Here is a 229884-nt window from a genome sequence, read left to right on the forward strand (position 1 = left end):
ATGTGAGCGACCATCTCTTTGAATATCTGTGCCGGATGGGCGACAACACGCTGGTGCTGGGCCACCGCGTATCTGAATGGTGCGGCCACGCGCCTGTACTTGAAGAAGATATCGCGCTGGCCAACACCGCGCTTGATCTGATCGGGCAAACCACGCTTTGGCTGGGTCTGGCCGGAGAGGTTGAAGGCGAGGGTCGTGATGCCGACAAACTGGCGTTTCACCGCGACGTCTGGGATTTCCGCAATCTGCTGCTGGTCGAACAACCTAACGGGGATTTCGGCCAGACCATGATGCGGCAGTTTCTGTTTGATGCGTGGCACCTGTTGCAGCTCACGGCACTGATGAACAGCAACAATGCGCAGATTGCCGCGATCGCCGAAAAGTCCTCCAAGGAAGTGACCTATCATCTGGAGCGCGCCACCGACACGGTGATTGGTCTGGGCGACGGGACCGAGGAAAGCCACAACCGAATGCAGGCCGCATTGGATAAATTGTGGCCCTATGTCGGGGAAATGTTCACTTCCGATGATGTGGACGCTGCTATGGTGAGTGCAGGTATCGCGCCTGATCCGACGTCTCTGCGCCCTGCATTTGACGCGCTGCTGGACGATGTGTTCACCGCAGCCACGCTGGTCAAGCCGCAGGATGATTTCGGACATAAGGGCGGCAAATCCGGCAAGCGGCATTCCGAACACCTGGGTCACATGCTGACGCAAATGCAATGGCTGCAACGCGCCTATCCGGATGCCACATGGTAGTCGAAAAACCCACGTTAGAGACTGTTTGGGGCTGGCTTGACGCTGTACCAGACCCGGAAATCCCCGTGATCTCGCTCACCGATCTGGGGATCATACGTGATGTGCAGTGGCAGGATGACACGCTTGAAGTGACTGTAACCCCCACTTACTCTGGCTGTCCTGCGACCACGATTATCAATCTTGATATCGCAACTGCCCTGCGCGGCCACGGCATCGAAAAACTGGCTCTGAAACGGCAGCTTTCGCCTGCCTGGACGTCGGATTGGATGACGGATTCAGGCCGCGCCAAGTTGGAAAAATACGGCATCGCGCCGCCCCAGCCTGCGGGCGGGCCGCAGCACTGCCCCCGTTGTAAATCCACGCATGTGGAAAAGATCAGCCAGTTCGGTTCGACCCCTTGCAAGGCGCAATGGCGCTGTACCGACTGTCTGGAACCCTTCGATTATTTTAAGTGTATCTGACCCATGAGCCAATTTCTTCCCTTGTTAGTCACTGATATTCACCACACAATCCGCGACGCGGTCGTGCTGACGCTCAAGCCTGAAGACGCCGATGCCTTTGCATTCACCCAAGGTCAGTATCTAACCTTCAAACAGGATTTTGATGGCACGGAACTGCGCCGCAACTATTCCATCTGTGCCGGACTGGACGATGGTGTTTTGCAGGTCGGGATCAAACGTGTCGACGGCGGGGCGTTTTCGACCTTTGCCAATGAAACGCTCAAGGTGGGCGATACGCTGCACGCGATGCCACCCCAAGGCAAGTTTTTCACTGGATTAGAGCCTGATACAGCTAAAAACTACCTTGGCTTTGCGGGCGGGTCAGGCATCACGCCAGTGCTGTCGATCCTCAAAACCGTGCTGAAACGCGAGCCGCAGTCCACCTTTACGCTGGTCTATGCCAACCGCGCCGTGAACACGATCATGTTCCGCGAAGAACTTGAGGACCTCAAGAACCGGTTTATGGGGCGGCTAAGCGTGATCCACATGCTGGAATCCGGTCAGGACATCGACCTGTTCACCGGTCGCGTCGATCAAGCCAAATGTGACGCGTTGTTCAAAACATGGATCGACATCAAGACCATCGACACTGCCTTTATCTGCGGGCCGGAGCCGATGATGCTGGCCATTGCGGAATCGCTGAAAACCCACGGATTAGAGCCTGATCAGATCAAGTTCGAGCTGTTCAGCGAAAGCCAGCAAGGACGTCTGGCCAAACAGGAAATGGCCAAGCGCAGCGAAGACCAGGCCCTGACCCAGGTGATTGTCACCATCGATGGTGCCGCGCACAGCTTTACCATGACCAAAGGCCAGTCCGTGCTTGAGGCTGCGTTGGAGAACAACCTTGATGCGCCCTTTGCGTGCAAGGCCGGCGTCTGTTCGACCTGCATGTGCAAGGTGACCGAGGGCGAGGTCGAAATGCTGTCGAACCATGCGCTTGAGGATTACGAGGTCGAACGCGGCTATCGTTTGAGCTGCCAAAGTTATCCGATCAGTGACAAACTCGTCATCGACTACGACCACCATTAAGGACACCATTATGCGCGATATTCAAAGCTTTGCAGCCGGTCAGTGGATCAATCCGGGGGCCGGTTCGCGCAATATCGCGAGCGCCATAACAGGCGATGTGATCGCGCGTGCCGGCAACGACGCTTTGGATATTCAATCCATGCTGGCCTACGCTCATGGCGTTGGCGGCCCGGCCCTGCGCAAGCTGACCTTTCATGACCGCGCCAAGATGCTCAAGGCGCTGGCGACCTATCTAAAAGACCATAAACAGAGCCTATATGACCTGTCTTTCGACACCGGCGGCACCAAATCTGACCACATGATCGACGTAGATGGCGGGATCGGCACGATGCAGGTGTACGCCGCCAAAGGGCGTCGCGAGATGCCGGATGACCAGATTTTTCTGGATGGTCCACCCGAACAATTGGGCCGCGCTGGTCAGTTTATGGGTCGCCATATTTGCACACCGCTGCAAGGCGTCGCGGTTCATATCAACGCGTTCAACTTCCCCGTCTGGGGCATGCTGGAAAAGCTGGCCCCGACACTGTTGGCGGGCGTCCCTGCGATAGTCAAACCGGCCACCGCGACGTGCCAGGTAACCGAGGCGTGTTTTCGCCTGATGATCCAGTCCGGTATCTTGCCCGATGGCGCAATCCAAATGGTGACGGGCGGCTTGGGCGATATGCTGGATCACCTTGATTGTCAGGACGTGGTCAGCTTTACCGGATCAGCGGAAACGGCAAACAAACTGCGCAGCAATCCCGCGCTTTTGGAGCGGTCGGTCAGGTTCGCATCCGAGCAAGACAGCCTGAATGCGTCCGTGTTAGGGTCTGATGCAGCGCCGGGTACGCCTGAATTTGATCTGTTTGTCAAAGAGGTCCAGCGTGAGATGACTGCGAAAGCGGGGCAGAAATGTACGGCCATTCGCCGGATCATGGTGCCGGAAGCGCATATCGACGCGATGATAGACGCGATCTCTGCACGACTGGCCAAAGTGACCATCGGTGATCCACGGCTGGAAACAACGAAAATGGGCGCGTTAGTCTCAGAATCGCAACGCCGCGACGTGTTGGAAAAGGCCGCGCTGATCGGGGCCGAAGCCGAACGGGTCTTTGGTGACCCCGACAGCTTTGCGGTCGATGGGGCCGACCGCGAAAAGGGGGCGTTTGTCCCGCCGATGTTGTTCCATTGCGCCGATCCTGACAATGCGATCCGCATCCACGATACCGAAGCGTTCGGACCTGTTTCGACAGTCATGCCCTACCGTGACACCGATCATGCCATCGCGCTGCTGAACAAGGGCAAAGGGTCGTTGGTCGCCTCTGTTATTACGCGCGACGGAGACATCGCTCGGCAAATGGCAATGGGGGCCGGTGCCTTTCACGGGCGGCTATATTTCAACAACCGCGAGTCCATGGCCGAGGCGACAGGCCACGGTGCCCCCCTGCCCCACATGGTACACGGCGGACCGGGGCGCGCGGGCGGTGGCGAAGAACTGGGCGGCATTCGAGGGGTCATGCATTACATGCAGCGCACCGCCATTCAGGGAAGCCCCGACATCCTGACCGCCATCGGCAAGCAATGGGTGCCCGGTGCGACCGAGATATCGGACCGCGACCACCCGTTCACGCGTGTCTTTGGCGACCTTGATTTGGGCGAGACGTTCAATTCGGCCAGCCGCACCATCACGCTCGACGATATCGAAACCTTTGCGCATTTCACCGGGGATACGTTTTACGCCCACATGGACGAGGACGCCGCAAAGGCGAACCCGTTCTTCCCCGGTCGCGTCGCCCACGGCTATCTGCTGCTGTCGTTTGCTGCGGGTCTGTTTGTGCAGCCCGACCCCGGCCCCGTGCTGGCCAACACCGGTTTGGACAACCTGCGCTTTATGGCACCGGTACAAGCGGGCGACAGCATCAAGGTCCGGCTTAGCGTCAAGGCAAAGACGCCTCGCAATGACGAATATGGTGAGGTACGCTGGCACGTGACCCTGACCAATCAGGATGATGCCGCCGTGGCCGAATATGAACTGCTGACGATGAATGCCTACTGACGATTTTGCGACTGCTGTTGCAGACCTGAAAAACCTTGGCGGTCAGCGCGTCTGGTCGCTGATGATCAGCCTGTTCGGTGATCTTGCCCGCAACGAGGGCGATGTGATCGACGGGCCGATCCTGTCCGCGATCATGGCCGCGATGGATGTCCGCCCCGAAGCAGCGCGCGTTGCGCTGCACCGTTTGCGCAAGGATCAATGGATCACCTCGCTGAAACGGGGGCGGACCGCCCGCCACAGCCTGACGCCAGAGGGCCGCGCGCAAAGTCAGGCGGCAAGTACGCGGATTTATGCCACCCCAGATGAACTGGACCGGGGCTGGCAAATGGTCTTGCTGGAAAAGGACATACCTCAGGAATTCGACAGCGCGGGTTTCACGATGGTTCAGCCGCGTCTGTATGTTGGCCCTGCTCATCTGGCCGCCCCCAAGGACGGGCTTGTGTTGGAAAGCAAAGATGCGCCTGAGTGGCTAATGCGCCAGTTAGAGCCTGTTTCACTGGAAGAAAGCTATGTGCAACTGCGTCACGCCCTGGAAAACGCCGTCCGCTCTTTGCCCAAGGCGCGCGACCTGACACCGCTGGAAATCGCCACGTTACGCTGCCTGATCGTGCACAACTGGCGGCGCTTGGCGCTCAAGCATCCTGCCCTGCCGCGTCCCTTGATGCGGGACGATTGGGCGGGGCTGATCTGTCATATCCTGGTGGCTGACCTGCTGGCCCGCTACCCACGCCCTGCAACTGTGCAGATTGCAGCGCCTTAACCGCCCTGCAAAAGCGATACTTTCCCAAAGCGCACCACAGCGTTATAGGAGGGGCATGACAAATACAGTTTATCAAAATGACCTGCCGGACGGCCTTGATCTGGGCCCGATCGTCGCGATCGATTGCGAAACAATGGGACTGCATCCGCATCGGGACCGCCTGTGTGTCGTTCAACTGTCGGGCGGCGACGGACATGCGCATCTGGTGCAAATTGGCAAGGGCCAGACCGAAGCCCCAAACCTGTGCGCCCTGCTAGAAGACCCCGAGGTCCTCAAGCTGTTTCACTTTGGCCGTTTCGACATCGCTGCCATGCAAAATGCCTTTGGCGCGAAAACCGCGCCGGTCTATTGCACAAAGATCGCCAGCCGTCTGGTGCGCACGTTTACCGACCGTCACGGGCTGGCAAAGCTGTGTCAGGAATTACTGGGCACCGACATCTCCAAGCAGCAGCAATCAAGCGATTGGGGTGCTGCACAACTGACGCAAGCACAGATCGACTATGCCGCCTCTGATGTCTTGTACCTGCACCAACTGCGCGACAAACTGAACGCCATGCTGATCCGCGAAGATCGCATGGACATCGCGCAGGCGTGTTTTGATTTTCTTCCCATGCGTGCCCAGCTTGATCTGGCAGGCTGGCCCGACACGGATATTTTCGCACACGTATGAGCACCCCATTCTTAGATACTGCCCGGCGGGTGATCCGTACCGAGGCTGACGCACTGGTGGCTTTGGCTGACAGTCTGGATGATCGCTTTCGGCAGGCGATTGACCTGCTGATCGCCACCCGTGGCCGCGTGATTGTTACCGGGATCGGAAAATCCGGCCACATCGCCAAGAAAATCGCGGCGACGCTGGCCAGCACGGGCACGCCTGCGCAGTTCGTCCACCCCGCTGAAGCCAGTCATGGCGATCTGGGGATGATCACCGGCGATGATGTGGTGCTTGCGATCTCGAATTCCGGCGAGGCCCCTGAACTGGCGAACCTGATTGCCTATTCGCGACGCTTTTCGATTCCGCTGATCGGGATCACGAGCCGCGAGGCCAGCAGCCTTGGCGCGCAATGCGATGTCGTTTTGCTGTTGCCGCAACTGCCCGAAGCCTGTGGCACGGGCGTCGTTCCGTCCACGTCAACCACCATGACACTGGCGATGGGCGATGCCGTCGCTATTGCCCTGATGGAAAACCGGTCCTTCACCGCCGAACATTTCCGCGAATTCCATCCCGGTGGCAAATTGGGCGCGCGGCTAAGCCGTGTGGCCGATCTGATGCACACTGGCGATGCGTTGCCGCTGGTGCAGGTCGATGCCCCCATGTCCGAAGCGTTGATGGCGATGAGCAGCAAGTCCTTTGGTGTGGTTATCGTGACCGATGCAGCCGGCACGCTGCAGGGGATCATCACCAGCGGGGACTTGGGGCGTCATCTGGACGGGCTGCTGTCCAAGACTGCCCGCGATGTGATGACGGCAACCCCCGTCAGCATCGCCCCCGATGCGCTGGCCGAAAAGGCCGTGGGTATCATGAACGCCCGCAAGATCACCTGCCTGCTGGTCGTTGAACCGGATGGGGCGAACATCCCTGAGGGCTTGCTTCACATCCACGATTGCCTGCGCGTCGGGCTGGGGTGACAGGTCATGCAACGGGACCGCTACACAAGGATCGTGTCCTGGCTGAAGGTCCTGTTTCCGCTTGCGGCACTGGGCCTGCTGTCGACGCTTTTCCTGCTGTCACGGGCGATTGATCCCGGACAGGTGATCCCGTTTGCGGAAAAGGAAATTCAGGACCGTCTGCGCGATCAACAGATCACTGCGCCGTTCTTTACCGGAGCCACAGCCAAGGGCGACATGATTTCGTTTTATGCCGACGTCCTGACCACACCCGGCGGGCAGGTCGGGTCGAACAGGGCCGAAAACATCCGCGCCACGATCAAGACGGCAGAGGGCGTCACCTTCCGGCTGCAATCGGGCATGGCCGACATCGATCTGGCGCAGGATCACGCGGAACTGACGGGCAACGTCATACTTATGACCTCGACGGGGTATCGGGTGACCAGCGAACGCCTTACTTCGGAACTGTCGTCGGTGAACTTGCAATCGCCCGGAGCCGTCTATGGCACGGCCCCCGGAGGCACGCTCGAGGCAGGTGCCATGACGGTGCAGCAGTCCGAAACAGATACCTCACCCCAATTGCTTTTCACAAATCGCGTGAAGCTGATATATAAACCGAAACCTTTGCCAGAGTGACCCGCGTGAAATACATTCTTTTGCCCATCTTTCTAATTCTTTCAGCCATGTCCGTTGCGGCGCAGGGTACCAATGTAGCCTTTGGCACCATCCGTCAGGATACCAGCCTGCCGGTCGAGGTGACTGCCGATAACCTTTCGGTCGATCAGGCGACGGGAACGGCGATTTTCACTGGAAACGTGGTGATTGGTCAGGGTGAAATGCGACTGTCGGCAGCGCGTGTTCTGGTGGTCTATCGCGCGGATGCCGAAGGTATCGCCCGTCTTGAGGCAACTGGCGGGGTTACCTTGGTGTCCGGCGCGGACGCTGCCGAATCACAGCGTGCGGACTACGACATCGACAGCGGTACAATCGTGATGACAGGCAACGTTTTGCTGGCCCAAGGGCGCAATGCACTGAGTTCCGACAAGATGAGCGTGAACCTGTCGGATGGCACAGCGCAGATGTCCGGCCGCGTCAAGACCACCCTGCAACCGGGTGGAAGCAACTGATGACGACGCCTTCTTTGACGGTAGAAGAGGGAAGCGGCGGGCTGCGCATCGAGCATCTGCGCAAATCCTACCGCAAGAAAACCGTCATCCGCGACTTTTCCATGCATCTTGACCGGGGCGAGGTCGTGGCCCTGCTGGGGCCGAACGGGTCCGGCAAAACAACCACATTTTACGCAATCGCCGGCCTTGTGATGCCCGAAGGCGGCACCGTTACGATAGATGGCAAGGATGTCACGTCGCTGCCGATGTATCGTCGTGCGCAGCTTGGCATCGGATACCTGCCGCAAGAGATGAGCATCTTTCGCGGGTTGAACGTGCAAGACAATATCATGGCCATTCTGGACATCTCTGTCCCTGATGTGCGCAAACGGCGCGAGCGGCTCGAGGCGTTGTTATCGGAGTTTTCCATCGAACACCTGCGCCGCGCGCCCGCTTTGGCGCTGTCCGGCGGGGAACGGCGGCGGGTCGAAATCGCTCGCTGTCTGGCCGCGGACCCGAAATACCTATTGCTGGATGAACCCTTTGCCGGGGTGGATCCGATTTCCGTTGATGACATTCGCCATCTTGTCGCGGACCTGAAAAAACGCGGGATCGGTGTGCTGATCACCGACCACAACGTGCGTGAAACCCTCGAGATTGTTGATCGCGCGTATATCCTGCACGAAGGCAAGGTGCTGATGTCCGGCACGCCGTCCGAAGTCGTGGCAAACGAGAACGTGCGCCGCGTATATCTGGGCGACAACTTCCGTATTTCTTAAGAAAACCCTAACAAGACAGGCAATTTTCTGCAGATATTATCTGCGGTTTTATTTGACATCGCAGGGCATTCGGGCGCTCAATACAACTATGGTGACTGAACGTTCCATGGTTGTTGTGCATTTCCCTTTCATCAAAGGGCCGATGCGATTCAATCTGAAACCAGCGCCATTCACCCGCATCTGACCCCCGTTTTTTGCCGCTTGATTGCGGTGTCTTGGCGTCGGTCGGAACGATAATAACAAGGAGACTTTATGCGGTACCAAATCAGTGGCAAGCAAATCGACATCGGTGACGCGCTACAGGTTCACGTGAAGACGGAGCTCGGTGAAGCGGTCAAGAAATACGCCGAACGCCCGACGGACGCCAATGTAGTGTTTTCCAAATCAAGCTATGAATTTGTCTGCGAAGCAACCGTTCACCTGTCGACAGGTTTGACGGCTTCGGCAAAAGCCCATGCTACTGATATTTATGGGTCTTTCGATTCATGCTGCGCCAAGATGGAGAAACAGCTGCGCCGGTACAAGCGTCGGTTGAAAGATCATCACCGTGACCGTTCGGAACCGGTTGAACTATTCGGCGCTTCCTCGTATATCCTCGCTTCAGAACCGGATACTGACGCGCAGGAACCTGAAACCCTCCAACCCATGATCATCGCGGAAATGCAGACCAAGATCGCAACCTTGTCTGTCGGCGAAGCAGTGATGCAGATGGAAATTTCAGGGTCCCCTGTCGTGGTCTTTCGGAAAGACGGTAAAGAAGGCGTGAACGTTGTGTACCGTCGTGATGACGGGAACATTGGCTGGATCGACCCGTCATAAATCCAACGGATCGCACGAGCGGCCCAGAATAGAGCGAGCAGAATGAATTTTGCGAAACTCATCAAGCCGGAAGCCGTCAAGGTGCTCACGTCGGCTTCCAGCAAGAAGCGCCTGCTCCATGATATTGGTGAGCTGGCGCATAATGCTTACGGACTGGACGCTGGCGCTGTCGTTGAAGCATTGCTGACACGCGAATCCCTTGGCCCGACAGGTGTGGGCCATGGGGTCGCATTGCCCCATGCCCGCCTTGAAGGGCTGGACGAAGTGCTTGGTGCCTTTGTGCTGCTTGATAAACCGATTGATTTCAATGCGGTAGATCGCCAGCCCGTCGACATAGCCTTTGCGTTGTTCGCACCTGAAAGCGCCGGAGTTGAACACTTGAAGGCTTTGGCGTTGGTGTCGCGCACCCTGCGCGATGCATCCGTGTGTTCCAAGCTGCGATCAAACCATGATCCCGCAACGCTTTATACGATCCTGACCGAAGCGCAGGCGTCGCAAGCAGCCTAAGTGCTAGACCCAGCTGTCAAATCCGAAAATCATATAGTCGCGCTGATAGGCATCTGACGTCAGCGCTTCGATTTCATCATCGTAGATATCAGCCAGCTCAAACGGCGATGTCTGTGGCCGTGACCCAACCGCAGGTGCTTCGGGCTGGCCTACGGATGCTGCAAGAGCCAAAAGATCCATTGCAAGATCCGCCTCGCGGATGACACGGTCTGGCAGGGCAAATTCGCCGAACCCCTGCAAGGCCTGCGCCTGCGTACACCACGCCTGATCCACGCGAATCGACGTCTGCCCGTTCAGGTTCCCCTTGAGGAAAACCAGAAACGCCTTGAAAGCGGCACGATGGGCATCGGCGTCATAGCTTGCATCGGGCTCACCCTCGGGCAAGGGCAGTTTGTACCGGCGGATCAGATTGGCGCGCAACTGGCTATAGCTGCCTTTGCCGGTCGTCACGATATGCCGGCAAAACGCATCATGGGCACGATCCACCGGATGGCGCAGCACGGTAAAGCTGCGGTGGCCGGTATTGCGGCGTTTCCATTGGCGCAGGTTCTTTTGCGTCATCTTGCTGTGCAACTGGTTACGCTTGACCCCATCCAGGGCCGCCATCCAGTCCAGCACCTGCGGTTCCGGCCCGCTGCGCAGTGGCAGATACAAAAGCGGTGTTTCCGCTGCCGCAACATAGGATGGCACGACCGGCCCGCGGCGCGGTTCAAAATTGGGCGTGCGCGTCAGATCAAAGCGGTCAAGGCGACCAAGGGCCTTCAGCATGTCATCGTAATTGCTGACCTTGGTCGAAATATGATCGGGATTCTGCTTTTTCAGGCTTTTGTCCAATGCCTCAAGCGCCTCATCCACCCCAAGGTAGCGCGCGAGACCGTTCATCACGTCGACGCTTTGCAGGTCTTCATAGGCGACATAGAACGCCGTCTGCCCCGAGGTTTGCAGCCTGTTCAACAGCATCAACTGGAACTCCTGCAACGCCTCAAGATGGGCCGCAAATTCACCTTCGTCAAATACCGCCTGCCCCGCCTTATGCGCTTTCATATCGGTCAGTTTCCACTGGCCGGTGGCTTGGGCGATCTTCCAGCTGACATAGCTTTCGACCGGATTGCGGGTCAGCACGATCTTGGCACAGCGATCATCCTTGAGAATGGGATCGAGCACACGGGGATCGTGATCATGGAAATAGCGAAACCCGCCAAGTCCGGTGGATTTGGTGCGGATCGCGGCCAAAAGAACATCAGGGTTGGTGTCGCGGGTTTCCTGATCCACCCCCAAGATGTCAGTGGACTTGGGGAAGCCGATAAAATGCGGGTTAAATGCCTCTCCGTGGCAGGTGATGCCTTGGAAAGCGTTCAGATTGGTTTCAAGAAAGTTCGACCCGGTGCGCATTTCAGCAAAAACGACGAAACTGTTGAATTTCGAAGACATAGGTTATTGCACCAAATAGGGTTTGCGCGGTCGTTGCTGCGTGGCTGCAACGCCGCGTTCAACGGGGAAATCACCCATCATATAGGGATGCATCCCCTGATTCTTGAGATTTTGCAGGAATTGCCCAAAGCCTGACAGGTCGACCATCTTTGGCACTTCGGCAATGCGGCGCAGCTTGGTCTGGCCGATCTCGTCCAGGATGCCTTGCAACGGTTCCATCGGGGCTTCGATGAATTCCGCCATCGTCCAAATCCGCACCCGCGCCTTTGTGTAGGGCGACCGCAGGATGTTCATATGTTCGCTTTCGATCTTTTGCAGCAATGCGGCCTCGCGACGGATATCCGCGAAATCCTTGTTCGACCGGAACAGCGGCACCGACCACGCCCCCGTGATGACAGAGACCTGAGCGTTTGGGTCTTTGGCGATCCGCCAGCAGACATCCTGATTGTCGGCCGGACCAAACTGGAAACATTGCCGTTCGCCGCGCGTGTTCCAGATCAGATTGGTCAGGAAGGCCTTGCCGTTATAGTCGCGGATGATGGCACTGTCGCTCAGCGCCCCATTGATCGCCGTCTGATTATCCGCGTAATGCGCGCGATCGGGGGCAAACAGATGGCCGTGTACCCGCGCGCCCGTTGCTTTGGCCAACCACGGTTCAAAATTCTCGAACAGCTCGGCAAAGCCCTGGAACATGGAATAAGGGGCCGCTGTCACACCGTTTTCCCAGTCTTCATTCGGGAAACGGCTTTGCATGTACAGACCCGACCGGCCCCGCGTCCGCCGCTCAACCGCTTTGGCAAAAATGCGGTCAATCTTGCCGGGGTTGGGTTCGGTTTTCTTCATGGCCGCGGCTTCGTCGGTCAGAAACGCCTCGTAAAGGCGGTCAGCATAGGGCCAGATCTTGCGCGCCACGAAACAGTCCGAGCGCCGCAAAAGTTGCAGGTGATCGTCATAGAAAATATGCGGCTTGCCCTGAAAGTCGAACTTTGACAGGGTCAGGGAACGGCTTTCGATCTTCAACGCATATTGGCGCGCAAGCGTCTGGAAATAGCTTTCATCGGGAATCCAGACATTTCGGAAATATCGGTCGTATTCGGGGCGTTCCGGGTCCTGAAGGATCGCTGACAAGGTCTGGCGCGTCAAACACCACCATTGCGACCCCATGTGTGGCACGATGCCATTGGGCATCCGGCGTTTCAGCCCAAGAGCACGCTGCACGGCAACCGCCTTGTCAAAAAGATAGCGGTGCCGCTTCCAGGAAAACGGAAAACGCATGGTAAAACGTTCTTCATCCAGACCGCCCACCGTCCAGGGCACGTCGGCCGTTGTCGCACTTTCGATGAAATCGGTGCGCGGGCGCGCGGCAAGATAGTTCAACAGCTCTTTCACCGGGCGCAGCGGCAGGCAGGACCCTGACGCAAGATAAACGTGGCGCACTTGCGGAAAGCTGGCCAACATCAGCTCTGATCCGGATTGCGACCCGGCGACGATGCCCCACGTGCCCCATTCACAACGAAACCGTTTGCAGAACTTCAGATCGGGCACGTCGGACAGGCTTTGAACGAAAACATCATAGGTCTTGCGCGGCACGGCCTTGTCTACGTGAATCACGATGGGGCAGCCCGCAGCCGCCCAGTGACGTGCCACCTGTTCGGCCCGACCCAAAGCCGTATGAACCAGCATCACGACGCCGACCGTCATGCCCAGTTTCCTTTGGACATCAGCCCCAGAATTTCCAACTGGCGCCAGTTGATGTATTTCTCGGACCATTTGCACCACAGCTGCGGATCGGTCTGCAGGCTGGCCGCATAGGCCTTGTATTCGACCGACGCGGCATAATGTTGACCGCGCTCAAGCTCTTCTGCGGCTTTGGCGCTGAAGGTGTCGATGAATTTGGCATGCAGTAACACGCCGGACGCCTTTTCCCCACCCCATTCGTCATAGACCTGGTTCAGGCCGCGCGGCAGCAGCATATGGGTCGAACTGACATAGCAATACCGGCGATCCCATTTTACCAGCGGCACCTTGTTCAACGCAGGTGCCTGGGCCGGAGCGTCCTTGAAAAAGACGCGCGCGCGGGGGCCACCCTGAATCCACAGGTTGGCAAATTTGTAATTTCGCGACAGGGAATAGTTGCCACTGTCGAACCACGAAGCAATCTCGATCGGGTCCTGACCGGATTGGTAGGGCTGTTCGTCCAGCCGCCCCTTGGGATACATATCCAGCAACATGGCCGAGAATGATTTGATCGACGACGCATCAAGCCAATCTGTCAGCGCGCGCAAGGGCCGCGTATCGCAAAACGGATAGACCAGAAATTCGTCAGGATCGACGGTCAGTGTCCAGTGTCCGTGGGCATGTTTGATTTGCAGGTAATTCAGCCAGTCGACACCAAAGCGGGCCCGCTTGTAGCTGGCGCGGGTGCGCCAGACAGATACATCCGGCTGGTCGCGCAGATAATCCAGCGACCCATCGTCACTGTCATTGTCTACGAAAAAGAAATGACCCACACCCATCTTGCGGTAGTAGTCCAGAAAATAGGGGAGGCGAATTTTCTCGTTCCGCTGCGTGCAGTACAGTAGGATGTCATCGCTCTTGATCTGGGCCGTACGATTGACAATCTCTTTCAGTTCGCGGCGTTTGCGATACGCGCGAATGCGCCATCTTTTGCGCTGCAGCCGAAGCCGATATGAATTTATTAGACCCAAAAACTGCCCTTCATTCTCGGGGTATGTCTAACTTTTTACCACGATCGTCCCGTAACGCGAGACATTATCCACGCATGCTTAACACCGTGTTGAAATGCTCATCCCATGTCGGGGCCTTGAAGCCCGTTGGAATGTTTGCCTGATCGTCACCCTTTGCCCAAGATCGTATTGTTGTTTCCCAGTGATACTGGTCAGAAACCCTTGCGTAAACAGGCATTTGGCCCAAAAATTCACGCAGCACTTCCAAATCGTTGCACAATACACGCGTACCGAGAACCAAAGATTCAACAGGCGGCAGGCCAAAGCCCTCGGCCACGGACGGAAAAAGGGAACCTGCGGCGTCCCGTACCAGCGCCGCCAGGGCGGCATCCGACAAGGCAGGGATTTCACGCACCGGCCCCGCAGGGTCAAGCGCATCAAGCCGGTCAAAAACCGCATCGTTGTTCCAGCCGCGACTGCCACATATCAGCAGCGGCGGCGCATCGGGGCCAAGGTTTTCCCAAATATCAAGAAGGAAACCATGGTTCTTTCGCGGCTCGATGGTGCCGACGGTAACAAAATAAGGCCGGTCCGGCGGCAGCCCAACGGGGAGATCGGCAGCATCGGGTAGAGGCGCGACTGTCCCCAGATGGGCAACAATCCCTTCCGGAACAGCACCCCAACCCGCCATGTGCGCCTGCGCCCGACGCTGCGTATCAGCAGAGTTGTAAATCACCAGATTCGCATATTGCCGCACCCGCATCAGCTTTTCGCGAAAAGGTTTGACCGTTCCGGGACGTTGAAATTGCGGATACTCCAACGGGATGACGTCATGCACCAGTACGTTGGCGTGGATGCCAGCGGCCTTGACTGCAGATAACACTCTGTCGGTCAGGTTGCTGTGACCCACATTAAAGTATGCGCAATTGTCCGGAAGGCGGCGCAGTAACGCGCGCAGACGCCACGGCGCGGCGCGGGCGATGGCCAGTTTGCGAAAATCAGCCTCGGCGCTTTTGCCCGCAGCACTGCGCCCGCGCGAAAACCGCGACAGGCCATCGGGGGCTCCCCAAGGGGTGTGCCCCGCCGTCCGGTCCTGAACAGATTGCAAGCCGGCACGGTCCAGCAAAAGATAGCCAAACGCGGTCCGGACCATTCCAAAACAGGGGGTATCATCGGACAGAAACCGCGCCAGATAGGCCAGTTCAACACGGTCGACACCCGTCGCCATACGCCCTGCGCGCCGCAGGGTCCGCGTCAGATCCAGCAGCCGGGCGGGCGGTGCGTTATGTGTCGTAGTGGCCAGTTTGATGCCATCTCCACGCGTCTGAGATCATTTCGGACAGTGTCGATCGTTTCGGATTCCAGCCCAATTCTGCCACAGCGCGGGAGGATCCCGAAACCAGTTTCGTGCAGTCGCCCGGCCGCCTGTTCCCTTCGATGATCGGGACGGCGCGGTTTGTCACCTCACGGCTGTGGGTGATCACCTCGCGCACGGAAAAACCCGATCCGGTGCCAAGATTGAAGACCCGGCCACCCTTTCCGTCCAGAAGCCATTGCAACCCCAGTACATGCGCATCGACCAGATCACAGACATGGACATAGTCGCGAATACATGTGCCATCAGGTGTGTCGTAATCGGTGCCAAAGACCGTCAGTGCATCGCGTTTGCCGTCGATGGCATCCAGCATCAGCGGGATCAGATGAGTTTCAGGACGGTGGAATTCGCCCACCTCGCCTTCGGGGTCGGCACCCGCCACGTTGAAATAGCGGAAAATCACGGACTGCATTCCATGCGCCACGTCGAAATCCCGCAGGATGTCTTCGATGGCGCGCTTTGAGGCTCCGTAGGCGTTGATCGGGTGTTGCGCGCTGTTTTCGTCCAGAACGACATTGTCCTGATCGCCGTAGGTCGCGCAGGTCGACGAGAACACGAAATTCAGGCAACCTGCCTCTGCCGCCGCCTCGATCAGGTTCAATGATCCTTCGACGTTATTGCGCCAATACAGGCCCGGTTGCGTCATGCTGTCACCGACCTGGCTTAGGGCTGCGAAATGCATGACGGCAACGGGCTGATATTGCGCAAACGCCGCGTCGATCTGATCGCGGTTCAGAAGATTACCCTCGACAAAGGGTCCGAATTTCACCGCATCGCGCCAGCCGGTCACCAGATTGTCAAACGTCACAGGCGTGAAACCGGCTGCCGCAAGCGCCTTACAGGCGTGCGACCCGATATAGCCCGCACCGCCTGTTACCAATACGTTTGTCATGTGAATGCCTTTGCCAGACCCTATTGGGCCGCCTTATCAATCTGCATGACATCCTGCAAATATGCATAAAGGTCATCGCGCAGCTCTTCGCGGGCAAGGCCGAAGGACACAGTCGCCTGCAAGAACCCGGACTTCGACCCGCAATCAAAGCGCTGGCCCTTGAAGCGGTAGCCAAACACCTCGTGGCCTTGGCTCAGCTCAGCCGCGATGGCGTCGGTCAACTGGATTTCCCCACCGGAACCGGATTTCAACTGGTTGAGGTTCTTCAAGACGTTCGGCGACAGGATATAGCGACCGATGACAGCCAGATTCGAAGGCGCTTCTTCGGGTGCGGGCTTTTCGACCATGCCCTTGATCTTGACCATCTCGCCGCGATCTTCGTCAACGTCCAGCATCCCGTAAGAAGACGCGCGATCGGGATTAACCTCCATCGCGGCAACCATGTTTCCGCCGGTTTCATTATAGGCTTCGACCATTTGCTGAAGGCAGGGTTTTTCCGCTGCGATCACGTCATCGGGCAGGATCACCGCGAAAGGTTCGTCGCCAATCAAACGGCGCGCGCACCACACGGCGTGCCCCAGACCCAAGGCCTTGTGCTGGCGGATATAGGCGATTGCGCCGCTGTCCATATTGGTATTCTTGAGGATCTGCAGTAACTCGGTCTTCTTTTTAGCGCGCAATTCCTGTTCAAGCACAGGGGAATGGTCAAAGTAATCTTCCAAGGCACCTTTGCCGCGCGAGGTCACAAAGATAAATTCCTTGATGCCGGCAGCGCGGGCTTCGTCAATGGCGTACTGGATCAACGGGCGATCCACCAATGTCATAATTTCCTTTGGAACCGATTTGGTCGCCGGAAGAAAACGCGTTCCCAAGCCAGCCACCGGAAAAATCGCTTTGGTTACTTTTTTGCCCATCAGTCGTCGTCCCTACGTCATTCTAATTCATTTAACCCTGCACAAAATGCAAAGCACTATATTCTTTTCTTTTAAAAGAGCTTTGTTCGAAAACTAAGTTAGCTATTTGGTTCTTTCATGGCCAAAGCCTCTTTGTGATGCAACGCGCGCGGTTTCCCGTTCGCGCTTTTTCCGTCTCGTCAGTATTCTAATTGTTGGTTCATTTCGATTAACTTTACCAAATAGGCCACCCTTTTGCACCCAGAATCCTTGCGCGTCAAAGCCAAGCTGATGAAACATCGCCGTAGGTGACAGGATAAGCAAGGTTACGATGCGCCCTGCCGCAACCTGGGCCTCTGCACGGGCACGATCTTGCCGAGCGCGCGCGGGCCTGCTGAGGATCATGATGCTTTCGCGCGCCACAGAGGGAAACGGCAAGAAGGGTTTCAAGGCGTGTTTAGGCAAATCGGGCGACGCCAGGGAACGGGTCAAGCCGTCAGCATGACCAAGATCAAGGCGCTTCATCAGGCGGCGGATATCGCGCGGTTCAAGATGTCCGGACTGCATCAGGCGCAGCAACCGATGCCGCTGCTCAAGACGCAAGCCTTGCCACAGTCTTTCACGGTCCGCCTCGGGGACGTGCTTGCGGTGAAACACCGCCCAGCTTGCCCCGATATCGAATAGGTCCGTCGGCACACGTGATGCGGTGCGCATACGGTTTTCGGCATAGCCGTGGTGGACTTCGGCCAAAGGCACCAGCGCCGTGGCGTGACCCACCCGTGCGAGCCGCATGTTCAGATCGGTTTCATCCAGAAAATAATGGAACGCCGGGTCAAAGCCGCCCAATTCAATCAGCACATCGCGACGAAACGCCATATTAGTGCCTTCGGTCTTGATCGCGCGGCCTTTGGGTGGGGTCATCACCGCCGCCTGCTGTCCGTCCAGAGCTAGGGCCTGCGGCCGGCCCGTTTCGTCCAGACTGGCGGACGTCCATTGGAAAGAAATCCCGTTGCGCCCCCGGACATAGCCCCCCATGGCGGCAACATCCGCCCGCGTCGCAGGCGCAATCAGATGGCACAGCCACATCGGTTCGGGAACAGCGTCATCATCGATGAAGGCAATAACCTCACCTGCCGCATGGGTCAGGCCAAGGTTGCGCGCGGCGGAGATGTTGGGCTGATCGAACGGCACCAATTTCAGATCGGATGCAAACGGCAGGGTTTCGGCCGCCGCAATGCCATCCGGATCAGCGACCACGACGACCTCGAAGTTCCAGTATTGAAGTTGCGAAATGCCCGTCAGGGTGCGTGTCAGGGACTGTGGTCGCCCACGACTGACGATCACGACACTGACGGGCAGATCATTCATTCCAAGCCCATTTGCGCCATCATCGCTTCGATCTTCAGCACGTCTTCGGGGTTGTTCAGCTCCCAGAACTGGCGGTCTTTCGCGTCGACTTCGACGCAAAGCACCGTGTGGCCGTTTTCCATAAAGCGCAGCTGTTCCAGCCCTTCGAGCTGCTCAAGCGGGCCTACTGGCCAGGCGGGATAGGCCGCCAAGGCATCGGGCCGATACGCATAAACGCCGACATGGTGAAAGACGGGGGTCATTTCATCCTCGGCATAGGTTTTTGACGTAAAGGGGATCACCTCTTTTGAGAAATACAGCGCCTTGTGATCCGTGGCAAAAACCGACGTGGTGCCGCCGACACGGCCAGCCTTGCGATCTGCCAGAAGACTGTTCAGGATCGCCCCATCACAGCGCAGTACAGGTGTCGCAATCCCTGCGTTAGGGTCGCTTTTCAGACCCTGTACAAGGCTTTCAACAAACCAGTGGGGGGTCAGCGGCGCATCGCCTTGCAGGTTGACGACGATATCATATCCGCCACCCAGCACCTCATGCGCCTGTGCGCAGCGTTCGGTGCCATTGGCACACTCGACCGAGGTCATGACCACCTCGGCCCCGAACGCCTCGGCGGCATCTTTGATGCGATCATCATCGGTTGCGACAACGACACGGTCGACACCTTGCACCTCGCAAGCCGCCAGCCAGCTGCGTTCAATCAGGCTGCGCGACGTGCCGCCTGATCCTTTCAACAGTGCCAGCGGTTTTGCCGGATAACGGGTCGAAGCATAGCGCGCCGGAATGACGATGAGGACAGACATCAGGACGCCTTCAAATCAACGCCCGGCGCATAGGCGATAAAGAACGGGTTGGCGAAATCGGCCTTGCCGTATTTGAGCGGTGTCAGATCGTCGTAACGCACCACTGCGCCGCCTGCCCCGTTCAGCACAGCATGACCTGCTGCGGTATCCCACTCCATCGTGCGACCCAGACGCGGGTACAGATCGGCCTCGCCCGTCGCGATCAGACAGAACTTTAGCGATGATCCGGCGCTGGTCATGTCGCGCACTTGGTACTTGGCGATGTAATCGTCGGTCGCCTGATCGCGGTGCGATTTCGACGCAACGACCATCAGCGCCGCATTGTCAGGATCAGAGACTGAAATCGACGTGACCGGACCCATTTCATCCTTGGGGAAAGCACCCGCTTCCTCGACGGTTTGACCGTCTGCAAGGGTATAGAACATCCGTCCGCGCGCCGGGGCATATACGACGCCACGGGTCGGCACGCCCCCTTCGACAAGGGCGATGTTCACGGTGAAATCGCCACGACGATTGATGAATTCCTTGGTCCCGTCCAACGGGTCCACGATCAGGAACGTGTCGCCGGTCACGGAATGGGTATCGGACTGCTCTTCGGTCACAAGCATCACGTCGGGAAACGCGGCGCGCAGACCGTCAGAGATAATCTTGTCCGCCGCCTCGTCTGCGATGGTCACGGGGCTTTCATCGGTTTTGGTTTTCACTTCAAAATCGTCAGAGCCGTAAATTTCCATGATCTTGTCACCTGCCTCAAGCGACAGACGGCGCATCACCGTCACCAGCCTTTGATAATCCATATTGTACCGAGCCCTTTAGATTTGTTGATTACTTTGCTGAATACCCTTATGATTGCCGCTTAACGGAACAGCAAGAATTCCGTGCAAAGACTCAGCTCGAAGAGGCCACGCCAGATGTTTCAGCCCAGTCGTAGTTCGCGCGGCCCGCTTGGTACGGCCATCAACATGGCAGAGCTGGTGTATCATTCGGTCGTCAGATCGGTCCGCAAGCAACACAACAACGCCTTTGCCGCGATCGGGATCAACATATTGCAGGCCGTCATATTTGTTGGCGTTTTCTATGTGATGTTCACGATGCTTGGCATGCGTGGCTCTGCGATCAGGGGCGACTTTGTCATCTACATCATGACCGGTATCTTCTTGTTCATGATGCACACGAAAACGGTTACCGCGGTCGCAGGGTCCGAAGGGCCGGCAAGTGCCATGATGCAACACGCCCCGATGACCACGATGATTGCGCTGGCGGCGTCCGCATTGGGGGCGCTGTATATTCAGATGCTGTCGCTGGTCATGATCATGTCCGTCTACCATCTGGCGTGGAACCCCGTCGTGATAAACGACGCGCCCGGCGTTCTTTTCATGATGATGGTGTCATGGGGCACCGGCGTCTCGGTCGGCATGGTTTTGTTGGCGATCAAACCGTGGGCCCCGTCTTTCACGACCATCTTCACGTCACTGTACCAACGGGCCAACATGGTCGCGTCCGGCAAGATGTTTCTGGCGAACAGCCTGCCGTCTTTCATGATTGCAATGTTCGATTGGAACCCGCTGTTCCATATCATTGACCAGGCGCGCGGCTATGCTTTCATCAATTACAACCCGCGCTACAGCAATTGGGAATATGCGGTCTGGGTCGGCGTCGTGCTGATGGTGATAGGGTTGATGGGTGAATTTTACACGCGCAAACACGCCTCTGCCAGCTGGAGCGCGCGCCGCTGACGTTATTCGACAACCCGTAGTGTCAGATTGATCCGCCCGCCTTTGGGCAGCAGCTTGGATGACCCTGCCCTGATCCGGTCGATGCCGTGATGGTGCAGCCGCGCTTCGCCGCCCATGACCACCACATCGCCCGATTGCAGCCAAATGCTGTCGGTCTTGCCGCCGCGCTTTTGACCGCCAATGCGAAAAAGACCTTCGTCGCCCAAAGATACGGACACAACGGGCCAGCGGAAATCGGCCTCGTCGCGGTCCTGGTGCATGCCCATCCTGGCGTCTGAATCGTAGTAGTTGATCAAACAGCACTCCGGATGCCTTTCCAGCCCCGTCAGTCTGTCCCAGATCGCCAGCGCCGCGTCAGGTATCGCAGGCCAGGGCGTGCCGTTCGGGTGCGTCGGCGCATAGCGGTACCCCTCGGCGTCGGAGTACCAGCCATATTTTCCCGCTGACGTCATGCGCACCGACATCTTCTGCCCGCCCGGCGTGACGGGCCGGAAAAACGGGGCCGCCTTGACCACCGCCCGGACACCGTCCAGCAGCACCAGTTGTTCAGCGCGATCCAGCAACCCTTTGTGGATTTCAAAGCCGCGCAAACGCAGAACCGTCATTTATTTGCCCTTCTTTGCCTGATTACGGAAAAATCCACACAGATTCTCCAATTCCTTTCTCATGCAACGGTTGCAGGGTCCAGAACTGCTCCTTATATACCCATCGAACCGCTGAGGGCACACCGCCTTTGGCTTCACAGATCGGGGCAAAGGTGCCGGAATGGGCCTGCGTTTCGTGTCATCGCCTTAACTCAATGAGGGATCAAATCATGGCCAAAGTAATTGGTATCGACCTGGGAACCACCAACAGCTGTATCGCCATCATGGACGGCAGCCAACCTCGCGTCATTGAAAACGCGGAAGGTGCGCGCACAACACCATCGATCGTCGCATTCACCGATGACGAACGTCTGGTCGGCCAACCGGCCAAGCGGCAAGCGGTTACGAACCCAGAAAACACAATTTTCGGCGTTAAGCGCCTGATCGGTCGTCGCAATGACGACGTGGATCTGGCCAAGGATAAAAAGAACCTGCCGTTCAAAGTCATCGACGGCGGCAATGGCGACGCATGGGTCGAAGCCAAGGGTGAGAAATACTCCCCTTCGCAAATCTCTGCGTTCATCCTTGGCAAAATGAAGGAAACAGCTGAATCGTATCTGGGCGAAGAAGTTACCCAGGCGGTCATCACTGTTCCTGCCTATTTCAACGACGCCCAGCGTCAGGCCACCAAAGACGCGGGCAAGATTGCCGGTCTGGAAGTGCTGCGGATCATCAACGAACCGACAGCAGCCGCGCTGGCCTACGGTCTGGACAAGAAAGAAACACAAACCATCGCGGTCTATGACCTTGGTGGCGGTACATTCGACGTCACGATCCTCGAGATTGACGATGGTCTGTTCGAAGTGAAATCCACCAACGGTGATACGTTCCTGGGTGGTGAAGACTTTGACATGCGCATCGTGAACTACCTTGCGGATGAATTCAAAAAGACCAACGGCGTTGACCTGACTCAGGACAAGATGGCGCTTCAGCGTCTGAAGGAAGCGGCGGAAAAGGCCAAGATCGAACTGTCGAGCGCAAGCCAGACAGAGATCAACCAGCCGTTCATCTCGATGGGCAAGGACGGTTCGCCGTTGCACATGGTGATGAAGCTGACGCGGTCCAAGCTGGAACAGCTTGTTGGTGACCTGATCAAATCCTCGATGAAGCCATGTGCCGCCGCGTTGAAAGATGCCGGTATCACCGCATCCGAAATCGACGAGGTTGTCCTGGTCGGTGGTATGACCCGCATGCCGCGCGTCATCGAAGAAGTAACCAAGTTCTTCGGCAAGGAACCCCACAAGGGTGTGAACCCTGACGAAGTGGTTGCCTTGGGTGCCGCCATTCAGGCCGGTGTTCTTCAGGGTGATGTTAAGGACGTTGTCCTGCTTGACGTGACGCCTTTGTCGCTGGGTATCGAAACATTGGGCGGTGTCTTTACCCGTCTGATCGACCGCAACACCACGATCCCGACGAAAAAGTCTCAGGTCTTCTCGACCGCCGAAGACAACCAGAACGCTGTGACCATCCGCGTGTTTCAGGGCGAACGCGAAATGGCCGCCGACAACAAGATCCTTGGCGCGTTCAATCTGGAAAGCATTCCCCCCGCACCGCGCGGCATGCCCCAGATCGAAGTGACCTTTGACATCGACGCGAACGGCATTGTCGCCGTTGGCGCGCTGGACAAAGGCACAGGCAAGGAACAAAAGATCACGATCCAGGCCTCTGGCGGTTTGTCCGATGCCGACATCGAAAAGATGGTCAAGGACGCCGAAGACAACGCCGATGCAGACAAAGAACGTCGCGCGCTGATCGAAGCGAAGAACCAGGCGGAATCGCTGATCCACTCGACCGAAAAGTCCGTGGAAGAGCATTCTGACAAGGTTGATCCTACAACCGTCGAAGCGATCGAACTGGCCATCGCGGCCCTGAACGACGAGCTGGAAACCGACAACGTCGAAAAGATCAAGTCGGGCATCCAGAACGTCACGGAAGCGGCGATGAAACTGGGCGAAGCCATCTACAAGGCCGCACAGGACAGCAATGAAGACGTGGCCGAGGCAGCAGATGCACCGCACGGCGATGACGACATTGTTGATGCCGATTTCGAAGATCTGGACGATAACAAGCGCGCGTAAGCGTGCCATTGGAACCACTGATGGGGCCGGTCCGCTTGCTGGGCCGGCCCCGCACGTTCCAGCGTAGGAGTTAATCCATGGCCAAACGTGACTATTACGAGATCCTCGGCATTGCCAAGGGTGCGTCCGCCGACGAGATCAAAAAAGGCTACCGTACCAAAGCCAAGGAATTGCACCCCGACCGCAATTCGGACAATCCCAATGCCGAGGCACAATTCAAAGAAGCCAACGAGGCTTACGAAGTTCTGAAGAGCCCCGATAAGAAGGCAGCATATGACCGGTATGGTCATGCCGCATTCGAAGGCGGCATGGGCGGCGGCGGACAACGTCCCGGCGGCGGCTTTGGCGGCGGGCAAGGCGATTTCTCGTCTGCGTTCTCGGACGTATTCGACGACCTTTTCGGTGATTTCATGGGCAACCAGCGGGGTGGCGGCGGCCGTCGTGCGGCCCGCGGTGCCGATCTGCGCTACAACCTTGGCATCACGCTCGAAGATGCGTTCAAGGGAATGCAAAAGTCGATCAACGTACCAACCTCGATTGCGTGCGATTCATGCAACGGGTCCGGTGCCGAAGGCGGTGCGGAGCCGACATCCTGTCCCACCTGTTCGGGTATGGGCAAGGTCCGCGCACAGCAAGGTTTCTTTACCGTTGAACGCACCTGTCCGACATGTTCGGGCATGGGCCAGATCGTCAAGAACCCGTGCAAATCCTGTCGTGGTGCCGGACGTGTTGAAAAAGACCGCACGCTGTCGGTGAACATCCCGGCAGGCGTTGAAACCGGCACGCGCATCCGTCTTGCCGGCGAAGGCGAAGCGGGCATGCGCGGCGGCCCGTCGGGTGATTTGTATATCTTCATCGAAGTCCAAGATCACGAACTGTTCGAACGTGACGGCAGCAACCTTTTCTGCCGCGTTCCCGTATCGATGAGCACCGCCGCCCTTGGGGGCAGCATCGAAGTGCCCACCATCGACGGCGGTCGCGGCCGCGTGCAAATCCCGTCCGGCAGCCAGTCAGGCCGCCAGATGCGCTTGCGTGGCAAGGGCATGCCGCCATTGCGGGGCGGTGGTACCGGCGACATGATCATCGAACTGGCCGTAGAAACGCCGGTAAACCTGACCAGCCGCCAAAAGGAATTGCTGCAAGAGTTTGAGAAGGAATCCGAGAACAACAATCCGGAATCCAGCAGCTTCTTTTCCTCCGTCAGATCCTTTTGGGATTCGATGAAAGGCTGACATTGGGTGGGGCGTTTGCCCCACCTGATTTTTCTCATATCTTTCACCCAAGAATTAACCCCATCGTAACCAAGATTGGGAATTCTTCGGGATATGGGAAAGAACAACTCTTTAGCTGAACCGGTATTTCCGTTCCTGCATGACGAGGCAGTAGAAACAGTGCCCGTTTCGGGCAAACAGCCGTCCTATATCGCCGATCACCGCCAACGCCTGCGCGCGCGTTTCATGCAAGGCGGGGCCGGGGCAATGCCAGATTACGAATTGCTGGAACTGGTCCTTTTTCGGGCGATCCCACGGCGCGACGTAAAACCCCTTGCCCACGCGCTGATGGATCGTTTTGGCGACTTCAACCGCGTTATCACCGCGCCCGAAGCACGGTTGCGCGATGTTACGGGCGTCGGCGACGCCGTGATTGTTGAACTCAAGATCATCGAAGCCGCGGCCCACCGTCTGGCGCGTTCAAAGGTGATGCGCCAGCATGTCGTATCCAGTTGGGATGCGCTGCTGGATTACTGCCACACCACGATGGCCCACCGCGAGACTGAACAGTTTCGCGTCCTATACCTTGACCGCAAGAACGTCATCATTGGCGATGAGGAACAAGGCAAAGGCACTGTCGACCACGTGCCTGTCTACCCCCGCGAAGTCGCTAAACGCGCCCTTGAACTGAACGCAAGCGCGTTGATCCTGGTGCATAATCACCCCTCGGGCGACCCGACACCGTCGCAGGCCGATATTGACATGACGCAGCAAATTCTTGGGGCCTGCACCGCCCTTGGCCTGACCTTGCACGACCATCTCATCATCGGAAAGTCCCGCGAACTCAGCTTTCGATCGGAAGGGTATCTTTAAACGCGCGCCGGCTGTTCAGATTTGCGGAATTTACCTGCCCCGACATCTGGACTATGTCCGTAGACATGTCTGATACACCCATTCAAGCCACGTTATCCCTGACCGAACGCGACGGCCTGCCCGATGCACTACGCAGCCTGATCAAGGCCTATCCACGAAACGGCTGGGAACAGAACGCAAATTATTCCCAGTTGATCGCCTTTTGGCTGGACCGCCATCTGATGTTTCGCCGGTTGCTCGACCAGCTCGATACAGACGTGAAGGCAGCCCTTGACGGAAACGAAGCGCAAGACGGTTACAAGCGCAAGCTTAGCCGGTTTGGCGGGATGCTGATCAACCAGTTGCATGGGCATCATCAGATCGAGGACGCACAGTATTTTCCGGTTATGACGCGGCTGGATACCAGCGTCGCACGGGGCTTTGATATTCTGGACGCGGACCATCACAGCCTTGATGGCATTCTGTCGGACCTTGCAAACACCGCCAATGCAGTCTTGCAGTATCAAGGCAAGCAGCCCGGCTTTGTCGATACAGCCGCAGCGATGAAGGGCCGTCTGGACAGATTTCGCCCCTTGCTGAACCGGCATCTTGTCGATGAGGAAGAATTGGTCGTCCCCGTCCTGTTGAAATACGACCCGCCACAGTTTCGCTAGGGTCTAGCGCACCCACACCTCGACCCGGCGGTTCGCTTGACGGCCCCAGGCGCTGTCATCGCAGGCCATCGGCATTGCCTCGCCAAAGGCGTCAACGTCGAGCGTCACGCGGTCCAGGTTGGCAGTCACGGCAGCTTTGATCACGGCACGGCGGACGGCTTCGGCCCGGCGCAGCGCGATTTCGCGGTTAGCGCGGCCAGCCCCGTCACCATCACTGAACCCCACAAACAAAAGACGCCGGGCATCGTACTGCCCGATCTCAAGCGCACGGGCGAGTTGCTGGACGTTGGACCGCGATTGAGCATCCAGCCGGATCGACCCCGCTTCGAAGCGGAAAGACGTTGAAAGCCGCGCCATCGGCTTGAGGGTTGCAGTCATCCGCTGCAATTCCTCAAGGGTGACGTCCGCCCCTGCGACGGTGATCGCGTTGGTGAAACGGTTGCCCTGATCTTCGATAGGGATTTCTTCGGGCGTCTGATCTACAAAGCCGGCGCGGCGGATGACGATCTGCGCCGTAGGGCTGCGGGTGAAGGACAGAAATTCACGCGCGGTTTGGGGCAGACGCCGCGCGGGAAAGTACAGAAACATCGGCGCAGTCAAAGGATAGTCTTCGGTCTTGATCGCACGCCGCGACACATCCAGCGCAAAGCCGCAGGTGCCTGTCAGGGTCAGGACCGACATATCGCGCTGCTCGGCATAGCTGGTGATGCCGATGGCAAAGGGGTCCTTGGCCACGGCCTCTGCCAGATCGGCAGGAAACGCGTGACGCGTAACCGTTTCGGCCAGATCCAGACCCGCCGGACGTAGCACCTGATCGGTGATCGCCTGCGCAAGACCGCTGCTGTCATCGGGCAGGTGCATATCAATCGGGGCATCCGGCCCGCCCAAGACGTTCCAGTTGGTGATCTGCCCCGCAAAGACCCGCGCCAGCATCAACGGGGAAATGCCGCGCACCGGGTTGGACGCGGAAACCACGGGTACCACGGCATCCAGCGCCAGCACGCGGCTGCGGTTCGGGCCAGTCATATCGCCCAACCCCGCCTCGCGGGCGCGTTGCCGTTCATCGGGTCGCATTTCGCGCAGGGACATCACGATGTCCGCCTCGTCCGCCAGCAAATCGGCAAAGCCTTCGTCAGTGTTGCTGGCACGAAACATGAAACGCGCAACGGTCTTGTTGGTCTTCTGATCGACCAGCACAAAGGTAAAGCTGTTTTCATCTTCGTCCTGACGGGTGGCGCTGTACCCGTTGCGGGCGGCAAAGGCGTCGATCAGGGCGGGCATCAGGATCTTGCCCATCGTCGCAGAGCCCGACAGCCAAAGTTCGGCAACGAAATTCTCGAGGTTGGGACAGCCCGGTCCGGCACAATCAACGCCCGACCCATCAATGGTCAATTCGCCGTATTCCGTCTCGACCCGATAAAAGGTGCCGTCGAACCCCAAAAGCGTACCGCTAAGTTCAATTTTGCCATCCCTCGAGGTCAGCGCGACGTCTTGCGCCGCTGCAAATTGAACCCCTTGAAACAGGAAAAGTGCGGCGCATACCGCCGCACGTACTAACGTGATCATGTGACCCCAGATGTTGCCTTAGTTGCTGGCAACCTTCAGGTCTTGCAGCAGATTATTCAACACCAGAAAGCTACCCACGGCATCACAATCTGGCACGGCAAGGCTCAGGTCCTGGGTCTTGATCCCTTTGGCACCGCGCATCTCAAGAGACCGGGCTTCAATCTCCTGACCGCAATTGGCTGTGATGACTTCCGCTTCGATGCTTAACGCAACGCCGCCATCCGTGGCTTCCATACCCGAGGGGAACGTATAGACCTCGGCCAGCAAGGGGTCGGCGACGCCAAGATCACCGTTCATGATCATGAAACCACCCTCGCCGGTGATGGCCGATGCGATATCGCGGGGTTTGCCGGACCAGACATGGCCCGTGCCATCATAGTCCGACCCGAATTCAAGCGCATGAAGCTGGAATCCGGTCTCGCCTCTCCACTGCAAAACGACACGGTCAAAATCCGCAAGGTCTTCGACAGTGGCGCGGGCCACAGCGCCATCGCCGTTTCCGAAGGCAAAGACGAATTCAGCAGTTTCAGCCAGCGCCGGTACATTGATATCAAGCATACCCGTGCGTGACGTGGTCTGGGTAAAGATCATGCCGTTATGGTGAACCGTGACCCGTTCGTTCGGCAGACAGGGGGCTTCGAGCACGACATTTACCATCGCCGCAGCCATGGGCCGTGCGGTTGCGGTGACGGCACAGTCCGTCGCGCTGACGTGGGGGGATGCACCGGGAACAGGGGCGGCTACTTCGGGGGCCGCCGTTTTGACGACGTGGCTATCCATTTCAGGCAGACGGACGCTGTTTTGCAGATCACCAACGCCGAAATCAGCAGAGGTCAGGTTGATGTCCTGCACTTCGAGCAGGGTCGTTTCAGCGTCAAGCGCCTGAACATTATGCGCATGAACGGCGTCATCGGATGCAGCGCTGTTGCGCTCATTGGATGAACTAGAACCTTGCATCACAAACCCGATGCCAATCGCACAACCTAGCGTACCAACGGCAGTCATGATCTCTTTGATATGTGGCATAGGGGTGACCTCACTCGGATAAATCTCCGGTTAAGATCTTCGACAACCACGGCATGTGTGTGACCGACGCATGAAAAGAACAGGGCAAGTTCAAGGCAGCGCTTTGGGCCGCCCAGAACATTTAGCTGTCGTAATATCCCCGGCCATAGGCGGCGAACGATCCTGAATCGTTGCCATATCCGTAGCTTTTCATGCCTTTTTCATTGATCTGACTTAGGACCAGACCCGTAATGCGCTGATTTGAGTTATGGAAGAACCGCATGGATTCTTCGACCAGCGCCTTGCTGGTGCTGTCCCATTTGACCGAGAACAGAATCGCATCGGCGTTTTCCGCAATGATCCGCGCATCGGGGACAACCAGCACAGGCGGCGTATCAATGATGATGAAATCATATTTCTGCCGCATCTCGGTGATGAATTTCTTGAACGTATCCGACGAAAACAGGTCCGCGGCGTTTACGTTGGTCTTTTCACCGGCCAGCACGTCAGCCTCGAACCCTTTGGGCCTGTGGATGGCATCTTCGAATTTCACATCACCATTCAGCACCGATGCGATGCCTGTTTTCGGCAGCGTCGGGAAATACTCGTTCAACGTCCTGCGGCGGATATCGCCTTCGACCAGCAGAACCGACTTGCCCAGTCCGGCAAGGAATTTGGCCAGCGACAGCGACACCGTCGTCTTACCCTCACCGGGGATTGAAGACGTCGACAGGATGACCTGCGGTTTCTTGTCGACATTTGACAACATCAAAGACGTGCGCAGATTTCGAATGGATTCCGCCGCGGCCGACGTCGGTTTTTCAGACAGATAGGACAGCGTGTCCATCCGCGCCCGCGACGGGATAAGGGGGATTTGGCCAATCACCGTATAGCCGGTAAGCCGCTCAAGATCACTGGCCGTCCGGAAGGTGCTTGTCTTCATCTCGCGGTACAGCACGATGCAAGATCCAAGAAACGCACCAAGGATCAGCCAGATCGCAATGATGCGGGTCTTGCGCGGAGCGCTCGGGGCACCCGGAACCACGGCCTTGGACAACAAACGGCTGTCCGCCTTCTGGATACCCTCCTGGGCAGATGTTTCCTTGAGACGGGTCAGGAAATACTCGTAGAGCAAACGGGTCGCCTCGGCCTCGCGGGTAAGCTGTTGCAAGGTAATCAAATCCTGCCCCTGCTTTGAAACCTGATTTGAAACGTCTGCCTCTGACACACGCAGGGCATTCAGCTGTTGGTTCGACCGCAGCAAATCCGCCTGGGCGCGTTCAATCAATGCAGCATATCGCGCGCCGAACAAGTTCTGGCTGGCTTCCGTATCAAGACCACCGGCTGCGATCCGGTCCAACGCCGCGTCATTGGCGGCCTTCAACTTGGCTTCATCCGTTTCGGCATCCAGCAAACCGGCAAGCCGCGTCTCGATCACCGAATTCGCGGTCTCAGCGCTTGAAATACGGTCGCGCAAATCCTTGATCTGACGTTCAAGCGCCTGCAAGGCTTCGACCGACACCAGCTGCGTTTGCGCCGTGAAACCGGATACGTTTTTTTCAGCTGTCTCCAGCTCAATCTGCAATTCAGAAACCCGATTGCTCAGCCATTCTGTCGCTTTCTCCGTCGCCTCGAATTTCACTTCGATCTGGTTCAGGATGTAAAGCTCAACGAATGTATCTGCGATCAGCGCAGATTTAACGGGTGACTGCGATTCAACAGTCACGTTGAAAACCAGACTTCTGGTGATGTTTCGGATTCCGACCTTGCCCAGAAGGCTGGCAACCACGTTGTCGCGGATACGATTCTGCATCAATACACTGTCAGGGGCGAAATCCGTCGGGGCTTCATCCGAAGAAATCAGCCCGTTGATCCGCGCCTTGAGCGACGCGATCATCCCCGGCTTTCTAAGGCGCGCATTGAATTCTGGGTCTTCGATCAGGTTCAGCCGATCAACGACCTTACCGGCAAGGCCGCGTGATCTGAGAACTTCGACTTCGGTATTCACTGCCGTCGCGTCGCCGGAAAACCCGCCGACGACGGCCTGTAGGTCAACAACCTTGTCCTGCTGGGTTTCCAGAATGACCACAGCCGTTGACCGATAAAGCGGGATAGCGACTTTATATGCGTAATATGCCGCCAGACCGACAGCGATGGCCGTCACAAGCGCGATGATCCATTTGCCGCGCCAAAGCGTGCCGACCATCGCACCGAAGTCGATGCTATCGTCGTCATCGGCTTGGGTGGGTGCAAAGTTCTGTGAGCTCTGATTCATCATATTCAGCTTGTCCAATTATCGAAGCCAGAAAATGACTTACTCGATCTTGCTTCTTGGCGACCTTAACGAACAAGCGGTGAAATTCCCACCATATTCCCCAAGAATTGCCTATTTGCGGTTGGCGCTAACAGCGCGCCATTCATAATAGTAAATTTTTCCCGAACAGTCGTTTACTTGCTCAATCAAGTGTCACTTGTCCAGTGTTGAAACGACTGACGGTCGGCAATCTTTTGCTTTACTTAAGACCTTCTCGGGCGATGAAGCTTGCCAGATCCAAGATCAACTGCCCCCGTGCTGCGGCAATTGCTGCCGGACCGCCCTTGGGATCATAACCAACCGCCAGATCGAAAAGCCCCGACCGTTCGCGTCTGCCATCCGTCACAGCGACGAAATACTGGCCTGATGCCCTGAACTGACCTGCATCCGAGGCCAGCAATTCGCTAAAGCGTACTTCGACGCGCGCATCCGGATAGGCCTCGAAGGGCCACGGTTCCGAGGCGACGCGGCGGTTTGTCAGACGGGCCAGATTTTCGCTAAGTTCAAGAGCGACGGCGCGCGATGGCGCATCCGCCCAAAGCTGGTCCGCAGAACTGACCAACGTCCCGTTGCTTTTCCGGATATGGATTTCATCCGCCGCCGCGTAGCTGGGCAAAGACACATCTCGCACTTCGACAGCGGCAAAGCTGATGCTGATCTTTTCGGTGACCGGAGGCGACTGTACCGCAAAGCGATCCGCAGACCCGCAAGCGACCAGCGTCAATGTCAGGCCGACAGTCGCGATCGTTTTCAAAATGTTCATGTTTTACCGTCCCAGCAAAAGCGAATTGGGGTTACGTTCAATGGTGCGCGCCAAAGATGCAAGCGCATCGGCGGCTTTTTGGATATCGCGCATTGTATCCTGCGCCGTCCGGCTGATCTGATCGCCTTGGTTATACCCTTCGATCGTCCGGCTGGCCTGCGTGAACAACGAAGACAGGCGGTCGACGATCTGCGGCAGATCCTGCGCGGAAACGGCGATGTTATCCGCAGCATTGCGCGCAGAGGCGAGCGTTTGGTTCACGTTTTCAATCGCCCCGCCCTCGCGGAGTTCCTGCAAGGTATAGTTCAACTCGTCCAGGGCGTTCTTCAGCGACCCCGGCAAGGCAACCGCATCCGGCGTGCCGATCACCTGATCCGCAGAGCGGGTCAGGGCGGTCAGTTCGTCTACCAGCTGCTGCAATTCCAGCTTGCCGGCGTTGGCGGCGACAGTCTCTATTTCAGCGATCAACGCTGGCACACCTTCGGTCGAGGTCGTAAAGGAGTCAGCCGCCGCCGATACGGAATCCACGGCATCCAGCAGGCGTTTTGCCATCTGTTCCTGTTCAAGAGTCGCGACGAGCGTTTCGACGCGCAACAGCGTCGCGTTCAGTGTCACCGGAATATTTTTCACCGAATCCGACGACACAAGGCCGGTGACTTCGTTGATCAGGGTCCGCACATCCTTGGGCGTTTGCTGCAATTCGTCGCTGCCGATGAACATCTGTGCCGAATTCATCAGACCGATGGCGCTGTTCAGCAATTCCTCGATCGGCAGGTTGTTGATCCGGGTGAACACACCTTCGACTGTCGCGGCAGCATCCGACGTCTCGTTTTCCGTTGTCGGCATGACCGGATAACTGTCCCCGGCCTCGACAAGACGGGCGGGGGGTGCATCCGGCACCAGGATCATCTCGACCTTCAATCCGCCAGTCAGCAGGCTGGCAGAAGCAAGCCGCGCCCGCAGCCCGTTGGCGACACGATCCTGCAGCAGCGACAGCGCGCTGGCCGCAGACACTTCACCGGGCAGACCAAGCCGTGCGGGCTGGATTGATAAGGTCGCATTCAACCGCACACGGCTGTCACCGAACTGGTTGTAATCGACGATACCCGACAGGGATTCCACCTCGCCGATGTTCAGACCGCTCAGTTCGACAGGCGCACCGACGGCCAGCCCCGATATGTTATCTTCAAATATCACGCTCAGTTCCAGCGGATCGACTTCGGAGGCATTAAAGACGGAACTGCGTGCCTCCTCCTTGCTTGGGAAAATCTCGAAGACGGTGCCATCCTGAACACGGTCGCCACCCGATACGAAGGTATCAAAGGTGATGCCCCCGCCGACGAGGGTCGCAATGGATTCAAAATCCACCTCGGCGCCACCCGGCCCGATCGACAGGCTAAAGCCCGAAGTGTCCCAAAAGCGGGTCGAACTGTTGACCAGATTACGGTGCTCTTCGTAGATCAGCGCCTCGACGATGGCAAAGTTGCCCCCCGGAGAGATCTGCGCCTTGCCGACGCGGCCAACCTCGATCCCGCGGTACAGGATCGGCGCATCATCTGTCAGCTGGCCATTGCCCACCGTGCGAAAGGCGATCTGCAAGCCCGATTGCCCCGGACGGATCAGCGGGGCCGCGTCAGACCCGACAAAACGGTCGGCAAATGTCCCCACTTCGGCATTCCACGATCCTTCAATATAGACGCCGCTCAGCACCGTGCTAAGGCCCGTGATCCCCTGAGCGGTGACTTCTGGCTGAACGACCCAGAACGCAGCGCTGTTATCGATGAAAGGGGCGACATCCTTGTCGACGCGGATCGTGGCAACGACCTTGCCCAATCCTTCGCTGAACCCGACCTCTTCGACGCGGCCGACCGTCACATCGCGGTAGCGCAATTCGGTTTCGCCTGCCTTGATGCCCGCACCCTTGTCGAATTCAACGTAAATCTCGGGCCCACGCGCATTATAGCTGCTCCAGGCAACGCTCAACGCGGCGAACAGCGCCAAAATCGGAATGATCCAGACAAAGGACGCGCCGCTCAGGAACAGCCTGCGCGCAGATTTCACCGACACTTCGGGTGGCGTTTCAGTCATTTAATGGGGTTCCGTCCTTGGTCTGCTTGTCCCAGATCAAGCGAGAATCGAACGCCTGCGCCGAAAGCATGGTAAAAATAACCGACAATGCAAAGAACATGCTTGCCGGACCAGGGTTAATATTTGCAAGGGTATTGAGTTGCACAAGAGATGACAAAATCGCAACCACAAAGATATCGATCATCGACCAACGTCCGATGTATTCAACGACTTCGTACATCAGATGGCGCGCATGGTTGCCGCCCGCGCCGGGTCGTCTGACGCTGACAGCCAGATACGCAACCGCCCAGAATTTGGCGAGCGGGATCGCGACAGATGCCAACAGAATGATGAACGCAATCCCGAAGGCACCGTGATGGGCCAATTCGACCGCACCACCGACGATGGTACTTTCGTCATTCTCGAACAGGGTCTTGGTCTTGAGCATCGGGTACACATTCGCAGGAACATAGCACATCAGGCCGACGATCCAGAAGGCCCATACCTTTTGCAGGCTATGGGCATCGCGCGACACCATCTTGTGCCCGCAGCGCCCGCAGGTCTGCGTACCCAAGGGCCAGGCCCGAGTGCACCGCGTGCAGGCCACAAGGCCCATTTCCCGCGCGCTCAGGATTTTTTGGGGTGTTCCAGAGAATTCCATACCGACCATCTACACATAAAGCTTTCCTGCGCCACCAGCAGAACCACCAATCCTCCGAACATCCAGAACGCAGGACCAAAACCGACTGTCGCAAGATCCGCGATCTTGACCAGCGCCACCGCACACCCAAGCGCAAAGATTTCCGCCATCGACCAGGGTTGCAGTGCCTGGGAAAACCGAAACGCCTGCATCGCATACCGTGCGGGGGGCAGATCAAGCACAATCGGCACCAAGACATAGAGCGTCAGCATCGCGCGGACCAGCGGCACCACCATGATCAATCCCGCCGTCGCCAGCGCCAGCAGCACCATGGGTCCGCTCGAGAATGCCAAGGCTGAATCAAACACGGAAACTGAATTCTTGTTGCCCGCCGCATCAATCGTCAGAAACGGAAAGAACGTCGCCCCGATGATCAGAATGAACGTGGCCAAGGCGATCGCGATGATCTTCAGCCCTGCCTGCCGTCGCGGTGCGATCAGGACGGTGTGACAGCGTTGGCAGACCGCCTTTTCACCCGTCTCAGGCTCTTTCAAATGAAACACGGCATCGCACTGCGGACAAACGATAAGCTCTGTCAGCGGGAGTGAGATATCAGGATCGACCGTGTCTTTCATAGCGGGCTTATACAGAAGGTTTTTATCGGGTGATATGCAAAAATCCACACGTTTTAGTCATTGAATCGCCCCTTTTTACCCGAATTCGGGGCGCTTTTGTTGGAACGTTCGTGCGAAGGCATGCGTTTGTTCGGTGAAGATCCTGAACGAAAGCAAGGAGCATAAGAATGACACAGATTACAAACGCAAAAATCCTGATCCTTTCAACCAACGGGTTCGAACAATCCGAACTGGAACGCCCGCTGAACGACCTGAAATCCAAGGGTGCGACAGTTCACGTTGCGACCCCGGACGGCGCGGATATCAAGGGTTGGGACCAAAAGGATTGGGGCCAGACCGTCCCTGCAGATAAGGCATTGGCTGACGTCGCTGTGGCTGACTATGACGCCATCGTATTGCCCGGCGGCCAGATGAACCCCGATATCCTGCGCGCCAACAAGGATGCTGTGGCGTTGATCAAGCTGTTTGCCGACGCAGGCAAAACGATCGCGGCCATTTGCCATGCCCCATGGCTGTTGATCGAAGCCGGAATTATCGAAGGCCGCAAGGCAACGTCCTATCATTCGATTGCGACCGACCTGAAAAATGCCGGTGCGCACTTTGAAGACAGCGAAGTTGTCGTCGATCAGGGGATCATCACCAGCCGTTCCCCCGAAGATTTGGATGCGTTCATCGCCAAGATCGTTGAAGAGATCGAAGAAGGCGAACACCACCGCGTTGCTGCGTGACACAATCGCAGCTTCGCGTGACGTGACACTATCTTGAAAGACGGGGCCTGTGCCCCGTCTTTTGCTGTTTGGCAATCATTGCAGGGCTTGGGTGATGCTCTTGCCCAGCTTTTCAACCAGTTCGTCGATCTGAGCATCCGAGATGATGAACGGCGGGGCCAGCAGAACGTGATCGCCGGTCTTCCCGTCGATCGTGCCGGACATCGGATAGCAGATCAGCCCGTTTTCAAACGCGTGTTTCTTGATCTTGGCAGCGATCCCGCGTGACGGATCAAAAGGTTCCTTTGTCTCGCGGTTGGCAACCATCTCGACGCCCATGAACAACCCGCGCCCGCGGATGTCGCCGACATTCGGATGCTGGCCAAAGGCCGTGTTGAGCGCCGCACGCAACCTGTCGCCCTGGCGCTGCACGTTAGACAGCAAATCACGCTCTAACACGGCAGAAACCACTGCGACACCCGCCGCGGCGGCGGTCGGATGGCCGACATAGGTATGCCCGTGCTGGAAAAAACCGGTCCCGTCCGCGATCGTCTGATAGATTTCCGCCGTACAAAGCATAGCGCCGATCGGCTGGTAACCGCCCCCCAGGCCCTTGGCAATGCACAGGATATCGGGGCTGACGCCTTCCTGGCTGCAGGCAAACAAAGCGCCTGTGCGCCCCATGCCGCACATGACCTCGTCCAAAATCAGCAGGACGCCGTATTGATCGCAAATCTCGCGGATGCGTTTGAAATAGCCCGGGGCCGCCGTCAGCGCGCCGGATGTGGCCCCCACGACTGGTTCCGCGATGAACGCCATCACGGTTTCAGGGCCGACACGTAGCAACTCTTCCTCAAGCAGGTTTGCGGCGCGCAGGCCGTATTCTTCGGGCGTTTCGCCATCGTGTTTCAGGCGGTATTCATAGCACGGGTCAATGTGGCTGATGTCCAGCAACAAGGGCGCGAACTGTGCCCGACGCCATTCGTTTCCACCTGCCGACAGCGCCCCGATCGTGTTGCCGTGATAGCTTTGCTTGCGGGCGATGATGCGCCCGCGCTGCGGCTCGCCCCTTTCGACGTGATATTGCCGGGCCAGTTTCAACGCGGCCTCGACGGCTTCGGACCCGCCGGAAACCAGATAAACGCGGTCCAGATCACCGGGGGCGTGTTCAATCAACAGATCGGCCAGGGTTTCAGCAGGTTCAGAGGTGAAAAATCCGGTATGTGCATAGGCAAGCTGATCCAGCTGGTGCTTGATCGCATCGATCACTGCCGTGTCGCCGTGGCCAAGGCATGACACCGCCGCCCCGCCCGAGGCGTCCAGATATTGCTTTCCGCTGGCGTCGGTCAGGTAGCAACCTTCGCCGCTGACGGCGACCGGCGGCAGGTTGCGGGTGTGGCGGGGAAAGATATGAGACATGGGAACTTCCTTTGCTCAGGGTTCAGGCAACGCCGGGCAGCAACACCTTGCGCGACCCTTCCTCGAATTCATCAATCGTATGGGACCAGACGGTGCCCGGCCAGCGCAGTTCCATCTCGCGTTTCCGCGGTCGGTAGACGGCAGTGTAAAGCGTGCCAAACCCCGCATTGAACTGGTGTGAATAAAGCGGCGGCTTCAAGAACGTCCCGATGAACTTTTCCTCGGGGTCGCGATGGAAACGCAGACGTTGCAGCAGATAGCGTTCACGTTCGACCGTGGCGGTAAACCGTGCGTGGCTGATCCATTCAACGGTTTCCTGATGGTTGGTGGCCACGGCAGCATTGGTGATCAGCGTTTCGCGATCGGGGGCCATGAAGGCGGTCAGGTACTTGCGTTTGCGGTCCAGCACGGTGACGTTATAGCTCATGTGGGTCGGTACGCGGGCCAGTACCTTGCCTGCCTCTTCCGTTGTCTCGCAGGTTTGCAAGACATAGCGCAGGATCAGCGGCACGCCGAAACCGACACCCACGACCCGCCTGCCACCGAAGGTCAGCGAAATCGACAGGCCAGCGTCATTGACCCCGTCGACCAGCCCGAACAGCCCGTCAGAAGTGCCCATCACCTTGCGCCCCTGCCAGCCCGTGTGCAGCAGCAGACTGTCGAAAGCGTTGGTATTATAGTCATAGTTGCGCACCAGGACGGGTTCCCTGCCGCCCCAGACCGCTTGGCTGCAGCCCGACAGATACGGCGGCGGGCAATAGAAGCTCAGGAACCTTGCCGCCAAATCACTGCCGCCGGCCATTTCACTAAGCGCTTCGTACAGCGGGACGATCTCGGGCATATGGGCTTTCAGCGCCCGCAGACATTCGGCATAGGTCGGGCGCACGGCTTCGCCCTCCTTCAGCCACCATTTGCGGTAGTGAGGCCAGTATTCGGCGAAAAGCCCAGCCCATTTAGGACCGGGCAATTCTTCTGATATCGCACGCCATAGCATGTGCTGGCCTTTCAAGCCCTATAGGATTTTGAACGCCGGGTCTGACATGGCCGGGCCTGCTTCGGCAACGGGCAAGGGGCGTCCGTTGACCGATTGCTTGATCCCGTGAATCCACTTTTTCGCGCGCTCGTTCAACTGGAAAGACTTGGTCATCGACCGGCCACGGGTCACAAGGATACCGATGTCGGCCCCTTCATAGCGGTAATCACCGGGCTGGAGGATCCGCAGGAAGAAGGCTTCGTTTTCGGACTCCACCGCACGGCGGTGATAATCGAAACGGTCAAATACCACACGCCCGTCTTCGAGCATCTTGTAGATACCGGTTTCAGGGGCTTCGGTACAGATATCAACGCTGTCTTCGGTATGCTTGATGACCATCTGCGACCAGCTGTCGATCATGTCCGGGTCTGCCCAGCGGTTGTTCAGCTCCGACGTGTCGAGCTTGAATTTTTTCTTCGAGAATTCAAGCAGGTGGAACAGGAACAAGGGCGCATCCGCATGGGCGAACGCCGCGTGGTTCGTCATGGACGACGCACCTGTGATGCGGGGATTCAATTCGCCCAGCCAGATGTCGCCGGTCTTTTTGTCAATCAGGAAATCCAGTTCGAAATATCCGCGATAGCCTTCCTTGCGCAGCTGTTCACCGAATTTAAACGTCAGTTCGCGAGCCTTTTGCCGGACTTTCGGCGGGAAGGCCGTGGACAGGATTTCATTGCCGCACCAACCGCCCCGATAAGGCGTGAGGTCTTTGAACCCGACCAGTTCGGTCATCAGCGGGCCGACGATCGTGCCTTGGGATGTGGCGCACGCCTCGATCGCAGAGCCGCGACAATCGATGCGCTTCATGATCTTGATTTCGCCTTCGCCGACGATCTCGGATTCGTGGCGGCGGAAGTCTGCTTCGGACTTGATGAAGAAGGTGGTGTGCCCGCTGTCACCAAAGGCAGATTGCAGCACCAGATCGTGACCGATGCCTGCTTTTTCGCAGGTCTTCTTGAGGTCTTCGTAATCTTTGACCTCTGCCAGCACGTTTGGCACCGATGGCACGCCGGCCTTGTTGCCGATGCGGACGGTTTCGATCTTGTTGTCCATCTTCTGGCGCAGCTTGGCCTTTGGGAACCAGACATCAGCCCCCAATTCCTTGGACAGACGTTCTGTTTCTTCGTCGAACATCAGGAACACGAACTTGGGCTTGCCGCCGCGCCGTTTGATAAAGTCGATGACTTCCTTGTGCTGCAACAGATAGTTGTTGATGTCCTCGATGGACTGGAATTCGGCATGGGGCTGCTCGGACGGGCAGAACACGTTCGGGTGCTTGCCGCCGTAGCAGTCGATGTAGCAGATATATTTAAAGTTCTTGACCCATTCATCGAGCCCCAACAGGTTAAAGTTGGTCGCCGAGATGAAATAGATCGGGTCTTCGTTTCGGTGAAAGAACCGGCGGATTTCCGAGATATTCTTGAGAACAGTCGTGGTCATAGGTTTGGGTCCTTTTCTTATTCAGGTGAAGACGAAAGATTTTTCTTCCGCACGCGTTTCAGCGCTGCTTCGGTAAAGACGCGCAGCCCCAGATCGGGGCGGTAGCCGTGGATTTCGCTGACATCCAAGGCACGCATGAACGACAGGATTTCCTGGCTGACGACCTGTCCGGGGACAAGGATCGGAAAGCCGGGGGGATAGGGGATGATGAAACTGGCCGAAACGACGGTCTTGCCAGCATCCATAGCCTCGCGAAGGGTTCCGTTCAGGTCGAGGTAGTCGGTGTTTTTTTCGTCGTAAGACAGGAAGAACGCCGTGCGAATATCGCCTTCGGAAGTGACGTTGTCGTTGCGGAACGCCTCGTGGAAGCGGCTGAAATCGGGCAACGGCGGATAGTTTTCCATCAGGTTGGCGACACGGTTGTCGAAGGACCGGCGCTCCATCTTGCTGGCATCGTCCAGCAGATCGTCCAGCGATTTGGCGATTTCGACCAGAACTTCGATCAGATAGGCGACCGATGACCGTGTGGTCCCGATGTTGGTCATGAACAACACGGTATTGCGCGATGTCTTGTTGATCTGGATGCCGTATTTATCCATCAGGATATCGGTCTTGAACGTGTCACCGTCCCAGCCCGTGCCCCCCACCAACAGCGTCACACGGCTGGCATCAAGGACGAACTGGTCCTTTTCCCAGCAGTCCCACATGTCGGTCCAGCCCTGTTCCTGATCGTAATAGCTGGTAACCCCGCTTTCGCGATATTCCTCGGGGATCATGTCGCCTGCGGTCAGCACCTTGAAGTATTTCGACAGCAGCGGATGGTCGGCAATGGCACGCCGCATCGACAGGGCCGCTTCGATCTGGCGCTGCACAAATTCGAACCCTTCCAGTTCGACCTGACGCCGCCCGACGTCCAGCGACGCGATGATCTGATAGTTCGGAGAGGTCGACGTGTGGGTCATGTAGGCTTCGTGGAAGGACTGTTCGACCTCGCCCTTGAAATCCTGATCGTTGACGTGGATCATCGACCCCTGCCGCAAGGATGTCAGCGTTTTATGCGTGGATTGCGTGGTATAGACTCGGACCCGCGACTTGGGCGGCGGGATCAGCCGCGTGTTCAGCAGTGTTTCGTCATCCGCATCTTTCAGCTTGGCCTGTTGTTTTTCGTAGGCTTCGGCGTGCTTGGCGGATTTGAACTTTTCGCGCAGCGTGTTGGCGGCGTTCATGCCGGTGCGCTGGCGGTATGTCGGGTTGAACCGCGCAAAGGCGAACCATGCTTCGTCCCACAGGAAGATCAGGTCGGGCTTGATCGCCAGACATTCCTCCATGACGCGTTCGACGTTGTAGACCAGACCGTCGAAAGTGCAGTTGGTCAGCAGCAACATGCGAACCTGATCCAGCTTGCCCGCCGCTTTCAGGGCCAGCAACTGGTGCTTGATCTCGCGCAGCGGCACGGCACCGTACATCGAATATTCATTCAGCGGATAGCTGTCGAGGTAGCAGACCTGCGCGCCTGCCAGCACCATGCCGTAATGGTGCGACTTGTGGCAATCGCGGTCGACCAGAACGATGTCTCCGGGCCTGACCAGCGCCTGCACGACGATCTTGTTACAGGTCGAGGTGCCGTTGGTGGCAAAGAATGTCTGCTTTGACCCGAATGCGCGGGACGCCAGTTCCTGGGCTTCCTTGATGGGGCCGTGCGGTTCAAGCAAGCTGTCCAGCCCGCCCGAGGTGGCAGAGGTTTCGGCAAGAAAGATGTTAGGCCCGTAAAACGCGCCCATGTCCTGAATCCAATGCGACCGGGTAATCGATTTACCGCGGCTGATCGGCATCGCGTGGAACACGCCGGTAGGCTGTTTGGAGTATTCGACCAAGGCGGTAAAGAACGGCGATTTGTTGCGGGCCTGAACACCGCGCAGGATGTTCAGGTGAAGCTCCATAAAGTCTTCCTGGTTATAGAAGACGCGGCGGCAGATACCCAGATCAAGGCCTGCGATGTCTTCGACAGACCGTTCGGTGACCAGATAGGCGTCCAGCTCGGGGCGCACCTTGGCAATCATGCGGCACAGTTCGGGGCCATAGTTTTCGGGCTGCAGCTTGTCGATCTCTTCCTGACCGCCGGCACGGGCCAAGGACCGGGCCAGGATCGGCTCGTCCGTCTTTGACTTCAGCGTCAGACCGGGGCGTACCACGATGGCCTGGATATTGTGGTTGAACATCACCGCGATCAGCGCGTCTTCGATGGAACGCACGACGACCGCTTCGTAATGGAATGGGTCTTCGACGCGGCGCATGCGGGACACGTTGGACTTGAGCCAGCGTTCCTGCTGTTCGTTCACGTCATCGACGATCAGCACTTCGAAATAGGGTTTGGTCAGCGCGCGTGCTTCGGGGGACAGCATCGCTTCGTCATCGTGTTCTTCGTGGTCGATGCTGTCGCGTTCCAGCGGGATCGACCGGCGGCGATAGGCACCGGTGGTCAGCGCGCGGGTGATGCGGTTCACGGCAAAGGACAGGTCGTCAAAGCTGCTGTTGTTCAGCATGCGTTGCAGATGTTCGAACGCGGGCATGCCGGGGAAAGCCCAGTAGGGTTCGATAAAGGAGAGCGACATGAAAAGGGCATGGCATTTGCCACGCAGAAAATCGATCTCTTCCTTCTTGGGGTCACGGGTCAAGGCCATGGTGGCCTCGCGCAGTGCGCTCCATCGGTCGGACCGAAGTTGGATCGCCGAGGAATAATCGTTCATAGAATGCATCAATCGTACTCCGCTATGGGCGTTTCACTGCTGCATCATGGGGTCTGGCCAAAGGATGACCGGACCCCAAAGCGACAGCTTAGCCGCTGGATGGTTCTCCTGTCCCGGCCAATGTGCCGGGCTTTACATGTGGATTGGGTGTCGCCGCAGTCGGAACTGCGGGTACGGCTGCAGGGGCATGGGCGTGTATCGCCGCCGTCCCTGCGGTTTCATTTGCAAGTGGTTCCGGCGCAAACTCTGGCTGGGGCTGCGTAAAACCGGGCGTCGCGTCATGGCCTTTGAACGCTGGCACATCCGGCACGCGCTGCGCGGGCACATCGACGAACAAGCCGGCACGCGACCCCTGTTGAGGGACCTCAAGCGGGCCAAGTGTATTCAGGTAAGCGTCCGTCCCGCTGTTGCGATCATAGATCGAGAAATCGGTCGACCGGTCACGGAAGGATTTCAGAACCTGCCCAAGACCTTTCATTCCGGTTTCACGCTGGCGTCGCACCATCGACAGGTCGATTTCGATCGGGAACATGTCTTCCTGACCACCTGACTGGTGCAAGACCATCGACGTCGGATCAACAACGCATGATTTACCGATGCCCCCAGCCCCAAGGCCGTTCACGTCGATGACGTAGCACTGGAACTGCACCGCGGTGGCACGGGCGATCGCCAGTTCGGCGTCGCGGTCTGTAGTGCCGGTCAGCACAGGGTGCAAAAGCACCTCGACGCCCTGGCTGCTCAGCTGGCGCGTCGTCTCGGGGAACCACATGTCATAGCAGATCGACAGACCGAAACGGCCCACCTCGGGTACGTCGAACACACAGAAATCCGTGCCTGCCGCGATCCCGGCTTCGTAGGGCCGAAACGGGAACATCTTGGCATAGCGCCGGATGATCTCGCCCTCGGGGTTGATCACGACGGACGTGTTGTAGACGCGCCCATCTTCGGGATCTTTCAGGAACAACGATCCCGGGATCAGCCAGATGCGATGCTTGAGAGCCGCAGCCTGAAAGATTTCAAGCGTTTCGTTTTCCGGTGGCAGGGCAAACTGGTCCAGCGGGCCGAAAGGGGCAAGTTCCGAAAACAGAACCATCTGTGTCCAGGGAAACCGCGTCATCAGAATGTCCAGGCGTTGCAGCATACCGGCAACGTTGGATTCGAGAGCGTGGACGTACATTTGTACGCCTGCGATTGCGAAAGGTGTCATTTGAGAATTCTCCGTCCAACGGGGCGGCGATGGTGGGAAAAATTCCGGCCAAACGCCCCTGTTGGCCTGTCCATAGCGCCATCTCTGGCAACATGAAACAGGGGAGTTGCGGACAACTCAAGCGGCCATCGCATGGCTTCTATGCGTAACGTGCACAAAGTCATTTCTAGGCCGCGACAGCCTTGCGGGTGCCACGCGCATTGCGGCCCCGTTGCAGCATGACGACCAGCGCCAACAGCAGCAAAGCGGGGATGAACATCCAGTATTTACTGGGGGTTTCGACCGGCTTGAGCACGCGCAGCACCTCTTGATCCCAGTCCAGACCGGCGCTCGCAGCCGGTGAATCATAAAGCACGTCGTCAATGATCATCTTGTCGCCATCCATGCGCGTGACGATCCCTGCGGCTTCCAGCTTTTCCTCGCCCGTGGCACCTGCGCTGATCGGCAGAAGGGCGACGAATTCGATAGGATCACCCAGATCGCCGACACCGGACACACGCAGGCGCAGATCTTCACCGCTTGGCGTATCGGCAGCGGCCTGCACGATCTCGGCCGGGGCTTCCTCAAGGTAGGGTGGGAAAACCATGTCCATCCAGAACCCCGGACGGAACAGCGTGAACGCGATCAGCAGCAGCGCAATCGTTTCGTAGAAACGGTTTTTCGCCAGGAACCAACCTTGGGTCGCTGCCGCGAACAGCAGCATCGCAAAGGTCGCGACAATGAAGACGAATATGCCCTGGAACATGGTGACGTTGATCAGCAGCAGTTCGGTGTTGAAGATAAACAGGAACGGCAAGGCGGCGGTGCGCAACGAATAAAAGAACGCGACCACACCGGTCTTGATCGGATCACCACCGGATACAGCGGCAGCCGCAAAGCTGGCCAGACCCACGGGCGGCGTCACATCGGCCATGATGCCGAAGTAGAACACGAACAGGTGCACGGCGATCAGCGGCACGATCAATCCGTTTTGCTGGCCCAGCGTCACGATGACGGGGGCAAGCAACGCGGACACGACGATATAGTTCGCCGTGGTCGGCAGCCCCATCCCAAGGATCAGCGACAGGACCGCCGTCAGGAACAGAATGGCCAAGATGTTGCCGCCTGACAGAACCTCGACCACATCGGCAAGGGCCGAACCGACACCGGTCTGGCTGACCACGCCGACGATGATACCCGCCGTCGCCGTGGCGATGCCGATACCGATCATGTTGCGCGCACCGACGACCAGACCGTCGATCAGGTCTTTCAGACCTTCCCCCACATCATTGGCGAACTGGCTTTCGCCACGGAAAATCGCCATCAGCGGACGCTGGGTGACGAGGATGAAAACCATATAGGTCGTCGCCCAGAACGCAGACAGGCCGGGGGAAAGGCGATCGACCATCAGCGCCCAGACCAACACGACGATCGGCAGGATAAAGTGCAGACCGGACCGGACCGTCGGGCCGGGCAAAGGCAAGCGTGTGACAGGCGCGTTCGGATCGTCCAGTTTCAGCGGCTCTTCCTTTGAACCGACATACAGCAGGGCGGCGTAAATGGCCGTCAGCACACCAAAGATGATGTAGCCCGCGCTGTTCGGGAATGCAGGGCGCAACCACCCCATGCCATAGTAAACGGCAAAGCTGAGCGCACAGATGCAGGCGATGATGAATGCCGACACCAGCAGGCGCTGGATGATGGGCTTGGGCGTATAGGGGCGTTCAAGGCCAACCATTCCGGCCTTCAGAGCCTCTAGATGGACGATATACACGAGCGCGATGTAGGAAATCACCGCTGGCAGAAACGCGTGTTTGACCACGTCGAAATAGGGGATGCCCACATATTCAACCATCAGGAACGCAGCCGCACCCATAACGGGCGGCATGATCTGACCGTTCACGGACGATGCAACCTCGACCGCGCCAGCCTTTTCCGAACTGAACCCGACTTTCTTCATCAACGGGATCGTAAATGTCCCGGTGGTGACGACGTTTGCGATGGAAGAGCCCGAGATGAGGCCCGTCATGGCCGAAGAAACCACAGCCGCTTTTGCAGGCCCGCCCTTCATGTGCCCCATCAGGCTGAACGCCACCTGAATGAAATAGTTGCCCGCGCCCGCCTTATCCAGCAATGCGCCGAACAGAACGAACAGGAAAACAAACGAGGTTGAAACACCAAGCGCGATGCCGAATACACCTTCGGTGGTGATCCACTGGTGGTTCACGATTTCGGACAGGCTGTTGCCCTTGTGCGCGATGATGTCGGGCATGACCGGACCAAGGACGTTGTAAATTAGGAATACAGACGCCACGATCATCAGGGCCGGGCCAAGCGCGCGGCGCGTTGCCTCGAGCAGGATCATGATGCCGATGACGAAAACAACCGTGTCTTGCATGTTCGGCGCGCCAACACGCCCCGAGATTTCACGGTAATAGACGAACAGATACAGGGCCGAGGCCGCACCGACGACGGCCAGGATCCACTCCCAAATCGGAATGCGATTCTTGGGGGACCCCAAGACGACCGAAGCGACCATGGCGATGGCGACAAGCGGTATCCACCATGTCGGCGTGTCGTCTTTGGCACCGACCATAAACAGGTAGGCCAGGACAATCGGCACAATCACGCCAAGGCCCAGCTGCACCTTGGTGCGGGCTGCGGGGAATGCGGCAATGCCCAGGAAAATGGCAAAGGCAAGGTGGATCGAACGGGTTTCAGTGTCGTTGAAGACACCCCAACCGACGACAAAGGGAATGGGTGATGCGATCCAAAGCTGGAACAAGGACCATGCAAGTGCTGTCAGCGCAAGGAAAACGCCAACGTTCCCCGTCGCGGATCTGCCACCGGTGTCAGAGGAAGCAACAAGTTCATCAAGCTCCAACTGGCTTAGCCCACCTTTTCCGGCGGCTTCGGCTTCGACGGCAGCGGCTTGCTGTTGATCATTATTTGACATGTATCGTCCCCTTGGCGGCCCCGTCTTAGGACAGGTGCACTTTTATTATCGTCGGGCAGGTCTTTTACAAATTAGGTCCAGAAGCGGGGTGCGCCCGCTTCTGGTGATATTCAGAGAGTGTGGATTACTCCATCCAGCCACGCTCTTTGTAGTACTTCACGGCACCGTCATGCAAAGGCGCGGACAGACCGTCTTTGATCATCTCTTCTTCCTTGAGGTTCTCAAACGCGGGGTGCAGCTTCTTGAAGCGGTCAAAGTTGTCGAACACAGCTTTCACGACTTCGTAAACAACCTCATCATCAACATCCGACGACGTCACGAAGGTTGCTTTCACACCGAATGTCTTAACTTCGCTGTCTGTACCCTTGTACATGCCACCTGGAACGGTCGCATAAGCGTAGAACGGGTTGTCGGCGACCAGCTTGTCGATCGCTTCGCCTTCGACTGGAACCAGCTTGGCATCGACGGTGGAAACCGCTTCCTGGATCGACCCGTTCGGGTGACCGACGGTGTAGATGATCGCATCGACCTTGTTGTCGCCCAGTGCGGCGGCTTGCTCGGCTGGCTTCAGCTCGGATGCCAATGCAAAGTCATCCATTGTCCAACCCTTGGCGGCCAGAACAACTTCCATCGTGGCCAGCTGACCGGAACCGGGGTTACCCACGTTAACGCGCTTGCCCTTAAGGTCGTCAAAGCTTTCGATGCCCGCATCGGCGCGTGCAATCACGGTGAAGGGTTCGGAATGGACAGAGAAAACTGCGCGCTCTTTGTCGAACTTGTCACCTTCGAACTGCGAAGAACCGTTATAGGCGTGGAACTGCCAATCGGACTGGGCAACACCCATGTCCATGTCGCCGGCCTTGATCGCGTTGATGTTGGCGATGGACCCACCTGTCGAAGGTGCCGTGCACTTCAGACCGGTTGTGGCGCTGTCACGGTTTACCAGACGGCAGATCGACTGACCCACGACAAAGTAAACACCTGTCTGGCCACCGGTGCCGATGGTGATGAATTTTTCTTGCGCTGTCGCAGCAGTCCCCGCGACAAGCGCGGATGCGATGGCGATGGACTTGAAAATCGTCATTTGAAGTCTCCCAACTTTTTACTCAGAACCCGCGTCATTTATGCGCGGATTTTCTATCATAGCCTGAATGAACGCAGATACCGAGCCGTTAAACAAGTCAATTTATTTGGCCTTCAGCATGGATTTCCGCGCCGCGCACAAGGCGAAGGGATTGCCAAGCCAAAGCCTGGCCCTAGGTTATGTTATTTTATCAAGTCGTTGGATATACTAAGCGGTAAAAATTTTGAACAGCAAGGCAAGAACGCTAAGACCCTGCAAATAAATGCAGATTTATTGGAGATCGAATTTTGCAAACCCAAACAAAGAGGGACTGTTGATAAAATCAAACATTCCAGTTTCACTCGGTCGAACTTATATCGGACGCGTTCAGACACATTTGAGAATATTATGATATACGTGCGGCCGATAAGTATTTCAGCCTAAAAAAATCGCATCAGCAGGAGCATCCATGCACAAAATCCCGTCCCTTGCCCGCTTTGCCACCTTTGCAGGAGTCGTCGTTTTGGCGCTGGTTTCATTGATCTTGATGGCCGTCTGGTCAGCATGGTTCATCATACCGCTGGCGCTGTTCGGCATCTTGTCGTCGATGGGCACCTATGACCTTGTCCAGGAGAAACATTCGATCCTGCGGAATTACCCTGTGTTGGGACATATGCGGTTTTTCTTTGAAGGAATCCGGCCAGAGATTCGGCAGTATCTGATTGAATCCGATCAGGACGAAGAACCCTTCAGCCGCGACGACCGATCCCTGGTCTATCAGCGCGCCAAAGGGCAGGAAGATGCACGGCCCTTCGGCACCCGGATGCGGGTCTATGATGCCGGTTATTCCTGGGTGACGCACTCGGTTCAGCCGGTCCATATCGAAGACACCGACTTTCGTGTGCGCATTGGCGGCAAGGATTGCGCACAACCTTATAATGCCTCGATTTACAACATCTCGGCGATGAGCTTTGGATCACTGTCCGCGAACGCCATCAGCGCGCTGAACACCGGGGCCCGGCTGGGCGGGTTTGCGCATGATACGGGCGAAGGCGGGATCAGCCGCTATCACCGTACCGGCGGTGGCGATCTGATCTATGAAGTCGGGTCAGGCTATTTCGGCTGCCGGACCGATGCGGGTAACTTTGACCCCGAAAAATTCAAGGAACAGGCCAGCAGCGACCAGATCAAGATGATCGAACTGAAACTGAGCCAAGGGGCCAAGCCGGGCCATGGCGGCATGCTGCCCGCTTCGAAGATCAGCGAAGAAATCGCCGAGGCGCGCGGCGTGCCCATGGGGCGTGATTGTATATCGCCTGCGGCCCATTCCGCGTTCACCACCCCGATCGAGATGATGGAATTTCTGGGCAAGCTGCGGGATCTTTCTGGCGGTAAACCGGTGGGCTTCAAGCTGTGCATCGGCCACCAGCGCGAATTCATGTGCATGGTCAAGGCGATGCTGGAAACCGGCATTGTCCCCGACTTTATCGTGGTGGATGGCACCGAAGGCGGTACAGGGGCGGCACCGCTTGAGTTTGCCAATCACGTGGGCATGCCGATGGTCGAAGGGCTGACCTTTGTGCATAATACGTTGCGCGGTGCGGGCATCCGCGATCAGGTCAAGCTTGGGGCCGCGGGCAAAGTCGTCTCGGCCTTTGACATTGCACGGGCCTTGGCGCTCGGGGCGGATTGGTGCAACTCTGCGCGGGGGTTCATGTTTGCGATCGGCTGCATCCAGGCACAGGCGTGTCACACAAACCACTGCCCTGTCGGTGTCGCGACTCAAGACCCTATCCGCCAACGTGCCCTTGATGTCGGGCACAAAAGCGAACGCGTTGCACGGTTTCACCGCAACACCCTCGCCGCATTGGGAGAAATGACAGGTGCCGCAGGGTTGACGCATCCGAGCGATTTCCTGCCCCGCCACCTGATGCTGCGCCAAGGTGACAAAAGCATGGTCCAAGGCGACGAGGTGTTTGGCTACCTGCCCGAAGGATACCTTCTGGACGATAACTCGCCCGACTTCAAAGGCAACAAAACCCGCTGGGGCCGCGCACAAGCGTCAAGCTTTGTCCCCTTCGATTGATCCAGGTGCCGGAATTTTCGAGAACTCCGAACCGACTTTTTGAAAAAACGGCTTACCAAAACAAAAGGCGCGCAGGTTTCCCGGCGCGCCTCTTTTCTAACGTCTGGTTTGAACTCTGAAGCTTAGAATGCTTCGTCAGCAACAGCAGCCAAAACCGCATCTTCGAAGATCGCGAGGCCTTCTTCCACGATCTCATCCGAGGCCGTCAGGGGAACCATAACGCGGATCGCGTTGCCTTGCATGCCACAGCTCAGCAGCAGCAGACCACGCTTCAGCGCATGGGCGATCACGCGCTTGGTGAAATCACCGTCTGCCTTCGCGCTTTCAAAGTCGGTCACAAACTCGACCGCGACCATCGCACCAAGACCGCGAATGTCCCACATACGGAACGGTGCGGCACGGGCACCAATCTCGGCAAAACGGGCCTTCAGGTGTTCGCCCATTCTGGTCGAGCGCGCCAGCAGGCCTTCGTCTTCGATCGCGGCAATCGCGGCAAGAGCCGCAGCACAGGCCACGGGGTTGCCCCCATAGGTGCCCCCCAAGCCGCCTGGTGCCATCGCGTCCATCACGTCGGCGCGGCCAATCACGCCTGCCAGCGGATAGCCACCCGCCATGGATTTCGCCACGGTGATCAGATCGGGCACGACACCAGAATGTTCAATCGCGAACCATGTACCCGTACGGCCAAAGCCGGCTTGGACTTCATCCGCGATCAGCAAGATACCATGTTCGTCGCAAATTTCACGCAGCTGACGCATCATGTCGAATGGCACGGGCGTATAGCCACCTTCGCCCAGAACGGGTTCGATGATGATGGCGGCAATGCGCTCTGGCTGGGCATCGGTCAGGAACAGGTTCTTGAGGCCGATGATCGCGTCTTCGACGGTGATACCATCACGCTGGGACGGGAATGGCGCGCGGAAGATGTCTGCAGGGAAGGGTCCGACGTCTTTCTTGTAGGGCGACACTTTGCCGGTCAGGCCAAGCGTCAGCAGCGTACGGCCATGGTAGCTGCCAGTAAAGGCGATCACACCGGGGCGACCGGTCGCCGCGCGTGCAATCTTGACCGCGTTTTCAACAGCTTCGGCACCCGTGGTGACCAGAAGGGTCTTTTTGGGCATATCGCCGGGCGCAAGCGCGTTCAACTTTTCAGCCAGCTCGATATAGGGCGCGTAGGGCACGACCTGAAAGCTGGTGTGCGTGTACTGATCTTCTTGCGCCTTGGCAGCTGCGACCACTTTGGGGTGACGGTGACCGGTGTTCAAAACGCCGATGCCGCCCACGAAATCAATGTAGCGGTTGCCGTCTTCGTCCCAAAGTTCGGCATTCTCGGCGTATTTCGCATAGATCTGCGCAGCAGAGGCAACACCACGGGGCACAGCCAGTTCGCGGCGGGCGGCCAACTGGGCATTCGTCTCAATAGAAATATTCGCCTGAAGCATATCGGGGACGATCGTGCTTTTGGCAGTTTTCTTTGCAGCGCCCTTGCGGGACGGCTTTTTCGCGGTGCTAGACATCTACAAATCCTTTAAATGGAACGCAGGCGTGCGTTTAAAATCCTCTTATTGCGTTTAATTTAATTGTCAATGAAGTTTCAGCGGTGCGCAATGGTTCACATTCGCGCCCGCTAAATTTCGCCTGTAATTTCGCCTGTAATTGCATGGCGATAGGGTTTAGATGGTGCATCGAAACTTTTAGGGGTCGGGCGTGGACATAGGTCATCGGCTAAGAACGATTCGCGAAGAACGTGGCCTTTCGCAACGGGAACTTGCCGCCAAGGCGGGCCTGACCAACGGGACCATCTCCCTGATCGAAAAGAACAAGACCAGCCCGTCTGTCGCATCCCTGAAAAGCCTGCTTGATGCGATCCCGATCAGCATGGCGGAGTTTTTCTCTCCTCTCGAAGATGCCGAGACCCCCAAAGTGTTTTACCGGCAAAGCGAGTTTATCGAAATTTCACCCTCCAGCGAAGGACAGGTGTCTTTGCGCCAGCTTGGCAATGCAGAACAGCATTCACTGCAGGTCTTGCATGAAACCTATCCGCCAGGGGCGGATACGGGCCCCGAATTGCTCGTTCATGACGGCGAAGAAGCCGGCGTCGTGATCTCAGGAGAGATTGAAGTTACCGTCGACAATGCCGTTTCGGTGCTCGCTCCGGGCGACGGCTATATGTTTGACAGCCGACTGCCACACAGATTTCGCAACATCGGCACAGTGACCTGCGTCGTCGTCAGCGCCTGTACCCCGCCAAGTTTCTGACGAAACTCATGCGCGGCTTGCCACGTCCTGGTTAAAACAAAGCAATAGGCACAAGACCTTCTGAAAACCCTCAGACTGCAGTTAGTAGTCGTAGATTTCCTTTTGCCGCAGGGGCACGGGGAATTCGACCCTGATGCTGAAGTCCTTATCGTTTTCTGTGACCTCGACCTGACCGTTCAACTGACGTGAAAATGCATTGATCAGACGCATCCCCAAACCAGTTCCGACCTCGGGATCAACCATGCCGATGGTATTCTTCACAACCAAAAGCGCCATTTCCGGCTTGGTATAAACCAGTCTTATTTCGACCTTGCCTTGCGCATTTCCGGACACGTCGACGTATTTAAGAGCGTTCGTAAGCGCCTCTGATACCAACAGCGTCAGCGGCGCGGCGTCGTCAGGATCAAGCTGGATTGCCTCATATTCCTGTACCACCTCTACACCCGTCCCACTGGGCAGACCGACACTGAGAAGTTGATTGACGATCTCGTTGACCAGCGCGCCCCCGTCGACGCGGGTCAGGTTATCATCCTGGTAAAGACTCTTGTGAACAGTCGCGAGGCCAAGAATGCGGTCTTGAAGGCGTTGCAACACGCGTTTGGCATCCGGTGTGGCCGCTTGGCGGATCTGCATGTTCATGATCGACGAGATCAATTGCAGGTTATTCTTGACGCGGTGATGCACTTCTTTGAGCAGGATGTTCTTCTGTCGCAGACTGTCTTCCAACAAGGCCTCGTCGCGCAGGATCGATTCAGCCATGCCGACAAAGGCCTGCTCCATCGCGACGATCTCGGTCGGGACAACCCCGCCAAGCGGCGCGCGCGGCAGGGTTCTGTTCAAGGCGAAATGGCGCATCTGCCGCCCCAGCTTGCGGATATGTCGTATCGCAAGACGGTTGAGCGCCCAGAACGCGACGATCAGACTGGCAAGCCACATGACGGCCGGCAGAAACAGGGCAAGGGTCGTGGTTCTTCCGGTTTGCAGCACCGGGGAATCCTCTGACCAAACGCTCATCGCGTAGACAGCATCCGACACGATGGGCATCACGGCATAGACCCGAGGTTGGCCCTTGTTGTTGGTTGCGCGGAACACGCGACCGGATTGGCTGATGTACCATTTCAGCTCAGACGCCGAAGGCAACTCCTCCCGCGCAATCTCGCGTCCATTTTCGGATGTCAGAATTTCACCCTCAGAATTGAAGGTCAACATAGCTTGCGGCGGGTTGGTCAGGTCAGGTTCCGTCACTTTCTGGAACACTCTTTCCGGGATCGACATGTTCACGAATCCGCGCAATTCGCTTTCAATGTAAAGCGGCACGGTAACGACCAGAATTGGTTCCTTGGTGATTGGCGCATCGTTCAGGATATGCGCCATCCGCGATTTGTTGCGCAGCATGCTCTTGAACACGTCCAAGTCGGAGATGTCCGTTATATTACCGGAGGATATGCAGTTAATCTCGCCATTGGCCATGACATAGCTGACGACAGTATAGAGGTTGGATGACTTCTGGTACTCGCGCAGGAACGCGCTGCACGACCTGCTGTCCCTTTTAATCAGGCTCACCACGGATGCCAGCGCTTCGGCCGCGCCGAATGCTTCCTGGATCATACTGCTTTCCTGGCTGGATGCCTGTTCGGTGATCGCCAGCAAGGACAGCTCGGAATTTTCAAGATTCTGTTCTGCAATCTCCCGCGTCTGAAAGACCGAGATCAGCCCAATGGGCAACAATGCAAGCGACAGGAATAGCAAAACCTTGAAGGCAAGACTGCGCAGCACGTCCGTGGTTAAAAATCCAGAAGTCATTTTTAAAAAGAAGACACTTTCGATGAGGAAATTACAGACATTGTCGCATCATCTGTCATTTCCAACGTCTCATCGTCGCGCAGCCCCATCAGTTCAGCAATCCTTGCCCGGGCCCGGTTGGTCCGGCTTTTGATCGTACCCACCGCGACACCGCACATGTCAGCCGCTTCTTCATAGGAGAACCCCGATGCCCCCACCAGAAGCAACGCCTCGCGCTGTTCATCCTTGAGCGCGCTCAAGGCTTTGCGAAAGTCCGTCATCTGCATGTGACCGTCATGCGCAGGCTTTTCGGCCAAGCTTTCGGTGAAAATGCCGTCGACATCCGCTACTTCGCGGTTGGCCTTGCGGCGTGACGAATAATAAGTGTTGCGCAAAATCGTGAAAAGCCACGCACGCATGTTCGTGCCGACCTCGAATTTGTCGATATTGGTCCAAGCTTTTACAAGCGTGTCCTGCACCATGTCATCCGCGATCGCACCGTTGCGCGTCAGGCTGATGGCAAACGCGCGCATGGCCGGCAAATGTTCAACCAGCTGATCGCGTGGATCCTGAGCGCTCACTTGCTTGCACCATTTTCTTTCTCTTGCTCTTTGAGCTTATTGAGAAGTTCCGCAAACTTGTCTGGAATCCCTTCGTCGACAGTCTCCTCATAGACTCGCCGAAGATTTTCGTCGATAAAGCGCTCTCGTTCCTTGTTCTGACCTGAGTGCATTATGGGGTTCCTGACTTGTAAATAGTTTTTGTAGACATGCTGCATGGAACTAAACATTACTTTACGTGGTTTAGTTCCACAAATACTTTAAAAGGACGACAATAAATGACGGATACAACCGAAACGCGCAACATAAGCGATGCCTTGGGCAAGTGCCTTCCATTCTTGCGCCGCTACGCACGTGCGCTGACCGGAAGCCAGACCAGCGGCGATGCCTTTGCTGCCGCGTCTCTTGAGGCCATCTTGACCGACCGTTCCGTTCTTGACGGTGTTGAAGTTCGTACCGGTGTGTTTCGTGTGCTTTACAGCATCTGGGCCAGCGCAGGTGCCCCCATCGAGGAAGGTGAAAGCGGCATGCGCGCCAAGGCGCAAAAGCACCTTGCCAAGCTGACCAACCACAGCCGCGAAGCGTTGTTGCTGCATTCGATCGAAGGTTTTTCTTTTGAAGAAGTTGGCATCATCATCGGCGTCAGCACAGACGAGGCCAATGAACTGGTGCAGATCGCCCGCCGCGAGATGGCCGATCATGTAACCGGTTCCGTGATGATCATCGAAGATGAAGCGGTCATTGCAATGGACCTTGAATCCATCGTGAGCGATATGGGTCACCGCGTGACAGGGATCGCCCGGACACAGGCCGAAGCCGTCAAACTGGGCAACGAAGATGTGCCGGATCTGATCCTTGCCGACATCCAGTTGGCCGACAATTCGTCCGGTATCGATGCGGTGAATGACCTGTTGGGCGACTTGGGCCTGCGCCCCGTGATCTTTATCACAGCGTTCCCCGAACGCCTGCTGACCGGGAACAAGCCTGAGCCTGCTTTCCTGATCTCCAAGCCCTACACCGTTGATCAAGTTCTGTCGGCTGTTTCCCAGGCCATGTTCTTTTCGTCGACCGAAACACTGCACAGCTAATCTGGCCTCGCGTTCATCCGAAAGGCTAAGTTTAAAAAACCACGCTTCCCAGCGTGGTTTTTTTACGTCAAGCTGAAGGGAACCTTTTGTCACACGCAAACGTTAAAATTATGACGAACCCATAAAGGAGACGTAAAATGGCCAAGGATACTCCAGTGAACAAAGTCACTACAGTCGAAGATCTTTCCGTACAGATCGCAATTCTCAAAGACGACATCGCCGCCCTGACAGGGACGATTGGCGAATACTCCAAGGCACAGACAAAGTATGCCGCCAATCAGGCGAAATCCGCAGCGCACAGCATTGCAGATTCAGCGCATGATTTGGCAAATGACGGCCGCGCAAAAGCCTCGCAGGCTCAAGACAGCGCCGAAGAATTCATCCGCACCCAGCCCGCGACAGCCCTTGGTATCGCCGCTGGCGTAGGATTTCTGGTTGGCTTGATCTCGGCACGTCGCTGATGTTCGAGCTTATCGCAGACCGTCTTGCGATTAGAGCAAAAGAAACCGCCCAAACCGTTGCAATCGGTATGGGCGCGTTTTTGTGCCTTGTGGTCGGCGGGCTTTTTCTGACCGTAGCGGCGTGGTTGTTTCTGCTGACATTCATGACAACGCTTCAGGCTTGCCTTATCATCGGCTCCACGTTTTTCGGCATCGGGTTGATCTTGATTTTCGTGATGTCCGTCCGTGCGGCTGCGCGCAGACGGATCAGACGGCAAATGATGCTTGACGCGGCAGCGGCCCGAAACGCGCAACTGGGCAGCGGTGTGGGTGGTATTGCAGCCATCGTGATCGCATTCATCAATGGCATGAACGCAGGAAAGGGCACACGGTTATAACCTGTGCTTTCCCGCGTCTAACCGCGATCGACGCTTACCAGATCATCCGCAACGACCGCACCGCGTTTTCCGCGGGGACGATCCGGGCCAATGGTGCTGTCAACTCTGGTGCGCAATTCAACCTGCGCATTCCAGGATGCGCCCATCAGCACCAAAAAGCTGCTGATCCACAGCCAGACCAACATCGCGATCACGGCACCGATTGATCCGTAAACCTGATTGTAGTTTCCGAAATTGGCGACGTAATAACTGAACCCGATTGATACGACAGCCCAGGCAGCAACCGCAAAAACCGCCCCGAATGTCAGCCAGCCCACCCTTGCCGGACGGCGGTTTGGTCCATATCGGTACAACACCCCCAAACCAGCAAGCAAAACGGATATCGCGATGGTCCAGCGGGTAACCTCTGCCACGATTGAACCGAAAATACCCAGCGGCACGAACGACAGTACGATTGGCGCAATGACCACGGTGATTAGCGCAATGATCCCCACCATCACCAACCCGAATGTCAGCAGCAGCGCCCGCAGATAGTGGAACGCTGCATTGCGATTTCGTTCGTTGTAGACACTGTTCAGGCCGATCATCATTGCACCGACCCCTGCCCGCGCAGACCACAGCGCCACAAGAAGCGACACCGTACCTGCCCAGCCCAATGTCTCGCTACTGGTGGTGACCATGCTGACCACCTGCCCGTTGATGATGTCGTAGACATCGTTTGGCATCAGGCCCCGCATATCCTCAAGCTGGGCGATCACCACGACAGGGTCTGACACAAGACTTAGGATCGCGACCAGCGCCGCAAGGGCTGGAAACAGTGACAGCATGGCATAAAACGCAACCCCCGCCGCGATCAAAGCCACGTTCTTTTGACCGATGTCCGCAATACAGGCTCTTAGACTGACCCAGTATAGTTGTATGATCTCCACTGTCTTCTGTCTCAAAAACTCCGGCCCTCGTGTTGCGGATCATGTCGGGGTTGGCCGCGTGCCACCCCAGTCAGTGACTTCCTTCTACCTCATCGCGGACCTGACCCCAAGCCAGCAGCGTAAAGATAATGGTGCCACCGATGATGTTGCCCGACAGCACCGGAAGGAAAAAGCCGAAGACCGCACCCGAGAAGCCAAGCTGACCGTCCAAGATCATCACGGCCATTTCAACAGACCCCGCCACAATATGCGCAAAGTCGCCTGCGGCGATCAGCCATGTAAAGACCAGGATCAGGAAAAACGCCGTTTCATCCGCCTGTGGCAACATCCAGACGATCAAGGCCACGATGACACCCGCCGGAATAGCGCGCCAGAACCCCTCGTAGGCCCCCATTCCGGTGGCGTGATGAGACAGGTCCAGAATGGCCGGGATCACGTCGGGCGAAATGGCAGGGGTCCAGATGAACAACACCGCAGCCGCAAAGGCACCCACGACGTTGGCCGCCAGTACGATGACCCAAAGACGCAACATGGATACGAACGATCTCCATGTCCGCGCACGCATGATGGGCAACACGGTTGTGATCGTATTCTCTGTAAACAGCTGCATCCGGCCCATGATGACCGCCAGAAAGCCCATCGAATAGCCAAGGTTCTCGATCAGGAACCGATAAGGCGTGTCCGGCAGGTAGGTCCTGAATATCGCCTCGGCCAAAACCGACAGGCTGATCATGATGCCCGCCGCGATCCCCGACCAGATCAAGGACCGCTTGCTGCGCGACAACTCCTCTTCGCCCTCGCGTCGAATGACCTCATAGATCATTCTGGGCGACAGCGCGGTCGCTTCGCTGACAGACCGTTCTTCTGCCTGCTTGTCCTTGTCTTTCTTTCTCGAGACACTGCGTTGAATCAAAGGTGCCATTGGATACTCCGGTACTTCTTGACGTTACTGCGCCGGGTTTCATCAAAAAATACAGATGACCAAAGCAGTTAATTCTTGTTATGAGTTGGACCGCATTTAGCGCACACGTTGCCCAAGTACACAGGTTAACGCAGTAACGGCCAAAAATGTTCACAAATAATCAAGAACTCACCAAACTGATCCGTGCCAGCTTTGCCCACGTGGACAGCTGCCCGTTGAAGGGCCCTCGTTTCAGGGTCCCCGTATCTTCTTCGAAAACGCAGTCGGCGCGCTGACGTTGAACACGGTCGTCGAAACTTCGACGCTCTTCGCATCAAAACCCGACAACCAAAGGCCTGACAACCCCGCGTCCCATGCACTGGTCGCCATGAAGAACATTGCCGCATAGACAGCACCGCCCTGCTTCATTTTGCAAAATAAACTCAAATCCGACCGCGCATCCCAAGACACCACTTGCCTTGGGCGCGCGCCCGTTCAAACATAGGCCCATGACAAGCATACTCTCCGCCGCAATTATCGCCAAGCGTGACGACCTGATCGCGCTCACCCAAGACCTTATTCGCATCCCGACGCTGAACCCGCCGGGGCGCGACTATCTTCTGATCTGCGAATATCTCGACAAAAGGCTGAAACAGCACGGGTTCGAGACACAATTGATCCGCGCCCACGGCACCCCCGGCGACAGCGCGAAATATCCCCGTTGGAACATCATTGCCCGCCGCGAGGGTACGCGCCCGGGCGAATGCGTACATTTCAACAGCCATACAGATGTGGTCGAAGTCGGTGCCGGCTGGACGTTCGACCCTTTCGGTGCAGAAATCTCTGACGGCAAGATTTACGGGCGCGGCACCTGCGATATGAAAGGCGGCTTGGCCGCGTCCATCATCGCCGCCGAGGCATTTGTCGAAACGCATCCCGATTTTGCAGGCGCGATTGAAATCTCCGGCACCGCGGACGAGGAATCCGGCGGCTATGGCGGCGTCGCCTATCTGGCCGAACAGGGGTTCTTCAACCCTCAACGGGTCCAACATGTGATCATCCCCGAACCCCTGCAGAAAGACCGCATTTGCCTGGGCCATCGCGGCGGTTGGTGGGCCGAGATTGAGACGAAAGGCGAAATCGCCCACGGTTCCATGCCGTTTCTTGGCGATTGTGCCGTGCGGCACATGGGGGCCGTGCTGTCCGAATTCGAAAACAAGCTTTTCCCCGCCATGGCAGCGCGCCACACCGATATGCCAGTGGTCCCCGAAGGGGCCCGCAGTTCAACCATGAACATCAACTCTATCCACGGTGGCCAAAAGGAAAACGACGAAGATTTCGACGGCTTGCCCGCCCATTGCGTCCCCGACAGTTGCCGGATCACCATTGACCGGCGCTTCCTGATGGAAGAACCTCTGGATCAAGTGCGCGGCGAAGTGCACGCCCTGCTGGAAGGTTTGCGCGAAACCCGTATCGATTTCGATTATGAGCTGACCGAGCTGAATTCGGTCCTGCCTTCAATGACAGACCGGGACGCCCCCGTGGTGCAGACCGTGGCCAACGCAATCCAGGATATCATGGGCAAAGCGCCCGAATACGTCGCCTCGCCCGGATCATATGACCAAAAGCACATCGACCGGATTGGCAAGCTGAAGAATTGCATTGCCTATGGTCCGGGGCTGTTGGAACTGGCCCATAAGCCTGATGAATACATCGGTATCGACGACATGGTCGACAGTGCCTGCGTGATGGGTGCAGCGCTGGAAACGCTGCTTTTGCCAAAGGACTAGGCTCTATTCCCGCGCAAAAGCGTGGGATGCCGCGATGGCCAGACCGTCGACGATCGCGGTCATTGCAGCACCCCGATGCAATTCAGCCTGCGGAAAGGCGCGGCGCATGGCCATGTCGATCACCCCCATCAGGCTCGATCCGCCGACAAAGATCAGCTTGTTCACATCCGCAGGCGCAAGGTCGGTCTGGGCCACCAGATCGGTGGCAACCTGCGCGATGCTGTTCGCCATTTCATTCAATGTGGCAGCCATCATGGCAGGGGGCAGTGGTACGCGCAGACCACGTTCCAGAATATCCAGCCTGATCTCGGGCGGGGCGGTCGCGGCCACATCATTCGCCGCGATCTTGCCCGCCTCGACGGCAAAGGCGATGTCGTGGCCCAGTTCGTCCTCCAAAACTTTGACCAGCCGGTTCAACAGCGCGGGTTCAACGGCATATTTCGCCAGATCATCGACGGCACGCCGTTGTTCACGGGTATAAAGGAACGGGATCTTCTGCCATGTCGCCAGATCGGTGAACACGGCATGGGGTGCTGCATGGGTTTCATCGCCGAAGACATGTTTGATCTGACTGCCCATGCCCAGATGCGGCATGACGTGATGCAGGCTTAGCTCGCGGTCGAAATCCGTACCGCCCATGCGCAAGCCCTTGCTGGCCAGAATATGGATGCCTGCGTCGCCCTGCTGACGAAACAGCGTAAAATCCGATGTACCCCCGCCAATATCCACGATCAGCCCCAGATCACCGGGTTCAAGCACGGCACGGTTGGCCAACGCGGCGGCTTCGGGTTCGGGCATGAAGCGCACGTCTTTGAAGCCGGCGAGGTGATAGCATTCCGTCAGGTCGACCAGCGCCTGGGCATTGCGCGCGGCGTCGGCGCTGTGAAACATCACAGGACGCCCTGACAAGGCGCGATCGAATGTCTGACCCGTGGCGGCTTCGGCGCGCTGTTTCAACTCGGCCAGAAAGCTCGCCACGATGGCGATGAAATCCATCCGCTTGCCCAGCAACATCCGGCTTTCGCGCATCAAAGGCGTGCCCAGCAGACTTTTGAGCGCGCGCATATACCGCCCCTCGTCACCGCCGATCAGCGCCTCTTGGGCACCGCGCCCGTAAATGATCCGCTTTTCCTCGAAATCGAAAAACAACGCCGTGGGAAGGGTATTTTCGCCTGCCTCGACATCAATCAGACGGGGCACACCGTCGATGGCATAGCCCGCCGCAGAGTTCGACGTTCCGAAATCAATTCCCAATGTGGAAGATACCGCAGCCATGACGCACCCCTGCCTGATTAAAGCGAAGCTGGCGCATAAACCGCCAGCCGGGGCGGCACAATACAAATCTGCAACGGCCATACCAGTGCTGGCCAAAGCCTTTCGAACTGAGTAGTCTTTTTTGCATATGGTTAACAGGAGACACCGATGTTCCATCTTCGCTCACTTATCCTTGGTACATGCGCCGCCGCGCTGATGGCCGGTGGGGCTATTGCCAAAAGCGACATTATCGTTGCGATGCAGCTTGAACCGCCCCATCTGGACCCGACCAGTGCTGCCGCCGGGGCCATTGATTCAGTCCTTTATTCCAACGTCTTCGAAGGGCTCACGCGCTTTATGGGCGACGGATCGGTTGTGCCGGGCCTGGCCGAATCCTGGGAGATTTCCGAAGACGGTCTGACCTATACGTTCAAACTGCAAAGCGGTGTTACCTTTCATGACGGTACCACGATGGACGCCGAAGACGTGAAATTCAGCCTTGACCGGATCGGGGCCGAAGACAGCGCGAATGCGCAAAAGGCGCTGTATAGTGCCATTTCCGAGGTTAACGTGATTGACCCCGCCACGGTCGAGATCAAGTTGTCCGAACCGAACGGCAACATGCTGTTCAACCTTGCATGGGGCGACGCCGTGATCGTTGCACCCGAAAGCATCGACAACATCAAGCAGCTGCCCATCGGGACCGGTGCGTTCAAGTTCACCAGCTGGACGCAGGGCGATAACATCATGATCGAAAAGAACCCCAACTACTGGGGTGCGCCTGCCACGTTGGATAAGGCGACGTTCAAGTTCATTTCAGACCCTACAGCGGCGTTTGCATCGGTGATGGCCGAAGACGTGGATGTATTCGTAGGCTTCCCCGCCCCTGAAAACCTGCCCCAATTTGAAGCGGATCCGCGCTTTCAGGTGCTTGTCGGCTCGACCGAGGGCGAAACGATTCTGGCGATGAACAACAAGCAAGCGCCATTCGACAACATCAAGGTTCGCGAAGCCGTGGCCCATGCGATCGACCGTCAGGCGATCATTGATGGCGCGATGTTCGGATACGGCACGCCCATCGGCACCCATTTCGCACCGCACAACCCTGCCTATGTCGATGAAACGGCGATCAGTGCCTTTGACCCGGAAAAATCCAAGGCCCTTCTGGCCGAAGCGGGTTTCCCCGACGGGTTCGAGACAACGCTAGATCTGCCGCCCCCGTCCTACGCACGTCGCGGCGGTGAAATCATCGCGGCACAGCTGGCCGATGTTGGCATCACCGCCAAGATCAATAACGTCGAATGGGCGCAATGGCTTGAAACCGTGTTCAAAGGCAAAAACTTTGGCATGACCATCATCAGCCATACAGAGCCTATGGACATCGGCATCTACGCCAATCCGGATTACTACTTCCAATACGACAATCCGGAATTCCAGGAACTGATGACCAAGCTGAACGCCACAACAGACCCTGATATGCGGACTGAAATGCTGGCCCAGGCGCAAAAGATCATCGCCGAGGATTACGTGAACGGCTACCTGTTCCAGCTTGCCGCGCTGTCGGTTGCCAAGGCGGGTGTTCAAGGTCTGTGGAAGAACGCGCCGACACAAGCGACGGACCTGACAAGCGTCTCTTGGGCTGAGTAAGCCATCAGACCTTTCAATCTGAATGAAACGCCTCCGTTTTGCGGGGGCGTTTTTTGTTGGCGGTCACAATCGTCATCCCCAATCGCGGGCAGCAAGCAACCTGACCATCTGCCTGACCTCATCGCACACGTCCCCCTCGCGCGGGGCATCGCGCAGGGTGGTGAACCAATGATCGGGCGGGTTTTTACCACGGCGGTTGCCGTCGAACCGCAAGCCCCGCAAAACCGCTTGTGCGGGGGCGGGCAGCCGGTCGGGCAGGTCTTGCCCATTTAGGATGCCCCAAACCCCTGTCCACAGACGTCCGACGGACCAGGGGTTATAGCCGCCACCGCCCAGAACCAGCAGGCGCGGTGCCATCCCCATCAATCCGCGCAAAACGGCCCAATGTGCGTTGTTAGAGAGGGATAAATGCGACAGCGGGTCTTCTTCGACCGCATCGGCACCGCAGAGCAGGACAATCGCGTCGGGCCTGAACGCCTGCACCCGAGGCAGGATCAGGTGATCGCGGATATGCGCCATCTCGGTATCATTCAGCCCGCGCGGAACGGGAAGGTTGAACGCATTGCCACCCGCGTCATTTTCAATCGGACCGGTCCGGGGCCACAGCCGGTCTTCGTGGATCGAGATCATCAGGCAATCGGGATCACCGCCAAATCCCACTTCGACCCCGTCGGGGTGATGCGCGTCAATGTCGATGTAGGCAATACGCCGGACCCCGTGATGGCGCAGCGATTTCATCGCCAGCACGGGGTCGTTCAGATAGCAAAAACCGTTGGCGCGGTCGGGCATCCCGTGATGTGTGCCACCGGCGGGGTTATAGATCACGCCGCCGTCGCGCAGCAGTTCACCGGCAAGGATCGATCCGCCCACTGCGGTGGCGGGCCTTCGAAAAATCTCGGGAAAGACCGGATTGGTCACGCTGCCGATGTCGTGGCGGCGCAAGTCCTCATCCGTGGCGTGCTGGTTCGTTTCGACCCTGTTCAGCGCCGCGATATAGTCGGGCGTGTGCCATTGTGTCAGCGCCTTGGGTTTGGCACGGGGCGACGTGATGAATTGACCGGACGGCAACCACCCCAAAGCGCGCGACAGATCAATGACCGTAGACACTCTGGGCACCCGAAGCGGATGCCAGCGGCCATAGCTCGAGCCGCGAAAAATCTCGTGACCAATGAATCTGGGTACGTCCATAGCCGCAAAGGTAACCCGCCGCCCGCCGATAGCGAGCCGTCAGGACAACAAAAAAAAGCGGACGCATTTCTGCGCCCGCCGATACTCGTTACTAGGGCAACATAGTCCGCCCATAATTTGCAAAAGTTAACGTGTGCCTTCTAGGCCAGCAGCGGCTTCGCCAACTGTCGCATCCAAATTCCGTTCACATACCAGCATGAAGCGCTCCAAGGCAGCTTCGTCCATGGGTTCAGCCGTTTCGTTCGACGCCATTGTGTCGCCGCCGGTTGCTTCGACTGCTTTCGGCTCGCCATCGCTCAGCGATGTTTCGGCTGCCGCACCGTCCGTAGCAACGGATGCCGTGACGTCGGTGGAAGAGTCGGTCGCCTTGGCGTTGCTTTCCATCGATGTACCGTTTGCACCATCGTCAACTTCGGCAATCGCCATTGTCGCGACTGTCAGCTGGTCTTCCGCGGACAGTGTCTTGTACTCGGCGCAGCTCATCGAGGGGCTCATGTGTGCAGCAGCAAATGCCGGTGCAGAAACGGTACCCATGAGGGCTGCGATTGCGAGTGTCTTAAACGTATTTGTCATTCTAAAAAATCCTACTGGTTGCTCTACTGTATCTTCACCGAACTAACCCGATGGAGTCCGGAAGGTTCCGGATATGATCGACAAATTTTTTCCTGACGCTGGTTTTTCAGGCCTTAAACCTCTGCCTCCAAACAACTTTATTTCTTCATCTTTATACTCTGGACCCTTCATTGATCCGCGCCTAACGTAGCGAAATGATCCGCTATACCCTGAAACGCCTGCTTTCCCTGTGCATCAGCCTTGCTGTGGCATCGCTGGTGATTTTCACCGTCATCGAAGTCGCCCCCGGCGATCCGGCGTCCTTTATGCTGGGGATTAATTCCCAGCCCGAAACCCTGGCGGCCCTGCGGACAGAACTGGGATTGGATGCCTCAAAGGTGGAACGCTATCTATCTTGGGTCGGCGGCTTGCTGACCGGAGATTTCGGCACCTCATATACCTATCGCACCCCCGTCGCCGATATGATCTCGGCGCGCATGTGGGTGTCGCTGCCGCTGGCGCTTTATGCGCTGGTCCTGTCGACGCTGATTGCATTTCCCGCTGGCATCTATGCTGCCTCGCGGCGCGGCGGGCCCGGCGATGTGGGGGTGATGGGGGCCACGCAACTGGGCGTCGCTGTGCCGAACTTCTGGTTTGCGATGATGCTGGTGCTGATATTCGCGATCAACCTGCGTTGGTTCGCCGCCGGGGGTTTCGTGGGCTGGGACAAGGGCCTTTGGGCTGGCCTGCACGCGCTGACGTTGCCCGCGATTGCGCTGGCCCTGCCCCAAGCTGCGATCCTGGCGCGCGTCATGCGGTCGTCATTGTTGGATGTTCTGGGCGAAGACTACATGCGTACCGCCCGCGCCAAGGGCTTAACCGCGCGTCAGGCGCTGTGGCGGCACGGGCTGCGCAATGCGTTAATCCCTGTGCTGACCATCATCGGGCTGCAATTTTCGTTCCTGCTGGCTGGATCCATCATTATCGAACAGGTGTTTTATCTGCCGGGGCTGGGGCGGCTGGTGTTTCAATCGATCTCTGCACGCGATCTGATCGTGGTAGAATCCGTCGTCATGCTGTTGGTGTTTTCCGTGATCCTGGTGAATTTTCTGGTCGATCTGGCATATGCCGCCGTCGACCCACGGCTTAGGACACGCTCATGAACCGCAATCTGATCCTTGGCGGCGCATTGACGGCGGTGTTCGTGCTGGCTGCGGTGGTGTCATTTGTCTGGACGCCGTTCGACCACACGGCAATGGACATCCCGAACAAACTTCAGGGACTGGGTGGCACCCATCTGCTGGGGACCGACCATTTCGGCCGCGATATCCTGAGCATGATCATGGTCGGGGCGCGGACCTCGATCGCGGTGGCGCTGGTCGCTGTGGGGATCGGCATGGGCCTTGGTATCCCGCTGGGCCTCTGGGCGGCAGCGCGACGCGGATCGCTGGTAGACGAGATCATCATGCGCGGCAACGATCTGGTTTTCGCCTTTCCCAGCCTTGTTATCGCCATCCTGATCACGGCTATTTTCGGGGCCAGTGCCATCAACGCCATCATTGCCATCGGCATCTTCAATATCCCCGTTTTTGCCCGCATCACCCGTGGTGCGGCACTAAGCCTTTGGGAACGTGAATTTATCCTTGCCGCGCGGGTTGCCGGAAAGTCGGCGGCGCGCATATCGGTCGAACATATCCTGCCCAATGTCACCAACCTGTTGATCGTTCAGGGCACCATCCAGTTCAGTCTGGGTATCCTGGCCGAAGCAGGTCTGTCCTATGTCGGGCTTGGTGCGCAACCGCCCACGCCCTCGTGGGGGCGGATGCTGGCAGATGCACAGACACTTGTGTCCATCGCGCCGCACATGGCGTTGATGCCCGGTTTTGCGATCATCCTTACTGTGCTGGGCCTGAACCTGATGGGCGATGGCCTGCGCGACCATCTGGACCCACGGCTGCGGGTGGCGCGGGCATGACGCTGTTGAACATCACCAACCTGTCGCTGGCGATCCACAGCTTCGAGATTCTGCATGACGTGACGCTGTCCGTGAACCCCGGCGAAATCGTCGCGGTGACGGGCGAAAGCGGGTCGGGGAAATCGATGACCGCACTGGCCGCCATGCAACTGCTGCCCAAGGGCGCGCGCGCCACGGGCCACGTGATGCTGGGCGACGATGACCTGCTGACGCTGTCCGAACGCGCCCTGTGCGATATCCGCGGCAATGACATCGGTATGGTATTTCAGGAGCCGATGACCGCGCTGAACCCTGTCCAGACCATTGGTACACAGGTGGCCGAAACGATCCGTGTCCATGACCGGTCGGTGTCGCGCGATGCTGCCTTTGCCAAGGCTGCCGAAACGCTGGAACGTGTTGGCCTGCCCCAAGACCGGTTTCCTCTGACCCGCTATCCCCACGAATTGTCCGGTGGCCAGCGCCAGCGTGTCGTGATCGCCATGGCCATCGCCCTGCGCCCCCGGCTGTTGATCGCGGATGAACCGACGACGGCGCTGGATGTGACGACCCAGGCGCAGATACTTGACCTGCTCAAGGGCCTCGCCAAACAAGACAACATGGGCCTCCTGATGATCACCCATGATCTGGCCGTCGTTGCGGATATGGCCGACCGCATTATCGTCATGCGCAAGGGCGAGGTCGTCGAACAAGGCGAAACCCAGGCACTGCTGCGCAACATGCGGCATCCCTATACCCAAATGCTGTTTGCCGCATCGAACCACAAGGTAACCTTGCCGCCAGCCCCTGCGCCGAAACCGCTTCTTGAAGTCCACAAGCTAAGCCGGGATTACAGCCTGCCGCGCAAGACCCTTTTTGGCAAACCCGACAGCTTTCGCGCCGTCGATGATGTGTCCTTTACCATCCAGCGCGGTGAACGGCTGGGTCTGGTCGGTGAATCCGGTTGTGGAAAATCGACCCTGACACGGGCGATCTTGGGGCTTGAGCAGGTTCAAGCCGGCACAATCACCCTTGACGGTGAACCCGTCTTTACCGGCACGAAACCCAACCTTGCCGTGCGGCGCAAGATGCAGGTGGTGTTTCAGGACCCTTTCGGCAGCTTCAATCCCCGCCACCGTGTGGACCGTCTGATCACCGAACCGTTTCACCTGCTATCCGACCCGCCCCAAGGCACAGCGCATGACGCCGCCATTGCCGAGGCGCTGACCGCCGTTGGCCTGGCCCCAGGCGATGCGCGTAAATACATCCACGAATTTTCCGGCGGCCAGCGCCAGCGTATCGCAATTGCCCGCGCATTGATCATTCGCCCCGATCTGATCCTGTTTGATGAAGCAGTCAGCGCGCTTGACGTGTCGGTCCGCGCCCAGATCCTGGATCTGCTGGCCGATCTCTGCAAAGCCTATGACCTGACGTACTTGTTTATCTCCCATGATCTGTCAGTCGTGCGCACCGTGACGGACAGGGTGCTGGTGATGAAATCCGGGAAGATCGTCGAACAGGGGGAAACTCAGGCCGTGTTCGAAGACCCGCAACACCCCTATACCCAAAAGCTGCTGGCCGCCGCCCCTGTTCTGCCCGAATTCGAAAGCCAAACAGCATGACAATCACGATTACCCCCGTGTCAGAGCCTGATCGCGCCGTCCTGGACGCCATGGCCAAAGCTTATTTCGCAGAACTCCTGCCCGACGGCCCGCCCTATTACCCGTCAGCCCTGGATCGCTACTGGATCGAACGCGGCCGCCACCCCTACCTGATCAACACGGACGGCAAGCCTATCGGTTTTGCGCTGGTCTGGAACCATCCCGATGGCACCCACGAACTGACCGAATTCACCATACTGCCGGCGCACCGGCATCAAGGAATCGGCACGCAAGCCGCGCATCTGATCTTCAACGCACTTGGCGGCGACTGGACCCTCGGCGTCGCGGCCCTGTCCCCCGGCGGCATGCCCTTCTGGCAACAATGCCTGACCGATTGCGAAAATGCCTGCGAGATCACCCAGGGCCCGCCAAAGACGGTCCATCAATGCGGCAGTTTTACATTCAGAATCGAACGCTAGCGCTTGGCGAGGCCGACCAATAATCCTAGCATCGCAAAAAACAACACAACCGGAGGGGACATTATGCGTCTGACAGGAAAAACCGCAATCGTAACCGGAGGAGCCTCGGGCTTTGGCGCAGGCATCGTCCGCCGCTTCCTGCAAGAAGGCGCGCAGGTGATGGTGGCTGACATCAATGGCGCTGCTGCCGATCAATTCGCGTCTGAAATGGGCGATCACGCCATCGCGCAGCAGGTTGACGTGGGCGACGGACCGTCCGTGCAGGCGATGACAGACGCCGCGCTTGCGGCGTGGGGGCATATCGACATCCTGATCAACAACGCAGGCGTCTCCCACATGCCCGCCCCCCTTGATACGATCAGCGAAGACGATTTTGACCGCGTCACCCGGGTGAATATGAAATCCGTCTACCTCACCGCCCGCAGCATCGTGCCGCATATGAAGGAACGGGGCACCGGGGCGATCCTCAATGTTGCCTCGACGGCAGGGGTTTCCCCGCGTCCCAACCTCAACTGGTACAATGCCTCCAAGGGGTGGATGATCACCGCAACCAAAACCATGGCGGTCGAACTTGCCCCCAATGGCATCCGCGTCAATGCCATCAACCCCGTTGCAGGCGAAACGCCCCTGCTGACCACCTTCATGGGCGAAGACACCCCCGAAATTCGCGCCAAATTCCTGTCCACGATCCCCTTGGGCCGCTTCAGCCAACCCGAAGACATGGGCAACGCTGCCCTGTTCCTGTGTTCGGACGAGGCCAGCATGATCACCGGCATCGCCCTCGAAGTTGACGGTGGACGCTGCATCTGACCCGGCTTCATTTTGCCAAATAAACTCCCCGCGGAGCGTCCCGCACTTTCGACAGGCTCTGACCCATGAAAACCGGTCCCAAAAACCTCATCACGGATATCCAGGGCCTCCGCGTGGGCAATGCCCAGGATGATGCGCTGAAATCCGGGGCTACCGTTCTGACGGCCGATAGACCGTTTACCGCCTCTGTCCACGTCATGGGCGGCGCGCCGGGAACGCGCGAAACCGATCTGCTTGCCCCGGATAAATCCGTGGCGGCGGTCGATGCGCTGGTGCTGTCGGGCGGGTCGGCCTATGGGCTTGATGCCTGTTCCGGTGCCGTGGACGGGCTGCGGGCGGCAGGGCGTGGGTTCAGGGTCGGCAATGCCACGATCCCCTTGGTACCGGGCGCAATTCTCTTTGATCTGCTTAATGGCGGCGACAAGACTTGGGCCGACAACCCCTATCGCGCGCTTGGGCGATCGGCTTTCGACACTGCAAGCGACAGCTTTGCCTTGGGGACCATCGGGGCCGGCACCGGCGCGCTGAGCGCTATGGTGAAAGGGGGGCTTGGGTCAGCCTCGCTGCAGCTGCCGGATGGTACGATGGTCGGCGCGTTGGTCGCGGCAAATCCCGTAGGTGCGGTGACGACCCCCGGCGACCGCCATTTCTATGCGGCACCGTTCGAAATGGGGACCGAATATGGCGGTTTGGGTCCTGACACAACCAGTGGTCTGGGCCTTGACCTGACCAGCCGCAAGACCGCCGCCATGTCGCCCCGTGAAAATACGACAATCGCGATCGTCGCCACCGATGCGACCCTGACAAAGGCGCAATGCCAACGGATGGCCGTCGCGGCCCATGACGGTATCGGGCGTGCAACGGTGCCCGCGCATACGCCCCACGATGGTGATCTTGTCTTTGCGCTCAGCACCGACGGGCATCAGGTCGCAGACAATATGCTGGCCTTGATCGGCCATGCGGCGTCGCTGTGTCTGGCCCGCGCCATTGCCCGTGCAATTTACCACGCGACACCTGCCCCCGGCGATCTGCTGCCCTGCTGGAGCGACCTGAATGCCTGAGCTTTCCCTTCCCGATGTTACCCTGCATTACGAAGTGGACGGCAGCGGCCCGCCTTTGCTGATGATCGCGGGCATGGTCAGTGACAGCGCCAGTTGGGCACCACTTGTCCCGTTGCTGTCGCCGCATTTTACCTTGATCAGACCCGATAATCGCACCACGGGGCGTACGGTTCCTGTAGATGCCCCCGTTTCGGTTGACCTTTATGCCCGGGATTGTGCCGCCTTGCTGACCCATCTGGATATCCCTCGGGCGCATGTCATCGGGCATTCCATGGGCGGCATGATCGCGCTTGAACTGATGCACGCAAGTCCTGACACTATCGCCAGCCTGACCTTTGCCGCCACGGCCCCGATCCGGCTGACGCGCAATCTTGCCCTGTTCAAGGCGCTTTTGACGATCCGTCAAAGTGATGCAGCGCCCGATACCTGGTTGCATGCGTTCTTTCCGTGGCTGTTTGCCCCTGCCGTCTATGACATTCCCGGTGCCGTGGACGCCGCCGCTGCGGCATCGCTTACCTATGCACACGCGCAATCGGTCGGGGGCATGGCGCACCAGTTAAACGCGTTGGAAGGGTATCGCCCCACCGCCCTCCCGTCGCCGCTACCGGTGCCGACACAGGCACTTCTGGCAGGGGACGACATGCTGATTCCGTTGGCGATGGCACAGCAAGCGCTTGCGGGGGTCACGACCCATATCGTCTCTGATGCGGGGCATTCCATTCATTGGGACGCACCACAGGCGGTCGCTGACCACCTCAAGGATTTTGCAGCCAAACATCCGATCAAAGGTGCCGTATGACAGTTGACCTTTATGGCCTGCCCGTCACGACGGCCAATCCTGACACCCTCCAGGGAATCAATGATTTCATCCACGGTTTCATCGCCTACGAGGCAAAGGCCCCCAACATCATCCCCGCTGCCGACGCCGATCCCGATTGCGGCCTTGCCAATGCTTACGCCGCGATGCTGTGGATGTTTCTTGAGGCCCCCGCCGCCCCGGCCAAGGCAGCACCCTATCTTGCCCGCGCCCGCGCCGCTGATCCGGGTACCGGACGCGAAGCAAGGGTGATCGAAACCATCGGCCATTGGGTCGACGGCAATATTCCTGCGATGCTCGCGGGGTGTGACGCGATCACGAAGGATCACCCGCGCGATGTGGTGATGCTCAAGCTGGCGCAATATCACCTGTTCAATACCGGTGACGCGGTCGGCATGTTGCGCATGGCCCTCAAGGCGCTGCCCGAGGCGGCAGATATCCCCTATGTCCACGGCATGATCGCCTTCGGCTACGAACAGTGCCACCTTCTGGAGGATGCTGAATCCGCTGCGCGTCAGGCCATGGCTTTGCGGCACGACGAACCTTGGGCCCATCACGCGTTGGCCCATGTGATGCTGACCCAGGGCCGTGTCATCGAAGGTGCCGCATTTCTGGAAAGCGTGGCCGACACATGGCAACCGCTCAATTCCTTTATGCGCAGCCATAACTGGTGGCATCTGGCGTTGTTTTACCTGTCCCAAGGCCGCCATGACGACGTGCGCCGCGCCTATGACACGCATATCTGGGGGCTGGCCAAGGATTATTCACAGGATCAGGTTGGCGCGGTATCACTGTTGGCACGGATGGAATTTGCAGGTGTCGATGTTGGGGACCGCTGGGCCGATGTTGCGGATCATATCGCGATGCGCGGCAGGGATACCGTTAATGCATTTCTGACCCTTCAGTATTTGTACGCGTTGGGCCGCACCAAAAAACCCGAGGTTCAGAGCCTGTTTCAGGCGATCGAAGACCGCGCCGCGGACGCCGCGCAATATGATCACACCGCCTGGGCCGAGGTCGCATTGCCCGCAGCACGCGGGATCATCGCGCACACGCAAGGCGACTGGCCAAAGGCGATCAGCCAGCTTGGGCGCGCTTTGCCAAGGATGGCGGAATGTGGCGGCAGCCACGCGCAGCGCGACCTGTTCGAACAAATTCATCTGGATGCGCTTGTGCAAGACGGCCGCGCATCTGCGGCGCAGCAGGTGCTTGAGATGCGGCGCACCTATGATCCTGACGGCGTGCCGCTGAACCTGCTGCTGGGCGATATCTACGAGAAATCCGGCTTGCCCGATCAGGCAGCCAAGGCACGGGCGCGCGCAGACAAAACCCGTGCATCGCTGTCGGCACAATAGAAAAAGCCCGCCCGATCTTGCGACGGGCGGGCGGTTTCTCAGTGATCCAAAGCGGCCTTATTCAGTCTTTGGAGCTTCTTCCATGCCTTCTGCGGCCGGTGATACGCTGGCCAGATAGGCAGCCACATCTTCGCGGCCCTTGCGCAGTTTGAACGACATTTTCGAACGGGCTTTGTTGTCGTCAAGCGTTGTCTTCAGGAAGTCATTCGGGTCTTCCAGATACGCGGCAAGGTTGGCCTCATCCCAGACCAGACCACCTTCGCCTGCTTCAACCATGCTCTTGCCGTATTTGTAATCTTCAACCGCTCCGGCCTTGCGACCGACCACATTGTAAAGGTTGGGGCCAACTTTTCCGCCGCGCTGAATCGTTTCGCCTGCGTCATCGACGATCGCGTGGCACGCCTTGCACTTACCGAATTCCTTTTCGCCGGCGGCTGCGTCACCCATGCTGTGGCTTTCGGCAAAAGCCGGGGCTGCGAAAGCAACGGCCAGCACTGCACCATAAATCATTTTCATTCGTTTTCTCCCGATAATCTATGTGATTTTAGATAGCGCCCACATTTTCGAGTCAACATCCTGCGTCAAAATGTGACTACACGGCATCCGGTTGGTTCGCTGGTATGGCATCGCGTAAAGCAGGGATTTCCATGCAATTTGCGTGAATCCGCTGGACTGTCGGATAGTGCGACATATCGACCTCAAACCGTGCGTTGTTCAGGACCTGAGCGTAAAGACAAAGATCCGCCAGCCCGACTGCGTCCCCGTGACAGAAGTCGCCTGTTTCAGGCTCGGCGCTCAACCGCTGCTCAAGTGCCGCAAGCCCTGCATTCGCCCATTTGCGAAACCAGGCGGCTTTGCCATCTGCATCGACACCATATTCAGCCTCAAGATGCTTGAGAATGCGCAGGTTGTTCACCGGATGAATGTCCAGCGCCACGATATGGGCCAGGCTACGCACGCGGGCCCGCCCCCAAGGGTCGTCGGGCAGCAAGGCGGGTTCCGGATGCACCTCGTCCAGCCATTCAAGAATGGCGAGGGATTGGGGCAAGGGGCCTTGCGGTGTGACCAATGTCGGCACAAGCCCTGAAGGGTTCAGCGCAAGGTGTTCGGCGCTGGCCTGTTCGCCCTTCAACAACGACAGCGGAATATAATCGAAAGATAGCCCTTTCAGGTTCAGCGCTGCACGGACCTGGACAGAGGTCGAAGACCGGAAATAGTTGTGCAGGACAAGGTCGGTCACGCGCGCGGACCTATCGTCACCTCAAGCGTGCCGATGCCGTCCACACCGCCCGTGACCACATCGCCGGCCACGATCGCGCCCACACCCGCAGGCGTGCCGGTCATGATGATGTCACCGGGCGCAAGCGTCACGGCCTGCGACAGGATCGACACATGTTCGCGCACCGACCAGATCAGTTCGGCCAGATCGGCGTCTTGCTTGATATCGCCATTCACCGCCAGCCAGATGCGCGCGGTTTCCACGGATGGCACATCGGCAATCGGCACAATCGGCGCGATGGGGGCGGAGTTGTCGAAGGCTTTGCCCCAATCCCACGGACGCCCCGCAATCTTGGCCTCGTTTTGCAGGTCACGACGGGTCAGATCAATGCCGACGGACGCGCCCCAGACATGGTCCATCACGTCCGCTTCGGCGATGTCCGCACCGCCTTTGCCAATGGCGATGATCAGCTCTATCTCGAAATGCAGATTTTCAGTCAGCGGCGGGTAAGGAATGGTGCAGGGGGTATCAAGCGCTGCATCCGCTGGCTTGGTGAAGAAAAACGGGGCCTCGCGCGTCGGATCCTTGCCCATTTCAATCGCATGGGCGGCATAGTTTCGACCGACGCAGAAAATCCGGCGCACGGGAAAGCGCGCATCGGATCCCTGCACGGCAAGGCTGGCCTGTTCCGGTGGGGTGAAGACATAGGCATCTGACGACATGGGGTTGATCCTTTGAAAGCAGTTTGCCCCATGGATAACCGTCAATAAACGTCACGTCACCTGCGAAGGATCAAACCTGCACTTTAATGCGCCGCAAGCGCAGCGCATTTGTCAGCACGAACACCGATGAAAACGCCATCGCGGATGCCGCAAGGATCGGGGACAGCAGGATGCCGAACAGAGGATACAACAGCCCCGCCGCGACGGGGATCAGCGCGACGTTATATCCGAACGCCCAGAACAGGTTTTGCCGGATGTTGCGCAGCGTCTCGTGAGACACGGCAATGGCGCTGTTCACGCCCGTCAAACTGCCCGACATCAGCACAACATCCGCCGATTCAATCGCAACGTCGGTGCCCGTACCAATGGCAATGCCCACATCTGCATGGGCAAGCGCGGGGGCATCGTTGATCCCATCACCGACAAAAGCGATCTTTTGACCCGCCCCGCGCAGCTGGTCCAGCGCTGCGATCTTGCCATCGGGCAGCACACCCGCCACGACGTGATCGATCCCCAAGGTAGCGGCAACGCTGCGCGCCGTTTTCTCATCATCACCGGTGATCATCGCGACCTGCAATCCGCGGGCATGAAGGGCGGCAATCGAAGCCTTGCTATCGTCTTTGATCGGGTCTGAGATTGCGATCAAACCGGCCAATTCACCCGCAACAGAGACGAAAAATACCGTCTCGCCCTGACTGGCGCGATCGTCGAATTCTTCCGCAAACACGGCTGTATCAATTCCCGCATCTTTCATCAGACGGGCATTGCCGATCTGGATTGTGACCCCGTCCACCATAGCTGCCACCCCCTGACCCTTGATGGCCTGAAACCTTTCAGCTTGAGGAAGCGCTACGCCTTTTGCAGCAGCGACAATCGCGTGGGCAATCGGGTGTTCCGACAGTATCTCGACCGCGGCGGCCTGGACCAGCAGGGTTTCACGGTCGAAACCGTCCGCAGGAACAAGCGCTGTCAAAGCGGGGCTGCCCTTGGTCAGGGTTCCGGTCTTGTCGAAAGCAACGATTTCAATTCCGCTGAGGGCTTGCAGCGCGTCCCCTTTGCGAAACAGCACGCCCATTTCGGCCGCGCGCCCGGTGCCCACCATGATCGATGTCGGCGTGGCCAGCCCCATCGCGCAAGGACAGGCGATGATCAGCACCGACACCCCCGCCACAAGCGCGTGCGACAACACCGGAGCAGGCCCGAACATCGCCCAGACAAACACCGTCAGCGTCGCCAACCCCAGAACGATGGGTACGAACCACAGCGTCACGCGGTCGACCATCCCCTGAATGGGCAGCCGCGCGCCTTGGGCCTGCTGCACCATGCGGATGATCTGCGCCAGCGTGGTGTCATCCCCCACGGACGTGACCCGGCAAGCCAGGCTGCCATCGCCGTTGACAGTACCACCCGTCACGGAACCGCCGCCGGATTTCCGCACCGGCATCGGTTCGCCGGTGATCATGCTTTCGTCGATCCGGGATTCTCCGTCAAGGATGATGGCATCGGTGGGCAGACGTTCACCGGGGCGGATCAGGATTTCATCGCCGACACGCAGATCAGCAATATCGACATCCACCCAATCTTCCCCCCGTCTGACCCGCGCAGTGTTCGGTTGCAGACCGATCAGCTTCTGGATCGCGGCCCCGGTCCGGCCCTTGGCGCGTGCCTCAAGCCAGCGGCCCAACAGGATCAGCGCGATGATGGCGGCGGCCGCCTCAAAGTAAACCTCGCGGGCAATGGCAGGCAGAAGGGACGGGAGGAACAGCGCAACGGTGGAATAGACAAAGGCGGCACCCGTGCCCAGCGCCACAAGGCTGTTCATATCGGGCACACCGCGCAAAAGCGCAGGGATACCGATGGTATAGAACCGCCGCCCGGGCCCAAGGATCAAGATCGCAGTCAGGGCAAACTGGATCATCCAACTGCCCTGATGGCCAATCGTTTCGCCAATCAATCCATGCATACCGGGGATCATGTGCGCGCCCATCGCCAACACGACGACGGGCAACGCCAGCACGGCAGCGATGGTAAAGGCCCGCCCGATTTCTTCGGTTTCCTCGCGCTTTACGCTGGCGTGATCCTGCGCGGTCTTCTTTGTCGCTGCCGTCGCAGGATAGCCGGCATCGGTCGCGGCTTTGGCAAGCGTGTCAATCGTCAGCGCCCGGCCCGCATGGGTCACCATTGCGGTATCGTCGGCAAGGTTCACGCTGACTTCGGTCACGCCCGGAACAGCACGCAACGCCTTGTCGACCCGCGCAGCACAGCCGCCGCATGTCATCCCCGATACGGAAAGTGTGTGTATCTGATCCAACGCCATGTCGACTGTCCTTGTTCGGTTCGATTTCCATATATGCAGGGGACTGCCGGATTTAACAGGTGCCCGACAGGTTATTGATCTGCCAAAAACGCAAAAGGCCGGTACCTGCTGTTTCCAAGCAGATACCGGCCAGATTTTTCACCGCAGTTCAAGGTTACTTTTCAGTGGTAACCTCGGGCTCTTTCGGTTTTTCGCTGACTTCGTCCGTATCCACGATCAGCTCGGCTTCTTCGATGTCGGCGCGGGTGGCGACGGGTGGCTTGGCGTCGGCCCCTGAATTATCCTCGATCGCACCAACGATCAGCGGTAGCATCTGCACACCACCGGGCATGGCGACTTCGGACATCGGCGGCGTTTTCCATGCAAGCGTATCAAAGCTGTGGCAGTTGTCACAGATCGGTTTCCAGTTGGTATGGATGTGCTGGCAGTTGTCACAAATCCACTGCGGGCCCCGCGACACGGTCAATGCACGGGCAAGCCAGCCTTTGACGACAGTATCAGACGCGCCTTCGCCCCGTTCAATCGCAGCCATCAATGTGACGGAGCGCGCAGTCGGGTCGGTTTCGACCAGATTGCCCAAGGACCGCCGTGCTTCGGGGAAATCTTCGTTCGCGATGTTCAGCTCGGCCAATAGCATCTTGGTCTCGGGATCGTCGGGCTGGGTCCGGGTAAGTGCCGTGAACCGCTTGAGCCGTTCTTTGGGGGTTTCATCCGGCGCGATCGCGGCAAAGGCACTTGCCAGATCGGGATGGGCATGAACGCTCCATGCTTTTTTCAGCAGGCGCGCAGCATATTTGGGTTTGCCCTGATCGATATAGCTGTGCGCGGCCATGACGGCAGCAGGGATCAGATCAGGCGACAGGCGGTTCGCTTCGATCGCAGCCTCGCGGGCTTCGATGCTGTGGCCTTCGGTAAAGACATCCTTGGCCTCGGACAGCGCCAGCACGGCATCGCGGCGCTTGTGCACGTCGCGGGGCAGCTGACCGTTCTTCAGCTTGGTATTCAGGGTCTCGCGTGCGCCTGACCAGTCTTCCTTCTCGGCTTGCAGCTTAAGCAGGATATCACCGGTGTCGGCATGTTTGGGCTTAAGCGCAAACGCCTTTTCAGCCAGCTTCAGAGCAGTGTCGGTGTCCCCTTCGGCCAGCTTTTGCTTCAGGATGCCACGCACCCCGACAAAGCGCGTGGATTCGTTGGCAACCAGCTTTTTGTAGGTCTCTTCGGCCTTGCGTTTGTCGCCTGCCATTTCAGCCGCCTGGGCAATCAACAGGTTCGTCAGCTCGGGCCGCTCCAGATATTTATCGGCCTTCGCCGCCTTGGATAGGGCCAGACGCCCCTCTCCACTGGCCAAAGCCATCAGACCTTCGGACAACGCCTCATAGCCTTTGCGTTCGCGGTTGCGGTCGAAATAGCGCGACAGCGCGGTTTCGTCCCCGTTCAGGAAGTGCCAGACCGCGATCAGCAGCGAAATGATCTTGAGCACCAGCCACACGGCGATCACCAGAACGATAATCGCTATAACAGATTGCAGCGGGCCAAAGCTGAATTCGGTCCCCATCACGGTAACCTGCAACCCGCCCGAGCTTTCGAGCAGGAAGCTGGCACCCCATGTCAGCGCGGCAATTGCCACAACGAACACAACGATCTTAATCAGTGACCAAAGCATATGAATTTCCTTAGTTTGCCGTCAGGCGTTGTGTCAGGGTCTGCACGGCATCTTGCGCGGCCTGGCGGGCCTGCGCATCGGCAAGCCAGTCGGCCATCGGCGCTTTGGCCCCTTCGGGCAGCGTCTCGACCTCGGTTATCGCATCGGAAAGCCGTCCGTCGCGCAGGGCGGCTTCGGCTCGCGACAGGATCGCATCGGGGTCAGTTCCTTCGCGGGGGGTCACTGATCGTGCGCCCAGCTGGTTTTTAAGGAAGTTGCCAAAGCCGCCCCCGGCACCCGCCGGTGCATCTGCCCGTGCCGCCGCCAGCGCAGCCCGCGAGATATCGGGAAACCGGTCTTGCAAGTTGGCGCTGGTGGTGACCCCGGTTTCAGCTGATTCCGTCAAGGCAGCCGGGATGTCCTGCACACCGCCCGCCTTCAAGTCATCAATTTCGGATTGAAACGACTGGCCCGTGGTCAGTGCTGCAACGATACGCGCGACGGCGGATTGCACTGTTGCAGCCCGTGCAGCTTGCTCGGTCGCTTCTTCGACGCTCAGCGCATTTTCCAAGAGCCGCTGGATTTCGTCCCGCTGCGTTTCAACAGACGATGTAAGCGCCGCCAATTCCGCCTCGAACGCCGAGGTATCGACCTCAGGCGCTTCGGCCGCGGCGGGTGCTGGACGGTTCTCGATTTCATCGATGCGCGCATTCAGCGCCGCGACGGATGCCTTGATCTCTTCCATCGCGGCCAGATCGGTCGCGGGTGCATCGGTTTCAGCGGGCATCTTGCCAAGCGCGTCTTCCAGTGCCGCAATCCTGGCCGCCTGGTCGGCAACGGTGTTTTCCGGCGCAGTGATCGCGCTTGACCCCGTCAACGTGGCAAGGACGCCCGTCTCGGCGGCGGCAAAGCCGATGCCACAGGCAACGAGACCGCCCAGAACCATGGGCCAGAACACGCTCTTGCTTCTTTCGGGCTTGGCGGGGGTGGTTTGGCTTGGTGTGGGCGTCACAGACGGTTTTGAAGCTTCGGTAGGCTTGGGTGCCTCTTTCGGTGTCTCCATTGCCTTGGGCGCATCGGCTTTCTTATCAGCAGGTTTGACGTCAGGCTTGGGCGTCGGGCTGGTTTCAGCCAGCGCTTTCACTTCAGACGTCACGGCTGGTTTCGCAGTGTCAGACTTCGGCACATCCGGTTTGGTGGTGGTACCCGGTGCGGCCGCCTTGGATGGTGTATCAGCCTTGTCAGAAAGTGTATCAGGCTTGTCAGCAGGTGTCGCAGACACAGCCGCATCTTTTGATGTCTTGGCCGCCGCAGATGTTTTTGCTCCGCCCTTGGTATCAGGCGTCTTTGCCGCGACAGGTTTTGCGGCAGCTGCCTTTTTTTCCGGCGTTTTGGGCGCTGGCTTGGGTTTGGCCGCAGCAGCGGACGCCCGCGATGTCGCGTTTTCTGTCGGTTTATCGCCGCCCGTGCTTGGAGTTTTCGCTTTTGCCACGCTTAAAAAACCTTTCCGATTCTGACGGATCGTCAGCTATTTCTGCAATATTAGACGGCATGTGTGCTGATCTTCAAGCTAACCTGCCCCAATCCACCGCAGTTTCAAGAACTAAACGCATCGAGTTGGCTGTTGGTTCATCCGCAATCAGCAGGTCTTGCGGCTTTTGATAGCCAAGAGCGTCGGCAACGGCCCGACTAAGGGCGATCACGACGACATGGTGAAAATCTGGGCATTCGCGGGCAAACTGCGTCGCGGTCCGGGGCGAAAACAAAGGCACGATGCAGGTTTCACCCGAAGCCAGCACATGTTTTGCCTGATCTGACAGCGGCAAAAGCGTCTGGTCATAGACTGTGACGGCAGTCGTACGCAGCCCCGCTTGGGACAAGCGGCTGGCGATATCGCCGCGTTGATGGTGACCACATATGTGCAAAAGGGGTGCATTGGGCTGCGTCTTGATCAAGGCGGTGACCAATTCGTCGGCATTCTGCCCAAGGATCTGCGCGCGCCAGCCCTTTTCCTTGGCCGCCTGGGTAGTTTTAGCACCGACGCAATAGGCCGTGCGGCCCAGCCCATCCGGCCCGAACGCCACCCCGTTTGCCGACGTGAAGATCACCCCCTCAATGCCCTGCATCAGAACCGGCGTGGCAGTGCCCGATATCTGCAAAAGCGGGCTGATCAGGACACTGACCCGCGCCAAAAGGTCCGGTGCAATCATGTCCAGAAACGCATTTGCATTCGGGGCAGGCCGGGTCAGGATCAGCATGGGCTTGTTCATTTGGCGGATGTCCCCAAGGATTGTTCCACTTGCCTCAAGGTGTTACTTGGCGGTGATCACCCTTGCAACGGAAACGGCCATGATAGTTCTCGGATTGGAAAGCAGCTGCGATGATACCGCCGCCGCCCTCGTGCAGTTTGAGCCGGGGCAAAAGGCAAAGGTGCTGTCTTCTGTCGTGGACAGCCAGACCGATCTGCACGCGGCATTCGGCGGTGTTGTTCCCGAGATCGCCGCCCGCGCCCATGCCGAAAAACTGGACCTGTGTGTCGAGGATGCACTGGCAAAAGCGGGTCTGACACTGGCGGATGTGGATGCGATTGCCGTCACTGCCGGGCCGGGTCTGATCGGTGGCGTTCTGTCCGGCGTGATGTGCGCCAAGGGGCTGTCTGCTGCGACGGGCAAACCGCTTTACGGGGTGAACCACCTGGCGGGCCACGCCCTGACCCCGCGTTTGACGGATGATGTGGCCTATCCCTATCTGGTGCTTTTGGTATCCGGCGGGCATTGCCAGTTCTTGCTGGTCCATGGGCCGGACCGGTTCGAACGGCTGGGCGGCACCATCGACGACGCGCCCGGCGAAGCCTTTGACAAGGTCGCGCGCCTGATTTCGCTGCCACAGCCCGGCGGGCCAGCGATTGAACAAGCCGCGCTGGAGGGGGACGCAAAGCGCTTTGCCTTCCCGCGCCCCCTGCTGGATCGACCTGATTGCGATATGTCGTTCTCGGGCCTCAAGACCGCGGTCCTGCGGGTGAGGGACAAGATTATCCAAGAAAAGGGCGGGCTGACCGTGCAGGATCAGGCAGATTTGGCCGCCGGATTTCAGGCCGCCGTCGTCGATGTGATGGCCGAAAAGACCCGCCGCGCGCTAAAGCTTTATCTGGACCATGACCCCGAGACCCGCACCTTGTGCGTGGCGGGTGGTGTTGCCGCAAACAAAGCCATTCGTGCAAGGTTAGAGACTGTATCACAGGAAGTATCGACCGCTTTCATCGCGCCGCCGCTTAGCCTGTGCACTGACAATGCCGCGATGATCGCGTTTGCCGCAGCTGAACAAAGCCAGCTGCGCGGCCCTGATGATCTGACGCTGTCGGCGCGGCCAAGATGGCCGTTGGACACCAGCCAACCGTCCATGTTGGGCAGCGGCAAGAAGGGGGCAAAGGCATGAGCATCGCAGTTCTGGGTGCGGGCGCATTCGGCACCGCGCTGGCGATTTCGCTGGCGCACAAGGGCCCGATCACCCTTTGGGCGCGCGACGCCCAAGGCATGGATACCCTGCGCGAGAACAAGGCACGTCTGCCCGGGTGTCATTTTCCAGACGGGTTGTTCGTTACGGAAACCTTTGAGGACGCCGCCAAATCCGACGTTTTGCTGGTTGCCGTCCCGATGCAAACACTGCGCGGTTTTTTGACGGAACACGCCGCGCTGCTGGATGGCAAAACCATCGTCGCCTGCTGCAAGGGGATCGAGCTGGAAACCGGTCTTGGCCCCGTCGCGGTGATTCACGAAACCTTGCCAAATGCCACACCCGCCATTCTGACCGGCCCCAGTTTCGCCGCCGATATCGCGCGCGGCTTGCCAACGGCGCTGACGCTGGCCTGCGCGGATGCGATGGTTGGCGAACGGTTGCAGAAGGCGCTGACAACGCAAAACCTGCGGCTTTACCGGACAGTTGACACCATCGGGGCCGAACTGGGCGGGGCTCTCAAGAACGTTGTCGCCATTGCCTGCGGTGCCGCGATGGGGGCTGGACTGGGCGAAAGCGCACGCGCTGCGCTGATGACGCGCGGCTTTGCAGAAATGCAGCGGCTTGCGGCGCATTTGAACGCTGATCCAGATACGCTTTCGGGGCTGTCGGGTTTTGGCGATCTGACCCTGACCTGCACGTCCACCCAATCGCGCAACTACCGGCTGGGGCTGGCCTTTGGCGAAGGGCGCAGCTTTGACAGCACGACCACCGTCGAAGGGGCCGCCACAGCCCGCGCGGTGCATGGTTTGGCGCAAAAGCATGGATTGGACCTGCCGATCACTGCCGCCGTTGCAGGTTTGATCGAGAACAGATTAGATGTGCAAAGCGCGATGACGTCGCTTTTGACCCGCCCCTTAAAGGAAGAATGACATGCTGATTGCCCTGATTGCCAAAGACAAAGCCGACTCCCTCTCGGTGCGGCAGGAAAACCGCCCCGCCCACGTGGACTACCTGAAATCCACCGGTTGCGTGTCCCAGGCCGGACCCTTTTTGGATGCTGATGGGCAAATGTGCGGATCTTTGGTGATTTTGGATGTTGCCGATATGGCGGCGGCGCAAACATGGGCGGCAAATGATCCCTATGCCAAGGCTGGCCTGTTTGCCGATGTTCAACTGATCGCATGGAACAAGGTGATCGGCTGATGGCCTACTGGCTTTTCAAATCGGAACCGTCGACCTGGGGCTGGGATGATCAGGTCGCCAAAGGTGACACGGGCGAGGAATGGGATGGCGTGCGCAACTATCAGGCACGCAATTTCATGCGCGAGATGGCCAAGGGTGATCTGGGTTTTTTCTATCATTCCCAAGGCGAACGGGCCATCGTCGGCATTGTCGAGGTTATCGCCGAGGCGCATCAGGACAGTTCAACCGATGACGACCGTTGGGAATGCGTTGACATCAAAGCGGTGCGGCCGTTTGAAACGCCCGTTACGCTGGACGACATCAAAAGCGATGGCCGGTTTGACGATATGCCCTTGGTAAAAAGCCCGCGTTTGTCAGTGCAGCCGGTCACAGCAGAGCAATGGCAGCAGATTTGCGCCATGGGGAATACGGAAGCGTAATAAAGACACTGTAGAACGTAAAAAGGGTTCCGGCACCCCGCCAGAACCCTTTCTCACCCCACGTGAATCCCTAAAGACCACCTCACGTGTATCGAAATATGTTCTGGCCGTACTAGCCATGTACTATGGATACTGCATCTTCCTGTCCCGTGCAAGAATCGAGTAATTCAAACACCTTACAATAAAAAAACGCCCGCTTAACCATACGGGCGTTTCTTCTCGGTTCTGGTGGCCGTTTCAGCCGTAGACGGCTTCCTTGCCGAAATGCTTGGTCAGCATATAATAGATCACGGCGCGGTATTTGTTACGCTCGGATTGTCCATAAATTTCGACGACCTTGTGGATGCCCTCCATCAGCTCAGGGCTGTCGGCCATGCCAAGTTTCTTCATCAGGAAGTTGGTCTTGACCAGCTCAAGCTCGCTCTCTTGCGATGCGGCGACGGTCTGCGCGTCTGCGTTGTAGATCGACGGGCCACAGCCAATCGTGACCTTGGTCAGCAAATCCATGTCCGGCGTCATGCCGCATTTGTTTGTCAGATCATCCGCGTATTTCGCGATCCATTCGTCTCTCTTGCCCATCACAAGTCTCCCACCGTTGGTTTTGACCGGTTGTTCCGGCCTCAATTCAAAGCCTAGTCGCTAATCCGATACCAACAAAGAATTTTTTTCCCGCGCCCTGCGGCTTAGGTAAACCAATGCGGGGCCTTTTTCAGGGTGGGCCAGTCTTCGGGGCTGTGGCCAAAGATCACGGTGGCATCACGGGTGGCGGCAAGCTTCATCAGACGATCACCGTGATGGATCGCAAGATCAACATCCCAAGAGCCCGCGAAAGCCTCGTCAATCTCGGAGGCGCGGCTGATCGCGTCAGACGTCAGCAACACCCAGCCGGTATCCGGCAGACAGATCATAAAGGCCAGCTGACCGGGTGCGTGGCCGGGGCACAGCAGCACGTCGAACCCGTCGCACAGGCTGAAATCCTGCGTGACCAGCGCATAATCGGCATCGGGCCAGTCCATCGCCTGCTTGCCCGACCAATATAGCGGTCTTGGCAATGCGCGCTCGGCCTCGGCAATCAGGATGGGGGCCTGGGGGTATCCGCCCATGTCGCCGACGTGATCAATATGCGTGTGGCTTTGGATCATCAGGGTCACATCCTGCTTGACGATCCCCAGTTTCGCCAGTTGTGGGCCGGGCATGTTTTCGGGCGTCACGGACAATACCTGTCCAAAGCTTCCCAGATCATCCTCGGCCGTGGCAGCATCGGCGTCCTGAGCGTATTTTTCCGGGAAACCAGTGTCTATCAAAACAGTTTCGCCTGCATCCGTCTGAATGACATAGCCGCAGATGCCGACATCGCGCGGGCCTGAATGCACCCGAAACAATCCGTAATCCAGCACCGCCAGTCGGATCGGTTTGCCTTTCAAAGAAACTTGCATATTCATGTATCTGCCCCCGTTTGCGGGCATGTTAGCCAGAGGCACCGTATGAAAGTCAAGATACACACCTTGTTCCAATATCTGCTGGATACCACCGATGCCGCACCCGAGGCGATCGTCGGGTTTTCGCTGTCAGGGTCGCCCAAGCTGGGGGATTATCTGGCTGATTTGGATCCCGACCAGTCTTTGGACTGGAACAATCGCGACTTTCGCGGCCTGCCAGAACTGCGCGATCATGTTCTGGCCCAAGCCGGATTAAACGGTATTTGCGCGCAAAGCGACGTGTTGATCACCGCAGGGGCCGCCGAGGCGAATTACCTCGCGATCATGCAACTGCTTCAGCCGGGCGACGAGATCATCATTGAGACTCCCGGTTGGCCGCAAGCAGAGGTATTGGCCAAGGCCATCGGCGCAAAAATCACCCGCATCACGCGGCAGGAATGCGACGGCTGGCACCTGCCCATCGACCGGATCGCCGACGCGGTCAGTGATCAGACCAAAATGATTTTCCTCACCAACCCCAACAACCCGACGGGTGACTTGCTAAGTACCGACGAGATTGGCCAGCTTGTCCGCATCGCTGACCGCGTCGGCGCGTGGCTGTTGATCGACGAGGTTTATGCCGGGCTGGAATGGGACGGACCGCGTGCGCCATCGGTGGCGGGCATGTACGCAAGGGGGATCACGACAGGCTCTGTCTCGAAGGCTTTGGGGCTTCAGGGGCTGCGCACAGGGTGGATGATCTGCCCTGATGCGCAGATGATCATGGACGCGGTGATCTTGCGAGAGAATTCATCCGAGATCATGAATATCATGGGTGAGGTGATCGCGGAAATCGCGCTGCGCCCTGATCGGTATGCGCCGGCGATGGACACGGCCCGCCGTGCGGGGCGCGAAAATCTGGCGCAGATGAACGCCTGGGTCGATGCGCAAGCGGGCCTTTCCTGGGTACCGCCCCGCGCCGGTCTGATCGGCCTTGCCCGCCTGCCGGACGGCATCGACAGCGATGATTTCGCGCGCAGGCTGCTGGCCGCTCCGTACCGGACCTTTCTGCTGCCCGGCAGCGCCTACGACCAGCCCCACCACATCAGGCTTGGCGTGGGCGGAGGGGCTGCCGTCAACCTGCACGATGGGCTAACGCGGTTGTCACAAGCGCTGAGGAATTGGGCCTGACGGGCTTGCCCGGACATTCGAATTGGGCAAAGATAAGCCCATGTATTTGATCCGTTCATCCGTTCTTTTGCTGGCCTTCAGCGCCTGCATTGCGCATGCAGATCCGCTGCCTGACCCGGTGGCTGACGCGGCCTTCACGCCTGCGGACCTGGACGAAGCGGTCCTGGGCCAGTTGCTGTTCTACGATCCCATCCTGTCGGGCAACCGCAACATCGCCTGCGCGACGTGCCATCACCCGAATTTCGCGACCAGCGACGGGGTGTCTTTGGGTTTGGGCGAAGGCGGCAAGGGCTTGGGGCTGGAACGCCGCGGCGATCCCGACAACATGCCGACACACCGCATTCCGCGGAATTCTCCGGCGTTGTTCAATCTGGGCGCGGCCGAATTCAGGGTCCTGTTCCATGACGGCCGGATCGAGGTTGACCCGACGATGCCTTCGGGGTTCCGCACCCCGCTCGAGGACGACATGCTAAGCGGTTTTGCATCGATCTTGTCGGCGCAGACCATGTTTCCCGTGCTCAGCGCCGATGAGATGGCTGGCCACGGTGGCGAAAATGACGTGGCAAATGCCGTGCGTCAGGGTCTGATCACGGGTCCGGGCGGTGCTTGGGATATTCTGTCGCGCCGGGTTGCGGACCTGCCCGAATACGCGCGCCGGTTCAGCGCCGTTTACGACCACATCAATACGCCCGATGATATCGGGTTCACCGATATATCGAACGCGATTGCGGTATTCATCGATCACGAATGGCGTTCTGATACCTCGGATTTCGATGCGTATCTGCGCGACCGGACTGTCGGACTGCCGCTTGCCGCGGAAAAGGGGATGGAGCTGTTCTACGGTGATGCGGGCTGTAGCACGTGCCATTCAGGGCCGTTTCAGACCGACCACCAGTTTCACGCCATGGGCGCACCACAGCTGGGCCCCGGCAAGGCGGCCGCGTTCGAAGACAATGCCCATGACACAGGACGCATGCGCGTGACAGGCGACCCCGCCGATGCATTTGCCTTTCGCACACCATCGCTGCGCAATGTAATGCAAACCGGGCCCTGGGGGCATGCGGGTGCCCATGGTACGATCGAGCAATTCTTGAGCGATCACCTTGATCCCGTCGGTGCCTCTGAACGATTTGCGCAAGGGTCCACGGCCCGAAACGGCGTCCGACTGCCCCCGCTGGAGGGTGACGATTGGCGCGAAATGAATGACGCTGCTGCCCGCGAAAGCATCGTGCAGGCCGCAATGATCCGTGCGCCCCGCGGGCTGGATGCTGCTGATATTGCCGTATTAGTATCATTTTTGCGGACGCTGGATGATGAAACTGCCTTGAACGGTCGGCTGGGTATCCCCCCAACCGTGCCAAGCGGGTTGGACGTCGGCGGCGTTGCTGCGGATTAATCCGGCTGCGTGATCTTCACGGTCTCGCCGGCGGGGGCATGCACGATGTCGCTTAGCGTTCCGTCAGGCCAGCGCACCTGGACCGTCGCAGTCTTGGCCCCCGCGATCCCGAAATGCAAAGGGCCTGCAACCGCCCCGCCATGCCCCCCGCCAACTGTGATCTGCTGGCTTTGCACCCCTGCATCAGAGGTAACAATGACCCGCGCGCCAATCGCGAAATGATTGCCATCGGTACTGCTGGCCAGCACCTTAACAGCATTCCCGGCATCGGGCGTCACATTCCGGTACAGCCGCATCGGCGCACGGCGGTTCACCACCACCAGATCAAGCCGCCCGTCACCGTCAAAATCCGTCAAGGCGGCACCACGGGATCGGGCCGTGTCAGCGACGCCGGCGACGTCTCCTGCTTCGGTGAAACGACCATCCTTGCCTTGGATCAGCAGATTGTTCGGGTCGCGCATGGCCATGCCCGGCATCTGATCGACGTTCCCCTTGGCGATAAACAGATCGGCGCGGCCGTCATTATTCACGTCGGCAAAGCTGGCGTGCCAGCCGGTTGACGGGCGTCCATCCCCCTTGATGTAGGGGTTATGCGCATAGGTACCGATATCATAGGGCGCACCGCTATAGCGGCCATCGGGTTGCGCGATCTGCATCAGCTGATCCCCCATCGAGGTCAGCATAAGTTCGTCCCGCTGATCGCCGTTCAGATCGCGGCTGGCGATGCCCATGCCCCACAGCGAAACCTTGTCCCAGCCATCCTCCGATGTCAGAAAGCGGCGGTCTTCGATGTCCCAAAGCTGCTCTGACCCGCCAGACACGTAATAGTGTCTATCGTTGGATATGCGCAGTGAATTGCGCCCGCGCGCATCTGTAGATGCCAGCATCGAAAGGGTGCAGAAGCCGGGGGATAAAACCTCGGGGCTGTAGTCGGGCGTGTTGCTGTCCTGCGGATTCAAGATCGTCTGCGTGTCGCATGTGCCAAACGGCCCACCGGGGTTTGCGCGGTCAACATAATGGCCGACGGCGAGTGTCGGAAACTGCGCGCCCGCGTCCCACCATGCAGTAAAGGCAGTGGTCCATTGATCGGTCTGGGGAATGTTCCAGCTTGCGGTGACGTCGGTGAAACTGCAATCCGGGCCGCCTTGCAAAACACGGTCAGGCCCGACGCGCATAATGTAAAGGTCCAGCAGACCGTCGCCGTCTATTTCGATCGGATAAGCACCGGTCACGCCCGTAACTTCACCTGCTAAAGGGAGGGGCTCAAATGCGATATGCCCTGTTTCAGAGACGTTTTTCAGCAAGATCATCGGCGACGTGCCACCTGCGGCCACCAGATCGGGCCGCCCGTCGGCGGAACAGTCAAACGCCGATACACCGCCCCCGACGAAATGTTCCCATCCGCCTGTATATTGGTGGTCCGACAGGCCGGTGGAGATATCTTCGAACAGCGGATCAGCGCAGGCAGCGCCCGCCACCGACCAGAAGATCAAAGCCAGACGGGCAATCACGCAACAGTCTCCCCCAGAAGGGCGGTCGTGACGTCGGACAGGGCCAGTGCGGCAGCGCCCTTTGCCCACACAGATCCGCCCCAAGCGTGAATATCCACAGGGGTGGGCGTGCGTCCCGCCGGAAGTATCATGCTGTTCATCTCGGCCAGCATATCGTCGGTGGTCAAATAATCATAGCGCATGCGCTCACCGCTCAGGATGATCCGTTCCGGATCAAACAACTGAACAATGTTCGCCAAACCTACACTCAGGAATCGCCCTGCCCGCTGGAAGATTGCCAAGGCGGCCTCATTTCCGGCATTGGCCTCTTCGTACAAGGTTTCGATCATGGTCACCGCAGAACTGTTGGATCTGGGATCGCGGTCCAGCGCGGTTCCCGCCTCTCGGACAAGGGCGTAATCGGCGACATAGGCCTCAAGACAACCGCGCTGGCCACAGCGGCACAGCGCCCCGTCAAGCTGCACCTTGGTGTGGCCCAGTTCCATCCCCGGACCCAAGGCCCCCCGGAACAGACGGTTGTTCAGCACCAGCCCCATGCCAACGCCGCGTTCGATCGTGACGACCGCGAAATTCGAAATGCCACGCCCGGCACCGAACCACAGTTCGGCCAGCGTCAAAAGATTTGTGTCATTGTCCAACGACACCGGCAAACCCAGCGTATCTTGCAGCATATCGCGCAAGGGGATTTCGGTGTCGGTCATCACCGGCGACCATTTCACGACCCCCAGACAGGCATCGACGATGCCGGGCAGGCCAATCCCCACGGCGCTGATCGATTCCAAAGGCTGGCCCGACTTTTTCAAAAGCTGCCGTGTCAGGGTCGAAACCTCTGCCAAAACCTCCTTGGTGGTTTGACGCAGCGCGGCGCTGGTCAGCTGCGCTTCGGCGATGACGGTACCTGCAAGGTCCAGCAAAACGGCGGTATGACGTTCATCCGACAGCTTCATCCCGATCACGAACCGGCTGCGCGGTGCCACACGCAACGCGATCGGGGGGCGGCCCCGGCTTGGTCCGCGCTGGCTGTCTTCGACTTCTTGCAGCAGGCCGCGTGCGATCAGGTCAGAGGTAATGGTGGTCACCGAACCGGGGCTGATGTCCAGCGCGCGGGCAACATCCATGCGCGGCATGTGTCCGCCGGCGCGGACCTGTTCAAACACTTGCTGCCGTAAGGGCCGCGTGTCATCCTGTGGCATCGCCAAACGGGGGCCACAGCCCATAGGGGCTGCTTCGGCACCTTCAAAAGAGGCGTGTCGAATTAGTTCGCTGGCCAAACTTTATATCCTCATCGTGGCGGTCTTAATCAAACACCCCACTTCTCCCACCCGAAATAAGCCGCTTTTTGCTGGCTCCTGTCAAATTCTTTATCCCGTTTTGCAAAATTTATTTTGACAACTGAATTAAATTGCGCAACCTCAGAGCCACGACGAAACCGAAGCCACCAAAGGCAATCGGAACATTTCATCTGGGAGGAAAGAAATGCGTAAACTCTTTATGGCAGCGGCTGTCGCCACTGCCGGATTCACCCACGCCGCCGCCGCACAGGACATCACCGTCGGCGTCAGCTGGTCAAACTTTCAGGAAGAGCGCTGGAAAACAGACGAAGCCGCGATCAAAGCTGCTTTGGAAGCCGCCGGCGCGAAATACGTCAGCTCGGACGCGCAGTCTTCTTCGGCCAAGCAGTTGTCCGACGTGGAAAGCCTGATCGCCCAGGGCGTAGATGCATTGATCATTCTGGCGCAGGACAGCCAAGCGATCGGACCGGCCATCACAGCTGCCGCTGACGAAGGTATTCCGGTTGTCGGCTATGACCGTCTGATCGAAGACCCCCGTGCATTCTATCTGACCTTCGACAACGTCGAAGTCGGCCGCATGCAGGCCCGCGCCGTTCTGGAAGCCATGCCCAAGGGCAACTACGTCATGATCAAGGGGTCTCCCACCGACCCGAACGCCGATTTCCTGCGGGGCGGCCAGCAAGAAGTGCTGCAATCCGCGATTGACGCAGGCGACATCACCATCGTTGCCGAAGCCTATACCGACGGCTGGCTGCCAGCCAACGCACAGCGCAACATGGAGCAGATCCTGACGGCGCAGGACAACAAGGTTGACGCGGTCGTTGCGTCCAACGACGGTACAGCCGGTGGTGCGGTTGCCGCGCTGACGGCACAAGGCATGGAAGGCACACCCGTGTCCGGCCAGGACGGCGACCACGCTGCCCTGAACCGCGTTGCGATGGGCACGCAGACCGTCAGCGTCTGGAAAGACGCACGCGATCTGGGCAAGAACGCTGCTGAAATCGCAGTTGCCCTTGCCAGCGGCACTGAAATGTCCGGTATCGATGGCGCGACCGAATGGACGTCGCCCGGCGGCACGACATTGTCGGCCAAGTTTCTGGCCCCCGTGCCGGTTACCATCGACAACCTGAACGCCGTTCTGGACGCTGGCTGGATCACCAAAGAGGCGCTTTGCCAAGGTGTTACAGGCGTCGCAGCCTGCGAGTAACCAAGACCTTTGCATCCCGGCCCCGGTCGGGATGCACCCTTTTCCCTTTTATGCGCGGGCCGTTCTTCGAACCAATGCCCTGACCGCTGAAAGAAACCGCGACCCAATCCGGAAGCCAATCACATGACAGACATTTCCAACGCCGGGACAGAGTCACATCCGTCACCGAAAGCGCCCAAACGTTCCTTCCTGACCCAGCTCGAGATCGACACACGCCTTTTGGGCATGATCGGAGCCTTTGTTCTGGTCTGTCTGGTGTTCAACGTGCTGACGGACGGGCGGTTCTTGACCCCGCGCAATATCTTCAACCTGACCATCCAGACCGTCAGCGTTGCCATCATGGCGACCGGCATGGTGTTCGTGATCGTCACCCGCCACATCGATCTGTCCGTAGGGGCCATGCTGGCGACCTGTTCAGCCGCGATGGCGATGACGCAGACCGATATTCTTCCCAGACTGCTGGGGCTTGGCCTGGGTCACCCGCTGACCCCCTGGATCGCAATTGCCGTCGGCTTGATCGTTGGGATCGTGATCGGGGCATTTCAGGGCTGGCTCGTCGGTTTTCTGACCATCCCCGCCTTTATCGTGACACTTGGCGGCCTGCTGATCTGGCGCAACGTGGCGTGGTACATGACCGACGGTCAAACCATTGGTCCGCTGGACGAGACATTTCGGAAATTCGGCGGCATCAACGGGACCTTGGGCGAAACCTGGTCCTGGATTGTGGGCCTCGTTGCCGTTCTGCTTGCGCTTTGGGCCCTGTGGTCGGCGCGGCGCAACAAGATCAGCCATGGCTTTCCGGTCAAGCCTGTCTGGGCCGAAGCGCTTGTCGGTCTGGTCATCGCAATGGGGATCCTTGGTTTTGTAGCAATCCTGAACGCCTACGAAGTCCCAACGGCGCGGCTGATCCGCGAATTCAAGGCCCGCGGAGAGATCATGCCTGACGGCTATACCGCCGCTTATGGCATCCCCTATTCCGTGCTGCTGCTAATCGGGATCGCAATTGCCATGACGGTGATGGCCAAACGCACCCGACTGGGGCGCTATATCTTTGCGACGGGCGGAAACCCTGATGCGGCTGAACTGTCCGGCATCAACACGCGCCTGCTGACGGTCAAGGTCTTTGCCCTGATGGGTGCCTTGGTCGCGCTGTCTGCGGTTGTCGCATCGGCCCGGCTGACGAACCATTCCAACGATATCGGCACACTGGATGAACTGCGCGTCATCGCTGCTGCCGTAATTGGCGGTACGGCCCTTGCCGGCGGGATCGGCACCATTCACGGCGCGATCCTGGGGGCGCTGATCATGCAATCGCTGCAATCGGGCATGGCCATGGTCGGGGTCGATGCCCCCCTGCAAAACATCGTCGTGGGGGCTGTTCTGGTCCTCGCCGTCTGGATCGACATTGTCTATCGCCGCCGCACGGGAGGGAAATGATGACACCTTTGGTAGAACTCAAGAATATCTCGCTTTCTTTCGGAGGCGTGCGCGCTGTCGACAACGTTTCGCTTGATCTTCATGCGGGCGAAGTTGTCGGCCTGCTGGGCCATAACGGTGCCGGTAAATCGACGCTGATCAAGATTTTGGCCGGTGCCTATCAGATGGACGAGGGCGAAATCTGGATCGAAGGCAAGAAGGTCAACATCCAGTCCCCGCGGGATGCACGGCGACACAACATTGAAACTATCTATCAGACGCTCGCGCTGGCGGATAACCTTGATGCACCCAGCAACCTGTTTCTGGGGCGCGAATTGACCAATCGTTTCGGTCTGGTCGACGATGCCCAGATGGAGGCGGAGACCCGCAAGATCATGGCCCGCCTCAACCCCAATTTCAAAAAGATAAGTGAGCCTGTCTCGGCACTTTCCGGCGGTCAGCGGCAATCGGTGGCGATCGCACGCGCCGTCTATTTCAACGCGAAAATCCTGATCATGGACGAACCGACCGCCGCCTTGGGCGTGCACGAAAGCAAGATGGTCGCCGATCTGATCAAGGAGCTCAAGGCGCAGGGCTTGGGCATTTTCCTTATCAGCCACGACACCCGCGAAATGCTTGAACTTTGCGACCGGGTATCGGTGATGAAGAACGGCACGATGATCGGCACCGAAAAGGTAGGCGACGTGACCGAAGATGACATCCTGAGCATGATCATCATGGGCAAGGCACGCGACGCTGCTTAGGCTCTGACAAAGGGGAAAACGATGTTTTTGGGTCTTGATTTGGGCACTTCGGGCCTGAAAGCGCTATTGGTGGACGATGATGAGACTATCATCGCCGAAGCCACAGCGCCCTTGCAGGTATCGCGCCCCCATGACGGTTGGAGCGAACAGAACACCGATGACTGGTTCACCGCCTGCGCGGATGCGGTTCGCGGCCTTGGCGTTGATCTGCGCGCTGTTCAGGGCATCGGACTAAGCGGTCACATGCATGGCGCGACCCTGATTGATGGCAAAGGCGCGGCCCTGCGCCCCTGCATGCTGTGGAACGACACCCGCGCGGCGGTTGAAGCGGCTGAAATCGACGCGAACCCGGTTTGGCGCATGGTCACGGGGAACATCGTGTTCCCCGGCTTTACCGCCCCCAAGGTGGAATGGGTCCGGCGGCATGAACCCGAGATTTTCGCCCGGATCGACAAGGTCCTGCTGCCCAAAGACGCGCTGCGGTTTTGGCTGACGGGTGATGCCGTGTCAGAAATGTCCGACGCCGCCGGCACCAGTTGGCTGGACACCGGCGCGCGCGACTGGTCGGATGAATTGCTGGCGTTGTCGGGTCTGTCACGGGCCAACATGCCACGCCTTGTCGAAGGATCCGAGGTTTCCGGCAGTCTCAGCGGCTCTATCGCGGCGAAACTCGGGTTGCCTGCGGGCATTCCCGTCGCCGGGGGTGGCGGGGACAATGCCGCCTCTGCCATCGGGATGGGTGTCGTGAAACCCGGGCAAGCATTTGTTTCGCTTGGCACCTCTGGCGTGTTGTTCGCCGCTACGCCCAGCTATGCCGCTGCCCCCGAAAGCGCTTTGCACAGCTTTTGTCATGCCCTGCCCAACCTGTGGCACCAAATGGGGGTAATTCTGTCTGCGACGGATGCGCTGAACTGGCTGTCGGGGGTGCTGAACGAAGATGCACAGACGCTGACGGGTGATCTGGGGGACCTGCAGGCTCCAGGTCGCACAGTCTTCATGCCCTATCTTGGCGGCGAACGCACCCCTCACAACGACGCACAAATCCGCGCCGGATTCCTGCACCTTGGCCACGGAACAGATCGCGCTGCGATGGTGCGCGCGGTGCTTGAGGGTGTTACTCACGCCTTGCGGGACAGTTTTGACGCGATGACTGTGACGGGTACAAAGATCGACAGCCTGATCGCAGTCGGTGGCGGATCGAAGTCCGATTACTGGCTCAAGGCGATTGCGACGTCGCTGAACATGCCGATCCAGCTGCCCGCCGCAGGTGATTTCGGGGCCGCCCTTGGCGCAGCCCGTCTGGGCCGCATGGCTGCAACGGGTGCAGGGGCGGAAATCGCTGTCCCGCCACCCGTTTCCCGCGTGATAGAGCCTGATCCCCGGCTTGTTCCGGCATTTTCGGACGCTCATGCCCGCTATTCCGAGACATATCGCGCAGTCAAATCCCTGCGCTGATCCAACCGAAAGGACCCCCTCCCATGACCGAGTTTTTCAACGGCATCCCGACGATCGCCTATGACCCTGACGCGACCCACGACTTCGCCTACCGCAGCTATAACCCTGACGAAGTTCTGATGGGCAAGACAATGGCCGAACATCTGCGGTTTGCCGTGGCCTATTGGCACAGCTTTGCCTGGGAAGGCGGCGACCCGTTTGGCGGCCAGACGTTCGACCGACCCTGGTTCGGCGACACGATGGATCACGCCAAGGTCAAGGCCGATACCGCGTTCGATATGTTCAAGGTCCTTGGCCAGCCCTATTTCTGTTTTCACGATGCCGACGTCCGGCCCGAAGGCGATACATTCGCCGAAAGCACAGCGCGCCTGCACGAGATTACCGATTACTTCGGCGAAAAGATGGAACAGACGGGCACCAAGCTGCTTTGGGGCACCGCAAATCTGTTTTCGAACCGGCGTTACATGGCCGGGGCAGCGACGAACCCTGATCCCGATGTGTTTGCCTATGCCGCCGCGACGGTCAAGGAATGCATCGACGTGACCCATAAACTGGGCGGCGAAAACTATGTGCTTTGGGGGGGCCGCGAAGGCTATGAGACCTTGCTGAACACCGACATGAAGCGCGAGCGCCAGCAAGCCGGACGGTTCCTGCAAATGGCCGTCGACTACGCGCGGAAAATCGGGTTCAAGGGCGCGATCCTGATCGAGCCTAAACCGCAGGAACCCACCAAACACCAGTATGATTACGACGTCGCCACGGTGTACGGTTTCCTCAAGGATTTCGGACTTGAGAACGAGGTGAAGGTGAACATCGAACAAGGCCACGCGATTCTGGCGGGGCATTCGTTTGAACACGAACTGGCGCTTGCTTCCGCCCTTGGTATTTTCGGGTCCATCGACATGAACCGCAATGATTACCAGTCGGGTTGGGACACAGACCAGTTCCCCAATTCCGTGCCAGAAGTCGCATTGGCCTATTACGAAGTGCTCAAGGCGGGAGGTTTTACCACAGGCGGCACCAATTTCGACGCCAAACTGCGCCGCCAGTCGTTGGACGCGCAGGATCTGATCCTTGCCCATGTCGGTGCGATGGACGTCTGCGCACGTGGCCTGAAAGCCGCTGCCGCAATGCTGGAAGATGGCAAGTTAGAGGCAGCGCGTGAGACGCGGTATGCAGGATGGGGATCCGATCGGGGCCAAGGATTGCTGCAAAGTGATCTTGAGACGATCAACGCGCAAGTCAAGGCAGATGCCTTGAACCCGCAACCCGCATCGGGTCGGCAAGAAGCCTTGGAAAATCTGGTGAACCGCTACCTTTAATCGTCTCTGACTTTCAGATGCAGAAAATCCCCAAACGCGTTTTAATGCGTTTGGGGGTCGGTAAAGCTGCGAATGGTCTCTAACGCGCCGGACAGTGCCTTGCCTTCGGGGTCCTGCAGTGCCGCTTCGCGCAGTCTGGCCACCCAATCAGCTGCGTCCTTTCGACCTTTCAAAATCGCTGCGCCGTTCATCACGCTGTCGAACTTCGTCAGGCCGCGGGCATGGGTGTCCGAATAGCCCTTGATCAGCCGTCGGCATCGCAAAAGTTCGACACTTAGGGCGTAATCGGTGGCAAGCGGCGCTAGGCTGCGGTCCAGCCAGGCGTCCAGATGGGCCACCTCGACCGCATGTCGCCGGGTTTTCAGACGGTAGGATTTCAAGCCGCCCAAGATGTGCAGCATCGCAAAGGCCGGCAAGCTATCGGTGCGCAAACGCCGCCCTTTCCCGAACCAACGATCCAGTCGCGCCATCGCCTTTGGCCGCCCTTCAATCCGCGCACCAAGCGCGGCAGGCAGCAACCCTGCGATTTCTTCGGCCCGCGGGTGGAAATATTCCGTCAGTTGCATCACCTGATCCGGTTGCGCGCCCATTTCCGTGCGAATACGGTCAAAGCGGGGTTTGCGGGTCTTGATGTCGGCTACGCGAATGATGTCATCGTAAGCCATTGCATTCGCAATATATTTCGCCGCAGTCTCGCTGAGCAGCCAGTCTTTTTCGGTACTGTCGCGGGCGATTACCGTGTCCAAGCGGTCCAGGTAGGCGCTGCCATAGGCGCAATCCTGAAAGTCGACAACCTTTTGCAGCCCCGCGAGGGCCATCTGCTGCACGTCTTGCGGTAGCGTTTCGATCCGTTTAATCAATTTTTGCCAATCACCGACAAGGTTTTGCGGCCCTGCAATTTCGGATGCCGGAGCGGCGACCTTTTCAACCGGTTCCACGCCATGCTGCGCGGCGTCATACCCTTGGGCAAAGGCACGCAGGCTGGCATCGACCCCCTTGCCGCTTTGGCGGATAGCGTCTTCGAAGGCGGCGCGCGGGAACGGCAGCGCCTTTGACCCTGCCAAAGCACCGAACAGACTTGCAGAAATGACCGATCCCTGGCCGACGGCCAACCCCTCCATATCCGCAAGTATCAGTGTCTGTGCAGCTATTTCAGCGGCTGCGCGAACCTCTTCCGCATTTGCGATGCCATCGCCGGGAACGGATTTCTCGGACACGGCCAATGCGCGGTGGGTCGACCCGATCAGCGTTGTGCGATCCGGCGTCACAAACCCCCTGAGCACGGCACGCCCGACCTCCATCATCTCGGCTGCGATCAGGATATCGACGTCACCCGCGGACGGGGCCAGCGCAAAGATCGGTTGCTGGTCGGTCTTTGGCGTCATTTCAATATAATAGATCGTGGCACCCGTGCGCTGCGCCACGCCTGCGACGCTGGTGGCCTGCACTTCGTACCCTTGGGCGCGCGCCAGCGTTTCGATCCACGCGGTCAACACGCCACCGCCCTGCCCGCCAACCGCCATGACAGCCAGTTTGGTGATTTGGGCCATCCGCGCATCGGGCGTTTTCGAAGGGGTCAAAGCATTCATCGTAACACCAGTCGTTTTGTATCGCGTCGTTGTTGCAGCCAGGCGATCACCTTGCTGCGTTGCTTGGCGCGCCATGCCTCGAACCCTGTCGGATTATGCACCACATCGGCCTGGTAGAAAGACGGACACAAGATCGCGGTATCTGCGACCTCGCCGCAGTTGCCGCAACCGACGCAGGTCTGGTCGATATGCGCCACAGGATCATCGCGCAGGGGGTCATCAAGTTTTTTCAGCGACAGTGACGGGCACCCCGACAGGCGAATGCAGGCATGATCGCCGGTGCACACATCTGGATCGACGCCAAACCGCGGGATATCCACGCGCCGCCCTTCCTTGATGGCCTGATTGCGCAGGGGCTTTTCGCGGCGCTGCTTGTTCAGCATACACTCAGAAGACGCAACGATCACCTTGGGACCAGCGTAATCGGTCGTCAGCGCCTCGTGCAGAACCTCGCGGACCTTGCCCACGTCATAGGTGCGGTCGATCTGGCGTACCCATTCCACACCGACACCCTTCAGCGCCGCGGAAATCGGGTTATTCGTCGATTTAGTGTCGTTTTTTGCGCGGCTCGACAGCACATCCTGCCCGCCCGTCGCGGCAGAGTAATAGTTGTCGACGATCACCGCGACCGTGTCAGATTTATTGAAGACCATGTTCCCGATCGAAGAGCTAAGCCCGTTGTGCCAGAACCCGCCATCCCCAAGGATCGAGATCGCGCGCCGTTCGCCACCGCCATCAAAGGCTGCGTTTGACGCCGGCCCAAGGCCGTAGCCCATTGTCGCCCCGCCAATTTCGAACGGAGGAAGGGCAGCAAACAAATGGCAGCCGATGTCGCCGCTGATCTGGTGTTTGCCCAGCTCCTGTTCGGTCAACTTCATCGCAGCAAAGATCGGCCGTTCCGGGCAGCCCGTGCAGAACCCCGGTGGCCGGATCGGGACTGTCTTTGACAGATCAGGGATCTGCGATGCCTCTGCATTCGGCGCGCGCACGTTGCCCGGCAGCATGTCGGGGGCTGCCACCTTCAGAAAGGCGGTCACACCGTCAAGCATCACCTGACCGGTATATTCACCCGCCATCGGCAGCATGTCCTTGCCATGCAGATTGACGCTGCTGCGGGACTTGTACAGGAAACTGCCAAGCTGCTGTTCGATGAAATCGGGCTGGCCTTCCTCGACCACCAAAACATGGTCCTTGCCCTTACAAAAGCGTTCGAATTCGTCTTTGACCAAGGGGTATGTGACATTAAGCACATAAAGCGGCACATCGGTGTTGCCATAGATATCGGCCAGCCCCAGCCTTTGCAGCGCACGCACAACGCCGTTGTACATGCCGCCTTGCACCACGATCCCCAACGGGGCGCGGTCCGGGCCAAAGACTTCGTTCAGCTTGTTTTCGACGATGAATGCCTCGGCTGCGGGCCAGCGGTTCTTGATCTTGTCCTGCTCGTGCAGATAGCTCATCGGGGGAAGCACAACGCGGGCGAAATCACTGCGCGGGCTCGACAGCGCGTCCTTGACGCTAAGCGGCGGGGCGATGTTATCGCGTGTCTCAAAGCTGCCGGTGACATGGCACGACCGGATGCGCACCATCAACATGACAGGGGTATTGCTGGCTTCGGACAGTTCAAACCCGTCTTTCACGGCCTTGGTGATGCTGGGCAAATTGGGGCGCGGGTCCAGCATCCAGAATTGCGACTTCATTGCAAAAGCATGGGACCGTTCCTGCATGATCGACGACCCTTCGCCGTAATCCTCGCCGACGATCACCAGCGCACCGCCCGTCACGCCAGACGAACTGAGGTTCGCCAGCGCGTCAGACGCCACATTCACGCCGACCGGCCCCTTGAACGTCACCGCGCCGCGGATCGGATAGTGGACGGAGGCCGCAAGCATCGCGGCGGCAGCACCTTCACTTGCGTTCGCCTCAAAACGGACATCCAGTTCGCCCAGCAGATCCTGGGCATCGGCAAGCACATCCATCAAATGGCTGATCGGTGCCCCCTGATACCCGCCGACATAGCCGACGCCGTTTTCCAAAAGCGCCTTGGTGATTGCCAGAATGCCTTCGCCGGTAAAGGTATCGCCTGCGCCTTTGCGCAGATGTGCGACCTCTTTCTTAAAGGATCGTTCAGCCATTTTGTTCCTTTCAGAAGTCGTGCTTGCGAATGTTCTTCAACATCTTCTGCAAGGTGCCGACAAAGGCGGTTTTCTCGCTTTTGGAGACACCTGAAAACATCGCCTGATACGCGGCAGACATGTGCGGCCACAGCCGCTGATACGCTGCACGTCCGGTATCGGTCAGATAAATCCGGGTCGCGCGGCTGTCGTCGGGGTCGGGCACGCGCAGGATCAACCCGTTTTGCGCCAAAGCCTCAAGCCCTCGGCTTAGGGTCGATTGCTGCACGACTGCATACACCGCAAGTTCCCGGATCAAGATTCCGTCACGTTCGGACAAAACCGCCAAGGACCGCATCTGGGGCGTGGTAAGCCCCAGTTTGGCCATCTCTTCCTGCAAGGCCGCGTTGTAACGGCCCATGATGCGGTTCATCAGATAGGGCGCAAAGTTGTCCAGCCCGATTTCCCCAAGTCCATCGGTCTGGTCGGCAGGGGTGTCGGGGCTCGTCATACGCGTCCTTTCCACATGCGACCCTAGCCCTTTGGTACCAGGGCAAGAGCACGAATCGGGCTGCCTGTGCCACGCTGGATCTTGAGCGGTGCGGCGACCAGAATGGCACCCTTTGCCGGCAGCTTGTCGAGGTTGGCAAGACTGGCCAGCCCAAAGCAATTGTCGCGGTGCAGCAGGTTATGTGCCGGATACGCCGGTTCCATGCCGCCAGCCTGGCCTGCGTCGGTCCCGATACATTGCGTCCCCCAACCGACGATCCCCTTGGAAAGCAGATATTCGATGCAATCGGGCGTCGGGCCCGGGCTGTGCGGGCCGGTTTCATCGGCGTTCAGGAATTTAGCCTCATCATTCGCGCGCTTGTCCCAGTCGGTGCGCATCACGACCCACTCGCCTTTTCCGATCTCGCCATGTTCGGCCTCCCAGGACTTGACGCCATCGGCAGTCAGCAGGAAATCCTCATCCTCGGCGGATTGTGCAGAGCAATCAATGACGTTGACGGGGGCAACCAGACGCTGGACATCCAGCGTGTCGGTAAAGCCGTCTTCATAATCCTTACCGGTAATCCAGTGATGCGGAGCGTCGAAATGGGTGCCGGAATGTTCGCCCAGCTTCATCCAGTTCCACGCGAAAAACGGACCATCATTGTCATATTCACTGATTTTGTGAATCTCGACTTTGGGGGTATTCTTGGCGAAATCTTCCGGCAATTGCAGGATCGGCGTATCGGGCCCGAGGGTTCCGGTACAATCCACGACTTCGACACCGCCAGAGGCCAGCATCATGGCAAGGCTCGCAAGGCTATCTGCACCGCTCATCTTCATCTCTCCCTTTAGGTGCCAAGGCACGGTTGTTGGAAGATGATGTTAGGTAGCGTTATATGCGTTTGCAACTAAAATCCCATCTGGCATAGTGGCCACGACAAAACGAGGGCGCAATGACCGATCCTGCATATTTCCTGTATCACTCCATTGGCCAGTATCCTGGCAAAGCGAAAGACATGGCGGCAGCCTTGGCCGATTTCTCGGGGATCTGGGGCGTACCAGACGATGCGCAATGGCCCAAGGTACTTGGGCAGCGCGAAGAGTTTCTGGCGCTTTGGCGTCGCTTGATCGACGCGCCGGACGGCACCCTGACCAGCGCCGAAAACGTCACCACAGCCCTTTTCTCTATCCTTGGCGGCCTGCCAAAGGATCGCCTGCGCGGAAAACGCGTGCTGATCGCCGCTGATTGCTTTCCGTCGCTGCATTTCCTGCTGAACGGCGTGGCAGACCGCATGGGCTTTACCCTGCATACGGTCCCGATCCGCACGGGGGAATTCTGGGTCCGCACCGAAGACATCCTGGATGCGTGGGGCCATGATGTCGGTCTTGCGCTGCTGACATTCGTCACCTCGACCAGCTCGCATCGCTGCGATCTGACGGCCCTGCTTGCCCATGGCCGCGATATGGGGTCGCTTGTCGGGATCGACCTGACCCAAGGCATCGGGATCATTCCTTTTTCGCTCGACGCGCATCCGGCAGACTTCGTCATTTCCACAAGTCTGAAATGGCTTTGCGGCACACCGGGGGCCGGAATCATCCAGATGCGCCAGGATCTGATCGAACAGGTCACACCGGAATTGCGTGGCTGGTTTTCGCAGGACAACCCGTTTTCATGGGATTTGGACGCATTTGATTATGCCCCCGACGCAAGGCGGTTCGATCATGGGACGCCATCGGTTATGGCCTGCCTGGGCTCTATTCCAGCTCTCAAATGGCATGCGTCACAAACCGGTCTGCTGACGCATAATCGTCAACTGACTGATCTGATCATCCAACATGCTGATGATACGGGTCTGCGGATCGCCACACCACGGGACGTGGCACAGCGTGGCGGGTCGGTGATGGTGCAACTGCCGGGCCATATCGATACGCAAACCGTCGTTCAGGACTTGCGCAGCCGGTCGATCCATGTGGATTGTCGCGGGCAAATCCTGCGGCTGTCCCCGGGGGCCATAACAACCCAGACCCATGTGGACGCCCTGTTCAAGGCCTTGAAAGGCCTTGTTTAGAGACTGTTGAAAAAACGCTGCATCCGGTCCATGGCGTCTGTCAGTACATCGGTGGACGCGCACCCGAAACAAACCCGCAAATGCCCTTCGCCAGCCTGGCCATAAAAACTACCCGCTTCGACCACAACGCCGGTTTCCGACAACAGGCGGTCCGCGCAGTCTTGGGCGCTTAGCCCTGTGGCTGTGATGTCCGGAAACGCATAGATCGTCCCTTCGACGGCGGCGCAGGTCACGCCGGGCATCTGGTTCAACCGCCCGACCACCAGATCGCGGCGTTCGCGGTCCCGCGCGACCATGCCTGCCAAAACGGACGGGTCGCCTGTGACAGCCGCAAGTGCGCCGTGTTGGATAAAGGTGTTCACATGGGTGACTTCGTTGGTCGTGATCTTCATCAACGGGCCCATCAAGGCGCTGTCGGCAACGACATATCCCAGCCGCCACCCGTCCATCGCATAGGCTTTGGTGAAGGCAAACATCGAAATCGTGCGGTCCTTCATGCCGGGCAGCGATGCGATCGAGATATGGGTCGCGTCATAGGTGATCTCTTCGTAGACCTCGTCTGAAATCACCAGCAGATCATGTTCCTGCGCAAGATCAGCGATGATTTGCAGCTCATCGCGGGTATAAACTCGCCCCGTCGGATTGCAGGGATTGATCAACGCAAGGATACGGGTTGCCGGGGTGATATGCGGCTCTATCAAAGCGCGATTGATGGAAAATCCGTTTGCAGCATCCAAGGGCGCGACGGTGACTTTGGCCCCTGCCAACTCTGCCTTGCCGATATGTTGAGGGTAATAGGGGGCCAGCAAAAGCGCCTCGTCGCCCTCGTCCAGAAACGCCATGAACGCGGCGTATGAGCCTTGGGTCAGGCCGTTGGTGATCAGCACCTCACTGGCCGACACGTCCATCCCGTTCTGTTGCGTCAGCTTTTCCGCCAGCGCTTGCCGCAGTTCCGGCATCCCTTGCAGATCTGAATAATGAACCGCGCCCCCCTGAAGCGCAGCAATCGTGGCGTCCTTGATGTGCTGGGGGGTATCTTCGGCGGGCATGCCCAGTTCAAGATGGATCAGATCGCCCGTCATCCCCACCGCTTTCGCGAACATGCCGAAATTCTTGGGGCTGGTATCAGTGATCCTGCGGGCGGGGCGAATGGGCATCTTGCTCTCCTTGCATGGGTAAATACATGCGTTTACATTTAAATTGGATAACGCGGGTTGGCATCATCTGCCAAGAGGAAATGGCAAGGGGGACAAGATGAACAGGATTTCAGTGGTCACAGGGGCCGCAGGCGGCATGGGGCGGGCGATTGTGGAACGGCTGATCGCAGACGGGTCCCACGTCATCGGCCTTGATATCGATGCCGCCGGTCTGGCGGATATGAAGGGCGACGGGTTCGAAGGTATCTGCGTTGATCTGACAAGCGCCGCTGCCATTTCAGACGCCTTTGCAAAGATCAAGGAAACCCATGGCGGCATCGACGCCTTGGTGAACAACGCCGGCACCTGTTTCATGTCGGAATTCCCCGATATCCCCGAGGCGGAATTTGAAAAGCAGATGGCGTTGAATTTTTCGGGTGCCTTTCACTGCTGTCAGGCCGCGATCAAACTGATGGCGGGGCGGGATGGCGTCCGCAAGATCGTCAATATCAGCTCAAACGGGGCGTATAACTTTGATGCGTTCGATCCGCCGCATTACCGCGCGTCAAAAGCTGCGCTGGATACGCTGACAAAGGATCTGGCGCGGCGCTATGCCACCGACAAGATCGCCGTGAATTCGATTGCGCCCGCGATGACGGAAACGCCGCTTTTCGGTGTGGTCAGCCAAGAGGTGCTGGACAAGGCCATTGCGCAGATGCCGCATGGTCGCGCGATGCAACCGTCCGAGATCGCGGCCTGGGTCGGATTCCTGATCTCGCCTGCGGGGGATATCTCCAGCGGGAACGTGATCATCCTCAATCAGGGGCGGGATGTGCGCTAAGGCATATTCTCCATAAAAAACGCCGCCCGAACGCTGTGGTCGGGCGGCGTGAAGTCAGGCAGTAAATCCTGAATTAGTAACGGTAATGCTCTGGCTTGAACGGGCCATCGGCCGACACGCCGATATAGGCAGCCTGTTCGTTGCTCAGCTTTGTCAGCTTCACGCCGATCCGGTCAAGGTGCAAACGGGCAACCTTCTCGTCCAGATGCTTGGGCAGGATGTACACTTCGTTTTTGTACTCACCGTTGTTTTCCCACAGTTCGATCTGCGCCAGCACCTGGTTGGTAAAGGACGCGGACATCACGAAGGACGGGTGGCCCGTGGCGTTGCCAAGGTTCAGCAAACGGCCCTCGGACAGCAGGATCAGACGATTGCCGCTAGGCATCTCGATCATGTCGACCTGTTCCTTGATGTTGGTCCATTTGTGGTTCTTCAGCGACGCGACCTGAATTTCGTTATCGAAGTGGCCGATGTTGCCTACGATCGCCATGTCCTTCATCTCGCGCATATGCTCGATCCGGATGACGTCCTTGTTGCCCGTGGTGGTGATAAAGATGTCGGCAGTCGCCAATACGTCTTCCAGCAACACAACTTCGAAACCGTCCATTGCGGCCTGCAGCGCGCAAATAGGATCGACTTCGGTGACTTTGACGCGGGCACCCGCACCGGCGAGGGACGCGGCAGACCCTTTGCCAACATCGCCGTAGCCCATGACAACGGCAACCTTGCCGGCCATCATGGTGTCAGTCGCGCGGCGGATGCCGTCGACCAGCGATTCCTTACAGCCGTACTTGTTGTCGAACTTCGACTTCGTGACGGAGTCATTTACGTTGATAGCGGGGAACGGCAGCTGACCTTGCTTGACCAGTTCATACAAACGGTGAACGCCGGTTGTTGTTTCCTCGGAAACGCCCTTGATCTGGTCACGCATCTTGGTGAACCAGCCGGGGCTTGCTTCCATGCGCTTCTTGATCTGGGCCTTGATCGCTTCTTCCTCTTCCGAGGTTGGCACGGCGATCACGTCTTCGCCTGCTTCGGCACGCGCGCCCAGCAGAATGTACAGCGTTGCATCGCCGCCATCGTCAAGGATCAGGTTTGGACCGTCTTCGAACATGAACGACTTATCAAGGTAATCCCAATGTTCGGTCAGGGTCTGGCCCTTGATCGCGAAAACAGGTGTGCCACCCGCAGCGATCGCAGCCGCAGCATGATCCTGGGTCGAGAAGATGTTGCACGACGCCCATCGCACGTCGGCACCAAGTTCGACCAGCGTTTCAATCAACACAGCGGTCTGGATTGTCATGTGCAGCGACCCGACGATGCGCGCGCCCTTGAGCGGTTTGCTTTCGCCGTATTCTTCGCGCAGTGCCATCAGGCCGGGCATTTCGGTTTCAGCAATATCAAGTTCCTTGCGGCCATACGCTGCAAGGTTAATGTCTTTAACGATATAATCGTCTGCCATCTGGCGTTCCTTTTTCAAACATCGAATATTTGTCACGCGCCTAGCACTTTCGCTGCCTAATCTCAACGGGTGTTGACGCCGCAGCGAAAACCACATGTCATACAATGTCTAAATTAGTGGTAAACCGATCAAGGGAGCGATCATATGGCGCAGCAGCCCCGCGCGTGGCAGCGCATGTTATCCGGGCGCAGGCTTGACTTGCTGGACCCGACCCCCGTCGACATCGAGATCGAGGACATTGCCCACGGGCTGGCCTTTGTCGCGCGCTGGAATGGGCAGACCCATGGCGATTTTGCCTATTCCGTTGCTGAACATTCCCTTTTGGTAGAGACGCTTTTTACCCGGCTGAACCCAAAAGCCCCCGCGAAATGGCAATTGGCGGCCTTGCTGCATGACGCGCCCGAATATGTGATCGGCGACATGATTTCACCGGTCAAAGCCGCCGTGGGCCCCAGCTATGGCGTGTTGGATGACCGGCTGACGGCGGCCATTCACATCAGGTTCGGCCTGCCTGCCGCGATCCCAAAGACGATCAAGCAACAAATCAAAAGAGCCGACAAAATCAGTGCCTGGATGGAAGCGACCCAAATCGCCGGGTTTTCATCGGCCGAGGCGACAAAGTTTTTCGGCAAACCCGATGCAACCATCATCGAAGGTTTGGCAATCGTCCTGCGTCCGCCCGTCGAGACGCGCGCTGATTTCACGGCCCGCCACATGACACTTCTAAAGGAAATCTGATGACCAAGGTGCGGCGGCCCATATCGCTGGATGCCCCAGACATGGCACGGCTTTTGAACGAGATTATCCAGATCGGCGGGACCACAGCCCTCACCCGGCCCGTCACGGGGGATGATCTGAACGATTGGATGGCGTCGAACGCAGATCAAAGCGCTTGGCATGTCGCCTTGGATGACATGGAAAAGGTCGTGGGCTTCCAGTGGATCGGCCCACACCCTGCTCTCCCGCCCGAGGCTTGCGATGTGGCGACGTTCGTTCAGGTCGGGCGAACCGGGCTTGGCATCGGGTCGGCCTTGTTCGATGCAACGGCAGCGGCGGCAAGACAGCTTGGCTATGTCTGGATCAACGCGACCATCCGCGCAGATAACACCGGCGGTCTGACCTATTACCAAAGCCGCGGCTTTCGCGATTGGCACTTCGATGAAGACGTCCGGCTTGAGTCAGGTCAGATCGTGGACAAGATCAGCAAACGGTATGACGTTTAGACCCTAACGCGGGGATCTTTTGGCCAAAATGCGCTGCAACGTCCGTCTGTGCATGCTCAATCGGCGCGCGGTTTCGGATACGTTTCTATCGCAAAGCTCATAAACCCTCTGGATATGCTCCCAGCGCACGCGGTCCGCGCTCATCGGGTTTTCAGGGGGCGGCGGCAGATCATCGCCCGTCGCCAACAGCGCGTTGGTGATGTCATTGGCATCAGCCGGTTTCGACAGGTAATCCGTCGCTCCGATCTTGACGGCGGCCACAGCCGTGGCGATCGCGCCGTACCCTGTCAGCACGACGACCCGCGCGTCAGGGCGCTTTTCGCGCAGCACTTCGACCACATCCAGACCATTGCCGTCTTCCAACCGCAAATCAATCACCGCATAGGCCGGGGGACGCGCTGTCGCGATGGCACGGCCTGCGGCAACGGAGCCTGCGGTTTCAATTTCAAAACCGCGTTTTTCCATCGCCTTGGCGAGGCGCCGCAAAAAAGGCTCGTCATCATCGACAAGCAGCAAAGAGCGGTCTTCGCCAAGATCAAGCGCTTTGTCAGCCATATTCTGCCTCTCATCCATCTGAATTGGGATAACATCCATCCTCATGATATGTGTCACACTAGGACGTTGGTCAAATTTTCTACTGATTTTCGATGTAGCAAGCGATTTTATCCGCCATTTTCTCGGGCGTCACATCACGGCGGAAGAAATCAACAAAGCCTTCGTCCGGCATCACCAGATAGCTAAAGGTCGAATGATCGACGAGATAATACTCATCATCAGCCTCATGCGCCTTGTAATAGGTCCGGTATGCCGCACTTGCCGCTGCAACCTGCTCAGGCGATCCGGTCAGGCCGATCATCTTGGGATGCATGTTGGCAGCAAACTCGCCCACGACCTCGGGTGTGTCGCGCGCGGGGTCGATCGAGATAAAGACCGGCGTCACCGACATGCCGCGGTCGGCGAGCACATCAACGGCACTGGCATTGCGATCCACATCCAGCGGGCAAACATCGGGGCAAAACGTATACCCGAAATAGATTAAACTTGGCTCGGTGATCACATCCGCGTCCGTCACGGTCTTACCCTCTGCGTTCACCAGTTCAAACGGGCCCCCCAGATCAGCGCCCCCTGCAACGGTTGCATTTTTGCATTGGGCGTATTTATCGGCTTCTTCTGGCCGGTTGCCCATAAAAAGCATCACAGCAAGAAATCCGATTGCCACGACGACGGCGGCGATTGCGTAAAAGCGTCTCATCTAAAGTCTCCTGCGCCAAACGGGCGCTCTTGATCACTGTCGGGTCCAGTCTTACCCTTGGGCTATATCATTGAAATGGTTAAATTTGAAAAGGTGCGCCGATGACGCAGGCGACAACGAAACCCTTAGGCGAACGCACCCGTGCGAATTGGATCAGATTGCGCACAATGATCGTGCTGCGATGGGTCGCCATTGCAGGTCAATTGACTGCGATCACCGTGGCCGACCGGATATATGGTCTGCAACTGGAACTGGCGCTGTGTTACTTTGCGGTCGGTGTGTCCGTGACCGGCAACCTTGTCGCCATTCTGGTCTTTCCCGAGAACAAGCGGCTGTCGGAATACGAAAACCTGTCCATGGTGATGTTCGACCTGTTGCAGCTTGGGTTTCTGCTTTTCCTGACGGGCGGCCTGCACAATCCGTTTTCGCTTTTGCTGCTGGGTCCGGTGACAATTTCCGCCACGGCGCTTAGCTTGCGGTCAACGGTCGTGCTGTGCAGCACCGCGATTGCGCTGGCGACCGTCCTGGCGATCTTTCACTTCCCCCTGATCACTCAAAGCGGAGGTCTGCTTGAGATTCCGCAGATCTTTGTCTTTGGGAACTGGGTTGCGCTGGTCATCGCGATCTTGTTTTCAACCTCGTATTCGCGCCGCGTCACAACCGAAATCCATTCAATGTCAGACGCGTTGACGGCAACGCAGATGGCGCTGGCCCGCGAACAGAAACTGACCGATCTGGGCGGCGTCGTCGCAGCGGCAGCGCACGAACTGGGCACGCCGCTTGCCACGATCAAACTTGCCAGCACAGAGCTGCTGCACGAACTTCAGGACAATCCCGATCTGGCAGAAGATGCAGCATTGATCCGCGATCAGGCTGACCGGTGTCGCGACATTCTGCGCGACATGGGGCGCGCGGGCAAAGACGATCTGCACCTGCGGCACGCCCCCCTGATGGCCGTGTTGGAAGAAGCCGCCGAACCGCATCGGACACGGGGCAAGACAATCGAATTTTCGACGGACGCTTTTGACGACGCGATGGACCAGCCCGAGATCTTGCGTAAACCCGAGATCATTCACGGATTGCGCAATCTTATTCAAAATGCTGTCGATTTTGCACAAACCACCGTCTGGGTCGACGCCAACTGGACCGATGATCAAATTTCCGTCCGTATTTTCGACGATGGCAAAGGGTTCCCGCCCCATCTGCTGGGTCGCATTGGTGATCCGTTCATGCGCAGGCGGCGCAGCGCGCGGTCCTCGACGGAAAGACCGGGCTACGAGGGGATGGGCCTTGGCCTTTTCATTGCAAAGACGCTGCTGGAACGGTCAGGTGCAGAGCTGAAGTTTGCCAACGGGTCCGATGCGGTGACGGGTCAGCTTGGTGCCGTGGTCGAAGTGGTCTGGCCGCGCCAGAAGCTTGACCTGCAAAACGGCGAGGCCCGAACCGCATTGGGAAAAAACAAACCGATCAAAGCGTGATCCGCCAGCAAAAAACCAGCTGCGTTCATTTCGGTTAATCAAAGGTTAAGGGTTTGGGCTCTAAGCTGGCTTCAACGTGCAAAGGGGAACGGTTTTGATCTCGTATATTGATGTCCTTCCTGTTGTTTTTGCCACTTTGATCAGCGGCAGTTTGGCCTATCTTTGGCTTAGAGTGCCTGCGTTGGAACAAACGCCGGATCAATCCTCTGCCACGGATATATGTTACCTTTTTGACAACGGCGTCCTGCAACACGCGACCGAAGCGGCCGATGGTTTCCTGGCGCTTGAACCCGGATTTCACGAATGGTCGGACCTGTACGCGAAAGTTATCGACCGTTTCGCCGATTTCCCGCTGACGCCGCAGACCTTCGGCAGCGGCAATGTGACACTTGCTGCAAACGACGGTAACGCGCCAAGGCAGGTCAATATCGCATGGAACAGCGGGCTGTGCCGCGTCAGGCTTTTGACGGAAGTTCAAGAAAGCAAAGTCCCGGAAACGGATGAACAGGCGCTGATCCATCGCCTGACAACCAGTCTGGATTTCCCGATCTGGCATACGGATAAGGACGGAAAGCTGCTTTGGTCGAATGAGGCGCACCAGCAACTTCACGCAGCAACAGACCCCACTGCATCGCAAGGCGACCAACCCCTCTTCGCCACAGAGCCCGCTTTACCATCAGGTCGGGTCTTTCTGCGCAATGTCGAATCCGGCAAGAAAGACTGGTTCGAGCTGAGCCAGACAGAACAGGATGGCGTGATTTGTCATCAGGCGATCTGCATTAACGCCCTTGTTCAGGCCGAAGAGACGCAGCGCAAGTTCGTGCAGACGCTGACAAAGACTTTTGCGCAGCTGTCTATCGGCCTCGCCATCTTTGACCGCAACAGCCAGCTTGTGTTGTTCAATCCCGCCCTGATTGACCTGACCGGCCTGCGCGCCGAGTTTCTGAGCGCACGTCCAACGGTTCAGACGTTCTTTGATAAACTGCGTGAAACGCGCAAAATGCCCGAACCCAAAAGCTATTCCAACTGGCGCACCGCCATCACCGAAATGATCCGTGCAGCCCATGATGGCCGTTACGAGGAAACCTGGTCGCTTGATTCAGGGCAGACCTTCAACGTAAAGGGGCGACCCCATCCCGACGGTGCAACGGCGTTTCTGATCGAAGACATCAGTGCCGAAGTCAGCCTGACCCGCAATTTCCGTGCCGAGCTTGAGTTGGGCCAATCCATGTTGGACACGCTGGATGACGGCATCGCGGTGTTCTCGGCGTCGGGCATTCTGACTTTCTCGAATTCTGCGTATCAGGACCTTTGGCAAGTCGATCACGAAACCAGTTTTGCCGATGTAACTGTCCATGACGCCATCCAGGATTGGAAACGCAAATGCGCCCCGCACCTGATGTGGAAGGAAATCGAAGATTTCATCCGCGATTTCGGCGATCGCAGAACATGGCACATGCCGATGTATCTGGCCAACGGGACGCAATTGAACTGCATTATCTCGCCGATTGTCGCAGGGGCCACGTTGATCCGGTTTGATATCGTCAAAAACGCCGTCGCACAGTCGGATCAAATCAACGCGATTGGCGTCAAACTAGACCAATAATCCATCGGTTTTGCCTTGCAGCTGACCGACGCGCGCACGTACCTTATGCGCATGTCCACGCAATTTCTTACCCTGTCCCTTACAAGCCCCGAACAGACCACCCGGACCGCGCGCGATCTGGGTGTCGTTTTGCGGAATGGCGATACGATCTTGCTGACGGGCGATGTCGGTGCTGGCAAAACCCATTTCGCCCGTTCCTTGATCCAGTCCTTGCTGACAACGCCCGAAGACGTCCCTTCGCCCACGTTCACGCTTGTCCAAACCTACGAAACCCCGCAGGGACAGATCTGGCATGCCGATCTTTACCGGCTAAGCTCAAGCATCGAGGTCGAAGAACTCGGACTGACGGATGCTTTTGACACCTCGATTTGTCTGGTCGAATGGCCTGACAGGCTTGGCAACCTGCGCCCTGCCGATGCGCTTGATCTAAGCTTCGAGACAACCGGCGATGATACCCGCCGGCTGACCGCCAGGTGGACCGATGCCAAGTGGTCGGAAAAACTGGACGTATTGAGAAAATGAAGAACCGCTCATCAGCGCTCAGGGACTTCATCATGGAAGCGGGTTGGGCTCAGGCCACGCGCAGCTTGCTGGCGGGCGACGCGTCGAACCGCCGGTATGACAGGCTGACGCAGGCAGATGGCACCACGGCCGTGGTGATGGACGCGCCCCCTGACAAGGGCGAAGACGTGCGCCCCTTTGTGGCAATCGCCACCTATCTGGCGGCGCAGGGCCTCAGCGCGCCACGCATTTTCGCCCAAGACGCGACGAACGGATTCCTGCTGATCGAAGACCTTGGCGATGCGCTTTTTGCGCAGCTGATGGTCGACACCCCCCGAATGACCAGCCCGCTTTATGCTGCTGCGACCGATCTGCTGATCGCCCTGCACGCGGCGGACACCCCTGATCTGCCGTTATGCGATTCCGGATGGCTGACCGATGCGACCGGACTGGTGTTCGATTGGTATGCACAAAACAACGCTGCGGCTGAACCTTTCAACGCGCTTTTCCAGCCCCTCGCGCAAAGTCTGGACAGCACACCCCGCGTCGTGATCCTACGGGATTTCCATGCCGAAAACCTGCTTTGGCTGCCGGACCGCGCTGGCGTCGCCCGCGTCGGTCTGCTTGATTTTCAGGACGCGTTGCTGGGCCATCCGGCCTATGATCTGGTGTCGATCCTGCAAGACGCCCGTCGCGACGTCGCCCCCGAAATCGAAGCCGAGATGATCGCGCGCTACATCTCGGAAACCGGAGCGGATGCCGAAGCGTTCCACCGCGCCTATTCCCTGCTGGGATTGCAGCGCAACCTGCGGATTCTGGGCATATTTGCCCGGCTGTGCCTGCGCGACGGCAAAGCGCATTACGTCGATCTGATCCCGCGGGTCTGGCGCTATGTGCAGCGCAATTTGGCCCATCCAGACTTTGGCGAAATTGCCGAAATGCTGCACGACACCCTGCCCGAACCGACTTCGGCCTTTCTGAAAGAACTGAAATCCAGATGCGCGACACACCCAATGCCGTGATGATGTTTGCTGCGGGTTTCGGCACGCGGATGAAGCATCTGACACAGGATCAGCCCAAACCGATGGTCAAGGTCGCGGGGCGTCCGCTGATTGACCATGCGCTTGATCTGGCGGAATCGATCGTGCCGGACCACATCGTCGTGAATCTGCACTACAAGCCCGAACCCTTGCAGCGGCATTTGTTGGGCCGTGACGTGCGGACCATTGTTGAAACCCCCGATATCCTTGAAACCGGCGGCGGGTTGCGCAATGCCCTGCCATGGCTGGGCAAAGGTCCGGTTTTCACCATGAACACCGATGCGATCTGGGCCGGGCCGAACCCGTTGGCCCTGCTGCTGGATGCTTGGGATCCGTCGGCGATGGACGCGCTTCTGATCGGTATTCCGGTACCTCAGGCCGTTGGACATGAGGGCAGCGGCGACTTTACCATGGCCGATGACGGGCGACTGACACGGGGGCCCGGTGTGATCTATGGCGGCGTGCAAATCATCAAGACAACCTTGTTAGAGACGATTCCCCAGCGCGCTTTCTCGTTGAACCTGCTTTGGGATCAAATGCTGGAACAACAGCGCATCTATGGGCTGGCCTATCCCGGTCATTGGTGTGATGTGGGTCACCCCGAAGGCATCACGCTGGCGGAAGACATGCTAAGGACCCATTGTGTTTGACCCGACAAAGACCCCCCGCGTCTATGGCCTCGCCCCTGGTATTGATTTCCCGCAGGAACTTGTCGCAGGTCTGGTGTCGCGCCTAAAGGGCCAACCGCCCGTGGCGATGGGGCGGATTGATCTGGTCGTCAACACCCGCCGCATGCAGCGCCGCCTGCGCGAGATTTTCGACGCGGGCCCGGCCAGCCTGCTGCCCCGCATCCATTTGATCGACAACCTTGATACGCTGGCTGCAGGCATCGCGCTGCCCCGTCCAAGCCCCGCGCTGCGCCGCAGGCTTGAACTGATCACGCTGGTGTCGAAACTGCTGGACCAAGCCCCCGAACTGGCCCCCCGCGCATCGCTTTATGACCTGTCCGACAGCCTTGCCGGGCTGATCGACGAAATGCAGGGCGAAGGTGTCCCCGTTGAGGCAATCACCGATCTGGATGTCAGCGACCAATCCGGCCACTGGGAACGGGCCAAACAGTTTCTGGACATCGCGCACCGCTATCTGGGGGAAAGCGTCACCCGCCCGGACCCGCGCGCGCGCCAACGGCAAATCGTCGCACAGATGATCGCAGGCTGGGCCGAAACACCGCCGCAACATCCGATTATCGTCGCAGGTTCCACCGGTTCGCGCGGAACGTCCGCAATGCTGATGCAAGCCGTCGCCGGATTGCCGCAAGGTGCCGTGATCCTGCCCGGTTTCGATTTCGATATGCCCACGTCCGTCTGGGCCGATATGGGCGAAGCGCAAGAACAGCTGTCGCAGGATCACCCGCAGTACCGGTTCCGCCATTTCCTGCGGGCGCTTGATCTGGCACGCAGCACGATTGAACCCTGGACCACCTGCGAACCCCCTTCGCCCGAACGCAACGCGCTTGTGTCGCTGTCCTTGCGCCCTGCACCCGTCACCCATGTCTGGTTGACCGAAGGGCCGAAACTGCCCGATTTGGGCAAGGCCACGCAGGGTCTGACCCTGATCCAGGCACCCACGCCCCGCGCCGAAGCGCTCGCCATCGCGTTGCGCCTGCGTCAGGCCGTCGAAGACGGGCAAACCGCTGCGCTGATCACCCCGGACAGGATGTTGTCGCGGCAGGTCACGTCGGCGTTGGACCGGTGGAATATCGTGCCCGATGACAGCGCCGGCATGCCCTTACATCTGTCTCCTCCGGGACGGTTCCTGCGCCATGTGGCCGATCTGTTCGTGCGCAAGCTGGATTCAGAGGCGTTGCTGACCCTGCTCAAGCATCCGCTGACCCATAGCGGCGGCGACCGGAACATCCACCAGCTCAACACCCAGCGGCTTGAGCTGCAAGTGCGCCGCGATGGTCTGCCCTATCCCGATGCCGATGGTGTGCTGCGGCTTTCGCGCAAAACAGTCTCGAGGTCGAAGAAGCCAGACCAGATGGACATATGGGCCACCTGGGTCGGGGCACATTTCGCTGGCATTGACGTCGGACAGGACAAACCGCTCGAAGATTGGGTCGCAGATCACCTTGCCGTGGCTGCTGCGATCGCCGATGGGTCGAACCCGACGATCGAAAGCGCGCTTTGGCTGCGCAAATCTGGCGAAGAGGCCAAGAAGGTGATGGCCAATTTGTCCGAAAACGCCCCCTATGGTGGCGAGATGTCAGCGTCGGACTATGCCGATCTGGTGGGTGCCTTGTTGCAGCAAGGCGAAATCCGCGACAGCGATGCGCCACATCCCGACGTCATGATCTGGGGCACGATGGAGGCGCGCGTTCAGGGGGCCGATCTGATCATCATGGGCGGGCTGAACGACAGCACCTGGCCCGAAGCGCCGCCGCCTGATCCATGGTTGAACCGGCAAATGCGGTTGCAGGCTGGCTTGCTACTGCCCGAACGGCGCATCGGCCTGTCGGCGCACGACTACCAACAATCCATCGCCGCCCCCGAGGTTTGCCTGACCCGCGCGATCCGGTCGGACGAGGCGGAAACCGTGCCGTCCCGCTGGCTGAACCGTCTGGGTAATCTGCTGAACGGGTTGCCGGAACAAGGCGGCGATGCGGCATGGCAAACCATGATCAAGCGCGGCGACCACTGGCTGGAACAGGCGCGTGCGTTGGAAGCAGTCAGCCGGGTGGATCCGGCCATTCGCCCCTCGCCCCGGCCGCCGCGCGGCGCGCGCCCTCATGCCCTGTCGGTGACCGAAATCAAACGCCTGATCCGCGATCCCTATGCTGTCTATGCCAAGCACAGCCTGAAACTGCGTGCGCTGAACCCTTTGGTGCAATCGCCCGACGCACCGGTGCGCGGCATCATCGTCCACGAGATCATGGAAAGGTTCATCAAATCCGTCACCGCTGATCCGAAAAATCTGACGAAATCCCATTTGTTAGAGACTGCATCAACCGTGCTGGACGCCGAAGCACCATGGCCTGCGGCACGGATCATGTGGCTGACTAAAATTGAACGCATCGCGGATTGGTTCATCGAAAACGAGGTCAGGCGCCAAAGCTATTCCAGCCCTGCCGCCTTTGAGAAAGCCGCGAAGGGCAGTCATATCTTCCCCGATCTTGGCTTTACCCTGACCGGCTATGCGGACCGGATCGACCGCACGGATGACGGCGATATCCTGATCTACGACTATAAAACCGGAACGCCGCCCAGCAAGCTGGAGCAGAAAGCATTCGACAAGCAACTGCTGCTTGAGGCCGCGATGGTCGAAGAAGGCGGTTTCAAGGAAATTGGCGTCGCAACGGTGGCGCAGGCCGCCTATATCGGACTTGGCAGCAAACCGGTCGAACTTGCCGCACCGCTGGAAGACGAACCACCTCACGAGGTTCTTGCGAAACTGCATGCGCTGATCACCAGCTATTTGTCAGACGACCAAGGGTTTACAGCGCGCCGCATGGTCAAGACGACGGATTTCGCGGGCGATTATGATCACCTTGCACGGTTTGGCGAATGGGATGCCACCACCGACCCCACGCCGGAGGATCTGACATGACCGCGCACTTTGACGACGCCACCCGCGCCCAGATTGATGCGGCGCGGCCGGATGCTTCGACGTGGTTGGGGGCGAATGCAGGGTCGGGCAAGACACGTGTTTTGACGGACCGTGTGGCACGGTTGCTGCTGAACGAGGTCGAACCACAGCACATCTTGTGCCTGACCTACACCAAGGCCGCCGCGTCCGAGATGCAAAACCGCCTGTTCAAACGCCTAGGTGCCTGGGCGATGCTGAAAGACGCCGATTTACGGGCCTCGCTTGCCGAACTGGGCGTGACGGATGCGTTTACCCCGGAAAAACTGCGCATGGCACGGACGTTGTTTGCCCGCGCGATCGAAACGCCGGGCGGGTTGAAAATTCAGACGATCCATTCGTTTTGCGCGTCTTTGCTGCGCCGTTTCCCTCTTGAGGCCGGCGTCAGCCCGCAATTCACCGAGATCGAAGATCGCGCCGCAGATCTGTTGCGCGCCGAGATCGTCGACAACATGGCCGAAGGCCGCGACGCCCCCCTCGTGACCGCCCTTGCACGGCACTATACCGGCGAAGATTTCAGCAAGTTGACCAACAGCATCGTCGGCCAGCGTGAAGGGTTCGCGCAACCCATGACGTGGGAAGGTGCATTGGTGCTGTTCGGGCAGCCTGCAAATCTGAGCGAGGAAACCATCGCCTCCTCCGTCTTTTTGGGGTCGGAACAATCAATACTTGCCGAAATGATCCCGCCGATGATCGAAAAAGGCGGTTTGGATGGCAAGGCTGCGATCAAGCTGCAAACGCTGGATAAAATGGACATCAGCGCCCTGCCCGTGCTGGAAGATGTTTTTCTGACGGGTGCTGGTGCCAACAACCCGTTTACCGCCAAGATCGGTGCTGTCCCGACCAAGCCGACGCAGAAAATCCTGTCCCATCTGATGCCGCAGATCGACGATCTGATGGCGCGGGTGGAAAGTGCTCGGGATGCGCGATTGGCCTTGAGAGCGGCACAAAAGACGCTGGTTTTGCATCAGTTCGCAGACGCCTTTCTGAAACGCTATGCCCTGGAAAAGCAAAAACGCGGCTGGCTGGACTTTGACGATCTGATCCTGAAAGCCCGTAATTTGCTGACCAACCCTGCCGTCGCCGCGTGGGTGTTGTACCGCATTGATGGCGGGATCGATCATATTCTGGTGGACGAAGCCCAAGACACCAGCCCACGCCAATGGGACGTGATCGAACGGCTTGCAGATGAATTCTACAGCGGCGATGGCGCGCGCGAAGACGATGCGCGGACGCTTTTCGTTGTGGGTGACAAAAAGCAGTCGATTTATTCGTTCCAAGGGGCTGACCCGCGCGAATTCGACCATAAGCAGGCTCTGTTTGAACAGAAAATCCTTGAGGCCGGACAGATTTTCCAGCGGCGCAGTCTGGATTATTCCTTTCGGTCGTCTTCAGCCATTTTGCAACTGGTCGATACCAGCTTTGCCCCCCATGCCAGCGCGGGGTTTCAGGCCGACACCACGCATAAGGCGTTCAAATCCGCCCTGCCCGGTCGCGTCGATCTGTGGCCTTTGGTCGCCAAATCCGATGATGCGGATGATCGCGAATGGTCCGACCCCGTCGATCAAAAATCCGAACACCACCATACCGTCATTCTGGCCGACCAGATTGCACGCCAGATCAAGACCCTTGTCGAAGGCGACCACTACATTCCCGTTGATGGCGATAGCGCCGGCGTTTTTGAGCGGCGGCGTATCCGGGCCGGTGATTTTCTGATCCTCGTACAGCGCCGCAGCGATCTGTTTTCCGAGATCATTCGCGCCTGCAAGACCGCCGGTTTGCCCATCGCCGGTGCGGATCGCCTGAAGGTCGGCGCCGAACTGGCGGTCAAGGACCTTGCCGCGCTGCTGTCGTTTCTGGCCACGCCCGAAGACAGTCTATCGCTGGCAACTGCGCTGAAATCCCCGCTGTTCGGTTGGACTGAACAGATGTTGTTCACTCTGTCGCATTACCGCAGCGAAGATCATCTGTGGCAGGCCCTGCGCAGCAGCACCGAACATCCTGAGACAGTGTCTATCCTGAAGGATTTGCGGGCGCAGGTTGATTATCTTCGCCCCTATGACCTGATCGAACGCATCCTGACCCGCCATAAGGGGCGGCGCAATTTTCTGGCGCGTTTGGGGCCGGAGGCCGAGGATGGCATCAACGCCATGCTCGCCCAGGCGCTTTCCTACGAACGCGGTGCGATCCCGAGTTTGACGGGGTTCCTGGTCTGGATGCAGACCGATGATCTGGAAATCAAACGCCAGATCGACAATGCGTCGGACCAGATCAGGGTGATGACCGTGCATGGTGCCAAGGGGCTGGAGGCGCCGATCGTGATCCTGCCCGACACGGGCAAACGACCGCTCGTTATTCGCGACGAAATCATCAAGGTCGACGATACGCCCGTCTGGAAATTGTCCGACGCTGATATGCCAAGCGCCATGCGCGCGGCGCTGGACGAGCGCAAAGAACGCGAGATGAACGAGCGCTTGCGTTTGCTGTACGTGGCGATGACCCGCGCCGAAAAATGGCTGATCGTCGCTGCCGCAGGGGATCTGCCCAAGGATGAAAGCAGCTGGTACCAGATGATCGGTGCCGCGATGGGTCAGGCGGGTGCCGAACCTGTGGGTCAAACCGGTGTGCTCCGTTTCCAGCATGGCGACTGGGACGGGTTGCCCATCCGTGCAAAAGCGCAAATACCGCATGTCACGCCAGTGTTAGAGCCTATTTTTGACCAACCGGTGCCCGCGATACCCGTCCGGGAAAAGACCACCTCGCCCTCTGATCTTGGCGGTGCCAAGGCGCTTGCCGGCGAAGATGGTCTGGCCGAAGAAGACGCCAAATCCTATGGCAGCCTTGTGCACCAGATGCTGGAAACGCTGCCGCTGATGCAAAGCGACAGATGGGATACTGTGCTGAAAACGCTTAGCGACGGGTATGATGCTGGGGTCGCCCGGGCCGCGCTGGACGAAGCCGTTGCGCTGATGCAAAACGCCGACATCCGCCACATTTTCGATGCGGACGCACTAGCAGAGGTACCGATCACCGCAACCATTGCTGATAAGCGCATTCACGGCACGATCGACAGGCTTCTTGTCACCGAAAGCAGTGTTCTGGCCATCGACTACAAGACCAACCGCGTGGTGCCCCACACGACCGAAGCCTGCCCCGAAGGGTTGCTGCGACAGATGGGTGCTTATGCGGCCGCGTTGCGCCAGGTCTTTCCGGATCATGACATCCGGACGGCAATTCTTTGGACCCGGACAGCGACCTTGATGGCCCTGCCCGACGATCTGATCACAAACGCCTTAACCCGCGCGCTCAACCTTGACGACGGTACGATGGCTACATAAGTTCGCACTCTAATCAATTGCTGTCAGGAGAGCACCATGGCCACCGTCGCAGTCACAGACGCAACATTCGAAGCCGAAGTTAAGAATTCCGATATCCCCGTAGTCGTGGATTTTTGGGCAGAATGGTGCGGCCCATGTAAGCAGATCGGTCCCTCGCTCGAGGAACTGTCCGCTGAAATGGACGGCAAGGTAAAGATCGTCAAAGTCAACGTCGACGAAAACCCGAACAGCCCGGCACAGATGGGTGTTCGCGGCATTCCGGCATTGTTCATCTTCAAAGGTGGCGAAGTCGTGTCGAACATGGCAGGCGCACGCCCCAAGGCAGCCTTGCAAAGCTGGATCGAAGAGTCGATCTAAGCCTTTGGCGACCCGAGAATTTCAAAGGGCGTGTCGGAAACGGCGCGCCCTTAGTCTATGGGCCAGCCAAAACGGCGGAACCGCGCCGTGATCTTGGCATAGACGTCATCGCGCCCGGCGTTGATGCTTTGATCCTGCCAGAACCAATACAGATATTTCGCATAGTCCGGCGTGGCTTCGGCCGCTTGGGCAAAGCTGTGCGCCAGATTGTCCATGTCGGCCTGGACCGCGATGTGATGAAAGTCGATCTTGCCGAACAGCAACGCAGGCTTGCCGAAAAAATATCCCGCATAGGCAACGCTTGAATTCTGCGTGACCACATAGTCGCAGCCTTGCAGCAGCGGCACCATATTCCCCACATCGACACACAGCCGCTTGTGTTTGCGTTCCAGCGCCTCGAGTGCGGCGATTTCCGCATCTGAATAGACCTCGTTCGGGTGGATCGTGGCGACCACCTGACGGGAAGGATCATGGGCAAGGCACTGTTCGATCATCTCAAGCGGGCTACAGGATTGAAACGACCGATGATCCCTTAGACGCCCTTGCAAGGGAACATAGATGAACCCCTCGCGCGATGTTCGACTTGGCGCGTCCTGATACAGACGTTTTTGCCAGAATGCGTAAAACGGTGTGGCGTCCTGATCAGACACCAGCGCCGGATCGAACCGGGCTTTGGCGGCATCCCATTCCCACCGCTCGGCAGAACCTTCGATTTGCCAGAACGGGTATTCATAGACCCGTCGGAAGATAAGGCCGCGCTGGCTGGGCGGGACTTTCATATGGCCAAGCGTATAGGTTTCAGGGCTGCGGTCCGTGTCGCCATGATCCCGATATGCGACCCTAAAGCTGGCGGATTCCAACACTAGCGCCATTTTCGCAATAAACGGATGCGCCCCGGCTTGCGCCGCTTTGCGCAGGTCGGGTTCGAGCAAGAAATGAACGGTTGGCTCTTGGGTCATGCGGGAAGGCTAGCGGTGGCAAGTCTTCGCCACAAGGGACCCTGCCCTTGTGGCGCGGCTTTCCTACGGCCATATAGGGCATGCAAAAAGGAGACCGCGCATGTCGAGCAAAGAATTCCCCGGATGGCACGGGACCACCATCATCGGTGTGAAAAAAGCCGGTGAAGTCGTGATTGCAGGTGACGGGCAGGTCAGCCTTGGCCAAACCGTGATCAAGGGCACTGCCCGCAAGGTACGAAGGCTTAGCCCCGGTGGGTTTGACGTGGTCGCAGGCTTTGCCGGATCGACCGCCGACGCCTTTACCCTGCTGGAACGCCTTGAAGCCAAGCTTGAGGCGACGCCGGGTCAGCTGGCCCGCGCAAGCGTCGAACTGGCCAAGGACTGGCGGACCGACAAGTATCTGCAAAAGCTTGAGGCGATGTTGATCGTCACCGATGGTGTCGAACTGCTGGTCATTACAGGTGCCGGTGATGTGCTTGAGCCTGAACATGACGTCGCGGCCATCGGATCCGGCGGGAATTACGCGCTGGCGGCGGCCCGTGGCATGATGGACAGCGAACGTGATGCGGAAACCATTGCCCGCGACGCGATGAAGATCGCGGCGGACATCTGCGTCTATACCAATGGAAACCTGACGGTGGAGAAAATCAAACAATGACCGATCTGACCCCCCGCGAAATCGTATCCGAACTCGACCGCTTTATCATTGGCCAGAAAGACGCCAAACGCGCCGTCGCCGTTGCCCTGCGCAACCGTTGGCGCCGCAAGCAGCTTGGCGATGATCTGCGTGACGAGGTGTATCCAAAGAACATCCTGATGATCGGACCCACCGGTGTCGGCAAGACCGAGATCAGCCGGCGTCTGGCGAAACTGGCCCGCGCACCCTTTCTGAAGGTTGAAGCGACCAAATTCACCGAAGTTGGCTATGTTGGCCGTGATGTTGAACAGATCATCCGTGATCTTGTCGATAGCGCGATCATCATGACCCGCGATCACATGCGCGAAGACGTCAAGGTCAGCGCCCACAAGGCCGCCGAAGAACGTGTGATTGATGCCATAGCGGGTGCCGATGCCCGTGAAGGGACCCGCGACATGTTCCGCAAAAAGCTCAAAGCAGGCGAGTTGGACGCGACGATGATCGACCTTGAGGTCACCGATACGTCGTCGCCCTTTCCGACCATGGACATTCCCGGCCAGCCTGGCGGCGGCATGGGGATGATGAACCTTGGCGATCTGTTCGGCAAAGCCATGGGCGGACGCAAGGTCAAGAAACGGCTGACCGTTGCCGAAAGCTATGAGGTGCTGATTGGCGAAGAAGCCGACAAGCTGCTGGATGATGAAACCGTGAACCGCGCCGCGATTGATACGGTCGAACAGAACGGCATCGTGTTTCTGGACGAAATCGACAAGGTCTGCGCCCGCTCTGATGCGCGTGGCGGCGACGTGTCCCGCGAAGGGGTGCAGCGCGATTTGCTGCCCTTGATTGAAGGCACCACCGTTTCGACGAAATACGGCGCGGTCAAAACCGACCATATCCTGTTCATCGCCTCGGGCGCTTTCCATGTTGCGAAACCGTCCGATCTGCTGCCTGAACTGCAGGGGCGCCTGCCGATCCGGGTCGAACTGCGCGCCCTGACCGAAGATGATTTCGTGCGTATCCTCACGGAAACCGACAATGCGCTGACGCTGCAATATACTGCCCTGATGGGCACCGAAGAGGTGACGGTCTCCTTTACCGACGAAGGGATCAAGGCGCTGGCCAAGATCGCGGCGGACGTGAACCAGTCCATTGAAAACATCGGTGCCCGCAGGCTTTATACCGTGATGGAGCGGGTGTTCGAGGAACTGTCGTTCACCGCGCCGGACCGCAGCGGTGAAACAGTCGTCGTCGATGGCGATTTCGTCGAAAAGAACCTGGGTGAACTGACCAGATCCACCGATCTGTCGCGCTACGTTCTTTAGGTCTTTTCATTCTGGCATGCGCCTGAGAATGATGGCGCATGGCTTACCTTCAGTTTATCCGCGCCAATTGGCTGTTTCTGTTGGCGGGATTCCTGCTGACCTTCACCTCGTCCTATGGGCAGACCTATTTCATCTCGCTTTTCGCAGGCGAGATTAAGGGAAGTTTTGATCTGAGCGATGGCCAGTGGGGCGGTATCTACACCATCGGTACGACGCTTTCTGCCATTACGATGGTTTGGGCAGGAGTTCTGACTGACCGGTTCCGCGTTCGGCGTCTGTCATTCTGGGTGATGATCGCGCTGGCGACGGCCTGTCTGGCGATGGCGGCTGTGCCGAACTGGATCGCGCTGATCTTTGTCATTTACGCGCTTCGCCTGACCGGCCAGGGGATGATGTCGCAACTGGGTGCCGTCGCCATGGTGCGCTGGTTCGAGGCGACCCGGGGCAAGGCGCTTTCACTGTCATCAATGGGCTTTGCGATGGGGCAGGCGGTGCTGCCGGTCGTGTTTGTGGCCCTTTTCGCCAGCTTTCACTGGCGCAGCCTGTGGGTGCTGGCAGCCTGTCTGGTGCTGATCACCATGCCTGTGATGCTGATGCTGCTGCGGCAGGAACGCACACCGCAATCGATGGCGGAAACCACGCAAGTGGCAGGAATGGACGGACATCACTGGACGCGGTTGCAAATGATGCGCCACGGGCTGTTCTGGCTGATGATCCCGATGATCATCGGGCCTGCTGCGTGGGGGACCGCGCTGTTCTTTCAGCAAGTGCACCTGACCGAGGTCAAAGGCTGGTCACTGGTCAGTTTCGTTGCCCTGATGCCGCTTTATACTATTACTTCTGTAATCTCGACTTTCGTTTCCGGCTGGGCCGTCGACCGTTTTGGCGTGAACCGCGTGACGCCGGTACAAATGCTGCCCTTTGCCCTGTCGTTTGCAGTGCTGGCCTATGCCGATACGATCGCCATGGCGGGCGTTGGGCTGATGATCTTTGGCGTTGGACAGGGGATGCAGGCCACGGCAACTTCGGTCTTTTGGGCCGAGTTCTACGGCACGCGGTACATCGGGTCGATCAAGGCGGTTGCAGCGGCGCTTATGGTATTCGGATCAGCGATCGGTCCGGGGGTTACCGGGCTCTTCATTGATCTGGGCGTGAATTTCCCTGAACAGATGATCCCGATCGCGATTTACTATGTCATTGCCGCAATCATGGCGACAGCAGGCGTCTTGAAATATCAAGGCAGACTGGATCAACGCAGGTTGGGCAGCTTTCAGCGATGACGCCGCAGATAGACGTAATAGGCACCGCCGCCACCATGGCTGATATGCGCCTGGCTGACCTGCATGACGGCGCTGGCCAGCGGTGCCATCGCCAGCCATTGCGGCACCTGATGGCGAAGGACGCCGTGGCGCACAGGGATCGGGCCACCTTCGTCGCGCATCTTGCCCTTGCCGGTGATGACCAGAACCAGCCGTTTACCGTTCTTGTGCGCATTCAGAATAAAGCGTGTCAGGGCAGGGTGGGCGCGGTCCAGGGTCATGCCGTGCAGATCGATCCGGCCTTCGGGGCTTAGTTTGCCGCGCTTCAGTCTGGTAAAGGCCTTGCTGTCCATCTGAACCGGCTGCTGCCTAAGCTGATCGGGCAGGGACGGCGCCAGATCGTGGGTGTTACGCCGCGGTTTCGGAGAAGGCTTGCCCAGAATGATCGACGTTGATTTCCGGATCTGCGGGGCGCTTGGCGGCGGTCCATCGATTTCGGGGCGGAAAAGCTGGTTCATGTCCAACTTCTCTGTCCGCTCGGTCACCTTTTTCCACAGCGACAGGTCATCCTTGTTCAGCCGCTTGCGCTTCATAGCAACGACTCCGGCAGCAGGGCATAGGCGCGCTGGATTGGCATCAGTACCAACATGCGGCCGGGATCACGCAGTTTGCCCGCCTCGCGGCCAGCCTTGTCGCCCGTTCCAAAGAATACATCGGCGCGCTGTGCGCCCTTGATCGCCGATCCGGTGTCTTGGGCGATCATCAAACGGTTCAGCGGCTTAGCACCTTCCTTTTCGATCCATACCGGCGACCCGAGCCTGACGAAATCCGGGTCCACCGCGATCGTGCGCTTGGTCGTGACAGACCGGTTCATCGCGCCCAGCGGGCCTTGATCCGCAGGTACCTGGCTGACCTCACGGAAGAAAACATAGGACGGATTGTGAAACAGCAGTTCGCGCCCTTCATCAGGGTTGCGGCGCACCCAGTTCTTGATCACGTCGGCGCTGACCTGATGGGCCTCATAGACACCGCGCCGGACCAGTTCGACGCCGATGGACCGGTACGGATGCCCGTTGGCACCACGATAACCGACGCGGAGGAAATTCCCGTCGGGCAGACGGATACGGCCCGAACCCTGAATTTGCAGAAAGAAAAGTTCAACCGGATCATCGACATAGGCGATTTCAAGGCCACGGCCCTTCATTACGTCGGTGCCAAGGATGTCGCGCCGTGTCAGCCACGGATTGCTTTCCTTTGCCTCTGGCGGCATGGCGTAGATAGGATAGCGGTAGCGCGGTGAAGGCGACAGATCGCCATCAAGTTCCGGTTCGAAATAACCGGTGAACAGCGCATCTTGCCCGTCGTCGATCAAGACAGGGCGAAAGAAAAGTTCAAAGAACTGGCGCGGGTCAGGATCGGACTGCGCGAATTTGCACAGGTTGCCCCAGTCGACGTCGCGCATATCGCCGCAAGTGTTCCGGAATGTCTGCAACGCAGCGGCGTGATCGTCGGTCTCCCATCCCTTGAGGTCGGAAAAATCCATCACCGTATAGGTCACATCAGCAGAAGCGGGCGGCACCATCAGGCCCGCCCACAACACTGTACCCACACAGGCACGCCTTAACCGTCTGTAGAAACGAGCAACCAATTTGGATCATCCGAACCCATGACACGCGCGAAGACCCACGTATCCTTTTGACGTTTGACCTCGGTCGGGCTGCCTTCGATCACCATGCCGTCTTTGTCTTTCACGACCGACGTCATTTCGGCCACAAAGCGGATCGTCAGCTCTGCCTCTTTGGTCGCCTTGTCCATCGTGGCATTCTCCAGTTCCATCTCGCGAATGCCGATGAAGGTGGATTCCACGGTCAGGCCCTGATCCTCGCGGGCAGCGATGCCATCAACGAAGCTGTCGAAGATGTCTTCGGACAGGAACGGTTTGATGTCGTCCAGATTGCCATGCTCAAAGCCCATCACGATCATCTCGTAGGCACCGCGGGCACCCCCCAAAAAATCGCTGACGCCAAAGGACGGTTCGACCCGCTTCATTTCGGCCAGAGCCAGTGCAGTGTCAGACCCTTCGGGCGCGTGGTCGGTGATATCAAGATCAGGTCCGCCTTCGATCACTTCGAACGCCGGGCCGGAAGGCTTTTGGGGTTTCGCGTCGATTTCTGGCTTTTTCTCGAAACCTTCGCGTGTGCCAAGCACATTTTTCAAACGCAGGATCAGAAACACTGCGATACCGGCAAGCACCAGAAGCTGTATCATGGGCGAATTCATAGGTACCTCTTGGTGAGAAAGATGGAAACATCGGTCGTTGGACCTTATGTAGGGTGTGAACCGGGCCAAGTCCACTCTGGCCCTTATGAAAGGACCCTGGCCATGTGGCTATTTTTAGCGTTTATCGCTGTGCCGTTGATAGAAATAACACTATTCATTCAGGTAGGTGGGGCAATTGGCCTCGGTTGGACGTTGGCGATCGTCGTCTTGACCGCGATCCTCGGGACTTCGTTGATGCGCACGCAAGGTGCGATGGCGCTTGGTCAGATCAAGGCATCCCTATCCGAAGTGCGTGACCCGACGGAACCGCTGGTGCATGGTGCGATGATCCTGTTTGCCGGTGCCCTACTGCTGACGCCCGGGTTTTTCACCGATGCCGTCGGTTTTGCGCTGCTGGTGCCGGGCATCCGCAAGGCCGCGTTCCAGGCTGTCCGCAGCAAAATCAAGGTCAGCGGGAATGTGAACATGTCAGGCGGTTTTGGCCAAAATCCGCAACGTGATCCACGGCGCCCCATGCAAGGGGACATCATTGATGGCGAATATCACGAGCTTTCCGAAGAAGAACGGCTTTCGCAACACCCCTCTGGCTGGACAAAGCATTGAGCGCAGGCCACGAAGCTGGTATGCCCGCGTGAATTATTTTCGTATCCAAGGAGCCCCATAGATGGCTGAAGAAGCAACAACCGCCCCGACCCAAGCCCCACAGCCGCAAATGCGCATTCTGGGTCAATTCATCCGTGACATGTCCTTTGAGAACATCATGGCGCAAAAAGGCGCACCATCGGACGTCCAGCCCGACGTTCAGGTTCAGGTCAATCTGGATGCAAAAAAGCGGTCTGCCGAAAACCAGTATGAATCCGCAATCAAGCTGCAGGTGACGTCAAAGGCCAAAGACGGCGACGCGACGCTGTTTCTTCTCGAGATCGACTATGTCGGTATTTTCCACATCGAAAATGTACCCGAAGATCAGATGCACCCGTTCTTGCTGATCGAATGCCCCCGCATGGTCTTCCCGTTCCTGCGCCGTGTTGTCAGCGACATCACCCGCGACGGTGGCTTCCCGCCGCTGAACCTTGAGAACATCGATTTCGTCGCCTTGTACCGGAACGAAATCGCGCGTCGTCAGGCGGAAAATCCGCCAAAAGCCGACGCTTAAAGCGTTTTCCAAACAGCGCCGTCGCCCAGTTTGCTGACAAACTCAGCATGGGCGGCGGCTTCGTCCTGCGAAATCCGCGAGGGCAGGGGGTTCGGCCGTGGTTTTGGCGTCCAATCCACCGAGGTATCGCCCTCTTTGCGCTGAGGCTGGTTTGACAGGCCAAAGTCAGGCTGGCGCCCGCCGATCAATTCCAGATAAACTTCTGCCAGAATTTCACTGTCCAGCAAGGCACCGTGCAAGGTGCGCGACGTGTTGTCGATGTTGAACCGCCGGCACAGCGCATCCAGCGATGCGGGCGATCCGGGAAAGCGTTTGCGCGCAATGGCAAGCGTATCCAGCGCCTGGGCCCACGGGATCTGTGGCAGCCCCATCCACTTAAGCTCGGCATTCAGGAATTTGATGTCGAAGGCGGCGTTGTGAATGATCAGCTTGGAATCGCCAATGAAATCAAGGAAGTCCTGACCGATCTGGGCAAACTTGGGCTTGTCGCGCAAGAAATCATCGCCCAGACCGTGCACTTGAAAAGCCTCGTCCGGCATGCCGCGTTCGGGGTTGATATATTGGTGATAGGTTTTGCCTGTTGCCATGTGGCCCATCAGTTCAACTGCACCGATCTCGACGATCCGGTCACCGCTTTCGGGGTCAAATCCGGTGGTTTCGGTATCAAGAACGATCTCACGCATGGGTCAATTTTCCTTTGATGTCGTCGATGATGGCCAGAACCTGCGCACGGGCATGGTCCAAGGTATCTGTTTCAATCACATAGTCCGCAAGCGCGCATTTTTCAGCATTGGGCATCTGCTTGGCACGGATGTTTTCGAACTGTTCAAGCGTCATTGTCCCGCGTGCCATCACGCGCTCTTGCTGTGTTCCCGCTGGAACAGTGACACATGCAACCGCATCCATCCGTTTATTTCCGCCGGTTTCAAAGATCAGCGGAATGTCGAGCACGACAATATCGGACTGCGCGTTCTCCAAAAAAGACGCCCGGTCCTGACCGACCAACGGATGCACGATCGCTTCGATCTTTTTCAGGGCGGTGGGGTCCTGGCTGATGATGTCTTTCAACGCAGGCCGGGAAACTTCGCCATCGATCACGGCATCGGGAAATGCCGCCTGGAACGCTGGCACAGCCGCACCGCCCCTTGAATACAGCCGGTGCACGGCAGCATCGGCATCCCATACCGCACAGCCCGCGTCGGCAAACATGGCCGCCGTCGTGGATTTTCCCATGCCGATCGACCCGGTGAGCCCCAGAATAAACATCAGCGCAACGCCGCCGCGCGGGTGGCGCGATCAACTTGGGGTCGGGTACCAAACCACCTCTCGAAACCCGGCACCGCCTGGTGCAGCAACATGCCAAGACCATCGACGGTGGTGCACCCCGCCTCTTCGGCTGTCTCAAGAAGCTTTGTTTTCAGCGGGGCATAGACCAGATCGGTCACGACCATCGACGGCCGCAACCCGTCCAGCGGCACGCGCAACGCCGGTTTGCCGATCATCCCGAGCGATGTGGTGTTCACGACCAGCGCCGCGTGGTCCAGCATATTGCCGGCCTTCACCCAGTCATAGACAGTCACACGGCCGCCAAACACCGATTTCAGCCGATCCGCCCGGACACGCGTGCGGTTGGACAGCAGGATTTCCGGTACACCTGCATCCAAAAGCGACGCAATTACGGCACGCGCAGCGCCACCTGCACCTAGAACGGCGGCAGGTCCGTCCGCCGGAACCCACGACGGTGCGCCAGCGCGCAGGTTTTCGATGAACCCGTAGCCGTCAGTATTATCTGCCATGATCTTTCCGTCAGCGCGAAAGGTCAGCGTGTTTACCGCCCCGATCAGAGCCGCGCGGTCAGTAATGACATCGACCATTTCCATCACCGCCTCTTTATGCGGGATCGTGATGTTCGCCCCGACAAAGCCCATCTTGGGGAGGGTCCGGAGAACCTGCTCCAGATCTTCGGGCGCGACATCCATCGGAATGTAAGCCCCTTGAATCCCGAGGGTGCTCAGCCAATGCCCGTGTATCTGAGGGGATTTCGAATGTGCAATCGGGGATCCGATTACGGCGGCAAGCGGTATCTTGGGCAAGCTCATGCGGTCAAATCCCCCCGGAGCGTCAAATAGTTAAGCAGTTCCAACAGCGGCAACCCTAAGACATTAAAGTAATCGCCTTCAATACTGCTGAACAGCCTGACGCCTTCTTCCTCCAGCTTATAGGCCCCGACGGCATGCTGGATGCTGTCCCAGTTGCGCGCCACGTAATCCGCGATATAGGCGTAAGAGGCATCGCGCATCCGCAAACGCACCTGACCAATGTGCCGCCAGATCGGTTTGCCATTTTCCACGATGACTGCAGCAGAAAGCAGGCTGTGGCGATCCCCGCGCAGGGCGGTAAGCTGGGCAATCGCATCCTCGGGCGTCGCGGGCTTGGAGAAAAGGCTGCCACGATGATCCAGAACCTGATCACAACCCAACACCAGGGCACCGGGATTCTTGTCACTGACCTTGCGGGCCTTCATCTCGGCCAAGGTATCGGCGACGTCGCGCGACGCGGCACCGTCCGAAATCAGTGCTGTCTTAATCATTTCTTCGTCAATTCGCGCGACGCTGATCTCGTGGGCGACATTTGCCTGCCGCAGCAACTGCGTTCTGATGCTTGAGCCTGAGGCAAGGATAAGCGTTTGGGCCATGTTGATAACCTGTGTGTGAAGTTAGGAAGTTTTTAGGGACTTATCCCTCAGATTGCGAGAGTTGCCGTCGGTCTTTGGAAAAATCGTATTCTTCGCGCCAAGTTTCGCGAATTATACTGCGAGGGATAAGGATAAAGCTGTAGCACCCTGAAAACAGATAACCCTAGACTTATCCACACAGTTATCATGTCTAAATATTCTCTGGATTCTCATTAAAGCATTGATATTTTTAATTAAAGTTAGTAGGTGATTTAGTTGTCACCGTCACCCTTCGTTTATCACACACAGGTGGATAAGCCCGCGCATATCTCATTAATCCACAGAAATTGGCTACCCTACTTACATCATCATCTTTCTTCTCTTCTTATTTATTATAGAAGGATCACACCGAACGGAGCACGACATGTCTGACATTCTGGCCCTCGCCTATCCTTGGACGAAGTCGATCCATATCATGGCCGTTATTTCGTGGATGGCGGCGCTGTTCTATCTGCCGCGGCTTCTGGTTCATCATACGGAACGGGTGGGCCTGGCCGGGGAAACCCACGAGCTGTTCGCGATGATGGAATACAAACTGTCAAAGGTGATCATGCGCCCTGCGATGATCGCCACGTGGATCTTCGGGCTTTGCCTGGTGTTCACCCCCGGGATCGTCGATTGGTCGATGGTGTGGCCCTGGACCAAGGCTGCGGGGGTGATTGCAATGACAGGGTTCCATGAATGGCTGTCCGCGCGTGTCAAAGGCTTTGCTGCGGGCCAAAACAGTCTGACAGGCCGCCAGTACCGGATGATGAACGAAGTGCCGACGGTGCTGATGATCCTGATCGTGCTGTCCGTCGTGGTGAAATTCTAAGCGGATTGACGAAACCCCCCCTTTGAAGTATGGCTTTTGTCGTACCCCGTCCGGGGCTGCATTTGCCTGCCAAATTTGATGACACGACCCGCCCGATTCCATTGGGCCGGAACAGGATATTTCCATGACAATCGAAACGCTGAACCTCGCTGATCTAAAGGCGCAGACCCCCAAGAACCTTCTGGCGATGGCCGAAGAGCTTGAGATCGAAAACGCCTCGACCATGCGCAAAGGCGAGATGATGTTCCAGATCCTGCGCGAACGCGCGGATGAAGGCTGGGAAATCTCCGGTGACGGTGTGTTGGAAGTTTTGCAAGACGGCTTTGGCTTCCTGCGGTCGCCCGAAGCGAACTACCTGCCGGGCCCCGATGACATTTACCTTTCGCCTGAAATGCTGCGCCAGCATTCCTTGCGCACCGGGGACACGATTGAGGGCCTTATCAAGGCACCAGACGACACAGAGCGTTACTTTGCCCTGACTGAAGTCACCAAGATTAACTTTGAAGACCCTGAAAAAGCCCGTCACAAGGTTGCGTTTGAAAACCTCACGCCGCTTTACCCCGACGAGCGCATGACGATGGAGGTCGAAGACCCCACGATCAAGGACCGCTCTGCCCGGATCATCGATCTGGTTGCACCGATCGGCAAAGGCCAACGGTGTCTGATCGTCGCCCCGCCGCGCACGGGTAAGACAGTTCTGCTGCAAAATATCGCCAATTCTATCGAAAAAAACCATCCTGAATGCTATTTGATCGTTCTGCTGATCGATGAACGCCCCGAAGAAGTCACCGACATGCAGCGCAGTGTGAAGGGTGAGGTTGTTTCCTCTACCTTCGACGAACCCGCGACGCGCCACGTTGCCGTGTCCGAGATGGTAATCGAAAAGGCCAAGCGTCTGGTCGAACACAAGCGTGACGTCGTGATCTTGCTTGATTCGATCACCCGTCTGGGCCGTGCGTTCAACACGGTTGTGCCGTCGTCCGGCAAGGTTTTGACCGGTGGTGTGGATGCAAATGCCCTTCAGCGGCCCAAACGTTTCTTTGGTGCGGCGCGCAATATCGAAGAAGGCGGTTCGCTGACCATTATCGCGACGGCATTGATCGACACAGGTAGCCGGATGGACGAAGTCATCTTTGAAGAATTCAAAGGGACCGGCAACTCTGAGATCGTTCTGGATCGCAAGATTGCGGACAAGCGCGTCTTCCCGGCGATCGATATCCTCAAGTCCGGGACGCGGAAAGAAGACCTGTTGATCGACAAGGTCGATCTTCAGAAAACCTTTGTGTTGCGCCGGATTCTGAACCCGATGGGCACGACGGATGCCATCGAATTCCTCCTCGGGAAACTCAAGCAAACCAAGTCGAATTCAGACTTCTTTGATTCGATGAACACCTAAGTTATCTAATTATAACAGTAGGTTAAGTCTTATGGATACGATATTCGCTCAAGCCACGGCGCAGGGGCGTGCCGGGGTTTGCGTGGTTCGTATCTCTGGTCCGCAGGCGTTTGATATTGCTGAAAAGATCGCTTTTCCTCTGCCAGAGGTGCGACAGGCTGCCGTTCGGCCGATCATTGGCCAGGACGGCGGCGTCATCGACAGCGCGCTGGTTCTGACATTCAAAGGCCCAAGCAGCTTTACGGGCGAGGATGTAGTGGAACTGCATCTTCATGGGAGCATCGCAGTCGTGCGCGCCGTTTTGGCTTTGTTGTCGACATTCCCCGACACGCGGCTTGCTGAACCTGGTGAATTCACCCGCCGCGCCATGGAAAATGGAAAGCTTGACTTGACGCAGGTCGAGGGCCTTGGTGACCTGATCGAGGCCGAAACAGAAGCGCAGCGAAAACAAGCGCTTAGGGTGCTTTCTGGGCATCTTGGTCAACGGGTTGATGCGTGGCGCGAGAAACTGATCCGTGCGGCCGCTCTGCTTGAGGTCACGATCGATTTTGCAGATGAGGATGTTCCCGTCGACGTTTCGCCCGAAGTTAGAGGACTTCTGAGAGACGTTAACGATGATTTGCTGAAAGAGATCGCGGGCACGCATACTGCAGAGCGTATCCGGACGGGTTTCGAGGTGGCAATAATCGGGCGGCCGAACGCTGGAAAATCAACCTTGCTGAACGCGCTTGCCGGTCGTGATGCCGCGATCACCTCCGCTGTTGCGGGAACGACTCGTGATGTGATTGAGGTCCGTATGGACCTTGGCGGCCTTCCTGTTACGCTATTGGACACCGCGGGATTGCGCGACGGTGCTGATGAGGTTGAGGCCATTGGTATTGAACGGGCGCTAAAACGCGCAGCCGATGCGGATCTGCGGATTTTCCTTGTAGAGGACGACGAGGATCTTCCTGTGGCTGCTTTGCCAGAAGATATCCGTATGCGTCCAAAGGCCGATCTGCGCGACAGCGCGGAAGGTGCGATTTCTGGTACAACCGGGCAGGGGGTCTCTCAGCTTATATCAACGGTGCAAGCAATATTAGGTGCGCGGAGTTTGACAGCCGGACTGGCGACCCACGAGAGACATCGCGTGGCATTGCAGAAAGCCGCCGACGGATTGTCGGTTTCCATGTCAGTACTGGATCACGGCCCCGATCAATATGATATAGCTTCAGAGGAACTGCGCCATTCGATTCGGGCGTTGGAAGCTCTTGTCGGTCGGATTGACGTTGAAAACCTGTTGGATGTGATCTTTTCGAGCTTTTGTTTAGGTAAATAAATGGAGTGTTTCACGTGAAACATTTTGACGTCATCGTTATTGGAGGCGGCCATGCAGGTGCCGAAGCCGCCCACGCCGCAGCGCGTATGGGCGTGGCTACCGCTCTTGTCACCATGTCGCGAGACGGAATCGGAGTGATGTCTTGTAATCCTGCAATCGGTGGGTTGGGCAAGGGCCACCTTGTTCGCGAGATTGATGCGATGGACGGCGTCATGGGACGGGTCGCCGATAAGGCAGGTATCCAATTCAGGTTGCTTAACCGTCGGAAAGGCCCGGCAGTGCAGGGGCCGCGCACGCAAGCGGATCGAAAGATTTATCGCACCGAAATGCTCTTGGAAACGGAGCGGCAGGAAAACTTAACTATTATTGAGGGCGAAGTCGTCGATTTCATGATGCAGGGTGAAGCTGTGTCCGGAGTTGTGCTGGCTGACCAATCAGAGGTTTTTGCGAAAGCAGTGATCCTGACCACTGGGACTTTTCTTCGCGGCGTGATACATATCGGGGATGTCTCCAGGTCCGGTGGCCGGATGGGGGATAAAGCTTCGGTCAAGCTCGCCGAGCGGATCGATTCCTTTAATCTGCCGCTCGGCCGATTGAAAACGGGAACACCACCACGGTTGGATGGGCGGACCATTGACTGGGCCAAACTTGAATCGCAACCCGGTGATGAAGAGCCAACGCTTTTCTCGTTTCTGTCGACCGCCCCAACGGCAAAGCAGATATCGTGCGGAATAACGCATACAAATGAAAAGACCCACGACATCATTCGCGAAAACCTGTCGCGGTCAGCGATGTATGGTGGTCATATCGAAGGTGTCGGCCCCCGATACTGCCCATCTATCGAAGATAAAGTCGTGCGGTTTTCTGATAAGACCTCGCATCAAGTGTTTCTAGAGCCCGAGGGGGTGGATGATCATACGATCTATCCAAACGGCATCTCTACATCACTCCCTGAAGATGTTCAGCTTGCTTATGTGCGATCAATGGAAGGCCTTGAAAACGTTGAGATTCTTCAGCCGGGATACGCGATTGAATACGACTATGTAGATCCTCGGGCGCTTGATCTGACGTTGAAGGTAAGATCGGTTCCAGGCTTGTATTTGGCTGGACAAATCAACGGCACGACGGGATACGAGGAGGCTGCTGGCCAAGGATTGGTTGCCGGGCTTAATGCTGCATTGGCGTCTCAAGGGAAGGATCCCGTCATTTTCAGCCGATCGCAAAGTTACATCGGCGTGATGATAGATGATTTGACGACACGGGGCGTTACCGAGCCATATCGCATGTTTACGTCACGCGCGGAGTTTCGGCTTTCCCTACGGGCTGACAATGCGGATCAGCGGTTGACGCCACTTGCTATTGAACTTGGATGCACTACCACCACACGCGCTGAAGTTTTTTCGGAGAAAATGAAACGATTGAAGGAAGCGACAGACCTGTTGCAGAGCGACAAGTTTTCTCCGAAAGTTATTGAGGAATCCGGCATCAAGATTAATCAAGATGGGTCTAAACGTACGGGCTTCCAGTTGTTGTCTTTTCCCGACGTAAAGTTTGAAGACCTGATACCGTTGGATCCAAGACTTGAGGCCGTTGACGAGGAAACGAGGCGGCAAGTGGAGCGTGATGCACTTTACGCGAATTACATTGCGCGGCAGCAGCGTGATATTGATGTGTTGCAAAAGGATGAAGCACATTTGATACCGGATGGCTTTGATTATGCGCCGATTGATGGATTGTCCAACGAACTTAAGTCAAAGTTGATCAGAGTTAGGCCAACAAACCTGGCGCAGGCAGCGCGAATAGATGGTATGACACCGTCTGCACTGACGCTGTTGCTATCCCATCTGAAGCGCGATGCGCGAAAGAAATCAGCGTGATCGATAATTTGGACGACTATGTTTCACGTGAAACATCCGAGAAGCTCGGTCAGTTTGCGCAGCTTGTTGAAAAATGGACTGCAAAAATAAACCTAATTTCAAAGTCGAGCATCCCGAATATGTGGGAACGTCATATCCAAGACTCATTACAGCTTTATCAGCACGCGCCAATCGGAAGGCACTGGGTTGATCTGGGAAGTGGGGGTGGCTTTCCAGCCATCGTTCTTGCGCTTATGTCGCAGCAAGATGGCCGGTCTACGAAATTTACTTTGGTGGAAAGCGATCAGCGAAAATGCGCGTTCCTTCGAACGGCTATACGTGAACTGGGTATAGATGCCTCCGTAATCAATGACCGGATCGAGAAAATCGAACCACTAGAGGCAGATGTCTTGTCTGCTCGGGCACTCGCTGACCTGAAAGCTCTCTTGGGGTTTGCCGACTTGCACCTGGCAAAGAACGGTGTCGCCGTATTTCCCAAAGGGTCAAATTGGAAGGCCGAGGAAGTCGACGCCAGAGTGGCTTGGCATTTTGAGTGCGATCCAATACCTAGCCAAACAGACCCATCCGCCGCCGTGCTCAGGATCAAGGAAATCTCGCATGTCTGATCTGTCGCGCCCCTCCGGGCCAAAGATTATCGCCGTTGCAAACCAGAAGGGCGGCGTCGGTAAAACGACGACGACGATAAACCTTGCTGCCGCGCTGGTTGAAATGGACCATCGGGTTCTTGTTGTCGACCTGGATCCCCAAGGGAACGCGTCAACGGGGCTTGGAATTGAACTTGAGGATCGAGAGTTCACGACTTATGAGCTTCTTTTGGAGGATGTGGCGCTAGATCAGGTGATTTTGACCACACAGACAGAAGGTCTGCACATCGTTCCTGCTACCGTTGATCTTAGCTCCGCTGATCTTGAGCTGATTTCGAACGAAAAGCGCAGTTTTCTATTGCATGATGCGCTTCGCCAGACGCAGATGGATGGCTATGCATTCGACTATATATTGATTGATTGCCCGCCATCTCTCAACCTGTTGACGGTCAACGCGATGATTGCCGCGCATTCCGTGCTGGTGCCGTTGCAAAGTGAATTCTTCGCACTCGAAGGTCTGTCGCAGTTGATGTTGACAATTCGTGAGGTGCGGCAAAGCGGTAACAAGGATCTGCGGATCGAGGGCATTGTGCTGACCATGTACGATCAGCGCAACAATCTGTCGCAACAGGTCGAACAGGACGCACGCAGCAACTTGGGCGAATTGGTCTACAAAACAGTAATTCCACGAAACGTCCGTGTCAGCGAAGCACCCAGTTTTGCGATGCCGGTGCTGAGCTATGATACCGGGTCGAAGGGTGCCAAGGCATACCGGGAACTCGCCAAGGAAATCTTGGTAAATAGTGTGATTTAAGGGGGTATTAAACTATGGCAGAGAGAGACAAACGTCGGGGCCTTGGGCGCGGACTTTCGGCTTTGATGGCCGATGTTGCGGAAACGCAGACGGTAACCGAGAAAGGGTCAGCTGAGCAGTATGTTCCGATCGAGCAGATTTCGCCGAACCCCGAGCAGCCGCGAAAGCGTTTTGACCCTGAGGATTTGAACGATCTTGCCAATTCAATCCGGGAAAAGGGCGTCATCCAACCCTTGATCGTGCGCCGTCGCGAAGACGGATCGTTTGAGATTGTTGCTGGCGAACGCCGCTGGCGCGCCTCACAAATGGCGCAACTTCACCAGCTTCCGGTCATTATTCGTGAATTTACTGACGTCGAGGTGTTGGAAGTCGCCATCATCGAAAATATTCAGCGCGCGGATTTGAACTCTGTCGAAGAGGCTGCTGGATACCGTCAATTGATGGATCGCTTTGGACATACTCAAGAAAAAATGGCCGAAGCCCTGGGGAAAAGCAGAAGCCACATCGCGAATCTTTTGCGTCTTTTGAACCTGCCCGAGACGGTTCTTGAGATGGTTCGCAAAGGTGATTTGTCCGCCGGTCATGCCCGCACTTTGGTGACGGCAGATGATCCGTTGAAATTGGCCAACCAGATTATTGCAGGCGGCTTGTCGGTTCGTGCAGCAGAGGCATTGGTTAAGAAGGCGCAGGCGGGGGATGCGGAAACACCTGTCAGAAAAGTGCGTTCTTCGGCTGAGGAAAAAGACGCTGACACCCGTGCGCTTGAGGGAGATTTGTCAGCAAATCTTGGGCTTAAAGTGACGCTGAATCATAAGCCAGGACAGGAAGCGGGCCAAATGGTTCTGACCTACAAGACGATGGAGGAGTTGGACGAAATTTGCCGGCTCTTGTCCGCTCACTAATCCGACAATAGTTCTTCCAAGATCGCGTTAAGGACCATAAAACCTTGATTTGTAACGGTTAATCGGTCACCAGAAATTGAAATCATCCCGATGTCCTGCATCCGGATGATTTTTTTTGCCGACAGTGGCGAACCAGCAAGGGCTTCATACCGCTTTAGATCGACGCCTTCCTTAAGGCGCAGGCCCATCATCAAAAACTCGCTCGCCTGGTCCGACTTTGCAAGCTGTTCGCGGGGCTTTTCAGTTGAACCCGAAACCGCGGCATCAAGCCAGCGCTTTGGGTTGCTAAAGCATTCAGTCGCAAAGCGATCCCCGCCTTTGGTTAACCTTCCATGGGCACCGGGCCCAATGCCCAGATAATCGCCATAGCGCCAGTAGATCAGATTATGTCGCGATTGCGCGCTATCCCTTGCATGGTTGGAAACCTCGTAGGAAGGCATTCCCATCTGATCGCAAATCTCCTGCGTCGCGGCGTACATATCCGCGCCCAGGTCATCATCGGGCAGACCACGCAGTTTTCCGACCGCGTAGCGATCGCCAAAAGCGGTGCCTTGTTCGATGGTCAGCTGATACAAAGATATATGGTCTATCGCCAAGGATAGGGCCTGCTTTAGCTCTGTCTTCCACTCGGACAATGTTTGGTTTTGGCGCCCGTAAATCAGGTCAAAACTTACACGATCAAAAGTGGATCGGGCGATGTCAAACGCGGCCAGTGCCTCGGTCGTGTTGTGGATACGACCAAGTTTCCTAAGATCTGTGTCGTTCAGTGCTTGAATGCCCATAGACACCCGATTTACACCAGCATCCCGAAAGCCTTTGAACCGTCCAGCCTCAACTGATCCGGGGTTTGCCTCGAGCGTGATTTCAAGATCATTTGCCACCGGCCACAGCCGATAGATCGCAGCGATGACATCCGCGACAATTTCGGGGTCCATCAGGCTGGGGGTGCCTCCACCAAAGAACACTGCGTTCAACACGCGCCCTTTGGTTTCGGCGGCACCGCGTTCAAGCTCGAGCAAGTAGGCGTCGCGCCAAGCTTGTTGATCAATTGTGCGGCTAACATGGCTGTTAAAGTCACAATAAGGGCATTTCGCCTCGCAAAACGGCCAGTGGATATAGAGGCCGAAACCGCCCTGACGCCAGTCTTCAGTCAAAACAGGCAGAGGTCAGTTTGGCGAAGGCATCCGCGCGGTGGCTGATCTTGTTCTTTTCGTCATGGGTCATTTCGCCGAAGGTCTGATCGTAGCCGTCAGGCTGGAATATCGGGTCATATCCATGTCCGATCTCGCCGCGCATCGGCCAAACCAATTTTCCGTTTACTGTACCCTCAAAGATTTCTTCGTGCCCGTCGGGCCAGGCCAGCACAAGTGTCGCGCAGAACCGTGCACGGCGCGGATGGGGGGCGTTCTTTTCCTCAAGAAGGTTGTGGGTTTTCGTCATCGCCATAACGAAATCGCGCCCATTGGGGGTTTCAGACCAGTCGGCGGTGTAGACGCCGGGAGCACCATCCAGCGCCTCGACCTCGATCCCAGAGTCATCGGCAAGGGCGGGCAGGCCGGTCGCCTTGACCGCAGCGACGGCTTTGATCCGGGCATTACCAATAAAATTGTCTTCAGTTTCTTCCGGTTCCGCCAGATTCATTTCGGCGGCCCCCACAACGCGTACGCCGAAAGGGGCGAATAGTTCAGCCATTTCCTGCAGTTTTCCCGCGTTGTGGGTGGCGATCAGGATCTGATCGCCCGTAAATCTCCGAGTCATTTCGTTACCGCTTTCTGAATTTCAACCAGCTCGGACACACCTTTTTCAGCAAGATCCATCAATTGGTTCATCTGATCGCGGGAATAAGTCGATCCTTCCGCGCTCATCTGGATTTCGATCAAACGGCCTGTGCCGGTCATGATGAAGTTTCCGTCAACGCCAGCCTCGGAATCTTCGGGGTAGTCCAGATCAAGGACGGACTGGCCAGCATAGATACCGCAGCTGATCGCCGCAACCGGATCGGCCAGCGGATCATTCACGACATCGCCCGCTTTCATCAGCTTGTTGACCGCCAGTTTAAGCGCAATCCACCCACCGGTGATGGACGCACAACGTGTGCCGCCATCGGCCTGCAAAACATCGCAATCAATAGTGATCTGACGTTCACCAAGGGCGCTGCGGTCCACGCCGGCACGCAAGGCACGACCGATCAGGCGCTGGATTTCCACGGTACGGCCGCCTTGCTTGCCCATTGCGGCCTCGCGACGCATCCGTGTGTTGGTTGCGCGGGGCAACATGCCGTATTCCGCTGTGACCCAGCCCAGGCCGGACCCTTTGATAAAGGGCGGCACACGGTCTTCGATCGTCGCGGTGCACAGGACATGGGTTCCGCCCATCTTGATCAGGGCAGAACCTTCGGCATGTTTGGTAAAGTCCGTATCCACGGACACAGCACGCATTTCGTCAAGTTTTCGGCCAGAGGGGCGCATAAGATCATCCTTTATAAGTTGCATTGGGGATAACTCTGCACGCCATCTTGATGCAACCCCGATTGACGTTTGCCCCCCGAGCCCCTTTATTGGGGCATCATGGAAAAAACACCTACAGTTCTGGACGAAATGAATGACCGGTCGCGCGAAGTGTTCCGTCGTGTGGTCGAAGGCTATCTGGCGAATGGCGATCCTGTGGGGTCGCGGACATTGACACGCGACTTTAGCGAAAAGGTCAGCGCGGCGACCATTCGCAATGTGATGCAGGACCTCGAATACATGGGGCTGCTGGGAAGTCCCCATGTCAGCGCGGGACGGATTCCCACACAAATGGGACTGCGGATGTTCGTCGACGGGATGATTGAAATCGGAGATCCGACGGACATCGACCGCGAGAAGATCGACGCCACGATGGGCGATAACGGGGCGGATGTCAGCGGGATCCTGGACCGTGTCGGTTCGGCGCTATCGGGTGTGACGCGCGGGGCGTCGCTGGTGTTGACGCCCAAACACGAGGCGCCGATCAAGCATATCGAATTCGTTTCTCTGTCGCAGGACAGAGCCTTGGTCGTGCTTGTCTTCTCGGACGGGCATGTTGAAAACCGGCTGTTCACGCCACCGCCGGGACAGACGCCAAGCAGCATGCGAGAGGCGGCAAATTTTCTGAACGCCTTGGTCGAAGGCAAGACGATATCCGAATTGCAGCGCGCGATCTCGAACGAGATCAATCAGCGGCGCCAAGAGATTGATATTCTGGCACGCCAGCTGGTGGAAAGCGGGCTGGCCCTTTGGCAGGGCGAGGGTGAACATCCCGAACGTCTGATCGTGCGGGGCCGGTCGAATCTGATCAACGCTGAGGGCGAGGCCGAGAATGTCGAACTGATCCGCCAGCTGTTTGACGACCTCGAACGTAAGCGCGATATCGCCGAATTTCTTGAACTGGCCGATGCAGGCGACGGTGTGCGCATTTTTATTGGTTCTGAGAACAAACTTTTTTCACTTTCGGGTTCCTCTCTGGTGGTTTCCCCTTATATGAACGCAGATCGTAAGGTGATTGGTGCCGTCGGTGTGATTGGCCCCACACGCCTTAATTATGGACGTATCGTGCCGATTGTGAATTACACGGCGCAGCTGGTTGGGAAACTGATTTCCAACCGCAGCTAGAGGTGGACTATGGCAGAGCCGAGAGAAAACGAATTTTTGGACGACATTGATGATGCAGAGGCTGAAGCCTATGCATCTGAAATGGAAGAGATCGACGACGAAGCGCTGGAGCTGGACCAGTTGCGCGCGGAACGTGATCTGTTGAAAGACCGCTTTATGCGGGCGTTGGCAGATGCTGAAAATGCGCGCAAACGGTCGGACAAGGACCGGCGCGAAGCTGAGAACTATGGCGGGTCGAAGCTGGCCCGTGACATGTTGCCGGTCTACGACAACATGAAACGCGCACTTGAAACGACATCGGAAGAGCAGCGCACCGTCTCAAGTGCATTGCTTGAAGGGATCGAACTGACAATGCGCGAGCTTGTCAACGTTTTCAAAAAGCACGGCATGGAAGTGATCGCACCTGAAGTGGGTGATCGATTTGACCCTCAGTTGCATCAGGCGATGTTCGAGGCACCGGTACCCGGCACGAAAGCCGGTGATATTATTCAGGTCGCCGCAGAAGGTTTCATGCTGCACGACCGTTTGTTGCGGCCGGCGCAGGTGGGCGTGTCGTCCATGACCGCCAGCTAAGGCGATTTTTTCCAGCCCCGGACCCTTCGGGGAGGATTTATTTCCATTTGGAATACGAGGGAGGCGGTCAATCTTTGGCCGCCTCTTTTAGTTTATAGAGCAGATCAAGGGCTTCGCGCGGGGTCAGTTCGTCTGGCATTATGCCGGCGAGGGTGGCTTCGACCTTGGAGGTTTTCTGCGGTTGTGGCGGCGGCGTGGGTGTCACAGCAAACAGTGGGAGATCATCGATCAGGGTTTTCTGGGTGGCACCGCCTTCGCGCTCACCTTTCTCCAACGCTTCAAGCACGACACGCGCGCGCGCGATGACCGATGGCGGCAGCCCGGCAAGCTGTGCGACCTGAACGCCGTAAGACCTGTCAGCGGCCCCCTTTTTCACTTCGTGAAGGAAAATGACTTCTCCCTCCCATTCCTTGACGGTGACGGTCGCGTTTTCGACCCCGTCCAGTTTGGTCGAAAGGGCTGTCATTTCGTGGTAGTGGGTTGCGAACAAGGCACGGGATCTGTTGACATCGTGCAGGTGTTCCAGCGTGGCCCAAGCGATTGAAAGCCCGTCATAGGTGGCCGTGCCGCGCCCGATTTCATCAAGGATCACCAAGGCACGATCATCTGCCTGGTTCAGGATCGCGGCGGTTTCGACCATTTCCACCATGAAGGTGGACCGCCCGCGGGCAAGATCGTCGGAGGCACCGACGCGGCTGAAAATCTGGCTGATCAGGCCGATATGCGCACCCGAAGCGGGGACGAAACTGCCCATCTGAGCCATCAACGCGATAAGAGCGTTTTGCCGCAGGAAGGTCGATTTACCAGCCATGTTCGGACCGGTCAGCAGCCAGATATGCGCATTGTCCGCATCAGCGGACAGGGCGCAATCATTGGCGATGAAAGCCGCGCCCGATTGCTGTGCAAGGGCGCGTTCAACGACCGGATGCCTGCCGCCTTGAATATCGAAAGCCCGCGAATTGTCGACGCGCGGTTTCACCCAGTTTTCAGTTTGCGCAATCTCGGCAAGCGCGGTCGCCAAATCTATTTCGGCGAGCCCGGCTGAAGCGACACCTATCGGCCCCGACTGATCGATAATTGCACGTTTTAGCGTTTCATAGAGCCGTTTTTCAATCTCAAGCGCGTGATTGCCGGCGTTGAGGATCTTTGTCTCCATCTCGGAGAGTTCGACGGTCGTGAATCTGACCTGGTTTGCGGTTGTCTGACGGTGGATGAATTTTTCGGACAGGGGGGCCGAAAGCATCTTTTCGGCGTGGGTGGAGGTCACTTCGATGAAGTAGCCCAAGACATTATTGTGTTTGATCTTGAGCGCTGAAATGCCTGTCAGGGTGACGAATTCCTGCTGCATTTGGGCGATGACGCTGCGGCCTTCGTCACGCAGGGTGCGCACCTCGTCAAGATCGGCATCATAACCCTGGGCGATGAAGCCGCCATCGCGCGCCAGCAGCGGGGGTTCGGCGATCAAGGCTTCGTCCAGCAGATCAATCAGCGCTTCGTGTCCGTGCAGACCTTTGACGGCATTAGACAGCAGATCGGGTAGATCGGCGCTATCGGCCTTGTCCGCAAGATGGCCAGCCTCTGTCAGCCCGTTGCGGATGGCGGCCAGATCGCGGGGGCCACCACGGTCAAGCGACAGCCGGGACAAGGCGCGATCCAGGTCGGGAACGTTGCGCAGATGCTGGCGGAAATCCTCGCGGAAACGCGGGTTTTCGTGGGCAAAGCTGATGGCGTCCAGACGGGCATGAACCGTGTCTAGCACACGCGAAGGCGATGAGATGCGTCGTTCAAGAAGACGTGCGCCACCTGCTGTAACCGTCTTGTCCATCACCGAAAGTAACGTGCCTGCGCGGCCACCGGTAAGGGCGTGGGTCAGTTCAAGATTGCGCCGTGTGGCGGCGTCGATCTGGACTGTGCGGGATTCAGCTTCTTTCTGCGGGGGGCGCAGAAGGGGGAGTTTGCCTTTTTGCGTGATCTCCAGATAGTCGATGATCGCGCCCATGGCGGAAATATCGGCGCGGCTGAAGCTGCCGAATGCGTCCAGCGATCCGATCCCGAAAAGATCACAAATGCTTTTTTCAGCACTGGTGCTGTCAAAGGCAGACCGGGCGAGGGGCGTGAGGGATAAATCGAAATCAGAGACTAACCCGTGCAATTCCGCTTCTTTTGCGTCAGAAACGATCAGTTCTGACGGGGAAAGCCTTGCCAGTTCCGGCCCCAGTCGCGCCAAGGTTAGCGGCATGACGTGAAACGCCCCGGTCGAGATGTCGACCCATGCCAGCGCATGTTGGTCGCGGACTTCGGCAAACGCGGCAAGGTAATTATGCCGGCGCGCCTCGAGCAGGGATTCTTCGGTCAGGGTGCCGGGCGTGACCAAACGGACCACATCACGTCTGACCACGGATTTGTGACCGCGTTTCTTCGCTTCGGCAGGGCTTTCCATCTGTTCGCAGACTGCGACGCGAAACCCCTTGCGGATCAGGGTCAGCAAATACCCTTCGGCAGCATGAAACGGCACGCCACACATCGGGATGTCTTCGCCGCCATGTTTCCCGCGTTTGGTCAGCGCAATGTCCAAAGCCTCGGCTGCGGCGACGGCATCGTCAAAGAACATTTCGTAGAAATCGCCCATGCGGTAAAACAACAGCGCCTCTGCGTATTGCGCTTTCAGCTCAAGATACTGAGCCATCATCGGTGTGATTTTTTCGTCGGTCACTGCAACCCCCCCATTCGGCTTGGTGCTGTCTACAAAACCACGCGCGCGCATGAAAGGGCGGATGATGATGGACCGCAGATCGGACTATGCTAAAAAGCAGAATGAAGTTAACACAGATTAGCGACGAGCAGAAAGTTGAGGCCGCTTTGCGAAACCAAGTGAACCTTGCCCGGGAACCAGAGCAGGTTTTTCTAAATCCTTGGGCGGATGACGGCGTGACGCTGTTGGCAGAGCCGCCATATTTCTGGCGCACCTGTCCTGCTGCGGTAATCGAAGGTGTCGGGGCAAGCGAAAGCGAGGCGCTGAATGACAAGATCGAAGCATTCCTGACCCAAACGCGGCGGCATCGGAAATTCAAGCAACCGATCGTCTATGCCAGTGTACCTGCGATCCTGGACGAGGTCGGGTTTCGCAAGTCATTCATCATGGCGCAGGACCGGATCGTTCTGGGGGGAGCACCGGGTACCCGCGCTGTTAACCGCTTTCGGTGGGCAAACGAGGCCGAGGAGTTTGATCCGCAACAGCGCCTGGTCGATTATTTCGCTGAAAGTCTGGAGGCGAACCAGGGGAAAAAGCTGACGATAGATCCCGAGGCGCTTGGCCCGGATGTCGATTTCGCGATCACCTGTCGGAATACGTTCAACTACTACCACTTTGTCACGGAATCTCTTTGCCAATTGTGCGTTCTGGATGATCTGGATTTTCAGGGCCGCATTTACATCCATTTCCCCAATAACGAACGCAAACTGCGTGACTTTACCCGCAATTTCGTCGCCGTCCTGTTTCCCGAATACAAGGGTCGCGTGTTTTTCGAGCGTGCGCCAAAGGATTATGACCGCGTATTGACGGCCTTTGATCTGATGGGGGTTCATTATCTAAACCCATACATAGAGCCTAATAGACTGAACAAGCTGTCCCCGTCCGATCAGATCTGGCAGGGGCAGACCCCGACGGTCGCGGCGCAAGGCATGCTTCAGATGAATACGGTCGGCTCAAGCCTGATCGCGCTGCGTGAGCGCGCCTTGCGGACCATCGAGGGGCTTGATTTCAGCGATCTGCCCAAGAAATTCTATGTCGGACGCGATACCCGCCAAAGCCGCACGCGGCATATGGAGGGCGAGGACAAGCTGTTCGATCACCTCAAGATGTTCGGCTTTGAGTATGTCGTTTTTGAAAACATGCACCCGCTTGAACAAGTTGCCCTGATGGCGAACGCCGAAATCATGATCTCGTATCACGGGGCGGGATTTACCAACATGTTGTTCGCCAGCCCCGAAACCTATGTGATTGAAATCGGCACGCTGCAAACGGCGATGACCCGTTGGGGTGATTTCTGGCCGGTCGCCAATGCCGCGCAGTGCAAATACGTCAGCTTTTACGCGGACTACAAAGGCGTCGCTCCGGGTGATGAACCCAACCCCTTCAAGGAAGAATTGCTGCCAACTGCATTGTCCCATCAGGGTGCCGGGCAATTGATGGCGTTTGTCGTGGCGTTGGACGGGCATATCCCCGACATGCCGACATCAGGCGACTTGCTAAAGCTGGCCCGGACGCTGTTCAGGGTCGGCGCAGTCGACAAAGCGCTTTGTGTCCTTGAGGCGCATCCAAAGTTGTTGGCGGGTCACATGGATTTGTTGCTGCTGCTGGCTGACTGCCACAAGGAAGCCGATGCCCCCAAGTCCGAGCTGATGGCAATTGACGCCGCGTTCAAGGCGGATCCATCGCGGTGGCAGACCCTTGTTCGCATGGTGTGGTGCGCAAACCGGTGCGAAAGACCGCAGGTGATCCGCTGGGCGATGGCGCGCTTGCAGGCCGATTTCCCCGAACGCCATGATGCGTTTTTGAAAAACCACGACTGGGTGCGCTACGTCGTGTGACGCAAAGCGGCAAGTTTATTGTGCACTGGGCCGTTCGTCGGTATTAAGCGGAAAACCATCAGGGAAGCCGTGCCAGTGTCAAAGAACCGTATTACGTCAGAAGAGGCGCTTGCCTTTCACCTAGAACCAACCCCCGGCAAGTTCGAGATTACCGCGACTGTCCCCATGACAACGCAGCGCGACCTGAGCCTTGCCTATTCGCCCGGCGTTGCTGTTCCCTGTGAATCCATCGCCGAGCATCCTGAACTGGCGTATGACTACACCAACAAGGGCAATCTGGTTGCGGTGATCTCTAACGGGACGGCGGTACTGGGGTTGGGCAATCTGGGCGCGCTGGCCTCCAAACCGGTGATGGAAGGCAAGGCAGTTCTGTTCAAGCGCTTCGCCGATGTGAATTCGATCGACATCGAACTGGACACAGAAGACCCCGAAGCCTTTATCAACGCGGTCCGGCTGATGGGGCCGACCTTTGGCGGCATCAACCTTGAGGACATCAAGGCACCTGAATGCTTCATCATCGAACAGCGCCTCAAGGAAGAAATGGATATTCCCGTCTTCCATGACGACCAGCACGGGACTGCTGTGATCTGTGCGGCGGGCCTTTTGAATGCCCTGAAGATTTCCGACAAGAAAATCGAAGACGTCCGGATCGTGCTGAACGGTGCCGGTGCTGCGGGCATCGCCTGCCTTGAACTGCTCAAAGCGATGGGTGCCAAGCACAACAATTGCATTATGTGTGACACCAAAGGCGTCATCTATCAGGGTCGCACCGAAGGGATGAACCAGTGGAAATCGGCGCATGCCGCGGCGACCGAATTGCGCACATTGGAAGACGCGATGTCGGGGGCCGATGTGTTCCTGGGCGTCTCTGTCAAAGGGGCCGTAACCCCTGCGATGGTGGCAAGCATGGCGGATAATCCGGTGATCTTTGCCATGGCGAACCCCGATCCCGAAATTACGCCCGAAGAAGCCCACGAAGTCCGCCCCGACGCCATCGTTGCCACAGGGCGCAGCGATTACCCGAACCAGGTGAACAACGTGCTGGGTTTCCCGTACCTGTTCCGCGGTGCCCTGGATATTCATGCCCGCGCCATCAATGACGAGATGAAGATTGCCTGCGCCCACGCCTTGGCAAACCTTGCCCGCGAGGATGTGCCGGACGAGGTTGCGCTGGCCTATGGCAAGAACCTCAGCTTTGGACGTGATTACATCATTCCCACGCCGTTTGACCCCCGCCTGATCCACCGCATTCCACCAGCCGTGGCGCGTGCCGGTATGGATACCGGCGTTGCGCGGCGCCCGATCATCGACATGGATGCTTACGAGCTTAGCCTGAAATCCCGCATGGACCCGACTGCGAACATCCTGCGCGGCATCAACGCCCGCGCCCGTGCGAACCAGGCGCGGATGATCTTTGCCGAAGGGGATGACCCCAAGGTGTTGCGCGCCGCCGTGATGTATCAGCGGTCCGGTTTGGGCAAAGCGCTGGTTGTCGGGCGGTCTGACGACGTCAAAGCCAAGCTGGCCAGCGCCGGACTGGAAGACGCCTATCGCGAGCTTGAGGTCGTGAATGCGGCCAATACGACCCACTTGGAAAATTATAAAAGCTTTCTGTATGATCGCCTGCAACGCAAGGGGTTTGACCGCAAGGACATCCACCGTCTTGCTGCGCGCGACCGTCATGTCTTTGCCGCGCTGATGTTGGCGCACGGGCATGGTGACGGTCTGGTGACAGGCGCGACCCGCAAGTCGGCGCATGTGCTAGAGCGTCTTAACCATGTTTTCGACGCCAACGCAGAACATGGTGCCGTGGGCATCACCGCCTTGCTGCACAAAGGCCGGATCGTGTTTATCGGCGATACGCTGGTGCATGAATGGCCCGACGAAGAAGATCTGGCCAACATCGCCGAAAGCGGTGCCAAGGTCGCGCGGCATCTGGGGCTTGAACCCCGGGTCGCCTTTGTCAGTTTCTCCACCTTTGGTTATCCGGTGTCCGAGCGTGCCGAGAAAATGCAGCATGCGCCTGATGTACTGGACCGTCGCGGCGTGAATTTCGAATACGAAGGCGAAATGACCGTCGATGTCGCGATGAACGTCGAAAGCCAAAAGAACTATCCGTTCTCGCGGCTGACAGGGCCAGCCAACATTCTGGTGGTTCCTGCGCGGCACTCGGCCAGCATTTCCGTCAAGCTGATGCAGGAAATGGCAGGGGCCACGGTGATCGGCCCGATCCTGACCGGTCTGGATAAATCGATCCAGATTTGTTCAACCACATCCACCGCCAATGACATCCTCAACATGGCGATCCTGGCAGCCTGCAAGGTCGGCGAATGATCTGGAACCTCGGCTCTATCAACGCGGATAATTTCTATTATCTGCGTCACTTGCCAGCGCCGGGTGAAACGATCGTAGCCGAGGATTTCCGTCAGGGTTTGGGCGGCAAGGGCGCAAATATGTCCGTCGCCGCCGCCCGCGCCGGTACCCGCGTGATGCATATCGGTGCCGTCGGGCCAGACGGTAAATGGGCAGTGGAACGGTTGTTGGAGTATGGCGTCGAAACCCAGCATATCACCATGGTCAACACCGCTACGGGTCATGCGAATATCTGCGTGGCCGAAGATGGTGAGAATTCGATTGTTATATTCGCAGGGGCCAATCACGAGGTGAGTGATCGGATGATCGGCGCGGCACTGTCAGAGGCGTCGCCAGGTGATTTTCTGCTGATGCAAAACGAAACCTTGGGGCAGGAATTCGCTGCCCCGACCGCCAAGACATTGGGAATGCGCGTTGCCTTTGCGGCCGCTCCGTTCGAACCCGAAGTCGTTGCAGAGGCGATGGCCTATATCGATCTGTTGGTTCTGAACGAAGGTGAAGCAGACGAACTGGTGAAGGCGCTAGACCGACCTTTGGACAGTTTGCCGATTGACGACATCGTTGTGACGCTTGGGGCTGACGGATGTAAATGGGTCTCTAACAAGGCGAAAACTACGAAAGATTTTCCTGCCTATCCGGTGACGGCCATCGATACCACCGGCGCCGGCGATACGTTTACCGGTTATCTGGTGGCTGCATTGGACCGCAGGTTAGCGATGGAAGACGCGATCAAGCTTGCGATGCAGGCCGCCGCCCTGATGGTGACGCGGCAAGGGACGGCCGATGTGATCCCGGATCTGAAAGACATCCAGGATCACAATTTCGATTAACTGCCTTAACCGGCAAAGGGTGCCGCGCTGCCCCAAAGCTGTTTCACGCGCTGATCGCGGCCGCAGCCCTTGCGATACCGTTTGTAGGCAACAGATTTCTTGACGGCCAATCCAACGCTGGAAAACGCCAGCCGTTCATCGCTTTTGTAATAATCTTGGTGGTATTCATCTGCCGGGTAAAATGCGGTCTTGCCCAAAACAGGGGTCACGACTGTCTTGCCCAATGCGGCCTGTGCGTCCGATTTGGCTTTTTCAGCGGCGGCTTTCTGGGCCGGTCCATCCGCGAAAATCGCTGAGCGGTAGGAATCGCCGCGGTCACAGAACTGGCCGCCCGCGTCTGTCGGATCGATGGACCGGAAGAACATCGCCAACAGCTGGTCGACGCTGACCACTGCCGGATCGAATTGGATTTGCACGGCCTCGTAATGGCCGGTCCTCCCGGCGACAACCTGCTTGTAGGTCGGGTTTTTCACGGTACCGCCTGCGAAACCGGATACGGCTTCCTTGACGCCCTTCACCCCTTCAAAATCGGATTCAACACACCAAAAGCATCCTCCGGCCACCAAAAGCGTCTCTGTTCCGGCTGCTTTCACCTTTGTTGCCTGTGCGACAAGCCCCAAACCGATGGCTGTGACAAGCGCCACTAACCTGATATTTTTCCCGATACTCATCAAAACCCTCCTCTTTGACATAACGGTGACGGGATTGACGTCACGGCGCAACACACAGCTTGGCGATGTCACGGGCTAGTGATTTCAATTTCAGCCTTGGCGCGGGGCGCTGAACTTCTTAGCGTCGGATCGAAAAGGGGACTTTAGATGCAAGATCACATGACAACCCACCAGGCCGAAGAAGATGCGCGCAACGACGAAATCCTGATTTATCTGAACGGCAAGATTGTTCCCAAGGCGCAGGCCGTGGTCAGCGTATATGACAGCGGCTTTATGCTGGGGGACGGTATCTGGGAGGGGCTGCGCCTGTATGACGGGTGCTGGGCCTTCATGGATGATCACTTTGACCGGCTGTTCGAAGCGTCCAAGGCGATTGATCTGGACATCGGAATGACCCGCGAAGCGTTGGTTTCTGCCCTGTTAGAGACGCAGAGGGCCAATGATATGACTACCGACGCCCATGCGCGGCTGATGATCACCCGCGGCGTCAAAACGCGGCCGTTTCAACATCCGTCCTTGTCCCAATCCGGCCCGACGATCACGATTATCATGGAACATTCGCGCCCCAGCATTCCGCGCCCGATCCGGCTGGCGACGGTCCCGCATCTGCGCGGGTTGCCGATGACGCAGGACCCAAAGCTGAACAGTCATTCCAAGCTGAACTGTATTCTTGCCTGCATCGCCGCGGAAAAGGCGGGTGCCGATGAAGGATTGATGCTGGATATCAACGGCTTTGTGAATACGACCAATGCCTGCAACTTTTTCATCGTGCGCAAGGGCGCTGTCTGGACCAGTACCGGGGATTATTGCATGAATGGCATCACCCGCCAAAAGGTGATTGACCTGTGTCGCGCCAATGACATCCCGGTGTTCGAACGCAACTTCTCGCTTGTTGATACATATGGCGCAGACGAGGCGTTCTTGACCGGTACCTTCGGGGCGCAGACACCGGTCGCGTCCATCGACGGTCGGCAGATCGGGAGCGGGGAGATGGGGCCGATGACCGGGCGGTTGCGCGATCTGTACAAGGACTTGATCAAGCAGGAGTGCGCCTGATGCGGATCGCAATGTGGTCGGGTCCACGCAATCTAAGCACCGCGATGATGTACAGCTTTGGCAATCGGGCTGATTTCACGGTGATGGATGAACCTTTCTATGCGGCCTACCTGGCGGCGACGGGCGAGGATCACCCGATGCAGGCCGAGATTCTGGCAGTTCATGAAACCGATCCCGAACTGGTGGGGGTGCAATGCCAGCGTCAGGGTACGCCGCATCTTTACATGAAACATATGCCACATCACATGTTGGACGGATTCCCGATGGACTGGGCCAGGGACTGCGTGAATATTCACCTGATCCGTCATCCCGCCCGCGTGATCGCCAGCTACACGGCCAAACGCGAAGCCCCCGGTTTCGATGATATCGGCTTTGGTCAGCAAACAGCACTTTATGACAGGATCGGCGGACTGGTGATCGACAGCGCCGATATTCGCGCCGACCCGGAAGGGATGTTGCGCAAGCTGTGCGCTGCGATTGATCTGCCGTTTGATCCTGCGATGCTGACGTGGCCCGCAGGCGCGCGGCCCGAAGACGGGGTCTGGGCGTCCCATTGGTATGGTGCGGTTCATTCAAGCACAGGCTTTGCCGGGGCCGAAGGGCCGTTGCCAACGCTGCCCCCGTCAGAAAAAACGCTTCTTGATCAAGCCTTGCCGCATTATAAAATCCTTTATGATCAAAGGATTATATAAATTTTCACATAATTCAAAAGTTTTTTGAAACTTGCCGCTCCGGCGTGTCGTGACTTAGCCATATCACATATAGGAGTTTAAGAATGAAACTGTTCACAACAACTGCCCTTGCCCTGACAATCGCTGCTGGCAGCGCATTTGCCGCCGCACATTCCACGCCGATGGTCGAAGCCGTAGACCAGGACGTGTCCAATGGTGTCGTAAGCGCTGAAAAAGTCATGGCCGGCGTAAATGGCTGGATGGTCGTCCACCGCACGGATGCCGAGATGAAGCCAGGCCCAGTAGTCGGCTATGCCCCGCTGCGTGCCGGTGAAAACGTCGACGTCGCGGTGATCCTGCAAGAAGAAGTCAAATCCGGCGAGATGCTGATGCTGATGGTGCACGCCGAAGACGGTGGCATGAAGACAGGCGGCTTTGAATATACCTTGGGTGCCAAGGAAGACGGCCCGATCAAGCCTGACGGCAAGTTGGTTATGGCGGTGATCACAGCTAAGTAAGCTTTGATCAACCACATGGAAGGCCCGGACAGATCATCCCCCTGTCCGGGCCTTTTTTGTGTCTAACGCTTAGCTTTTCAGGCGTTTGTCACGCGCCGCCAGCAATTTGAGGCGCAGTGCGTTCAGCTGGATAAAGCCGGCAGCGTCCTTTTGATCATAGGCACCGGCGTCGTCCTCAAAGGTCACATGCGCTTCGGAATACAGCGAATGATCAGACCAGCGGCCCACGGTGCGCGCGTGGCCTTTGTACAGTTTCAGCCGCACGGTGCCGGTCACATGGGTTTGGGACGCGTCGATCGCGGCCTGCAACATTGTGCGTTCGGGGCTGAACCAGAACCCGTTATAGATCAGTTCCGCATAGCGTGGCATCAGCTCGTCTTTCAGATGCATCGCGCCACGGTCCAGCGTGATCGATTCGATCCCGCGGTGTGCTTCCAGCAAAAGGGTGCCGCCGGGGGTCTCGTAGATACCGCGTGATTTCATGCCGACAAAACGGCCTTCGACCAGATCAAGACGGCCACAGCCATGCTTGCCGCCCAGTTCGTTCAACTTGGTCAGGATTGTCGCGGGCGACATCGCTTCGCCGTTGATGCTGACGGCGTCGCCGCGCTCGAACCCGATTTCGACGTATTCGGGCGTGTCCGGCGCATCTTCGGGGGAAACGGTGCGCTGATACACATATTCAGGCGCATCAACCGCGGGATCTTCCAACACTTTGCCTTCGGACGAGGTGTGCAACAGGTTCGCGTCAACGCTGAACGGCGCTTCGCCGCGTTTGTCCTTGGCGACAGGAATCTGGTTCTTCTCTGCGAATTCAAGCAGCTTGGTGCGGCTGGTCAAATCCCATTCACGCCAAGGCGCGATGACCTTGATGTCGGGGTTCAGCGCATAGGCCGCCAGTTCGAACCGTACCTGATCGTTGCCTTTGCCGGTCGCGCCGTGGGCGACGGCGTCAGCACCGGTTTCGGCTGCGATTTCGACCAGACGTTTGGAAATCAGCGGCCGCGCGATGGAGGTGCCCAGCAGGTACAGCCCTTCGTACAGGGCGTTGGCGCGGAACATCGGAAACACGAAATCGCGCACGAACTCTTCGCGCACGTCTTCGATGTAAATCTCGGATGCGCCCATCATCTCGGCTTTGGCGCGGGCAGGTTCAAGTTCCTCGCCCTGGCCCAGATCGGCAGTAAAGGTTACCACTTCACAGCCGTATTCGGTTTGCAGCCATTTGAGGATGATTGACGTATCGAGCCCACCGGAATAGGCGAGCACAACTTTTTTGGGCGCGGACATATTGTTTCCTTTGCGGTTTGCATCGCGAGGTATCGGGTTTTGCGTCCGTGGGCAAGATTGAAGGCTGCGTTGACCGCACGCAGTGGGGGTCGTATCGACAGTTATTCACCGCAAAGGGCAGTCCGATGACCGATAGTTTCCAGATCCTGGCACAAAACGCGACCAAAGCGATGCGTGATGTGTTCAGCGCGACACCGTTGATGCGCAATGAACACCTGTCTGAAAAATACGGCGCGGATATTTGGCTCAAGCGCGAAGACCTCAGCCCGGTGCGGTCCTACAAACTGCGCGGTGCCTTTAATGCCATGCGCAAAGTGATCCCGGAAAAGACCGTTTTTGTCTGCGCCAGTGCGGGCAATCATGCGCAGGGCGTCGCATTCATGTGCAGTTATTTCGGGGTGAAGGGCGTCATTTTCATGCCCGTCACCACACCGCAGCAAAAGATTCAAAAGACCAAGATTTTCGGTGGTGCACAGGTCGAGGTTCGGCTGGTCGGCGACTATTTCGACAAGACCCTGACAGCCGCGCAAGACTTCTGCACAGTCGAGGGCGCACATTTCCTGTCGCCGTTCGATGATGATGACGTGATCGAAGGCCAGGCTTCTGTCGCGGTCGAGATCGAGGAGCAGCTGGGCCGCGTGCCGGACCATATCATCCTGCCGGTCGGCGGGGGCGGGTTGTCCTCGGGGATCTACAGCTATTTCGGAAAATCCTGCGACTATACCTTTGTAGAACCGAAAGGCGCGCCAAGTCTGGCCTGTGCATTGGCCAACCACACGCCGGTAGATATCTCTCCGATCAACAGTTTCGTGGACGGTGCAGCGGTTGCCAAGATCGGGCAGCGCAATTTTGACCGGCTCAAGGATGTTGACCCCAAGGATGTGATCGATCTGGCCGAAGACCGGATTTGCGTGACGATCATCGAGATGTTGAATGTCGAAGGGATCGTTCTGGAACCAGCCGGTGCCCTGTCAATCGAGGCGCTGGGCGAGGTTGCGGAACAGATAAAAGGCAAGACGGTTGTATGTGTCGCGTCGGGCGGCAACTTTGATTTCGAACGCCTGCCCGAGGTCAAGGAACGCGCACAGCGCTATTCCGGCGTGAAAAAGTATTTCATCCTGCGCATGCCCCAACGCCCTGGCGCGTTGAAGGAGTTCTTGAACATTCTCGGTCCGGATGATGATATTTGCCGGTTCGAATACCTCAAGAAATCTGCCCGCAACTTTGGTTCTGTCCTGATTGGGATCGAAACGCGCAGCCCGGACAGCTTTGGGCCGTTCCTGTCACAGCTGAACGAGGCGGGGTTCACCTATACCGACATCACAAATGACGAAACGTTGGCCCAGTTCGTCTTGTGATCTAGGCGTTTAGCGCCTCTGGCAATTCGGCCATGAACAGCGCTTTCGAATTTTCGTAGCTGGCAAGGATCCCTTCCACGTCGACATCTGCCGCCGCGCCCTTTGAGGATGCACTTTCGCCAATCTGGCACTGATCCGAAAACTCGGAAAACCCAAGGTTCAGCGCGCTGCCTTTCAGGAAATGCAGATCATCGCCCAAAGTCTCGGGATCAGGATCGCTTCGCAAGCGGTCGATGACCTGTTCGACTTCCTCAATGAAAATCTCGATGATCTCGTCAAAACTTTCCCTGCCAATCTCGTCCCGCAGAGTATTTACCTGTGTCCAGTCAATCATAGCCATGGAGCGACCTCCCTTTTGCAGGTTTTGCATAAGGGAATTCCCTTAACCGGGCGTGGGCACTGCACAATTTTTGGATCAATTTTTAAGCTTCATGTGGTGTTAAGCCGAAGACCGATAAAGCGGGCCGTAGACCCAGTGAATCGTCGTAGAGAATGCCATTAACAAACAAGATAATTGATCTTCCTCACCGCTCCGGCGCGATGCAACTGGTGTTGGTCGTCGACGACAGCAAGCTTCAGCGCCGCATCCTCAGCGCGTCTCTTACGCGGTGGGGGTTCGAGGTTGTCGAAGCTGCATCGGGGGACGAGGCGCTTGAGCAATGCAGGATACGGCTGCCCGATCTCGTGATCAGCGATTGGGTGATGCCGGGGATGAATGGCCTGCAATTTTGCCGGGCCTTTCGCGATCTATCCAATTTCCAGTACGGGTATTTCATCCTGTTGACCTCAAAAAGTGAAAAGGCCGAGGTGGCAAAGGGCCTGGATAACGGGGCCGACGATTTTCTTAGCAAACCTGTCGATGTTCACGAATTGCGCGCCCGTATCACGGCCGGTGAACGCATCCTGGACATGCAGCGGGAGTTGACGGAAAAAAACCGCATTATCACCGATACGTTGGACGAATTGCAGCGAGTCTATGATTCGCTGGACAAGGATTTGCTGGAAGCGAAAAAGCTTCAGCAATCACTGGTCCGGGAACGCACGCGTGATTTCGACACGGGGAAATTGTCGTTGATGCTGCGGTCAAGTGGGCATGTTGGCGGTGATCTGGTCGGATTTTTCCCGGTCGGGGATGACAAGCTGGGCCTTTACGGGATCGACGTATCCGGACACGGGATCAGCTCGGCGCTGATGACGGCCCGATTGGCCGGCTATCTGTCGGCGGCCGCACCCGATCAAAACGTGGCCTTGATCCGTCAGCCCGACGGCAGCTTTGCCATGCGCCCCCCGGAGAAGGTTATTTCAGAGCTTAACAATCTTGTCCTGAACGAGATGGAAACCGAACATTACTTTACCCTGCTGCTGGCCGAGGTTGATTTGAAGACCGGACATGTCGTGATGTCCCAGGCAGGCCACCCGCATCCGGTCGTTCAACGGCGGGACGGTCGGATTGAACAGGGCGGGCTTGGCGGGTTTCCCGTGGGGCTGCTTGCAGGCGTTGAATATGACCAATTCACAGTTCAACTATCGCCGGGCGATCGTCTTTTGATCTTGTCGGATGGTGTTACCGAATGCCCCGACCCCGAAGGAAAGATGCTGGATGAAGAGGGGCTTGCCCAACTGTTGCGCGGTCTGCACGACGTCAATGGCCCCCCCTTGCTTGAGGCGATCCTGTGGCAGCTTACGGAATTTGCCGGTGATGCGGATTTCCCGGATGATGTCTCGGGGATCTTGTTCGAATACACGGGGCCAAGTGAGAGCCCCTAGAACATGTATTTTTCGAAAAACATCCGGTCGCCATCATTCCCCAGGGCCGCCAATGCTTCGTCTGCGGACAGAACGACCGTCACATGATCAGGCTCCACAGGGTCGGCGATCTGGCGCGCGGGGTGGGCGACATAGATGTGGCACAGTTTTTCGGCCCACAGATCATATTCCGGCATATAGACGAAACGGCGAAACGCGCCAAGGCGGCGAGGGTAGGCGATGGTCCACCCGATTTCCTCGATCACTTCGCGGTAGAGGGCCCGCAGAGGTGATTCGCCCGGGTCAATCCCGCCACCCGGCAATTGGACATCGACCTTTTCACCGATCTGCGCCGTCATCAAAAACCGCCCCTTGAGCGGCAAAATCGCATAGGATCCGGGACGCAAAGTATAGTTTTTGCCCGGCAGTGGCGGCTGTCCAAATCTTTGCATCATACGACACCCCCTTTTCGCGCGGCTTGTTGCTCTTATATAGACACGGTATGGCAAGCCCCCGCCGCTAAGGAAAGACTTATGACCCAAGGAAATAAAATCGCGTGGGACGACACTGTTCTGCCCTTTCAACTTGATGCTTCCGATATTCGGGGCCGTGTGGCCCGTCTGGATGGCGTGCTGGAAGGGATTTTGCGTCAGCATGATTACCCCGAAAAAGTCGAAGCACTTGTCGCCGAGATGGCGTTGCTGGCCGCATTGATCGGTCAATCCATCAAACTGCGGTGGAAGCTTCAGTTGCAGGTGCAGTCAAATGGCCCCGTGCGGATGATTGCGACAGATTATTACGGTCCGACCGAAGAAGGCGAACCCGCGCGCATCCGCGCCTACGCCAGCTATGATGCGGACCGGATCACCGACGCCCCTGTTTTCGATCAGGTCGGCGAAGGGTATTTCGCGATCATGATCGACCAAGGGCAAGGCATGACCCCCTACAAAGGCATTACGCCATTGGCCGGCGGGTCGCTGGCGTCTTGTGCCGAGGCGTATTTTGCCCAGTCCGAACAATTGCCGACACGGTTCCAGCTTAGCTTTGGTAAATCCTCGACGCCGCAAGAGGCTGAACATTGGCGTGCGGGCGGCGTGATGTTGCAGCATATGCCAAAGGCGTCGCCTTTCGCCGCGACGGCAGAAGGTACCGGTGAAATCCTGCGCCCCGAAGATCTGGTTGATGGTGAAGAAGGTGAAAACTGGAACCGTGCAAATGTCTTGCTGGATACGGTGGACCCGCTTGAATTGATCGGGCCGTCACTGCCGCCCACCGACCTGTTGCTGCGTCTGTTTCACGAGGAAACGCCACGCGTGTTCGAAACCCAACCGGTGCGGTTCGGGTGTACCTGCTCTGAAGATCGCGTGCGGCAAAGCCTGTCGATCTATTCGGCCAAGGACATTGAAAAGATGACCACGGACGACGGCCGGGTGACGGCAGACTGCCAATTCTGCAGCGCGCATTACGATCTTGATCCCAAGACGGTCGGATTCGAGGCTGAAGCCACAAGTGGTGAGTGATCAGATACAAAATTTTCGGACGGCGCTGGCCATGACCGGTGTGTCGTCGTCCGATTTCGACCTGAACAAGGATGTCGTGCTGCCTGCGGACCGCAAACTGCGGCCAGCAGGGGTGCTGGCCCCCATCATTGAAAAGAACGGTCGGCTTGAGCTGATCCTGACCAAGCGGTCATCATCGCTGAAGCACCACCCCGGCCAAATTGCATTTCCTGGTGGCAAGCAGGACGAAACCGATGCTGATGTGATCGCCGCAGCGCTGCGCGAGGCCCGCGAAGAAATCGGATTGCCGACCGAACTGGTCGACGTCTTGGGCACTTTGCCTGCCCATGAAACTGTGACCAATTTCCATGTCACGCCGGTAATCGCCTTTGTCAGAGACGAATTTCAGATCATCGCTGAACCCGGTGAGGTCGAAGAGGTCTTTACCGTGCCCCTGGTGCATGTGCTGAATCCGGACAATTATCTGGTGCAATCGCGTCGCTGGCGCGGAAATATTCGCCATTATTACATTGTTCCTTACGGCCCCTATTACATTTGGGGCGCAACCGCGCGTATGCTGCGGGCATGGACCGAACGTATGATCTGACCCTTCCGACCGACACCAGATGGCTTGCCGACGCAGATGCGCAGGCGGTCTGTGACGCCGTGCAGGACGGGGGCCACACCATCTATTTCGTCGGCGGCTGTGTGCGCAATGCGCTGTTGGGCCTGCCGGACAGTGACGTGGACATGTCTACCGATGCATTGCCCGAACGGGTTATGGCGCTGGCCAAGCGCGCTGGGCTGAAAACTGTGCCGACCGGTGTGGAACATGGCACGGTGACCGTGGTCAGCGGTGGCAAGGGGTTCGAGGTCACGACATTTCGCCGTGACGTTCAAACCGATGGGCGCCGCGCCGTCGTGGCATTTTCAAACAATATAGATGACGATGCGCGCCGTCGTGATTTTACCATCAACGCGCTTTATGCGGATGCAGAAGGTCGGGTGATTGACCCGCTGGAAGGTCTGCCAGATCTGCGCGCCCGTCGCGTGCGGTTCATCGAAGATGCCGAAGCCCGCATCCGCGAGGATTACCTGCGCACCCTGCGCTATTTCCGGTTCCATGCGTGGTACGCTGACCCGGCCAAGGGCTTTGATCCTGATGCCTTGTCCGCGATTGCCTCGAATACCGCTGGGTTAGAGACGCTTTCGGCGGAACGTATCGGGGCGGAGATGCAAAAATTGCTAAGCGCCCCCGATCCCGCTCCCGCCCTTGCCGGAATGCGGCAGACCGGGGTTTTGAACGCGATATTACCGGGCGCTGATGATCGCTGGATTTCGATGCTGGTGCATTTCGAAGCGCTTCTGGGCATGCGTGCACATTGGATCTGGCGCTTGGCTGCTCTTGGTGGGGATGACGCGGTCACGCGGCTGCGGCTGAGCAAGGCGGACGGCAGGATGCTGGAGCAGATCAGGGATGCGGCCTTTGAAGGGAATACCCTGTCCGAAATCGCCTATCGCCATGGGATCATGATCGCACAGGGTGCCATGTTGTTGCGCGCCTGTCTGGCTGAAACCCCGCCAGATATCGCCGTGTTAGAGACGATTGATGCCGCAACCCAAGCCAAATTTCCGGTCGCGGCCAAGGATCTGATGCCAGCATACGCGGGTCCCGCACTGGGCGCACGCCTTGCGCAGTTAGAGGCCGCATGGATCGCGTCAGATTTCAGCGCGACGCGGGATACATTGCTGGATATGCCTGACACCTGAAACCCGATGTGGTCTTGTCGGCAAAAACGCTATTTATGATCCGCTAATGACACTTGGTTAGGTATTTTATGTTTCGCTTTTTTGAAAATCTGGTGGACCCCTATGTGGACTACCCCGAACAGGATACGCCGCCCACGGGACTGTGGCCGTTCTTTCGGGATTACAGCAAGCCGTTCAAAAAGGTGTTTATCCTGACGGGTATCATGTCGATCGTCGTGGCCTTTATCGAGATCGGGTTGATCTACTACATGGGGCGCTTGGTTGATCTGCTTGATGGATCGCCTGCGGACGTCTGGGACAGCTACGGGACCGAATTCATTCTGGTCGCGCTGTTCATCCTTATCCTGCGGCCCGCGTTTCAGGCGTTGGATGTATTGTTGCTGAACAACGCGATCATGCCAAACTATGGCACGCTGTTTCGATGGCGCGCCCATCGGCAGGTTTTGCGGCAATCCGTTGGCTGGTTCGAGGATGACTTTGCCGGTCGTATCGCAAACCGGATCATGCAAACACCTCCCGCAGCCGGAGAGGTCGTCTTTCAAGTCTTTGACGCGATTTCCTATTCGCTGGCCTATCTGATCGGGGCTGCAATCCTGCTCAGCACGTCTGACTGGCGGTTGCTGGTGCCGCTTTTTGCGTGGTTCGGGCTATATGCGCTGCTGATGAAGTGGATGATCAAGCGTGTCGGCGCGGCATCGAAAGCGTCGTCTGATGCACGCTCCGAAGTGACGGGCCGTGTCGTTGACAGCTACACCAACATTCATTCGGTCAAGATGTTCGCCCACCACGACAGCGAGATTGAATATGCCCGCACAGCCATCGAAAAGGCGCGGAATACCTTTCAGAAAGAGATGCGCATTTTCACCGTGATGGATGTGACGCTGGTGGTGCTGAACGGTTTCCTGATTGTTGGTGTCGTAGGTTGGGCGTTCTTTTTGTGGACCTCAGGTCATGCCACGGTCGGTGCCGTGACAGCGGCCGCAGCGCTGACCTTGCGGCTGAATTCCATGACGGCCTGGATCATGTGGGCGCTGTCGACTTTCTTTCAACAGCTCGGCGTTGTTTCCGAGGGGATGGAAACGATCGCCCAGCCGGTCACCTTGATCGACGATGCAGGGGCCAAACCGCTGCAACTGACCGACGGGCAGATCGACATGCAGGGGCTGACGCATCACTACGGGCGGGCTTCTGGCGGATTGGACCGGGTCAATCTGACCGTGCGGCCCGGTGAAAAGATCGGATTGATCGGGCGATCGGGCGCTGGAAAATCGACCTTGGTGAAGCTTCTCTTGCGGTTTTACGATCCTGAAGGCGGCCATATTCTGATCGACGGTCAAGACATCACAAAGCTGCGGCAGGACAGCTTGCGGCAGCGCATCGGCATGGTCCAACAAGACAGCGCGCTTTTGCACCGGTCCATTCGCGAAAATATCCTTTATGGACGCCCCGACGCGACCGAGGCCGAGGTGATCGCCGCCGCAAAGCAGGCGCAGGCCCACGGGTTCATCATGGATCTGGCTGATCCTGATGGCAGGTCAGGCTATGATGCACAGGTCGGCGAACGGGGCGTCAAGCTGTCCGGCGGCCAACGCCAGCGCATCGCCCTTGCCCGCGTGATCCTGAAAAATGCGCCGATCCTGTTGCTGGACGAGGCGACAAGCGCGCTGGACAGCGAAGTCGAGGCCGCCATTCAGGAAACGCTATACGGGATGATGGCGGGTAAAACGGTGATCGCGATTGCGCACCGACTTTCGACCATTGCTGAAATGGACCGGATTTTGGTGATGGATCAGGGACGGATCGTCGAAGAAGGCACCCATGAGATGCTTTTGGAAAAAGGTGGGCTATATGCTGGGTTCTGGGCCCGGCAATCTGGCGGGTTCCTGAAGACGGAAGATGATGAGACATGAAGAAAGCAACCTGGATCGATCCTTTTGCCCCGGCTGACGGTGACCCGCCACAGACCCTGTTGCGGTTCTTTCACTGGACGTTGAAAGGGTGCGGGGCCGCGCTGGGCGTAGCGTCCATCCTGTCGATCCTCGCCGGGGTGGTCGAGGTTCTTGCCGCCCTTGTTCTGGGGTGGGTAATTGACGCGGCCCTTTCAGGAGAGGCACGTTCGATTTTTTCAGATCAGACCGCGCTTTTGCTGGGCTGTATGGCGTTCTTCATGATTTTACGGCCGCTGCTTTTCGGCGTCAGTTCTTACATGCAGTCGATCGTGGTGGGGCCGAATGTGTTCAACATCGCGTTGTCACGCCTGCACCGGTATACTTTGGGGCAAGCCGTTACGTTTTTTGACAACGACTTTGCTGGACGGATTTCCCAAAAGGAAATGCAGACCAGCCGTGCCCTGACCGATGTCGTGATCGAGATGATCCATACGCTGCTGTTCGCGCTGGCGTCTTTTGTCGGGGCGGTGATGTTGCTGGGCACCGTTGATTGGCGCATCGCGATGGGGCTGGTGTTGTGGATGGTCGGCTATGTCTTTCTGATCCGCCACTACATGCCGCGGGTGCGCAAGTTCTCGCAGGCACGTGCAGGCGCGCGGGCGATGGTGACGGGGCAGGTGGTCGATACGATCACCAATATCAAAACGGTCAAGCTGTTCGCCCATGCCGATCACGAAGACCGCGCGGCCCTTGGGGCGATGCGCAAGTTTCTGGACACCAGCCTTGATTTTGGCCGGGTCAGTGTTTCGTTCCGGTTTTGGCTGATGACGATCGCGGGGCTGCTGCCCGTGCTTCTGGTGGGCGGCGCGCTTTGGTATTGGTCGCTGGGACTGGTCACGGCGGGTGACATTGCGGCGACCGGTGCGGTGTCCTTGCGGTTGGCGCAGATGACCGGCTGGGTCAGTTTCACGCTGATGGGGCTTTATGCCAACATGGGCGAGGTTGAGGACGGCATGCGCACTCTGACCCCGCGCCAGCAATTGCGCGATTTGCCGGGCGCGCAGGATCTTGTCGTGCGCGACGGGGCGATCAAGCTGGACAATATCCGCTTTACCTACGGGCGCGATCAGGGCGGGGTCGATCACATGGGCCTTGATATCAAACCAGGCGAGAAGCTGGGGATCGTAGGGGCGTCGGGTGCGGGTAAATCCAGCCTCGTTTCGCTTTTGCTCAGGCTCTATACCTTGGAAAAAGGCCGCATTTTGATTGATGGTCAGGATATCGCCAAGGTCACTCAGGAAAGCTTGCGGCGGCAAATCGGGATGGTCACGCAAGAAACGGCGATGTTCAACAGATCGGCCTTTGACAACATCCGCTATGGCAAACCGGACGCGACCGAAGATGAAGTCATCGCCGCCGCGACCAAGGCGGAGGCGCATGAGTTTATCGAAAACATGCAAGATCACACAGGGCGCAAAGGCTATGCCGCGCATCTGGGCGAACGCGGTGTGAAATTGTCGGGCGGGCAACGCCAGCGCATCGCCCTGGCCCGCGCCATTTTGAAAGACGCGCCGATCCTGATCCTTGACGAAGCCACCAGCGCACTGGACAGCGAAGTCGAAGCGTCGATCCAGCACGCGCTGACGCGGGTGATGGAGGGCAAGACCGTTCTTGCCATTGCGCACCGTCTTTCGACACTGACCGAGATGGACAGGATCGCTGTCATGGATGCAGGGCGCATTGTCGAGATTGGCACCCATGACGCGCTTTTGGCCAAAGACGGGCTTTATGCGCGCTATTGGCAACGGCAGTCGGGCGGTTTTCTGGATATGAAGGCAGCAGAATAGGGGCTTTTGCTGACGCGCCCTTCAGGCTATGCGAAGGGGATGACAGAATATGTAATCCAACGACTTGGCCACTTGGGCGACGGCATTGCCGCCGGTCCGCTTTTCGCCCCCATGACCCTTCCCGGAGAGGTCGTGACCGGCACGCCGGAAGGTCAGACACTGACCGACATTCGCATCGTGACCCCCTCGGAAAACAGGGTCGCTGCGCCGTGCAGGCATTTCAAGGCTTGTGGCGGGTGCCAGTTGCAGCATGCGTCGGATCGTTTTGTCGCGGATTTCAAGCTGGGCGTGGTCAAGGCATCCCTGGATGCGCACGGAATAGAGACTGTTTACAAGCCGATCCAGACATCACCCGCGCAATCGCGCCGTCGGGCAACCTTTGCCGCGAAGCGCACGAAAAAGGGCGCGATGGCCGGATTTCACGGGCGCGGGTCCGATACGATAATCGAAATTCCCGGCTGTCAGTTGCTTGACCCCGACGTGATGGCCGCCCTGCCGATCGCCGAAAAACTGGCAATGATCGGCACCAGCCGCAAGGCCGCGCTGGCAGTGACGGTGACGACATCGCGCGCCGGCCTTGATATTTCGGTGCAGAACGGCAAACCGCTTGATGGCCCGCTGCGGCAGGAACTGGCACATCTGTGCGATAGCCTTGGGCTTGCCCGCCTGACGTGGGAGGGCGAGGTGATCGCGATGCGCACCCCTCCGGTACAGCGGTTCGGGGCGGCCAAGGTCACGCCGCCACCTGGCGCGTTTCTGCAGGCGACCCCGCACGGCGAGGCATCATTGGTCAGTGCCGTGCGGGAGGCCGTCGGGAGTGCGCGACATGTCATTGACCTGTTTGCGGGTTGCGGTACTTTCAGCCTTCCCCTGGCCGAAACCGCCGAGGTGCATGCCGTTGAAGGTGATCCCAAGATGACTGCGGCGCTGGACCATGGCTGGCGCATGGCCAAGGGGCTGAAGCCTGTGACATGCGAGGCGCGCGATCTGTATCGCCGCCCCTTGCTGCCCGACGAAATGGGCAAGACCGATGCCGTTGTTCTTGACCCGCCCCGTGCGGGAGCCGAGGCGCAGGTGGCCGAGATCGTCAAAGCCATGCCGCCGGTCATCGCTTATGTATCGTGCAATCCTGTCACTTTCGCCCGGGACGCCGCCACATTGATCGCGGCTGGATATACATTGAATTGGGTGCAGGTCGTCGACCAGTTCCGCTGGTCCTCGCATGTCGAGCTTGCGGCGCAGTTCACCGCGCCAGAGATTAAACGCAAACGTCATTAAGGCCACCAGCATATGCGCGAACGTCTGAATAATTGGGTCGAAAGCCGTCTTGTCAGCAATTTCATCATAGGCGTCATCATCTTCAACGCGGTTCTGTTGGGGCTTGAGACATCGGCAGAAACGATGGCGCGCATTGGGCCGATGATCGAATTCCTCGACAGCATTTGCCTCGCGATCTTCATTATCGAAATCTTGCTAAAGATTGCCGGGCGCGGCCTGGGCTTTTTCAAGAACGGCTGGAACGTGTTCGATTTCCTCGTTGTCGCGATTGCCCTTGTTCCTGCCGTGCAAGGTTTGTCTGTCTTGCGGGCGCTGCGGATCTTGCGGATCTTGCGGGTGATATCGGTCGCGCCCAGCTTGCGCCGCGTGGTCGAAGGATTCATCACCGCACTGCCGGGCATGGGGTCGGTGTTTTTGCTGATGGCGATCATCTTTTACATCGGTGCCGTCATCGCGACCAAGCTGTTTTCGGGGGCGTTCCCCCAGTGGTTCGGATCGCTGCCATCCAGTGCCTACACGCTGTTCCAGATCATGACGCTGGAAAGCTGGTCGATGGGAATCGTCCGCCCCGTGATGGAGGTTTTCCCCTATTCGTGGATGTTCTTCCTGCCGTTCATTCTGGTCACCACTTTCGCTGTGGTGAACCTTTTGGTGGGCCTTGTCGTCAACTCGATGCAGGATGCCCATAACGAAGAAGAAACGGAACGCACCGACGCCTACCGGGATGATGTCATGCGCAAGCTTGAGGCAATTGAAAAACAGCTTGCGGAAAAATCCCAACAGTAACGTCTTTTTGACCGCTCGAATTTTTGCTACATGTTAGTCGAGGCAAATAAAGGCCGGAACGGCTGCAAGAACGAGGCATAATTGATGAAACGCAGAAATTTTATTCTGGGTGGTACAGCGCTGGTGGCATTGAGTGCCTGCAGCGGGGACAGTAAATTCAAGCGCTACAGCGGACCGCAGGTTACCTATGTGGTGGTCAACAAAGGCGACCGCCGCATGTATCTGATGCATCAGGACAAGGTGCTTGAGGCGTATGATATCAGGCTTGGCTTTGCCCCTGTCGGCCACAAGGCCCACGAAGGTGACGGGCGCACGCCTGAAGGGCGCTATTGGATCGACCGGCGCAACCCCAACAGCAAGTTCCATCTGTCGCTTGGTATCTCCTATCCAAATGACAATGACCGCGCCAATGCCGCTGCCTTGGGCAAACAGCCGGGGGGCGATATTTTTATCCACGGCCAGAAGGCGGCGGATAAAAAGAATATCAATGATTGGACCTGGGGATGTATTTCAGTCTCTAACCAAGAGATCGAAGATATCTATGCGATGGTCGGTACCGGCACGCCGATTGCGATCAACGCATAAATCAGTTTTTGCGAAAGGGTGGTTGGCGTGACCTGAACGGTCAGTCGCCGATCACCATCGTCCACCAGATCTTGCCGTTGTTTTCCTGATGCCATGAAAAGCCAAGGTTCGTGGCTTTGGGTGCCATGATGATCCGGCGTGTGTCCGGCTGGTCCATCCAGGCGGCAAGGGTCTCAAGTTCGGTCTCGTAGGTTTCCGAGATGACTTCGCCCACCAGCGATCCCTGATAGCCGACGCGCTGGATCCGGTCGACAGGCGACGACCCGTCCGATCCGAAATGCCACGGGCGGTTTTGCACGGCCATGTCGCGGGAATGCGTTGCGGCGGCGGCGTTCAGTTTTGCGTCAAGCTGGAGCTGAGACAGCCCCGAGGCCCCTCGCAGGGCGTTGACGGAATCAAGCATCCGGAATTGGATTTTGCCAGATTCTGCACGACTGATGCGATAGGCGCGCGGCAGCGCCTTACCGTCCGGGCCCATGGCTGGCGGGACAGGGGCACAGGCGGTCAGGGCCACTGTCAGTGCGATCAGGATGGAATAAAGACGGATCATGGCGAAGCTCCACGCTATTAGGTTTGCGCAGCCTTACCCTGACCAGCGTTGCAGATCAAACGCACATCGGCGTGAGACTGCCTGTTGACGATGGTTTGATTTGATACTGCGACTTTCGGGTCATATATGTCGTATAATCACAGTATTTTTACCCATTTCAGGAGACAGTTCATGTCTGACAAGAAATTCAACCTATCGTCGCGCCGCGCTTTTCTTGCAGGCAGTGCGGCATTGCTGGCGTCACCTGCCCTTGCGCAAAGCAGCGTGAACAGCACGGACACCACCGAAGTTGAACGGGACGTGACTGAATCGGTCCGTCGCAATATCTCGAGCTTCCGGACGTTGGATTGGCAGCCCTATTTTGACAACACCAGAAATGGGGCGGTTCTTGTCGATATCGACAGCCGCGCGGTTCATTTCTGGTCCGAAGATCAGTCGATCTACAAGCTTTACCCTTCAAGCGTTCCATTGACCGACGAACTGACCCGTCGCGGGCGCACAAGTGTGATCCAGAAGGTTGTAGGCCCGACATGGCGCCCGACCCCGTCCATGCTGAAGCGTAACCCGGAGTGGCCGGCGGTCATCGAAGCAGGCCCCGACAACCCGCTTGGCACGCATGCCTTGTACCTAAGCTGGACCTACTACCGCATCCACGGGACACACGACACTCGCAAGATCGGACGGCGTTCGTCGAACGGCTGCATCGGCCTGTACAATGAACATATCGCTGAACTTTTCAGCTACACCAAGGTCGGCACGCAAGTGTTGCTAATTTGACATCTTCCCGGCGATTCTGAGTCTGATTCGCTGAATCCGGGTTTGCAATTCTCCGCCGATCCTGTTTAGAAAGTTATACGAGGTAAGTCTTGGGCGCGTGCTATCATACTGTGAGGTACGCCTTTTCTGGAGATAAAATATGAAGAAACTAGTTCTCGCCGCTGCTCTGACAGCTGCTGCATCGAATGCTTTTGCTGGCTCGCTGGCAGATCCAATCATCGAAGCACCCGTAATCGTTGAAGAGTCCACCTCTTCTTCCTCGGGCATCTTGATCCCGCTGCTGCTGCTGGTTATCGTAGCTGCTGCTGTTGCTGCTGACTAAATCAGTCGAAGTATACAATGAAAAAGACGGTGTTTTGCACCGTCTTTTTTTTTGCCAAATTTTCCGAAACAAAGCTGCCAAGATGAAAAAAAAGCGCCCGTGAAACAGGCGCTTTTAGTGTCTCTGAAATCAGGGCGTGAACCGGTCTAGTCGATCCAGCCTTGCAGGTTTTCTTCGATGATATTGGACAGCGCCCTGATGTGCATGTCGTCGTCGTTCAGGCAGGGAATATAGTGAAACTCTTCTCCGCCGGCGTGCTCAAAGCTTTCCTTGATCTCTTCGTTGATCTCTTCCAGCGTCTCGATGCAATCCGCTGAAAACGCGGGTGCGCAAACGGCGATCTTTTTGTTGCCCGCTTCGGCCTGACGCGCGACTTCTTCGACGGTATAGGGTTGCAGCCATTCTTCGGGGCCGAATTTCGACTGGAAGGTTGTCATGATCTGGGTGTCGTCCCAGCCCAACCTTTCCTTCAGCAGGCGCGTCGTTTTCTGGCATTGGCAATGATAGGGGTCGCCCTCCATCAGATAGCGTTGTGGCACCCCGTGGTAGGAACACAGCAGCTTGTCCGGCTTGGTTTCCATTTTCGCGTAGGCTTGTTCGATCGACGTGGCCAGTGCGTCGATATAATCAGGCCGGTCGAAATAAGGCTGAACCGTGCGGGCGGCCGGTTGCCATTTTTCCTTGGCCAATGCGGCAAAGAACGCATCATTTGCGGTGGCTGATGTGGCCCCTGCATAATGCGGATAAAGCGGGAAAAAGAGGATTTTCTGGCAGCCCGCAGCGACCATCGCTTCGACCTTGGATTTGGTCGACGGGTTGCCGTAGCGCATGCAGAAATCGACCATGACTGCGTCACCATACCGCGCCTGCATTGACGCCTTGATCTTGGTTGTTTGCGCTTTTGTGATGGTCATCAGGGGGCTTTCGCCCGCTTCTTCGTTCCAGATGGACTTGTACGCAGCACCGCTGCTGAAGGGGCGTTTGGTCAAAATTACCAGCTGCAACAGCGGCTGCCACAGCCATGGGCTGTAATCGATCACACGCCGATCGGACAGGAATTCGCCCAGATAACGGCGCATGGACCAGTAGTCATAGTTGTCCGGTGTGCCAAGATTGGCCAAGAGAATGCCCACCTTGGGTGTCGGGATCTTGGGGTGATCCGGCTGGGCATGGACTGGGCACGATGGCGTCATCTGTCATTCCTTTTTTACATGAGTAGCGATGAGATAGACGGTTTGGCTGTGGCGTCAATCACCGAGCGGCTTTTCATCAGTTGCCAGCGCGTCGGCCAACCGCTGCTGTGCAGACCCTGGTCGCAGGGGTTTGGGCTGGCTGTCTGCGGGGGCCCAGCCGGCCAGAAAGATCAGCTCGAACGTGGCGATGATTCGGCCTGTGTCGGTGGCGAAGTTGTCCTGATAAAGTCTGGCAGCGGTATCAAAGACGGCACGGCGGGTCAGGCGGCGCAGACGGGATGTCATGGCATTGGTTTCCCCCATGGCGCGCAGATCACGCATCAGGTGCCACATGTCCGCATATTCGGTCTTGAGCGTTACGGAATCCGCGACCGGCAGCGCCAGACCGGCCCGTTGCAACAGCCCGCCGATATCGCGCAGTTCAGCCATTGGGGCGATGCGGGGCGACAGGCCACCGGTGACCTGTGCTTCGGCCTGGGCAAGGCAGGCGCGTAATTCATGCAGCGTTTGGCCACCAAAGCTGACCGATAGGAAAAGCCCGTCCGGCACAAGTGCGCGGCGCGCCTGGATGATCTGGCCGACGGGGTCGTTTGCCCAGTGCAGCGCCATGGCATGCACCACCAGATCATGTGCGGTCTGGTCCAGCTTCAATGTCTCGTCATCCGGCGCGATCACCGCATCGGGCTGTGAGTTTGCCCAGACCTGCGGAAAACCGGTCACGATGGCAGGTTTGGTAAACGTCCTGTTAACCAAACTCAGCCGATCATCAATCTCGTCCAGGGCGGCGTGGTGCAGAAACAATCCGTCCGCGCTGCTGCGGTGACGGTTGCGGATCAGGGCCGGGATGTCTGTCAGGATATTTTGAGCATTCATAAGGGAATAATAAGGTCATGCTGTCCCAGTTACAAACTGCTGTCGGTCTTATTTATCCGCCTGTTTGTCTGGGCTGTAATCAACCGGTCGAAAAAACCGCAGGTCTGTGTGGCCCATGCTGGCGCGAGACCGCGTTTATCGGGGGGACGGTCTGCGACCGCTGCGGGGTGCCCTTGCCCGGTAATGACGTCGGAGAGATGGCGCACTGCGATGCTTGCATGACCGATCCACCGCCCTGGGTGCAAGGACGGTCCGCTTTGTTGTACCGTGGCATCGGGCGAAAGATCGTGCTGGGCCTGAAACATGGCGACCGACAGGAAATCGCGCGGCCCGCAGCGCTTTGGATGGCGCGGGCCGTTGCGAAGACCTTGCCCAAAGACACGCTGATTGCACCTGTGCCACTGCATTGGCTGCGGCTGGTGAAACGACGCTATAACCAATCCGCCCTGCTGGGTAAGGCCTTGGCGCGCGAGACGGGGCAATCGTGGTGCCCGGATCTTTTGCAGCGGTTACGCCGGACCCAGCCCCTGGAGGGCAAAACCCGCGCGGAAAGGTTTGCGATGCTCGAGGGCGCGATCACTGTGCATCCAAAGCGCGCTGAACGGTTGCAGGGGCGATCCGTGTTGATCGTTGATGACGTCATGACCTCCGGGGCCACACTTTGCAGCGCCGCAAAGGCCTGTATCGACGCAGGCGCAGGGTCAATACGCGTTGTAACACTGGCAAGAGTCGCAAAAGATACCTAAGTCTGTTTCCAACTGATTTGTCAAAAAGGATACAGCTATGAAATCCGTTGAGATTTACACCTCGCCGCTTTGTGGTTTTTGCCATTCCGCCAAGCGGCTGCTGAATGAAAAGGGCGTCAGCTTTGCCGAGGTGGACGTTCTGGCCCAGCCGGATCGCAAAGCCGAGATGGTAAAGCGCGCAAATGGCGGACGCACGGTGCCGCAGATCTTCATTGGCGATACGCATGTCGGCGGTTGCGATGATCTTTATGCGCTTGAGCGTGCTGGCAAGCTGGACGCGTTGTTGGCCGCCTGATGAAAGCCGCGTTGATCCAGTTGAATGTCTCTGATGATCCGGCCCGCAATTTGGCGGGCACGGTTGCGATGGTACGTGATGCCGCAGATCAGGGGGCCACGTTCGTTTTGACCCCCGAGGTGACCAATTGCATGTCGACCAATCGCGCGCATCAGCGCGATGTCCTGCAGCATGAGGGCGACGATGTCACCCTGGTGGCATTGCAGGATGTGGCGCGGGAAAAGAGCATTTGGCTGCTGATCGGATCGCTGGGGCTGAAAACTGACGATGCCGATGGCCGCTTTGCCAACCGGTCGTTTCTGATCGGGCCTGACGGGCAGATCATGGCGCGTTACGACAAGGTCCACATGTTCGATGTAGATATCGACGCGACCGAAAGCTACCGCGAATCAGCTGGCTACAGGCCGGGGGACAAGGCTGTCATTGCGCAGACCCCCTTTGGGAAAATTGGGATGAGCATTTGCTACGATATGCGCTTTCCGCTGCTCTATCAGGCCTTGGCAGAGGCTGGCGCGGATATCCTGACCATGCCTGCCGCGTTTTCACCTGTCACGGGTGCCGCGCATTGGCATACGTTGCTGCGCGCCCGCGCGATCGAGACCGGGTGCTTTGTACTGGCCCCTGCGCAAACCGGCGAACACGCAAGCGATGCGCACAAGACGCGCAACACTTACGGGCATTCGCTGGCCGTTGCCCCATGGGGCGAGGTTTTGCTGGACGCGGGCGAAAGCCCTGGAGTTTACCTGTTCGAGATGGACCTGGACCGTATTGCCGATGCACGCCGCCGTGTGCCGAGCCTTGCCAACCGCCGCGATTTTGCGGCACCGTGAGGGACAAGTTGTGAGCGAAAACCGGACATCCCTGGCGATCACCTTGATCAGTGAACTGCTGTCGGCCGATCAGCGGATGCGCAACCGTCTGACGCGGGTGCTGCCCAAGGGAATGGAGATTTCGCATTTCTCGGTGCTGAACAACCTTGCCTGGCACGAAGGTGAAAAGACCCCCGCACAATTGGCCGAGACGTTCAATGTCACCCGCGGTGCCATGACGAATACCCTGAACAAGCTGGTCTGGGCCGGATATGTTCACATCCGCCCCGATTGGGACGACGCGCGCCGCAAGATGATCGCGATCAGCCCGGCAGGGCGGCAAGCGCGCGACGATGCGATCCGGGCGATCACGCCGCTGATCAACAACGTCGCGGATGAACTGGGCGAAGAGCAGGTGCGCGCAACGCTGGAAACCTTGCGCGCCCTTCGGACCTATTCAGACGACTGAACCCTATTCGGGTTTCGTGCTGGCCGTGACATAGTTCACGCTCAGGTCACGATCAGACAGGCTCCAGGACCACAGGATCGGGTTGAACACGAACCCTTTGCGATCAACCGGGGTCAGCCCCGCGTTGCGCAGCAGATCGAACAATTCATCGGGCGTGATGAATTTTGACCACTCGTGGGTGCCTTTCGGCAGCCAGCGCATCACATGTTCCGCCCCGATGATCGCCATCATGTAAGACTTTGGATTGCGGTTCAGGGTCGAACAGATCTGCAAACCACCAGGTTTCAGCAACTGGCGGCAGGCGATCAGATAATCGATGGGCGATGCAACATGTTCCACCACCTCCATGTTCAGAACGACATCGAATTGTTCGCCAGCTTCGGCCATCGCTTCGGCCGTGGTGTGGCGGTAATCGATGGTCAGGCCGGATTGTTCGGCATGGACTTGCGCCACCGGAATGTTGCGTTCGGCTGCATCGGCACCGACCACATCAGCCCCAAGCCGCGCCATCGGTTCAGACAGCAACCCGCCGCCACAGCCGATATCAAGGATGCGCAGCCCGGCAAAAGGCTTGTCCATTTTCAAATCACGGTCAAATTCACCAGCGATCTGGTTGGTGATATATTCCAGCCGGCAGGGATTCAGCATGTGGAGCGGCTTGAATTTGCCATTCTCGTCCCACCATTCGGCGGCCATGGCCTGAAACTTTTCAATCTCGGCGGGGTCAACGGTGCTTAGTGGCGCTTGCATTCTGATCTCTCTGTGCTCTTTTATGTCCAAAGACTATATAGGGCTCTAATGGACAAAATCCCGGACCAAAAGCGCGCAGTTCAATATCTTTATCCCCCCGTTGATCCGTTTGATCAGCGGATGATGGACGTGGGCGACGGTCATACCGTGTATTTCGAGCAATGCGGAAACCCCAAGGGGATTCCCGTGATTGTCCTGCATGGTGGGCCCGGTGGCGGGTGCAGCCCGTCGATGCGACGCTATTTCGACCCCGAAAAATACCACGTGATTCTGTTCGATCAGCGCGGCTGTGGGCGGTCGAAACCCTTTGCATCGGTAACGAACAATACCACATGGGATCTGGTCGCAGACATCGAACGTATCCGAGAGGCGCTGGGCATCAGCCAATGGATCGCCTTTGGCGGCAGTTGGGGGGCGACGCTGGCGCTGATCTATGCGCAAACCCACCCGGACCGCGTGCGCAACATCGTGTTGCGTGGCGTATTCATGATGACCCAAACCGAACTTGACTGGTTCTACGGTGGCGGCGCGGGCCGGTTCTGGCCTGATCTGTGGGCACGGTTCACCGACCTGATCCCGCAACAAGAGCATGGCGATCTGATCGCCGCCTATCACCGACGCCTTTTCAGCGGCGACATGCAGACCGAGATCAAATACGGCAAGGCCTGGGCGGCCTGGGAGAACGCGCTTGCGTCTATCCATTCATCCGGCGGTATGCATGAAGGCCCGGGGGAGTATTCGCGAACCTTTTCGCGGCTTGAAAACCACTATTTCACCAATGCCGGTTTCCTGGAATTCGACGGTCAGATCCTGGCCAACGTGCCACGGATTGCCCATATTCCGGGCGTCATCGTGCAGGGGCGCTATGATATGATATGCCCGCCCACCAGCGCCTATCATCTGGCGCAGGCCTGGCCGAATGCCGAACTCAAGATGGTGCGCAATGCCGGGCATGCCCTGTCCGAGCCGGGGATCAGTGCCGAACTGGTGCGCGCGATGGACAGGATTGCAGTACAATGACACGTTCCATCATGGACCGTCGGGCGCTTTTTGCCACAGGTGCTGCGGCAGCCTTGCTGGCTGCGACAGGCGTTTCTGCGGCATCTGTTCCCACGCGCGGCGGGCGTTTGCGGATGGCCTTGTCTGGTGCGCAGCGCAGTGACAGTTGGGTACAAGGCGACGGGTTGTTCATGCAGGTCGCGCGGCAGGGGTTGATCTTTGACACGCTGACGGAAATTGCCGCCGACGGCACGTTGCGGGGTGAACTTGCCACGGATTGGGAGGGGTCGGAGGATGGCCGCGTCTGGCAGTTCGATCTGCGTCAGGACGTGGTGTTTCATGATGCCCGTCCTCTGACGGCCAAGGACGTTGCCGCTTCGCTGGCGCTGGATGGTGCCGTCGAGGTCGTGAATAGCCACCAGATCCGCATCACGCTGGATGCGCCGGCGATGGATCTGCCCTTTACCCTGTCGGGGCCTGACCATGTCATTCGCCCCGCGCATGCGCTGAACGAAGGTATCGGCACGGGCCTGTACCGTTTGCGCCGTTTCACCCCCGGTCAGCAGGTTTTGGCCGAGCGGATGGCGGACCATTACAAAGGCCAATCCCTTGGCTGGTTCGACGCGGTCGAACTGGTGTCGATCCCGTCAGAGCCCGTGCGGGCGCAAGCCCTGGCCGAATATCTTGTTGAGGCGGCCGACCTGTCAGACCCTAAACCGCTAATCGGATATGACGATATCGCCTTGCTGCCTTCGTCGCGGGGGGTGACCCATGCGGTATCGCGCGGGCTGGCGATGCCTGCCAGAACCGGCCAGCACCGACCGTTGGACAACCTGCGCGCGGCAGAGCGGTGGTGGTTCGCCTGAGGGGCTCAATCAGACGGGGCTTGCAGTTTCCGCATTCAAGGCGTATATCCCAGTCAACAGCGGCGCATTCGGGTCCAAACCAAATGCTCCACCGATCTTGAACACGGGCCGCGCGCCCGTTTTTTTGTGCCTGCTGAAAACCGCAGAGCGATAAGTGAGAATATGAACAACGACCTGATTGCCAAAGCCGCCATAGACCGCCGCATGGCCGAGATCATCACTCCGGTGATCGAGGATATGGGTTTCGAACTGGTGCGCGTTCGCCTGATGTCCGGCAAGACGACGACATTGCAAATTATGGCCGACCGCCCCGATGGCGGTATCGAGGTCGACGAACTGGCCTTGGTCAGTCAGGCGGTCAGCGCCGTGCTGGATGTGGAAGACCCGATTTTGGACGAATACACGCTTGAGGTTTCAAGCCCAGGTATCGACCGTCCTTTGACGCGTCTCAAGGATTTCGACATGTTCGAAGGGTATGAGGCCAAGATCGAAACCGCAGACCTGATCGACGGACGCCGCCGCTTTAAGGGCGCGCTGGCGGGTGTCGAAGACGATGAAGTGCTGATCAACGTCGAAGAGGGCACGATTGGCCTGAAGTTCGAATGGCTCACGGACGCCAAGCTGGTCCTGACCGATGATCTGATCAAGGAAATGCTGCGCCAGCGTAAAGCGTCGGGTGCAATTGACGAAACCAAATTCGATGACATCGAGACCGAAGGGTCCACCGAGGGAGACGACTAAATGGCCATTACATCTGCCAACCAGCTGGAACTGCTGCAAACCGCCGAGGCTGTTGCCCGCGAAAAGATGATCGACCCCAATCTGGTGGTTGAAGCGATGGAAGAATCGCTCGCTCGGGCCGCAAAGTCGCGGTACGGCGCTGAAATGGACATTCGCGTCTCTATCGACCGCAAGACCGGTCGCGCGACCTTTACCCGTGTGCGCACCGTTGTGGCCGATGACGAGCTTGAGAACTATCAGGCTGAATTCACCGTCGAGCAGGCCAAGCAGTATATGGCCAACCCCGAAATCGGTCAGGAGTTCAGCGAAGAAGTCCCGCCCGTCGAAATGGGCCGGATCGCGGCACAATCCGCCAAGCAGGTAATCTTGCAAAAGGTGCGCGAAGCCGAACGTGACCGCCAGTACGAAGAATTCAAGGACCGCGCAGGCACGATCATCAACGGTCTGGTCAAGCGCGAGGAATACGGCAACGTCATCGTCGATGTGGGCGCTGGCGAAGCGATCCTGCGTCGCAACGAGAAAATCGGCCGCGAATCATACCGCCCGAACGACCGCATCCGCGTCTACATCAAGGACGTGCGTCGCGAGCAGCGTGGCCCGCAGATTTTCCTGTCGCGCACCGCGCCGGAATTCATGGCGGAACTGTTCAAGATGGAAGTGCCAGAAATCTATGATGGCATCATCGAGATCAAGGCCGTGGCCCGTGACCCCGGTTCGCGCGCCAAGATTGCCGTGATTTCCTATGACGGTTCCATCGACCCTGTCGGTGCCTGCGTCGGTATGCGCGGCAGCCGGGTTCAGGCCGTCGTAAACGAACTTCAGGGCGAAAAGATCGACATCATTCCATGGAATGAAGATCAGCCGACTTTCCTCGTCAACGCGCTTCAGCCTGCTGAAGTGTCCAAGGTTGTTCTGGACGAAGAAGCCGGCAAGATCGAAGTCGTCGTGCCGGAAGAGCAGTTGAGCCTTGCGATCGGCCGTCGTGGTCAAAACGTGCGCCTTGCGTCGCAGCTGACCGGTCTGACGATCGACATCATGACCGAAGAGCAGGAAAGCGCGCGCCGTCAGGCCGAGTTTGAACTGCGGACCAAGCTGTTCATGGACAACCTTGATCTGGACGAATTCTTTGCCCAGCTTCTGGTTTCCGAAGGGTTCACCAACCTCGAAGAGGTCGCCTATGTCGAAGTTGACGAGCTGTTGGTGATCGACGGTGTCGACGAAGCAACGGCCGGCGAACTGCAGGCCCGTGCCCGTGATGTTCTTGAGGCAAAGAACAAAGCGGCGCTTGATGCGGCCCGTGCGTTGGGAGTTGACGATACGCTTATTGAATTCGACGGCCTGACACCCCAAATGATTGAGGCACTGGCAAAGGACGACGTGAAAACGCTCGAAGATTTCGCCACATGTGCCGATTGGGAACTTGCCGGTGGCTGGACAACGGTCGATGGCGTACGCACCAAGGACGAAGGCACGCTTGAGCCCTTCGAGATGACACTGGAAGAAGCACAGCACCTGATCATGACGGCCCGCGTTCTGCTGGGTTGGGTTGATCCCGCCGAGCTTGAGCCGGAAGTCGAAGAAGACGACATAGAAGACGAGGAGGCCGAGGCCTGATCGTAGGCTTTGGGGAACAATATGGTACGCGGTGGCGTTTCTAAAGATCGGGAAGACGGTCCAGAGCGGAAATGCATTGCCACGGGCGAAGTGCAGCCGAAGAACGGGTTGATCCGTTTCGTGGTTGGTCCTGACATGCAGGTTTTCCCGGATATTTTGGGAAAACTTCCGGGCCGGGGCATTTATGTGGCCGCTGACAGGGCTGCACTGGAATTGGCTGTAAAGAAAAAGCTGTTCGCCCGTGCAGCAAAGCAACCTGTCAAGGTTGATGAAGGACTGGTGGACGAGGTTGAAAAACAGCTTGTCCGCCGTGTGGTTGATCTGATTTCCCTTCAACGTAAGGCCGGCAAGGCTGTCGCGGGGTACGAAAAAGTCAAAGGTTGGCTGCAAATGGAAGAGGCCGAAGTTCTGATCCAGGCAGTGGATGGATCGGGACGCGGCAAATCGAAACTGAGCACGCCGCACTTTGGCCATTACATTGGATGGTTGACGGCAGACGAATTGGGTTTGGCATTCGGACGTCAAACTGTGATACATGGGGCGCTCGCCTCTGGTGGACTCACCTCTCGTGTTGTAGAGGAAGCCCAACGGCTAAGAGGCGTACGCATAAACGAGGGTGGCAACGGTCACCCGAAAGGATAGACGAGCTAGATGAGCGATAGTGACGGCAAAAAGACATTGGGCCTTCGTGGTGCGCCAGCGCGCCCGGGCAACGTAAAGCAGAGCTTTAGCCACGGACGTACCAAAAACGTCGTGGTCGAGACCAAACGCAAGCGCGTTGTGGTGCCCAAACCTGCGGGCGTAAAGCCTACGGGTGGCAGCAATCCATCGCTGGGGGATCCTAAGAAGCGTCCCGCAGGTATTACCGATTCCGAAATGGAACGCCGGCTGAAAGCGGTTCAGGCCGCCCGCGCCCGTGAATCAGAAGAAGCGGAAGCTCGCGCTGCCGAAGAAAAGGCACGCGCAGAGGACCGCGAACGGCGGCGCGCCGAGATCGACGCCAAAGAGGCGGAAGAGCGCGAGCGCGAAGAAAGCCTGAAGGCCAAAGCCGCCGAAGATGAACGCCGCAAGGCCGAAGCCGAGGCTGCCGCAGTTGCTGCCGCGGCCCCTGCAGCCGTTGAACAGCCTTCCTCTGCCAAGATGCCCAACACCAAGGGTGGTGCCCCGGCACCTGTGGTCCGCAAGAAAGAAGGTGACCGCGAGGAAACCAACAAGCGCAACAAGGCTGGCGACGACAGCCGCCGTTCCGGCAAGCTGACAGTGAACCAGGCTTTGACTGGTGGCGAAGGCGGCCGACAGCGTTCCATGGCGCAGATGAAGCGCAAGCAGGAACGCCAGCGTCAAAAGGCAATGGGTGGCACGGTCGAGCGCGAAAAGGTCGTGCGCAACGTGAACCTGCCTCCGGCGATCGTGGTTTCCGAACTGGCGAACCGTATGGCGGAACGTGTTGGTGCCGTCGTAAAGGCGCTGATGAACAACGGCATGATGGTGACGCAGAACGAAACCATCGACGCTGATACAGCCGAGCTGATCATCGAAGAATTCGGCCACAAAGTGGTTCGGGTTTCGGATGCTGACGTTGAAGATGTAATCAAGGAAGAAATTGATGATCCGAAAGATCTGGTCACACGTCCTCCGGTTATCACGATCATGGGTCACGTCGACCACGGCAAGACATCGTTGCTGGATGCGATCCGCAAAGCCAAGGTTCAGTCCGGCGAAGCGGGTGGTATCACGCAGCACATCGGTGCCTATCAGGTGACAACCGACAACGGCCAAGTGCTCAGCTTCCTCGATACGCCCGGCCACGCCGCGTTCACGTCGATGCGGTCGCGCGGTGCTCAGGTCACTGACATCGTTGTTCTGGTGGTCGCTGCGGATGATGCGGTCATGCCCCAGACGATCGAAGCGATCAACCACGCCAAAGCGGCCAACGTGCCGATGATCGTGGCGATCAACAAGATCGATAAATACGAGGCGAACCCGGATAAGGTCCGCACCGATCTGTTGCAGCATTCGGTCATCGTCGAAAAGATGTCCGGTGAAGTTCAGGACGTCGAAGTTTCTGCCACCACAGGGCAGGGCCTTGATGAACTACTCGAAGCGATCTCGCTTCAGGCAGAACTGCTTGAGCTGAAAGCCAACCCGAACCGCGCCGCCGTCGGTGCCGTAATCGAAGCACAGCTTGATGTCGGCCGCGGTCCTGTCGCAACCGTTCTGATCCAGAACGGTACGCTGCGCCAAGGCGATATCTTTGTCGTCGGCGAGCAGTACGGTAAGGTCCGTGCGCTGATCAACGATCAGGGCGAGCGCATCAAGGAAGCAGGTCCATCTGTGCCGGTCGAAGTTCTTGGCCTGAACGGTACGCCTGCTGCTGGTGACGTGTTGAACGTGACAAGCACCGAAGCTCAGGCTCGCGAAATCGCGGAATACCGCGCCAACGCCGCCAAGGACAAACGTGCCGCTGCCGGTGCCGCCACCACGCTGGAACAGCTGATGGCGAATGCCAAAGCGGATGAAACAGTATCGGAACTTCCGCTGCTGATCAAAGCGGACGTTCAGGGCTCTGCCGAGGCGATCCTTCAGGCGATGGAGAAGATCGGGAACGACGAAGTTCGTGTACGGGTTCTGCATTCTGGCGTTGGTGCCATCACCGACACAGACGTGGGTCTGGCCGAAGCATCAAACGCGCCGATCATCGGTTTCAACGTTCGTGCCAATGCGTCGGCCCGTGCCACTGCAAACCAAAAGGGTGTCGAGATCCGTTATTACTCGGTCATCTATGACATGGTTGACGATGTGAAAGCGGCCGCAAGTGGTTTGCTCAGCAACGAAATCCGCGAACACTTCATCGGTTATGCAACCATCAAAGAAGTGTTCAAGGTTACCGGCGTCGGCAAAGTTGCGGGCTGTCTGGTCACCGAAGGCAAGGCAAGCCGCTCTGCCGGTGTGCGTCTGCTGCGCGACGATGTCGTGATCCACGAGGGTACCCTGAAGACGCTCAAGCGCTTCAAGGATGAAGTATCCGAAGTGCCTTCCGGTCAGGAATGTGGTATGGCGTTCGAAAATTACGAAGACATCCGCGCAGGCGATGTCATCGAAATCTTCACCCGCGAAGAAGTTGTTCGTACGCTCGACTGATCTGGAACTATTCGAAAATCGTATCAGAAGCCCGGTTGAATTGCCGGGCTTCTGTCGTTTCAAACTGCTGTGTCTCTTCGTTAAAGCTGAGCCGTTCGATTCCGATCCGGCCGTCCAGAATATCAATGACATTGAAGTCGTTTGCTTCGCCGCGGACGCGTGATGAAAGACTGGTTCCGGCGTGCAGTTGAACCGCTGTCGTCTTGCCCGATTTAACGGTGAAATTGCCAGCATGCCACGTGTGCAGATGGCCCGATAGAATCAGGTTTGCCCCACAGGACAGCAACCGTTCCAAGGCTTCCTCTGCGCCGGGAATTGGTTTTTTTTCAGTCTCGGCTGGATGCTCAAGCGGATGATGCACAACGAGAATCCGCGTTTTGCCATCTGGTGCATGATCCATCGCATCGCAGGCGTGGTTGATCCGTTCGGCCGTCAGCCGACCCGTTTGCCAAGAAAACCGATCCACCGAGTTTATACCGACGACAATCATCTCGTCGTTCTCGAATCTGGGGGTCAGATCTTGATCTATATATTTCTTGTAGGACCGCCACGGCCAAAAGAACCGCCGGAATGGACGATGCAGGGATACATCATGGTTCCCAGGCACGGAAAGGACGCGGGCATTGATCTTCTTGATGAAATCACGGGCTTCCTTGAACTGCTCCTCCCGAGCACGCTGCGTCAGATCGCCGGAAATCACGACAAGGTCGGGTGCCAGCACGTTGACCCGCTCGACCAGGGGTTCAAGCAGGTCGGGGCGGTCTTTCCCAAAATGAAGGTCGGACAGGTGGATCAATGTGCTCATCTGACCGAATTCTCCAAATCGGCGGGGACGACCAAATTCAGCGCTTCGCGTCTCATCCTCAACTTGAAGGGGCCTTTCATCTTAGCCAATTCACCATCGCGGGCAACGGGGCGGCTTCGGCGCGCCATTTCGATGTCGATTTCCGTGCCGCAATGCATTTCATAATCAGTTTCTTTCTTCGCGACACCCAACGCCAGTGATGCTGCATGCTTCAACAATCCCCACCGGTTTGTATCAGGCGCGACCAGCAGAACCATGCCCCCTTCAGCAATACATTCTTCACCGCTAAGCCCCATCTGGTTCAGTTGAAAGGCGTTGCTGATGGCGAAGACAAGCGGCGTGCGGTGTTTGAATGACTTTCCGTTCACATTTACAGTTAGTTTGAGCGGGGCGCGAAGAGTTGCCAGTGCCTTGACCACTGACCAATAGGCGGCAAACCGGCTGCGGCCCCATCGTTCATAAATCCCTTCGCGGGTTTGCAAGATAGCGGGATAGGCCCCTATGCTGGCGTTGTTCAAAAACACCTTGTCGTTGATGACCGAGATATTTGTTTGCCGGATCTCTCCTGCTGCGATGATGTCCACTGCCTCCTCTACGGTTTCTGGAAGGTTCAGGGATCTGGCGAAATAATTGAATGTTCCCGCGGGGATAATGCCCATCTGATTGTCAGAATGCATGAGGCCTGCCGCCACACCGCAGATCGTACCATCGCCCCCAGAGGCAATGATCGTCGCATCAGGTGCTGCAGATGCTGCGTCGGATGCAATTTTCTCGAGGTCATTACCGGGTTCGAATTCAACGAATTCAACCGCGATCCCGTGAAAATCAAAGCGATCTGTAATTTTGGATTTTCTGTCCTGGCCGTCTTTGCGACCAGAACCCTTGTTCAGAATAACAACAACACGTCCGGGCTTCATTTTAGTACTACCTATATCACCGATGACAAACGCCCCGGGACATAGAAAAGTTCAAAAAATCTGCTGTTTATGCTTTGTTTTTGCGGGTGATTGGTTTGCCAGTATACACGGCATCGTCAACCTGAACCGAAATGTTTCCGTTCGGCAATTCACGCAGAAAGATGCCCTGAACTGACACGGTTGTCCCAACTGTAATGGTACGAAGCACTCGAATTCCCCCCAGAATCTGATTAGTTAGACCAGTATAGGTTGTAAAAGAAGACTGTCTAGCAGCAAAGATAAGAAAGCGTTAAAAAGTAACGAGTAAACGCAACAATATACCCCGCGCTACAGCCAATCTCTTAGGATTGGAATCAACGGGATATCTGCGGCTGGCATGGGATAGTCTTTCAACGCGTTGGGGCGAACCCATTTCAGCGTCTGGCCTTCCTTGGCTTGCGGCGTGCCGCCCCATTTACGGCAGGCAAACAGCGGCATCAGCAGGTGAAAGTCGTCATATGCGTGGCTGGCAAAGGTCAGCGGCGCGAGGCAGGACGCCCAAGTGTCGATCCCCAGTTCTTCTTGCAATTCGCGGATCAGCGCTGCTTCGGGCGTTTCGCCGTGTTCGACCTTGCCGCCGGGAAATTCCCACAGCCCGGCCATGGACTTGCCGGACGGGCGCTGCGCCAGCAGCACGCGCCCGTCCACGTCGATCAAGGCCACTGCCGAGACCAAGACCATCTTCATGACCGATAATCTGCGTTGATTTCGATATAGCCGTGGGTCAGATCGCAGGCCCAAACCGTCGCTTTGCCGTTACCCAGCCCCAGATCGACACCGATCACGATGTTCTGGCCCTTCATGTGGGCGGCAGCAGCAGTTTCCGAATAAGAGGGGCTGCGCCATCCGTCCTTGGCGACTTCGACATCACCGAAACGGATCGAAAGGCGGTCACGATCTGCCGCCGCGCCTGATTTGCCAATCGCCATGACAACACGGCCCCAGTTGGGATCTTCCCCCGCGATAGCAGTCTTAATCAACGGAGAATTTGCAATCGCCATGGCGTGAGTCTTGGCATCGGCATCGGTTGCGGCACCTGTTACGGCGATCTCGACGAATTTCGTCGCACCTTCGCCGTCTTGCACAACTTGATGCGCGAGATCGAGCATGACAGCGTGCAGGGCGTCGGAAAACGCGTTGCTTTCGCTGGCATCCACGCTCGACGCGCCGGTGGCCGCCATGATCAGGCTGTCAGACGTCGACGTATCGCTGTCGACGGTGATGCAGTTGAAGGTGCTGTCGGTGTGCTTGGACAGCATGGCCTGCAAGGCAGGCTGACTGACCACAGCATCGGTAAAGATATAGACCAGCATCGTGGCCATATCCGGCGCGATCATGCCAGAACCCTTGGCGATCCCTGCAATAGAGACTTTTTTGCCATCAATCGTGACCTCTGCCTTGGCCCCTTTGGGGAAGGTGTCGGTTGTCATGATCGCTTTGGCAGCATCGCTGATCCCGCTGACGGTCAGCTTGCCACGCAGGTCAGACAGGACAGCCGTAATGCGGTCGTGGGGCAGGGGTTCGCCGATCACACCGGTTGATGATGTAAACACCCGTGACTGCGGCACACCGCAGACGTCGGCAACCGCAGCGGTGATCGCCTCGACCGCCGCAACGCCACCCTTGCCGGTAAAGGCATTGGCGTTGCCCGAGTTTACCAGGATAGCCGCACCAGCATCAGAGGTGCCGCCAATCTTGGCCTGACAATCCAGCACGGGGGCCGCGCGGGTGGCAGATCGGGTAAAGGCACCGGCGATGGTCGATCCGGGTGCCAGTTCGGCCAGCATGACGTCAGTGCGGCCCTGATACTTCACACCCGCCGCGATGGTGGCGAAACGGACGCCATCAATGACCGGAAGATCCGGAAATTGCGCTGGCGCAAGCGGAGATACGGCGAGAGCTTTGCCCATTGGTTACTCCAGCAAACCGAGGTTGGTCAAAACCGATGGATCAATCGCATCGGCAGCTGAACGGTCCACGTCGGCAGCATCGGTCATTTCGGTGATCTTCTCCTGCGCTTTGACCTGGCGCAGCTGAAGCTCAAGCTCTTCCTTGACGGATTCCAGTGCCGGTGCGTCTTTCAGACGCTTGTCTTCCAACTTGATGATATGCCAGCCGAATTGCGTCTCCACGGGCATGGAAACGGCACCGACCTCAAGATCCTGAACGGCGGTTTCGAAGGCGGGAACCATCATGCCGGGACCGAACCAGCCCAGTGATCCACCGCTTGGGCCGGACGGGCCTGTCGATTTTTCCTTGGCGGTTTCCGCAAAATCTGCGCCACCGTCGATTTCTGCCTTTACGGCCAGCGCGTCTTCTTCGGTCTCAACCAAGATGTGCGACGCGTTAAATTCTTCGGTCGGTTCGGCGGAGCCGTATTCTTCCTCATAGGCGGCAGCGAGATCTTCGGCCGAAATATCGGCGGCCATTGCCTTTTCAATTACTTCGCCGGCGATCAACTGGCGGCGCTCGTTTTCAAGGGACAAGGCCACGCGGGCAGGGACGTCGCCTTCAAATGACTGCTCAAGCGCGGTTTGCTGGACCAGCTGATCCAGAATGCCCTTGAAGAGAACTTCGGGTGGCAGTTGCTGATATTGCTCGGGCAGTGTCGCGCGGGCAATGATCATGTGGCCTACGGTGATTTCTGTGCCGTTCACGGTGGCGACGACTGTGTCCGCCTTGACCTCTTCCTGGGCCATGGCCGGCAAGGAAAGTGAGGCGGCAACCACGAAAGGTGCCAAGAAAGTGAGGGATTTTTGCATTTATCTGTCCTAGGTTGGGCTGCCGCGAGGGGCTGCTACATTGACACGGTTTGGTGCGGCCCTTACATCGCCCTATGGGCGCGGGCTTGGCGCGGGTTCAGTCTTGTATCTAGGGGCTGTCCGGCGGCTCGGCAAGCAGATCGCGCCTCAGATCATAACTTCGGCAGGAGATTGCATGCTGGGCTTCGGAACACTCGCCAAAAAAGTCTTTGGTACACCCAATGACCGTAAAATCAAGGCGACGCGCCCGCTGGTTGAAAAGATCAACGCGCTGGAAGACGAATTTCGTGCCTTGACGGACGAAGGTCTTATTCAAAAAACGGAAGAGCTGCGCCAACGCGCGCTGAACGGTGAAAGTCTGGACAACCTGTTGCCGGAAGCCTTTGCCAACTGTCGCGAGGGCGCACGCCGGACCTTGGGTCTGCGCGCCTTTGATACGCAGTTGATGTCGGCGATCTTCCTGCATCAGGGCAATATCTCTGAACAAAAGACAGGTGAAGGCAAAACGCTTACCGCGACGCTTGCCGCTTATCTCAATGCGCTGACGGGCAAGGGCGTACATATCGTCACCGTGAACGAATATCTTGTGCAACGCGATGCTGACTGGATGGGCAAGGTCTTTGCCTCATTGGGGCTGACCACCGGTGCCGCTGTGTCTGGTATGACCGAAGAAGCAAAGCGCGCCGCCTATGAGTGCGATGTGACCTACGCCACCAACAACGAGCTGGGTTTCGATTATCTGCGCGACAACATGAAATCCGAGCTTAGCCAGATTTTCCAAAAGCAGCATAACTTTGCGATCGTGGACGAAGTTGACAGTATTCTGATCGACGAAGCACGCACGCCGCTGATCATCTCTGGTCCGTCGCAGGACCGGTCCGACATGTACAAGATCATCGACGAGGTGATCCCGCTGTTGCAGGACGACCATTACGAGATGGACGAAAAAACCCGCAACGTCACGCTGACCGACGAGGGCAATGAATTCCTCGAGATTGATCTGCACGCCCGTGGTCTGCTTGAGGAAGGTCAGACCATGTATGACCCCGAAAGCACGACGCTTGTGCACCACGTAAACCAGGGTTTGCGGGCGCATAAGCTGTTCCAGCGCGACAAGGACTACATTGTGCGCGATGGCGAGGTCATGCTGATCGACGAATTCACAGGCCGCATGATGGCTGGTCGGCGCATGTCCGACGGTCTGCACCAGGCGATTGAAGCCAAAGAAAATGTCGACATCAAGCCCGAGAACACCACGCTCGCCTCGGTTACGTTCCAGAACTACTTCCGGCTTTATGACAAGCTGGCCGGTATGACCGGGACTGCCGAGACCGAAGCCGAAGAATTCATGGAGATTTACGGCCTTGGCGTGATCGTCGTTCCAACCAATGTGCCGGTGGCGCGGGTGGATGAAGACGATCAGGTGTACCGCTCTGCGCTTGAGAAATATCAGGCGATGATCGAAAAGGTGAAAGAGGCGAATGCCAAAGGGCAGCCCGCGCTGGTCGGCACCACGTCGATCGAGAAGTCAGAGATGCTCAGCAAGATGCTGACCGAAGCCGGGATCACGCATAACGTCCTGAATGCCCGCCAGCACGAGCAGGAAGCGCAGATCGTCGCTGATGCAGGCAAGCTTGGGGCCGTGACGATCGCCACGAACATGGCGGGCCGCGGTACCGACATTCAGCTGGGCGGCAACGTCGAACTGAAAGTGCTTGAGGCGCTTGATGCAGATCCCGATGCGGATCCCGTTGCGATCCGCACCAAGATCGAAGCAGAGCATGCCGACGAAAAAGCGAAAGTGATTGAGGCAGGCGGCTTGTACGTTCTGGCCTCCGAGCGCCACGAGAGCCGCCGGATCGACAACCAGTTGCGGGGGCGTTCGGGTCGTCAGGGTGACCCGGGGCGATCGTCATTCTATCTGTCGCTGGAAGACGATCTGATGCGGATTTTCGGGTCGGAGCGGTTGGAAAAAGTGCTGACGACGCTCGGTCTGAAAGAAGGCGAAGCGATCATTCACCCATGGGTGAACAAGTCGCTTGAGCGGGCGCAGGCCAAGGTTGAAGGTCGCAACTTTGACATCCGCAAGCAATTGCTCAAGTTCGATGACGTGATGAACGACCAGCGCAAGGTGGTTTTCCGCCAGCGTCGCGACATCATGGAATCCGCTGATCTGTCCGAGATTACGTCGGACATGCGCGAACAGGTCATTGATGATCTGATCGACGAATATATGCCGCCGAAAACCTATTCGGACCAATGGGACGGTCCCGGTTTTCAGGCCGCCGTGCTGGCTCAGTTGAACCTTGATGCGCCTGTCGCTGCATGGTGCGACGAAGAGGGCGTGGATGACGAAGTGATCCGTGAGCGCCTGATTGAGGCGTCAGAGGCGGCAATGGCGCAGAAGGCCGAGCAATTCGGTCCTGAAAACATGCGCAACATCGAAAAGCAGGTTCTTCTCCAGGCGATTGACGGCAAGTGGCGGGAACATTTGCTGACGCTGGAACATTTGCGGTCGGTTGTCGGGTTCCGGGGCTATGCCCAGCGTGATCCTTTGAACGAATACAAGAATGAATCATTTCAGCTGTTTGAAACGATGCTCGACAGCTTGCGGACAGATGTGACGCAGAAGTTATGCCAAATCCGCCCGATGACAGAAGAAGAGCAACGCCAGATGGTGGCGCAGATGCAAGCGGCGCAAGCGTCTGCGCAAAACGCTGCTGCTGTCGAGCCCGAAGCAAGCGCCGAGGGGTTTGACGAGAACGACCCGAGCACCTGGGGCAACCCTTCAAGGAATGATGAGTGTCCTTGTGGGTCGGGCAAAAAGTTCAAGCACTGCCATGGGCAGATGGTTTAAGTCTCGATCTGTTCATGATGCACCTAAGAAGCGCTTTCGTTTTGACGTAAAGCGCTTCTTTATGCGGGATTGATTCGGCCTAAAAGTTGGCGATTAATCGCTATGGTTGCATGGATTCGTATCTGGCAATCCTGAGTTAAAGTATTAACTCTTTATTATGACTCAGGTCGCTATCACTAAACCAGTTTTGCGAACCAATAGATTCGACGGAAACTATGGTAGTTAGCGGCTTTTTAGGCGGTTGCTTTTGATCTTGGTCAACTGGCTAGCCTATTAAATAGGCGGAACGGCGCAAGATAAGCTGAAATTACGGTCACTCGTGTTGCGTGGCTATTACCGAACTGTTAACTAGAGAGAATTATACCATTAAGGTTTTTTTAAGAATTTTGGAATTCTCTGTGGGAGACTGTTTGTGAAAGTAGATAAGGCAGCTTCATTCGCGATTAATTCGTCTGCAACTGCATCTTCGGCTCGGGATGTAAGCGATCGAGACAAGACAAAAACTGCTTCAGATACGTTCGGCTACGCAATTGCCAAGAAGGCGTTCGACGTAGTGATCTCGGTAATGCTTCTACCGGTGTTCCTGACGGGCTGCTTTCTGTTGGCCGTTGCCAATCCGTTCCTGAACCGCGGCCCGATGTTTTACGTACAAAAGCGGATGGGCCGTGATTGCAAGCCATTCATGGCGATCAAGTTTCGTACCATGACCTGCGTGGCCGAGGTCACCAGAGGTGCAGATGACCCATTGGAAGTGAACAGGATTACACCTTTGGGTGGGTTCTTGCGCAAGAGCCGTCTTGACGAGATTCCACAAATCCTCAACGTCCTGCGTGGCGAGATGAGTTTGATTGGTCCGCGTCCTGACTGCTATGAGCATGCGGAAACCTACATCGAAACAGTTCCGGGCTACCGTGAACGTCATGCTGCATTGCCAGGCATCAGCGGTTTGGCTCAGACAGAGGTCGGGTATGTTCAAGGGATTGATGCGACGCGTTTGAAGGTCGCAGCAGACCTGGACTACATAAGCCGCCAAAGCTTCCGCCTTGATACCTGGATCCTGTGGCGTACGCTTAAGATTGTCGCGGGTCGTGGCGGGGCCTGAACGACCGGTTAATCAAGAGCATCGACCGTACCGTTAGCCGTTGATAAACATTCGTGAAGGATTGTTCATTGTCCCTACAACGGAGAATGACATGCCAGTTTTTGACAACTTCCACGATTATAGCGTTGGGCTAACAGGCCCGATTTGTGGTGGCTTTGATATAACGCCTGACGATTCCAATGATCTGGCGCAAGTTACGCGTGCCTTCATGGTGTCCGGTGCAGGCGATGTTGCTGTTGTTCTCAAGAATGGGACCACACTTGATTTGGCCGGTCTAACTGCGGGTGTTCTTTATCCCTTCAGGGTAAGTAAAGTGCTTGCCACTGGAACAACCGCGACGGGGATCAAGGGCTTGGTCTAAGCCTGCGTAAACGGATCATCGTCCCGTTAGCCGAAACAAGGCAGGCAGCGTCCCTATCAAAATGCCTAGGTCACCCGCGAACGTGATCGTCTGAACATAGTGTTTGTCCAATACGACACGCCGGACATAACACCCGCTTTGGCGATCCGTGATTTGCCACAGGCCCGTCACCCCGGGTCGCGTCGCCAGATAATGGTGAAGATCGCTGCCGTAACGTCGCAACTCTACTCGTGTCACTGGTCTTGGGCCTACCAGTGACATGTCACCTTTGATAACGTTCCAGATTTGCGGCAGCTCATCCAGACTGCTGCGCCGTAGAATATGGCCAAGCGGTATAATTCGCGGGTCATTTTCAAGTTTTCGACTTTTTGACCATTCGACTTTTGCCTCTGGTCGAACGTGAAACAAGCGGTTCAGCGCGCCATCGGCATCTGCGACCATTGTCCGAATTTTCCAGCAGCGAAATACCTTCCCGTTTTTCCCAACGCGCAGATGGGCGAAAAACCCGGTATGCCCGGTCGCCGCCGCCAGCAGCCACAGGATAAAGATCACAGGAACGACGATTGGCAGCAGAGCAAAGCAGATCGCGAGATCGAGCAGCCTTTTCCCCCCACGAAGATACAGACCACGCGCCCGGATGACGCGCGGGGGTTCTATTCTTTTTGCCGAATAGTCCAGAAACACCATCCGAAGACCTTTTTAACCCAAAACCACAAATTCCCGTGGTGTGATTAAAGCGGCTCGGACGCTAAATTTACGTTAAAGATAGGGCATTCGGGCTTCACGCATACGTGAAGCTCACGTCGCCTTTCAGGATGGTCGCGGCAGTCAGGTTGCCGGTCGCATATGCACCGGTATCAATGGATACGACGCCCCGCCTGATGACCGGTGTATCGACGATCGTATGGCCATGGACCACCCACATGCCATCCGCACGGGGCACCCGCCCAAAATCCTTGTGACCCCACAAAAGTGTGCGATTTTCTTGCTCTTCGATGGCAATCAACGGGTCCGCTCCGGCATGGACAAATGCCACGTTGCCCGACGTCCAGTACTTGGGAAGATTTGCGACCCAATCGATCAGATCCTCACCCATTGCCGCGAAAAGCTTGTCCCGGGCACGCTCAAGTTCGCCACCTGTAGACGTTTGCGAAACGCCTGAGACCCCGAAGCTTGCCAGTGTCTGAAGCCCCCCGTGGCGCAGCCATCTTTCGCCCTTTTCGACAGGGTTAACGATGAACTGCAACATCATGTCCTCGTGATTGCCCATCAGGCTGATCACGTCAGGAAGCTCGTGAAGGGTCCGCAAGACATCCGCGCTTTGTTCGCCGCGATCAATCATGTCGCCAAGGCAAATGATCTGCGCTGCCGTCGTCGTCGCCGCGAATTTGTTCAAAAGATCAAAGCGCCCGTGAATATCCCCGATGGCGATCACGTTTCCCTCTGGTTCCAGAGGGCCAAACTGCACTTCAGGTACGACCTTCGGGCGCTTCCACCACTTGCCTAACATTAAACCGCCTATCGTTCCTGTGTTGCAAAACTGGCGCAACAATCTTGTAAATATGACCAAAGACCTATTGCAAAGTTAAGTCTTTCGGGGAAATCTGTATTGTCCCCGCATTGAGCACAAATAATAAAAAGGTCCGCAAATGCAAGGGCGCACACTAAAGATAGCATCCGTTCTGGCCGTTGCAGGGGTTGGCGCGTTGAGTGAATCGCAGGTCTCCGCGCAATCCTTGTCGACATATGGCACGCCGGGTCTGATCGAGATGCCCACGGCCGAAGTCCTGAACGATGGTGAATTCGGCCTAACCGCGAGCGTTGCCGGGCCTTCGTACCGCTACACGTCTGTTTTTCAGGTGTTTCCGCGCGTCTACGGAACGTTTCGATATTCGATCGTTTCTGAACTAAGCGCTGGTGGCCCGAACAACGGCAACCTCTATGACCGCAGCTTTGACCTGCACTATCAGATTTCAGATGAGTCAGGCTATCGGCCAGCCTTTGCCGTTGGCATGCGCGACTTTCTGGGTACCGGCCTTTACAGCAGTGAATATTTCGTCGCGACCAAAAGCTTCGGGTCCAAGATCGAAGTGACAGGCGGCCTTGGCTGGGGGCGTCTTGCGGGGCGCGGATCATTCTCGAACCCGCTTGGTATCTTGTCGGACAGATTTGACACGCGCGACGTTGGGACAACGGGGCTTGGCGGCCAACTTGAGACAGGAAAGTGGTTCCGAGGCGAAGCATCCCTATTTGCGGGTGTCAAGTGGGAGGTCAGCGATCAGACCACTTTGTTTGCAGAGTATTCGCCTGACCTTTACACCAGAGAGTCCGCAAACACCGGTATCGACATCTCGACGCCCCTGAACTTTGGTCTGGAATACCGCTTCAAGAACGGCGTGAACCTCAAGGGCTATGTCGTCGGCGGAAATGAAATCGGCGCGCAGCTGAGCTATGTGTTCAACCCCGCCGAACGTCGTTTTCCGGGTGGGCTTGAAGGCGCACCAAGGTCTGTCGGAGCCCGCAACAAGCTGGCGATTGCTGACTGGAATAACTCAGCCAAGGGCGGCGGTCCAGACGCGGTCCAGCGTGTGATCAAAGCCCATCTTGCTGATGAAGGTATGGCGCTGCAGGGTTTTACCTTGGGTGACCGGCAGGCAACAGTGCGTGTGGAAAACAACCGTTTTGACGTAGAGGCCCAAGCCGCCGGACGCGCTGCACGGGTGATGGCCGCAACCTTGCCGCCACAGATCGAAAAGCTGACGGTTGTCTTTCAACGGCGTGGTGTTCCCATCAGTCGTGTCGTGACGATGCGGTCCGATCTTGAAGAACTGCAGTTCGACTATGACGGCGCATGGCGTACCCTCGCCCGCACCAAGATTGAAGATGCCCATGATCAGGGACGTGTCGGCGAACTTGAAGAGATCTTCCCCGTATTTGACGCATCTGTCGGGCCGTATCTCGCGACGTCGTTCTTTGACCCCGACAGTCCCATCCGTGCCGATTTGGGCGCGCAGTTGTACATGGCGTATCGCCCTGCACCTGGTCTGACGTTTTCGGGTCAACTGCGTTATCCACTGATCGGGAACATTGCGGATTCAGACCGGGTGTCAGATTCCAAGATCGAACCTGTCAGAACAAACGCCGTCAGATACGCCGAGGAATCCGATCTGGAAATCAACACCTTGTCGGCCGAGTATATCTTCCGTCCGGGCAAGGATCTGTTCGGCCGCGTTTCAGCCGGTTATCTGGAAAGTAACTTTGGTGGCGTGTCCGCCGAGGTTCTGTGGTATCCCGTTGCAAGCCGTTTGGCCTTGGGTGGAGAGATCAACTATGTCAAACAACGCGACTTTGACATGCTTTTCGGGTTTCAGGATTACGACGTCGTGACCGGCCATGCCTCGGCCTATTACGACTTTGGCAACGGGTTCTTCGGTCAGCTTGATGTTGGTCGCTACCTTGCCGGAGATTACGGCGCGACGGTGTCAATCGACCGCGAATTCAACAACGGTTTCAAAGTCGGCGGTTTCTTTACCCTTACCGATGTGCCGTTTGATGACTTTGGCGAAGGGTCTTTTGACAAAGGTCTGAAAGTTGAAGTGCCGCTGTCGTGGTTCACCGGACGACCTTCTCGCAGAGTTCTTTCGCAGACAATCCGACCCATCGTACGGGACGGTGGCGCAAGGCTTGCGGTGGCAAACCGCCTGCACGGTGCTGTCAGAGAGTATCGCGGCAAAGACATGCGTGATGGCTGGGGGAGATATCTGCGATGATCCTACGTACAGTAGCCCTTGGCCTTGGCCTTCTTGCCTTGTCAGCTTGCGCACCGGGGCAAACCCTGCTGAACCGTGGCATCAGCATCGTGTTTAACGAATCCTCCATGGTGCCCGCATCTGGCGGTCAGTTTCCGCCTCGATTTGCGGCCCTTGTCGCCGACCAATCCGTGCCGGCGATGATCCTGACCGTGGAAAGCCGCGCGCAGGCGGGCCGGCTGCTGTTGGAAAGCCGGATAAACGGCGTTGAAACCTGGCTCAGCTCGGATTTGTCGGCCGTGATGCTTGAAAAAGGGATGATGCAGGGCACACGCGGCCTTGGGTCGGAACTGTTTGCCGCAGAACTTTCCGAACCGATGCGGTTGATCCTGTCCGGCCAGACGGGATATTCGGACCGCCTGCACAGCAATCTGACAGGCAACGACGAAATCAAGACAACCACCTTCCGGTGTCTCGTCGAAGCGAAAGGTTCAAGCGTCATTCCGCTTGAAATTGGCAATGTTCCAACGCGTATAATGACAGAAGACTGCAAGAGTCTGGACCAGTCGTTCCAAAATACGTATTGGGTCAGTAAAAATAGTGGCGCGATCGTTCAAGCGCGCCAATGGGCTGGGGACGATGTAGGGTATATCAAGACCCAATCGGCCTCCAGAGAACCGAGAAAGCCAACTCCTTCGACCAAGGTTGTACTGGCAGAAGAGTGAAGTGGAGTGACTATCGTGCGATACCTCTTGGTGGCCATCTTGGGCCTGAGCGTTGCGGGTTGTGGTACCGTGTACCGGACATCTGACGTCGTCGAAGGCGTTGCGGGCGGCACCAATGTGCGTGTTCTCGAATTGACGGCGGAATCTGTCATCCAAGCCAACAGATCCACGATCGCGCCGCGGTCGCTTCCGGCCTATTTCTCGCAGACCGCTGGATCTGGATCCGGTGTGCGGGGTGGCGTCGGCGCTTTGCCGTCACCGACCTTCCAGGATGAAGTCCGCCCGCAGGCGCTTGAACTGCGCTTGCCGCCCCGTGCCGACCCCGGCCCGTACCAGATTGGCGTCGGTGACGTGGTCTTGCTGGCCACACCACGCGCTGCGACTTCGGTCGAGCAGCTTTCCGGTTTGCTGGCCGCGCAAAATTCGCGCCAAGGCTACACCGTCCAGGACGACGGTTCGATCAACATTCCCGATGTCGGCCGCGTTCGGATCGCAGGCCTGACAATCGAAGACGCCGAAGCCGCGCTTTTCCAGCGGTTGGTTGAGAACCAGATCGATCCCACCTTCAGCCTTGAGATTTCGGAATTCAATTCCCGCAAGGTTTCCATCGGTGGTGCCGTCGGCCAGCCCGCCGTTGTGCCCGTGACGCTGACGCCACTTTACCTTGAAGAAGCGCTTGCCGCTGCTGGTGGCATCACCGTCGAAGACCAGGATTACGCATCGATCCGTTTGTACCGCGATGGTACCCTGTATCAGATCCCGCTGTCCGAACTGTATTCGCGGGCAAGCCTGACCCGGACACGCTTGCTGCCGGGGGATGCGATTTTTGTCGATACGGAATATGAACTTTCCCGCGCACAGGAATATTTCACGCAGCAGATCACATTGATCCAGGCCCGTCAGGTTGCCCGTCAAGCCGCGCTTTCCGAACTGCAGCTTGAGGTTACGTTGCGCCGCTCTAACCTGGATGAAGCGCGCGCGAACTATCAGACCCGCGTCGATTTGGGCGCTGATAACCGCGACTATGTCTACCTCGCCGGTGAAGTCGGCACGCAGGCGCGTTTTGCCCTGCCGTTTGAACGCAAGGCGAACCTTGCTGATGCACTGTACGATTCAGGTGGGGTTGCGTCGTCAACTGGTGACATCTCGCAGATTTATGTATTGCGGGCCTCTTCCGACCCTCGTGAATTCGGTGCCGTGACTGCGTGGCATCTGGATACGCGCAATGCTGCGAACCTGGCATTGGCCACACGGTTTGAGCTGCGCCCCGACGATATCATCTTTATCGCGCAGCAGCCTGTTACCAAGTGGAGCCGGTCAGTCTCGCAGATTGTTCCGCAGGTTCTGTCCGCAGGGAATACATTGTCAGGTAACTGATAGGTTCGAAATACTGCATGAAGGCCGGGCATTATGTCCGGCCTTTTTGCGTTCAGTTCGCTTCAAATATTGTTCTGATTGTTCTCATTTAAAAAACAATCATATGCGCAGTTTAACCTAATCCGTGCCCCATTTCGGCCACATCCCCTAATTATCACTTGGATAAGCATCAATCTGGACGGAGTGTCGGAATGTATCTTTCAGTGGTGATCCCTTGCATGAACGAAGAAGCCTCGATTCCGGGGTTGGTTGAGCGTTTGTCAAAAACGATCGGCCCCTGGAAGGATCAGGCCGAGATCATCCTGGTTGATGACGGGTCGACAGATTCAACGTGGAAAGCAATCGAAGCGGCCAAGAAGGTCTGCCCCCAGTTGGTCGGCCTGAAGCTGTCGGCAAACCGGGGACATCAGATCGCCCTGACCGCCGGGCTTGAGGCCGCGCAGGGCGACCGCATCTTTATGCTGGATGCCGATTTGCAGGACCCGCCAGAATTGCTGACGGATATGATGTTCATGATGGATCGCGGATTTGACGTGGTTTATGGCCGCCGCAGCGAACGTCGTGGCGAGACGATGTTCAAGAAGGCAACCGCGCATCTGTTCTACCGTTTCCTGAATGCGATGTCCGATGTGCCGATCCCTCGTGACACGGGCGATTTCCGTCTGGTGAACCGTCGGTCTCTGGATGCTGTACTGGCGATGCCTGAAAAGGCGCGCTTTATTCGCGGTATGTTTGCATGGGCTGGCTTCAAGCAGGTCGGTATCGAATATATCCGCGCCCCGCGCGAATTGGGCGAAACCAAATACCCATTCCGCGCCATGATGCGATTTGCCATCGATGCGATGACCGCGTTCTCCACCAAGCCACTAAGACTCGCCACGCGTCTGGCCTTTGTCAGCCTGCTGATGGCGGCGCTGATGGCTGTCTATGTGATCTATTCACTGGTCGTGTACCAGACCGCCCCCGGTTGGGCATCGGTCGTGCTGGCGGTCAGCTTTTTCTCGGGCGCGCAACTGCTGACCCTCGGGATCATGGGCGAATATATCGGCCGCCTCTATGTCGAGGCCAAGAACCGTCCGCTGTATTTTGTCAGTGAAGAGGTGCGCGATGTCGCGCCTGTCACCCAACGGCTGCGTGCGTAACATGGGCCTGCTGCGTCATAAACTTGTCCGCTTTGCGATTGTCGGCGGTGGGACGGCCTTGGCCTATGTCCTGCTGTACCTGATGTTCCTCGCGATGGGGGTGGCGCAGGTTTCAGCCAATGGCATCGCCTTCTTGCTGGCCGTTTTGCTGCAATATGCGGGCCAGGCGGCGTTTACCTTTGGCCAGCCTCTCAAGGATCGTAGCCAGATCAGCCGGTTTTGCGTGATGGTGGGGCTGGGCTTTGCCAACTCTGCGGTTATTACCGGACCCATCGCCATGATGTCGGGTCTGTCCGCCTGGGCCGCTGCAGCCATCGTCATGGTCGTGCTGCCGGTCCAGAATTACATCTTCATGACCTTGTGGGTCTTTGCATCCCCTATTTCTAAAACGGAAATCAGAACATGAGCCATATTTATAACGACACCTTCTTTGACTACATCAACCAAAGCGCGCGGGCTTCGGCCAAGCCGCTGATCGCCTTGCTGTTCCCGAAATTGCAGCCTCGGAGCGTGATTGATCTGGGCAGTGGCCGTGGCGTTTGGCTGGATGAATGGCAGCGTGCAGGCGCGCATGACGTGCTGGCGGTCGATGGGGATTATGTCAGCCGTGATCAATTGGCGGTCGCCGCCACGGATTTTCTGGCGGCTGATCTGACGGCCCCGGTCGAAACCGGTCGCCGCTTTGATCTGGCCCAAAGCCTTGAGGTGGGCGAACACCTTCCGACCGAAGCATCGGAAACGCTTGTCGACAGCCTGACCAACGCGTCGGACCGCGTGCTGTTCTCTGCCGCGGTCACGGGCCAGGGTGGGGAATTCCACGTTAACGAACAGCCGCTTTCCTTCTGGCAAGACTTGTTCGCCGCACGCGGCTACACCGCCTTTGATTGCGTACGTCCGGATTTGAAAGACAACAAGGATATCGCCCCTTGGTACCGCTATAACGCGATCCTTTACGTCAATGCCGCAGGTCGCAAGGATCTGCCGCCAGAGATTCTGGCAACTGAAATTCCCGTTGGCAAGCCTGTCAAGAATGCCGGTAACCTTGCCTGGCGCATGCGCCTGGCTGTGGTCAGCAAACTGCCGCGCAGTGTCGTGACGTTCATTGCGCAGGCGCGTGCCATGGTACTGGCCATCCGCGCCCGCCGCGCCAAAACAGTTGGCCGCGTACAGGCATGACGGCAGCAGTGGCGATGCATGACGGTACGGCTGAAAAGGCGCATCGCCTGACGCTTGGCCCGACCCTCACGGTGGTTCTGGCTGCTGCATTAGTGATGTCGGCGCTTAATCTGATGGATCCGATGATCCGCCACGATGACTATCCGGCGTTCTTCGGCGATGCTGCCGCTTTCTGGAACAAGACCCTGCATGAAGGCCGCTGGCTGAACTACATCTGGCATCTGCGCGAGGTTTTGACCCCTGCGTCGTTGAACTTTGCTGTCTATCAGGGGCTTTGGGCCGTTTTTGTGGCCTCGCTTGCCGTGGTTGCCAGCGGGCCGAAAGGTGCGACCTGGTTTACCTTGGTGCTGGCGTTGATGATGATGGTGTCGCCGTCAGCGATGCTGATCTCGCTTTGGTTCAATACGTTGATTCCCGGTCTGGCAGTTGTGGCGCTGTTCGCGTTTTTGGCCTGTCGTGTGTCCAGTGCGACATTGCGTGCCCTGCTGCCAGGTTTCGTGATCGTCAGTTTCATGGCTTACACGACCTATCCGTTGCTTTTGCTTGCCGTTTGCATCGCCAAGACCCAGGAACGATCCCTGCGGGATCTGACCGGGTTGATGGCGCTGTTCTGTGTCAGCTTTGTTATTGCAGTCCTGACCGTCTACGCGATCAACTGGCAGTTCCACGGCGTCTTCGGCGTTCCGGTTGCCGAATGGCGCGAACCCACGGCGGCGGGGGGGCTGGCGGGCATGTTGGAAAACCTGCCAAAGCTGCTTGAAACGTTCAAGATCATGTTCCACCGCAATGGCTTTGGCTTTGCGCCGTTGATCGGGCTAATGCCCGTCATGCTGATCGCGGCCTTTTTCGTGCTGCGCAGGAGGGCCCCTCTTGAGGCGCTGTATCTTTTTGCCGGTCTGTCGGTCGGCATCGCGTTGGTTGTCGTTCAAGTGCTGAAGATCGGCGTGCTTGTGCCGCCGCGCGCCTTTATCTTTGCTTGGGTCTTTGCCGTGCTGACGATTGTGCGTGCAGTGCAATTGCTAAGCGTTACCGATGGGCTTCATGGCCGGTTGGGCCGCAATGCCGCCTTGCTGATCATCGGTGTCTATTTCATTCAGATATTTCTGTTCTACGGCCAGTTTCGCACGTGGCACGCTGATACAAAGGCGCTGGCCCACGAGATGTCGGTGCTTGACGGCGATGTATTCGTCTACGGTGATCCGTCAAAGATCACATCAGGCAAAGACGCCGGAATCCAGTCGCGCGAGGCACTGCCGTTTCGGATGAAGCATTTGACGGGGCGCGATGTCATCACATGCCACACGACGCCCGACCTGTGCCCTGCGCAGCCCGAACTGGGCGACACGGGCGAGGTCGAGATTCACGTGCGCCGTACCGATGCTGGCACCTTCATGATTTTCACACCGCTCCCCGAGGAGGACGAGTCAGACGCCTTGTGACAGCTCTGACAACATCGGAGGGTTCGCGCCTGCGCGGGATACGGTGATCGATGCGACCTCGGCCCCCAGACGCAGGGCGGCCAGCGCGTCATCGGCGCTTAGCTGCGCGATCCCGGCCTTGGTCAGGCAGCCCATTTGCGACAGTTTCGCCAAGACACCCGCATTAAACGTGTCACCCGCCCCCACGGTATCGACGACATCGACCCGGCGCGATGCGGCATCGACGGTTTCACCGTTGGCCAGATAGGCCGTTGCCCCCGCACTGCCCTTGGTCAGGACCAGCAGCTTGGGTCCCAGTGCCATCAGGGCACGGGCTTTTTCTTCAATCGGCGCGTCGCCGGGCGTGATCCAATGCAGATCATCATCCGAAACCTTCAGGATATCACAGACCGCAATCATCTGGGTCAGACGCGCACGGTAGCTTTCCTCGTCCACGATGAACAGAGGCCGGATGTTCGGATCGATCACGATAACACGATCCCGCGCCTCTTGCAGGGCAAGGGCGGCGTAGAAATCCGCTGCGGGCATGCCGATCAGGCTGATCCCTCCGAAATATAGCGTCGATACGTCGGCGGGAATGACCGGCAGCGCAGTGGCATTCAGCGATCGGCCAGCGGTATTTTCGTCATAAAACGTATAGGTCGCGTGGCCGTCTTTCAGCTGTACGAAGGCCAAGGTCGTCGGTTGGCCTGACAGGATCACCGTGGACGTATCGACCGCGCTGGCCTGCAACGTATCGCGCAGCAATGTTCCGAACATGTCGGTCGACAGACCGGACAAAAATCCCACATCACGTTCAAGCCGCCCCAGGGACACCGCCGTGTTGAACACGGCCCCGCCTGCATAGGGTCTGAAGGCCCCGTCGGTTTCGATCATGTCGATCAACGCTTCGCCGCAACATAGTATCATCATTTCCGCTCCCGCCGGGTTCTTGCCGTTTTGATTAGGGGAGTCAGCGCTAACGGTCCAGATAAAACTTATTCCGTTGCCCATGGCAGGCCGCACGGTAAGATGCGGCAAAGCGGGGGGAAGACGCAGTGGAATTTGACTATATCATCGTAGGCGGCGGGACGGCGGGTTGCGTGCTGGCCAATCGGCTATCCGCCAATCCCAAGACACGCGTGCTGATGCTTGAGGCGGGGAAAAGCGACAATTACCACTGGGTGCATGTACCGATTGGCTATCTGTACTGCATCGGAAATCCGCGCACCGACTGGATGATGAAAACCGCGGCAGAACCGGGTTTGAACGGACGATCATTAAGTTACCCTAGGGGCAAATTGCTGGGCGGCTGTAGTTCTGTAAACGGCATGATTTACATGCGCGGGCAGGCGGCGGATTACGACGGCTGGCGACAGATGGGCAATACCGGTTGGGGCTGGGACGACGTGCTGCCCTATTTCCTGCAAAGCGAAGACCACCACGACGAAGCCAAGCCGCTGCACCAGTCGGGCGGCGAATGGAAAGTGTCGCCGCAACGTCTCCGTTGGGACATCCTGAAAGCCGTGCAGGAAGGTGCGAAAGAGTTCGGCGTAGAGCCTACGTCGGACTTTAATACAGGTACTAACGAGGGGTCCGGGTTTTTCGAGGTCAACCAGAAGAACGGGGTGCGTTGGAATACCGCCAAGGCGTTTTTGCGCCCGGCGATGAAGCGGCCGAACCTCAAGGTGATGACGCAGGCGCACACCCATCGGATCACACTGGACGGCAAGCGCGCCACCGGCGTTGAATTCGAACACAAAGGTCAAATCGTGCACGCCACCGCGCGGGCCGAGGTGATCCTGGCGGCGGGGGCCATCAACTCTCCGAAGCTGTTGGAACTGTCGGGGATCGGCCAGCCGGACCGGTTGAGCGATCTGGGCGTGACGCCGCTGCACGATCTGCAAGGGGTCGGCGAAAACCTTCAGGACCATCTGCAAATCAGAACGGTGTTCAAGGTGACAGGGGCAAAGACGCTGAACGAAACCGTCAACAGTCTGTGGGGGAAGGCGCGGATCGGGCTGCAATATGCGATGACCCAAAGTGGTCCGCTGTCGATGGCCCCCAGCCAGTTCGGCATGTTCACCAAAAGCGATCCCAGCCTTGAGACACCTGATCTGGAATATCACATCCAGCCGCTGTCGACCGACAAACTGGGCGACCCGTTGCATCCTTTCCCCGCGATCACCGTGTCGGTGTGCAACCTGCGGCCGGATTCTGTTGGTGCGACCCATATCGACAGCACCGACATCAACCGCCAGCCTGACATTCGCCTGAACTACCTCAGCGCCGAACGGGACCGGATGGTCGCCGTGCAATCGATCAAACAGGCGCGGCAATTGATGACGGCCGAGGCGCTTGCGCGATATTCTCCGACCGAGATGCTGCCGGGCGCACACATCGCATCGGACGCGGAATTGCTGCGCGAGGCGGGCAATATCGCGACGACGATTTTCCATCCGGTCGGCACCTGCAAAATGGGGAGTGACGACCGCGCCGTCGTGGATACGCAGTTGCGTGTGCACGGGATGGACGGGTTGCGGGTTGTGGACGCGTCGATCATGCCCAAGATCGTTTCGGGCAATACAGCATCGCCCGTCATCATGATTGCTGAAAAAGCGGCCAAGATGATCTTGGCGCAGGCGCGCTGAACGGGAGCGTTGATCTGTTCTGACGGTCGGCGCTACGGGCGTTGTCTGGCCCGCAATCCGGTCCAGACGGTGCGCGGTCACTGGAAGAAAGCACAATTTTGGTTCAAGCTGCGACTGTCGTGCCAAAAGGTGCGACACGCTGTCTTGAGCTCAGAAAGATCGGATGATCATGGACTATTTGCTATTCGGGATATTTTTGGCCGCATGTCTTGGCGCAGGTGCCACGGGTGCCATGTTTCCAACGGGCAAGTGGTATGAACGGCTGAAAAAGCCTGGCTGGACACCACCCAACTGGATGTTCCCCGTGATGTGGACCAGCATCTATCTGTTGATCGCTTTTGCGGGCGCGCGGGTGGCCGGACTTGAGGGCAGCCAATATGCGATGGCCTTCTGGGCGGCGCAGATTGCATTCAACGCCCTGTGGACGCCGGTCTTTTTCGGATTGCGCAGGCTTAAGGGATCTTTGCCTGTGATGGCGTGTTTGTGGCTTGCGGTGCTGGGGGCGACTGTGACGCATTTCCAGCTGGATTTCTGGGCAGGTCTTGCCTTTGTGCCCTATATGATCTGGGTCACGATTGCGGCCGCGCTTAACTTTACCATTGCGCGGCTGAACCCTCACGAAAAGCCATTGCGCCCCGCCGAGATTGAAGTTTAGCGCGCCTGCGTGGGTTTCGATACGCGCGATGCAAGCTGGTCAGGAACAGGTGATCAGGCGGCAAAGATGCTGTTCATGTGGTCCGCCAGATAGATACGCAGCCAAGGGGTGAAATTCTCTGGCGTGTCGCGGGTCTGGCGGGCAAGCTCTTTCAGATCAACCCAAGCTGTATCCATCACTTCGGCAGGGTTTGCTTCAACAGTGGTAAAGGCAATCGCCTCGGCTGTGTAAATCTCGACCAGTTCATGTTCGATCAGTCCACCGCCGACATCGGCGCGGTATTCGACCTGATCCCGATGATCGAGCCGCAAGCCGGTGATCCCCAGTTCTTCTTCCAGACGCCGCCGGGCACAGGCCAAGGCGGGTTCGTCCCAAAACGGATGGGTGCAGCACGCGTTCGCCCATAGACCGGGCGTGTGGTATTTCCCCAGGGCGCGGCGCTGGATCAGGGTTTCGTTGCCGCGCATCACAAAGACCGAAATCGCCTTGTGGCGCAGGCCGCGCTGATGGACCTCCAGCTTTTCCACGGGGACCAACGACCCGCCGACCCAAGCTGGAATCATCAGGCTCATACCCGGATCACCACAAAAAGGCCTGTCAGATGTGCCAAATTCTTGATCCCCATTTTGATATGCTTCAAAGGCCGTGATAGCCCGGCGCTTTGTTCGATTAAGACTCGAATGTTAGACGATGTACATCCACATCGTGGCAAAGTGATGTAAATCTTTCAAGGCGTTCGTTGCGGCAGATTGAGGCCGTGCTTGCGCCCCAAGATATCCCGCTCAGGAAACTCCGCCTTGGGCGAGCGTATCCTGAATCTGTGCCTCTGAATAGCCAAGCTGCGCGAGGATTTCGCGCGTATGCGTTTGCCCATCCGCCATTTCCGGCGGGGTCGTCGCAATCGTTGAATAGCGCGGCGCGGGGGCAGGTTGTTTCACGCCGCCTGCGGTCAAGAACGCCTCTCGGGCGCGGTTGTGCGGATGCTCGGGCGCATCGGTCAGGGACAGGACCGGCGCATAGCAGGCGTCAGTTCCCACCATCACGGCATCCCATTCATCGCGGGTCTTAAGGGCGATCACACGGGCCAACCTGTCGCGCATGTCATCCCACTTTGCGCTGTGGTTCTGCGGCTGCATGGCCGGATCATCCGCAAGGCCCGTCAGCTCGAGCATCTTGGCGTAAAATTGCGGCTCTATCGGGCCAAGAGAGATGAACTTGCCGTCGCGCGTTTCATAGACGTCATAGAAATGCGCGCCCGTGTCCAGCATGTTGACCCCGCGTTCGTCCTGCCACCAGCCCTGGCCGTGAAAGCTGTAGATCATAGACATAAGCAGGGCGCTACCGTCTGTCATCGCCGCGTCGATCACCGTGCCGTCGCCACCGCGCTGGACATGCAAAAGCGCTGAAACCATACCAAAGGCCAACATCATCGCGCCACCGCCGAAATCCCCCATCATGTTGATCGGAGGGGTCGGTTTTTCGCCCTTGCGGCCAAACGCATGCAGCGCACCGCTCAGCGCGATGTAGTTGATGTCATGCCCGGCCATCGGAGCATAAGGGCCGGTCTGGCCCCAACCGGTCATGCGCCCGTAAACCAGCTTGGGGTTCAGGGCCAGCATGTCATCGGGACCAAGCCCCAGCCGTTCCATCACACCGGGTCGGAACCCTTCGACAAGGCCATGGGCGGTGGCGACCAGATCGCGCAGAACCGCCTTGCCGCTGGCGGATTTCATATCAATGGCGATGCGTTTGCGCGACCGCAGCAGGATATCGGTGGCGGTGTCGCTTTCGGGACCGCCTTGGGTGCCGCCGGGACGTTCGATGCGGATCACCTCGGCCCCGTGATCGGCCAGCATCATGCAGGCAAAAGGGCCGGGGCCGAGGCCTGCGAATTCGATGATGCGCAAACCGTGAAGGGGACCGGACATGGGCATGCTCCTATTCGAATTTGGATTTGCGTTTTTCCAGAAATGCAGCAACGCCTTCGGCGAAATGGGGGTGTTTCCCCGCCGAAGCCTGGGCATCGCGTTCTTCGGAGAGCTGGTCGTCAAAGCTGGTGTCGCCCGCAATCCACAAAAGTTTCCGCATCAGACCAAGCGCATGGGTAGGACCGTTGGCCAGCCGTTCCGCGAACTGTTGCGCGGTGGGCATCACGGCGTCATCTTCGACCACACGGGTGACCATGCCCCATTCATGCGCCTGCTGCGCGGATAGTTTTTCGCCCAAAAGCGCGAGTTCCGCAGCGCGTACCCGCCCGACATTGCGCACCAGCATCCAGGTTGCACCTCCGTCAGGAACAAGACCGATGTGGCAAAACGCTTCAAGAAAGTAACTGCTTTTGCCTGCAATGATAATGTCACCCGCCATCGCGATCGAAGCGCCGATCCCGGCCGCAGGGCCGGAGATTGCGGTAATCAGGGGCACCTCAAGATTTCGGATCGTAAGCATTAACGGGTTGTAGGCCAGATCAAGGGATGATCCCGCATCGATATCTCCGGGCTGTGAATCGGTTTGCCCTTGCAGGTTCGCACCAGAACAAAAAGCGCGGTCCGATCCGGTCAGGATGATGACACGGCTGGTTTTTTCAACCTCCATCAGCGTGGCGGCCAGTGATTTCGCAAGCTGCGGCGTCAGCGCGTTCAGCGTCTTTGGATCATTCAGCGCAATGGTCGTTATTCCGCCGGTCGTTTCGATTTTCAACCCGTCTGTCATGGTGTCCCCCCGTTTGGCCGCAGGAAAGCACCGATTGAAGGGATAGGCAAACGCCAGATTGGCGCGCGGTGCCCTAACAGGTGATTAACCGGTTTGGCGCAGCTTCGGGACTTGCAACTGCCCAAGCCACGGAGCCCGCTCATGACTGATACTTCGCCCATCCTTGCGATGCCCTATATCCAGCCGTCACAGGCGCAGAAACACGTCACCCATAACGAGGCGCTTAGCCTGCTTGATGTGATCGTTCAGCTTGCCGTGGAATCCGCCGTTCTTGCCACACCTCCGGCCACGGCGGTCGAAGGGGACAGGTACATTGTCGCAGCAAACGGGCAGGCTGCATGGGCCGGACATGATCACCGGATCGCAACCTTCGTAAGCGGGGCCTGGATGTTCACGGCACCCAAGACCGGGTGGGTTGCGCAGGTGGTGGATAGCGGTGCCGAGGTTGTCTTTGATGGCACGGTCTGGGCTGCGCGGTCGCTGAGCAATCTGCCGGGGGTGGGGATCGGGGCCAGCTATGACGGGTATAACCGGCTGGTTGTATCCTCGGATGCTGTGCTGCTGAACAACGCAGGCGCGGGCCATCAGCTGAAGATCAACAAGGCATCGGCGGGGGACACGGCAAGCCTGCTGTTCCAAACCGGTTATGGCGGGCGCGCCGAGATGGGGACGGCTGGGACCGACGACTTTTCGCTCAAGGTCAGTGCAGATGGATCAAGCTGGACAGAGGCGCTGCGGGTTGATGCGGCATCGGGCCGTGTCACCGTTGGGGTGTCCGGATGGCGCGAGATGCTGACCGCGCCGCGCAGTTATTTCGTGGATCAAGTGTTGGGGGATGACACCGCTGGTGGTCTGACCACCGGCACGGGTGCGTTTGCCACGCTGGCAAGGGCGGTTGCAGCAGTCGAGGGGATTGATAGCGGCGGCCATGACATCACGATCCAGCTGGCGGACGGGACTTATACGTCATCCGTGGCTGTTGCGTTCAAGATGGCGCTTGTCGGCGGCGGACGGTTGATTTTGCAAGGGAATGTGTCTGACCCGGATCTGGTCACCGTCGAGGCGCTGGAAGAGGTTTTGATTATCGGCGCGGGTGATGTCAGCGTGCGGGGCCTCCGCTTGCAAAATGCAAGCGCCACTGCGGCGGCGGTAACCGTCACGGCGCAGGGGGCGCTGACGCTTGATCAGGTTTCGTTTGGTCCGGCGGGTGGGCATATCGACATCAACGGCGGAGTGCTGCGGTTTGAGGGGGGGTATTCGATCGATGACGGTGCCACCTATCACATGCGGCTTGCCGACGGCGGGCGCTTTGACGGCAATGCGCAGACTGTGACGTTGAACGGGGTACCGGCTTTTGGCGATGCCTTCGTGGTTTGTGGTGACGTCAGTCTGGCGCGGATGGCCGGGCAAAGCTTTGTCGGGACGGCCACGGGAAAACGCTATGCCGTGTCTGCCAATGCCGTGATCCAGAGTGGCGGCGTCGTTCTGCCCGGCGATGTGGCGGGCACCGTACAAACGGGCGGTCAGTTCATCTGAGGATTGCGTAACGTTTTGCGAGAATTGTAAGCAAGCTTCACCAAGTTGCCACAAAATTGACTGCCCGGAAAACCACTCGGGCAGCACTATCATCCCCGGTGGCAATACGGGGTTGGTACGGATGGAGTTCGATCATTTAACGACGTTGGCAGGACGGTCAGACATGTTCCTGACCGGTGTGACGGATATGGTCGTTGCAGAAACGTCTCAGGGCCAAGTCCTTTATACCACGTCCCGGTTCGGGGGCGGGGATCTTCTTGCCTACCGCATCGGGGGGGATGGTGGCCTGACCTTGTTGGACAGCCGTGCCATGTCCGGCGAGGCGCAGGCCGGTAGCACGAACAAGCTGACGCTGGTTGATAATGAGCTGTTTCTGACCGGGGTGCAGAATGCAGCGCTGACCAAGATAGTGCTGGGGGCGGATGGCCGGTTTGGCGCTGTTTCCGCCGTGACCGGTGCGCCGATGCCGTCGCAAATGCTGACCACCGAAACCGTCGTGGTGAATGGCCAAAGCTTTCTATACGGGATCACGCGCGGATCTGACGAGGTCGGCGTTTGGCGGGTGAACGACGACGATTCGGTCACGCTGGTCGAAGGCGGCATGGCTGGTACGTCTTCCGAGGCGGCATTCACAGGGATGTCAGTCGCACAAGTGGGCGGCAAGCCTTTCTTGCTGGTCTCTTCCGCGGCTGATGACGCGCTAATTTGCATGTCATTGAATTCGAGCGGTCTGCCGCGTCAAGTATCAAGGATTTCCGCCGCAGACGGCGTTGGCATCGCCACGCCCACCGCAACCGCTTTCGTCGAACTCGGAGGGGAGGCTTTCGGCATTTTAGCATCCTCGGACAGCGGGACGCTGAGCGTGGTCAGATTGGGTGCAGACGGGTCAATGGTCTTGACCGACCATGTGATGGATACGCAGGATACCCGATTTGATGGCGTTCACGTGATGGAGACCGCCAGCCACAGCGGACGTGCGTATCTGGCCGTTGCCGGTGCTGATGATGGCGTGTCTGTGTTCGAGTTGTTCGACGGGGGGCGTCTTTCGCATCTGACGACGATCGCTGATGGTGTGGGTACCACGCTGGATGGCGTTTCCGCGCTTAGCCTCACGGTTCAGAATGGTTTTTTGCACCTTGCCGTGGCGTCGAGCGTCGAATCCGGGCTTAGCGTGTTCACTGTTGATATCTCTGCCCGCGTTGCGGCAACCACTGGCACTGACAGTGCGGATGTGCTGGCGGGGGATGCCAGTGATGATCATCTGCTGGGTGGGGCGGGCAACGACACGCTTTCGGGCAATGGGGGTGATGATATTCTGTCCGATGGGGCCGGGTCCGATCTTTTGATCGGCGGCGCTGGGCGAGACAGATTTATCTTTGGCGGCGATGGTGCGGTCGATACGATCGGGGATTTCGATATCACCCAAGACAGCATCGATCTGTCCGGTTGGGCGTTTTTGCGTAGCAATTCACAGATCACCTATCAGGGGACAAGCGACGGTGCCCAGTTGTCTTTTGGGTCGGAAACTCTGATCATCAAAACCGCCAATGGCCAATCCCTTAGTGCAGACCAGATTGCGTCGCTTGAACTGGTGGGGCAATCGCGTTTCATGCCCGATTGGGTGCTGCCGGACCAGCCCGATACGGACACGGCACCGGGGGTCCCGATGCCCTTGAACCTGATCGGCACCCCTGGGTCTGATACGCTGACAGGGGACAACGCGGATGACATCATCGAAGGTCGGGCCGCGAACGACGTGCTGTCGGGCATGGGAGGCGACGATACCATCTTCGGTGAAGATGGAAACGACGCGGCGTACGGCAATGCGGGCAGTGACGTGATTGAAGGGGGGCGCGGGGACGATGCCATCTGGGGTGGCATCGGCTGGGATACGCTGCGGGGAAACGACGGCCATGACAAACTGGTCGGCGGCGATGGTTTCGATGCGATCGGCGGCGGGGACGGAAATGACGTGCTGTCCGGGAATAATGGCGCAGACAGGCTTTATGGCGACAACGGCAATGACAAACTGGTCGGCGGGCTGAACTCGGACAGCCTTTGGGGGGGCGCGGATCAAGACACGCTCGAGGGCAGTGCCGGGTCTGATAACCTGTATGGCGGTGCCGGAAACGACCAACTTTTTGGCAATGCCGGGGCAGATATTCTTGAGGGCGAAGCTGGCCATGACCGGCTGTCCGGCGGCATCAATAATGACACGATTGACGGAGGATCAGGCGACGACACGCTACAGGGTGACAATGGGTCCGATGTCCTGAAAGGCGGCGACGGCGACGATCTGCTGAAAGGCAACGCAGGCCATGATGACCTCGATGGCGGTCGCGGAAATGATGTCTTGTCTGGCGGGTTCGGGGTCGACCGGTTTACCTATGGTTCCGGTCAGGATCGCATCATCGATTTTCAAAACGAGATTGACACTTTGGTATTGGATTCAGCCCTTTGGGGTGGCGGGGCACTCAGTGTAAGCCAACTGGCGACCTACGTGACCCAGACCACTGGCGGGTCAATCTCTTTAGATTTTGGTAATGGGAATATTTTAGAACTCTCAGGTGTGGAGACAGTGAACGTCCTGAACGGAGATGTGGAGTTCGTATGAATAATTTCAAAGGGATAGACCGTGAAAACCTGGGGAAATGGCAGACTTGCCCCTCAAAGCTCCAGGATGTCCCGGTGATATCTGCGCAGGAACAATAGACCCAACAGCCCAGATCCGGCGGCTATGGAATAAACGTAAATCGGCATGGCATAGGCGGCGTCATAGCTGTGATAAAATCCGGCGCGCAATAAGCCCACGATATGAACAAGCGGATTATACCAAAGCCAGCTCCGGTATGGCTCTGGTATGCTTTCCAGCGTAAAGATCACGGCAGACACCAGTAAAAGCGGTCGTGTCAGGATACTGTAGACGCGCTGCCAGATCGGGAACATCGACATCAAAAAGCAGTTGAATGTTCCGATGCCCAGCCCCAAGGCCCCGGCCATCGCCAGTGCAGACAAGATTTTTCCGGCTTCAAATGTTGTTCGGGTGTCGAAGATCAAAATGATACCAACAAGAACGATTGCACCAACAAGAAGTTGAGTCAAAAAATTCAGAAAAAAGCGGCTCAAAATGGCGTCAACAAAGGTGACCCGCGGATAGGCCAGCAGTTGTTTGGAATAGTTGATTGCCTGCGCTGTCTTTGAGCTGAGATCGCTGAACATCAAGAACGGCAAAAGGCCGGTAGCATAGAACATCGGGAAATTTGTGCCTAGCAATGGGCTGCGAAATCCAACCGAAAAGATTGCCGACAATAGCGCAATGCCTAATACGGGCTCTGCCAAGGCCCAAAGATACCCCCCCGGTGATCGACCATAGCTGGCGGTCATTTCTCGTAAAATGAGGGCTGATAACGTCCGCATCGTACCAAAGCGCACGGGTCTTTTGACCGTGCGCATCCGGTGTGCCGGGCGCGTGTCTGGATGCCGCGTTGGGCCCATCATGTCGCGGATAGGGCAGGGATGATGTCGCCGGCCCAACCTGCGGGAACAGCTCCACCAAAACGGTCAGCGATGAAGTCATATTGGGGGGCAAAAGCGCGTCGAAAGGCAGTGCGAAGATCGGCAGGCAGGGTTGCCGTCAGGCCAGGGTTGCTGCGAGTTTCCGGCTCTATCTCAATCCGAGGGATATCCAGAAAATTGAAGAGTTTGGCCATCGTCTCAGCCTGAAACAGGGTCTCGTAAAACAGGTACTGTATCCTATCGGTCGGGATCGCAGCCTCAAGCTCTGTCATGGTGCGCCGATAATCCGCACGCTCGATCCTGCTCAAGCGGTTGCTGTTAATCAAATGCCTGGCCCGTGTTTCGCAGGCCTCTTGAAAGCTTTCGGGCGGGGTGCCGGCGACTTTCACGGCCATCCGGATCTGCGACCACATCCGGTCAATTGGATCCCGAAGGATGAACAGGAACTTTGCTGAACCGATTTGCCCCATTTCTTCAAAGACTTTGCGGTCCAGGATCGCATAGGCCGGAGTAATATCGCAGACAATTTTCTGGTTTCGGTAGTGTTCCAAGAGATAGTCCAGATATGGCCCATGATCGCCAGCGTCGCCGGTGTAGATCGACAAAAGCGATGTCATTTCCTGCAAATGCCCCAAGGTCGCCCTGTTGCGCGGTCCCGTCTCAGCAGCAAGGCGCTGGGACAGATTGCGTGCCGCACCGATACGCAGGTCCAGCACTTGCTGCGCCTTTCCAGACAGCACATCAAAATAATGCAGTTCCTTGTTGCGCGAAAAATGAACATGCGGGCTTTGCCGCAAAGCGTGATAAAGCCATGTCGTACCCGCCTTTTGGGCACCGATGCAGAAAACCATTCTGGCGTTTTCCGGAAACATACAGGGGGTCTTTCGAAAAATGACGGGTCATGTTTTCATGTTGTAGCTGTGGCGTTCTATCGCTTCGTTAATATCGTCAAAATAATCGAGCTTGCCGTTCTCAAGCACAGCACCTGCAGTACACATTTCGCGGATCATCCCGATGGAATGGCTCACGAAAATTGAACCTGCGCGCGACATGCGATCAGTAAAAACCTGCTTGCTTTTGCGCTTGAACGAGGCGTCGCCAACGGCTGTAATCTCGTCGATCAGATAGGTGTCAAACGCCAGCCCCATAGAGACGCCAAATGCCAGACGCGACCGCATCCCGGATGAATAGGATCGGATCGGCAGGTGGAAATGGCTGCCAAGTTCCGCGAAATCATCGACATAGGCCGTAAGCGCGTCGGTATTTGCCCCGTAAATCCGGGCCACAAAGCGCGTGTTCTGCGCGCCCGTCATATCCGGGTGAAACGATCCGGCAAACCCGACGGGAAAAGAGATTTGACCATCGGACAGAATGTCACCCGAGGTGGGATCGGCGGTGCCTGCGATCATTTTCAACAAAGTGGATTTGCCCGCACCATTGCGCCCCAACAGACCAACGGACACCCGGCTGGGAAACAGCGCAGTGATGTCATCAGCCACAACTTTGCGACGCCCGTGCAGACGGAAGGTTTTGGTAAGGTTGCGTAAAGCGATCATGGCGCTTTCTTAGCGCCGATCTCTTAACGAATAGCCAATCATGACCAAAATCGACCAGATCAGAAAGCTGAACAGCGCGATCAACCCCATGGTGACAGGCCGGTTCGGATAGATCGAGGTTTCTGCCAACGTCGGGCTGACATGGGCGGCCAGATACCGTGTCTGGCGGCGCGATTCTGCCACAGCGGAATCATAGGCTGCCAGTGCCGCGGTATAGGATTGTTCGGCAAATTGCCGGTCCACCGTGAGGCTTTCGAATTCACCAACCAGATCGGCAAACCGGTCGTCGTGGGTACCGCTGGCGCTGCCAATGCCAAGCTTGCCGCGCTCTTGTTGTAACCGCGCTTCGATAACCTCGCGTCGGCGTTCCGCCTGTCTCATCCTTGGGTCTTTTTCGGTGCTGGTCTGGCGCAGCATATCAAGGTCGATCAGGGTTTCGGCCAATTGCATTTCCAGCGATGACAGCAGCCCGGTCTGTATCTGCAATGTGGAATCAGGTGACACAATCTGGTTTTTATTGCGAAACGTGGTCACGTCGGCGCGTGCAACCTTCAGTCGTTGAACGGCGGTCTCAAGCTCCTCTCGGGCATGTCTTGTGGCGTCTTCCCGGGCGATATCCGACAGCCTGTTAATCATGCGTGAACTTTCGTCATACACCATGCGCGCGATGTTCTGCGCGTCTTGGGGGGCAAATGCTTGTACCTCAAGCTCAAGCAGACCGGTGCTGTTGTCATTGTAAACGGTGACCATCCGCGCCCAATAGTCGGTCAGGTCTTCGATGGCACCGGGGGGATCATAGCTGAAGATCGGGTCAATGTCTGGGTCCGCCTTGGCCCACAGGCTGCGCAGATCGAGGGCGTTATCGACAGTGCGGACCAGCTCTTGGCTTTGAATAAACTTGTAGAGGATATCTTCGTCTGATGAACCGGAGCCGGACAGCTCTGCAACGCCGCCCAAAAGCTCGACAGCCGAACTTATCTCCTCGGTTCTGACAGAAAAGCCTGCGACAGAGACATAGCGGTCTGCCGCACGTTCCCAAAGATACCATGCAGCGGCCAGATTTGTACCCAGTACCCCCAGCAAGAAGCTGAGGAAAACGATCCGATGACGCAGTTTGATCCGGGCGCGGCGCACTGGCGGGGCCACGGGCCTCAGTGTGGGTGAAGGGGTGCCGATGTGCTGGGCATTTGCCGCCGCCTCCCGCGCCTTGGTCTTTGCCAAAAGCGCATGTTTCTTGGCCAAGCGTTGATCTTCGATCCTGGCCAACGCCTCTTCTCGTTCGCGGATTTTCAAGGCTTTGCGGCTGTCATGCAAAACCTTTTGATCTGCCAGCGGAGGCAATTTGTGAAGCGAGGTCGTGCGCGCCATGTCCTATCCCCGATCACTGAATGTTAAGCGGGCTGTGGTCTTGTGCATCGCGTAATCATCCTGATCCGTACTGGTGAAAAACCTATGCTGCCTCATGTTCATATTTTGATGTGTACCAAAGACGGTGGTGCCTTCCTCTCTGCGCAACTGCAATCGATCCTGACGCAAACTCACAAGGACTGGAGCCTTTGGATAAGTGATGACGGGTCGACGGATCAGACAGTGCCCGAGATCGAACGTTTCATCGCGGCCCACCCGCGGCGCGATATCCGATTGCTTCAAGGGCCGCGAAAAGGGTGCGCGCAGAACTTCATGTCGTTGTTGGCACACCCCGGTCTGGACGGCGCGTGGGTTGCTTTCGCCGATCAGGATGACATCTGGATGCCGCACAAACTGGGCCGGGCCGTCGATATGATCTGGCGCGGCACGGGGGCGCAAATCTATGCCAGTCGGAGCGTGTATACCGACAGCCAGCTGAATGTGATTGGCATGTCGCCGCGGTATCAAAGGCCGTTCGAATTTGGCAACGCGCTTGTACAAAATGTGCTGAACGGGAACACGATCGTCATTCCGCCAAGGATCACGGATTTCTTGCGCAGCACGGTTGGTTTTTCGGTTCAGGCCAATGTGCCGTTTCATGATTGGTGGGTGTACCAGATGGTGACCGGCGCAGGGTTTGATGTGATCCATGACGCAAAGCCGGGGGTTTTTTACCGCCAACACGAAAACAACATCTTGGGTGCCCGGCGTATCAATGTCTTGCATCGCGCAATGTTGTTGCTGCGGCGCATCTATGTGGAGTGGGTAGACCGGAATGTCGCCATGCTGAACGAGCTCGCTCCGGTTCTGAACAGGTCTAGCCGACGGTTGCTGTTCGACTTTGTCGATTGGCGCTCGCAGGCAACGCCAATTCTGCGCGCCCCCCCCCAGTCTATCGGCGTTTATCGGCAAAGCGCGTCTGGTGATCTGGCACTGCGGGCGATGGGCTGGATGGGCGGGCTGTGATCGACGGCTCATGGCATCAGGCCGTTTTTAACCAGGTTAGCTATCAGCTCGACATCCAAAGCGGCAAAATCTGCAAGTCTTTGACGATTGCCGTCGCTTTCAAACCGCTCAAGCAATGATGGCCATCGTTTGGTGTGTCTTGAACCGGGTCCTGCGTTAATGCGGGTGCTGGTCAGGGCAGCTTTTTGACCTGTGAGCTGATGCAGATCATCCTCTAGGGCGTTCAGGTTTTCGATGCCATAAATGCGATCCACCACCCGAGCGCCGGCATAGGCTTGGTTGAGGATTTCTGATGAGGAAAGCGTGACCAATTCGGCAGCACCGCGAATTTTTCGGGTCGCGAAATAAGTGCAGTAAAAATTGTCGTAGTGGTCCAGAACAAAGCGTTGCCAGTCCTTGGTTCCGCCAAAAAAATAATCGTCGGCTGAACAATGTCGGATTTTACTTAGGCCCGTGTTTTCGGGAAGGGTCAGATCGCTTTCCGACAAGGCCAAGGATTTGTGATGCAGGTAGAAATAAAAGGACGCAATCCTTTCGAATGGATCCCGCAAAATAGTGAACACAAAGCGATTGTCGCCAATATCATCCAACCTGTCCCAGTCCAAATGCCCCGAATAAAGGCGATAGCCTGCGGGAAACTGCCCATCGCTTGGGGCCTGCGTGTGCACGCGCACGGGCGAAGTGGTTTCGGCACCCACTATTCGGGACAGTTCCGAATGGACGGTTTGTCCTGCCGTTTTGGGGATGTGCAGAAAGACGATTTTCTTCATCCCGGCACCCCCTCCCGCAGGTCGATTTTTGCGGGCGTATAGGGGGATATGTCACCGATCATCTCGTAGATTCCCTTGCAGAAATCAGCGGGATTCGACGGATCAAGGTGATCCATCTGCCAGGGTGCGAACTGCCACCACTGACTGCGCAGCATCGGGGTGATCAGGCTGGGCGGAAGGCGCATTTTCTTGATCACGGCAGGATTTCCCGCAACCACCGCAAAAGCCGGCACATCACGCGTGACCACAGCATGTGCACCCACGATCGCCCCGTCGCCAATGGTCACACCCGCGGCAATATAGGCTCCATGACCAATCCAGACATCATTCCCGATGGTCGTTATCTTTACTTTTGTCGGCGGGCCGGTGAAATTGAATTTGTAGTTATGGTAATGCTCTGCCGCATCAAAAGTTTCGCCAAGGTCAAACAGCCGGTCGCCAAGGTAAAAGGCCGGGCTGGTCGACGCCCAGGTCGTCGGGTGGTTCTGCCTGCCGATTTGCGTCGTTTCTCCGAATGAACAATATCGTCCGATGCGCGCAGCAAAGCAGTATCCTGAAACCTGATAGGAAAATGCACCAAGCTCCAGCGAATGTTCATATTGGGTCCACTTCAAGCTGCCAGGCGCTTCCAAGACGGTGTGTCTCGGGAGGCTTATCGTTGATCCGCCCCTGTTCAGAACTTCGACGCCGGCAGCGCGCAGTGATTTCAACGGGACTGGTATTTGGGGCATCAGGCGGCTCGCTTGGCGTGTTTGAGGTGCAGGGCAAAATGCTCGCGCAGGTTTTGGCCAAGATCATCGGTTCTGGCGAAGGGGATCGTGAAGCCGTTTTCAGCTTGGGCGACGGCGTCACCCTGGGCACCAAGTGCGAAGGCATGAACAGGTAGACCCGTCGCAAGCGCTTCATGTGTGGTGAAGGAAAACGTTTCCGGCCAAATCGACGGAATAAGCCAATCGGTGACCCCGTAGCGCGCCGCGATCTGCGTGAGATCCGAGATTTTGTAGGCCCCGTGCACCGGGACGGAGGGCGGTATCGGAAAGTTCATGTCGAAATGACCCACAATCGCGAGGCCGATGTCGTTGGCCTCAAGGTATCGGGCCAAGCCATTGATCAGACCCGCCCCTTTTTGCCGACCGATATCCCCCAATACCCCGATCACGCGTCTTGCATGGACGGGCTCCGATGACAGGCGGGGCACAGACTGCAAGATTTGATGAGGTTTCAGCGCGATTTTTTCACTTGCTTGCGGATAGGCGCGGGCAACGATCTCGGCGCTGTTTCTTGAGAATACGACGACATCCTTCGCACTCTCGATCAGCCCGCCCCAATGGTCTTGCCACATTTTCAAGGTCACCGTTTCGGCGGCTCTCTTCACCTGATGTGCCGGATTATCATTCAGGGTCGGATGCGGCACGCCGTCAAATTGGCCCTGATCGTCAAGCAGCGTATAGGACGGGGAAATCGCGAAATAGTCGTGGAATAGCACTTCGATGGCATGTCGGCCCCCTTCGCTGAGGCCAATAAGAGCGGCGGGAAGCGTGGCAGGGTTGCTGTCGCCGACACCGCAGGAATAGATGATGCGCCGCCGCGAAATCGGGGACAGCATCTTGTGGATATATGACAGGTCATCGGTGCGCCCGCAGATGATGCCATCGGGTATCACAAGTTCGATCTGCCAGCGTTTTGCCCCGCCCACCCGCAAGATTACAGCCGAACGCCCAAGGGCATGGTGTCGTCTTGCGATCCTGTCTTGCAAATAGGCTTCGGCACCGCCGCCCATGCTGTGCGCCAGATAGATCGAAACCGGATAGGCCTCCTGCGCGCCGACCCAGGCCAGGGCAAGGGCAAGGCGGGTCGAACGCAGGGGGTCTGCGCTTACGAACCGTTGGACTTCGCTATCATATGCTGGATAGCGCCTGGTGATTTTCCGATTGTTTGCCGCGATCAACTGTTTCTTTTCGGTTGAACCAAAGCTTTGACCGCCGCGGTGTTCGACAAATAGGTTTGTGGCGCAGATGTGCCTGCCACCAAGGGCGCGGGCCCGTTGGCACCAGTCGACCTCTTCGCCATAGCCACGCCCGAAAGCCGGGTCCAGGCGCGGCAGTTTGCGTAGGTATTCCAGATTGATCGCCATGCAAAACCCGACGCCCGTGGGCGCAGATACACGCTCTGCCCGTGGATTAAGCCGGCGCGCGGTCGCGTCGATCTGATCCGCCTGTCGCGGGTCAAGCGGTTGCGGGGCGCAGACAAGAGGGGCGGTAAAAATCTCGGCGTCATTCGACATGGGGGTCACTGTGGCGACGTCTTTTTCTGCCATCATCGGTGCAACCAGTCGGCTGGCCCACCCCGCGGGGACCAGCGCATCGGAATTCATCAAGACGACAAGTTCGCCCCAAGGCAGTGCTTTTTCAAAGCCACGATTGACGGAGTGGATAAACCCCAGATTCTCGGCGTTTTTCAGCAGAATGACCGTATCGGGATGTTGTTTTTTCCACTGTTCAAGAAAGGGGCGCACCCGCAGGTCGGTCGAACAATCTTCGATCAGGATCAACCGCCAGGCAAGATCGGTGTGTTGCACGACACGCGTCAGCGCCTCTTGCAAAAGGTCAAAAGCATTGAACACGGGCATGACGATCGTGATGCCGGTTTGCGGTTTTTCCAAGTCTGAAGTCAGCCGGAAAAGATCGGGATCGAGCTCTTGCGCTTGGGGCAATGCGGTAAGCTGCAGGCCCTGTTTGATCCGGGCACGATACCGTGGATTGCGCGTGATCAGCCACCCCATACAGGCAGGCAGGAAGATCAGCATCGAAAGGAGAAACCGCAAGATGATCCGAAGCTGGACATGCCGGATATTCGTCAGCGGCAAAGGCATGGCAATCGTTCTGGCCGGGCTCTTGGCATCATGGAATTCAACGCCAAAACGTGACATTTCGCGCAAGCCAACGGGCCCAAGAGGAAGGACAAGGTCAAACCCCAGGTCCGGATCAAGGCCATGCGCCTGTGCGACGTCACTGCGGCGCAAGTCCGCCTTGGTGGTCGCCTTGATCCCGTTCATGTGCAAAACGACAGTCTCTGCCAAGGTCCAACCGGCCACGCGGATATGCCCGTTGGACAGCGACACGACGTCAATTGCGCCGACCATCTGGCCATCGGCGGCAATAATCCCTTGCGGCTTTCCGCGCGCTTTCAAATGCGCGGCAGCGTAGCGGGCAAAAAGAGCGGTGAGCTGTTTATACAAAATAAGTCATTTCGATTCTAAGTTCTTTAGATTGAATTTCAGATCAGCACGCATGTGCTTAAGGAGGCGTTAAATTGGTCCATTCACGGGTTTCTTCCCTGCCAAAGGGGGGGCATGGATGCCAAAGGATGGGATGAACCCGATTGAGGTCGCTGACCTTGGTGTGAACAACCAGATCGATATCGATCCAACCGTCGCTGCCGGGCGCGGATTTCAAATCTGTGTGCATGGCCGCAATAACCATCTGACAATCGGCGCTGATACGGTTCTGGGCGGCGGGATGATCGAACTGCGCAATCATGATAGTTCGATCACCATCGGGTCGAACTGCAATTTGACGGGCACGCTGCGGTGTCGCGCCGTGAACAGCCACATTCGTATCGGCAGGCATACGACGATGATGGGTGCCCACATCACCCTGCACGAAGCTGGCATGATCACGCTGGGAGAGGATTGCATGCTGTCGGGTGACATCGCGATGGACGTAAGCGATATGCACTCGATCCTGGACAGGGAAACCGGTGAACGGTTGAACATGCCACGCGATATTTTGATCGGCGACCACGTCTGGCTTGCACAAGGGGTGCGGGTCATGAAGGGCGCGCGGATCGGTCAGGACGTGATCGTAGGCAGTCGCGCGATGGTCCTGGGCACCATTCCAGCCTTTTCGCTGGTTGTCGGTACGCCCGCGCGGGTTGTGCGCAGTGGAGTCACATGGGACCGGCGGCGTCTACAGCCCGCCCTAGATCCAATAGAGCCTGTTGAAAATGTCATACAGTCCGCAAGCGCCACTGAAAGTCGCAGCGAAAGTTGAAAGGGACCATTCTTGAGATGCAGGTTCGGCCTATGGTTGGCGCGTATCTTTTTCCCGCTCTTGAACGCGTAAAAACCAACAAGGACGCAGGAACGAAACCGGTTGATCTGCTGAAATACGGATTGCCGGCTGCACTCACCGGGTTGATCCGGTGAGTGCATTGGCGTTCAGACCCGAAGCAGGGTCTTGATCGCGCGCCGTTCGTCCATCGCCCTGTAGCCTTCAGCGACTTGATCAAGCGGCAGTTCAAGATCAAAGACTTTGCCGGGCTCGATCTCGGCTTTCAGAACCCGGTCCATCAGGTCGGGCAGGTAGCGCCGCACAGGGGCGGGTCCGCCAAACAGCCGTTTCTGCTGAAAAAACAGGCCCTCTCCCGTAAACGTCACTTCGTGCGGTACGCCGACAAAGCCGACCGATCCACCCGGGCGACACACGCCCATCGCCTGATCCATCGACTGTTGCAGGCCGACGCATTCCAGCACTGCATCCGCGCCGATGCCATTCGTGATCTCGAGCACTTCGCTGATGCCCTCATCACCGCGGGTCTCGACGATATGGGTCGCGCCGTATTCCAGGGCGAGCTTCTGACGCGCGGGGTGGCGTGACATGGCGATGATGCGTTCGGCCCCGCGCAGTTTCGCGGACAGCACGCCCATCAGGCCCACGGCACCGTCGCCCACGACCACCGCCGTCGACCCTTCTTTCACGCCGGCCGCTTCGGCAGCATAGTACCCCGTTCCAAGCACATCCGAGACAGCCAGCATATGCGGGATCTGTTCTGCGGTCGGCATGTCTTGTGTGGCAAGCAAGGTGCCGTCAGCCAGGGGAACGCGGGCAAAGGGAGCCTGCGCGCCAGTCATGAATTCGCGCTGCTCGCAGGACGACGGGAAACCGAACTGGCAATGCGGACAGGTGTTGTCGGAAAGCACGAAGGAACCGACGACAAACTGACCGGGACGGACGGTTTTCACGTCAGGGCCGACCTCGATCACGATGCCGCAGTATTCGTGCCCCATGTGCATGGGCGCATCAAAGGGGGCTGCGCTGCGGTAGGGCCAAAGATCCGAGCCGCAGATACAGGTGGCCGAGAGTTGAATGATCGCGTCGGTCGGTTTGAGAATTTTCGGGTCATCGACGGTCTCGAAACGGACGTCGCCGGGACCATGCATCACTGTCGCTTTCATTGGGGTTTCCTTTCAGGGAGTGGAGGAGGAGAGCGCCGAGCGCGCGCGGCGTTCGGCGGGTTGGATAAAGAGCAGCGTCAGGACAAGACCGATGGCGCATAAGAAGCTTGCGCTGTAGAACACGGCACCGATCTGCTGGGGTAGCGAGCCAGTCGGAGACGTGGGCGTGGCCGCAGCTGCAAATACCACGACAAAGATGCCAAGGCCGATCGATCCACCAAGTTGGTGCGCTACGTTGACGAGGCCGGAAGCCGCGCCGTGGTCCTTTTCGGGCACGCGGTAGACGCCAAAGCTGGTGAGCGGGGCAAGCGCGCCGCCGTTGCCAACTCCAATCACCGCCATCGGCAGTGCAAGGTCAGACCAGTAACTGGCCTGCGGGCCTGCGGATGCCAGCCAGAACAGTCCTGCCGCCATCGCCAGAAAGGCGACGGCCAGTACCGGTGCGCTGCCGGTCCGGGCCGTGATGCGCGGGAGGGCCAGCGCCACCATAAAGGTCACGACAGTCATGGGCAGAAACCCCAATCCGGCCTGCACCGGGGTGTAGCCAAGCACGTCCTGCATCAACTGGGTGCCGAAATAGAAAAACGCCACGGCGGGTCCGATGAACAACATTCTGCTGACATAGGCCGAACTGCGCGTGGCATCCCGGAACAGGCTGAGGGGCAAAAGGGGGGCCTTGGCAGTGGCTTCGTAGCGAATGAACGCCAGGAGCAGCAGACCTGCGCAAGCGAGAGAGGCAAGCGTGCCCGCGTCATCCCAGCCGTGATCCGCAGAGCGCACGATGCCATAGACCAGCGCGACCATGCCCAGCGTTGATGTGATCGCGCCAAACAGATCAAGCGGCGCGGTTTGCCGCGTGCTTTCGGGGATCACGCGGCCTGCCAAAAGCCACAGAACGATGCCGATCGGCACATTTATCAAGAATCCGATGCGCCAGCTCAGAAGCCCGGCGAAGATACCGCCCAAGACCAACCCAAGGCTGGCCCCGGCCCCGGCGACCATTGAATACCATGCAAGAGCCCGGGATCGGTCATCTCCTTCGGCAAAGGTGGCCGCAAGGATCGACAGTACGGAAGGGGCAAGGATCGCGGCCCCCACCCCCTGCACGGCGCGCGCACCAATCAGCGCTAAGGGTGAGACCGCCACACCGACGCCACAGTAAAGAACGCGATACCTGTTCGTAGCATCCGTCTGCGCCCAACCAGATCGCCAAGACGCGCCGCCAGAAGGAGGATACCTCCAAAGCTCAGGAGGTAAGTGTTATGCACCCAGGAAAGCGCGACGGGATCAAGGCCCATCGTCTCTCCGATCTCCGGAAGGCCGGTAAAAATGATCGACAGGTCAAGAGCGATCATCAGATATGCCGTCAGGATCAGGGCCAGAACAGCACCGGGACGGGAGGGCGCGCGGTCAGTCACTCTGGCCCGCCCCGCCAAGATAATCGGCGTCGGACACATGTTCCATCCAGTCCACGGGAGAGCCGTTTTCAGCTTCCTGGACGGCGACGTGGCTCATGGCCTTGTCCGCCGAGGCACCGTGCCAGTGTTTCTCGTTCGGCTCGAACCATACGGTGTCGCCTGCGCGAATGGTCTGGCGGGGTTGGCCATCGACCTGCATCCAGCCTACGCCTGACAGGACCAGCAAAAGCTGGCCTTTGGGGTGGGTGTGCCATGCCGTGCGTGCGCTCGGGTCGAAGGTTACTATGCCCGCTGCGCCCTGTGCGGGTGCCGGCATGGTGAACAACCCATCGATACGGACCTGCCCCGTAAAAGTGGCCTCGGGACCTGTCGCAGAGGGGCTGTTGGTTGCTGGGATATGTTTCATCTCAAATCCTTTCTGATGCACGGTGGCGCATCTTTCGGATCAGGAGATAGAGCCGCAAACTATTCTCGATAAGATAAGAAAGGGTTATAGCGTTTATATCCATATTTCATGAATGGAGCCGTGATGACACTTCGCCGCGATGATCTTTCCGACCTGATGGCGTTTCTGGCCGTTGCAGAAGAACGCAGCTTTACCCGCGCCGCTGCCCGGCTTGGTACGTCTCAAAGTGCGCTTAGCCACGTGGTGCGGCGACTGGAAGAGCGGCTGGACATGCGTCTTCTTACGCGCACCACGCGGAATGTGGCCCCGACGGATATCGGGGAGCAATTGATCGAGACCCTGAGGCCTGCGTTCAATGGTATTGAAGAACGGCTTACCCAACTTGATGCGCTGCGGTCCGAGCCGAGCGGCACGATCCGCATCAATGCCCCCAGATGGGCAGCGCAAAAACTGATCCTGCCTGCGGTATCCTCACTGATGAAGGCGCACGCCAATCTAAGCGTCGAAGTGGAAGTCGATCAACGCATGGTCGATATCGTACGCGACGGATTTGATGCGGGTGTCCGTTTGGGCGAGGAGGTTGAAAAGGACATGATCGCGGTGCGGATCGGTCCCGATATACGCATGATTGTGGTCGGCAGCCCCGATTATTTTGCGCGCTGCGGTACACCCCAGACCCCGCATGATCTCACCGACCATGACTGCAACAACTTGCGATTTCCGACGCTTGGAGGTCTATATACATGGGAGTTCGAGCGCGACGGACGCGAGCTTAACGTCCGCGTGGAAGGCCAGTTCATCTCGAATGACCCCGAATCCTTGATCGCGGCGGCAATTGCCGGTGTCGGACTGACCTGCCTGCCAAGCGATCATCTGGATGACCATGTCAGCAGCGGTCAACTTGTGGCGTGCCTGACCGACTGGTGCCCGCCGTTCCTTGGCTATCACCTCTATTATCCCAGCCGAAGACAGGCTTTGCCCGCATTCAGGGTCCTCACGAAAGCCCTTCGATATCGCGGGTGAGGGGCGCTCTAACGTCATTCGTCAAGGACGGTTTGCAAAGCAACCTGAATCCTTGCGCGGACAGCACATGGAAGTGGTCGGGTGTCGATCTGCCGACGTCTTCCCCTGTTTCGGTATTACTTTCGCCCTGGTGAAGGCATGTCGAACGCAACTTATGACAAGTGTAGACAATATGTATTATACAAGTTTGTGTAAGTCAGAACAGATCCGGTTGCCTTCAGGCGCGCAGAATCCAAGCCCATGGAAATTCAGATGAGCGATGAAACACGCACAAAGAAATCGGTCTGTATCGAGGACCTGCGCCGCCGGATTCTGACGCAGGATCTCGAACCCGGTGCCTATCTTGACGAGACGCAAATCTCTGTCGCCTACAGCATTTCCCGCCCCCCGCTGCGCGAGGTTTTGCGGCAATTGGCGGGCGAAGGTTTTGTGGTGCTACATGATAACCGCGGTGCGCAGGTTGCGCCGATGACCCACAAGACGATGCGCAACTTCTTTGTCGCGGCCCCGATGATATATGCCGCCGTGACGCGGCTTGCTGCCGAACACGCCACCGCTGCCCAGATCATGCGGCTGAAGGATGCCCAGACCCTGTTCCGCGCGGCGATCCGAAAGGGGGGATGCAGCCGAGCGCGCGCTGATGAACCAGCGGTTTCACGCGATCATCGGGGACATGGCAGATAACGAATACCTTGCCCCCAGCTTGCGCCGCCTGCTGATTGATCACACCCGGATTGGCATGACATTTTACAATCCGCGCAACACCGGCCTAGCGGCGCAGCGCACCGAAGCCGCAGACCAGCATGACCAGATCATCGCGCTGATCGAAGCGGGCGATGCTGACGGGGCCGCCGCGCTGGCGGTTGCGCATTGGGAATTGTCGCGAAGCCAGATCGAAAGTTTCATCACCCCTGCAGGCATGCAGATTCCGCTTGGTCAAGCGCCCGGCACCCTGACCGAGAGAGGAATCTCATGAAGTTCGAGGGCATATATACCCCCGTCATCACTCCGCATCGTGACGACGGCAGCATCGACCGTGACGCCTTTGCCGCGATGATCGAATATCTGATCGGGGCTGGCGTGTAGGGTCTGATCAACGGCGGGTCCACTGGTGAATACTATGCGCAATCGATGGAAGAGCGTATGGAAATGGCGGCATTGGCCAAAGAGGTGATCGGCAACCGCGTGCCGCTGATTGTCGGAACCGTCGCGATCCGGCTGGAAGATTCCATCCAGATGGCCGAAACCGCAGCAAAGATCGGGGCGGATGCGATCCTTGTCGGATCGCCGCCCTATTCGGTACCGACCGAACAGGAAAATGCCCTGAATGTCCTGGCCATCGACCGCGCTGCTGATTTGCCGATCATGCTGTACAACTATCCGGGACGGATGGGCATCGACATGGGGGCCGAATTTCTTGACCGGGTCGGGCGCAGCCGCAACATCTGTGCGATCAAGGAAAGCTCGGGTGACATCAACCGCGTGCATCTGCTGGCACGGCATTATCCGCATATTCAGATGTCGTGCGGGATGGATGACCAAGCGCTGGAATTTTTTGCCTGGGGCGCGCGCAGTTGGGTCTGCGCCGGATCGAATTTCCTTCCGGCCGAACATATCGCCCTTTGGCGGGCCTGCGCGGTTGAAGGTGATTTCACCAAGGGCCGCCGTATCATGTCAGCGATGATGCCGTTGATGCGGGTGCTCGAACAGGGCGGCAAGTTCATCCAATGCGTCAAACACGGCTACGAGATGTCAGGCCATCATGCCGGTCCGCCGCGTCCCCCTCTTAGGGCGCTGAACAAGGACGACAAAAGACAATTGGAACAAGTTGTTAGGGTTCTCAAACGAACCATCGCCGAAATCGAAGCGGGGGCACACGCATGAGCGATCTTCTTACCACCGAGGAATACAAAGCCATCGCGGCGGGGATTTCGCTGCCTACCCAGGCTTTTGTCGGCGGCAGCTTCCGTCCCGCGATTTCCGGTAAAACCTTCGACACGATCAATCCAGCGACCGGCGATGTTCTGGCCAAGGTCGCGGCCTGCGGTGCCGAAGATGTTGATCTGGCCGTTGAAAAGGCCCGAGAGGCATTCGAGGATGGCCGTTGGTCCCGCCAGCACCCGTCCGCGCGCAAGGAAGTGCTGATCCGCTTTGCCAAGCTTATAAAACGCAACGCCCGCGAACTGGCGGTCATGGAAAGCCTCGACAGTGGCAAGACGATCTATGACTGCGAAGCTGTGGATGTGCCCGAAACCATCCACTGTCTGACCTGGCACGCGGAGCTGATCGACAAGATCTACGACCAGATGGCACCCGCATCAGACGATCATATCGCCATGGTGGTGCGCGAACCTGTTGGCGTCGTCGGACTTGTGCTTCCGTGGAACTTCCCGATGTTGATGCTGGCATGGAAAATCGGCCCTGCTCTTGCATCCGGTTGCTCGGTGATCGTGAAACCAGCCGAGGAAACCTCGCTGACGGCGCTGCGCCTTGCCGAACTGGCCTTGGATGCCGGCGTGCCGTCTGGCGTGTTCAATGTCGTTCCCGGCGATGGTCCCGATGTTGGTGAACCCCTGGGCCGTCACATGGACGTCGACATGGTGTCCTTTACCGGATCTACAGAAACGGGGCGACGGTTCCTGGGCTATGCGGCAAAATCGAACCTCAAGGAAGTTACCCTTGAGATGGGGGGCAAAAACCCCGCGGTGGTGCTGGATGATGCCGAAAACCTGGATCAGGTGGCGGCGCATATCGTGAATGGTGCATTCTGGAACATGGGAGAGAACTGTTCGGCTACATCCCGACTGATCGTGCAGAAGGGTGTCAAAGACACGCTCTTGGCCCGTATCGCCGCGCATATCCGTGAATGGCCGATGGGCGAACCGCTTGATCCTGCCAACCGTGTCGGGACGTTGGTCAGTGCGGCGCATTTCGACAAGGTGCGCGCCTATCTTGAGACGGATGCAAAGGTGTTGATCGGCGGCAAAGCCCAAGATGGTTTTGTGGAACCGACCGTTCTCGACATCACCAACAGGGCGGCTTCGCAGGTTCAGGAAGAAATCTTCGGCCCTATCCTGTCGGTTCTGACGGTGCAAAGCTTTGACGAAGCCATCGCGCTGGCAAATGACACACCCTATGGTTTGGCGGCCTCAATCTTTTCGGGGAACGTCAAAAGGGCGCTGCGTGGCGCGCGCATGATCCGGGCGGGAACTGTAACTGTGAACAGCTTTGGTGAAGGTGACATTACGACCCCTTTCGGCGGCTATAAATCAAGCGGATTTGGGGGGCGCGACAACGGTATCCACGCGCATGATCAATACACCCAGATCAAGACAATCTGGGTCGATTTGATTGACGATACTGACACGGGTTTGGATTGACCCGGCACGTCGCAAGACGCTTGCCGGTTCAGATGGGGCCGGCAGCCTGGAATGATATCCTTGGGCCGCAGCCTGTGGCCCGACCGCTCGAGAACGACGGTACGGCGGATTTTGTCGTCGTCGGTGGCGGGTTTGCCGGACTTGCCGCCGCACGTCGCCTGACGCAATTGCAACCGCGCGCGCGGATTGCGGTGCTTGAGGCCGGGCGGATCGCGCAAGGTGCTGCCGGACGCAATTCCGGCTTCATGATCGATCTACCCCACGAACTGACGTCAGAAGACTATGCAGGCGCTGGCGACGAGACGGAGATGATTGCATTGAACCGTCAGGCAATTACCTTTGCCCGGTCCGCAGTCGAAGATTACGGCATTGATGCCAACTATTTCGATCCCGCCGGCAAGGTGAACGGTGCCGCCAGCGCGACAGCCGAAGCACACAACCGCAGTTATGCGCATCATCTCGCGTCGCTTGGCGAAGCCAGCCAGATGCTTGACCGCCAGCAGATGTTCGAAATGACCGGATCGCGCCATTACCATTCCGGGCTTTACACCCCGGGTATGGTTATGCTGCAGCCTGCGGGATATATTCGCGGAATGGCAGCGGGTCTTGTCCGTGAGGGTGTTGATCTTTTTGAGAATACTCCGGTCACTGGTTTCACCCGTCAGGGCAAAGATTGGCTGGTAAAAACGCCTTCTGGAACCATCACAACGCCCCGCATCATCCTGACGGTAAACGGCCATCTTGAAAGCTTCGGCTTTGCGCGGGGACGGCTGATGCAACTGTTCTTTTATGCAGTGATGACCCCCGAGCTTGATGACGAGGCATTGGCCCGTATCGGCGGTGTATCACGCTGGGGCATTACCCCATCCGACCCGATGGGCACAACGGTCCGCCGGATAGACACGGGTCAGGGCGGCAACCGCATCATCACCCGTACCTGCGCCACGCTGCGCACTTCGGCCATCCCAAAACGTTCCGACATGGACCGCGCCGCAAGGGTCATGCAGCATAAGTTCGATCAACGGTTTCCGGCGTTGGCGGGACTGCCGATGCAATATAAGTGGGCGGGTCATCTTTGCCTCAGTATCAATGGCGTCGCAGTCATGCGTGAACTTGATGATGGGGTGTTTTCGGGTTGTGTGCAGAACGGCTTGGGCACAGCGCGCGGCACACTTACCGGAATTGGGGCGGCAGAGCTTGCCTGCGGTGTTACCAGCGCAATCACCAGCCATTTTGCTGTGGAAGCCGAACCAAAGCGCCTCCCGCCTTGGCCCCTAAGTCAGATCGGCGCAAACGCAGTGCTGCGATGGCGTGAATGGCGGGCCAAGGACGAGTAGCGGGCGACATGATGCATCTTTACTTAGCTTTTGCTGCCCGCTGCCCATTTCGTATCCGGCAAGTGGTTCTTCAACAGGGGAAATAGACCCATGAAGGTCTCGATCTTAAGCTCTCCCCGAGACACAGTGGCTTAGAACACGCCATCGACTACCCTCGGTCCCCCTGACATGGGCGCGTGTACAAAAAACCCGGAGCGCACATGACGTTGCGCTTTGCGCACCCGATATCAGGACTTAGGCGGCTTTCTGAGCGCATGAATTTACGTCTCACACGACAGCAAGCAGGCCAGAGAGGCCATCCGATCATTGCAGAGCGGATGGCCTCTTTTTGCCAGAATCAGGCCAAGTCCCAAGGCAGAACGCTGTCGGGAATGTTCTGGTAGCTTACCGGGCGCAGGAAGCGGCGGATCGACAGGGTACCGACGGAGGTGGCACCGAAGTTGGTGGTGGCAGGATATGGCCCGCCATGCACCATCGCATCGCAGACCTCGACGCCTGTCGGGAAGCCGTTGGCAAGGATCCGGCCCGCCTTACGCTCGAGGATTGGCAGCAGCGCGGTCGCGGCCTCTGCATCGCCATCGTCCATCTGGATCGTGCAGGTCAAT

214 protein-coding genes and 2 pseudogenes (1 of these 216 cut by a window edge) are annotated in these 229884 nt (G+C 57.8%); 121 read left to right on the forward strand and 95 right to left on the reverse strand.

Going from position 1 to position 229884, the window contains the following annotated elements:
• Positions 1-35: 35 nt before the first annotated feature.
• The 12 genes from paaC (at position 36) to RGAI101_RS11835 (ending at position 9901) form a co-directional block, all read left to right on the forward strand.
• Positions 36-758, forward strand: coding sequence for a 1,2-phenylacetyl-CoA epoxidase subunit PaaC (gene paaC / locus RGAI101_RS22145; protein WP_037229482.1), 723 nt, complete (start codon positions 36-38; stop codon positions 756-758).
• Complete coding sequence (gene paaD / locus RGAI101_RS11785; protein WP_008229155.1) at positions 752-1219, forward strand: 1,2-phenylacetyl-CoA epoxidase subunit PaaD; 468 nt, start codon at positions 752-754, stop codon at positions 1217-1219. Before paaC ends, paaD begins: the two co-directional genes overlap by 7 nt.
• A gap of 3 nt (positions 1220-1222) precedes the next feature.
• Positions 1223-2287, forward strand: coding sequence for a ferredoxin--NADP reductase (locus RGAI101_RS11790; RefSeq protein ID WP_008227549.1), 1065 nt, complete (start codon positions 1223-1225; stop codon positions 2285-2287).
• Between the two features lie 10 nt (positions 2288-2297).
• Positions 2298-4322 carry a phenylacetic acid degradation bifunctional protein PaaZ gene (gene paaZ / locus RGAI101_RS11795; RefSeq protein ID WP_008227151.1) on the forward strand — a complete coding sequence of 675 codons (2025 nt, stop codon included), beginning with the start codon at positions 2298-2300 and terminating at the stop codon, positions 4320-4322.
• On the forward strand, positions 4312-5082 hold the full coding sequence (locus RGAI101_RS11800) for a PaaX family transcriptional regulator C-terminal domain-containing protein (RefSeq protein ID WP_008228888.1): 771 nt from the start codon (positions 4312-4314) through the stop codon (positions 5080-5082). Before paaZ ends, RGAI101_RS11800 begins: the two co-directional genes overlap by 11 nt.
• 55 nt (positions 5083-5137) lie before the next feature.
• Entirely contained in the window at positions 5138-5752 is a 615-nt protein-coding gene (locus RGAI101_RS11805) for a ribonuclease D (RefSeq protein ID WP_008227499.1), read from the forward strand.
• Positions 5749-6711, forward strand: coding sequence for a KpsF/GutQ family sugar-phosphate isomerase (locus RGAI101_RS11810; RefSeq protein ID WP_037228098.1), 963 nt, complete (start codon positions 5749-5751; stop codon positions 6709-6711). The genes RGAI101_RS11805 and RGAI101_RS11810 overlap by 4 nt, the downstream gene beginning before the upstream one ends.
• Positions 6712-6717: 6 nt before the next feature.
• Positions 6718-7326: a hypothetical protein gene (locus tag RGAI101_RS11815; RefSeq protein ID WP_008225562.1), complete on the forward strand. Its 609-nt coding sequence runs from the start codon at positions 6718-6720 to the stop codon at positions 7324-7326.
• Positions 7323-7817 carry a lipopolysaccharide transport periplasmic protein LptA gene (gene lptA, locus RGAI101_RS11820; protein ID WP_008226673.1) on the forward strand — a complete coding sequence of 165 codons (495 nt, stop codon included), beginning with the start codon at positions 7323-7325 and terminating at the stop codon, positions 7815-7817. Before RGAI101_RS11815 ends, lptA begins: the two co-directional genes overlap by 4 nt.
• On the forward strand, positions 7817-8575 hold the full coding sequence (gene lptB, locus RGAI101_RS11825; protein WP_008225555.1) for an LPS export ABC transporter ATP-binding protein: 759 nt from the start codon (positions 7817-7819) through the stop codon (positions 8573-8575). Before lptA ends, lptB begins: the two co-directional genes overlap by 1 nt.
• A 252-nt stretch (positions 8576-8827) precedes the next feature.
• Positions 8828-9394 (forward strand): ribosome hibernation-promoting factor, HPF/YfiA family, encoded by a 567-nt coding sequence (gene hpf / locus RGAI101_RS11830; RefSeq protein ID WP_008225299.1) that lies wholly within the window; start codon positions 8828-8830, stop codon positions 9392-9394.
• A 42-nt stretch (positions 9395-9436) separates the two neighbouring features.
• Complete coding sequence (locus RGAI101_RS11835) at positions 9437-9901, forward strand: PTS sugar transporter subunit IIA (RefSeq protein ID WP_008226376.1); 465 nt, start codon at positions 9437-9439, stop codon at positions 9899-9901.
• A gap of 3 nt (positions 9902-9904) precedes the next feature.
• Here RGAI101_RS11835 and RGAI101_RS11840 read toward each other — a convergent pair whose 3' ends face one another.
• The 9 genes from RGAI101_RS11840 to cysQ all read right to left on the reverse strand — a co-directional run bounded on the left by RGAI101_RS11840 (position 9905) and on the right by cysQ (position 20141).
• Positions 9905-11332: a nodulation protein NodH gene (locus RGAI101_RS11840; protein ID WP_008226447.1), complete on the reverse strand. Its 1428-nt coding sequence runs from the start codon at positions 11330-11332 to the stop codon at positions 9905-9907.
• A gap of 3 nt (positions 11333-11335) precedes the next feature.
• Positions 11336-13033 carry a DUF5927 domain-containing protein gene (locus RGAI101_RS11845; RefSeq protein ID WP_008227282.1) on the reverse strand — a complete coding sequence of 566 codons (1698 nt, stop codon included), beginning with the start codon at positions 13031-13033 and terminating at the stop codon, positions 11336-11338.
• The gene (locus RGAI101_RS11850; RefSeq protein ID WP_037228101.1) at positions 13030-14040 is read right to left on the reverse strand and encodes a glycosyltransferase family 2 protein; all 1011 of its coding nucleotides are present in this window, start codon (positions 14038-14040) and stop codon (positions 13030-13032) included. Before RGAI101_RS11850 ends, RGAI101_RS11845 begins: the two co-directional genes overlap by 4 nt.
• A 64-nt stretch (positions 14041-14104) precedes the next feature.
• Positions 14105-15247: a glycosyltransferase gene (locus RGAI101_RS11855; protein WP_008227891.1), complete on the reverse strand. Its 1143-nt coding sequence runs from the start codon at positions 15245-15247 to the stop codon at positions 14105-14107.
• A 55-nt stretch (positions 15248-15302) separates the two neighbouring features.
• Positions 15303-16286, reverse strand: a complete 984-nt coding sequence (gene galE, locus RGAI101_RS11860; RefSeq protein ID WP_008226537.1) for a UDP-glucose 4-epimerase GalE — start codon at positions 16284-16286, stop codon at positions 15303-15305.
• A gap of 20 nt (positions 16287-16306) precedes the next feature.
• Positions 16307-17200 (reverse strand): UTP--glucose-1-phosphate uridylyltransferase GalU, encoded by an 894-nt coding sequence (gene galU / locus RGAI101_RS11865; RefSeq protein WP_008227681.1) that lies wholly within the window; start codon positions 17198-17200, stop codon positions 16307-16309.
• Positions 17201-17302: 102 nt separating this feature from the next.
• Positions 17303-18547 carry a glycosyltransferase family 2 protein gene (locus tag RGAI101_RS11870; protein ID WP_008228616.1) on the reverse strand — a complete coding sequence of 415 codons (1245 nt, stop codon included), beginning with the start codon at positions 18545-18547 and terminating at the stop codon, positions 17303-17305.
• Entirely contained in the window at positions 18544-19344 is an 801-nt protein-coding gene (locus tag RGAI101_RS11875) for a 3-deoxy-manno-octulosonate cytidylyltransferase (RefSeq protein WP_008227910.1), read from the reverse strand. The genes RGAI101_RS11870 and RGAI101_RS11875 overlap by 4 nt, the downstream gene beginning before the upstream one ends.
• Complete coding sequence (cysQ, locus tag RGAI101_RS11880; protein WP_008225370.1) at positions 19344-20141, reverse strand: 3'(2'),5'-bisphosphate nucleotidase CysQ; 798 nt, start codon at positions 20139-20141, stop codon at positions 19344-19346. The genes RGAI101_RS11875 and cysQ overlap by 1 nt, the downstream gene beginning before the upstream one ends.
• A gap of 114 nt (positions 20142-20255) precedes the next feature.
• On the opposite strand from cysQ, the gene RGAI101_RS11885 reads away from it, so the two are divergent.
• A complete protein-coding gene (locus RGAI101_RS11885) occupies positions 20256-21080 on the forward strand; it encodes an ABC transporter permease (protein WP_037228105.1) in 825 nt (274 codons plus the stop codon).
• Positions 21081-21082: 2 nt separating this feature from the next.
• On the opposite strand, the gene RGAI101_RS11890 is transcribed toward RGAI101_RS11885, so the two are convergent.
• Positions 21083-21685 carry an alpha-ketoglutarate-dependent dioxygenase AlkB family protein gene (locus tag RGAI101_RS11890; protein WP_008228574.1) on the reverse strand — a complete coding sequence of 201 codons (603 nt, stop codon included), beginning with the start codon at positions 21683-21685 and terminating at the stop codon, positions 21083-21085.
• A 209-nt stretch (positions 21686-21894) separates the two neighbouring features.
• Between RGAI101_RS11890 and dnaK the strand changes: the two genes are divergently transcribed.
• From dnaK to RGAI101_RS11910, 4 genes are all read left to right on the forward strand, one after another.
• Entirely contained in the window at positions 21895-23802 is a 1908-nt protein-coding gene (gene dnaK / locus RGAI101_RS11895) for a molecular chaperone DnaK (protein WP_008225169.1), read from the forward strand.
• A 77-nt stretch (positions 23803-23879) separates the two neighbouring features.
• On the forward strand, positions 23880-25034 hold the full coding sequence (gene dnaJ / locus RGAI101_RS11900) for a molecular chaperone DnaJ (RefSeq protein WP_008228220.1): 1155 nt from the start codon (positions 23880-23882) through the stop codon (positions 25032-25034).
• A 93-nt stretch (positions 25035-25127) separates the two neighbouring features.
• Positions 25128-25886 carry a RadC family protein gene (radC, locus tag RGAI101_RS11905; protein WP_008229363.1) on the forward strand — a complete coding sequence of 253 codons (759 nt, stop codon included), beginning with the start codon at positions 25128-25130 and terminating at the stop codon, positions 25884-25886.
• 65 nt (positions 25887-25951) lie between these two features.
• Positions 25952-26539, forward strand: a complete 588-nt coding sequence (locus RGAI101_RS11910) for a hemerythrin domain-containing protein (RefSeq protein WP_037229484.1) — start codon at positions 25952-25954, stop codon at positions 26537-26539.
• Positions 26540-26542: 3 nt separating this feature from the next.
• Here RGAI101_RS11910 and RGAI101_RS11915 read toward each other — a convergent pair whose 3' ends face one another.
• The 7 genes from RGAI101_RS11915 to RGAI101_RS11945 all read right to left on the reverse strand — a co-directional run bounded on the left by RGAI101_RS11915 (position 26543) and on the right by RGAI101_RS11945 (position 35529).
• Entirely contained in the window at positions 26543-28105 is a 1563-nt protein-coding gene (locus RGAI101_RS11915; protein WP_008228143.1) for a substrate-binding domain-containing protein, read from the reverse strand.
• A gap of 18 nt (positions 28106-28123) precedes the next feature.
• Positions 28124-29131, reverse strand: coding sequence for a hypothetical protein (locus RGAI101_RS11920; protein WP_008225445.1), 1008 nt, complete (start codon positions 29129-29131; stop codon positions 28124-28126).
• 121 nt (positions 29132-29252) lie between these two features.
• Complete coding sequence (locus RGAI101_RS11925) at positions 29253-31388, reverse strand: polysaccharide biosynthesis tyrosine autokinase (protein WP_037229486.1); 2136 nt, start codon at positions 31386-31388, stop codon at positions 29253-29255.
• A gap of 235 nt (positions 31389-31623) precedes the next feature.
• Complete coding sequence (locus RGAI101_RS11930; protein ID WP_008225263.1) at positions 31624-32187, reverse strand: PqiC family protein; 564 nt, start codon at positions 32185-32187, stop codon at positions 31624-31626.
• 3 nt (positions 32188-32190) lie between these two features.
• Positions 32191-34275, reverse strand: coding sequence for an MlaD family protein (locus tag RGAI101_RS11935; RefSeq protein ID WP_008226442.1), 2085 nt, complete (start codon positions 34273-34275; stop codon positions 32191-32193).
• Positions 34268-34870, reverse strand: coding sequence for a paraquat-inducible protein A (locus RGAI101_RS11940; protein ID WP_037228109.1), 603 nt, complete (start codon positions 34868-34870; stop codon positions 34268-34270). Before RGAI101_RS11940 ends, RGAI101_RS11935 begins: the two co-directional genes overlap by 8 nt.
• Before the next feature lie 11 nt (positions 34871-34881).
• Entirely contained in the window at positions 34882-35529 is a 648-nt protein-coding gene (locus RGAI101_RS11945) for a paraquat-inducible protein A (RefSeq protein ID WP_008225796.1), read from the reverse strand.
• Between the two features lie 167 nt (positions 35530-35696).
• Here RGAI101_RS11945 and RGAI101_RS11950 point away from each other — a divergent pair, with 167 nt between their 5' ends.
• Positions 35697-36257: a type 1 glutamine amidotransferase domain-containing protein gene (locus tag RGAI101_RS11950; RefSeq protein WP_008226752.1), complete on the forward strand. Its 561-nt coding sequence runs from the start codon at positions 35697-35699 to the stop codon at positions 36255-36257.
• Positions 36258-36332: 75 nt separating this feature from the next.
• Here RGAI101_RS11950 and RGAI101_RS11955 read toward each other — a convergent pair whose 3' ends face one another.
• The 7 genes from RGAI101_RS11955 to RGAI101_RS11985 form a co-directional block, all read right to left on the reverse strand.
• Complete coding sequence (locus RGAI101_RS11955) at positions 36333-37655, reverse strand: aspartate aminotransferase family protein (RefSeq protein ID WP_008228613.1); 1323 nt, start codon at positions 37653-37655, stop codon at positions 36333-36335.
• A gap of 22 nt (positions 37656-37677) precedes the next feature.
• Entirely contained in the window at positions 37678-38649 is a 972-nt protein-coding gene (locus RGAI101_RS11960) for a C45 family autoproteolytic acyltransferase/hydolase (protein WP_008229062.1), read from the reverse strand.
• An 18-nt stretch (positions 38650-38667) separates the two neighbouring features.
• Positions 38668-40128, reverse strand: coding sequence for a biotin carboxylase (locus tag RGAI101_RS11965; protein ID WP_008227599.1), 1461 nt, complete (start codon positions 40126-40128; stop codon positions 38668-38670).
• A 17-nt stretch (positions 40129-40145) separates the two neighbouring features.
• Positions 40146-42884 carry an aminotransferase class I/II-fold pyridoxal phosphate-dependent enzyme gene (locus RGAI101_RS11970; protein WP_037228111.1) on the reverse strand — a complete coding sequence of 913 codons (2739 nt, stop codon included), beginning with the start codon at positions 42882-42884 and terminating at the stop codon, positions 40146-40148.
• 79 nt (positions 42885-42963) lie between these two features.
• The gene (locus RGAI101_RS11975) at positions 42964-44082 is read right to left on the reverse strand and encodes a carbon-nitrogen hydrolase family protein (protein WP_008225870.1); all 1119 of its coding nucleotides are present in this window, start codon (positions 44080-44082) and stop codon (positions 42964-42966) included.
• Positions 44083-44248: 166 nt separating this feature from the next.
• Positions 44249-47017: a TRAP transporter permease gene (locus RGAI101_RS11980; protein WP_008228948.1), complete on the reverse strand. Its 2769-nt coding sequence runs from the start codon at positions 47015-47017 to the stop codon at positions 44249-44251.
• Between the two features lie 124 nt (positions 47018-47141).
• Positions 47142-48101 (reverse strand): TAXI family TRAP transporter solute-binding subunit, encoded by a 960-nt coding sequence (locus RGAI101_RS11985; RefSeq protein ID WP_008225682.1) that lies wholly within the window; start codon positions 48099-48101, stop codon positions 47142-47144.
• Between the two features lie 448 nt (positions 48102-48549).
• Here RGAI101_RS11985 and RGAI101_RS11990 point away from each other — a divergent pair, with 448 nt between their 5' ends.
• Positions 48550-50166 (forward strand): FMN-binding glutamate synthase family protein, encoded by a 1617-nt coding sequence (locus RGAI101_RS11990; RefSeq protein WP_008226795.1) that lies wholly within the window; start codon positions 48550-48552, stop codon positions 50164-50166.
• Between the two features lie 122 nt (positions 50167-50288).
• Here RGAI101_RS11990 and gabT read toward each other — a convergent pair whose 3' ends face one another.
• Positions 50289-51683 (reverse strand): 4-aminobutyrate--2-oxoglutarate transaminase, encoded by a 1395-nt coding sequence (gene gabT, locus RGAI101_RS11995; protein WP_083792045.1) that lies wholly within the window; start codon positions 51681-51683, stop codon positions 50289-50291.
• Positions 51684-51873: 190 nt separating this feature from the next.
• On the opposite strand from gabT, the gene RGAI101_RS12000 reads away from it, so the two are divergent.
• Positions 51874-52425, forward strand: a complete 552-nt coding sequence (locus RGAI101_RS12000) for a cupin domain-containing protein (protein ID WP_008228101.1) — start codon at positions 51874-51876, stop codon at positions 52423-52425.
• 81 nt (positions 52426-52506) lie between these two features.
• Here RGAI101_RS12000 and RGAI101_RS12005 read toward each other — a convergent pair whose 3' ends face one another.
• The 3 genes from RGAI101_RS12005 to RGAI101_RS12015 are packed head-to-tail and all read right to left on the reverse strand — an operon-like array spanning position 52507 to position 54985.
• Complete coding sequence (locus RGAI101_RS12005) at positions 52507-54228, reverse strand: sensor histidine kinase (protein WP_008227174.1); 1722 nt, start codon at positions 54226-54228, stop codon at positions 52507-52509.
• 2 nt (positions 54229-54230) lie between these two features.
• Positions 54231-54788, reverse strand: a complete 558-nt coding sequence (locus tag RGAI101_RS12010) for an RNA polymerase sigma factor (RefSeq protein ID WP_008227180.1) — start codon at positions 54786-54788, stop codon at positions 54231-54233.
• Positions 54785-54985: a NepR family anti-sigma factor gene (locus RGAI101_RS12015; protein WP_254655272.1), complete on the reverse strand. Its 201-nt coding sequence runs from the start codon at positions 54983-54985 to the stop codon at positions 54785-54787. Before RGAI101_RS12015 ends, RGAI101_RS12010 begins: the two co-directional genes overlap by 4 nt.
• Positions 54986-55045: 60 nt before the next feature.
• Between RGAI101_RS12015 and RGAI101_RS12020 the strand changes: the two genes are divergently transcribed.
• The 3 genes from RGAI101_RS12020 (at position 55046) to RGAI101_RS12030 (ending at position 56693) form a co-directional block, all read left to right on the forward strand.
• A complete protein-coding gene (locus RGAI101_RS12020; protein ID WP_008225324.1) occupies positions 55046-55855 on the forward strand; it encodes a response regulator in 810 nt (269 codons plus the stop codon).
• 137 nt (positions 55856-55992) lie between these two features.
• Positions 55993-56316 (forward strand): DUF883 family protein, encoded by a 324-nt coding sequence (locus RGAI101_RS12025; RefSeq protein ID WP_037228115.1) that lies wholly within the window; start codon positions 55993-55995, stop codon positions 56314-56316.
• On the forward strand, positions 56316-56693 hold the full coding sequence (locus RGAI101_RS12030) for a hypothetical protein (RefSeq protein WP_008226563.1): 378 nt from the start codon (positions 56316-56318) through the stop codon (positions 56691-56693). Before RGAI101_RS12025 ends, RGAI101_RS12030 begins: the two co-directional genes overlap by 1 nt.
• A gap of 17 nt (positions 56694-56710) precedes the next feature.
• On the opposite strand, the gene RGAI101_RS12035 is transcribed toward RGAI101_RS12030, so the two are convergent.
• Both RGAI101_RS12035 and RGAI101_RS12040 read right to left on the reverse strand, forming a co-directional pair.
• Positions 56711-57637 carry a YihY/virulence factor BrkB family protein gene (locus tag RGAI101_RS12035; protein ID WP_157044677.1) on the reverse strand — a complete coding sequence of 309 codons (927 nt, stop codon included), beginning with the start codon at positions 57635-57637 and terminating at the stop codon, positions 56711-56713.
• Between the two features lie 55 nt (positions 57638-57692).
• On the reverse strand, positions 57693-58544 hold the full coding sequence (locus RGAI101_RS12040) for a formate/nitrite transporter family protein (protein WP_008225717.1): 852 nt from the start codon (positions 58542-58544) through the stop codon (positions 57693-57695).
• A gap of 146 nt (positions 58545-58690) precedes the next feature.
• Between RGAI101_RS12040 and RGAI101_RS22415 the strand changes: the two are divergent.
• Positions 58691-58914: pseudogene (locus tag RGAI101_RS22415) on the forward strand (aminotransferase class V-fold PLP-dependent enzyme); the annotation flags it as partial.
• Positions 58915-59032: 118 nt separating this feature from the next.
• Positions 59033-60313: an acetylornithine deacetylase/succinyl-diaminopimelate desuccinylase family protein gene (locus tag RGAI101_RS12045; RefSeq protein ID WP_008227710.1), complete on the forward strand. Its 1281-nt coding sequence runs from the start codon at positions 59033-59035 to the stop codon at positions 60311-60313.
• 3 nt (positions 60314-60316) lie between these two features.
• On the opposite strand, the gene RGAI101_RS12050 is transcribed toward RGAI101_RS12045, so the two are convergent.
• A complete protein-coding gene (locus RGAI101_RS12050; protein WP_008225869.1) occupies positions 60317-61588 on the reverse strand; it encodes an Hsp70 family protein in 1272 nt (423 codons plus the stop codon).
• Between the two features lie 147 nt (positions 61589-61735).
• Between RGAI101_RS12050 and RGAI101_RS12055 the strand changes: the two genes are divergently transcribed.
• Positions 61736-63214, forward strand: a complete 1479-nt coding sequence (locus tag RGAI101_RS12055; protein ID WP_008228527.1) for an ABC transporter substrate-binding protein — start codon at positions 61736-61738, stop codon at positions 63212-63214.
• Positions 63215-63286: 72 nt separating this feature from the next.
• On the opposite strand, the gene RGAI101_RS12060 is transcribed toward RGAI101_RS12055, so the two are convergent.
• Together RGAI101_RS12060 and RGAI101_RS12065 are read right to left on the reverse strand one after the other, a co-directional pair.
• Positions 63287-64402 carry an acetoin utilization protein AcuC gene (locus tag RGAI101_RS12060; RefSeq protein ID WP_037228117.1) on the reverse strand — a complete coding sequence of 372 codons (1116 nt, stop codon included), beginning with the start codon at positions 64400-64402 and terminating at the stop codon, positions 63287-63289.
• Between the two features lie 126 nt (positions 64403-64528).
• Complete coding sequence (locus RGAI101_RS12065) at positions 64529-64975, reverse strand: hypothetical protein (protein WP_037228119.1); 447 nt, start codon at positions 64973-64975, stop codon at positions 64529-64531.
• Between the two features lie 194 nt (positions 64976-65169).
• Here RGAI101_RS12065 and RGAI101_RS12070 point away from each other — a divergent pair, with 194 nt between their 5' ends.
• The 8 genes from RGAI101_RS12070 (at position 65170) to RGAI101_RS12105 (ending at position 73028) form a co-directional block, all read left to right on the forward strand.
• A complete protein-coding gene (locus tag RGAI101_RS12070; RefSeq protein WP_008226213.1) occupies positions 65170-66117 on the forward strand; it encodes an ABC transporter permease in 948 nt (315 codons plus the stop codon).
• Positions 66114-66929 carry an ABC transporter permease gene (locus RGAI101_RS12075; RefSeq protein ID WP_008227466.1) on the forward strand — a complete coding sequence of 272 codons (816 nt, stop codon included), beginning with the start codon at positions 66114-66116 and terminating at the stop codon, positions 66927-66929. Before RGAI101_RS12070 ends, RGAI101_RS12075 begins: the two co-directional genes overlap by 4 nt.
• The gene (locus RGAI101_RS12080; RefSeq protein ID WP_008225147.1) at positions 66926-68527 is read left to right on the forward strand and encodes an ABC transporter ATP-binding protein; all 1602 of its coding nucleotides are present in this window, start codon (positions 66926-66928) and stop codon (positions 68525-68527) included. Before RGAI101_RS12075 ends, RGAI101_RS12080 begins: the two co-directional genes overlap by 4 nt.
• Positions 68524-68985, forward strand: a complete 462-nt coding sequence (locus RGAI101_RS12085; protein WP_008229253.1) for a GNAT family N-acetyltransferase — start codon at positions 68524-68526, stop codon at positions 68983-68985. Before RGAI101_RS12080 ends, RGAI101_RS12085 begins: the two co-directional genes overlap by 4 nt.
• A 63-nt stretch (positions 68986-69048) precedes the next feature.
• Complete coding sequence (locus RGAI101_RS12090) at positions 69049-69795, forward strand: SDR family oxidoreductase (RefSeq protein WP_008226157.1); 747 nt, start codon at positions 69049-69051, stop codon at positions 69793-69795.
• Between the two features lie 65 nt (positions 69796-69860).
• Positions 69861-70856: a P1 family peptidase gene (locus RGAI101_RS12095; RefSeq protein WP_008225258.1), complete on the forward strand. Its 996-nt coding sequence runs from the start codon at positions 69861-69863 to the stop codon at positions 70854-70856.
• Complete coding sequence (locus tag RGAI101_RS12100) at positions 70849-71655, forward strand: alpha/beta fold hydrolase (protein WP_008225334.1); 807 nt, start codon at positions 70849-70851, stop codon at positions 71653-71655. Before RGAI101_RS12095 ends, RGAI101_RS12100 begins: the two co-directional genes overlap by 8 nt.
• Positions 71652-73028, forward strand: coding sequence for a tetratricopeptide repeat protein (locus RGAI101_RS12105; protein ID WP_008228537.1), 1377 nt, complete (start codon positions 71652-71654; stop codon positions 73026-73028). The genes RGAI101_RS12100 and RGAI101_RS12105 overlap by 4 nt, the downstream gene beginning before the upstream one ends.
• A 57-nt stretch (positions 73029-73085) precedes the next feature.
• On the opposite strand, the gene RGAI101_RS12110 is transcribed toward RGAI101_RS12105, so the two are convergent.
• The 7 genes from RGAI101_RS12110 to RGAI101_RS12140 all read right to left on the reverse strand — a co-directional run bounded on the left by RGAI101_RS12110 (position 73086) and on the right by RGAI101_RS12140 (position 81198).
• Positions 73086-73544 carry a c-type cytochrome gene (locus RGAI101_RS12110; protein ID WP_008225545.1) on the reverse strand — a complete coding sequence of 153 codons (459 nt, stop codon included), beginning with the start codon at positions 73542-73544 and terminating at the stop codon, positions 73086-73088.
• A gap of 76 nt (positions 73545-73620) precedes the next feature.
• Positions 73621-74268 carry a maleylacetoacetate isomerase gene (maiA, locus tag RGAI101_RS12115; protein ID WP_008228858.1) on the reverse strand — a complete coding sequence of 216 codons (648 nt, stop codon included), beginning with the start codon at positions 74266-74268 and terminating at the stop codon, positions 73621-73623.
• The gene (locus RGAI101_RS12120) at positions 74265-74969 is read right to left on the reverse strand and encodes a fumarylacetoacetate hydrolase family protein (protein WP_008226465.1); all 705 of its coding nucleotides are present in this window, start codon (positions 74967-74969) and stop codon (positions 74265-74267) included. The genes maiA and RGAI101_RS12120 overlap by 4 nt, the downstream gene beginning before the upstream one ends.
• Positions 74970-75039: 70 nt before the next feature.
• A complete protein-coding gene (locus tag RGAI101_RS12125) occupies positions 75040-77286 on the reverse strand; it encodes a heavy metal translocating P-type ATPase (RefSeq protein WP_008225971.1) in 2247 nt (748 codons plus the stop codon).
• A gap of 154 nt (positions 77287-77440) precedes the next feature.
• Positions 77441-78949 (reverse strand): heme biosynthesis protein HemY, encoded by a 1509-nt coding sequence (locus tag RGAI101_RS12130; RefSeq protein WP_008226687.1) that lies wholly within the window; start codon positions 78947-78949, stop codon positions 77441-77443.
• Positions 78950-78959: 10 nt separating this feature from the next.
• The gene (locus RGAI101_RS22420) at positions 78960-80420 is read right to left on the reverse strand and encodes a COG4223 family protein (protein ID WP_008228980.1); all 1461 of its coding nucleotides are present in this window, start codon (positions 80418-80420) and stop codon (positions 78960-78962) included.
• Between the two features lie 73 nt (positions 80421-80493).
• On the reverse strand, positions 80494-81198 hold the full coding sequence (locus RGAI101_RS12140) for a uroporphyrinogen-III synthase (RefSeq protein WP_008226474.1): 705 nt from the start codon (positions 81196-81198) through the stop codon (positions 80494-80496).
• A 79-nt stretch (positions 81199-81277) separates the two neighbouring features.
• Here RGAI101_RS12140 and tsaD point away from each other — a divergent pair, with 79 nt between their 5' ends.
• Genes tsaD through RGAI101_RS12160 form a run of 4 tightly spaced genes read left to right on the forward strand, consistent with a single transcriptional unit; the run spans position 81278 to position 84006 of the window.
• The gene (gene tsaD, locus RGAI101_RS12145) at positions 81278-82363 is read left to right on the forward strand and encodes a tRNA (adenosine(37)-N6)-threonylcarbamoyltransferase complex transferase subunit TsaD (protein ID WP_037229502.1); all 1086 of its coding nucleotides are present in this window, start codon (positions 81278-81280) and stop codon (positions 82361-82363) included.
• Positions 82360-83313: an NAD(P)H-dependent glycerol-3-phosphate dehydrogenase gene (locus RGAI101_RS12150; protein ID WP_008225936.1), complete on the forward strand. Its 954-nt coding sequence runs from the start codon at positions 82360-82362 to the stop codon at positions 83311-83313. Before tsaD ends, RGAI101_RS12150 begins: the two co-directional genes overlap by 4 nt.
• Before the next feature lies 1 nt (position 83314).
• Positions 83315-83587, forward strand: a complete 273-nt coding sequence (locus RGAI101_RS12155) for a YciI family protein (protein ID WP_008226198.1) — start codon at positions 83315-83317, stop codon at positions 83585-83587.
• A complete protein-coding gene (locus RGAI101_RS12160; protein WP_008225492.1) occupies positions 83587-84006 on the forward strand; it encodes an EVE domain-containing protein in 420 nt (139 codons plus the stop codon). Before RGAI101_RS12155 ends, RGAI101_RS12160 begins: the two co-directional genes overlap by 1 nt.
• Before the next feature lie 237 nt (positions 84007-84243).
• Here the strand turns inward: RGAI101_RS12160 and RGAI101_RS12165 are convergent, their stop codons facing one another.
• Together RGAI101_RS12165 and RGAI101_RS12170 are read right to left on the reverse strand one after the other, a co-directional pair.
• Positions 84244-84585: a DUF2853 family protein gene (locus RGAI101_RS12165; RefSeq protein ID WP_008227293.1), complete on the reverse strand. Its 342-nt coding sequence runs from the start codon at positions 84583-84585 to the stop codon at positions 84244-84246.
• Positions 84586-84689: 104 nt separating this feature from the next.
• Positions 84690-85448 (reverse strand): MBL fold metallo-hydrolase, encoded by a 759-nt coding sequence (locus RGAI101_RS12170; protein WP_008229260.1) that lies wholly within the window; start codon positions 85446-85448, stop codon positions 84690-84692.
• A 42-nt stretch (positions 85449-85490) separates the two neighbouring features.
• Between RGAI101_RS12170 and RGAI101_RS12175 the strand changes: the two genes are divergently transcribed.
• Together RGAI101_RS12175 and RGAI101_RS12180 are read left to right on the forward strand one after the other, a co-directional pair.
• The gene (locus RGAI101_RS12175; protein WP_008228051.1) at positions 85491-86615 is read left to right on the forward strand and encodes a pyridoxal phosphate-dependent aminotransferase; all 1125 of its coding nucleotides are present in this window, start codon (positions 85491-85493) and stop codon (positions 86613-86615) included.
• A 40-nt stretch (positions 86616-86655) separates the two neighbouring features.
• Positions 86656-88011, forward strand: a complete 1356-nt coding sequence (locus RGAI101_RS12180; protein ID WP_008228484.1) for a cytochrome-c peroxidase — start codon at positions 86656-86658, stop codon at positions 88009-88011.
• On the opposite strand, the gene RGAI101_RS12185 is transcribed toward RGAI101_RS12180, so the two are convergent.
• Both RGAI101_RS12185 and RGAI101_RS12190 read right to left on the reverse strand, forming a co-directional pair.
• The gene (locus tag RGAI101_RS12185) at positions 88008-89522 is read right to left on the reverse strand and encodes a CRTAC1 family protein (RefSeq protein ID WP_008228383.1); all 1515 of its coding nucleotides are present in this window, start codon (positions 89520-89522) and stop codon (positions 88008-88010) included. The genes RGAI101_RS12180 and RGAI101_RS12185 overlap by 4 nt on opposite strands.
• The gene (locus RGAI101_RS12190) at positions 89519-90739 is read right to left on the reverse strand and encodes an ROK family protein (protein ID WP_037228123.1); all 1221 of its coding nucleotides are present in this window, start codon (positions 90737-90739) and stop codon (positions 89519-89521) included. Before RGAI101_RS12190 ends, RGAI101_RS12185 begins: the two co-directional genes overlap by 4 nt.
• Before the next feature lie 259 nt (positions 90740-90998).
• Between RGAI101_RS12190 and xylF the strand changes: the two genes are divergently transcribed.
• From xylF to xylA, 5 genes are all read left to right on the forward strand, one after another.
• Entirely contained in the window at positions 90999-92021 is a 1023-nt protein-coding gene (gene xylF / locus RGAI101_RS12195) for a D-xylose ABC transporter substrate-binding protein (RefSeq protein ID WP_037228126.1), read from the forward strand.
• 123 nt (positions 92022-92144) lie between these two features.
• The gene (locus tag RGAI101_RS12200; RefSeq protein WP_008227900.1) at positions 92145-93458 is read left to right on the forward strand and encodes a sugar ABC transporter permease; all 1314 of its coding nucleotides are present in this window, start codon (positions 92145-92147) and stop codon (positions 93456-93458) included.
• Positions 93455-94201 (forward strand): ATP-binding cassette domain-containing protein, encoded by a 747-nt coding sequence (locus RGAI101_RS12205; RefSeq protein ID WP_008226836.1) that lies wholly within the window; start codon positions 93455-93457, stop codon positions 94199-94201. Before RGAI101_RS12200 ends, RGAI101_RS12205 begins: the two co-directional genes overlap by 4 nt.
• Before the next feature lie 21 nt (positions 94202-94222).
• Positions 94223-95656 (forward strand): xylulokinase, encoded by a 1434-nt coding sequence (gene xylB, locus RGAI101_RS12210; RefSeq protein WP_008227345.1) that lies wholly within the window; start codon positions 94223-94225, stop codon positions 95654-95656.
• Positions 95657-95679: 23 nt separating this feature from the next.
• The gene (gene xylA, locus RGAI101_RS12215) at positions 95680-96978 is read left to right on the forward strand and encodes a xylose isomerase (protein ID WP_008225856.1); all 1299 of its coding nucleotides are present in this window, start codon (positions 95680-95682) and stop codon (positions 96976-96978) included.
• A 41-nt stretch (positions 96979-97019) separates the two neighbouring features.
• On the opposite strand, the gene RGAI101_RS12220 is transcribed toward xylA, so the two are convergent.
• From RGAI101_RS12220 to RGAI101_RS12235, 4 genes are read right to left on the reverse strand one after another with little or no spacing between them, the layout of a single operon-like run.
• On the reverse strand, positions 97020-98567 hold the full coding sequence (locus RGAI101_RS12220) for an indolepyruvate oxidoreductase subunit beta family protein (RefSeq protein WP_008226276.1): 1548 nt from the start codon (positions 98565-98567) through the stop codon (positions 97020-97022).
• Complete coding sequence (locus RGAI101_RS12225) at positions 98564-100702, reverse strand: thiamine pyrophosphate-dependent enzyme (protein WP_008225618.1); 2139 nt, start codon at positions 100700-100702, stop codon at positions 98564-98566. Before RGAI101_RS12225 ends, RGAI101_RS12220 begins: the two co-directional genes overlap by 4 nt.
• A 10-nt stretch (positions 100703-100712) precedes the next feature.
• Positions 100713-101192 carry a MarR family winged helix-turn-helix transcriptional regulator gene (locus RGAI101_RS12230; protein ID WP_008226437.1) on the reverse strand — a complete coding sequence of 160 codons (480 nt, stop codon included), beginning with the start codon at positions 101190-101192 and terminating at the stop codon, positions 100713-100715.
• 23 nt (positions 101193-101215) lie between these two features.
• Positions 101216-102013 carry a cyclase family protein gene (locus RGAI101_RS12235; protein ID WP_008227946.1) on the reverse strand — a complete coding sequence of 266 codons (798 nt, stop codon included), beginning with the start codon at positions 102011-102013 and terminating at the stop codon, positions 101216-101218.
• 113 nt (positions 102014-102126) lie between these two features.
• On the opposite strand from RGAI101_RS12235, the gene RGAI101_RS12240 reads away from it, so the two are divergent.
• Entirely contained in the window at positions 102127-103242 is a 1116-nt protein-coding gene (locus RGAI101_RS12240) for an aminotransferase class V-fold PLP-dependent enzyme (protein ID WP_008224915.1), read from the forward strand.
• Here RGAI101_RS12240 and RGAI101_RS12245 read toward each other — a convergent pair.
• Positions 103239-104399 (reverse strand): pyridoxal phosphate-dependent aminotransferase, encoded by a 1161-nt coding sequence (locus RGAI101_RS12245; protein ID WP_008225391.1) that lies wholly within the window; start codon positions 104397-104399, stop codon positions 103239-103241. The two genes, RGAI101_RS12240 and RGAI101_RS12245, sit on opposite strands and share 4 nt — an antisense overlap.
• A gap of 97 nt (positions 104400-104496) precedes the next feature.
• On the opposite strand from RGAI101_RS12245, the gene RGAI101_RS12250 reads away from it, so the two are divergent.
• Complete coding sequence (locus RGAI101_RS12250) at positions 104497-105219, forward strand: SDR family NAD(P)-dependent oxidoreductase (RefSeq protein ID WP_037228133.1); 723 nt, start codon at positions 104497-104499, stop codon at positions 105217-105219.
• A 73-nt stretch (positions 105220-105292) separates the two neighbouring features.
• Here RGAI101_RS12250 and ahcY read toward each other — a convergent pair whose 3' ends face one another.
• Positions 105293-106681, reverse strand: a complete 1389-nt coding sequence (gene ahcY, locus RGAI101_RS12255) for an adenosylhomocysteinase (protein ID WP_037228136.1) — start codon at positions 106679-106681, stop codon at positions 105293-105295.
• Between the two features lie 144 nt (positions 106682-106825).
• Here ahcY and RGAI101_RS12260 point away from each other — a divergent pair, with 144 nt between their 5' ends.
• Together RGAI101_RS12260 and RGAI101_RS12265 are read left to right on the forward strand one after the other, a co-directional pair.
• Positions 106826-107419, forward strand: coding sequence for an HD domain-containing protein (locus RGAI101_RS12260; protein ID WP_008228761.1), 594 nt, complete (start codon positions 106826-106828; stop codon positions 107417-107419).
• Positions 107419-107904, forward strand: a complete 486-nt coding sequence (locus RGAI101_RS12265) for a GNAT family N-acetyltransferase (protein ID WP_008228848.1) — start codon at positions 107419-107421, stop codon at positions 107902-107904. The genes RGAI101_RS12260 and RGAI101_RS12265 overlap by 1 nt, the downstream gene beginning before the upstream one ends.
• Before the next feature lie 3 nt (positions 107905-107907).
• Here RGAI101_RS12265 and RGAI101_RS12270 read toward each other — a convergent pair whose 3' ends face one another.
• Together RGAI101_RS12270 and RGAI101_RS12275 are read right to left on the reverse strand one after the other, a co-directional pair.
• Complete coding sequence (locus RGAI101_RS12270) at positions 107908-108459, reverse strand: ActR/PrrA/RegA family redox response regulator transcription factor (protein WP_008226705.1); 552 nt, start codon at positions 108457-108459, stop codon at positions 107908-107910.
• Between the two features lie 79 nt (positions 108460-108538).
• Positions 108539-109156 (reverse strand): SCO family protein, encoded by a 618-nt coding sequence (locus RGAI101_RS12275; protein ID WP_008226191.1) that lies wholly within the window; start codon positions 109154-109156, stop codon positions 108539-108541.
• Positions 109157-109257: 101 nt separating this feature from the next.
• Here RGAI101_RS12275 and regB point away from each other — a divergent pair, with 101 nt between their 5' ends.
• The 8 genes from regB to trxA all read left to right on the forward strand — a co-directional run bounded on the left by regB (position 109258) and on the right by trxA (position 121118).
• On the forward strand, positions 109258-110634 hold the full coding sequence (gene regB / locus RGAI101_RS12280; protein WP_037228139.1) for a sensor histidine kinase RegB: 1377 nt from the start codon (positions 109258-109260) through the stop codon (positions 110632-110634).
• Positions 110635-110728: 94 nt separating this feature from the next.
• Positions 110729-112240 carry a PAS-domain containing protein gene (locus tag RGAI101_RS12285; RefSeq protein WP_008227964.1) on the forward strand — a complete coding sequence of 504 codons (1512 nt, stop codon included), beginning with the start codon at positions 110729-110731 and terminating at the stop codon, positions 112238-112240.
• A 51-nt stretch (positions 112241-112291) separates the two neighbouring features.
• On the forward strand, positions 112292-112762 hold the full coding sequence (gene tsaE / locus RGAI101_RS12290) for a tRNA (adenosine(37)-N6)-threonylcarbamoyltransferase complex ATPase subunit type 1 TsaE (RefSeq protein ID WP_037229517.1): 471 nt from the start codon (positions 112292-112294) through the stop codon (positions 112760-112762).
• The gene (locus RGAI101_RS12295) at positions 112759-113763 is read left to right on the forward strand and encodes an aminoglycoside phosphotransferase family protein (RefSeq protein WP_008228815.1); all 1005 of its coding nucleotides are present in this window, start codon (positions 112759-112761) and stop codon (positions 113761-113763) included. The genes tsaE and RGAI101_RS12295 overlap by 4 nt, the downstream gene beginning before the upstream one ends.
• Positions 113739-114431 carry a nucleotidyltransferase family protein gene (locus tag RGAI101_RS12300; RefSeq protein ID WP_008228480.1) on the forward strand — a complete coding sequence of 231 codons (693 nt, stop codon included), beginning with the start codon at positions 113739-113741 and terminating at the stop codon, positions 114429-114431. The genes RGAI101_RS12295 and RGAI101_RS12300 overlap by 25 nt, the downstream gene beginning before the upstream one ends.
• Positions 114424-117387: a double-strand break repair protein AddB gene (gene addB, locus RGAI101_RS12305; RefSeq protein WP_008225832.1), complete on the forward strand. Its 2964-nt coding sequence runs from the start codon at positions 114424-114426 to the stop codon at positions 117385-117387. Before RGAI101_RS12300 ends, addB begins: the two co-directional genes overlap by 8 nt.
• Positions 117384-120761: a double-strand break repair helicase AddA gene (addA, locus tag RGAI101_RS12310; RefSeq protein ID WP_008228204.1), complete on the forward strand. Its 3378-nt coding sequence runs from the start codon at positions 117384-117386 to the stop codon at positions 120759-120761. The genes addB and addA overlap by 4 nt, the downstream gene beginning before the upstream one ends.
• Positions 120762-120797: 36 nt before the next feature.
• A complete protein-coding gene (trxA, locus tag RGAI101_RS12315; protein WP_008227101.1) occupies positions 120798-121118 on the forward strand; it encodes a thioredoxin in 321 nt (106 codons plus the stop codon).
• Positions 121119-121168: 50 nt separating this feature from the next.
• On the opposite strand, the gene RGAI101_RS12320 is transcribed toward trxA, so the two are convergent.
• Positions 121169-122077: a hypothetical protein gene (locus RGAI101_RS12320; protein ID WP_008229089.1), complete on the reverse strand. Its 909-nt coding sequence runs from the start codon at positions 122075-122077 to the stop codon at positions 121169-121171.
• A gap of 100 nt (positions 122078-122177) precedes the next feature.
• Here RGAI101_RS12320 and hslV point away from each other — a divergent pair, with 100 nt between their 5' ends.
• The 3 genes from hslV to RGAI101_RS12335 are packed head-to-tail and all read left to right on the forward strand — an operon-like array spanning position 122178 to position 125319.
• Positions 122178-122735 (forward strand): ATP-dependent protease subunit HslV, encoded by a 558-nt coding sequence (gene hslV, locus RGAI101_RS12325; protein WP_008226680.1) that lies wholly within the window; start codon positions 122178-122180, stop codon positions 122733-122735.
• Positions 122732-124039 carry an ATP-dependent protease ATPase subunit HslU gene (hslU, locus tag RGAI101_RS12330; protein ID WP_008227189.1) on the forward strand — a complete coding sequence of 436 codons (1308 nt, stop codon included), beginning with the start codon at positions 122732-122734 and terminating at the stop codon, positions 124037-124039. The genes hslV and hslU overlap by 4 nt, the downstream gene beginning before the upstream one ends.
• A gap of 38 nt (positions 124040-124077) precedes the next feature.
• The gene (locus RGAI101_RS12335) at positions 124078-125319 is read left to right on the forward strand and encodes an MFS transporter (RefSeq protein WP_008229166.1); all 1242 of its coding nucleotides are present in this window, start codon (positions 124078-124080) and stop codon (positions 125317-125319) included.
• On the opposite strand, the gene RGAI101_RS12340 is transcribed toward RGAI101_RS12335, so the two are convergent.
• Genes RGAI101_RS12340 through RGAI101_RS12350 form a run of 3 tightly spaced genes read right to left on the reverse strand, consistent with a single transcriptional unit; the run spans position 125310 to position 127578 of the window.
• Positions 125310-125891, reverse strand: coding sequence for a Smr/MutS family protein (locus RGAI101_RS12340; protein WP_008226219.1), 582 nt, complete (start codon positions 125889-125891; stop codon positions 125310-125312). The genes RGAI101_RS12335 and RGAI101_RS12340 overlap by 10 nt on opposite strands.
• Positions 125888-126880 (reverse strand): murein transglycosylase A, encoded by a 993-nt coding sequence (gene mltA, locus RGAI101_RS12345; RefSeq protein ID WP_050763256.1) that lies wholly within the window; start codon positions 126878-126880, stop codon positions 125888-125890. Before mltA ends, RGAI101_RS12340 begins: the two co-directional genes overlap by 4 nt.
• Positions 126881-126918: 38 nt before the next feature.
• Positions 126919-127578, reverse strand: a complete 660-nt coding sequence (locus RGAI101_RS12350; RefSeq protein WP_008226296.1) for a Tim44/TimA family putative adaptor protein — start codon at positions 127576-127578, stop codon at positions 126919-126921.
• A 102-nt stretch (positions 127579-127680) separates the two neighbouring features.
• Between RGAI101_RS12350 and RGAI101_RS12355 the strand changes: the two genes are divergently transcribed.
• Both RGAI101_RS12355 and secB read left to right on the forward strand, forming a co-directional pair.
• The gene (locus RGAI101_RS12355; protein ID WP_037228142.1) at positions 127681-128181 is read left to right on the forward strand and encodes an FxsA family protein; all 501 of its coding nucleotides are present in this window, start codon (positions 127681-127683) and stop codon (positions 128179-128181) included.
• A 61-nt stretch (positions 128182-128242) separates the two neighbouring features.
• Entirely contained in the window at positions 128243-128734 is a 492-nt protein-coding gene (gene secB / locus RGAI101_RS12360; RefSeq protein WP_008225835.1) for a protein-export chaperone SecB, read from the forward strand.
• Here secB and dnaQ read toward each other — a convergent pair.
• The 4 genes from dnaQ to RGAI101_RS12380 are packed head-to-tail and all read right to left on the reverse strand — an operon-like array spanning position 128731 to position 131429.
• Positions 128731-129417, reverse strand: coding sequence for a DNA polymerase III subunit epsilon (gene dnaQ / locus RGAI101_RS12365; protein WP_008225044.1), 687 nt, complete (start codon positions 129415-129417; stop codon positions 128731-128733). The two genes, secB and dnaQ, sit on opposite strands and share 4 nt — an antisense overlap.
• On the reverse strand, positions 129410-130000 hold the full coding sequence (coaE, locus tag RGAI101_RS12370; protein WP_008227598.1) for a dephospho-CoA kinase: 591 nt from the start codon (positions 129998-130000) through the stop codon (positions 129410-129412). The genes dnaQ and coaE overlap by 8 nt, the downstream gene beginning before the upstream one ends.
• Positions 130000-130833, reverse strand: coding sequence for a shikimate dehydrogenase (locus RGAI101_RS12375; RefSeq protein WP_008227230.1), 834 nt, complete (start codon positions 130831-130833; stop codon positions 130000-130002). Before RGAI101_RS12375 ends, coaE begins: the two co-directional genes overlap by 1 nt.
• Complete coding sequence (locus RGAI101_RS12380; RefSeq protein WP_008229266.1) at positions 130830-131429, reverse strand: Maf family protein; 600 nt, start codon at positions 131427-131429, stop codon at positions 130830-130832. The genes RGAI101_RS12375 and RGAI101_RS12380 overlap by 4 nt, the downstream gene beginning before the upstream one ends.
• Positions 131430-131832: 403 nt before the next feature.
• On the opposite strand from RGAI101_RS12380, the gene RGAI101_RS12385 reads away from it, so the two are divergent.
• From RGAI101_RS12385 to RGAI101_RS12415, 7 genes are all read left to right on the forward strand, one after another.
• Positions 131833-132282: a CopD family protein gene (locus RGAI101_RS12385; protein ID WP_008229078.1), complete on the forward strand. Its 450-nt coding sequence runs from the start codon at positions 131833-131835 to the stop codon at positions 132280-132282.
• 124 nt (positions 132283-132406) lie between these two features.
• Positions 132407-133678, forward strand: coding sequence for a transcription termination factor Rho (rho, locus tag RGAI101_RS12390; RefSeq protein ID WP_008227575.1), 1272 nt, complete (start codon positions 132407-132409; stop codon positions 133676-133678).
• A gap of 31 nt (positions 133679-133709) precedes the next feature.
• Positions 133710-134996, forward strand: a complete 1287-nt coding sequence (mnmE, locus tag RGAI101_RS12395; protein WP_008229081.1) for a tRNA uridine-5-carboxymethylaminomethyl(34) synthesis GTPase MnmE — start codon at positions 133710-133712, stop codon at positions 134994-134996.
• Positions 134997-135001: 5 nt separating this feature from the next.
• Positions 135002-136873 (forward strand): tRNA uridine-5-carboxymethylaminomethyl(34) synthesis enzyme MnmG, encoded by a 1872-nt coding sequence (mnmG, locus tag RGAI101_RS12400; protein ID WP_008228642.1) that lies wholly within the window; start codon positions 135002-135004, stop codon positions 136871-136873.
• Positions 136870-137478: a 16S rRNA (guanine(527)-N(7))-methyltransferase RsmG gene (gene rsmG / locus RGAI101_RS12405; RefSeq protein ID WP_037228148.1), complete on the forward strand. Its 609-nt coding sequence runs from the start codon at positions 136870-136872 to the stop codon at positions 137476-137478. Before mnmG ends, rsmG begins: the two co-directional genes overlap by 4 nt.
• Positions 137471-138271, forward strand: coding sequence for a ParA family protein (locus RGAI101_RS12410; RefSeq protein ID WP_008229464.1), 801 nt, complete (start codon positions 137471-137473; stop codon positions 138269-138271). The genes rsmG and RGAI101_RS12410 overlap by 8 nt, the downstream gene beginning before the upstream one ends.
• 14 nt (positions 138272-138285) lie before the next feature.
• A complete protein-coding gene (locus RGAI101_RS12415) occupies positions 138286-139173 on the forward strand; it encodes a ParB/RepB/Spo0J family partition protein (RefSeq protein ID WP_037228151.1) in 888 nt (295 codons plus the stop codon).
• On the opposite strand, the gene hemW is transcribed toward RGAI101_RS12415, so the two are convergent.
• Genes hemW through rph form a run of 3 tightly spaced genes read right to left on the reverse strand, consistent with a single transcriptional unit; the run spans position 139170 to position 141641 of the window.
• On the reverse strand, positions 139170-140327 hold the full coding sequence (gene hemW / locus RGAI101_RS12420) for a radical SAM family heme chaperone HemW (RefSeq protein WP_008227937.1): 1158 nt from the start codon (positions 140325-140327) through the stop codon (positions 139170-139172). The genes RGAI101_RS12415 and hemW overlap by 4 nt on opposite strands.
• The gene (gene rdgB, locus RGAI101_RS12425; RefSeq protein ID WP_008226739.1) at positions 140320-140931 is read right to left on the reverse strand and encodes an RdgB/HAM1 family non-canonical purine NTP pyrophosphatase; all 612 of its coding nucleotides are present in this window, start codon (positions 140929-140931) and stop codon (positions 140320-140322) included. Before rdgB ends, hemW begins: the two co-directional genes overlap by 8 nt.
• Positions 140928-141641 carry a ribonuclease PH gene (gene rph / locus RGAI101_RS12430; RefSeq protein ID WP_008227221.1) on the reverse strand — a complete coding sequence of 238 codons (714 nt, stop codon included), beginning with the start codon at positions 141639-141641 and terminating at the stop codon, positions 140928-140930. The genes rdgB and rph overlap by 4 nt, the downstream gene beginning before the upstream one ends.
• A gap of 99 nt (positions 141642-141740) precedes the next feature.
• On the opposite strand from rph, the gene hrcA reads away from it, so the two are divergent.
• Positions 141741-142805 carry a heat-inducible transcriptional repressor HrcA gene (gene hrcA / locus RGAI101_RS12435; protein ID WP_008227798.1) on the forward strand — a complete coding sequence of 355 codons (1065 nt, stop codon included), beginning with the start codon at positions 141741-141743 and terminating at the stop codon, positions 142803-142805.
• Between the two features lie 9 nt (positions 142806-142814).
• The gene (locus RGAI101_RS12440; RefSeq protein WP_008228001.1) at positions 142815-143378 is read left to right on the forward strand and encodes a nucleotide exchange factor GrpE; all 564 of its coding nucleotides are present in this window, start codon (positions 142815-142817) and stop codon (positions 143376-143378) included.
• Between the two features lie 67 nt (positions 143379-143445).
• On the opposite strand, the gene mutS is transcribed toward RGAI101_RS12440, so the two are convergent.
• On the reverse strand, positions 143446-146067 hold the full coding sequence (mutS, locus tag RGAI101_RS12445) for a DNA mismatch repair protein MutS (protein ID WP_037229521.1): 2622 nt from the start codon (positions 146065-146067) through the stop codon (positions 143446-143448).
• Positions 146068-146306: 239 nt separating this feature from the next.
• Here mutS and RGAI101_RS12450 point away from each other — a divergent pair, with 239 nt between their 5' ends.
• The 3 genes from RGAI101_RS12450 to RGAI101_RS12460 all read left to right on the forward strand — a co-directional run bounded on the left by RGAI101_RS12450 (position 146307) and on the right by RGAI101_RS12460 (position 151171).
• Positions 146307-147968, forward strand: a complete 1662-nt coding sequence (locus RGAI101_RS12450; RefSeq protein WP_198133696.1) for a glycosyltransferase family 61 protein — start codon at positions 146307-146309, stop codon at positions 147966-147968.
• 75 nt (positions 147969-148043) lie between these two features.
• The gene (locus tag RGAI101_RS12455; protein WP_008225357.1) at positions 148044-150302 is read left to right on the forward strand and encodes an NADP-dependent malic enzyme; all 2259 of its coding nucleotides are present in this window, start codon (positions 148044-148046) and stop codon (positions 150300-150302) included.
• Positions 150299-151171, forward strand: coding sequence for a ribokinase (locus tag RGAI101_RS12460; protein WP_008227892.1), 873 nt, complete (start codon positions 150299-150301; stop codon positions 151169-151171). Before RGAI101_RS12455 ends, RGAI101_RS12460 begins: the two co-directional genes overlap by 4 nt.
• 5 nt (positions 151172-151176) lie before the next feature.
• Here the strand turns inward: RGAI101_RS12460 and msrA are convergent, their stop codons facing one another.
• Positions 151177-151842 carry a peptide-methionine (S)-S-oxide reductase MsrA gene (msrA, locus tag RGAI101_RS12465; protein ID WP_037228158.1) on the reverse strand — a complete coding sequence of 222 codons (666 nt, stop codon included), beginning with the start codon at positions 151840-151842 and terminating at the stop codon, positions 151177-151179.
• Between the two features lie 147 nt (positions 151843-151989).
• On the opposite strand from msrA, the gene RGAI101_RS12470 reads away from it, so the two are divergent.
• The 3 genes from RGAI101_RS12470 to RGAI101_RS12480 all read left to right on the forward strand — a co-directional run bounded on the left by RGAI101_RS12470 (position 151990) and on the right by RGAI101_RS12480 (position 154087).
• Positions 151990-152898 (forward strand): D-amino acid aminotransferase, encoded by a 909-nt coding sequence (locus RGAI101_RS12470; RefSeq protein WP_008227957.1) that lies wholly within the window; start codon positions 151990-151992, stop codon positions 152896-152898.
• Positions 152898-153590 carry a hypothetical protein gene (locus RGAI101_RS12475; RefSeq protein ID WP_037228160.1) on the forward strand — a complete coding sequence of 231 codons (693 nt, stop codon included), beginning with the start codon at positions 152898-152900 and terminating at the stop codon, positions 153588-153590. The genes RGAI101_RS12470 and RGAI101_RS12475 overlap by 1 nt, the downstream gene beginning before the upstream one ends.
• Before the next feature lie 83 nt (positions 153591-153673).
• The gene (locus RGAI101_RS12480; protein WP_008228350.1) at positions 153674-154087 is read left to right on the forward strand and encodes a DUF7282 domain-containing protein; all 414 of its coding nucleotides are present in this window, start codon (positions 153674-153676) and stop codon (positions 154085-154087) included.
• 69 nt (positions 154088-154156) lie between these two features.
• Here the strand turns inward: RGAI101_RS12480 and RGAI101_RS12485 are convergent, their stop codons facing one another.
• Entirely contained in the window at positions 154157-155377 is a 1221-nt protein-coding gene (locus RGAI101_RS12485; RefSeq protein WP_008226782.1) for an argininosuccinate synthase, read from the reverse strand.
• 125 nt (positions 155378-155502) lie between these two features.
• On the opposite strand from RGAI101_RS12485, the gene ilvA reads away from it, so the two are divergent.
• Positions 155503-156735: a threonine ammonia-lyase IlvA gene (gene ilvA, locus RGAI101_RS12490; protein WP_008227941.1), complete on the forward strand. Its 1233-nt coding sequence runs from the start codon at positions 155503-155505 to the stop codon at positions 156733-156735.
• A gap of 1 nt (position 156736) precedes the next feature.
• Here ilvA and RGAI101_RS12495 read toward each other — a convergent pair whose 3' ends face one another.
• Positions 156737-157069 (reverse strand): Hpt domain-containing protein, encoded by a 333-nt coding sequence (locus RGAI101_RS12495; protein ID WP_008228439.1) that lies wholly within the window; start codon positions 157067-157069, stop codon positions 156737-156739.
• A gap of 158 nt (positions 157070-157227) precedes the next feature.
• On the opposite strand from RGAI101_RS12495, the gene RGAI101_RS12500 reads away from it, so the two are divergent.
• Positions 157228-158502, forward strand: a complete 1275-nt coding sequence (locus tag RGAI101_RS12500) for a PP2C family protein-serine/threonine phosphatase (protein ID WP_037228162.1) — start codon at positions 157228-157230, stop codon at positions 158500-158502.
• Here the strand turns inward: RGAI101_RS12500 and RGAI101_RS12505 are convergent.
• Positions 158499-158936: an NUDIX domain-containing protein gene (locus RGAI101_RS12505; protein ID WP_008225415.1), complete on the reverse strand. Its 438-nt coding sequence runs from the start codon at positions 158934-158936 to the stop codon at positions 158499-158501. The two genes, RGAI101_RS12500 and RGAI101_RS12505, sit on opposite strands and share 4 nt — an antisense overlap.
• A gap of 78 nt (positions 158937-159014) precedes the next feature.
• On the opposite strand from RGAI101_RS12505, the gene hslO reads away from it, so the two are divergent.
• The 8 genes from hslO (at position 159015) to RGAI101_RS12545 (ending at position 168135) form a co-directional block, all read left to right on the forward strand.
• Complete coding sequence (hslO, locus tag RGAI101_RS12510; protein ID WP_008227177.1) at positions 159015-160001, forward strand: Hsp33 family molecular chaperone HslO; 987 nt, start codon at positions 159015-159017, stop codon at positions 159999-160001.
• A 31-nt stretch (positions 160002-160032) separates the two neighbouring features.
• The gene (locus tag RGAI101_RS12515) at positions 160033-160587 is read left to right on the forward strand and encodes a CoA pyrophosphatase (RefSeq protein ID WP_008229282.1); all 555 of its coding nucleotides are present in this window, start codon (positions 160033-160035) and stop codon (positions 160585-160587) included.
• Positions 160566-161750 (forward strand): CCA tRNA nucleotidyltransferase, encoded by a 1185-nt coding sequence (locus RGAI101_RS12520; protein ID WP_008227577.1) that lies wholly within the window; start codon positions 160566-160568, stop codon positions 161748-161750. Before RGAI101_RS12515 ends, RGAI101_RS12520 begins: the two co-directional genes overlap by 22 nt.
• A 68-nt stretch (positions 161751-161818) precedes the next feature.
• Positions 161819-163660, forward strand: a complete 1842-nt coding sequence (locus tag RGAI101_RS12525; RefSeq protein WP_008225441.1) for an ABC transporter ATP-binding protein — start codon at positions 161819-161821, stop codon at positions 163658-163660.
• On the forward strand, positions 163657-165486 hold the full coding sequence (locus tag RGAI101_RS12530; RefSeq protein WP_008227085.1) for an ABC transporter ATP-binding protein: 1830 nt from the start codon (positions 163657-163659) through the stop codon (positions 165484-165486). The genes RGAI101_RS12525 and RGAI101_RS12530 overlap by 4 nt, the downstream gene beginning before the upstream one ends.
• A 39-nt stretch (positions 165487-165525) precedes the next feature.
• Complete coding sequence (locus RGAI101_RS12535) at positions 165526-166764, forward strand: class I SAM-dependent RNA methyltransferase (protein WP_037228167.1); 1239 nt, start codon at positions 165526-165528, stop codon at positions 166762-166764.
• 12 nt (positions 166765-166776) lie between these two features.
• A complete protein-coding gene (locus RGAI101_RS12540; protein WP_008229070.1) occupies positions 166777-167550 on the forward strand; it encodes an ion transporter in 774 nt (257 codons plus the stop codon).
• Between the two features lie 84 nt (positions 167551-167634).
• A complete protein-coding gene (locus tag RGAI101_RS12545) occupies positions 167635-168135 on the forward strand; it encodes a L,D-transpeptidase family protein (protein WP_008227356.1) in 501 nt (166 codons plus the stop codon).
• Positions 168136-168175: 40 nt separating this feature from the next.
• Here RGAI101_RS12545 and RGAI101_RS12550 read toward each other — a convergent pair whose 3' ends face one another.
• Positions 168176-168685: a CAP domain-containing protein gene (locus RGAI101_RS12550; protein ID WP_008225316.1), complete on the reverse strand. Its 510-nt coding sequence runs from the start codon at positions 168683-168685 to the stop codon at positions 168176-168178.
• 171 nt (positions 168686-168856) lie between these two features.
• On the opposite strand from RGAI101_RS12550, the gene RGAI101_RS12555 reads away from it, so the two are divergent.
• Both RGAI101_RS12555 and RGAI101_RS21575 read left to right on the forward strand, forming a co-directional pair.
• On the forward strand, positions 168857-169462 hold the full coding sequence (locus RGAI101_RS12555) for a L,D-transpeptidase (protein ID WP_037228171.1): 606 nt from the start codon (positions 168857-168859) through the stop codon (positions 169460-169462).
• A 139-nt stretch (positions 169463-169601) separates the two neighbouring features.
• Positions 169602-169784, forward strand: a complete 183-nt coding sequence (locus RGAI101_RS21575; RefSeq protein WP_008228760.1) for a hypothetical protein — start codon at positions 169602-169604, stop codon at positions 169782-169784.
• Between the two features lie 146 nt (positions 169785-169930).
• Here the strand turns inward: RGAI101_RS21575 and hemH are convergent, their stop codons facing one another.
• The gene (hemH, locus tag RGAI101_RS12560) at positions 169931-170977 is read right to left on the reverse strand and encodes a ferrochelatase (protein ID WP_037228173.1); all 1047 of its coding nucleotides are present in this window, start codon (positions 170975-170977) and stop codon (positions 169931-169933) included.
• Positions 170978-171031: 54 nt separating this feature from the next.
• Positions 171032-171850 (reverse strand): hypothetical protein, encoded by an 819-nt coding sequence (locus RGAI101_RS12565; RefSeq protein WP_008225690.1) that lies wholly within the window; start codon positions 171848-171850, stop codon positions 171032-171034.
• A gap of 17 nt (positions 171851-171867) precedes the next feature.
• Between RGAI101_RS12565 and RGAI101_RS12570 the strand changes: the two genes are divergently transcribed.
• Genes RGAI101_RS12570 through RGAI101_RS12585 form a run of 4 tightly spaced genes read left to right on the forward strand, consistent with a single transcriptional unit; the run spans position 171868 to position 174169 of the window.
• Positions 171868-172596 (forward strand): ComF family protein, encoded by a 729-nt coding sequence (locus tag RGAI101_RS12570; protein ID WP_008225674.1) that lies wholly within the window; start codon positions 171868-171870, stop codon positions 172594-172596.
• A 37-nt stretch (positions 172597-172633) separates the two neighbouring features.
• Positions 172634-172891 carry a glutaredoxin 3 gene (grxC, locus tag RGAI101_RS12575; RefSeq protein WP_008227675.1) on the forward strand — a complete coding sequence of 86 codons (258 nt, stop codon included), beginning with the start codon at positions 172634-172636 and terminating at the stop codon, positions 172889-172891.
• The gene (locus tag RGAI101_RS12580) at positions 172891-173721 is read left to right on the forward strand and encodes a carbon-nitrogen hydrolase family protein (protein ID WP_008227489.1); all 831 of its coding nucleotides are present in this window, start codon (positions 172891-172893) and stop codon (positions 173719-173721) included. Before grxC ends, RGAI101_RS12580 begins: the two co-directional genes overlap by 1 nt.
• A 10-nt stretch (positions 173722-173731) precedes the next feature.
• Positions 173732-174169, forward strand: a complete 438-nt coding sequence (locus RGAI101_RS12585; protein WP_008229290.1) for a MarR family winged helix-turn-helix transcriptional regulator — start codon at positions 173732-173734, stop codon at positions 174167-174169.
• Positions 174170-174172: 3 nt separating this feature from the next.
• Here the strand turns inward: RGAI101_RS12585 and ubiG are convergent, their stop codons facing one another.
• Positions 174173-174919 carry a bifunctional 2-polyprenyl-6-hydroxyphenol methylase/3-demethylubiquinol 3-O-methyltransferase UbiG gene (ubiG, locus tag RGAI101_RS12590; protein ID WP_008228510.1) on the reverse strand — a complete coding sequence of 249 codons (747 nt, stop codon included), beginning with the start codon at positions 174917-174919 and terminating at the stop codon, positions 174173-174175.
• Between the two features lie 48 nt (positions 174920-174967).
• Between ubiG and pip the strand changes: the two genes are divergently transcribed.
• The 6 genes from pip (at position 174968) to infB (ending at position 182280) form a co-directional block, all read left to right on the forward strand.
• Positions 174968-175939 carry a prolyl aminopeptidase gene (gene pip, locus RGAI101_RS12595; RefSeq protein ID WP_008228951.1) on the forward strand — a complete coding sequence of 324 codons (972 nt, stop codon included), beginning with the start codon at positions 174968-174970 and terminating at the stop codon, positions 175937-175939.
• Positions 175936-176784 (forward strand): ABC transporter substrate-binding protein, encoded by an 849-nt coding sequence (locus RGAI101_RS12600; RefSeq protein WP_037228175.1) that lies wholly within the window; start codon positions 175936-175938, stop codon positions 176782-176784. Before pip ends, RGAI101_RS12600 begins: the two co-directional genes overlap by 4 nt.
• 162 nt (positions 176785-176946) lie before the next feature.
• Complete coding sequence (rimP, locus tag RGAI101_RS12605; protein WP_037228179.1) at positions 176947-177525, forward strand: ribosome maturation factor RimP; 579 nt, start codon at positions 176947-176949, stop codon at positions 177523-177525.
• A complete protein-coding gene (nusA, locus tag RGAI101_RS12610; protein WP_008226067.1) occupies positions 177526-179139 on the forward strand; it encodes a transcription termination factor NusA in 1614 nt (537 codons plus the stop codon).
• A gap of 21 nt (positions 179140-179160) precedes the next feature.
• Positions 179161-179781 (forward strand): RNA-binding protein, encoded by a 621-nt coding sequence (locus RGAI101_RS12615; RefSeq protein WP_008227589.1) that lies wholly within the window; start codon positions 179161-179163, stop codon positions 179779-179781.
• Positions 179782-179790: 9 nt separating this feature from the next.
• A complete protein-coding gene (infB, locus tag RGAI101_RS12620) occupies positions 179791-182280 on the forward strand; it encodes a translation initiation factor IF-2 (protein ID WP_008226201.1) in 2490 nt (829 codons plus the stop codon).
• Between the two features lie 7 nt (positions 182281-182287).
• Here infB and RGAI101_RS12625 read toward each other — a convergent pair whose 3' ends face one another.
• From RGAI101_RS12625 to RGAI101_RS12645, 5 genes are all read right to left on the reverse strand, one after another.
• Positions 182288-183085 carry a metallophosphoesterase family protein gene (locus tag RGAI101_RS12625; RefSeq protein ID WP_008225065.1) on the reverse strand — a complete coding sequence of 266 codons (798 nt, stop codon included), beginning with the start codon at positions 183083-183085 and terminating at the stop codon, positions 182288-182290.
• A complete protein-coding gene (locus RGAI101_RS12630) occupies positions 183082-184002 on the reverse strand; it encodes a diacylglycerol/lipid kinase family protein (protein ID WP_008227605.1) in 921 nt (306 codons plus the stop codon). Before RGAI101_RS12630 ends, RGAI101_RS12625 begins: the two co-directional genes overlap by 4 nt.
• 327 nt (positions 184003-184329) lie before the next feature.
• Entirely contained in the window at positions 184330-184728 is a 399-nt protein-coding gene (locus tag RGAI101_RS12635; RefSeq protein WP_008228063.1) for a (deoxy)nucleoside triphosphate pyrophosphohydrolase, read from the reverse strand.
• Positions 184725-185951 carry a bifunctional glutamate N-acetyltransferase/amino-acid acetyltransferase ArgJ gene (argJ, locus tag RGAI101_RS12640; RefSeq protein WP_008226983.1) on the reverse strand — a complete coding sequence of 409 codons (1227 nt, stop codon included), beginning with the start codon at positions 185949-185951 and terminating at the stop codon, positions 184725-184727. The genes RGAI101_RS12635 and argJ overlap by 4 nt, the downstream gene beginning before the upstream one ends.
• A 3-nt stretch (positions 185952-185954) precedes the next feature.
• Positions 185955-186803 (reverse strand): peptidylprolyl isomerase, encoded by an 849-nt coding sequence (locus RGAI101_RS12645; protein WP_008225255.1) that lies wholly within the window; start codon positions 186801-186803, stop codon positions 185955-185957.
• Positions 186804-186978: 175 nt separating this feature from the next.
• Here RGAI101_RS12645 and secA point away from each other — a divergent pair, with 175 nt between their 5' ends.
• From secA to RGAI101_RS12660, 3 genes are all read left to right on the forward strand, one after another.
• Positions 186979-189660 (forward strand): preprotein translocase subunit SecA, encoded by a 2682-nt coding sequence (gene secA, locus RGAI101_RS12650; RefSeq protein ID WP_037228183.1) that lies wholly within the window; start codon positions 186979-186981, stop codon positions 189658-189660.
• Positions 189661-190072: 412 nt separating this feature from the next.
• Positions 190073-190762: a sugar transferase gene (locus RGAI101_RS12655; RefSeq protein ID WP_254655274.1), complete on the forward strand. Its 690-nt coding sequence runs from the start codon at positions 190073-190075 to the stop codon at positions 190760-190762.
• 91 nt (positions 190763-190853) lie between these two features.
• The gene (locus tag RGAI101_RS12660; RefSeq protein WP_008225186.1) at positions 190854-191123 is read left to right on the forward strand and encodes a spike base protein, RCAP_Rcc01079 family; all 270 of its coding nucleotides are present in this window, start codon (positions 190854-190856) and stop codon (positions 191121-191123) included.
• Between the two features lie 15 nt (positions 191124-191138).
• Here RGAI101_RS12660 and RGAI101_RS12665 read toward each other — a convergent pair whose 3' ends face one another.
• Together RGAI101_RS12665 and RGAI101_RS12670 are read right to left on the reverse strand one after the other, a co-directional pair.
• Positions 191139-191810 (reverse strand): sugar transferase, encoded by a 672-nt coding sequence (locus RGAI101_RS12665; protein WP_008226542.1) that lies wholly within the window; start codon positions 191808-191810, stop codon positions 191139-191141.
• A 94-nt stretch (positions 191811-191904) separates the two neighbouring features.
• Entirely contained in the window at positions 191905-192633 is a 729-nt protein-coding gene (locus tag RGAI101_RS12670; protein WP_008226305.1) for a metallophosphoesterase, read from the reverse strand.
• Between the two features lie 139 nt (positions 192634-192772).
• Here RGAI101_RS12670 and RGAI101_RS12675 point away from each other — a divergent pair, with 139 nt between their 5' ends.
• The 7 genes from RGAI101_RS12675 (at position 192773) to RGAI101_RS12705 (ending at position 200731) form a co-directional block, all read left to right on the forward strand.
• On the forward strand, positions 192773-194893 hold the full coding sequence (locus tag RGAI101_RS12675) for a YjbH domain-containing protein (protein WP_008229326.1): 2121 nt from the start codon (positions 192773-192775) through the stop codon (positions 194891-194893).
• The gene (locus RGAI101_RS12680) at positions 194890-195597 is read left to right on the forward strand and encodes a YjbF family lipoprotein (protein WP_008227371.1); all 708 of its coding nucleotides are present in this window, start codon (positions 194890-194892) and stop codon (positions 195595-195597) included. Before RGAI101_RS12675 ends, RGAI101_RS12680 begins: the two co-directional genes overlap by 4 nt.
• 15 nt (positions 195598-195612) lie before the next feature.
• Entirely contained in the window at positions 195613-196974 is a 1362-nt protein-coding gene (locus tag RGAI101_RS12685) for a polysaccharide biosynthesis/export family protein (protein WP_198133697.1), read from the forward strand.
• 191 nt (positions 196975-197165) lie between these two features.
• The gene (locus RGAI101_RS12690) at positions 197166-198116 is read left to right on the forward strand and encodes a glycosyltransferase family 2 protein (protein WP_008225179.1); all 951 of its coding nucleotides are present in this window, start codon (positions 197166-197168) and stop codon (positions 198114-198116) included.
• Complete coding sequence (locus RGAI101_RS12695; RefSeq protein ID WP_254655276.1) at positions 198082-198522, forward strand: GtrA family protein; 441 nt, start codon at positions 198082-198084, stop codon at positions 198520-198522. The genes RGAI101_RS12690 and RGAI101_RS12695 overlap by 35 nt, the downstream gene beginning before the upstream one ends.
• Positions 198519-199292, forward strand: coding sequence for a class I SAM-dependent methyltransferase (locus tag RGAI101_RS12700; protein ID WP_008225248.1), 774 nt, complete (start codon positions 198519-198521; stop codon positions 199290-199292). Before RGAI101_RS12695 ends, RGAI101_RS12700 begins: the two co-directional genes overlap by 4 nt.
• Positions 199289-200731, forward strand: coding sequence for a hypothetical protein (locus RGAI101_RS12705; protein WP_008227284.1), 1443 nt, complete (start codon positions 199289-199291; stop codon positions 200729-200731). The genes RGAI101_RS12700 and RGAI101_RS12705 overlap by 4 nt, the downstream gene beginning before the upstream one ends.
• On the opposite strand, the gene RGAI101_RS12710 is transcribed toward RGAI101_RS12705, so the two are convergent.
• Positions 200717-201640, reverse strand: coding sequence for a carbohydrate kinase family protein (locus tag RGAI101_RS12710; RefSeq protein WP_037229528.1), 924 nt, complete (start codon positions 201638-201640; stop codon positions 200717-200719). The two genes, RGAI101_RS12705 and RGAI101_RS12710, sit on opposite strands and share 15 nt — an antisense overlap.
• Positions 201641-201768: 128 nt before the next feature.
• Here RGAI101_RS12710 and RGAI101_RS12715 point away from each other — a divergent pair, with 128 nt between their 5' ends.
• Positions 201769-203361: a GMC family oxidoreductase gene (locus RGAI101_RS12715; protein WP_008229077.1), complete on the forward strand. Its 1593-nt coding sequence runs from the start codon at positions 201769-201771 to the stop codon at positions 203359-203361.
• Positions 203362-203530: 169 nt separating this feature from the next.
• The gene (gene tspO / locus RGAI101_RS12720) at positions 203531-204016 is read left to right on the forward strand and encodes a tryptophan-rich sensory protein TspO (protein WP_037229531.1); all 486 of its coding nucleotides are present in this window, start codon (positions 203531-203533) and stop codon (positions 204014-204016) included.
• 53 nt (positions 204017-204069) lie between these two features.
• Here tspO and idi read toward each other — a convergent pair whose 3' ends face one another.
• From idi to RGAI101_RS12735, 3 genes are all read right to left on the reverse strand, one after another.
• Positions 204070-204588, reverse strand: coding sequence for an isopentenyl-diphosphate Delta-isomerase (gene idi, locus RGAI101_RS12725; protein WP_008225795.1), 519 nt, complete (start codon positions 204586-204588; stop codon positions 204070-204072).
• Between the two features lie 210 nt (positions 204589-204798).
• Positions 204799-205944 (reverse strand): CaiB/BaiF CoA transferase family protein, encoded by a 1146-nt coding sequence (locus RGAI101_RS12730; RefSeq protein WP_037229534.1) that lies wholly within the window; start codon positions 205942-205944, stop codon positions 204799-204801.
• A gap of 10 nt (positions 205945-205954) precedes the next feature.
• Positions 205955-206728 carry an enoyl-CoA hydratase-related protein gene (locus RGAI101_RS12735; RefSeq protein WP_008226723.1) on the reverse strand — a complete coding sequence of 258 codons (774 nt, stop codon included), beginning with the start codon at positions 206726-206728 and terminating at the stop codon, positions 205955-205957.
• Positions 206729-206869: 141 nt separating this feature from the next.
• On the opposite strand from RGAI101_RS12735, the gene RGAI101_RS12740 reads away from it, so the two are divergent.
• A complete protein-coding gene (locus RGAI101_RS12740; RefSeq protein WP_008229298.1) occupies positions 206870-208264 on the forward strand; it encodes a DUF2793 domain-containing protein in 1395 nt (464 codons plus the stop codon).
• A gap of 163 nt (positions 208265-208427) precedes the next feature.
• Positions 208428-210878 carry a calcium-binding protein gene (locus RGAI101_RS12745; protein ID WP_008225861.1) on the forward strand — a complete coding sequence of 817 codons (2451 nt, stop codon included), beginning with the start codon at positions 208428-208430 and terminating at the stop codon, positions 210876-210878.
• A gap of 53 nt (positions 210879-210931) precedes the next feature.
• Here RGAI101_RS12745 and RGAI101_RS12750 read toward each other — a convergent pair whose 3' ends face one another.
• From RGAI101_RS12750 to RGAI101_RS12765, 4 genes are read right to left on the reverse strand one after another with little or no spacing between them, the layout of a single operon-like run.
• Positions 210932-211717, reverse strand: a complete 786-nt coding sequence (locus RGAI101_RS12750) for an ABC transporter permease (RefSeq protein WP_037229536.1) — start codon at positions 211715-211717, stop codon at positions 210932-210934.
• A gap of 41 nt (positions 211718-211758) precedes the next feature.
• Positions 211759-212652: a sulfotransferase gene (locus tag RGAI101_RS12755; protein WP_008225480.1), complete on the reverse strand. Its 894-nt coding sequence runs from the start codon at positions 212650-212652 to the stop codon at positions 211759-211761.
• A gap of 27 nt (positions 212653-212679) precedes the next feature.
• Complete coding sequence (locus RGAI101_RS12760; protein WP_008227307.1) at positions 212680-213336, reverse strand: ABC transporter ATP-binding protein; 657 nt, start codon at positions 213334-213336, stop codon at positions 212680-212682.
• Between the two features lie 9 nt (positions 213337-213345).
• Positions 213346-214704: a capsule polysaccharide transporter gene (locus RGAI101_RS12765; protein ID WP_008227111.1), complete on the reverse strand. Its 1359-nt coding sequence runs from the start codon at positions 214702-214704 to the stop codon at positions 213346-213348.
• Positions 214705-214788: 84 nt separating this feature from the next.
• On the opposite strand from RGAI101_RS12765, the gene RGAI101_RS12770 reads away from it, so the two are divergent.
• On the forward strand, positions 214789-215709 hold the full coding sequence (locus tag RGAI101_RS12770) for a glycosyltransferase family 2 protein (protein WP_008225624.1): 921 nt from the start codon (positions 214789-214791) through the stop codon (positions 215707-215709).
• Between the two features lie 8 nt (positions 215710-215717).
• On the opposite strand, the gene RGAI101_RS12775 is transcribed toward RGAI101_RS12770, so the two are convergent.
• From RGAI101_RS12775 to RGAI101_RS12785, 3 genes are read right to left on the reverse strand one after another with little or no spacing between them, the layout of a single operon-like run.
• Positions 215718-216479, reverse strand: a complete 762-nt coding sequence (locus tag RGAI101_RS12775) for a sulfotransferase family 2 domain-containing protein (protein WP_008226895.1) — start codon at positions 216477-216479, stop codon at positions 215718-215720.
• A complete protein-coding gene (locus RGAI101_RS12780; protein WP_037228192.1) occupies positions 216476-217210 on the reverse strand; it encodes a CatB-related O-acetyltransferase in 735 nt (244 codons plus the stop codon). Before RGAI101_RS12780 ends, RGAI101_RS12775 begins: the two co-directional genes overlap by 4 nt.
• Positions 217210-219717, reverse strand: coding sequence for a glycosyltransferase (locus RGAI101_RS12785; protein WP_008226418.1), 2508 nt, complete (start codon positions 219715-219717; stop codon positions 217210-217212). Before RGAI101_RS12785 ends, RGAI101_RS12780 begins: the two co-directional genes overlap by 1 nt.
• A 118-nt stretch (positions 219718-219835) precedes the next feature.
• Between RGAI101_RS12785 and RGAI101_RS12790 the strand changes: the two genes are divergently transcribed.
• A complete protein-coding gene (locus RGAI101_RS12790; RefSeq protein ID WP_008224943.1) occupies positions 219836-220531 on the forward strand; it encodes an acyltransferase in 696 nt (231 codons plus the stop codon).
• Between the two features lie 167 nt (positions 220532-220698).
• Here RGAI101_RS12790 and RGAI101_RS12795 read toward each other — a convergent pair whose 3' ends face one another.
• Genes RGAI101_RS12795 through RGAI101_RS12805 form a run of 4 tightly spaced genes read right to left on the reverse strand, consistent with a single transcriptional unit; the run spans position 220699 to position 223539 of the window.
• Positions 220699-221715 (reverse strand): zinc-dependent alcohol dehydrogenase family protein, encoded by a 1017-nt coding sequence (locus RGAI101_RS12795; RefSeq protein ID WP_008225298.1) that lies wholly within the window; start codon positions 221713-221715, stop codon positions 220699-220701.
• Positions 221716-221727: 12 nt separating this feature from the next.
• A complete protein-coding gene (locus tag RGAI101_RS12800) occupies positions 221728-222861 on the reverse strand; it encodes an MFS transporter (RefSeq protein ID WP_198133698.1) in 1134 nt (377 codons plus the stop codon).
• Positions 222843-223133, reverse strand: a complete 291-nt coding sequence (locus RGAI101_RS22150) for an MFS transporter (protein WP_008228711.1) — start codon at positions 223131-223133, stop codon at positions 222843-222845. The genes RGAI101_RS12800 and RGAI101_RS22150 overlap by 19 nt, the downstream gene beginning before the upstream one ends.
• Positions 223126-223539, reverse strand: coding sequence for a (R)-mandelonitrile lyase (locus tag RGAI101_RS12805; RefSeq protein ID WP_037228195.1), 414 nt, complete (start codon positions 223537-223539; stop codon positions 223126-223128). Before RGAI101_RS12805 ends, RGAI101_RS22150 begins: the two co-directional genes overlap by 8 nt.
• 123 nt (positions 223540-223662) lie before the next feature.
• Between RGAI101_RS12805 and RGAI101_RS12810 the strand changes: the two genes are divergently transcribed.
• The 6 genes and pseudogenes from RGAI101_RS12810 to RGAI101_RS12830 all read left to right on the forward strand — a co-directional run bounded on the left by RGAI101_RS12810 (position 223663) and on the right by RGAI101_RS12830 (position 229279).
• Entirely contained in the window at positions 223663-224562 is a 900-nt protein-coding gene (locus tag RGAI101_RS12810; RefSeq protein WP_008225118.1) for a LysR family transcriptional regulator, read from the forward strand.
• Positions 224563-224814: 252 nt separating this feature from the next.
• Entirely contained in the window at positions 224815-225246 is a 432-nt protein-coding gene (locus RGAI101_RS22430; protein WP_254655277.1) for a GntR family transcriptional regulator, read from the forward strand.
• The gene (locus RGAI101_RS22435) at positions 225203-225538 is read left to right on the forward strand and encodes an FCD domain-containing protein (protein ID WP_254655278.1); all 336 of its coding nucleotides are present in this window, start codon (positions 225203-225205) and stop codon (positions 225536-225538) included. Before RGAI101_RS22430 ends, RGAI101_RS22435 begins: the two co-directional genes overlap by 44 nt.
• Positions 225535-226446: pseudogene (locus tag RGAI101_RS12820) on the forward strand (dihydrodipicolinate synthase family protein). Before RGAI101_RS22435 ends, RGAI101_RS12820 begins: the two are co-directional and overlap by 4 nt.
• Entirely contained in the window at positions 226443-227942 is a 1500-nt protein-coding gene (locus RGAI101_RS12825) for an aldehyde dehydrogenase (RefSeq protein ID WP_008225540.1), read from the forward strand. Before RGAI101_RS12820 ends, RGAI101_RS12825 begins: the two are co-directional and overlap by 4 nt.
• Positions 227939-229279, forward strand: a complete 1341-nt coding sequence (locus RGAI101_RS12830; RefSeq protein ID WP_037228197.1) for an NAD(P)/FAD-dependent oxidoreductase — start codon at positions 227939-227941, stop codon at positions 229277-229279. Before RGAI101_RS12825 ends, RGAI101_RS12830 begins: the two co-directional genes overlap by 4 nt.
• A 337-nt stretch (positions 229280-229616) precedes the next feature.
• Here RGAI101_RS12830 and RGAI101_RS12835 read toward each other — a convergent pair whose 3' ends face one another.
• Positions 229617-229884, reverse strand: partial view of an aldehyde dehydrogenase (NADP(+)) gene (locus RGAI101_RS12835; protein WP_008229075.1) — the final stretch only. The gene runs 1247 nt beyond the window's last position; the window shows 268 of its 1515 coding nt (coding positions 1248-1515); its start codon lies beyond the right edge, outside the window; its stop codon occupies positions 229617-229619.

The organism is Roseobacter sp. GAI101, from assembly GCF_000156335.1.
Classification (GTDB): Bacteria; Pseudomonadota; Alphaproteobacteria; order Rhodobacterales; family Rhodobacteraceae; genus Sulfitobacter.

Bases quoted from the DNA above. Each gene is read 5' to 3' on its own strand.
- RGAI101_RS12530 (WP_008227085.1), top strand. From the start codon at position 163,657: ATGAAGAAAGCAACCTGGATCGATCCTTTTGCCCCGGCTGACGGTGAC.
- RGAI101_RS12710 (WP_037229528.1), bottom strand. From the start codon at position 201,640: ATGATACTATGTTGCGGCGAAGCGTTGATCGACATGATCGAAACCGAC.
- paaZ (WP_008227151.1), top strand. From the start codon at position 2,298: ATGCGCGATATTCAAAGCTTTGCAGCCGGTCAGTGGATCAATCCGGGG.
- RGAI101_RS12545 (WP_008227356.1), top strand. From the start codon at position 167,635: ATGAAACGCAGAAATTTTATTCTGGGTGGTACAGCGCTGGTGGCATTG.
- hslV (WP_008226680.1), top strand. From the start codon at position 122,178: ATGTCGAGCAAAGAATTCCCCGGATGGCACGGGACCACCATCATCGGT.
- RGAI101_RS11890 (WP_008228574.1), bottom strand. From the start codon at position 21,685: ATGACGGTTCTGCGTTTGCGCGGCTTTGAAATCCACAAAGGGTTGCTG.
- RGAI101_RS12320 (WP_008229089.1), bottom strand. From the start codon at position 122,077: ATGACCCAAGAGCCAACCGTTCATTTCTTGCTCGAACCCGACCTGCGC.
- RGAI101_RS12100 (WP_008225334.1), top strand. From the start codon at position 70,849: ATGCCTGAGCTTTCCCTTCCCGATGTTACCCTGCATTACGAAGTGGAC.
- RGAI101_RS12825 (WP_008225540.1), top strand. From the start codon at position 226,443: ATGAGCGATCTTCTTACCACCGAGGAATACAAAGCCATCGCGGCGGGG.
- RGAI101_RS12180 (WP_008228484.1), top strand. From the start codon at position 86,656: ATGTATTTGATCCGTTCATCCGTTCTTTTGCTGGCCTTCAGCGCCTGC.
- RGAI101_RS12075 (WP_008227466.1), top strand. From the start codon at position 66,114: ATGAACCGCAATCTGATCCTTGGCGGCGCATTGACGGCGGTGTTCGTG.
- RGAI101_RS12645 (WP_008225255.1), bottom strand. From the start codon at position 186,803: ATGCAAAAATCCCTCACTTTCTTGGCACCTTTCGTGGTTGCCGCCTCA.
- RGAI101_RS11885 (WP_037228105.1), top strand. From the start codon at position 20,256: ATGTTTCAGCCCAGTCGTAGTTCGCGCGGCCCGCTTGGTACGGCCATC.
- RGAI101_RS12500 (WP_037228162.1), top strand. From the start codon at position 157,228: ATGCCATTAACAAACAAGATAATTGATCTTCCTCACCGCTCCGGCGCG.
- RGAI101_RS12080 (WP_008225147.1), top strand. From the start codon at position 66,926: ATGACGCTGTTGAACATCACCAACCTGTCGCTGGCGATCCACAGCTTC.
- RGAI101_RS12570 (WP_008225674.1), top strand. From the start codon at position 171,868: ATGCTGTCCCAGTTACAAACTGCTGTCGGTCTTATTTATCCGCCTGTT.
- RGAI101_RS12050 (WP_008225869.1), bottom strand. From the start codon at position 61,588: ATGGCTGCGGTATCTTCCACATTGGGAATTGATTTCGGAACGTCGAAC.
- RGAI101_RS12680 (WP_008227371.1), top strand. From the start codon at position 194,890: ATGATCCTACGTACAGTAGCCCTTGGCCTTGGCCTTCTTGCCTTGTCA.
- RGAI101_RS12140 (WP_008226474.1), bottom strand. From the start codon at position 81,198: ATGAACAAGCCCATGCTGATCCTGACCCGGCCTGCCCCGAATGCAAAT.
- RGAI101_RS12380 (WP_008229266.1), bottom strand. From the start codon at position 131,429: ATGGCCCAAACGCTTATCCTTGCCTCAGGCTCAAGCATCAGAACGCAG.
- cysQ (WP_008225370.1), bottom strand. From the start codon at position 20,141: ATGGATTATCAAAGGCTGGTGACGGTGATGCGCCGTCTGTCGCTTGAG.
- RGAI101_RS12690 (WP_008225179.1), top strand. From the start codon at position 197,166: ATGTATCTTTCAGTGGTGATCCCTTGCATGAACGAAGAAGCCTCGATT.
- RGAI101_RS12660 (WP_008225186.1), top strand. From the start codon at position 190,854: ATGCCAGTTTTTGACAACTTCCACGATTATAGCGTTGGGCTAACAGGC.
- paaC (WP_037229482.1), top strand. From the start codon at position 36: ATGGGCGACAACACGCTGGTGCTGGGCCACCGCGTATCTGAATGGTGC.
- RGAI101_RS12130 (WP_008226687.1), bottom strand. From the start codon at position 78,949: ATGCTTTGGTCACTGATTAAGATCGTTGTGTTCGTTGTGGCAATTGCC.
- dnaK (WP_008225169.1), top strand. From the start codon at position 21,895: ATGGCCAAAGTAATTGGTATCGACCTGGGAACCACCAACAGCTGTATC.
- RGAI101_RS12275 (WP_008226191.1), bottom strand. From the start codon at position 109,156: ATGAGACGCTTTTACGCAATCGCCGCCGTCGTCGTGGCAATCGGATTT.
- RGAI101_RS12040 (WP_008225717.1), bottom strand. From the start codon at position 58,544: ATGGCACCTTTGATTCAACGCAGTGTCTCGAGAAAGAAAGACAAGGAC.
- RGAI101_RS11925 (WP_037229486.1), bottom strand. From the start codon at position 31,388: ATGATGAATCAGAGCTCACAGAACTTTGCACCCACCCAAGCCGATGAC.
- xylB (WP_008227345.1), top strand. From the start codon at position 94,223: ATGTTTTTGGGTCTTGATTTGGGCACTTCGGGCCTGAAAGCGCTATTG.
- RGAI101_RS11935 (WP_008226442.1), bottom strand. From the start codon at position 34,275: ATGACTGAAACGCCACCCGAAGTGTCGGTGAAATCTGCGCGCAGGCTG.
- RGAI101_RS12155 (WP_008226198.1), top strand. From the start codon at position 83,315: ATGCTGATTGCCCTGATTGCCAAAGACAAAGCCGACTCCCTCTCGGTG.
- RGAI101_RS12300 (WP_008228480.1), top strand. From the start codon at position 113,739: ATGCGCGACACACCCAATGCCGTGATGATGTTTGCTGCGGGTTTCGGC.
- RGAI101_RS12165 (WP_008227293.1), bottom strand. From the start codon at position 84,585: ATGGGCAAGAGAGACGAATGGATCGCGAAATACGCGGATGATCTGACA.
- RGAI101_RS12770 (WP_008225624.1), top strand. From the start codon at position 214,789: ATGCTGCCTCATGTTCATATTTTGATGTGTACCAAAGACGGTGGTGCC.
- gabT (WP_083792045.1), bottom strand. From the start codon at position 51,683: ATGTCTAGCACCGCGAAAAAGCCGTCCCGCAAGGGCGCTGCAAAGAAA.
- RGAI101_RS12160 (WP_008225492.1), top strand. From the start codon at position 83,587: ATGGCCTACTGGCTTTTCAAATCGGAACCGTCGACCTGGGGCTGGGAT.
- RGAI101_RS12550 (WP_008225316.1), bottom strand. From the start codon at position 168,685: ATGATCCGTCTTTATTCCATCCTGATCGCACTGACAGTGGCCCTGACC.
- RGAI101_RS12090 (WP_008226157.1), top strand. From the start codon at position 69,049: ATGCGTCTGACAGGAAAAACCGCAATCGTAACCGGAGGAGCCTCGGGC.
- RGAI101_RS11930 (WP_008225263.1), bottom strand. From the start codon at position 32,187: ATGAACATTTTGAAAACGATCGCGACTGTCGGCCTGACATTGACGCTG.
- galU (WP_008227681.1), bottom strand. From the start codon at position 17,200: ATGGGCAAAAAAGTAACCAAAGCGATTTTTCCGGTGGCTGGCTTGGGA.
- regB (WP_037228139.1), top strand. From the start codon at position 109,258: ATGACGCAGGCGACAACGAAACCCTTAGGCGAACGCACCCGTGCGAAT.
- hslO (WP_008227177.1), top strand. From the start codon at position 159,015: ATGACCCAAGGAAATAAAATCGCGTGGGACGACACTGTTCTGCCCTTT.
- tsaD (WP_037229502.1), top strand. From the start codon at position 81,278: ATGATAGTTCTCGGATTGGAAAGCAGCTGCGATGATACCGCCGCCGCC.
- pip (WP_008228951.1), top strand. From the start codon at position 174,968: ATGGACAAAATCCCGGACCAAAAGCGCGCAGTTCAATATCTTTATCCC.
- RGAI101_RS12735 (WP_008226723.1), bottom strand. From the start codon at position 206,728: ATGACAGACGGGTTGAAAATCGAAACGACCGGCGGAATAACGACCATT.
- coaE (WP_008227598.1), bottom strand. From the start codon at position 130,000: ATGTTTATTCTGGGGCTCACCGGGTCGATCGGCATGGGAAAATCCACG.
- rimP (WP_037228179.1), top strand. From the start codon at position 176,947: ATGAACAACGACCTGATTGCCAAAGCCGCCATAGACCGCCGCATGGCC.
- paaD (WP_008229155.1), top strand. From the start codon at position 752: ATGGTAGTCGAAAAACCCACGTTAGAGACTGTTTGGGGCTGGCTTGAC.
- RGAI101_RS12005 (WP_008227174.1), bottom strand. From the start codon at position 54,228: ATGACTTCTGGATTTTTAACCACGGACGTGCTGCGCAGTCTTGCCTTC.
- addA (WP_008228204.1), top strand. From the start codon at position 117,384: ATGACCGCGCACTTTGACGACGCCACCCGCGCCCAGATTGATGCGGCG.
- RGAI101_RS12745 (WP_008225861.1), top strand. From the start codon at position 208,428: ATGTTCCTGACCGGTGTGACGGATATGGTCGTTGCAGAAACGTCTCAG.
- RGAI101_RS11855 (WP_008227891.1), bottom strand. From the start codon at position 15,247: ATGGCGACGGGTGTCGACCGTGTTGAACTGGCCTATCTGGCGCGGTTT.
- RGAI101_RS11940 (WP_037228109.1), bottom strand. From the start codon at position 34,870: ATGGGCCTTGTGGCCTGCACGCGGTGCACTCGGGCCTGGCCCTTGGGT.
- radC (WP_008229363.1), top strand. From the start codon at position 25,128: ATGGGAAAGAACAACTCTTTAGCTGAACCGGTATTTCCGTTCCTGCAT.
- RGAI101_RS12535 (WP_037228167.1), top strand. From the start codon at position 165,526: ATGACAGAATATGTAATCCAACGACTTGGCCACTTGGGCGACGGCATT.
- grxC (WP_008227675.1), top strand. From the start codon at position 172,634: ATGAAATCCGTTGAGATTTACACCTCGCCGCTTTGTGGTTTTTGCCAT.
- RGAI101_RS12485 (WP_008226782.1), bottom strand. From the start codon at position 155,377: ATGTCCGCGCCCAAAAAAGTTGTGCTCGCCTATTCCGGTGGGCTCGAT.
- galE (WP_008226537.1), bottom strand. From the start codon at position 16,286: ATGACAAACGTATTGGTAACAGGCGGTGCGGGCTATATCGGGTCGCAC.
- dnaQ (WP_008225044.1), bottom strand. From the start codon at position 129,417: ATGCGTGAGATCGTTCTTGATACCGAAACCACCGGATTTGACCCCGAA.
- RGAI101_RS11805 (WP_008227499.1), top strand. From the start codon at position 5,138: ATGACAAATACAGTTTATCAAAATGACCTGCCGGACGGCCTTGATCTG.
- RGAI101_RS12790 (WP_008224943.1), top strand. From the start codon at position 219,836: ATGCCAAAGGATGGGATGAACCCGATTGAGGTCGCTGACCTTGGTGTG.
- RGAI101_RS12120 (WP_008226465.1), bottom strand. From the start codon at position 74,969: ATGTCGTCAGATGCCTATGTCTTCACCCCACCGGAACAGGCCAGCCTT.
- RGAI101_RS12225 (WP_008225618.1), bottom strand. From the start codon at position 100,702: ATGGCTGAACGATCCTTTAAGAAAGAGGTCGCACATCTGCGCAAAGGC.
- RGAI101_RS11870 (WP_008228616.1), bottom strand. From the start codon at position 18,547: ATGAATGATCTGCCCGTCAGTGTCGTGATCGTCAGTCGTGGGCGACCA.
- RGAI101_RS12240 (WP_008224915.1), top strand. From the start codon at position 102,127: ATGACCGATCCTGCATATTTCCTGTATCACTCCATTGGCCAGTATCCT.
- RGAI101_RS12055 (WP_008228527.1), top strand. From the start codon at position 61,736: ATGTTCCATCTTCGCTCACTTATCCTTGGTACATGCGCCGCCGCGCTG.
- lptB (WP_008225555.1), top strand. From the start codon at position 7,817: ATGACGACGCCTTCTTTGACGGTAGAAGAGGGAAGCGGCGGGCTGCGC.
- RGAI101_RS12385 (WP_008229078.1), top strand. From the start codon at position 131,833: ATGTCTGACATTCTGGCCCTCGCCTATCCTTGGACGAAGTCGATCCAT.
- RGAI101_RS12670 (WP_008226305.1), bottom strand. From the start codon at position 192,633: ATGTTAGGCAAGTGGTGGAAGCGCCCGAAGGTCGTACCTGAAGTGCAG.
- RGAI101_RS12025 (WP_037228115.1), top strand. From the start codon at position 55,993: ATGGCCAAGGATACTCCAGTGAACAAAGTCACTACAGTCGAAGATCTT.
- RGAI101_RS12085 (WP_008229253.1), top strand. From the start codon at position 68,524: ATGACAATCACGATTACCCCCGTGTCAGAGCCTGATCGCGCCGTCCTG.
- rho (WP_008227575.1), top strand. From the start codon at position 132,407: ATGACAATCGAAACGCTGAACCTCGCTGATCTAAAGGCGCAGACCCCC.
- hpf (WP_008225299.1), top strand. From the start codon at position 8,828: ATGCGGTACCAAATCAGTGGCAAGCAAATCGACATCGGTGACGCGCTA.
- argJ (WP_008226983.1), bottom strand. From the start codon at position 185,951: ATGGGCAAAGCTCTCGCCGTATCTCCGCTTGCGCCAGCGCAATTTCCG.
- RGAI101_RS11915 (WP_008228143.1), bottom strand. From the start codon at position 28,105: ATGATCACGTTAGTACGTGCGGCGGTATGCGCCGCACTTTTCCTGTTT.
- RGAI101_RS11985 (WP_008225682.1), bottom strand. From the start codon at position 48,101: ATGACGATTTTCAAGTCCATCGCCATCGCATCCGCGCTTGTCGCGGGG.
- RGAI101_RS12525 (WP_008225441.1), top strand. From the start codon at position 161,819: ATGTTTCGCTTTTTTGAAAATCTGGTGGACCCCTATGTGGACTACCCC.
- RGAI101_RS12200 (WP_008227900.1), top strand. From the start codon at position 92,145: ATGACAGACATTTCCAACGCCGGGACAGAGTCACATCCGTCACCGAAA.
- RGAI101_RS12335 (WP_008229166.1), top strand. From the start codon at position 124,078: ATGGCTTACCTTCAGTTTATCCGCGCCAATTGGCTGTTTCTGTTGGCG.
- RGAI101_RS11980 (WP_008228948.1), bottom strand. From the start codon at position 47,017: ATGTCAAATAATGATCAACAGCAAGCCGCTGCCGTCGAAGCCGAAGCC.
- RGAI101_RS12755 (WP_008225480.1), bottom strand. From the start codon at position 212,652: ATGTTTCCGGAAAACGCCAGAATGGTTTTCTGCATCGGTGCCCAAAAG.
- RGAI101_RS11840 (WP_008226447.1), bottom strand. From the start codon at position 11,332: ATGTCTTCGAAATTCAACAGTTTCGTCGTTTTTGCTGAAATGCGCACC.
- RGAI101_RS11920 (WP_008225445.1), bottom strand. From the start codon at position 29,131: ATGCCACATATCAAAGAGATCATGACTGCCGTTGGTACGCTAGGTTGT.
- RGAI101_RS11950 (WP_008226752.1), top strand. From the start codon at position 35,697: ATGACACAGATTACAAACGCAAAAATCCTGATCCTTTCAACCAACGGG.
- RGAI101_RS22435 (WP_254655278.1), top strand. From the start codon at position 225,203: ATGAACCAGCGGTTTCACGCGATCATCGGGGACATGGCAGATAACGAA.
- RGAI101_RS12175 (WP_008228051.1), top strand. From the start codon at position 85,491: ATGAAAGTCAAGATACACACCTTGTTCCAATATCTGCTGGATACCACC.
- RGAI101_RS21575 (WP_008228760.1), top strand. From the start codon at position 169,602: ATGAAGAAACTAGTTCTCGCCGCTGCTCTGACAGCTGCTGCATCGAAT.
- RGAI101_RS12190 (WP_037228123.1), bottom strand. From the start codon at position 90,739: ATGGGCTGTGGCCCCCGTTTGGCGATGCCACAGGATGACACGCGGCCC.
- RGAI101_RS12245 (WP_008225391.1), bottom strand. From the start codon at position 104,399: ATGCCCATTCGCCCCGCCCGCAGGATCACTGATACCAGCCCCAAGAAT.
- RGAI101_RS12615 (WP_008227589.1), top strand. From the start codon at position 179,161: ATGGTACGCGGTGGCGTTTCTAAAGATCGGGAAGACGGTCCAGAGCGG.
- RGAI101_RS11960 (WP_008229062.1), bottom strand. From the start codon at position 38,649: ATGCTATGGCGTGCGATATCAGAAGAATTGCCCGGTCCTAAATGGGCT.
- ilvA (WP_008227941.1), top strand. From the start codon at position 155,503: ATGACCGATAGTTTCCAGATCCTGGCACAAAACGCGACCAAAGCGATG.
- RGAI101_RS12355 (WP_037228142.1), top strand. From the start codon at position 127,681: ATGTGGCTATTTTTAGCGTTTATCGCTGTGCCGTTGATAGAAATAACA.
- nusA (WP_008226067.1), top strand. From the start codon at position 177,526: ATGGCCATTACATCTGCCAACCAGCTGGAACTGCTGCAAACCGCCGAG.
- RGAI101_RS12780 (WP_037228192.1), bottom strand. From the start codon at position 217,210: ATGCCCCAAATACCAGTCCCGTTGAAATCACTGCGCGCTGCCGGCGTC.
- RGAI101_RS12030 (WP_008226563.1), top strand. From the start codon at position 56,316: ATGTTCGAGCTTATCGCAGACCGTCTTGCGATTAGAGCAAAAGAAACC.
- RGAI101_RS12340 (WP_008226219.1), bottom strand. From the start codon at position 125,891: ATGAAGCGCAAGCGGCTGAACAAGGATGACCTGTCGCTGTGGAAAAAG.
- mltA (WP_050763256.1), bottom strand. From the start codon at position 126,880: ATGGTGCCGCCCGCTTCTGCTGATGTGACCTATACGGTGATGGATTTT.
- RGAI101_RS12295 (WP_008228815.1), top strand. From the start codon at position 112,759: ATGAAGAACCGCTCATCAGCGCTCAGGGACTTCATCATGGAAGCGGGT.
- RGAI101_RS12750 (WP_037229536.1), bottom strand. From the start codon at position 211,717: ATGCGCACGGTCAAAAGACCCGTGCGCTTTGGTACGATGCGGACGTTA.
- RGAI101_RS12265 (WP_008228848.1), top strand. From the start codon at position 107,419: ATGACCAAGGTGCGGCGGCCCATATCGCTGGATGCCCCAGACATGGCA.
- RGAI101_RS12555 (WP_037228171.1), top strand. From the start codon at position 168,857: ATGTCTGACAAGAAATTCAACCTATCGTCGCGCCGCGCTTTTCTTGCA.
- mutS (WP_037229521.1), bottom strand. From the start codon at position 146,067: ATGATGGCTCAGTATCTTGAGCTGAAAGCGCAATACGCAGAGGCGCTG.
- secA (WP_037228183.1), top strand. From the start codon at position 186,979: ATGCTGGGCTTCGGAACACTCGCCAAAAAAGTCTTTGGTACACCCAAT.
- RGAI101_RS12110 (WP_008225545.1), bottom strand. From the start codon at position 73,544: ATGAAAATGATTTATGGTGCAGTGCTGGCCGTTGCTTTCGCAGCCCCG.
- RGAI101_RS12480 (WP_008228350.1), top strand. From the start codon at position 153,674: ATGAAACTGTTCACAACAACTGCCCTTGCCCTGACAATCGCTGCTGGC.
- xylF (WP_037228126.1), top strand. From the start codon at position 90,999: ATGCGTAAACTCTTTATGGCAGCGGCTGTCGCCACTGCCGGATTCACC.
- RGAI101_RS12795 (WP_008225298.1), bottom strand. From the start codon at position 221,715: ATGAAAGCGACAGTGATGCATGGTCCCGGCGACGTCCGTTTCGAGACC.
- RGAI101_RS12460 (WP_008227892.1), top strand. From the start codon at position 150,299: ATGATCTGGAACCTCGGCTCTATCAACGCGGATAATTTCTATTATCTG.
- RGAI101_RS12250 (WP_037228133.1), top strand. From the start codon at position 104,497: ATGAACAGGATTTCAGTGGTCACAGGGGCCGCAGGCGGCATGGGGCGG.
- idi (WP_008225795.1), bottom strand. From the start codon at position 204,588: ATGAGCCTGATGATTCCAGCTTGGGTCGGCGGGTCGTTGGTCCCCGTG.
- RGAI101_RS12625 (WP_008225065.1), bottom strand. From the start codon at position 183,085: ATGAGCACATTGATCCACCTGTCCGACCTTCATTTTGGGAAAGACCGC.
- trxA (WP_008227101.1), top strand. From the start codon at position 120,798: ATGGCCACCGTCGCAGTCACAGACGCAACATTCGAAGCCGAAGTTAAG.
- RGAI101_RS12060 (WP_037228117.1), bottom strand. From the start codon at position 64,402: ATGGACGTACCCAGATTCATTGGTCACGAGATTTTTCGCGGCTCGAGC.
- hslU (WP_008227189.1), top strand. From the start codon at position 122,732: ATGACCGATCTGACCCCCCGCGAAATCGTATCCGAACTCGACCGCTTT.
- RGAI101_RS12205 (WP_008226836.1), top strand. From the start codon at position 93,455: ATGATGACACCTTTGGTAGAACTCAAGAATATCTCGCTTTCTTTCGGA.
- tsaE (WP_037229517.1), top strand. From the start codon at position 112,292: ATGTCCACGCAATTTCTTACCCTGTCCCTTACAAGCCCCGAACAGACC.
- RGAI101_RS11875 (WP_008227910.1), bottom strand. From the start codon at position 19,344: ATGTCTGTCCTCATCGTCATTCCGGCGCGCTATGCTTCGACCCGTTAT.
- RGAI101_RS12375 (WP_008227230.1), bottom strand. From the start codon at position 130,833: ATGAGCTTGCCCAAGATACCGCTTGCCGCCGTAATCGGATCCCCGATT.
- RGAI101_RS12600 (WP_037228175.1), top strand. From the start codon at position 175,936: ATGACACGTTCCATCATGGACCGTCGGGCGCTTTTTGCCACAGGTGCT.
- RGAI101_RS12415 (WP_037228151.1), top strand. From the start codon at position 138,286: ATGGCAGAGAGAGACAAACGTCGGGGCCTTGGGCGCGGACTTTCGGCT.
- rdgB (WP_008226739.1), bottom strand. From the start codon at position 140,931: ATGACTCGGAGATTTACGGGCGATCAGATCCTGATCGCCACCCACAAC.
- RGAI101_RS11975 (WP_008225870.1), bottom strand. From the start codon at position 44,082: ATGACACCTTTCGCAATCGCAGGCGTACAAATGTACGTCCACGCTCTC.
- mnmE (WP_008229081.1), top strand. From the start codon at position 133,710: ATGGATACGATATTCGCTCAAGCCACGGCGCAGGGGCGTGCCGGGGTT.
- RGAI101_RS12095 (WP_008225258.1), top strand. From the start codon at position 69,861: ATGAAAACCGGTCCCAAAAACCTCATCACGGATATCCAGGGCCTCCGC.
- RGAI101_RS11990 (WP_008226795.1), top strand. From the start codon at position 48,550: ATGCACAAAATCCCGTCCCTTGCCCGCTTTGCCACCTTTGCAGGAGTC.
- RGAI101_RS11945 (WP_008225796.1), bottom strand. From the start codon at position 35,529: ATGAAAGACACGGTCGATCCTGATATCTCACTCCCGCTGACAGAGCTT.
- tspO (WP_037229531.1), top strand. From the start codon at position 203,531: ATGGACTATTTGCTATTCGGGATATTTTTGGCCGCATGTCTTGGCGCA.
- RGAI101_RS12765 (WP_008227111.1), bottom strand. From the start codon at position 214,704: ATGGCGCGCACGACCTCGCTTCACAAATTGCCTCCGCTGGCAGATCAA.
- RGAI101_RS11910 (WP_037229484.1), top strand. From the start codon at position 25,952: ATGTCTGATACACCCATTCAAGCCACGTTATCCCTGACCGAACGCGAC.
- ubiG (WP_008228510.1), bottom strand. From the start codon at position 174,919: ATGCAAGCGCCACTAAGCACCGTTGACCCCGCCGAGATTGAAAAGTTT.
- RGAI101_RS12410 (WP_008229464.1), top strand. From the start codon at position 137,471: ATGTCTGATCTGTCGCGCCCCTCCGGGCCAAAGATTATCGCCGTTGCA.
- msrA (WP_037228158.1), bottom strand. From the start codon at position 151,842: ATGAGTATCGGGAAAAATATCAGGTTAGTGGCGCTTGTCACAGCCATC.
- RGAI101_RS11815 (WP_008225562.1), top strand. From the start codon at position 6,718: ATGCAACGGGACCGCTACACAAGGATCGTGTCCTGGCTGAAGGTCCTG.
- RGAI101_RS12580 (WP_008227489.1), top strand. From the start codon at position 172,891: ATGAAAGCCGCGTTGATCCAGTTGAATGTCTCTGATGATCCGGCCCGC.
- RGAI101_RS12505 (WP_008225415.1), bottom strand. From the start codon at position 158,936: ATGATGCAAAGATTTGGACAGCCGCCACTGCCGGGCAAAAACTATACT.
- RGAI101_RS12540 (WP_008229070.1), top strand. From the start codon at position 166,777: ATGCGCGAACGTCTGAATAATTGGGTCGAAAGCCGTCTTGTCAGCAAT.
- RGAI101_RS12150 (WP_008225936.1), top strand. From the start codon at position 82,360: ATGAGCATCGCAGTTCTGGGTGCGGGCGCATTCGGCACCGCGCTGGCG.
- RGAI101_RS12515 (WP_008229282.1), top strand. From the start codon at position 160,033: ATGACCGGTGTGTCGTCGTCCGATTTCGACCTGAACAAGGATGTCGTG.
- infB (WP_008226201.1), top strand. From the start codon at position 179,791: ATGAGCGATAGTGACGGCAAAAAGACATTGGGCCTTCGTGGTGCGCCA.
- RGAI101_RS11845 (WP_008227282.1), bottom strand. From the start codon at position 13,033: ATGACGGTCGGCGTCGTGATGCTGGTTCATACGGCTTTGGGTCGGGCC.
- RGAI101_RS12470 (WP_008227957.1), top strand. From the start codon at position 151,990: ATGCAAGATCACATGACAACCCACCAGGCCGAAGAAGATGCGCGCAAC.
- ahcY (WP_037228136.1), bottom strand. From the start codon at position 106,681: ATGGCAGACGATTATATCGTTAAAGACATTAACCTTGCAGCGTATGGC.
- RGAI101_RS12070 (WP_008226213.1), top strand. From the start codon at position 65,170: ATGATCCGCTATACCCTGAAACGCCTGCTTTCCCTGTGCATCAGCCTT.
- RGAI101_RS12730 (WP_037229534.1), bottom strand. From the start codon at position 205,944: ATGTCCGGTCCCCTTCACGGTTTGCGCATCATCGAATTCGCAGGCCTC.
- RGAI101_RS12700 (WP_008225248.1), top strand. From the start codon at position 198,519: ATGAGCCATATTTATAACGACACCTTCTTTGACTACATCAACCAAAGC.
- RGAI101_RS12020 (WP_008225324.1), top strand. From the start codon at position 55,046: ATGACGGATACAACCGAAACGCGCAACATAAGCGATGCCTTGGGCAAG.
- RGAI101_RS12220 (WP_008226276.1), bottom strand. From the start codon at position 98,567: ATGAATGCTTTGACCCCTTCGAAAACGCCCGATGCGCGGATGGCCCAA.
- dnaJ (WP_008228220.1), top strand. From the start codon at position 23,880: ATGGCCAAACGTGACTATTACGAGATCCTCGGCATTGCCAAGGGTGCG.
- xylA (WP_008225856.1), top strand. From the start codon at position 95,680: ATGACCGAGTTTTTCAACGGCATCCCGACGATCGCCTATGACCCTGAC.
- RGAI101_RS12045 (WP_008227710.1), top strand. From the start codon at position 59,033: ATGACAAGCATACTCTCCGCCGCAATTATCGCCAAGCGTGACGACCTG.
- RGAI101_RS11800 (WP_008228888.1), top strand. From the start codon at position 4,312: ATGCCTACTGACGATTTTGCGACTGCTGTTGCAGACCTGAAAAACCTT.
- RGAI101_RS11970 (WP_037228111.1), bottom strand. From the start codon at position 42,884: ATGCATTCTATGAACGATTATTCCTCGGCGATCCAACTTCGGTCCGAC.
- RGAI101_RS12760 (WP_008227307.1), bottom strand. From the start codon at position 213,336: ATGATCGCTTTACGCAACCTTACCAAAACCTTCCGTCTGCACGGGCGT.
- RGAI101_RS11790 (WP_008227549.1), top strand. From the start codon at position 1,223: ATGAGCCAATTTCTTCCCTTGTTAGTCACTGATATTCACCACACAATC.
- RGAI101_RS12565 (WP_008225690.1), bottom strand. From the start codon at position 171,850: ATGAATGCTCAAAATATCCTGACAGACATCCCGGCCCTGATCCGCAAC.
- RGAI101_RS12495 (WP_008228439.1), bottom strand. From the start codon at position 157,069: ATGATTGACTGGACACAGGTAAATACTCTGCGGGACGAGATTGGCAGG.
- RGAI101_RS12235 (WP_008227946.1), bottom strand. From the start codon at position 102,013: ATGAAGATGAGCGGTGCAGATAGCCTTGCGAGCCTTGCCATGATGCTG.
- RGAI101_RS12805 (WP_037228195.1), bottom strand. From the start codon at position 223,539: ATGAAACATATCCCAGCAACCAACAGCCCCTCTGCGACAGGTCCCGAG.
- RGAI101_RS12270 (WP_008226705.1), bottom strand. From the start codon at position 108,459: ATGGCTGACAAAGCGCTTGATCTTGGCGAAGACCGCTCTTTGCTGCTT.
- RGAI101_RS22430 (WP_254655277.1), top strand. From the start codon at position 224,815: ATGAGCGATGAAACACGCACAAAGAAATCGGTCTGTATCGAGGACCTG.
- hrcA (WP_008227798.1), top strand. From the start codon at position 141,741: ATGGAAAAAACACCTACAGTTCTGGACGAAATGAATGACCGGTCGCGC.
- RGAI101_RS12665 (WP_008226542.1), bottom strand. From the start codon at position 191,810: ATGGTGTTTCTGGACTATTCGGCAAAAAGAATAGAACCCCCGCGCGTC.
- RGAI101_RS12125 (WP_008225971.1), bottom strand. From the start codon at position 77,286: ATGGCGTTGGATCAGATACACACACTTTCCGTATCGGGGATGACATGC.
- RGAI101_RS12260 (WP_008228761.1), top strand. From the start codon at position 106,826: ATGGCGCAGCAGCCCCGCGCGTGGCAGCGCATGTTATCCGGGCGCAGG.
- RGAI101_RS12520 (WP_008227577.1), top strand. From the start codon at position 160,566: ATGGACCGAACGTATGATCTGACCCTTCCGACCGACACCAGATGGCTT.
- RGAI101_RS12170 (WP_008229260.1), bottom strand. From the start codon at position 85,448: ATGAATATGCAAGTTTCTTTGAAAGGCAAACCGATCCGACTGGCGGTG.
- RGAI101_RS11835 (WP_008226376.1), top strand. From the start codon at position 9,437: ATGAATTTTGCGAAACTCATCAAGCCGGAAGCCGTCAAGGTGCTCACG.
- RGAI101_RS12015 (WP_254655272.1), bottom strand. From the start codon at position 54,985: ATGCAGCATGTCTACAAAAACTATTTACAAGTCAGGAACCCCATAATG.
- RGAI101_RS12635 (WP_008228063.1), bottom strand. From the start codon at position 184,728: ATGAAGATGGTCTTGGTCTCGGCAGTGGCCTTGATCGACGTGGACGGG.
- RGAI101_RS12695 (WP_254655276.1), top strand. From the start codon at position 198,082: ATGTCGCGCCTGTCACCCAACGGCTGCGTGCGTAACATGGGCCTGCTG.
- RGAI101_RS12230 (WP_008226437.1), bottom strand. From the start codon at position 101,192: ATGACGAGCCCCGACACCCCTGCCGACCAGACCGATGGACTTGGGGAA.
- RGAI101_RS11965 (WP_008227599.1), bottom strand. From the start codon at position 40,128: ATGACCACGACTGTTCTCAAGAATATCTCGGAAATCCGCCGGTTCTTT.
- RGAI101_RS12705 (WP_008227284.1), top strand. From the start codon at position 199,289: ATGACGGCAGCAGTGGCGATGCATGACGGTACGGCTGAAAAGGCGCAT.
- RGAI101_RS11810 (WP_037228098.1), top strand. From the start codon at position 5,749: ATGAGCACCCCATTCTTAGATACTGCCCGGCGGGTGATCCGTACCGAG.
- rph (WP_008227221.1), bottom strand. From the start codon at position 141,641: ATGCGCCCCTCTGGCCGAAAACTTGACGAAATGCGTGCTGTGTCCGTG.
- RGAI101_RS12065 (WP_037228119.1), bottom strand. From the start codon at position 64,975: ATGACAAATACGTTTAAGACACTCGCAATCGCAGCCCTCATGGGTACC.
- hemH (WP_037228173.1), bottom strand. From the start codon at position 170,977: ATGACGCCATCGTGCCCAGTCCATGCCCAGCCGGATCACCCCAAGATC.
- RGAI101_RS11955 (WP_008228613.1), bottom strand. From the start codon at position 37,655: ATGTCTCATATCTTTCCCCGCCACACCCGCAACCTGCCGCCGGTCGCC.
- RGAI101_RS12775 (WP_008226895.1), bottom strand. From the start codon at position 216,479: ATGAAGAAAATCGTCTTTCTGCACATCCCCAAAACGGCAGGACAAACC.
- RGAI101_RS12105 (WP_008228537.1), top strand. From the start codon at position 71,652: ATGACAGTTGACCTTTATGGCCTGCCCGTCACGACGGCCAATCCTGAC.
- RGAI101_RS12810 (WP_008225118.1), top strand. From the start codon at position 223,663: ATGACACTTCGCCGCGATGATCTTTCCGACCTGATGGCGTTTCTGGCC.
- secB (WP_008225835.1), top strand. From the start codon at position 128,243: ATGGCTGAAGAAGCAACAACCGCCCCGACCCAAGCCCCACAGCCGCAA.
- RGAI101_RS12440 (WP_008228001.1), top strand. From the start codon at position 142,815: ATGGCAGAGCCGAGAGAAAACGAATTTTTGGACGACATTGATGATGCA.
- RGAI101_RS12675 (WP_008229326.1), top strand. From the start codon at position 192,773: ATGCAAGGGCGCACACTAAAGATAGCATCCGTTCTGGCCGTTGCAGGG.
- RGAI101_RS12740 (WP_008229298.1), top strand. From the start codon at position 206,870: ATGACTGATACTTCGCCCATCCTTGCGATGCCCTATATCCAGCCGTCA.
- RGAI101_RS12630 (WP_008227605.1), bottom strand. From the start codon at position 184,002: ATGAAGCCCGGACGTGTTGTTGTTATTCTGAACAAGGGTTCTGGTCGC.
- RGAI101_RS12475 (WP_037228160.1), top strand. From the start codon at position 152,898: ATGCGGATCGCAATGTGGTCGGGTCCACGCAATCTAAGCACCGCGATG.
- RGAI101_RS12350 (WP_008226296.1), bottom strand. From the start codon at position 127,578: ATGAATTCGCCCATGATACAGCTTCTGGTGCTTGCCGGTATCGCAGTG.